Annotated in this window: 202 protein-coding genes, 2 tRNA genes and 2 pseudogenes (1 of these 206 cut by a window edge); 122 read left to right on the top strand and 84 right to left on the bottom strand. The window is 68.8% G+C overall.

The features are described 5' to 3' along the window. Nucleotides 1–6: 6 nt before the first annotated feature. Together C6V83_RS18165 and C6V83_RS18160 are read right to left on the bottom strand one after the other, a co-directional pair. On the bottom strand, nucleotides 7–321 hold the full coding sequence (locus tag C6V83_RS18165; RefSeq protein WP_105943608.1) for a hypothetical protein: 315 nt from the start codon (nucleotides 319–321) through the stop codon (nucleotides 7–9). Between the two features lie 109 nt (nucleotides 322–430). Beyond that, entirely contained in the window at nucleotides 431–649 is a 219-nt protein-coding gene (locus C6V83_RS18160) for a hypothetical protein (RefSeq protein WP_105943607.1), read from the bottom strand. A 97-nt stretch (nucleotides 650–746) separates the two neighbouring features. Between C6V83_RS18160 and C6V83_RS18155 the strand changes: the two genes are divergently transcribed. The 40 genes from C6V83_RS18155 to C6V83_RS17960 all read left to right on the top strand — a co-directional run bounded on the left by C6V83_RS18155 (nucleotide 747) and on the right by C6V83_RS17960 (nucleotide 38,349). After that, the gene (locus C6V83_RS18155; protein WP_105943606.1) at nucleotides 747–1,304 is read left to right on the top strand and encodes a hypothetical protein; all 558 of its coding nucleotides are present in this window, start codon (nucleotides 747–749) and stop codon (nucleotides 1,302–1,304) included. Beyond that, the gene (locus tag C6V83_RS18150) at nucleotides 1,294–2,868 is read left to right on the top strand and encodes a terminase large subunit domain-containing protein (RefSeq protein ID WP_105943605.1); all 1,575 of its coding nucleotides are present in this window, start codon (nucleotides 1,294–1,296) and stop codon (nucleotides 2,866–2,868) included. Before C6V83_RS18155 ends, C6V83_RS18150 begins: the two co-directional genes overlap by 11 nt. A gap of 80 nt (nucleotides 2,869–2,948) precedes the next feature. Then, nucleotides 2,949–3,110, top strand: coding sequence for a hypothetical protein (locus C6V83_RS18445; RefSeq protein WP_159067567.1), 162 nt, complete (start codon nucleotides 2,949–2,951; stop codon nucleotides 3,108–3,110). Further along, nucleotides 3,110–3,352 carry a hypothetical protein gene (locus tag C6V83_RS18145; RefSeq protein ID WP_105943604.1) on the top strand — a complete coding sequence of 81 codons (243 nt, stop codon included), beginning with the start codon at nucleotides 3,110–3,112 and terminating at the stop codon, nucleotides 3,350–3,352. The genes C6V83_RS18445 and C6V83_RS18145 overlap by 1 nt, the downstream gene beginning before the upstream one ends. After that, on the top strand, nucleotides 3,349–3,531 hold the full coding sequence (locus C6V83_RS18140) for a hypothetical protein (protein ID WP_105943603.1): 183 nt from the start codon (nucleotides 3,349–3,351) through the stop codon (nucleotides 3,529–3,531). Before C6V83_RS18145 ends, C6V83_RS18140 begins: the two co-directional genes overlap by 4 nt. 245 nt (nucleotides 3,532–3,776) lie before the next feature. Then, on the top strand, nucleotides 3,777–4,085 hold the full coding sequence (locus C6V83_RS18135; protein ID WP_105943602.1) for a hypothetical protein: 309 nt from the start codon (nucleotides 3,777–3,779) through the stop codon (nucleotides 4,083–4,085). A 3-nt stretch (nucleotides 4,086–4,088) separates the two neighbouring features. Then, nucleotides 4,089–5,660: a hypothetical protein gene (locus C6V83_RS18130; protein ID WP_105943601.1), complete on the top strand. Its 1,572-nt coding sequence runs from the start codon at nucleotides 4,089–4,091 to the stop codon at nucleotides 5,658–5,660. After that, on the top strand, nucleotides 5,657–6,037 hold the full coding sequence (locus tag C6V83_RS18125) for a hypothetical protein (protein WP_105943600.1): 381 nt from the start codon (nucleotides 5,657–5,659) through the stop codon (nucleotides 6,035–6,037). The genes C6V83_RS18130 and C6V83_RS18125 overlap by 4 nt, the downstream gene beginning before the upstream one ends. Continuing rightward, a complete protein-coding gene (locus C6V83_RS18120; protein ID WP_105943599.1) occupies nucleotides 6,018–8,018 on the top strand; it encodes a phage minor head protein in 2,001 nt (666 codons plus the stop codon). Before C6V83_RS18125 ends, C6V83_RS18120 begins: the two co-directional genes overlap by 20 nt. A gap of 16 nt (nucleotides 8,019–8,034) precedes the next feature. Beyond that, entirely contained in the window at nucleotides 8,035–8,352 is a 318-nt protein-coding gene (locus C6V83_RS18115; RefSeq protein WP_105943598.1) for a hypothetical protein, read from the top strand. A gap of 102 nt (nucleotides 8,353–8,454) precedes the next feature. Then, nucleotides 8,455–10,236 carry a hypothetical protein gene (locus C6V83_RS18110; protein ID WP_105943597.1) on the top strand — a complete coding sequence of 594 codons (1,782 nt, stop codon included), beginning with the start codon at nucleotides 8,455–8,457 and terminating at the stop codon, nucleotides 10,234–10,236. Between the two features lie 125 nt (nucleotides 10,237–10,361). Next, nucleotides 10,362–11,297: a hypothetical protein gene (locus C6V83_RS18105; RefSeq protein ID WP_105943596.1), complete on the top strand. Its 936-nt coding sequence runs from the start codon at nucleotides 10,362–10,364 to the stop codon at nucleotides 11,295–11,297. Then, the gene (locus tag C6V83_RS18100) at nucleotides 11,294–11,560 is read left to right on the top strand and encodes a ribosome modulation factor (RefSeq protein WP_105943595.1); all 267 of its coding nucleotides are present in this window, start codon (nucleotides 11,294–11,296) and stop codon (nucleotides 11,558–11,560) included. Before C6V83_RS18105 ends, C6V83_RS18100 begins: the two co-directional genes overlap by 4 nt. A 29-nt stretch (nucleotides 11,561–11,589) precedes the next feature. Continuing rightward, entirely contained in the window at nucleotides 11,590–11,715 is a 126-nt protein-coding gene (locus C6V83_RS18975) for a hypothetical protein (protein WP_267893961.1), read from the top strand. A 79-nt stretch (nucleotides 11,716–11,794) separates the two neighbouring features. Then, the gene (locus C6V83_RS18095; protein ID WP_105943594.1) at nucleotides 11,795–13,621 is read left to right on the top strand and encodes a major capsid protein; all 1,827 of its coding nucleotides are present in this window, start codon (nucleotides 11,795–11,797) and stop codon (nucleotides 13,619–13,621) included. Nucleotides 13,622–13,702: 81 nt separating this feature from the next. Then, nucleotides 13,703–14,515 carry a hypothetical protein gene (locus tag C6V83_RS18090; protein ID WP_105943593.1) on the top strand — a complete coding sequence of 271 codons (813 nt, stop codon included), beginning with the start codon at nucleotides 13,703–13,705 and terminating at the stop codon, nucleotides 14,513–14,515. Next, on the top strand, nucleotides 14,515–14,754 hold the full coding sequence (locus C6V83_RS18085) for a hypothetical protein (RefSeq protein ID WP_105943592.1): 240 nt from the start codon (nucleotides 14,515–14,517) through the stop codon (nucleotides 14,752–14,754). Before C6V83_RS18090 ends, C6V83_RS18085 begins: the two co-directional genes overlap by 1 nt. Before the next feature lie 79 nt (nucleotides 14,755–14,833). Continuing rightward, nucleotides 14,834–15,538 (top strand): hypothetical protein, encoded by a 705-nt coding sequence (locus tag C6V83_RS18080; protein ID WP_105943591.1) that lies wholly within the window; start codon nucleotides 14,834–14,836, stop codon nucleotides 15,536–15,538. Between the two features lie 85 nt (nucleotides 15,539–15,623). Beyond that, nucleotides 15,624–16,403, top strand: a complete 780-nt coding sequence (locus tag C6V83_RS18075) for a hypothetical protein (RefSeq protein WP_105943590.1) — start codon at nucleotides 15,624–15,626, stop codon at nucleotides 16,401–16,403. Further along, a complete protein-coding gene (locus C6V83_RS18070) occupies nucleotides 16,400–16,921 on the top strand; it encodes a hypothetical protein (protein ID WP_105943589.1) in 522 nt (173 codons plus the stop codon). Before C6V83_RS18075 ends, C6V83_RS18070 begins: the two co-directional genes overlap by 4 nt. A 165-nt stretch (nucleotides 16,922–17,086) precedes the next feature. After that, nucleotides 17,087–17,455, top strand: a complete 369-nt coding sequence (locus C6V83_RS18065; RefSeq protein WP_105943588.1) for a hypothetical protein — start codon at nucleotides 17,087–17,089, stop codon at nucleotides 17,453–17,455. Beyond that, a complete protein-coding gene (locus C6V83_RS18060; protein WP_105943587.1) occupies nucleotides 17,455–17,901 on the top strand; it encodes an HK97 gp10 family phage protein in 447 nt (148 codons plus the stop codon). Before C6V83_RS18065 ends, C6V83_RS18060 begins: the two co-directional genes overlap by 1 nt. 13 nt (nucleotides 17,902–17,914) lie before the next feature. Next, nucleotides 17,915–18,589: a hypothetical protein gene (locus C6V83_RS18055; protein WP_105943586.1), complete on the top strand. Its 675-nt coding sequence runs from the start codon at nucleotides 17,915–17,917 to the stop codon at nucleotides 18,587–18,589. Then, nucleotides 18,589–19,194 carry a hypothetical protein gene (locus C6V83_RS18050; RefSeq protein ID WP_105943585.1) on the top strand — a complete coding sequence of 202 codons (606 nt, stop codon included), beginning with the start codon at nucleotides 18,589–18,591 and terminating at the stop codon, nucleotides 19,192–19,194. The genes C6V83_RS18055 and C6V83_RS18050 overlap by 1 nt, the downstream gene beginning before the upstream one ends. Before the next feature lie 75 nt (nucleotides 19,195–19,269). Beyond that, nucleotides 19,270–23,901 (top strand): phage tail protein, encoded by a 4,632-nt coding sequence (locus C6V83_RS18045; RefSeq protein WP_105943584.1) that lies wholly within the window; start codon nucleotides 19,270–19,272, stop codon nucleotides 23,899–23,901. Further along, a complete protein-coding gene (locus tag C6V83_RS18040; RefSeq protein ID WP_105943583.1) occupies nucleotides 23,898–24,854 on the top strand; it encodes a hypothetical protein in 957 nt (318 codons plus the stop codon). The genes C6V83_RS18045 and C6V83_RS18040 overlap by 4 nt, the downstream gene beginning before the upstream one ends. Next, the gene (locus C6V83_RS18035; protein WP_105943582.1) at nucleotides 24,854–26,629 is read left to right on the top strand and encodes a Gp37-like protein; all 1,776 of its coding nucleotides are present in this window, start codon (nucleotides 24,854–24,856) and stop codon (nucleotides 26,627–26,629) included. Before C6V83_RS18040 ends, C6V83_RS18035 begins: the two co-directional genes overlap by 1 nt. Further along, entirely contained in the window at nucleotides 26,629–27,183 is a 555-nt protein-coding gene (locus tag C6V83_RS18030) for a phage gene 29 protein family protein (RefSeq protein WP_105943581.1), read from the top strand. The genes C6V83_RS18035 and C6V83_RS18030 overlap by 1 nt, the downstream gene beginning before the upstream one ends. Further along, nucleotides 27,180–28,991 carry a hypothetical protein gene (locus C6V83_RS18025; protein ID WP_105943580.1) on the top strand — a complete coding sequence of 604 codons (1,812 nt, stop codon included), beginning with the start codon at nucleotides 27,180–27,182 and terminating at the stop codon, nucleotides 28,989–28,991. The genes C6V83_RS18030 and C6V83_RS18025 overlap by 4 nt, the downstream gene beginning before the upstream one ends. Before the next feature lie 179 nt (nucleotides 28,992–29,170). Beyond that, nucleotides 29,171–30,310, top strand: a complete 1,140-nt coding sequence (locus C6V83_RS18970) for a hypothetical protein (protein ID WP_159067566.1) — start codon at nucleotides 29,171–29,173, stop codon at nucleotides 30,308–30,310. A 6-nt stretch (nucleotides 30,311–30,316) separates the two neighbouring features. After that, entirely contained in the window at nucleotides 30,317–31,432 is a 1,116-nt protein-coding gene (locus C6V83_RS18005) for a glycine-rich domain-containing protein (protein WP_159067565.1), read from the top strand. Then, complete coding sequence (locus C6V83_RS18000) at nucleotides 31,411–31,656, top strand: hypothetical protein (protein ID WP_105943575.1); 246 nt, start codon at nucleotides 31,411–31,413, stop codon at nucleotides 31,654–31,656. The genes C6V83_RS18005 and C6V83_RS18000 overlap by 22 nt, the downstream gene beginning before the upstream one ends. Before the next feature lie 2 nt (nucleotides 31,657–31,658). Next, a complete protein-coding gene (locus C6V83_RS17995) occupies nucleotides 31,659–32,024 on the top strand; it encodes a hypothetical protein (RefSeq protein ID WP_105943574.1) in 366 nt (121 codons plus the stop codon). A 63-nt stretch (nucleotides 32,025–32,087) separates the two neighbouring features. Further along, the gene (locus tag C6V83_RS19040) at nucleotides 32,088–33,722 is read left to right on the top strand and encodes a DNA methyltransferase (protein WP_105943573.1); all 1,635 of its coding nucleotides are present in this window, start codon (nucleotides 32,088–32,090) and stop codon (nucleotides 33,720–33,722) included. A gap of 518 nt (nucleotides 33,723–34,240) precedes the next feature. After that, the gene (locus C6V83_RS18435) at nucleotides 34,241–34,396 is read left to right on the top strand and encodes a hypothetical protein (protein WP_159067564.1); all 156 of its coding nucleotides are present in this window, start codon (nucleotides 34,241–34,243) and stop codon (nucleotides 34,394–34,396) included. A gap of 152 nt (nucleotides 34,397–34,548) precedes the next feature. Beyond that, the gene (locus C6V83_RS17980) at nucleotides 34,549–36,267 is read left to right on the top strand and encodes a C39 family peptidase (RefSeq protein WP_105943571.1); all 1,719 of its coding nucleotides are present in this window, start codon (nucleotides 34,549–34,551) and stop codon (nucleotides 36,265–36,267) included. Further along, the gene (locus C6V83_RS17975) at nucleotides 36,264–36,509 is read left to right on the top strand and encodes a holin (RefSeq protein ID WP_105943570.1); all 246 of its coding nucleotides are present in this window, start codon (nucleotides 36,264–36,266) and stop codon (nucleotides 36,507–36,509) included. Before C6V83_RS17980 ends, C6V83_RS17975 begins: the two co-directional genes overlap by 4 nt. Next, entirely contained in the window at nucleotides 36,506–36,946 is a 441-nt protein-coding gene (locus C6V83_RS17970; protein ID WP_105943569.1) for a hypothetical protein, read from the top strand. The genes C6V83_RS17975 and C6V83_RS17970 overlap by 4 nt, the downstream gene beginning before the upstream one ends. Continuing rightward, nucleotides 36,946–37,407 (top strand): hypothetical protein, encoded by a 462-nt coding sequence (locus C6V83_RS17965; protein ID WP_159067563.1) that lies wholly within the window; start codon nucleotides 36,946–36,948, stop codon nucleotides 37,405–37,407. Before C6V83_RS17970 ends, C6V83_RS17965 begins: the two co-directional genes overlap by 1 nt. A gap of 51 nt (nucleotides 37,408–37,458) precedes the next feature. Then, the gene (locus C6V83_RS17960) at nucleotides 37,459–38,349 is read left to right on the top strand and encodes a recombinase family protein (protein ID WP_105943567.1); all 891 of its coding nucleotides are present in this window, start codon (nucleotides 37,459–37,461) and stop codon (nucleotides 38,347–38,349) included. 95 nt (nucleotides 38,350–38,444) lie between these two features. Here C6V83_RS17960 and C6V83_RS17955 read toward each other — a convergent pair. Beyond that, nucleotides 38,445–38,517 (bottom strand) — tRNA-Thr (locus tag C6V83_RS17955). An 88-nt stretch (nucleotides 38,518–38,605) separates the two neighbouring features. Here C6V83_RS17955 and C6V83_RS17950 point away from each other — a divergent pair. Further along, nucleotides 38,606–39,241, top strand: a complete 636-nt coding sequence (locus tag C6V83_RS17950) for a GntR family transcriptional regulator (protein ID WP_234353800.1) — start codon at nucleotides 38,606–38,608, stop codon at nucleotides 39,239–39,241. Continuing rightward, nucleotides 39,238–40,503: an MFS transporter gene (locus tag C6V83_RS17945; protein WP_105943565.1), complete on the top strand. Its 1,266-nt coding sequence runs from the start codon at nucleotides 39,238–39,240 to the stop codon at nucleotides 40,501–40,503. Before C6V83_RS17950 ends, C6V83_RS17945 begins: the two co-directional genes overlap by 4 nt. Here C6V83_RS17945 and galE read toward each other — a convergent pair. Together galE and rfbB are read right to left on the bottom strand one after the other, a co-directional pair. Beyond that, on the bottom strand, nucleotides 40,491–41,507 hold the full coding sequence (gene galE / locus C6V83_RS17940) for a UDP-glucose 4-epimerase GalE (protein ID WP_105943564.1): 1,017 nt from the start codon (nucleotides 41,505–41,507) through the stop codon (nucleotides 40,491–40,493). The two genes, C6V83_RS17945 and galE, sit on opposite strands and share 13 nt — an antisense overlap. A gap of 289 nt (nucleotides 41,508–41,796) precedes the next feature. Beyond that, complete coding sequence (gene rfbB, locus C6V83_RS17935; protein WP_105943563.1) at nucleotides 41,797–42,807, bottom strand: dTDP-glucose 4,6-dehydratase; 1,011 nt, start codon at nucleotides 42,805–42,807, stop codon at nucleotides 41,797–41,799. Nucleotides 42,808–42,865: 58 nt separating this feature from the next. On the opposite strand from rfbB, the gene rfbA reads away from it, so the two are divergent. Both rfbA and C6V83_RS17925 read left to right on the top strand, forming a co-directional pair. Then, nucleotides 42,866–43,741, top strand: a complete 876-nt coding sequence (gene rfbA, locus C6V83_RS17930) for a glucose-1-phosphate thymidylyltransferase RfbA (RefSeq protein WP_105943562.1) — start codon at nucleotides 42,866–42,868, stop codon at nucleotides 43,739–43,741. A gap of 129 nt (nucleotides 43,742–43,870) precedes the next feature. Then, entirely contained in the window at nucleotides 43,871–44,488 is a 618-nt protein-coding gene (locus tag C6V83_RS17925; RefSeq protein WP_105943561.1) for a dTDP-4-dehydrorhamnose 3,5-epimerase family protein, read from the top strand. A gap of 127 nt (nucleotides 44,489–44,615) precedes the next feature. Here the strand turns inward: C6V83_RS17925 and C6V83_RS17920 are convergent, their stop codons facing one another. From C6V83_RS17920 to C6V83_RS17880, 10 genes and pseudogenes are all read right to left on the bottom strand, one after another. Continuing rightward, complete coding sequence (locus C6V83_RS17920) at nucleotides 44,616–45,644, bottom strand: aldo/keto reductase (RefSeq protein WP_105943560.1); 1,029 nt, start codon at nucleotides 45,642–45,644, stop codon at nucleotides 44,616–44,618. 15 nt (nucleotides 45,645–45,659) lie between these two features. After that, nucleotides 45,660–46,109: a MerR family transcriptional regulator gene (locus C6V83_RS17915; protein WP_105943559.1), complete on the bottom strand. Its 450-nt coding sequence runs from the start codon at nucleotides 46,107–46,109 to the stop codon at nucleotides 45,660–45,662. Between the two features lie 94 nt (nucleotides 46,110–46,203). Further along, nucleotides 46,204–46,875, bottom strand: coding sequence for a GAP family protein (locus tag C6V83_RS17910; RefSeq protein ID WP_105943558.1), 672 nt, complete (start codon nucleotides 46,873–46,875; stop codon nucleotides 46,204–46,206). A gap of 15 nt (nucleotides 46,876–46,890) precedes the next feature. Beyond that, on the bottom strand, nucleotides 46,891–47,385 hold the full coding sequence (locus C6V83_RS18860; RefSeq protein WP_234354018.1) for an STAS domain-containing protein: 495 nt from the start codon (nucleotides 47,383–47,385) through the stop codon (nucleotides 46,891–46,893). Nucleotides 47,386–47,481: 96 nt separating this feature from the next. Then, a pseudogene (locus C6V83_RS18855) lies at nucleotides 47,482–48,494 on the bottom strand (SulP family inorganic anion transporter); the annotation flags it as partial. Nucleotides 48,495–48,627: 133 nt separating this feature from the next. Continuing rightward, on the bottom strand, nucleotides 48,628–49,968 hold the full coding sequence (locus C6V83_RS17900; protein WP_234353799.1) for a DUF1254 domain-containing protein: 1,341 nt from the start codon (nucleotides 49,966–49,968) through the stop codon (nucleotides 48,628–48,630). 100 nt (nucleotides 49,969–50,068) lie between these two features. Further along, complete coding sequence (locus tag C6V83_RS17895; RefSeq protein WP_105943556.1) at nucleotides 50,069–51,010, bottom strand: DUF1254 domain-containing protein; 942 nt, start codon at nucleotides 51,008–51,010, stop codon at nucleotides 50,069–50,071. Nucleotides 51,011–51,073: 63 nt separating this feature from the next. Next, nucleotides 51,074–52,429 (bottom strand): M1 family metallopeptidase, encoded by a 1,356-nt coding sequence (locus C6V83_RS17890; RefSeq protein WP_105943555.1) that lies wholly within the window; start codon nucleotides 52,427–52,429, stop codon nucleotides 51,074–51,076. 223 nt (nucleotides 52,430–52,652) lie between these two features. Beyond that, on the bottom strand, nucleotides 52,653–53,219 hold the full coding sequence (locus C6V83_RS17885) for a hypothetical protein (RefSeq protein WP_159067562.1): 567 nt from the start codon (nucleotides 53,217–53,219) through the stop codon (nucleotides 52,653–52,655). Then, the gene (locus C6V83_RS17880) at nucleotides 53,216–57,235 is read right to left on the bottom strand and encodes a Pls/PosA family non-ribosomal peptide synthetase (protein WP_407646215.1); all 4,020 of its coding nucleotides are present in this window, start codon (nucleotides 57,233–57,235) and stop codon (nucleotides 53,216–53,218) included. The genes C6V83_RS17885 and C6V83_RS17880 overlap by 4 nt, the downstream gene beginning before the upstream one ends. 71 nt (nucleotides 57,236–57,306) lie before the next feature. Between C6V83_RS17880 and C6V83_RS17875 the strand changes: the two genes are divergently transcribed. Continuing rightward, a complete protein-coding gene (locus tag C6V83_RS17875; protein ID WP_105943552.1) occupies nucleotides 57,307–58,494 on the top strand; it encodes an acyl-CoA dehydrogenase family protein in 1,188 nt (395 codons plus the stop codon). A 243-nt stretch (nucleotides 58,495–58,737) separates the two neighbouring features. Continuing rightward, on the top strand, nucleotides 58,738–59,763 hold the full coding sequence (gene fgd, locus C6V83_RS17870) for a glucose-6-phosphate dehydrogenase (coenzyme-F420) (protein WP_105943551.1): 1,026 nt from the start codon (nucleotides 58,738–58,740) through the stop codon (nucleotides 59,761–59,763). 325 nt (nucleotides 59,764–60,088) lie between these two features. On the opposite strand, the gene C6V83_RS17865 is transcribed toward fgd, so the two are convergent. Together C6V83_RS17865 and C6V83_RS17860 are read right to left on the bottom strand one after the other, a co-directional pair. Then, entirely contained in the window at nucleotides 60,089–60,598 is a 510-nt protein-coding gene (locus tag C6V83_RS17865; protein WP_105943550.1) for a hypothetical protein, read from the bottom strand. 69 nt (nucleotides 60,599–60,667) lie between these two features. Beyond that, nucleotides 60,668–61,453 carry an HAD-IIA family hydrolase gene (locus C6V83_RS17860; RefSeq protein ID WP_105943549.1) on the bottom strand — a complete coding sequence of 262 codons (786 nt, stop codon included), beginning with the start codon at nucleotides 61,451–61,453 and terminating at the stop codon, nucleotides 60,668–60,670. Between the two features lie 312 nt (nucleotides 61,454–61,765). On the opposite strand from C6V83_RS17860, the gene C6V83_RS17855 reads away from it, so the two are divergent. The 5 genes from C6V83_RS17855 to C6V83_RS17835 all read left to right on the top strand — a co-directional run bounded on the left by C6V83_RS17855 (nucleotide 61,766) and on the right by C6V83_RS17835 (nucleotide 67,784). Then, nucleotides 61,766–62,494 (top strand): ATP-binding cassette domain-containing protein, encoded by a 729-nt coding sequence (locus C6V83_RS17855; protein ID WP_105943548.1) that lies wholly within the window; start codon nucleotides 61,766–61,768, stop codon nucleotides 62,492–62,494. 2 nt (nucleotides 62,495–62,496) lie between these two features. Continuing rightward, nucleotides 62,497–64,377, top strand: coding sequence for a YhgE/Pip domain-containing protein (locus C6V83_RS17850; protein WP_105944058.1), 1,881 nt, complete (start codon nucleotides 62,497–62,499; stop codon nucleotides 64,375–64,377). A gap of 94 nt (nucleotides 64,378–64,471) precedes the next feature. Next, nucleotides 64,472–65,845 (top strand): glutamate decarboxylase, encoded by a 1,374-nt coding sequence (locus C6V83_RS17845; RefSeq protein WP_407646214.1) that lies wholly within the window; start codon nucleotides 64,472–64,474, stop codon nucleotides 65,843–65,845. Nucleotides 65,846–66,017: 172 nt separating this feature from the next. Continuing rightward, nucleotides 66,018–66,731, top strand: a complete 714-nt coding sequence (locus C6V83_RS17840) for a hypothetical protein (RefSeq protein WP_234353798.1) — start codon at nucleotides 66,018–66,020, stop codon at nucleotides 66,729–66,731. A gap of 36 nt (nucleotides 66,732–66,767) precedes the next feature. Next, on the top strand, nucleotides 66,768–67,784 hold the full coding sequence (locus C6V83_RS17835) for a helix-turn-helix transcriptional regulator (RefSeq protein ID WP_159067561.1): 1,017 nt from the start codon (nucleotides 66,768–66,770) through the stop codon (nucleotides 67,782–67,784). A 30-nt stretch (nucleotides 67,785–67,814) separates the two neighbouring features. Here C6V83_RS17835 and thiD read toward each other — a convergent pair whose 3' ends face one another. Both thiD and thiC read right to left on the bottom strand, forming a co-directional pair. Beyond that, entirely contained in the window at nucleotides 67,815–68,681 is an 867-nt protein-coding gene (gene thiD / locus C6V83_RS17830) for a bifunctional hydroxymethylpyrimidine kinase/phosphomethylpyrimidine kinase (RefSeq protein WP_105943545.1), read from the bottom strand. Nucleotides 68,682–68,761: 80 nt separating this feature from the next. Continuing rightward, complete coding sequence (thiC, locus tag C6V83_RS17825) at nucleotides 68,762–70,429, bottom strand: phosphomethylpyrimidine synthase ThiC (RefSeq protein WP_105944057.1); 1,668 nt, start codon at nucleotides 70,427–70,429, stop codon at nucleotides 68,762–68,764. Nucleotides 70,430–70,760: 331 nt separating this feature from the next. Here thiC and C6V83_RS17820 point away from each other — a divergent pair, with 331 nt between their 5' ends. Next, nucleotides 70,761–71,651: a hypothetical protein gene (locus C6V83_RS17820; RefSeq protein WP_159067560.1), complete on the top strand. Its 891-nt coding sequence runs from the start codon at nucleotides 70,761–70,763 to the stop codon at nucleotides 71,649–71,651. Nucleotides 71,652–71,704: 53 nt separating this feature from the next. Here C6V83_RS17820 and C6V83_RS17815 read toward each other — a convergent pair whose 3' ends face one another. The 6 genes from C6V83_RS17815 to C6V83_RS17790 all read right to left on the bottom strand — a co-directional run bounded on the left by C6V83_RS17815 (nucleotide 71,705) and on the right by C6V83_RS17790 (nucleotide 76,072). After that, entirely contained in the window at nucleotides 71,705–72,694 is a 990-nt protein-coding gene (locus tag C6V83_RS17815; protein ID WP_105943543.1) for an ABC transporter substrate-binding protein, read from the bottom strand. Nucleotides 72,695–72,765: 71 nt separating this feature from the next. After that, on the bottom strand, nucleotides 72,766–73,554 hold the full coding sequence (locus tag C6V83_RS17810) for an exodeoxyribonuclease III (protein ID WP_105943542.1): 789 nt from the start codon (nucleotides 73,552–73,554) through the stop codon (nucleotides 72,766–72,768). After that, nucleotides 73,551–74,090 (bottom strand): barstar family protein, encoded by a 540-nt coding sequence (locus tag C6V83_RS17805; RefSeq protein WP_105943541.1) that lies wholly within the window; start codon nucleotides 74,088–74,090, stop codon nucleotides 73,551–73,553. The genes C6V83_RS17810 and C6V83_RS17805 overlap by 4 nt, the downstream gene beginning before the upstream one ends. Next, the gene (locus C6V83_RS18590) at nucleotides 74,087–74,644 is read right to left on the bottom strand and encodes a ribonuclease domain-containing protein (protein WP_199832552.1); all 558 of its coding nucleotides are present in this window, start codon (nucleotides 74,642–74,644) and stop codon (nucleotides 74,087–74,089) included. The genes C6V83_RS17805 and C6V83_RS18590 overlap by 4 nt, the downstream gene beginning before the upstream one ends. A gap of 19 nt (nucleotides 74,645–74,663) precedes the next feature. Next, nucleotides 74,664–75,467, bottom strand: a complete 804-nt coding sequence (locus C6V83_RS18430) for a GNAT family N-acetyltransferase, cg3035/Rv0428c family (protein ID WP_159067559.1) — start codon at nucleotides 75,465–75,467, stop codon at nucleotides 74,664–74,666. 14 nt (nucleotides 75,468–75,481) lie between these two features. Beyond that, nucleotides 75,482–76,072 carry a peptide deformylase gene (locus tag C6V83_RS17790; RefSeq protein ID WP_105943539.1) on the bottom strand — a complete coding sequence of 197 codons (591 nt, stop codon included), beginning with the start codon at nucleotides 76,070–76,072 and terminating at the stop codon, nucleotides 75,482–75,484. A gap of 152 nt (nucleotides 76,073–76,224) precedes the next feature. On the opposite strand from C6V83_RS17790, the gene C6V83_RS17785 reads away from it, so the two are divergent. The 4 genes from C6V83_RS17785 to C6V83_RS17770 are packed head-to-tail and all read left to right on the top strand — an operon-like array spanning nucleotide 76,225 to nucleotide 78,914. Then, entirely contained in the window at nucleotides 76,225–76,539 is a 315-nt protein-coding gene (locus C6V83_RS17785; protein ID WP_105943538.1) for a DUF3263 domain-containing protein, read from the top strand. 57 nt (nucleotides 76,540–76,596) lie between these two features. Beyond that, entirely contained in the window at nucleotides 76,597–77,118 is a 522-nt protein-coding gene (locus C6V83_RS17780) for a LytR C-terminal domain-containing protein (protein ID WP_105943537.1), read from the top strand. A 56-nt stretch (nucleotides 77,119–77,174) separates the two neighbouring features. Further along, nucleotides 77,175–77,744, top strand: coding sequence for a hypothetical protein (locus C6V83_RS17775; RefSeq protein ID WP_105943536.1), 570 nt, complete (start codon nucleotides 77,175–77,177; stop codon nucleotides 77,742–77,744). 39 nt (nucleotides 77,745–77,783) lie between these two features. Beyond that, complete coding sequence (locus tag C6V83_RS17770) at nucleotides 77,784–78,914, top strand: glutamate--cysteine ligase (RefSeq protein WP_105943535.1); 1,131 nt, start codon at nucleotides 77,784–77,786, stop codon at nucleotides 78,912–78,914. Nucleotides 78,915–79,220: 306 nt separating this feature from the next. On the opposite strand, the gene mnhG is transcribed toward C6V83_RS17770, so the two are convergent. From mnhG to C6V83_RS17740, 6 genes are read right to left on the bottom strand one after another with little or no spacing between them, the layout of a single operon-like run. Continuing rightward, entirely contained in the window at nucleotides 79,221–79,577 is a 357-nt protein-coding gene (mnhG, locus tag C6V83_RS17765; RefSeq protein ID WP_105943534.1) for a monovalent cation/H(+) antiporter subunit G, read from the bottom strand. Continuing rightward, nucleotides 79,574–79,834: a monovalent cation/H+ antiporter complex subunit F gene (locus C6V83_RS17760; RefSeq protein WP_105943533.1), complete on the bottom strand. Its 261-nt coding sequence runs from the start codon at nucleotides 79,832–79,834 to the stop codon at nucleotides 79,574–79,576. The genes mnhG and C6V83_RS17760 overlap by 4 nt, the downstream gene beginning before the upstream one ends. Then, nucleotides 79,831–80,631: a Na+/H+ antiporter subunit E gene (locus C6V83_RS17755; RefSeq protein ID WP_105943532.1), complete on the bottom strand. Its 801-nt coding sequence runs from the start codon at nucleotides 80,629–80,631 to the stop codon at nucleotides 79,831–79,833. Before C6V83_RS17755 ends, C6V83_RS17760 begins: the two co-directional genes overlap by 4 nt. Beyond that, nucleotides 80,628–82,235 (bottom strand): Na+/H+ antiporter subunit D, encoded by a 1,608-nt coding sequence (locus C6V83_RS17750; RefSeq protein ID WP_105943531.1) that lies wholly within the window; start codon nucleotides 82,233–82,235, stop codon nucleotides 80,628–80,630. The genes C6V83_RS17755 and C6V83_RS17750 overlap by 4 nt, the downstream gene beginning before the upstream one ends. Then, the gene (locus tag C6V83_RS17745) at nucleotides 82,232–83,020 is read right to left on the bottom strand and encodes a Na(+)/H(+) antiporter subunit C (protein ID WP_105943530.1); all 789 of its coding nucleotides are present in this window, start codon (nucleotides 83,018–83,020) and stop codon (nucleotides 82,232–82,234) included. The genes C6V83_RS17750 and C6V83_RS17745 overlap by 4 nt, the downstream gene beginning before the upstream one ends. Then, complete coding sequence (locus C6V83_RS17740; RefSeq protein WP_105943529.1) at nucleotides 83,017–85,926, bottom strand: Na+/H+ antiporter subunit A; 2,910 nt, start codon at nucleotides 85,924–85,926, stop codon at nucleotides 83,017–83,019. The genes C6V83_RS17745 and C6V83_RS17740 overlap by 4 nt, the downstream gene beginning before the upstream one ends. A 101-nt stretch (nucleotides 85,927–86,027) precedes the next feature. Here C6V83_RS17740 and C6V83_RS17735 point away from each other — a divergent pair, with 101 nt between their 5' ends. Continuing rightward, the gene (locus C6V83_RS17735; protein ID WP_159067558.1) at nucleotides 86,028–86,423 is read left to right on the top strand and encodes a hypothetical protein; all 396 of its coding nucleotides are present in this window, start codon (nucleotides 86,028–86,030) and stop codon (nucleotides 86,421–86,423) included. 300 nt (nucleotides 86,424–86,723) lie between these two features. On the opposite strand, the gene C6V83_RS17730 is transcribed toward C6V83_RS17735, so the two are convergent. The 6 genes from C6V83_RS17730 to C6V83_RS17705 all read right to left on the bottom strand — a co-directional run bounded on the left by C6V83_RS17730 (nucleotide 86,724) and on the right by C6V83_RS17705 (nucleotide 92,099). Further along, nucleotides 86,724–87,725 (bottom strand): CDP-alcohol phosphatidyltransferase family protein, encoded by a 1,002-nt coding sequence (locus tag C6V83_RS17730; protein ID WP_105943527.1) that lies wholly within the window; start codon nucleotides 87,723–87,725, stop codon nucleotides 86,724–86,726. Next, nucleotides 87,722–88,432 (bottom strand): phosphatidylserine decarboxylase, encoded by a 711-nt coding sequence (locus C6V83_RS17725; RefSeq protein WP_105943526.1) that lies wholly within the window; start codon nucleotides 88,430–88,432, stop codon nucleotides 87,722–87,724. Before C6V83_RS17725 ends, C6V83_RS17730 begins: the two co-directional genes overlap by 4 nt. A gap of 3 nt (nucleotides 88,433–88,435) precedes the next feature. Beyond that, nucleotides 88,436–88,894, bottom strand: coding sequence for an SRPBCC family protein (locus C6V83_RS17720; RefSeq protein WP_105943525.1), 459 nt, complete (start codon nucleotides 88,892–88,894; stop codon nucleotides 88,436–88,438). Nucleotides 88,895–89,177: 283 nt separating this feature from the next. Continuing rightward, entirely contained in the window at nucleotides 89,178–89,648 is a 471-nt protein-coding gene (locus C6V83_RS17715) for a DUF350 domain-containing protein (protein ID WP_105943524.1), read from the bottom strand. 113 nt (nucleotides 89,649–89,761) lie between these two features. Next, entirely contained in the window at nucleotides 89,762–90,880 is a 1,119-nt protein-coding gene (locus tag C6V83_RS17710) for an acyl-CoA dehydrogenase family protein (protein ID WP_105943523.1), read from the bottom strand. Between the two features lie 25 nt (nucleotides 90,881–90,905). After that, nucleotides 90,906–92,099 carry an acyl-CoA dehydrogenase family protein gene (locus C6V83_RS17705; protein WP_105943522.1) on the bottom strand — a complete coding sequence of 398 codons (1,194 nt, stop codon included), beginning with the start codon at nucleotides 92,097–92,099 and terminating at the stop codon, nucleotides 90,906–90,908. Between the two features lie 78 nt (nucleotides 92,100–92,177). On the opposite strand from C6V83_RS17705, the gene C6V83_RS17700 reads away from it, so the two are divergent. Further along, nucleotides 92,178–93,587, top strand: a complete 1,410-nt coding sequence (locus C6V83_RS17700) for an amidase (protein WP_105943521.1) — start codon at nucleotides 92,178–92,180, stop codon at nucleotides 93,585–93,587. A gap of 11 nt (nucleotides 93,588–93,598) precedes the next feature. Here C6V83_RS17700 and C6V83_RS18850 read toward each other — a convergent pair. From C6V83_RS18850 to C6V83_RS17655, 8 genes and pseudogenes are all read right to left on the bottom strand, one after another. Continuing rightward, a pseudogene (locus C6V83_RS18850) lies at nucleotides 93,599–94,033 on the bottom strand (hypothetical protein); the annotation flags it as partial. 82 nt (nucleotides 94,034–94,115) lie between these two features. Continuing rightward, nucleotides 94,116–95,735 carry a solute symporter family protein gene (locus C6V83_RS17690; protein WP_105943519.1) on the bottom strand — a complete coding sequence of 540 codons (1,620 nt, stop codon included), beginning with the start codon at nucleotides 95,733–95,735 and terminating at the stop codon, nucleotides 94,116–94,118. Next, nucleotides 95,732–96,130, bottom strand: a complete 399-nt coding sequence (locus tag C6V83_RS17685) for a DUF485 domain-containing protein (RefSeq protein ID WP_199832551.1) — start codon at nucleotides 96,128–96,130, stop codon at nucleotides 95,732–95,734. Before C6V83_RS17685 ends, C6V83_RS17690 begins: the two co-directional genes overlap by 4 nt. Before the next feature lie 254 nt (nucleotides 96,131–96,384). Further along, complete coding sequence (locus C6V83_RS17680) at nucleotides 96,385–96,993, bottom strand: DivIVA domain-containing protein (RefSeq protein ID WP_159067557.1); 609 nt, start codon at nucleotides 96,991–96,993, stop codon at nucleotides 96,385–96,387. A gap of 24 nt (nucleotides 96,994–97,017) precedes the next feature. After that, nucleotides 97,018–98,742 (bottom strand): sodium/solute symporter, encoded by a 1,725-nt coding sequence (locus C6V83_RS17670; protein ID WP_105943518.1) that lies wholly within the window; start codon nucleotides 98,740–98,742, stop codon nucleotides 97,018–97,020. Continuing rightward, nucleotides 98,739–99,122: a hypothetical protein gene (locus C6V83_RS17665; RefSeq protein ID WP_105943517.1), complete on the bottom strand. Its 384-nt coding sequence runs from the start codon at nucleotides 99,120–99,122 to the stop codon at nucleotides 98,739–98,741. Before C6V83_RS17665 ends, C6V83_RS17670 begins: the two co-directional genes overlap by 4 nt. A 21-nt stretch (nucleotides 99,123–99,143) precedes the next feature. After that, complete coding sequence (locus tag C6V83_RS17660) at nucleotides 99,144–100,028, bottom strand: LytR/AlgR family response regulator transcription factor (RefSeq protein ID WP_105943516.1); 885 nt, start codon at nucleotides 100,026–100,028, stop codon at nucleotides 99,144–99,146. Then, nucleotides 100,025–101,260 (bottom strand): sensor histidine kinase, encoded by a 1,236-nt coding sequence (locus tag C6V83_RS17655; RefSeq protein ID WP_105943515.1) that lies wholly within the window; start codon nucleotides 101,258–101,260, stop codon nucleotides 100,025–100,027. The genes C6V83_RS17660 and C6V83_RS17655 overlap by 4 nt, the downstream gene beginning before the upstream one ends. A 52-nt stretch (nucleotides 101,261–101,312) precedes the next feature. Between C6V83_RS17655 and C6V83_RS17650 the strand changes: the two genes are divergently transcribed. Beyond that, the gene (locus tag C6V83_RS17650; RefSeq protein WP_234353797.1) at nucleotides 101,313–102,275 is read left to right on the top strand and encodes an MBL fold metallo-hydrolase; all 963 of its coding nucleotides are present in this window, start codon (nucleotides 101,313–101,315) and stop codon (nucleotides 102,273–102,275) included. Between the two features lie 223 nt (nucleotides 102,276–102,498). Here the strand turns inward: C6V83_RS17650 and C6V83_RS17645 are convergent, their stop codons facing one another. Further along, a complete protein-coding gene (locus C6V83_RS17645) occupies nucleotides 102,499–104,220 on the bottom strand; it encodes a class I adenylate-forming enzyme family protein (protein ID WP_234353796.1) in 1,722 nt (573 codons plus the stop codon). Nucleotides 104,221–104,272: 52 nt separating this feature from the next. Between C6V83_RS17645 and C6V83_RS17640 the strand changes: the two genes are divergently transcribed. The 3 genes from C6V83_RS17640 to C6V83_RS17630 all read left to right on the top strand — a co-directional run bounded on the left by C6V83_RS17640 (nucleotide 104,273) and on the right by C6V83_RS17630 (nucleotide 107,912). After that, entirely contained in the window at nucleotides 104,273–105,112 is an 840-nt protein-coding gene (locus C6V83_RS17640; RefSeq protein ID WP_234353795.1) for a TetR family transcriptional regulator, read from the top strand. A gap of 188 nt (nucleotides 105,113–105,300) precedes the next feature. Continuing rightward, nucleotides 105,301–106,257, top strand: a complete 957-nt coding sequence (locus C6V83_RS17635) for a cyclase family protein (protein ID WP_105943514.1) — start codon at nucleotides 105,301–105,303, stop codon at nucleotides 106,255–106,257. Then, nucleotides 106,254–107,912, top strand: coding sequence for an AMP-binding protein (locus C6V83_RS17630; protein ID WP_105943513.1), 1,659 nt, complete (start codon nucleotides 106,254–106,256; stop codon nucleotides 107,910–107,912). The genes C6V83_RS17635 and C6V83_RS17630 overlap by 4 nt, the downstream gene beginning before the upstream one ends. A 62-nt stretch (nucleotides 107,913–107,974) precedes the next feature. On the opposite strand, the gene C6V83_RS17625 is transcribed toward C6V83_RS17630, so the two are convergent. After that, nucleotides 107,975–108,850, bottom strand: a complete 876-nt coding sequence (locus C6V83_RS17625; protein WP_105943512.1) for an SDR family oxidoreductase — start codon at nucleotides 108,848–108,850, stop codon at nucleotides 107,975–107,977. 668 nt (nucleotides 108,851–109,518) lie between these two features. On the opposite strand from C6V83_RS17625, the gene groL reads away from it, so the two are divergent. From groL to C6V83_RS17590, 7 genes are all read left to right on the top strand, one after another. Then, nucleotides 109,519–111,144, top strand: coding sequence for a chaperonin GroEL (gene groL, locus C6V83_RS17620; RefSeq protein WP_105943511.1), 1,626 nt, complete (start codon nucleotides 109,519–109,521; stop codon nucleotides 111,142–111,144). 145 nt (nucleotides 111,145–111,289) lie between these two features. After that, nucleotides 111,290–113,167: an ABC transporter ATP-binding protein gene (locus tag C6V83_RS17615; protein WP_105943510.1), complete on the top strand. Its 1,878-nt coding sequence runs from the start codon at nucleotides 111,290–111,292 to the stop codon at nucleotides 113,165–113,167. A 108-nt stretch (nucleotides 113,168–113,275) separates the two neighbouring features. Then, a complete protein-coding gene (locus tag C6V83_RS17610) occupies nucleotides 113,276–114,103 on the top strand; it encodes a tyrosine-protein phosphatase (protein ID WP_105943509.1) in 828 nt (275 codons plus the stop codon). 49 nt (nucleotides 114,104–114,152) lie between these two features. After that, entirely contained in the window at nucleotides 114,153–114,965 is an 813-nt protein-coding gene (locus C6V83_RS17605) for a tyrosine-protein phosphatase (RefSeq protein ID WP_105943508.1), read from the top strand. Nucleotides 114,966–115,018: 53 nt separating this feature from the next. After that, nucleotides 115,019–115,462, top strand: a complete 444-nt coding sequence (locus C6V83_RS17600) for an SRPBCC family protein (RefSeq protein WP_105943507.1) — start codon at nucleotides 115,019–115,021, stop codon at nucleotides 115,460–115,462. Between the two features lie 150 nt (nucleotides 115,463–115,612). Beyond that, complete coding sequence (gene ppk2, locus C6V83_RS17595; RefSeq protein WP_199832550.1) at nucleotides 115,613–116,566, top strand: polyphosphate kinase 2; 954 nt, start codon at nucleotides 115,613–115,615, stop codon at nucleotides 116,564–116,566. 13 nt (nucleotides 116,567–116,579) lie between these two features. Next, nucleotides 116,580–117,398, top strand: a complete 819-nt coding sequence (locus tag C6V83_RS17590; protein ID WP_105943506.1) for a DUF4064 domain-containing protein — start codon at nucleotides 116,580–116,582, stop codon at nucleotides 117,396–117,398. A gap of 446 nt (nucleotides 117,399–117,844) precedes the next feature. Here the strand turns inward: C6V83_RS17590 and C6V83_RS17585 are convergent. From C6V83_RS17585 to C6V83_RS17570, 4 genes are all read right to left on the bottom strand, one after another. Continuing rightward, nucleotides 117,845–119,058, bottom strand: a protein-coding gene (locus C6V83_RS17585; protein ID WP_234353794.1) for an IS3 family transposase whose coding sequence is annotated in 2 segments (ribosomal slippage) — nucleotides 117,845–118,794 and nucleotides 118,794–119,058 — 1,215 coding nt in all. Because the reading frame shifts where the segments join, the coding sequence is not laid out codon by codon here. A gap of 381 nt (nucleotides 119,059–119,439) precedes the next feature. Further along, complete coding sequence (locus tag C6V83_RS17580) at nucleotides 119,440–120,069, bottom strand: (2Fe-2S)-binding protein (RefSeq protein ID WP_105943505.1); 630 nt, start codon at nucleotides 120,067–120,069, stop codon at nucleotides 119,440–119,442. 4 nt (nucleotides 120,070–120,073) lie between these two features. After that, the gene (locus C6V83_RS17575) at nucleotides 120,074–122,200 is read right to left on the bottom strand and encodes a prolyl oligopeptidase family serine peptidase (RefSeq protein ID WP_105943504.1); all 2,127 of its coding nucleotides are present in this window, start codon (nucleotides 122,198–122,200) and stop codon (nucleotides 120,074–120,076) included. A 156-nt stretch (nucleotides 122,201–122,356) separates the two neighbouring features. After that, nucleotides 122,357–123,580 carry an NADH:flavin oxidoreductase gene (locus tag C6V83_RS17570; RefSeq protein ID WP_105943503.1) on the bottom strand — a complete coding sequence of 408 codons (1,224 nt, stop codon included), beginning with the start codon at nucleotides 123,578–123,580 and terminating at the stop codon, nucleotides 122,357–122,359. A 364-nt stretch (nucleotides 123,581–123,944) separates the two neighbouring features. Between C6V83_RS17570 and lpdA the strand changes: the two genes are divergently transcribed. Beyond that, the gene (gene lpdA / locus C6V83_RS17565; RefSeq protein WP_105943502.1) at nucleotides 123,945–125,330 is read left to right on the top strand and encodes a dihydrolipoyl dehydrogenase; all 1,386 of its coding nucleotides are present in this window, start codon (nucleotides 123,945–123,947) and stop codon (nucleotides 125,328–125,330) included. Between the two features lie 97 nt (nucleotides 125,331–125,427). On the opposite strand, the gene C6V83_RS17560 is transcribed toward lpdA, so the two are convergent. Then, the gene (locus C6V83_RS17560) at nucleotides 125,428–126,549 is read right to left on the bottom strand and encodes a linear amide C-N hydrolase (protein WP_105943501.1); all 1,122 of its coding nucleotides are present in this window, start codon (nucleotides 126,547–126,549) and stop codon (nucleotides 125,428–125,430) included. Between the two features lie 347 nt (nucleotides 126,550–126,896). On the opposite strand from C6V83_RS17560, the gene C6V83_RS17555 reads away from it, so the two are divergent. The 3 genes from C6V83_RS17555 to C6V83_RS17545 all read left to right on the top strand — a co-directional run bounded on the left by C6V83_RS17555 (nucleotide 126,897) and on the right by C6V83_RS17545 (nucleotide 130,692). After that, on the top strand, nucleotides 126,897–128,129 hold the full coding sequence (locus C6V83_RS17555; protein WP_105943500.1) for a metal-dependent hydrolase family protein: 1,233 nt from the start codon (nucleotides 126,897–126,899) through the stop codon (nucleotides 128,127–128,129). 127 nt (nucleotides 128,130–128,256) lie between these two features. Further along, on the top strand, nucleotides 128,257–129,468 hold the full coding sequence (locus C6V83_RS17550; RefSeq protein WP_105943499.1) for a PucR family transcriptional regulator: 1,212 nt from the start codon (nucleotides 128,257–128,259) through the stop codon (nucleotides 129,466–129,468). Nucleotides 129,469–129,810: 342 nt separating this feature from the next. Then, nucleotides 129,811–130,692: a DNA-3-methyladenine glycosylase family protein gene (locus C6V83_RS17545; RefSeq protein WP_105943498.1), complete on the top strand. Its 882-nt coding sequence runs from the start codon at nucleotides 129,811–129,813 to the stop codon at nucleotides 130,690–130,692. A gap of 10 nt (nucleotides 130,693–130,702) precedes the next feature. Here the strand turns inward: C6V83_RS17545 and C6V83_RS17540 are convergent, their stop codons facing one another. The 9 genes from C6V83_RS17540 to ramB all read right to left on the bottom strand — a co-directional run bounded on the left by C6V83_RS17540 (nucleotide 130,703) and on the right by ramB (nucleotide 138,155). Next, nucleotides 130,703–131,509: an ABC transporter permease gene (locus C6V83_RS17540; protein ID WP_105943497.1), complete on the bottom strand. Its 807-nt coding sequence runs from the start codon at nucleotides 131,507–131,509 to the stop codon at nucleotides 130,703–130,705. After that, on the bottom strand, nucleotides 131,506–132,555 hold the full coding sequence (locus tag C6V83_RS17535) for an ABC transporter ATP-binding protein (RefSeq protein ID WP_325027366.1): 1,050 nt from the start codon (nucleotides 132,553–132,555) through the stop codon (nucleotides 131,506–131,508). Before C6V83_RS17535 ends, C6V83_RS17540 begins: the two co-directional genes overlap by 4 nt. A gap of 17 nt (nucleotides 132,556–132,572) precedes the next feature. Beyond that, nucleotides 132,573–133,046 carry a hypothetical protein gene (locus C6V83_RS17530; RefSeq protein WP_105943496.1) on the bottom strand — a complete coding sequence of 158 codons (474 nt, stop codon included), beginning with the start codon at nucleotides 133,044–133,046 and terminating at the stop codon, nucleotides 132,573–132,575. A gap of 77 nt (nucleotides 133,047–133,123) precedes the next feature. Next, entirely contained in the window at nucleotides 133,124–133,759 is a 636-nt protein-coding gene (locus tag C6V83_RS17525) for a helix-turn-helix domain-containing protein (protein WP_105943495.1), read from the bottom strand. Then, nucleotides 133,756–134,109, bottom strand: a complete 354-nt coding sequence (locus tag C6V83_RS17520; protein WP_105943494.1) for a cupin domain-containing protein — start codon at nucleotides 134,107–134,109, stop codon at nucleotides 133,756–133,758. Before C6V83_RS17520 ends, C6V83_RS17525 begins: the two co-directional genes overlap by 4 nt. Beyond that, complete coding sequence (locus C6V83_RS17515; RefSeq protein WP_105943493.1) at nucleotides 134,102–134,917, bottom strand: class I SAM-dependent methyltransferase; 816 nt, start codon at nucleotides 134,915–134,917, stop codon at nucleotides 134,102–134,104. Before C6V83_RS17515 ends, C6V83_RS17520 begins: the two co-directional genes overlap by 8 nt. Nucleotides 134,918–135,040: 123 nt before the next feature. Next, nucleotides 135,041–135,685, bottom strand: coding sequence for a class I SAM-dependent methyltransferase (locus C6V83_RS17510; RefSeq protein ID WP_105943492.1), 645 nt, complete (start codon nucleotides 135,683–135,685; stop codon nucleotides 135,041–135,043). Beyond that, nucleotides 135,682–136,230, bottom strand: a complete 549-nt coding sequence (locus tag C6V83_RS17505; protein WP_105943491.1) for a carboxymuconolactone decarboxylase family protein — start codon at nucleotides 136,228–136,230, stop codon at nucleotides 135,682–135,684. Before C6V83_RS17505 ends, C6V83_RS17510 begins: the two co-directional genes overlap by 4 nt. Before the next feature lie 500 nt (nucleotides 136,231–136,730). Then, nucleotides 136,731–138,155, bottom strand: coding sequence for an acetate metabolism transcriptional regulator RamB (gene ramB, locus C6V83_RS17500; protein WP_105943490.1), 1,425 nt, complete (start codon nucleotides 138,153–138,155; stop codon nucleotides 136,731–136,733). A 38-nt stretch (nucleotides 138,156–138,193) separates the two neighbouring features. Between ramB and C6V83_RS17495 the strand changes: the two genes are divergently transcribed. From C6V83_RS17495 to C6V83_RS17455, 9 genes are all read left to right on the top strand, one after another. After that, on the top strand, nucleotides 138,194–138,937 hold the full coding sequence (locus tag C6V83_RS17495; RefSeq protein WP_234353793.1) for a hypothetical protein: 744 nt from the start codon (nucleotides 138,194–138,196) through the stop codon (nucleotides 138,935–138,937). Between the two features lie 352 nt (nucleotides 138,938–139,289). Next, entirely contained in the window at nucleotides 139,290–140,585 is a 1,296-nt protein-coding gene (gene aceA / locus C6V83_RS17490) for an isocitrate lyase (RefSeq protein ID WP_105943489.1), read from the top strand. A gap of 142 nt (nucleotides 140,586–140,727) precedes the next feature. Next, entirely contained in the window at nucleotides 140,728–141,612 is an 885-nt protein-coding gene (locus C6V83_RS17485) for a 3-hydroxybutyryl-CoA dehydrogenase (RefSeq protein WP_105943488.1), read from the top strand. A gap of 253 nt (nucleotides 141,613–141,865) precedes the next feature. After that, entirely contained in the window at nucleotides 141,866–142,642 is a 777-nt protein-coding gene (locus C6V83_RS17480) for a heparin-binding hemagglutinin (protein ID WP_105943487.1), read from the top strand. 136 nt (nucleotides 142,643–142,778) lie between these two features. Then, nucleotides 142,779–144,086, top strand: coding sequence for a DUF445 domain-containing protein (locus C6V83_RS17475; RefSeq protein ID WP_234354016.1), 1,308 nt, complete (start codon nucleotides 142,779–142,781; stop codon nucleotides 144,084–144,086). Nucleotides 144,087–144,187: 101 nt separating this feature from the next. Further along, on the top strand, nucleotides 144,188–144,709 hold the full coding sequence (locus tag C6V83_RS17470) for a helix-turn-helix domain-containing protein (RefSeq protein WP_407646213.1): 522 nt from the start codon (nucleotides 144,188–144,190) through the stop codon (nucleotides 144,707–144,709). A 73-nt stretch (nucleotides 144,710–144,782) separates the two neighbouring features. After that, the gene (locus tag C6V83_RS17465; RefSeq protein ID WP_105943485.1) at nucleotides 144,783–145,118 is read left to right on the top strand and encodes a DUF2516 family protein; all 336 of its coding nucleotides are present in this window, start codon (nucleotides 144,783–144,785) and stop codon (nucleotides 145,116–145,118) included. Between the two features lie 16 nt (nucleotides 145,119–145,134). Further along, complete coding sequence (locus tag C6V83_RS17460; RefSeq protein ID WP_105943484.1) at nucleotides 145,135–145,869, top strand: MerR family transcriptional regulator; 735 nt, start codon at nucleotides 145,135–145,137, stop codon at nucleotides 145,867–145,869. After that, the gene (locus C6V83_RS17455; RefSeq protein ID WP_105943483.1) at nucleotides 145,859–146,989 is read left to right on the top strand and encodes an alpha/beta fold hydrolase; all 1,131 of its coding nucleotides are present in this window, start codon (nucleotides 145,859–145,861) and stop codon (nucleotides 146,987–146,989) included. Before C6V83_RS17460 ends, C6V83_RS17455 begins: the two co-directional genes overlap by 11 nt. A 107-nt stretch (nucleotides 146,990–147,096) precedes the next feature. Here the strand turns inward: C6V83_RS17455 and C6V83_RS17450 are convergent, their stop codons facing one another. Then, nucleotides 147,097–148,197 carry a UDP-N-acetylmuramate dehydrogenase gene (locus C6V83_RS17450; protein WP_199832549.1) on the bottom strand — a complete coding sequence of 367 codons (1,101 nt, stop codon included), beginning with the start codon at nucleotides 148,195–148,197 and terminating at the stop codon, nucleotides 147,097–147,099. A gap of 24 nt (nucleotides 148,198–148,221) precedes the next feature. Between C6V83_RS17450 and C6V83_RS18585 the strand changes: the two genes are divergently transcribed. The 6 genes from C6V83_RS18585 to C6V83_RS17425 all read left to right on the top strand — a co-directional run bounded on the left by C6V83_RS18585 (nucleotide 148,222) and on the right by C6V83_RS17425 (nucleotide 152,923). Beyond that, nucleotides 148,222–148,710 carry a DUF2505 domain-containing protein gene (locus C6V83_RS18585; protein WP_199832548.1) on the top strand — a complete coding sequence of 163 codons (489 nt, stop codon included), beginning with the start codon at nucleotides 148,222–148,224 and terminating at the stop codon, nucleotides 148,708–148,710. 72 nt (nucleotides 148,711–148,782) lie between these two features. Then, complete coding sequence (locus tag C6V83_RS17445; protein WP_105943482.1) at nucleotides 148,783–149,295, top strand: DUF2505 domain-containing protein; 513 nt, start codon at nucleotides 148,783–148,785, stop codon at nucleotides 149,293–149,295. Beyond that, the gene (locus C6V83_RS17440; RefSeq protein ID WP_105943481.1) at nucleotides 149,295–150,092 is read left to right on the top strand and encodes a class I SAM-dependent methyltransferase; all 798 of its coding nucleotides are present in this window, start codon (nucleotides 149,295–149,297) and stop codon (nucleotides 150,090–150,092) included. The genes C6V83_RS17445 and C6V83_RS17440 overlap by 1 nt, the downstream gene beginning before the upstream one ends. A gap of 227 nt (nucleotides 150,093–150,319) precedes the next feature. After that, nucleotides 150,320–150,913 carry a hypothetical protein gene (locus C6V83_RS17435; protein WP_105943480.1) on the top strand — a complete coding sequence of 198 codons (594 nt, stop codon included), beginning with the start codon at nucleotides 150,320–150,322 and terminating at the stop codon, nucleotides 150,911–150,913. Between the two features lie 10 nt (nucleotides 150,914–150,923). After that, nucleotides 150,924–151,739 (top strand): carbon-nitrogen hydrolase family protein, encoded by an 816-nt coding sequence (locus tag C6V83_RS17430; protein WP_105943479.1) that lies wholly within the window; start codon nucleotides 150,924–150,926, stop codon nucleotides 151,737–151,739. An 8-nt stretch (nucleotides 151,740–151,747) separates the two neighbouring features. Continuing rightward, complete coding sequence (locus C6V83_RS17425; protein ID WP_105943478.1) at nucleotides 151,748–152,923, top strand: LmeA family phospholipid-binding protein; 1,176 nt, start codon at nucleotides 151,748–151,750, stop codon at nucleotides 152,921–152,923. Nucleotides 152,924–153,122: 199 nt separating this feature from the next. Here the strand turns inward: C6V83_RS17425 and purU are convergent, their stop codons facing one another. Next, nucleotides 153,123–154,025 carry a formyltetrahydrofolate deformylase gene (gene purU / locus C6V83_RS17420; RefSeq protein WP_105943477.1) on the bottom strand — a complete coding sequence of 301 codons (903 nt, stop codon included), beginning with the start codon at nucleotides 154,023–154,025 and terminating at the stop codon, nucleotides 153,123–153,125. Nucleotides 154,026–154,052: 27 nt separating this feature from the next. On the opposite strand from purU, the gene deoC reads away from it, so the two are divergent. Next, complete coding sequence (gene deoC / locus C6V83_RS17415; RefSeq protein WP_105943476.1) at nucleotides 154,053–154,727, top strand: deoxyribose-phosphate aldolase; 675 nt, start codon at nucleotides 154,053–154,055, stop codon at nucleotides 154,725–154,727. A 51-nt stretch (nucleotides 154,728–154,778) separates the two neighbouring features. Here the strand turns inward: deoC and sigM are convergent, their stop codons facing one another. Continuing rightward, nucleotides 154,779–155,348, bottom strand: a complete 570-nt coding sequence (gene sigM, locus C6V83_RS17410) for an RNA polymerase sigma factor SigM (RefSeq protein WP_105943475.1) — start codon at nucleotides 155,346–155,348, stop codon at nucleotides 154,779–154,781. Between the two features lie 314 nt (nucleotides 155,349–155,662). On the opposite strand from sigM, the gene C6V83_RS17405 reads away from it, so the two are divergent. The 3 genes from C6V83_RS17405 (at nucleotide 155,663) to C6V83_RS17395 (ending at nucleotide 157,120) form a co-directional block, all read left to right on the top strand. Beyond that, a complete protein-coding gene (locus C6V83_RS17405; protein ID WP_105943474.1) occupies nucleotides 155,663–156,277 on the top strand; it encodes a TetR/AcrR family transcriptional regulator in 615 nt (204 codons plus the stop codon). 61 nt (nucleotides 156,278–156,338) lie between these two features. Beyond that, nucleotides 156,339–156,578: a TetR family transcriptional regulator gene (locus C6V83_RS19120; RefSeq protein ID WP_407646288.1), complete on the top strand. Its 240-nt coding sequence runs from the start codon at nucleotides 156,339–156,341 to the stop codon at nucleotides 156,576–156,578. Then, nucleotides 156,575–157,120 (top strand): trypsin-like serine protease, encoded by a 546-nt coding sequence (locus C6V83_RS17395; protein WP_234353792.1) that lies wholly within the window; start codon nucleotides 156,575–156,577, stop codon nucleotides 157,118–157,120. Before C6V83_RS19120 ends, C6V83_RS17395 begins: the two co-directional genes overlap by 4 nt. 44 nt (nucleotides 157,121–157,164) lie before the next feature. On the opposite strand, the gene C6V83_RS17390 is transcribed toward C6V83_RS17395, so the two are convergent. After that, nucleotides 157,165–157,935 carry an SDR family oxidoreductase gene (locus tag C6V83_RS17390; protein WP_105943472.1) on the bottom strand — a complete coding sequence of 257 codons (771 nt, stop codon included), beginning with the start codon at nucleotides 157,933–157,935 and terminating at the stop codon, nucleotides 157,165–157,167. Nucleotides 157,936–157,977: 42 nt separating this feature from the next. Between C6V83_RS17390 and C6V83_RS17385 the strand changes: the two genes are divergently transcribed. Next, entirely contained in the window at nucleotides 157,978–159,153 is a 1,176-nt protein-coding gene (locus C6V83_RS17385; protein WP_105943471.1) for an ROK family transcriptional regulator, read from the top strand. A gap of 9 nt (nucleotides 159,154–159,162) precedes the next feature. Here the strand turns inward: C6V83_RS17385 and otsB are convergent, their stop codons facing one another. Genes otsB through C6V83_RS17365 form a run of 5 tightly spaced genes read right to left on the bottom strand, consistent with a single transcriptional unit; the run spans nucleotide 159,163 to nucleotide 163,902 of the window. Next, nucleotides 159,163–159,954 carry a trehalose-phosphatase gene (gene otsB, locus C6V83_RS17380; RefSeq protein ID WP_105943470.1) on the bottom strand — a complete coding sequence of 264 codons (792 nt, stop codon included), beginning with the start codon at nucleotides 159,952–159,954 and terminating at the stop codon, nucleotides 159,163–159,165. A gap of 4 nt (nucleotides 159,955–159,958) precedes the next feature. Further along, complete coding sequence (locus tag C6V83_RS17375) at nucleotides 159,959–161,401, bottom strand: alpha,alpha-trehalose-phosphate synthase (UDP-forming) (RefSeq protein WP_105943469.1); 1,443 nt, start codon at nucleotides 161,399–161,401, stop codon at nucleotides 159,959–159,961. Nucleotides 161,402–161,404: 3 nt separating this feature from the next. Further along, nucleotides 161,405–161,569 (bottom strand): hypothetical protein, encoded by a 165-nt coding sequence (locus tag C6V83_RS18580; RefSeq protein WP_199832547.1) that lies wholly within the window; start codon nucleotides 161,567–161,569, stop codon nucleotides 161,405–161,407. 10 nt (nucleotides 161,570–161,579) lie between these two features. Next, complete coding sequence (locus C6V83_RS17370) at nucleotides 161,580–162,422, bottom strand: MerR family transcriptional regulator (RefSeq protein WP_105943468.1); 843 nt, start codon at nucleotides 162,420–162,422, stop codon at nucleotides 161,580–161,582. Between the two features lie 58 nt (nucleotides 162,423–162,480). Further along, nucleotides 162,481–163,902: a threonine/serine exporter family protein gene (locus C6V83_RS17365; protein WP_105943467.1), complete on the bottom strand. Its 1,422-nt coding sequence runs from the start codon at nucleotides 163,900–163,902 to the stop codon at nucleotides 162,481–162,483. Between the two features lie 6 nt (nucleotides 163,903–163,908). Here C6V83_RS17365 and C6V83_RS17360 point away from each other — a divergent pair. Then, nucleotides 163,909–163,983: transfer RNA gene (locus C6V83_RS17360), tRNA-Thr, on the top strand. Nucleotides 163,984–164,315: 332 nt separating this feature from the next. Here C6V83_RS17360 and C6V83_RS17355 read toward each other — a convergent pair. Continuing rightward, a complete protein-coding gene (locus C6V83_RS17355; RefSeq protein WP_105943466.1) occupies nucleotides 164,316–166,241 on the bottom strand; it encodes an FUSC family protein in 1,926 nt (641 codons plus the stop codon). A 224-nt stretch (nucleotides 166,242–166,465) separates the two neighbouring features. On the opposite strand from C6V83_RS17355, the gene C6V83_RS17350 reads away from it, so the two are divergent. Genes C6V83_RS17350 through C6V83_RS17330 form a run of 5 tightly spaced genes read left to right on the top strand, consistent with a single transcriptional unit; the run spans nucleotide 166,466 to nucleotide 172,994 of the window. Then, the gene (locus tag C6V83_RS17350; protein ID WP_234353791.1) at nucleotides 166,466–168,112 is read left to right on the top strand and encodes an FAD/NAD(P)-binding protein; all 1,647 of its coding nucleotides are present in this window, start codon (nucleotides 166,466–166,468) and stop codon (nucleotides 168,110–168,112) included. A 1-nt stretch (nucleotide 168,113) separates the two neighbouring features. Next, complete coding sequence (locus tag C6V83_RS17345) at nucleotides 168,114–168,542, top strand: hypothetical protein (RefSeq protein WP_105943464.1); 429 nt, start codon at nucleotides 168,114–168,116, stop codon at nucleotides 168,540–168,542. Then, nucleotides 168,539–170,059, top strand: coding sequence for an FHA domain-containing protein (locus C6V83_RS17340; protein WP_105943463.1), 1,521 nt, complete (start codon nucleotides 168,539–168,541; stop codon nucleotides 170,057–170,059). Before C6V83_RS17345 ends, C6V83_RS17340 begins: the two co-directional genes overlap by 4 nt. Beyond that, the gene (locus tag C6V83_RS17335; RefSeq protein WP_105943462.1) at nucleotides 170,059–172,185 is read left to right on the top strand and encodes a cation:proton antiporter domain-containing protein; all 2,127 of its coding nucleotides are present in this window, start codon (nucleotides 170,059–170,061) and stop codon (nucleotides 172,183–172,185) included. The genes C6V83_RS17340 and C6V83_RS17335 overlap by 1 nt, the downstream gene beginning before the upstream one ends. Beyond that, nucleotides 172,182–172,994: a protein kinase domain-containing protein gene (locus C6V83_RS17330; protein ID WP_105943461.1), complete on the top strand. Its 813-nt coding sequence runs from the start codon at nucleotides 172,182–172,184 to the stop codon at nucleotides 172,992–172,994. Before C6V83_RS17335 ends, C6V83_RS17330 begins: the two co-directional genes overlap by 4 nt. 9 nt (nucleotides 172,995–173,003) lie before the next feature. Here C6V83_RS17330 and C6V83_RS17325 read toward each other — a convergent pair whose 3' ends face one another. Beyond that, nucleotides 173,004–173,471: a GyrI-like domain-containing protein gene (locus C6V83_RS17325; protein ID WP_105943460.1), complete on the bottom strand. Its 468-nt coding sequence runs from the start codon at nucleotides 173,469–173,471 to the stop codon at nucleotides 173,004–173,006. A 61-nt stretch (nucleotides 173,472–173,532) separates the two neighbouring features. Here C6V83_RS17325 and C6V83_RS17320 point away from each other — a divergent pair, with 61 nt between their 5' ends. From C6V83_RS17320 to C6V83_RS17300, 5 genes are all read left to right on the top strand, one after another. Beyond that, a complete protein-coding gene (locus C6V83_RS17320) occupies nucleotides 173,533–175,116 on the top strand; it encodes a carboxylesterase/lipase family protein (RefSeq protein WP_234353790.1) in 1,584 nt (527 codons plus the stop codon). Then, nucleotides 175,113–175,511, top strand: coding sequence for a RidA family protein (locus tag C6V83_RS17315; protein WP_234353789.1), 399 nt, complete (start codon nucleotides 175,113–175,115; stop codon nucleotides 175,509–175,511). Before C6V83_RS17320 ends, C6V83_RS17315 begins: the two co-directional genes overlap by 4 nt. 467 nt (nucleotides 175,512–175,978) lie before the next feature. Next, nucleotides 175,979–176,701 carry a response regulator transcription factor gene (locus C6V83_RS17310; RefSeq protein WP_105944045.1) on the top strand — a complete coding sequence of 241 codons (723 nt, stop codon included), beginning with the start codon at nucleotides 175,979–175,981 and terminating at the stop codon, nucleotides 176,699–176,701. Nucleotides 176,702–176,703: 2 nt separating this feature from the next. Then, nucleotides 176,704–178,194 (top strand): sensor histidine kinase, encoded by a 1,491-nt coding sequence (locus tag C6V83_RS17305; protein WP_105943459.1) that lies wholly within the window; start codon nucleotides 176,704–176,706, stop codon nucleotides 178,192–178,194. A 97-nt stretch (nucleotides 178,195–178,291) separates the two neighbouring features. Further along, nucleotides 178,292–178,729, top strand: a complete 438-nt coding sequence (locus C6V83_RS17300; RefSeq protein WP_105943458.1) for an HIT family protein — start codon at nucleotides 178,292–178,294, stop codon at nucleotides 178,727–178,729. A 49-nt stretch (nucleotides 178,730–178,778) separates the two neighbouring features. Here C6V83_RS17300 and C6V83_RS17295 read toward each other — a convergent pair whose 3' ends face one another. Next, nucleotides 178,779–179,399, bottom strand: coding sequence for a DUF4203 domain-containing protein (locus tag C6V83_RS17295; RefSeq protein ID WP_105943457.1), 621 nt, complete (start codon nucleotides 179,397–179,399; stop codon nucleotides 178,779–178,781). A 103-nt stretch (nucleotides 179,400–179,502) separates the two neighbouring features. Continuing rightward, nucleotides 179,503–181,617 carry a RecQ family ATP-dependent DNA helicase gene (locus C6V83_RS17290; protein ID WP_105943456.1) on the bottom strand — a complete coding sequence of 705 codons (2,115 nt, stop codon included), beginning with the start codon at nucleotides 181,615–181,617 and terminating at the stop codon, nucleotides 179,503–179,505. A 194-nt stretch (nucleotides 181,618–181,811) separates the two neighbouring features. On the opposite strand from C6V83_RS17290, the gene C6V83_RS17285 reads away from it, so the two are divergent. From C6V83_RS17285 to purD, 3 genes are all read left to right on the top strand, one after another. Further along, entirely contained in the window at nucleotides 181,812–183,083 is a 1,272-nt protein-coding gene (locus tag C6V83_RS17285; protein WP_105943455.1) for a glycosyltransferase, read from the top strand. Then, nucleotides 183,080–185,215, top strand: a complete 2,136-nt coding sequence (locus C6V83_RS17280; RefSeq protein WP_105943454.1) for an ArnT family glycosyltransferase — start codon at nucleotides 183,080–183,082, stop codon at nucleotides 185,213–185,215. The genes C6V83_RS17285 and C6V83_RS17280 overlap by 4 nt, the downstream gene beginning before the upstream one ends. A gap of 192 nt (nucleotides 185,216–185,407) precedes the next feature. Then, complete coding sequence (gene purD / locus C6V83_RS17275; RefSeq protein ID WP_199832546.1) at nucleotides 185,408–186,661, top strand: phosphoribosylamine--glycine ligase; 1,254 nt, start codon at nucleotides 185,408–185,410, stop codon at nucleotides 186,659–186,661. A 74-nt stretch (nucleotides 186,662–186,735) separates the two neighbouring features. Here purD and C6V83_RS17270 read toward each other — a convergent pair whose 3' ends face one another. From C6V83_RS17270 to C6V83_RS17255, 4 genes are read right to left on the bottom strand one after another with little or no spacing between them, the layout of a single operon-like run. After that, nucleotides 186,736–187,659 carry an alpha/beta hydrolase-fold protein gene (locus tag C6V83_RS17270; protein WP_105943452.1) on the bottom strand — a complete coding sequence of 308 codons (924 nt, stop codon included), beginning with the start codon at nucleotides 187,657–187,659 and terminating at the stop codon, nucleotides 186,736–186,738. Between the two features lie 16 nt (nucleotides 187,660–187,675). Continuing rightward, the gene (locus tag C6V83_RS17265; RefSeq protein ID WP_105943451.1) at nucleotides 187,676–188,071 is read right to left on the bottom strand and encodes a DUF302 domain-containing protein; all 396 of its coding nucleotides are present in this window, start codon (nucleotides 188,069–188,071) and stop codon (nucleotides 187,676–187,678) included. Nucleotides 188,072–188,113: 42 nt separating this feature from the next. Beyond that, nucleotides 188,114–188,380: a metal-sensitive transcriptional regulator gene (locus tag C6V83_RS17260; protein ID WP_105943450.1), complete on the bottom strand. Its 267-nt coding sequence runs from the start codon at nucleotides 188,378–188,380 to the stop codon at nucleotides 188,114–188,116. A gap of 49 nt (nucleotides 188,381–188,429) precedes the next feature. Beyond that, nucleotides 188,430–190,676, bottom strand: a complete 2,247-nt coding sequence (locus C6V83_RS17255; protein ID WP_105943449.1) for an MMPL family transporter — start codon at nucleotides 190,674–190,676, stop codon at nucleotides 188,430–188,432. 198 nt (nucleotides 190,677–190,874) lie between these two features. Here C6V83_RS17255 and C6V83_RS17250 point away from each other — a divergent pair, with 198 nt between their 5' ends. From C6V83_RS17250 to C6V83_RS17230, 5 genes are all read left to right on the top strand, one after another. Then, nucleotides 190,875–191,816, top strand: coding sequence for an SMP-30/gluconolactonase/LRE family protein (locus C6V83_RS17250; protein WP_105943448.1), 942 nt, complete (start codon nucleotides 190,875–190,877; stop codon nucleotides 191,814–191,816). Between the two features lie 63 nt (nucleotides 191,817–191,879). Next, nucleotides 191,880–193,307 (top strand): adenylosuccinate lyase, encoded by a 1,428-nt coding sequence (purB, locus tag C6V83_RS17245; protein WP_105943447.1) that lies wholly within the window; start codon nucleotides 191,880–191,882, stop codon nucleotides 193,305–193,307. 230 nt (nucleotides 193,308–193,537) lie between these two features. After that, nucleotides 193,538–194,410, top strand: coding sequence for a MarR family winged helix-turn-helix transcriptional regulator (locus C6V83_RS17240; protein ID WP_105943446.1), 873 nt, complete (start codon nucleotides 193,538–193,540; stop codon nucleotides 194,408–194,410). Between the two features lie 49 nt (nucleotides 194,411–194,459). Further along, nucleotides 194,460–195,356 (top strand): phosphoribosylaminoimidazolesuccinocarboxamide synthase, encoded by an 897-nt coding sequence (locus C6V83_RS17235; protein ID WP_105943445.1) that lies wholly within the window; start codon nucleotides 194,460–194,462, stop codon nucleotides 195,354–195,356. A 205-nt stretch (nucleotides 195,357–195,561) separates the two neighbouring features. After that, nucleotides 195,562–197,856, top strand: coding sequence for a S9 family peptidase (locus tag C6V83_RS17230; protein WP_234354015.1), 2,295 nt, complete (start codon nucleotides 195,562–195,564; stop codon nucleotides 197,854–197,856). 169 nt (nucleotides 197,857–198,025) lie between these two features. Here the strand turns inward: C6V83_RS17230 and C6V83_RS17225 are convergent, their stop codons facing one another. Further along, nucleotides 198,026–198,919 carry an HhH-GPD family protein gene (locus C6V83_RS17225; protein WP_105943443.1) on the bottom strand — a complete coding sequence of 298 codons (894 nt, stop codon included), beginning with the start codon at nucleotides 198,917–198,919 and terminating at the stop codon, nucleotides 198,026–198,028. Here C6V83_RS17225 and C6V83_RS17220 point away from each other — a divergent pair. Continuing rightward, the gene (locus C6V83_RS17220) at nucleotides 198,918–199,553 is read left to right on the top strand and encodes a carbonic anhydrase (RefSeq protein WP_105943442.1); all 636 of its coding nucleotides are present in this window, start codon (nucleotides 198,918–198,920) and stop codon (nucleotides 199,551–199,553) included. The two genes, C6V83_RS17225 and C6V83_RS17220, sit on opposite strands and share 2 nt — an antisense overlap. A 93-nt stretch (nucleotides 199,554–199,646) precedes the next feature. Next, nucleotides 199,647–200,360 carry a hypothetical protein gene (locus tag C6V83_RS17215; protein ID WP_105944044.1) on the top strand — a complete coding sequence of 238 codons (714 nt, stop codon included), beginning with the start codon at nucleotides 199,647–199,649 and terminating at the stop codon, nucleotides 200,358–200,360. 21 nt (nucleotides 200,361–200,381) lie between these two features. Here the strand turns inward: C6V83_RS17215 and disA are convergent, their stop codons facing one another. Next, on the bottom strand, nucleotides 200,382–201,467 hold the full coding sequence (gene disA / locus C6V83_RS17210; protein WP_105943441.1) for a DNA integrity scanning diadenylate cyclase DisA: 1,086 nt from the start codon (nucleotides 201,465–201,467) through the stop codon (nucleotides 200,382–200,384). An 82-nt stretch (nucleotides 201,468–201,549) separates the two neighbouring features. Between disA and C6V83_RS17205 the strand changes: the two genes are divergently transcribed. Further along, the gene (locus C6V83_RS17205; RefSeq protein ID WP_234353788.1) at nucleotides 201,550–202,065 is read left to right on the top strand and encodes a PaaI family thioesterase; all 516 of its coding nucleotides are present in this window, start codon (nucleotides 201,550–201,552) and stop codon (nucleotides 202,063–202,065) included. Nucleotides 202,066–202,139: 74 nt separating this feature from the next. Further along, complete coding sequence (locus C6V83_RS17200) at nucleotides 202,140–202,739, top strand: DUF4333 domain-containing protein (protein ID WP_105943440.1); 600 nt, start codon at nucleotides 202,140–202,142, stop codon at nucleotides 202,737–202,739. 36 nt (nucleotides 202,740–202,775) lie between these two features. Here the strand turns inward: C6V83_RS17200 and radA are convergent, their stop codons facing one another. Together radA and C6V83_RS17190 are read right to left on the bottom strand one after the other, a co-directional pair. Beyond that, on the bottom strand, nucleotides 202,776–204,158 hold the full coding sequence (gene radA / locus C6V83_RS17195) for a DNA repair protein RadA (RefSeq protein WP_105943439.1): 1,383 nt from the start codon (nucleotides 204,156–204,158) through the stop codon (nucleotides 202,776–202,778). Between the two features lie 127 nt (nucleotides 204,159–204,285). Next, on the bottom strand, nucleotides 204,286–205,020 hold the full coding sequence (locus C6V83_RS17190) for a copper-binding protein (protein WP_234353787.1): 735 nt from the start codon (nucleotides 205,018–205,020) through the stop codon (nucleotides 204,286–204,288). A gap of 284 nt (nucleotides 205,021–205,304) precedes the next feature. Between C6V83_RS17190 and C6V83_RS17185 the strand changes: the two genes are divergently transcribed. From C6V83_RS17185 to rlmB, 5 genes are read left to right on the top strand one after another with little or no spacing between them, the layout of a single operon-like run. Further along, the gene (locus C6V83_RS17185) at nucleotides 205,305–205,793 is read left to right on the top strand and encodes a CarD family transcriptional regulator (protein ID WP_105943437.1); all 489 of its coding nucleotides are present in this window, start codon (nucleotides 205,305–205,307) and stop codon (nucleotides 205,791–205,793) included. Beyond that, complete coding sequence (gene ispD, locus C6V83_RS17180; RefSeq protein ID WP_199832676.1) at nucleotides 205,790–206,470, top strand: 2-C-methyl-D-erythritol 4-phosphate cytidylyltransferase; 681 nt, start codon at nucleotides 205,790–205,792, stop codon at nucleotides 206,468–206,470. The genes C6V83_RS17185 and ispD overlap by 4 nt, the downstream gene beginning before the upstream one ends. Then, complete coding sequence (ispF, locus tag C6V83_RS17175; protein ID WP_105943435.1) at nucleotides 206,467–206,946, top strand: 2-C-methyl-D-erythritol 2,4-cyclodiphosphate synthase; 480 nt, start codon at nucleotides 206,467–206,469, stop codon at nucleotides 206,944–206,946. Before ispD ends, ispF begins: the two co-directional genes overlap by 4 nt. Nucleotides 206,947–206,957: 11 nt before the next feature. Next, nucleotides 206,958–208,394 (top strand): cysteine--tRNA ligase, encoded by a 1,437-nt coding sequence (gene cysS / locus C6V83_RS17170; RefSeq protein WP_105943434.1) that lies wholly within the window; start codon nucleotides 206,958–206,960, stop codon nucleotides 208,392–208,394. 1 nt (nucleotide 208,395) lies between these two features. Then, the gene (gene rlmB / locus C6V83_RS17165) at nucleotides 208,396–209,358 is read left to right on the top strand and encodes a 23S rRNA (guanosine(2251)-2'-O)-methyltransferase RlmB (RefSeq protein WP_105943433.1); all 963 of its coding nucleotides are present in this window, start codon (nucleotides 208,396–208,398) and stop codon (nucleotides 209,356–209,358) included. Between the two features lie 114 nt (nucleotides 209,359–209,472). On the opposite strand, the gene rarD is transcribed toward rlmB, so the two are convergent. Together rarD and C6V83_RS17155 are read right to left on the bottom strand one after the other, a co-directional pair. Beyond that, nucleotides 209,473–210,417 (bottom strand): EamA family transporter RarD, encoded by a 945-nt coding sequence (rarD, locus tag C6V83_RS17160; RefSeq protein WP_105943432.1) that lies wholly within the window; start codon nucleotides 210,415–210,417, stop codon nucleotides 209,473–209,475. Nucleotides 210,418–210,443: 26 nt separating this feature from the next. Further along, on the bottom strand, nucleotides 210,444–211,214 hold the full coding sequence (locus C6V83_RS17155; RefSeq protein WP_234353785.1) for a LamB/YcsF family protein: 771 nt from the start codon (nucleotides 211,212–211,214) through the stop codon (nucleotides 210,444–210,446). A gap of 105 nt (nucleotides 211,215–211,319) precedes the next feature. On the opposite strand from C6V83_RS17155, the gene C6V83_RS17150 reads away from it, so the two are divergent. Beyond that, nucleotides 211,320–211,400: the 5' portion of a carboxylesterase/lipase family protein gene (locus tag C6V83_RS17150; RefSeq protein ID WP_105943430.1), read on the top strand. The gene runs 1,473 nt beyond the window's last position; the window shows 81 of its 1,554 coding nt (coding positions 1–81); it begins with the start codon at nucleotides 211,320–211,322; its stop codon lies off the right edge, out of view.

The following is a 211,400-nucleotide window of genomic DNA, read 5'->3' as shown; positions in this document are numbered from 1 at the left end:
ACCAGCTCACCCAATCGCGGCCGCTGTCGGCGCGTCCTGATCCCACGTCGCGGTCTCCACGATCTGTCCCGCACGTGAAGTGGTGACCGTGAGCTCCATCCCCGGCACGCTCCCGATACGTGCCTCGTCGAGGGCCTGGATATAGCCGGTGTACCGCGGGTACTCGACCGGCTGGCACCGGGCCGTCGTGGTCTCCTCGCCGAAGAAGATCGCGGACAGTTCGACACGGTTCTGCTCGTGCCGCTGGTATCCGGCGCGCCGCTCGATCTCGGTGTCGTAGTCGTCGCCGTAGCGGTCGACGAACTGCTGGTAGGTGGCCATGGGGTGTCTCCTTCAATCGTGCGGTCGTGGTGTGGCCGCGTGGAGGGCGCCGGGACAGGTGCCCTATCGCCGGGACGTAGCCGTTTCAGGCCCGGCGCCCTCCGCGCCGTCACGCGACGATCGAGGCGGGCGCCCAGGGCTCGGAACGCGTCACCGCGGCGACGATCTGCCCGGCGTCGTCGATCTCGACGGCGAGGATGTAGCCGCCGCGCGGGCCGTCAGCGAGCACGACCTCGCGTCGGTTCGCCAGGGTGTGGTCGTCGGTGACGGTGTAGATGCGGCCGCGGTGGCTGATCCGGGTGCCGGCGGTGATGGTGGTGTTCTGCATGGCGTCTCCTTCGCTCGTGGTGTTACTACAGTTATAACAGGCTATGGGTTGAGATGCAACAGCTACCTACAATCAGGAACGAGCCGAAGGAGACCCAATGCCCAAACCCGCCGGGAACGCGCAGGTCATAGCCGACCGCCAACGAGCCACCCGAGCTGTCGAACTCCGCGCCCAAGGCCACACCTACCAAGAGATCGCCGACGCCCTCGACTACGCCGACCGCACCGTCGCCTATCGCGCCGTCCTACGCACCATCAACCGCAACGAAGCGCAGGTCGTCGACGACTTCCGCGACCTCATGGCCGAACGCTACGAAGCCCTCTACGAACGCGCCCTCAAAGAACTCGACGCCGCCGCCAGCAAAGGCCGCGAGATGGGGAAATCTCAACTGATCAACAGTGCCCGGCAAGCACTCGACAGCCTCGCCCGTATCCGGGGGATCGACAAGACCCCGACCGTCAACGTCACCACCACGACCACCGTGTCCGCCTCACAAGAAGCGATCGCCACCGAGATCGCAGGCCTCGCCGACGCCCTGCGCACCAAACTCCGCGCCGACGCCGACGCCGCCGGCCTCGCACCACCCGAACTGCCGGTCCTCGACGGCATTGTGGCCGCGGTGACCTACGACGACGAGACCCCCGATGACCAGTAGCCCCCTCGACGGCCTCACGATGGACGAGCTGATCGCCCTGAAACGACACCTCGCCGAAGAAGCCGTGAAAGCCGGGATCGCGCTCCCCGCAGCCTCCACGCCCGGGGCACTCGCCGGATCCTGCGACCCGTCGAGCCGTGAACGCACGCACACCCGCGCGATGGACGCCGCCCTCGTGCAACTCCTCGCCAAGCCGAACGCGCGACTGATGATCTTCAGCCCACCGCAGATCGGCAAGTCCACCCGCGCAGCCCGATGGTTCCCGTTCTGGTGGCTCACCATGAACCCGCGCGACAAGATCCTCCTCGCCTCCTACGCCGCATCCCTGGCGCACACACACGGCGGCGCGGTCCGCGAGATGGTGCGCATGTACGGCGCCGACTACGGGCTCCGCCTCTCGACCACCACCTCGTCGCGCGCCGCATGGGAACTCACCGCCGGCGGCGGTCTGCGGTCGGTCGGTGTCCGCGGCGGCCTGTCCGGCCAGCCCATGGACCTCGGCATCATCGACGACCCTTTCGCGGGCCGAGCCGACGCCGACTCGCCCACGATGCGCACCGCGGTCTGGAACTGGTACAGCGCGGTGTGGTCGGCGCGCCGATCACCGACCGCGCGCGAGGTCATCGTGATGACCCGCTGGCACCAAGACGACCTCGCCGGCCGCCTCCTCGACCGCGACGGCCGCGTCGAGGAAGGCGGGGAGTGGACCGTGCTCCACATGCCGGCGCTCGCCCTCCCCGAGGACCACGACCGCGGGATCTTCGCCGACCCACTCGGCCGCGCCCCCGGAGATCCGCTGTCGCACCCGAAGATCGACGACGGCGACACCACCGCGCTCGTCGCGCACTGGACCCGCCAGAAAAAGCGCTCCACCCCGCGGGACTGGGGCGCCATGTACCAGGGCACGCCGACGGCTGTGGAGTCCGCGTTGCTCGACGACGACCAGATCCGCGACGCCACCCAACCGGCACCGTCGGAGTTCCGCCGTAAGGCCGTCGGCGTCGACCCTGCTGGTGGTGGCCGCGACTCGGTTGGTGTGGTGGTTGCCGGTCTCGACGCCGAGGGGCGGGCGTGGTTCCTCGACGACCAGACCGCCCGGATGAAGGCCGACGAGTGGCCGGAGCGTGTGTGCCTGACCGCGTACGAGCACGACGCGACGCTGATCATCTTCGAGAAGAACTACGGCGGCGACATGCCCGGCCAGCTCATCGCGCAGGCCTGGAAGGCGCTGCAGGGCCGCGACTTGGTGTCTGGGATGTGCCCGCTGGTGAAGGGCGTGAACTCGCGGACATCAAAGGTGCTGCGCGCCGAGCCGATCGCGCAGGCGGTGCGCACTGATCGTGTGCGGTTCGCGCGCGGCGCTGACCTGGGCCAGTTGTGCACGGAGTGGACGATGTGGGAGCCGGGGTCGACGTGGTCGCCGGGCGCGCTCGACGCCGGCGTACACGTGGTGACCGAGCTCCTGCCGAATGTGCCGCGAGGGACGGTGGTGTCGAATCCGGCGAAGGTGCAGCGTGGGCAGGCTCCACGGGGTGGTCTCGCCGCCCGCCGCCGCGCCTCCTGATCGCAGTATGTGGGTAGCGGTTGCACAACAACCATCGAACAGTTATAACTGCGGTAACACCACATTGAAGGAGACCGACCATGAAGACCACAGCCAGCGTCATCGCCGCGACCCTGCCCGAATACCCGTTCGCCGACTGCATCGCCGTCGACCGCGGAGACGGCACCGACCCCTTCCTCGCCCCGACGGCATTCGCCGACTACTACGCCGCCCGCGACTACACCATCACGGCGGTCCTCTGATGTCCGGCAACACCGCCGCCGACGCGGCCGTCCTGTTCTGCCTCCTGTTCGCCGCCGCCGCCACGGCGTCCGCGATCTGGATCGTCGACTACTGGAAAGCGCACATGGCCGCGCCCTACGACCCCGAGACCGGCGAGCGGTACCCGACCCACCCGGACCGACTCTGCCCCGGCTGCGAGTCGGCCTACACAGACGGCCGCAAGCTGTGCGACACGTGCCGCGAACTGCGGGTATCGCGATGAGCCTGGTACCGACATGGCTCGAAGCCGAGGTCGACCTCGCGATCGACGAAGGATTCACCGGAAAGGCACTCGACTACGAGATCGAGCGCCGCTCACGCCGACATCGCCGCCGCGCCCGAGCACGCGACACCCACTACGGCCCGCGGCCCGCCGCCGACCCGTGGCCGCACCCGTGGTGACCTCACGCATCGCGCTCGCCGCAGCATTCCTCCGGGCCGCCGCCGCGCTCGTCGCCCTCGCCCTCATGATCGGCTGGTACCCCTGATGGCCGTCGGCGACTTCCCGCGCTGCACCGGCTGCGGTGCCCGCCTCAACGTGTGGACGCCGCCCCGCGAGTGCGAGCATTGCCGCCTCGAGTCCACAAGTCCTCCGCAATCGACGGTTAGAGTGAGACAGTAACCGGCAATTCAGGAGGACCGTCCGCGTGCCACACTCCCTCACGATCCTGCTCACCCTCGGCCTGATCATGCGCATCACCCGGCTCCTCGTGGTCGACGAGATCCTCCACCGGCCCCGCACCTGGCTGTGCGTCAAACTCGGCCTGTCGAACCCCATCGCCTACCTGCTCACCTGCTCGTGGTGCATGAGCGTGTGGGTCGGCGCCGGTGTGTCGGCGGCCTGGTGGCAATGGGGCGACACCCGATGGTGGACCGCCGCCGCCCTGGCCGGCACGGCGTCGCTGCTGGCCGGATGGGGCGCGAACTGGCTCGACCCCGCACCCGAGGAGGCGTAGCCGATGGCACGCAAACGCAACCCCGACTCACGTCTCCCGGCGCTCGCCGCCGCCGCGCAACCCCTCTCGACCCTTCGCGTGCCCCCGGGCGCGATGGTCACCCAGATCCCCGTCCGGCGTGGACGCGACAACCGCACCGGATCCCGCGGACAGTCGGTGACGGCGGCCGCGCAAGTCCTCACCGCCAAGACGATCGACCGCAAGATCAAAGCGCCGCCCACCGAGCAGTGGCAGACCGAAGCATGGGACCTCCGCGACGAGATCGGGGAACTCCGCTTCATCGGAGACCGCCAAGCCCGCGCCTGCTCCCAAGTGCGCCTGTACATTGCCGAAGCTCCCGACGACCCGACCGCCGACCCCGTACCCACCGAAGACGAGATCGGGCTCGACCTGCAGGCGATCTTGTTCGGCAATCGCGCCGGTACCGAACAACTGATCAAGCGGTATGCGCAGCAGTTGATCTTCAACGGCGAGTCGATCCTGCACGTCACTCAGGACGGGTCGCGGCTGGCGGTCACCGCGCGGTCCCGTGCTGAACTCACCGGGCAGCCCGGTCGTTGGATCCTCAACGACGGCGTGAACGACCCGCACAAGGTCGACGACAACGAACTGCTGATCCGGTCGTGGACCACGCACCCGCAGTGGTACGCCCGCGCCGACGCCCCAGTGCGCGCCGTCCTACAAGCCGCCCGCGAGCTGCGCGGCCTGTCACAGTTCGTGACCGCGCAAGTCGACTCCCGCCTCGCCGGCGCCGGGATCCTGCTGCTGCCCGAGGGCATCGAGTCCATGATGAAACCCGACGACGCCCCCGAAGACTGGGACTTCGCCGACGATCTGACCGCGGCAATCATGACGCCGATCACCGACCGCGACTCCGCAGCGAGCGTGGTTCCATACATGGCGACCGTCCCGGGGGATCTGCTCGACAAGATCAAGCACCTCACCTTCTCGACGCCGCTCGACGAGCACGCCGCAGAACTCCGCGAAGAGACGATCCGCCGAATCGGTCTCGGAATGGACTCCGACCCATCTGTGCTCCTCGGTCAGGCGTCATCGAACCACTGGTCAGCGTGGGCGGTCGACGAGAACGAGATCAAGTTCGGTGTCGAACCGGTCGTCGCGACGCTGTGCCACTCGCTGACCGAAGGCCTGCTGCACCCGCTCCTGGAACAGCGCGGTCTCGATCCGTCGCGGTGGATGGTGTGGTTCGACTCGACACCCTTGCAGGTGCGGCCGGACAGGTCGAAGGACGCGCAACTGCTGTACGACAAGGGCGTGATCTCCGCTGCGGTTCTTCGCCGCGAGAACGGGTTCGGCGACGACGACGCCCCCGATGCGGTCGAGGCGAAGACCACCCTGATCCGGGAACTGATCGCCACCCGCTCGGACCTGATCGACAAGTGGCTGCCCGAACTCGGCATCGTGATTCCCGGGATCACCGACAACGCCGAACGCGTCGACGACACCCTCGCCGAAGACGAGGCACCCCCGTCCGCCGCCGAGGTGGTCGCCGACGTCGCCGAGGAGGCACCGGACGGGCCGCCGGTCATGGGGGAGACGGAGGCCACCGAGTGACCGCGCCGACGTCGAGCGACGTGTTTCTGGCCTGCCACATGGCCGTGCGGTTGTCCCTGCAAGGCGCGGCGAAAGCCATCGTGAACCACCGCGGCCGATCCGAACGCGGCCGGTACCGCGACGTCCTCGCCGAAGACCTGTACCTCGTCCTCGACCCGCCCGCCCAGCCCGACGAGCTCGACCGGTGGGAACAGACCTTCACCGCGTGGTGGGGTCTACCGTCGGTGCTCGATGAAGCTCAGGTCCCGCACATCCAGCTGTACATGCGTGCGTGCGCCCAGTACGTGCGTGACTGCATGATCCGGCAGGAAGCGCACAACCCTGACGCGCTGCGCGCCTACCTCGCCCAGGTCGACCATGTCACCGGCGCCGCGTAACCTGCAGCGCCTGGCCGCCGAGCGCCGTCTGGTGCTCGCCGAACGCCTCATCGAGGACGCGATGGTGCGCGCCGTCGGATCCTGGCTCGCCACCGTCCGCGACACCCTGATCGCCGAACTTTCCCCGGCCGGCCTGACCGCCGCCGGATACGGCGAAGTCGAACGGGCCGCCGAGGCGGCGAAGAACTGGAACGCCTGGCGGCACGAACTCGACAACACCTTGCTGCCCGCCGTCGCGATCGCGTTCGGGGAACAGTTCCAGGACGCGCGCCGCCGCGCCGGCAACGGATCGCTCCCGCACCAGCAGGACTACCTCGCCCAGGTCGCCGACCGTCTCCGGATCTGGCCCGAAGGCGCCTTCGAGCGTCTACGCCCTGAACTCCTCGAAGCGCTCGCCGAAGCCGAGACGATCGAGCAGATCACCGACCGCGTCGGCTGGGTCCTCGGAATCGACGCCGACCAGCGCGCCATCAAGGCGATGATCAACGAAGTCGAGGCCGAACTCGAGCAGCCCGATCTCACCCCGGAGCGGCGCGCCGACCTCCGCGCCCGCCGCCGCCGACTGTGGCAGGACCACGACGACGAAGAGACCCGGTGGCGGTGGCTCGCCCGCCGGATAGCGCGCACCGAAGCGCACGGTGCGGTGATGGCCGGCCAGCTCGCCGCCGCACGTGAACGCGAAGCCGAACACGGGATCACGCTGTACAAGCGGTGGCTCGCGACCGAGGACACCCGCACACGCGCATCGCACCGGGTCGCCGACGGGCAGACCGTGCCGCTCGCGCAGCCGTTCCGGGTCGGCGGGTTCCTGCTGCAGTTCCCCGGCGACCCCATCGTGATCGCACCACACGAAACCATAAATTGCCGCTGCTCCCTGCTGATTTTGGACGGCGACGAACTCCAAGACGAACTACAAGGCCCGGACGGAAGCCTCGGCGAGGTGAAGCCCGGAGGTGTCCGGGTAGGCACTGACGATCCTGACGAGGCCGAAGCGGCGATCCACGACGTTGTGGAGGCCGAGCAGTTGCAGCCGCCACCTGATCCGGCGGACCGCGGTGAACGGCACGGCCAGCCGACACCACCGGACGGCCCGCACATCGAGTGGCGCGACGAACGCGACGAACCGGTGTGGCGCGAACCCGACCCCGCCGACGTCGACCTGTCCGGCTACTCCGACGACGAACTGTTCCAGTTGATGGTCGACAACGCCGACGGATTCGACGGCATGTACGAAGCCGCCCGCAACGAATGGGATCGGAGAGCACTCGAACTCGACCGGCCACCATCCGACACTGACACCGAAGAAATTGATCTCGGGCTGCTCAACGACGCCGACCTGGTCGCACAGCAGACGAACGCGCCAACCTCCGCCGGCCAGGAGGAGTGGGAAACGCGAGTCGAGGTGATCGACTCCAAGATCGTCGACGACGACGTGTTCGATCGGCTCGCCGACGATGCACCGTCCGACTACAGGACCAGGCGAAGTGCAGCGCTGACAGAGGTCACAGCGATCGAGGCTTCCGACCCGAACGCATTCGATCCTGTGCAGTCACCCGAGCACGACAGGGGCATACCGCCGATCGTGCTGTCAGCCATCCCGGACCTGAAACTCGACAGGGCGGATGTCGAGAAGATCATCTACGGGGTACCCGACAACAAGGCTGGCGGTCACCTGTTCGGGGTGACTCGCCCTGGCAAGAGCGAGACACCGCGAGCATGGACCCCAGCCCGGTTTCTTCTTGCGCTACTGCTGCTCACCGTCGGATACCACTACGAAGCGTTCAGCGGCGATCGGCGGGTACGGCGCCTAGAGGTCAACGGCGTGATCTTCGAGCTGTCCACGTACACGCAGGGCGGGAAGACGAAGTTCCGGTCGTTCTTCGCGCTCAACGGGGCCGGTGTCTACAAGATCGACCGTGCGACGGGTCGCCGCGTTCCGGTGCCGCTGGATCGGCGTCTCCTGTACCGGGACGATCTGTGACGGTAGGCTGTCGGACATGATGACGTGGGAGGAAGAGCGCGCGGCCGCCAAGGCGGTCGTGGACGCTGTCGCGCCCGCACTCGACGCCGATCCTGCCTGGCGCGACCGCCTTTACCGCGACCTCGGCAACGGCAACATCGACGGCGATGACATCGCCGAGTCGGCCCTGAACGCCGCCGTCACGTTCGACGTCATCCTCACCCCGGACGTTCTCGCGGGCGCCCGCCGGGTGGCAGACGAGAGCGGCCAGATCCCCAACGGCGACAATCCGGTCACCGACATCTACCGGCACCTGGCGGTGCTAGAGCAGCGCACGACGCTGTCACCGGCTTAGCTTCGCCCATCCCGCCGCGACGGTGGGGGATACTGTCAGAGAACGAGATCTGTTCGTGCTGCTGGCGGTTGGGGCCGGGCACCCGAATCACCGGGAGCCCGAATGTCTTCTGCCACCCTCGCCGCCCTGACTGCTGCTGGTGTCGTCTACGACCGCGCCGATTTCGCCGACCCGCGCCTCAACGGGCCGACTGCCCTCACCGTCACCGCCGACGGCCGCGTGTACGGGCACCTCGCCACGTTCGACACCCCGCACATCGGGTTCGCGAACCAGCGCGTCACCCCACCCCGCTCGCAAACGAACTACGCCTACTTCCACCAGGGCGTCGTCCGGACCGGTGACGGTGACCTCCCGGTCGGGAAACTCACCCTCGGCACCGGACATGCACCGGTCGACGGCCGTACCGACGCCGTCGCAGCAGCCGCGCACTACGACAACACCGGCACCGTCGCCGCCGTCGTCCGCGCCGGCGAGGACCAGCACGGGATCTGGCTGGCCGGCCGGATCGTGCCCGGCACCCCGGACGAGCGGGTCGACGAACTCCGCCGGTCCGGGGTGTCCGGCGACTGGCGCGGGATCGACGGGTCGATGGAGCTCGTCGCGGCGCTCGCCGTGAACACGCCGGGGTTCCCGATACCGCGGACTGAGCAGCTCGTGGCGGCCGGTTCGTACGGTGCGCTGGTGGCGGCTGGGATCGTCGCCCCGCCGGGCGCGGACCTGCCGAAGTCGTCGGCCGAGTTGCAGGCCGTCGTCGCGGCCGCAGTGCGCGAGGAGATGGAACGCCGCGACGAACGCGCCCAGGTGCAGCGTCGTCGTGCGGCCGCAGTGCGGCGTGTGGATGCGATCGTCGCGGCCGCGCATCAGGATCGGCGGGCCGCAGCAGTCGCGAAGGTGAACACGGCGCTGGGGATCACCGCGGCGAGCGGCCGCCGGGTGCGCACCCAGGAGGGCGCTCAGCGGTTCGGGGTGTCGGTCGGCGACCTGATCCCGAAGGCGGTCGAGCAGGCGCGGCAGACTGCGGAGGACTTCGCCGAGGCCGCCGGGGACGATCTGGCGAAGGCGATCGACCCGGATCGCGGGAAGGACTCGGCCAAGGTGAAGAAGTCCGCACCGGCCAAGCCGAACGGTGAACCGAAGGCAGAGACGAAGCCGGGCGGCGGGAAGTCGCCGGCCGAACCGAAGGCCGACACCGAGCCCGCGGCGAAGCCCTCGGATTCGAGCGCGAAACCGGACAAGCCGCAGGTGAACGGCAACATATCGGAGAAGCCGAAGAGTTCGCCGTCCTCGTCGGATGACGCGTCTGCTGCCGACTCTCCGGTACCGCCGCGCACCGACGGCCAGCCGGGGGACCGTCTCGAAGAGGACCAGGCCCCGAGCCTCGGCCGCGACGGCGGCGCGCTCGTCGAGTTCCGCGACGGCGTCGCCTACTACTCGGATGGCACCTACACCGACGGCACTGGGTGGAAGGAAGGCGGCCCGCCGACCGCTCCGGCGACTGAACGCGTCGAGAGCCCCGCCGAGGTGCCTGACACGGCCCAGCCGGTCGCGTCGGTCGACGACGGCGGTGACTGGCAGGGCATGGACCCGTCTGTCACCGGCACCCCTGGTGAACCGGTCACTGACACCGATGTACCGCCGCGCCTGGACGGCGACGGCTACCTCGAAGAGGACCAGATCCCGGCGACGGGTGCGCATGGTGGCGCCCTGTCCGAGTATGTCGCCGGGGTCGCGTTCTACGACGACGGCACCGACACCGACGGCACCACGTGGCGGTACAGCGAACCGTACGAGGAGGAATCGACGGAGCGTGCGGTCACCGCGGCCGCCCTGTCGCGCGCGGTCGCCATCATCGCGGCGGCAGGTGGTGGTCACCCAAAAGCCTGATCGCGGCGGCGGTAGTGCGCAGAGTGCGAACTCCGGCCGGCGCGAGACGGTACGGGCAGCCGATCGGCTCGATCATCGTGACGCGTCCGGGTGGTAGCCGGGGTCGGGAATTGTCGCTGTCGCACATGAGCGACGACGACCTCACCGAGCTGATGGAGGACGCCGCAGCACGCGACAAGAACCCGCAGGTGTACGAGGCCGCATTCACCGAGTGGGCGCGCCGTCAACCAGACGTCGAACCGGCTCCGGACGACCTGCCGCCCCCGCCGGACCCGTGGGACGAACCGGACCCGACCGCGTCGGATCGGCTGGACATGCTGCGCGCCGAACGCGATGACGCACTCGAGCGACTGCGCGCGGAAGCACACGAGGACGACGCATCGTGGCAGGAGGACCTCGACCGCTACGAGGTGTACTCGGTGCTGATCGCCCACGAAGAGAAGCTGACCGCATCGCCCCGCGACGCAGACGCCGTGGACGAGGCCAGCAGCGGTGCAGTCAGCCGGGACGGCACCGCCGAGGTCGAGATCAGCGCGGCCCAGCGCAAGCAGTGGGAGATCATGGAGCAGGCCGAGCAGATGGCCGCCGCCGAGGGAATCTCGTACGAGGAGGCGCTCGGACGTGTCCAGGGGCTTGACCCTGAGCAGGTGCGGCGCCGCGAGTTTGTGCGCCTCGGCCGTGAACTTGGCTACTCGGCCACGAGCTTCAACAAGCTCGTCGACGAGGTGCACCAGGACTACGAGTACGACATGCAGCTGCGCATGGAGGACCATGCGCGCGGTCACGTCATCGCCCGCGAGCACCGGGAGCGCCCGGACTTCTGGTCGTGGTGGAACGAGAACGGCAAGAGCGTGTTCCGGATGACCGACGCGGAGGCCCGCAAGTACCTGTCGCCGGAGGCCAAGGAGTTCTTCGACGAGGTGGGCGGACGGGTCTCGAAATCCGACCTGGTGACGCTCATCGAGGCAGGTAGACTGAGCGAAAGCCTCGACCCGGAAGCGATCCAGATCGCATTCTCCCAGTGGGACGGACGGCACAAACGAGGGGACTACCTGCAATGAGCGTGAGCGTGACGCGTGAGGAGTTTCAGGAGGCAACCCGCGAGGGCCGCGAGTCCGGCCCCGGCGACAAGTGCCCATACCCGGGCGGGATCCTCGCCGCGACATGGCGGCGAGGGCACCGCGAATCGCTTGCGGCCCTGAACGCCGAGATGGTCGCCCGGATCGATGCTCAACGCCCCACTCATCTGACGGACGAGGCAGTCACCGCGGCGGCCGATCAACGCCTACGTGTCCTCGACGTAATCGACCAGTCCCGCAGCTGATGGCCTGCAATTGTGGTGGCAACCGTCGGGTGACGGTGCACGAGTCGCACCGCCCCGACGGGCAGATCAAACGCTATCTGACCGAGGTCGAAGCGCGCCGCGACGTCGAACAATACGGCGGCACCTACGCCCAGGTGACCCAGATACCTAGGTAAACGCGCTACGCTATCGGTTGAAAGCCGCTGGCGGTTGGGGCCGGGCAAGTGTTCACGCACTCACCCGGAGGAGCCAGCCATGGCCATCACCCTGCAGTCCCTGCTCGACGACGCCAGCCGCGCCACCGACCCCGCAGACCGGAAGGGCGCCGTCAAGGCGGCACTGTCCGGTGAGGGCGTCGACCGCGCACAGGTCGACGGCATGCTCAACGAGGCAGTCGAGAGCTTCCAGACCCTCAACGACAGCGAGCCCACCACCAAGGACGAGGTCCTGGCGCTGGAACTGCTCGCCGAGGTCATCGGCGTCGCCCGCGAGGTGACCAACGACCTCGACGCACAGGACGCCGAGATCGCGAACCGTCGCTCCGAGCTGGCCGCGCAGGTCCTCGGTGACGACACCAGCAATGAGGCCGCCGACGCCGACGAGCAGAGCGAGACCCCCGACGAAGGTGACGGCGACGCCGGTGCCGAGGTGGTCGCCGAGGCCGAGGCTGTCGCAGCAGAGGCCGCCGCGCCCGCCGGAGTGACCGCGGCCGCGCGCATGCCGCGCATCGACCTGGCCGCCATCAAGGCCAAGGCGCCGGCCGACACCGAACCGGCCCCGGGCCCCGAGCCGCGCGCGGTAATCACCGCGGCCGCCGGTGGCCGCGACACCAACGTCGGGCAGCGACTCGACCTCGACGGAATGGTCGCCGCCGCGATCTCGAAGATCGAGTCGATGCCGCGTGACTTCTCGTACGCGCGCGGTGAGACCCGGCCGTCGAACATCAACCCCGTGCGCGTGTCGGCCGGTATCGCCCAGATCCGCGGCGATTGGCCGGCCGAGCTCGTCGCTTCCGGTCAGGGCGCCGACGACAACGACGTCATCGAGAACGCGGTCAACCAGGCCCGGCTCCCCGGCGGAGGCATCGTCGCCGCTGGCGGCTGGTGCGCGCCGTCGGAGACCATCTACGAACTCGCGCCGCTGCTGGCCGACGCGAACGCCGGCCTGTACTCCTTCCCGGAGATCCAGGCCAAGCGCGGCGGTATCCGCACCACCACCGGAGTCGACTTCGCCTCGGTGTGGGGCGGCAATGTCGGCCTGATCCAGACTGAGGCGCAGGCGATCGCGAACACGGCGAAGGTGTTCTACCGGCCGGGCTGCCCGGAGTTCACCGAGCGCCGTCTCGACGTCATCTACTCCGGTCTCGAGGTCGGGTTCCTGCAGGACAACGCCTACCCGGAGGTCACCCGGCAGACCATCGAGGGTGTGATGGCGGTGCACGCGCACCGCGTCAACGCCTCGTCGATCGCCCGCGCGGTGGCCCAGTCCACCGAGGTCGACCTGACTACGGTCCTCGGACCGTCGGCGGCCGGGTCGGTCCTCAACGGCCTCGAACTGCAGATCGTCGACATCCGCTACAAGTACCGGATGCCCGAGAACGCGACCATCGAGGTCAAGGCCCCGTTCTGGCTCAAGCCCGTCATCCGCGCAGACCTCGCGCTCCGCGCCGGCGACGGCAGTGTGGTCGACGTGTCCGACGCCGAGATCACGGCGTTCTTCGCCAAGCGCGGCGCGGTCGTCGAGTTCGGCTACGACTGGCAGGACGCCTACAGCACCAACCCCGCCGCCGGATTCGGTAAGGCTGCCGCGCTCACCGCGTTCCCGACGTCGGTGGACCTGCTCATGTACCCGGCTGGCACGTTCGTCCGCGCCCGCGGTGAGGTCGTGAATCTCGACACGGTCTACGACTCGGAGAACCTGGCCGAGAACGACTACCTGCGGCTGTTCCTCGAAGAGAAGATCATGGTGCACAAGCGCGCCTACGAGTCGCGTCTGGTGAAGCTGCCGCTGGCGGTCAACGGCGCGACCGGATCGGCTCTGGTCCTCGACGGCAACGGCAAGGTCGTTCCCGTCGAGCCGTGATCGGCTGCGGTGGCCGAGCATGCCACGCTCAGGCCTCGGCCACCGCAGTCCACCAGCCCGCACTAGACCAAGGACCAGGACATGCCCCTCCCGCCCGTATGGGTTCCCCCGCACCAGACCAGCCCCCCGGCGCACGGTCTGCTGTCGGTTGCCGACGTCCTCCCCGAGAGCGGTTCGCACTGGCAGATCGCCGGGGTCGAGTACGACTGTCCGGCCCGGGTCGGCGAGGTTGTCGTCGGCTCGGTCGCGTGCCCGGATGACCCGGACTTCGGGGACGGCGACGAGGGTTTCGACCCGCGCACTGACGTTCCGGTCCGGCTGTCCACGGTGCTCGCCGCCAAGCCCGTCGGCCGCACCCTCGACGACTTCCGGGTGTTGGCACGAGAACAGCTCCGCGCCGGCGAGGGTCCGGCGCTCGAACAGGTGCTGTGGTCCACGCACGACACCGACCCGCGGTTCATGCACGAGGACATGCCGACCCCGACCGGCCTGGTCGCTGTCGGCGTCCTCGACGCTGTCGGGGCACTCGACGCCTGGCTGTACAACCACTACGCGGGTACCGGCATGATTCACGTGCCCCGCAAAATCGTCGGCCACCTGGTCAAGGCGAAGGCCGTCCGCCACGACGGCGGCCGCCTGGTCACTCAGCTCGGCACCCCGGTCGTCGCTGGCGCCTACCCGGGCACCGGTCCCGAGGACCAGACTCCCGACGCCGGGCAGGTGTGGATCGCTGCGACCGGCGACGTCCGGGTGCGGCGCACCGAGGTGCTGCAGGCCACCGACGGCGACTTCGATCCGGCCACCAACACGGTGACGACGATCGCTCAACGCATCTATGTGGCGTCGTGGGACGGACTGTCCGCGGCGGCTCTCGTCGACGTGAAGGAGCTGTGATGCCGACGATCATCCCGAAGGACCAGGGCGCCGACCTCGCCCGGCTCGCCGCCGACCTGCTGGCTGCGGCGGGGGACCGGCCCGAGCGGGTCGAGACGATCACTCTCGAGCGCGGCAAGACCGCTTTCGTCGTCGACGACGACTTGGCCGCCGCCCTCGCCGGAGCGAAGAAGGAACCGGCGAAGAAGGCGGCACCACGCAAGACGGCCGCGAAGAAGGCCACCGCGACCACCGAATAGGCCGCGCGCACAACTGAACACGATTTCGCCGCTGGCGGTTGGGGCCGGGCACCACACCACCAAATGAGAGGTGCCCATCATGCCGAACACCGTCTGGCCCAGCGTCCACGCGTCCCGCATGCGAATCACGAAGCTGAACGCGTGCGGCGTGCCCATCACGTCTCCGCTCAACAAGAGCCTGCTCGTCACCGACGGCATCGTGAAGATCAACTTTGCCCCGGAGTACGAGGACGGCGAAGAGACCCTCCGCAAGAACGGATCGGGGAAGATCTGCGTCAACCACGAGGATCCGCCGCAGCTGAAGAACGTCGGCGTCGAGATCGAGTTCTGCGGCATCGACCCCGAGGCGTGGTCGCTGATCACCGGTCAGGACCTCGTGCTCGACTACCTGGGCAACGCGGTCGGTCAGTCCATGGGCTCGGACCCGATCGATGCGAACTTCGCGATCGAGGGCTGGTCCGATGTGCCGGGCGTCGCCTGCGAGTCCGGCGAACCCGGGTACGGGTACTGGCTCGTCCCGTTCGTCGGGAACGGCCGTGTCGGCGACATGGAACTCGCGGTCGGCGGCGCCGAGTTCACGGTGTCGGCGAAGACGAAGCCGGGCACCGGGTGGGGTGCTGGCCCGTACTCGGTCGTGCGGGATGTCGACGAGAACGACGCGCCGATCGCGGTGCCGCTGCTGGTGCCGCTCACCAAGTCCAAGCACTTCCACTTCGAGATGACCCCGGTCGCCCCGCCGGAGCCGACCGAGGGCGCGGTGCTGCTCACCCCGTACACGCCGTAGTGCCAGACAGTCTGTGAGGCCGCGAACCCGCCCCGCTGGGGTCCAGGGTTCGCGGCCTCACGGCATCTAGACCGAAGGAGACCTGATGAAGTACAAGACGTGGCCGGTCGTCATCCCGGCCGACCTCGCCGACGAGTGGGCGACCTACGGTGCGGGAACCCGGCAGCGCGCCGAGGACCTCGCCCGCCAGGTGATGTTCACTCTGACCGGGCAGCGGTTCGGCACCATCACCGCGACGGTGCGGCCGTGCTTCCAACCGGCCGACGTCGGCCGCAACTACCGCGGCGCGGGGCACGTGTTCTGGCCGGGCCTGCTCAACGGCGCCCCGAACGCGGTCGGGCCGTGCGGGTGCAGTCCGCAGTGCACCGAGGTCGGCTACGACCGGCTCGCGCTACCGGGCCCGGTGCACGAGGTCGTGTCGGTGATGATCGACGGCGTGCTGGTCGACGAGACCGCCTATCGGGTCGATCACCGGCGGTGGCTGCACCGGATCGACGGGCAGCGGTGGCCGAAGCACCAGGACCTGCACGCGGCTGACGACGCTGTCGGCGCGTTCACGATCGTCTACCTGCAAGGCCTCCCGGTCCCGGACCCGGGTCCGGAGATGGCTGGTCTGCTGGCCGTGGAGTTCGCGCGCGGAATGCAGTCCGGGTCGTGCAAGCTCCCCGACCGCGCGACGAGCGTGTCCCGGCAGGGTGTCTCCGTCGAGCTGGCCGACATTCGCGAGTGGTTCACCAACGGGCTCACCGGGATCGAGCAAGTCGACCTGTGGATCATGGCGGTGAACCCGTACAAGTCGCGGCGGCCGGCGCGGATCACTTCGCCTGAGAGTGTGCGGGAGCGCCGCGCAATGGTGATCCGATGATCCCGTGCGGCCCGTACCCGGTGGCGATGGCGCTCTTGGCTCACCTGCAAGCGCATCTGACCGAGACCAGGGCCGGGGCGCCGGACCGGGTGGCGGTGTTCCCGCACGACATGCCGGCGGGGGAGTTCTGCGATCAGGCGTGGGTCGGGTACCGGTCGGTGACGCCGATGACGACACCGAAGGGCGGGTGCGCGTCGATGTGGCGCGCCGAACTCACTCTCGGTGTCACGCGCTGCTATCCGGTGATGCGCGACAACGGCGCCCCGCCCGCAGCGCACGTGGACTCGGCGGCCCGCGACATCGCCGATGACCTGGAAGCGATGCAGCGCGCGGTCCGCGACGCACTGCACGGGGTGACCTACACGCTCGGGTCGTGGCGGCCACTCAACCCGCAGGGCGGGCAGCACGGGTCACGCCTGGACGTGACAGTGGAGATCCAGTTGGGCGCGCACGTCGAACCCGGCGCCCCGATGCTTCCGGGGGATCCACGCGCCGACAACGATGGGGGGGAGCCGTGATCGGCCTGCTGAATCTGATCTGCCCGTCGTGTCTGCGGGTGCGGTTCTCTCCGCTGCACTGGTACGCCCGCGCGATGGGCGCGTGCCCGCGTACATGGCGGTAGGGCCGCTGGCTCAGCCGTTCAATCAATCGTGGGATGACGTGCAACTGTTACCCTCGATCGTATGAGTGAAGTGACCGTCCGCGCAGTTCAGCCCGTCCTCGGCATTCCCGACGGCGGCACCGTCACCATCGAGAAGACCCGACGTGTCGCCGCCGCGATCGAACAGGGGCACCTCGTCGTCGTCGATCCGCCGACCGGCACCGAGCGGGTCGAGACCATCGACATCGGCGCGGTCACCGTCGGCGCGCCGGACGAGTCGGCAACCCGGCAGCAGTGGGCGCGGTTCCTCAGCAACGCCGGTATCGCGGTCAATCGCCAGCAGAAGAAGGCCGATCTGATCGCCGCCTGGAAGGCCCACAACGAAGGCGACTCCGATCTGGACCAGGCCCAGGACGCCGACGCCGACATCGAAGGCGTCCCGGAGGACTGATGGCCGGGGGGCACGCCGAGCTGCACCGCGCCGTCTACGACCGCGAGACGGCCAGGGCTGCACGCCGGTGGGCCGACCGGATCGGCGGACGGGTCGTGAATGAGGCGAAGAAGCGCTGCCCGGTAGACGAGGGCACCCTGCGCGCGTCGATCACGCACGTCGTCGACGCCCAGCCCGGGAAGATCACCGTCGTCGTCGGGTCTCCGCTGGACTACGCCCGCTACATCCACGAAGGCACCGGTGTCCACGGCCCGAAGGGAACACCGATCACGCCGGTCACCCGCCAGGCCCTCAAGTTCAAGTGGGACGGCCCCGGCACGTCGACCCGCTCGAAGGACAAACGCGGCTACGTGTTCGCGAAGTCCGTCAAGGGCGTCAAGCCCAACCCGTTCCTGGCCGACGCACTCGAAGCGGTCATGGGCGTCACCCGGCGCCGCACCAACTAGAAGGAGCACCTCTGTGAGCACCACCAGCACTGCGCCCACCCGCAACGCCACCAAGAAGGCGTGGGCCGACTGGCTCGACCAGCACGACATCGACGTGCCCGCCAATGCCAGCCGCAACGATCTGATCGCCCTGTGGGAGCTGAACCGCGACGATGCGGACAGCGACGACACGGCGGTCGAGTACCGCACCGACCTGGACCAGACCGCCCGCGACCGCGCCGCCGCCGGCCTGGACCTGCGGCCCGCACCTTCGTCGGACGACACCGGCGACGACGTGCCCGTCGAGCTGTCGTTCTCCACCGACAGCGGGGAACGCAAGGAACCCGAGCGCATCAAAATCCGTCTCGACGGGATGACCGCCTACCTGTACGAACCGAACGACGCCCTGCTGGTGCTCCTCGCCGGCAGTTTCGCACCGGGCGCCGACCCGACGTCGAAGGTCGCGGCGATGATGGACCTGCTGAACGCGAGCTTGGACGCCAACGCCCGCCAGCACCTGCGGCGCATGATGTACGCCACCGACGGCAGCTTCGACACCGATGTGCTCGCGGAGATGTCTGCGGCTGTGATCCAGCGGTGGGCGCCCGCACTCGCCGAGCGCGCCGACTTCACCGTCGACAAGCCGGAGAAGCCGAAGCTGTCCCGGCAGCAGCGCCGTCAGGCCGAACGCGCCAACAAGAAGCGGTAGTGCCGCTCCCCGCGCCGTGGGGAACACCGCCGGGTCGGTGGTCGCTCAACGGACACCCGTTCACCGTGGTGTGCCCGGCGACCACCGACCTTGCGCTAGCGCTGGTGGTCCCCGACAAGGAAGGCGGCGGCCTGTGGACCACGCTCGAGTGCACTGCGCGGTCGCAGCGCAGCACTGTCGCCGAACTCGTCCTCACGGATCCGCCACCGCGGGGCCTGGACCTGTTCGGCGACATCGCCGACGCCCTCGTGCACAGTCTGATCGGGTGGAAGCGCTGGGAGGCCGCCTACCTGTGGCAGCAGACCTTCTCGATGTGGCCGGCCATCGACGGCGAGCACCTCGGCCGCGGTGTCGACCTCGCCGCACTGCCACCGGCCCGGGCGACGAACACTGTGTACGCGTGGTGGCGGCGTGCTCTCAGCAGCGACGAGGACGCCTGGAAGACGTTCGAGAAGGACATGAAACGTGAACCACGCCGGGTGATCCGGCGTGAGGCGGCCAAGCCGCTCGGTGCCGAAGCGGCCGCCCAGCTCCAGGCAGTGGCGGCCGCGGCGGGTGCCCGGCCCGTGTCGAACAGCGCTGGTGTCCCCGACCAGCGCACCTGAGCACGTATCCTGAGCAAGAAGTTAGTTCGCGCTGCTGGCGGTTGGGGCCGGGTGCTGTAGGTCCGGGAGGCCGCAGTGACCCAGCCGTGGGCGACCGCGCACGTCGACGCAGAGCTGCACTACGGTGACCTCGACCAGGAACTCGTTCGTCGCCTGTCGCGGTCCTCGGAGATCGCCGCCCGCGCCGTGCAGAAGAACTTCACCCAGCTCTCCCAGAACGCTCAGAAGACGTTCGAGCGGATGGAGACAGCCTACGACCGCCGCATGCAGGCGCTCGAGAAGCGCACCGGCCGCGCGGTCGTCACCGTCAACAAGCGCCTCGACAAGGTGACGAAGAAGGTCGACGTCAAGGTCGACCTCGATCCGCCCTCGGTGCGCAAGAGGGTCTCGGCGGTCAACAAGGAGATCCGCGGAGTCGACAAACGCGTCGGTGTCGACGTCGATGTCGACAAGAAGGCGGCCGCGCGGGGTGCACGACGGGCTACCGAAGAGGCTCAACGCACCGCGAACCGGAACCCGGTCGAGATTCCTGTGCGCATGAACCGCATGACCGCGGTGAACACGCTGTCGACGACCATGTCGATGCTGACCGGGTTCGCGGTCCGGTCGACGAAGGTGCTCACCAAGTTCACCGCGCTCGCCGGGCTCGCCACAGTCGCGGTCGGAGCACTGGTCCCGGTGATCGGCGCACTCGGATCAGGGCTGGCCGCGGTTGGTGGTGCTGCTGGCGTGTGGGCCATCGGCGGTATCGCCGCTCTCGGGGCCGCCGCCGTCGGACTCAAGGTCGCGTTCACCGGTGTCGGTGAGGCCATCAAGAACAGTCTCGACCCGGAGAAGGCCGAAGAGTTCGCGGCCGCCATGGAGAAGCTCTCACCGGCCGCCCGGGAGACGGTGCGTGCGATCCAATCGATCGGGCAGGCATGGAAAGACGCCGGCGTCCAGGCTGCGGTGCAGGAGGCGTTCTTCGCGGGCCTGGCACCGGGTATCGCCCAGCTCACCCGCTGGATCACGCCGTTGAAGAACTCACTGATGACCGTCGCGGAGGGCTTCAACCTCGGTGCCGACAGTGCGCTGCGACTGATCAACTCTGCGAACGGGATCAGCGCCACTGGGCGACTGCTCGACCATGCCGGCCGGATGGGTGGGAAGCTCGGTCAGGCAGTGTTCGGCGCGATTCCGGGATTCGTCGCGTTGGGATCTGCTGCGACACAGGTTCTTTCACCGATGACCGATGGTCTGGGGTCGATGGCTGATGAGTGGTCGCGGAACCTTCTCGCCATGCAGGCCTCCGGCGAGCTGCAGCAGAAGATGCAGGGTCTGCTCGATACGGCGTCGCAGTTCGGGCGGGTCCTCGCCGAGGTGGGCACGATCATCGGCGGCGTGTTCCGGGCGGCGTCGGCCGCTGGGAACGGGAACCCGCTCGCCGGGTGGGAGGCGTCGCTGCAGAAGATCTCCGACTGGGTGAACGGCCCGGTCGGGCAGGGTGCGCTCACCAGCTTCTTCGAGTCCGCGACCGCGGCGATGGGTGCGATCCTGCCTGTGCTGCTGCAGGTCGCCGGGGTGATCGGTGCGGTCGTCGCTCCGATCATCGCCGACCTCGCGACGTCGATCGGGCCCGCGCTGGTCCCAGCTATCCAGGCGATCGGTGAGGGTATCGCCGGGCTGACGCCGATGTTCTCGTTCTTCGGGGAGGTGCTGGCCACGGTGATCCGCTGGATCACGCCGCTCCTGCCGCTGCTGGTGCAGATGGCGCCGTCGCTGCTGGTGATCGTCGGTGCCGCGATGGGCTTCCTCAAGGTCATCAAGATCATCGACCTGCTGAAGAAGGCGTGGCTGGCGTTCAACGTCGTGTTCGCGATGTCGCCGGTGGGCCTGATCATCACCGCGGTCGTCGCCTTGGTGGCGGCCCTCGCTCTGTTCTTCACCAAGACCGAGGTCGGACGCCGGATCTGGGAGACCTGCTGGAACGCGATCAAGACGGCCGCGGTCGCAGTGTGGGAATGGTTCAAGACCAATCTCCTGCCCGGCCTGCAGGCTGGTCTCCAACTCATCGGCCAGGTCGTGATGTGGCTGTGGCAGAACGTGATGCAGCCCGCATGGCAGGGCATTCAGGTCGTCATCGGTGTCGTCTGGAACATCATCAAGGGCTACTTCACGGTGTGGATGACCGTGATCCGCGCCGTCGCGGCCGTCGTGATGTGGCTGTGGAACACGATCATCTCTCCGGCGTTCCAGGGGATCCGCACGGTGATCGGCGTCGTGTGGGGGATTGTGCGCGGCATCTTCAACGCGTGGATGGCCGTGATCCGCACCCTCGCCTCGGTGGTGATGTGGCTGTGGAACAGCATCGTGCAGCCCGCGATCTCCGGGATCGGATCGGTCATCTCGACGGTCTACAACTCCGTGATCCGACCGGTGTGGGATGCGTTCAAGTCCGCCCTCGAGTCCGTCGGTGAGGTCGTCGGGAAGGTCGTCGGCTGGATCAAGGACCGCTGGAACGACATGTCGACCGGGTTCCGGATCGTCAAGGACAAGTTCGGCGAGTACATCGAGAACGTCAAGGGCTTCTTCACTGGCCTGTGGAACAAGGTCCGCGAGATCGTCGACAAGATCGTCGAGAAGTTCAACTCGATCAAGGACAAGGTCAAGGGCGCGGTCTCGTGGATTCCAGGTCTGGCAGTGGGTGGTCTCGTGCCAGCCCTCGCCGGCGGCGGTTCGGTCGCGGCGCGACGGTTGGCGGCCGGTGGGACGACAGCGTCGACCGCGATCGAGCCGGGCACGTTCATCATCAACGCCCGGCAGACGCGCCGGAACAAGAAGTTGCTGCGCAAGCTTGCCCCGTCGGGGCGCACTATCTCCGGGCCCGGCACCGGCACCTCGGACTCGATCGTCGGGAAGTGGGGCGGCAAGGAGAACTCGCGCGTCTCGACGGGCGAGTACGCGGTACCGCCCGCGCGCGCGAACGAGATCATGCCGTGGCTGCTGGCACTGAACGCCGGCGCAAAGGTCGGCCGCATGCTCGGCGACCTCCTGCCCGGGTTCGACGCCGGTGGTCTGACTCCGCACGCCCAGTCGGTGCGCAAGTACATCTTCGAGAAGTGGCCGAGCATCAAGGACATCGGCGGCTACCGGCCGCCGGACGGCTACAACGAGCACTCCACCGGTAACGCCCTCGACGTGATGATCCCGGACTGGTCCGGGGCTGGGAAGCGCACCGGCGACGAAGTGCTGGCGTGGGCGCAGAAGAACGCCGACGCGCTCGGTTACACGCACGCGATCTGGCAGCAGAAGTTCTTCCCGAAGTCGAACCCGGACGGGTCGATGATGGAGGACCGCGGCAGCCCGACGCAGAACCACATGGATCACGTCCACCTGTTCATGAACGACGAGCCGAAGGGCGGTATCGCTGCGGTCGGGGGCCCGGACTCGGCCGGGATAAGTAACAGCGACGCCGGGAACCTCGGATCGACCTCGTTCAGCAGCGGCAGCTCGTCGACGCCCATCGGGTCCGGGATCAGCACCAGCAGCGGCGGGTCGGCCTCCTGGGGCAACAGTGGCGGTGGCAGCAAGTTCAACAGCGCCACCGAAGCTAAGCGCGGCGGCGTCACCCCGGTGTGGATCGAGAACTGGCCGGCGTCGATCGGCGGCGGCGGATCCGGCGGGTCGGATCTGTCGTCGACGGTGTCCGGTGACCCGTCGAGCTTGTCGACCGGCAGCGGGAATCTGCCCGCGAAGAAGGACCTGAAGAAGGGCGCGTCCAAGCAGGACATGATGGACGCCGTCTACCGGATCGGCAAAGAGAAGGGCATGTCGGACGAGGAGATCCTCGCCGCCGGTGAGACCCTCCTCGCCGAGTCCGACGGCAAGAACTACGCCAACTCGAACGTCCCCGAGTCCCTGTCCCGGCCGCACGACGCTGTCGGCTCCGACCACAAGTCTGTCGGCGTCATGCAGCAGCAGGTCGGCATGGGCTGGGGCGAACTGGACCAGCTGATGGACCCCGAGTACGCGATCGGCCGGTTCTACGACGAGATGAAGAAGAACCCCGGATCGGGGCCGGCGCACCAGCGCGCCCAGAGTGTGCAGCGGTCGGCGTTCTCCGACGGATCGAACTACCTCGCGAAGGAAGGCGAGGCCAAGAAGCTGCTCGAGCAGTCGAAGAAGAACGCGCTACCGGTCACCCCGGAGGGCACGGTGCCGGTGACGGTGACCAACGGCGACGACGTGGGCACGACGCCGCCTCCGAGCGGCGCGACGCCCGCGCCGTCGACTCCTCAGGCCACCGACGCCAGCCAGGACATCGGACTACCGGACCTGTCGGGGAACCGGTCGACGATGGCGGGGAACACCGCGGCGTGGGGTGTGAAGCTCGGCATGTCCCGCGACAGCGCGGCCGCCAAGTACGCCGACCCGGCAGCGTCGGTGGCGAGCGCGTTCGTCGGCGGCCAGACCGCCGCGGCGCTCGACCCGTTCGGGTTCGACTACGAGCCGCACTGGAAGCAAGCCGGGCTGCGGTACATGCAGGACAACCAGCAGCGCGACGACGGCACCAAGACGCTCGCCACCGCGATCACCGAGCTCGCGAACCGGCCCATCCAGATCATCATTCAGGGCGGCGCGGGGGACTCCGAAGAGGTCGCGAACAAGGTGATGGATCGGGTCAAGGCAGAGCAGAAGAAGACGATGCGGAGGCACCTGATCACATGACGACCTTGTGTGAGTACGGCGACATCCAAGCGCCGATCTCGAACATCCGCCTCGTCGGCTGCGACGACGGCGACATCTTCCACCTGCTCGGTGATCAGGCCGGTGCGGAGGGCGCCGAGATCCTCGAAGAGGGCATGAAGGGGCTGATCGAGGCGCAGGTCCGCACCGTTGAGCGCACCCCGGTCCGCTCCGACGGCGCGATCCTGCGGGCGGTGAAGACCGCGGTCATGGAGATCGAGCTGGAACTGTCGATCTCCTCGCTCCTGGTCGACGAGAGCTTCGCGGAGGTCGATGGCAAGCTGCGCGAGGCGTTCAGTTTCGAGCTCGACCACTGGTATCCGGAGTCGACGCTGGCGCGGATCGAGTGGGAGACCGCCGACGGTGTGCGGTGGCTTGACGTCGTGCTGACCGCCGGCCACGAGTACAAGGTCGAGCGCGACCCGAACCGGCGCGGGTTCTGGTTCTGGACGGTGAAGCTGAAGGCGTACAACCCGTTCTGGCAGGCCGAACCGGACACCTCGCAGCAGTTGACGTTCACTGAGCCGGGCGTGCAGACGGTGATCATCTCGAATCCGACCGGTGTGCCGATGTACCAGCAGTGGTCGGCGACGATCGGGCAGTGGCGGCTCCCGGACTGCTCGTGGGCGGGCAAGAAGTGGGAGCGGGTGCCCGGCGGGCCGCACGCCGACCGCACCGTGCTCTACCCGCCGTTGAGCGAGGTGAACGGTGGCCTGGTCGTGGACTATCGGCCCGGTGAGTTGGCGGTGCGCGACAAGTACGACACCAACCTGATCGGTGTGATGCCTGTGCCGGGCGACTACCCGCAGTTCTGGGTGCCGCCGTTCACCCCGCCCACCGAGCTCGACGTCGAAGCCGTCGCGGTGCCCGAGAACGGGGCCGGGATCAAGCTCATCCAGCCACGCCAGTACCGGCGACCGTGGGGGCGTGTCTGATGAGCCTGTTCGCGACCGCAGAGTCGAAGACCTACCTCGCTGAGCGGGCACGTCTGGCCGCCGACGCCGAGACGCCGCCGCCGATGACGCCTGAGGAGTTGCTCGCCGAGTGTGACGCGATCCTGGCCGCTACCGAGCGTGCTCGCCGGTCGGAGGAACGCGCCCGACGCGACACCCCGGTCATCCGCCTGCACACCTCGGAGTGGGCTCTGGCGCACATCGTGGGGGACCCGCTGGCATACAGCTTCGAGTGGGTCGAGAACGACACGGGGATGGGCTCGACGACCCACCTGGCCGAGGCGCCGGAGGCGCGCTGGCTCGTCGACATCTGGGGGCGCGTCGAGCGGGGCGAGGGTGAGGCTCCGTTCATCACCGCCGACTACGTCGGCGGCCGGTGGGGTGGCTGCCTCGACGACGTGCACGTGGAGGAGACGAGCACCGGCGACCAGATCGTCGTCGCGACGTGGTGCCACGACTACGAGAAGCTCAAGTGGATCTACTGCTGGCCGACCCCGTGGTCGCCGGCGGCGCTGCAGGGCAAGGCGTGGATGATGGTCGGCCCGTCGGACTGGTGCGGTCTGGCGACGCTGATGATGAACCTGCATCGCGAGCACAACTCCCTGATCACGCTCCCGGACGATCCGCTCGACTTCTCTCAGTACGGTCCCGGCCTGGACCTGTCCGAGTGGCCGGTCGTGGTCAACCCGCGCTCGTTCGAGCTCTCCGCGATCGGCGGGGCGCTGTGGTCGATGCCGATCATCCGGATGAAGACTTGGCACGACGCGTTCGCTGCGATTCTGGCCGACGCCGAACTGTCGGTGCAGTGCGACCGCTGGCTCGAGGGCGACGACGAGCCGTGGCCGGGCGCGGGCCTGCGGCACGGCACGCTGGTTATCTCGATCGTCGACAAGTCGGGCCGGTACCACGGCGGTACCAGCGAGCGCGGGAATCTGTTCACCGGGCTGCAGCACACGGTCCGCGAGTTCGCCTCCGACTTCATCGACACCACGCTGGTGTCGGTGTCCGGGCAGCCCATGCCCGACGAGTACCTCCAGATCGGCGTGAAGAGCACGCACCGGTCGATGCCGTACGTGATCCTTCAACCTGGCATCACGCCGGGGGTCCTGTCTGCTGACTTCGGTATTCGTCCCGCTAAGGGAATCCAGATCCTTACCGGCGGTAAATCGATGCCGGGCGTGAATGAGGCGATCTCGGCGATCATTCAGGCGATCGGCGACATTGTCGGCGACAATCTCACCGTTCAGGGATACGGCGTCGGGTCCATCGGCGGCGCGATCGACACGCTGCTGAAACCGTTCTACGAGAACACGATCCTCGCGTGGACGGCGACCAAGAGCTTCCAGCGGGCGCAGAACGCCGGATGGGACCGCTACTTCGAGTTCTTCCAGGACGGCGCCGATCAGGCGTACACCCTCGCGAGTCTGATGGCGATCCGCACCGGCCTGTGGGCCACCCGCCGGCGGTTCACGCACGAAGTGAAGATCATCGACGCCTGCCCGTGGATGGTCGGAGACAACGGCGTCGGCCACATGTGGCTGTCCGATCGTGTCGGCACCACGGAGCCGGGCGACACCTCGGGGCGGGTGTGGCTCGACCGGATCATCAAGCTCACCCTTTCGGCCGATGAAACCACCTTCCACCCGGAATGGGATGTCGTGATCGGTGGGGAAAAGGACTCCGACCCGTTCATGACAGCGGTGGGACGCATTAAGGAAACGGTGACTCAATTGCACGATCTCGGATTGGCGGCGTAATGACGAAACGCGGAAAGAAGCGATCAGCGAAGCGGTCCGGGAATGTGGTTGCGCCGGAGTTCCCGCGGTACGAGACCACCGACTTCGACGATCCCGACGACTTCGCGGTGTGGGCGTTCGCGGGGCTGCCGCACATGAAGGGTGCGCCACTCGGGATGCCGATTCCCCTGATTCGCTGGATCTCGCGGCGACTGTGGGACTGCGGCTTCCGTCACCATCCGGAGCTGCGGACGATCAAGTACCGGCCCCCGCACGCCGGTATGGGCGTCGCCATGCTGTCGGCGGCGGGGGAGTGGGTGCCGATCGACGAGCCCGATCCGGAGCCGGACCCCGAGTCGCCGGCGGTGGCCGCGGCCCGGCAGGTCCTCGGCCAGCTCGCGCCGGGGCAGCGCCGCCAGGTCGTGAACGCCCTCGGCCTCACCCCGCAGGAGACGGCCGGCGACGACCCGCTGGTGCCGTACCGCAAGGCCGACGGCAGCACGGTGATGGTCACCCCGGCGCAGGCCCGCCGCTACGCCCGTGCGAAGAAGGCCCGACGTGAGGCCGCGTCATGACCTCACCGAACCTGAGCAATCCCAACCAGCGGCCCGACGCCGTCAACGCGGGCGACGGGATCTCGGCTGCTGCGGCGCAGTCCCGCGCCCAGTTCTTGCAGGGCCGGATGAACGGGGTCGGCGGGCCGCTCGGGCCGGTCGTCGCGTGGATGCTCGACGGTGTCGCCGGACCGATCATCGACGCTGCCGAGGAGTCCGTCGTCGAGGGCACCGAGTCGATCACGTTCGACAACATCGCTGAGCGGGTGTTCGAGGAGATCGTCGACATCCGGTCTCAGGTCACCGGACCGTTGAAGGATCTTCTCGACGCGCTGCTGGGCGACTACACCGGTGGCGATTCGGCGTTGCTGCAGATCCAGTCGTGGGCGGCTGGTCTTGGTGGTCTGGTGGGTGCGGTGCTCGGTGGCCTGCCGGATCTGTGGCCGGTCGGGTCGGCGACGGACGAGATCGTCAACATCCTGTGGAACCCGTCGTTTGAGGGCGCAGTCTCGGTCGAAGGCGACGGGACGTGGTTCTGGGATGAGGCGACCGGTCGCACGGCGGCCGGGGCGGTGTACACCGACGCCGACGGGACCGACCGGACTCTGCTGTCGGAGCGGCACGAGGTGCGCCAGGGGCAGAAGCTCCGCGTGGGCGGGCACGCACGCTGGTCCGGTGTGACGGCGGGGGCGGGCGAGTGCTTCGCCGTGCGGATCGCCGCGTTCGACGCCGACGAGGTGCTGGTGTCGTCGACGACGTTGGGGTCGGTGTCGTCTCCGGCGGCCTCGTCGGGGTCGTCGTGGGTGGCGATGGAGGGCAACTGGACGGTCCCGGCCGGTGTCCGATACGTGCGCGTCCAGATCGTCGTCACCGGCGCGGTGACCGCGGGCCGCGTGCATTTCGATGACATGCTCCTGGCGCACGTCGGGCGGATGCCGCAGCGCATGGTCGACGGCCTCGAAGCCGCGCTGACCGCACTCGGTGACTGGCTCGAGACACTGGTCGATCAACTCCTCGGCGCCCTCGGTCTCCCCGCGCTCGGTGGCCTGTTCGACAAGATCAGCGACCTGTCCGATGAGATCGACGCGTGGCGTGGCGATACCGAGGCGCGCGCCGGCCAGCTCGCCGACCTGATCGGGGATCTTCTGGCGAATCCGGCGAGCCGGTTGGGGATGATTCCGCAGGGCAAGATCACCGGTCTGGCCGACACGCTGGCGAACCTCGCGGCGAACTTCGGTGGCCTGCTCGAAGCGTTGACCGGGGACTACACCGGATCGGACACCGCGCTGGCCGGGATCCAGTCGTGGGCCGAGCAGGTCGGCGAAGACATCACCGAGGCCCTGGACGGGATCGAGGGCGCGACGACGGCCGCGGTGAACGCGGTGATCGAGGGCATGAACAACACCGGCGCTTACGCGGCGGCGATCATGGCGGCGATCTCGGCGGCGATCAACCAGACCATCGCGAACATCTTCGGTGACGGCGGCACGAAGTGGGGGCAGGAGGTGCTCGTCGCGTCGGGCCCGGTGACGACCGGCCCGAACGACATCCCCCTCGGCTTCGGCATGCCGTTCAGTGGGAAGATCACCGACCTCAGCTTCTACTCGTCCGACCACGTCTCTACCGGTAGCGGATCGAAGCTGACGGTCGAGGTCCGCAAGAACGGGTCGACGATCCGGACCGAGGACTGGACGGGCGGCACGAACTCGAAGAACGTCACGGGTCTGAACCTGAGCGTGGCGAAGTACGACCGGATCACGTTCTGGGTGACCACGGCGACGTCGCAGGCAGCGAACATGAGCGTGTCGGTGATGGGGGCATACGTCTGATGGGCTTCCTACTGCGCAGATCATGGAACAACCGCGGCGGTGCCGACCCTGCCCTGTGGGAGAAGCCGGTCAACCAGGCCTCGAAGTGGCTGGTCGGCAAGTCCGGGTCGCAGCGGATCCAGGGCGAGGGCGGCTCATTCTCGATCTCCAACAGCGAGTCCCGGAAGTTCGTCCTGTCGGTGTTCGTCGGCGACGGCGGCACCTGTCAGCTCGGCGGCGCTTCGGGTGCGAACACGGTGCAGATCAGCCGCAGCGGGTCGACGATCACCGTGACCGCGCGACCGAACTCCGGGAGCGCGACGACGAAGACCGCGACCACAGAGATGCCCGCCGACCGGTGGACGAACGTGTACCTCGAATGCGTACCGTCTGGGCTGCTGTCGAACCAGGTGACCATCACTTACCAGGTCGACTTCCTCTCCGGTGTGGAACTGCTGTCGACCGGTGATCTCTTCGGCAACTCCTTCCCGACGAACGGAAAGGCGCTCGTGTGCAACAGTCTCGCGGGCTGGTGCTGGTTCGCCGACGCGCGCCGTGGGTTCTTCGGCTGGGGCGCATCGACCACGATCCCGATCAGCGACGCGAAGTACCGCGAGGCCGTCATCAACAACGCGACCTGGGACGTCATCCCCGGCCTGTCCGGATCGGCGACCTGGGATCGCCCTACGGATGTTCGGTACTGCCGGGCATGGATCTTCGGCGGCGGCGGAGGTGACGGCGGTGACGGTGGTGATGGCGGCGACGGCCGGGATGGGCAGGAGAGGACCTCCAACACCAACTCGAATGTCCGTGGCGACGATGGCGGCGACGGCGGGCGCGGCGGATCCGGTGGTGACGGTGGACGAGGTGCGTGTAACCCCGCAACCCCGACCAGCGGCGGCAGCGGCAGCAACGGCAGCAGCGGCGGAAGTGGTCGCACCCACAGCGGCGCTCCTTACGCCAACCCTCCCTCGTACCGTGGCGCTGGCGGCTCGGGCGGCGACGGTGGCTCTGGCGGCTCGGGCGGGAAGGGAACACCGGCAACCTTCATTCAGCTCCACGTCATGCAGGCTCAGCTTCAAGTCTCCGGAGGTAAGGCGGGCAGCAAAGGATCGAACGGCAGCTCGGGGTCCAACGGCGTCAGCTACGGATCGAACGGCGGCAACGGCGGCTCTGGCCAGAATGGCGGGAACGGGACAGCGTGCGTGTTCGGTGGTGTCAGTTCGTGCGACGGGACGGAGATCTCGAACGGCAAGACCAGCTTCGGGGTGACGACGTTCGATCACGGGCTCGGCCTGCCGAACAACGACGGCGGCGTCGCGCTGTACCTGCAGTGGTGACCGGCGATGTGGACTCCTGAACCAACACCCACCGTCCCCCGCCCGGTCGCCGGGTGGGCACCCGCAGGGCCGCCCGCGGTGCCGCGGGATCCGGTGCGCGGCTGGACGAGCATGCCGTCGGCGACCGGCGTCATCGACGGCCACGGCCCGCTCGACGGCCTCCTCACCGCAGCACCCGACGCCCTCGCCGTCGGATACGGCGTCGAGCACGCGACCCTGCTGCCCGCCGACGCCGACGTGTGGGACCTGATGGCGCTCGCCACCGGCCACGGCATCGACGTCGCCGAGCTCGCGGCCGCAGTCGCCGGCGTGCCGGTCATCGGCCTCGGCGGCCAGGTGCCCGGTCTGGTCGCCGCGCACACCGGCGGACTCATCGACGGGCACGGACAGATCTCCGGTGTGCTCGCCGACGTCGAGCTCGCCGCCGTGGCCTCTGGGCTCGGTGCGCTGGGCTCCTCTGTCGTCGCCGGTCCTCTCGCTGGTGCTGCGCCGTGGGGTGCCGCGGGTGCAGTCGACGGGAGTTTCGCGGTCGTGCCTGTCGCTGCCGTGTCCATCGCCTACACCACGACGACGGCCACCGTGTCCATCCCGCCGTGGGTGCGGTACATCGACGCCGTCGTCCTCGGCGCCGGCGGCGGCGGGTCACGCGGCGGGCAGGGCTTTCCGGGCTGGCCCGGCCAGGGCGGGCGCGGCGGGCACTGGAATGCGACCACCTGGGACCGCGGCGAAAGCCGCAACGGCTGGGCGAAACTGTCGGTCACCGTCGGGACCGGCGGGACCGGCGGCGGGGACACCGGCGGCACCGGCGGATCCACCACCATCGCGGTCACCGGCGGCCCCTCGATCACCGGGGCCGGCGGAGTCGGAGGTTCCGGCCAGCCCGATCTCCTCGGCACGGACCGGGACGGGCAGGCCGCCCAGGGCGGCAACGCCGGCGGGTCCACACCGGCGCACCTGATCTACAACGGCGTCAACTACCCCGGTGGCGGCCCCTCGACCGGTGATACCGCGAACATCCCAGGGAGCGGTGGGCGTGGTGGCGGCGGAGCCGTCTGGCCGGGTTCGCCAGGATCGGGCCGAGCAGGAGGAAGGGGACAGGCATGGATCCGCTTCTGGATGTAGAAGATCCACCCGACGGTGACGGGTGGTGGCCGTCCCGTTTCGGTGTCGACCGCGACTGGTGCGACGCCCGCGGCACCGCCTACCGCGCAGTCACCAACCATCCGACCTTGCAGGCACGACGCCGCGGCGACCTCCTAGACCTGCGGCAGACCGACGACCGCACCGACCACACCTACAGACTCGTGCTCACCGAGCACGGATACCTCGCACAGAAAGAAGGATGACCATGGCCTACACAGCACCTCACCGACGGGCATGCGCCGAAGCGATCGCCGCACTCGGAGCGAAGATCACCGTGCACTCCGGCGACCCCGGCACCACCGGCGCCAACCGCATCGGGTCCCTCGAAGGGACGACGACGTGGGCGGCCGCCGTCGACGGCCCCGCCGACCCGGAGACCGGACGCCCGACCGCCGAATGCGTCGGCACCCCGGTCGCGTTCACGATCCCGGCGTCGACGTCGTGCACCCACTACGGGATCTGGAACGGCAGCACGTTCCTGGTCGGGGAGAAACTCACCCCGGGGATCACCGTGAACTCTGAAGGGGCGCTGCCGACCACCGTCACACCGCGTCGCCGGTTCGTCGGCTGATCCCTGACCGCGTCGGCGGGCATCTCCTGACCTGGAGGACCGCCGTGGCGATAGTGTCACCGTATGGAGAAGAACCATCTCTACTTCGGCGACAACCTCGACGTTTTACGGCAGTACATCGCCAGCGAGAGCGTCGACCTGGTGTATCTCGACCCGCCGTTCAACTCGAATCGCAACTACTCGGTGATCTTCACCAAACACGGTGAGACCGACCTCGACAACACTGCCCAGATCGAAGCGTTCGAGGACACCTGGCACTGGACACACACGACGGAGCACCAGTACAACGAGCTTGTAACCGAGGCTCCCGGCGCGGTCGCTGACGCCCTGACTGCGTTCCGAATCCTCTTGGGGGAGAACGATGCTCTGGCGTACCTCGTCAACATGGCACCGCGGTTGATGGAGCTTTACCGCGTGCTCAAACCGACGGGATCGCTGTTCCTGCACTGTGATCCGACGATGAGTCACTACCTCAAAGTCCTGCTCGATGGAATCTTCGACGCGAGGAACTTCCGTAACGAGATCATCTGGGAACGAGTCGCGGCCAAGGGCGGCAAGATGACTCGGCTACCTGCGAACCACGATGTGATCCTCTTCTACGCGAAGTCGAAGGACACCACCTGGCACGAGATCAGGACCGAGTACGACACCGAAAACCTCGACCCGAAGACCGCTTCCAAGTACCGGCACCGTGACGAGGACGGCAGGGTCTTCCGCCTCGGCCCCTTGCTCCACCCTGAGCAGGGCAAGCGACCTAACCTTCACTACGAGCTGATGGGCGTCACCCGCACCTGGCGCTGGGAGAAACCACGGATGGAGCAAGCGGTGAGAGACGGTCGTGTGGTCCAGAGCGCACCCGGCAAGGTGCCGGAGCAGATCATGTATCTCGATGAGCAGCCCGGGCGTCTGACCGGCGACGTGTGGACCGATATCAACGTGCTGAACTCGCAGGCAGCGGAGAGACTGGGCTACCCGACCCAGAAGCCCGTCGCACTCTTGGAGCGGATCATCGAAGCGGCAACCAACCCCGGTGATGTCGTCCTCGACCCGTTCTGTGGCTGCGGCACAACCGTGGACGCGGCACAGAAGCTCGGCCGACGGTGGATCGGCATTGACGTGACATACATATCCGTTGATCTCATTATCAAGCGGCTACAGCACACCTATGGCGACGCAATCCTCGACACCTTCGACACCACGGGCATACCGCAGGACTACGCGGCGGCGCAGGCCCTCTTCAATCGGGATGCGTTCGAGTTCGAGCGGTGGGCCGTGTCCCTGGTCGGTGCACAGCCGAATGAGAAGCAGGTCGGAGATCGTGGGGTCGACGGCGTGGGCCGCTTCATGCTGGACGGCAAGGGCGCAGTCGGCAAGTTCCTGGTTTCGGTCAAGGGCGGCAAGACGATCAACCCAGGGATGGTGCGCGACCTGCAAGGGACAGTGAAGACACAAGGCGCGGCTATGGGAATCTTCATCACGCTGGCCCCGGCCACGAAGGGCGTCACCGAGGCGATCGCTCACGGCGGTGTGTGGACCCATCCGGCCAACAGCCAGACGTTCCCTGTGTTGCAGCATGTGACAATCAAGGACCTCATGCAGGGCAAGCGCCCTCAGCTTCCGCCGACAATGTTCAAGCCGTACATCGCCGCAAAGAAGCAGAAGCCGAAGGCGCAGAACGAGGGACTATTCGACCTGTGAATCGCCCCAGACACGCGCACGAGCGGCCCTCAGACTCCGGTCTGGGGGCCGCTTTCGTCGTATCCTTGGACCCGGAGGACCGAATGCCCAACCACCATCCATCCCGCTCATGGCGAGGCTGCGCGATGTGCAAGCCACACAAACGCCGCGGACAAGGACGCGCCCAGCGTGATCCCGTCGCCGTGCAGCGTCAGCTCGGACTCTCGCGCCGATACAGCCGACACGACGCCGGACTGTAGCCTGCGCCCGGCCTCAGCACCCCTTGCGGTTGGACGTCCTGCTGAACCCGCACCCGGCGGAGCACGTCTGAGTCACTTCGAATACTCGGGGCCCGGATCCGTATCCCCGAACGCCGAGCGGGCGAGAACTCTCCGTGACGACGCCGACGCCGCACTCGGGACACCGCTCAATCAGGCCATGGTCCTCGATACCGTCCATGCCTCACCGTATGCCCGGACATGTATGCATTGAGTCGGATTCGATGGAACCGAACCGCTCGCCGCTGCGTCTAACCCTGCATGGACGACTTCACCCGCACCCAGCCCATCGGCGACCAGATCCGCGACCTCGCCGCCCGCGAAGAACCCGCACCGCTCACACCCGGCGACCTCGCGCGCCTCGACCGGATCGACGCCGTGCTCCGCGACGCTCTGCCGACGACGCCGACACGATGAGTCGTCCGATTAGCTGACAGGGCAGGCCGGGTTACCCTGGTATGCGTAGTGCTGCTGGCGGTTGGGGCCGGGCTCGGTCCCGGTTCTCGTTCCAGCGCACGTCATCTGCTGCTGGCCGTGGGCCGGGCGACATCGTCGACCCGGAGGCCCCCATGGCAGAGAAGGTTCTCGCCTACGACCGCAAGATCGTCCCGCAGGAGACCGGCTGGTGGTGCGGACCAGCGTCGGTGCAGATCGCCCTCAACGCGCGCGGCATCGTCAAGTCCGAACGCGAGCTCATGCTGCGCCTGGAGCGGTACGAGGGCAACGTCAACGGCCGCGGCGAGGTGTACGACGACGGCGACGGCACCGACCACATCGGGCAGGTCACCAGGGTCCTCAACGACTATGCGCCGGCCGCGAAGATGGTCACGGTCGAGTACCCGAAGGACCCGCCCACGCAGGCACTCAAGGACCAGCTGTGGAATCATCTGCGGCGCTCGATTGACGCTGGCTACGGCATGGTCGCGAACATCGTCTCCCCGCGATCGAATCGGTGGAAGATCGCCGCGCCGTCCACGGTCGCCCCGAACTACGGGACCGGCACGGTCTGGCATTACGTCGCGATCATGGGCTACTCCGACGTCGGAGGGCGGAAGGTGTGGGTCGCCGACCCGGGCTTCTCGCCGTTCGGGTGGTGGGCGACGCTGGACTCGCTGGCGTCGCTGATTCCGCCGAAGGGATACAGCTACTCCACCGCGGCCGCGGCGACTGCTCCGGCGCCCGCGCCGGCACCGGCCGCCCCGGCGATCCCGAAGTTCACCGAGACCCGGGATATCGGGCAGTCACACTCGCCGCGCACGAGGTCACCGATCAACTTCCTGTTGCACACCTCGCAGTCGACCGGCGGTGCGCGCGCTCTGGCGAACTACTGCAAGAACCCGGCCAACCAGGCTAGTTACCACTACATCCTCGGGGGCGGCGAGCTCATCCAGATCGTCGACACCTCACGCGCGTCGTGGAGCGTGCTCGACGCGAACGCCTACACGATCAACCTGTGCTTCGCGGCCAGCTTCGCCGAGTGGTCGCGCGAGGAGTGGTTGAAGCGCCGCGACGACATCCGGGTCGCCGCCTACATCGCCGTCCGCGAGGCCCGCAAGGCCGGGATCTCGGTCGAGGTGCTGCGTCCGGGCCCGTACAAGCGCGGCTCGGGGATCTCCGATCACAAGTACGTGACCGAGGCGCTCGGGATCGGGAACCACACCGACGTCGGCAGCGGATTCCCATGGGACGTGTTCGCCGCCGACGTCGCCGCGTTCGTGCAGCCCGCCAGCGTGCCGGCGAACCTGATCGACGCCGAGGCCGCCCGCGCCGCCGGGTGGATCGGGAAGCGCCTGGCCCCGGTCGGCGCCGCCGGAGAGACGATCATCCGCCGCGACGGCCGCGAGGTCGGCCGGTTCGTGCCGTACGAGCGAGGGCACATCTACTGGAAGACCGGCACCCGGCAGGCGTTCGCCGTCCCGCACGCCGACCCGCAGATCCCCGGGTCCGGTCTGTTCGAGACCTGGGGTGCGGACTACCGGTGGGAGCAGGGGCCGCTCGGCTTCCCGATCCTCGCGCACACCGTGGTCACCAACGGTGCGGTGCAGGCCTTCGAGGGCGGCGTCCTGTTCCGGAAGAACGGCAGCGCGCGCGGCTGGGCGGTGTGGGGCCGAATCTACGACGCCTACCGAGCGAACGGCTCCGAGCAGGGTCCGCTCGGCTGGCCGACCTCCGCTGAGGAGAAGGTGCCCGGCACCGACAACCTGGTCCAGCACTTCGAGCACGGCCGCCTCATCTGGTCGCCGTCCGGCGTCGCAGTCCTCATCGACACCAAGGAGATCGCAGCATGATGTTCACCCGCGCCTACTGGCAGGACCTCGCCGACCGCGCGCTGCGGACCGCGGCGCAGACTCTCATCGCCGCCTGGGCAGGCGGGCAGGTCAACCTCCTCGACATCGACTGGGCCCAGTCCCTCGGCCTCGCTGGCGGGGCCGCCCTCGTCTCGGTGGTCTCGAGCATCGCGTTCCCGGGACCGGTCGGCGGCCGGCCAGCGGAGGAGTCGTACGTCGGGAAGCGGCGGCGCGAGCCGTGAGGATCCGCCGCGGCCAATGGCGGCCACTCATCCCCGAGCGGTGGCGCACCGTCGTCGTCGGCGTGATCCCGCTGTCGGTGCTCGTCGTCGGCGTCGACTACCTGCTCGGCGAGTCGTCGACCGCGCTCACCCAGATCGAGCTAGCAGCCCCGATCTGGGTGTGGGGTCTCGCGCTCGTAGTGTCCGGGCTCCTCACCCTCGTCGGCTACGTCGGCCGGTGGCGGCACGTCGCGATCGGCGGCCTCCACGTCGGCGGCGCCCTGATGATCACCCTCAGCGCCGGTATCGCCGTCGAGACGATCGACGGAGACGGCGGTTTCCGGTGGCCGTGGCTGTACGCGGCGGTCGGGATCGCGTCGTGGGGTGCCGCGCTCGGCTACTGGATGCAGGTCGAACCGCCGCCGGAGTGCGTGCAGCCCTGCCGCCGGGAGGTCTGATGGACTGGGACACCCCGCCAGCCGGGGTGCCGTGGCCGGTGTGGCTGCTCCTCATGCTCGTCGGCGGCCCCGCCGGCCTGTCGCTGCTGTTCACCAAGACCGCCGCGGCGCTCCCCGGTGCCCTCGGCGCGGCAGGCCGCTGGTGGCAGACACGGAAGACCCGGAAACTCTTGGAGATGACGGACCCACCGTCGGCGCGGATCGATGACGCCGAGATCGCCCGGTTGACCCGCCGGTACGAGGGCCTGGCCGCCGACGCCGAGCGTGACCGTGAGCAGCACCGCGCCCAGATCGCCGAAGTCCGCGCCGAAGTCGCCGAACTCAAAGCGAGCCTGACGTTGGCGAATCAGCGGATGTGGGCGGCGATCGGGTACATCCGGGTGCTGGTCGACGCGATCCGCCGCATCGACCCCGACCACCCGATACCAGATCCGCCTGAGCGACTCCGCGACCTCATCTGACCCGATCCGGTAGGTTACAGTCATGACGTTTACCTATCGGATCGGTCGGTCGTGAGTCGCGCATACGGATGGGACGGCGGCCAGATCGTCCCAGCCGAAGCCGACGTAATCCGCGACCTCGCCACCAAGACCATCGCCGGCACACCGACAGCCCACCTCGTCAAAGACCTCAACGAGCGCGGCATACCGACCGTGACCGGCGCCCGATGGTCCACCCCGACCCTCGGCAGGCTCCTCAAGAACCCGCGCCTCATCGGGAAGCGGCAGGCCCGCGACGGCCAGCTGATCGACAATCCCGACGCGCCCCCGATTCTCGACCTGGACACCTGGAACGCCCTGCAGGCGGTCATGCGCAGCGAAGACCGGCAGCGGTTCGCGCCCACCCGGCACCGCGAAACTCTCCTCGCGGGGCTGCTGCGATGCGGACGCTGCGGCGGCCCGCTCTACTGGACCGGCGGGGACGCGTTCTCGTGCGGAGACACCGACTGTAAGGGTGTCCGCATCCAGCAGGCGATCGCCGAAACTGAGATCACCGAACGCGTCCTCGTCCGGTTGACCTCGACTGGCTGGCTCGACGCCCTCTCGGCCGCCCTCCACAGCGTCGACGCGCAACGCGACATCATCGCTGACTGCGACGCCCGGATGGTGCGCCTCGCCGAGGAGTTCGGTGCGGGCGGGAACCCTGCGGCCTTCGAGGCCGGCATGGCCGCAGCACGCCGCCGCAAGGCCGAAGCGGAGGCAGCCCTCGACGCCGCGGTGGTCGCCAAGGCCATGCCGTCTCTCGCCCCGGCTGATGTGGTGCAGTGGTGGACCGACGCGACGATGAAAGACCACCGCGCCGTCCTCAACCTCCTCATCGACCACGTCGACGTCGCCGCCCGCAAACCCGGCCGCACGGGCGCCGACCGCCTCGACATCGTGTGGAAGGAGTCGGAGACGTGATTGCCGTGATCCAATTCCGGGGATATTCCGGGGATCGAGTGTCCCGGAACGACGAAGGCCAGGTCAGAAAACGTCTCTGACCTGGCCGTTCTCCGAGCCGCCTGGGGGAATCGAACCCCCGACCTATTCATTACGAGTGAATCGCTCTGCCGACTGAGCTAAGGCGGCGTGCTTCCTGCGAGAGGCAGCGGGAATGATCGTACCGACTGACCCTCGGACTGGGCAAAACCGGGTGGAGCGAGCTAACGTACAACTTGTGTCTAAGGCGTATTCAGCCGCGGAGCGGGTGTACGACGAGGTCAAGGAACTCATCCTGACCTGCGAGCTCGCCGGTGGCGAACTGGTCAGCGAAGGCGAGATCGCCGACCGCTGTCAGGTGAGTCGCACCCCGGTGCGGGAGGCCTTCCTCCGACTTTCCGCCGAGGGCTGGATGCGCCTGTACCCCAAACGCGGTGCGCTGATCGTGCCGATCGGCGAGCGTGAAGCACGCGAGGTGCTCGACGCCCGTCTGCTGATCGAGGGGCATGCGGTGCGCGACGTCGTCGCTCGGGAAGACGGGGCCGCTGAGCTTGTCGCCGCCCTGCGTGCGAATCTCGATGAGCACAACGGTGCCCGCGGTGAGGAGTTCGCTCGCATCGACACGCAGTTCCACCAGCTGATCGTCGAAGCCGGACGCAACAGCCTCCTCACCGGCTTCTACACGTCGCTCGGCGAGCGTCGTCGTCGAATGACGGCCGCGAGCGTGCACCGCGACCCTGCGGTGGCACGGCGCATCCGCGACGACCATGCCGCCCTGGCCGACGCGATCGCCGCGGGTGACGCCGACGCGTTCGATCGGCTCCTCCGCGAGCACCTGGCCGGCGTCCACGAGCTGCCGGGAGCGCGACGATGAGTGTGCGGCCCTGGATGGGCGTCAGCCTGGCAGTCTTCACCGCGGCGTGGGGCGGCAACGAGTTCACTCCGCTGCTGGTGATGTATCGGTCGCAGTCGCACGTGTCCGAGGTGGTGGTCGACGCGCTGCTGTTCACCTATGTGCTCGGGATCGTTCCGGCGCTGCTCATCGGCGGCCCGCTGTCGGACCGGTTCGGCCGCCGCCGATTGATGCTGCCCTCGCCGGTCATCGCCGCCGCCGGTTCGGCGCTGCTCGCGGCCGGTGCTCATTCGGTTCCACTGCTGGCGGCCGGCCGGGTGCTCAGCGGCATCGCGCTCGGCCTGGCGATGGCGGTGGGCGGCAGCTGGATCAAGGAGCTGTCCGACCGCGACGGCGCGACGGTCACCGCCGGGGCTCGTCGTGCCGCCCTCAGCCTCACCGCCGGATTCGGGCTCGGCGCGGCGATGGCCGCCGTGCTGGCGCAGTGGGGACCGTGGCCGAATCAGCTGGCATACCTGGTCAACATCGCACTGGCCGTCGTGTCTTTCGTACTGCTCGTCCCCACCGCGGAGACCCGGGAAGGCTCGGCAGCTGGGCGATTGATCGACGACCTGAAGATCCCGTCTGCCCTGAAGCCGCAGTTCTGGCTCCAGGTCGCGCCCGCCGCCCCATGGGTGTTCGGTACCTGCGCCGTGGCCTACGCGGTGATCCCGGCGCTGCTCACTGTGGAGACCGGCGGCTGGGAGATCGTGTTCGCGGGCGTGTGCTGCCTGGTCGGGCTCTCCGCCGGATTCGTGGTGCAGACCGTCGGTCGCCGCGTGGACACGCCCGGGTCGCCTCGCGGAACGGTGGTCGCGATGCTCCTCGTCGCCGCCGGCATGGTGCTTGCCGCTGTCGCCGCGCGCGTCCTCACCGTGCCCCTCGGGATCGCAGCAGCCGCCCTCCTCGGGTGCGGCTACGGCATGACCCTGATCTCGGGACTTCTTGCGACACAACGGATGGCGGGCCCGAACGATCTCGCCGGTCTTACCGCAGTCTTCTACGGTCTCACCTACCTCGGCTTCGCCAGCCCGGCGATCATGGCGTGGATCCACGGAAGGTTCGACGTCGGCTATCCTGCCATGCTGATCTTCGGTGCCGTCGTGGCTTTGTTGTGCCTGGCAGTGGTACTCGGCGGGTTCCGCCTCACCCGCCGGTCAATCGGAGTCGAGATCCCGACCGGCGCGAAGCGCGACCACCGGGAAGAGGACGTGCTGGTGCGGTCAGCCGATCAGTCCGGATAGCCGTTCGGATTCTGCGACTGCCAGCGCCACGAGTCGGCGCACATGTCGTCGACCGAGCGGGTGGTCGCCCAGCCGAGCTCGGCATTCGCCTTGGCCGGATCGGCCCAGTTGGCGGCTTGGTCGCCGGGCCGGCGCGGGGCGACCTCGTAGGGGATGTCCCGGCCGCTCGCCCGCGCGAACGCATCGACCAGCTGCAGTACCGAAATTCCTTGGCCGGTACCGAGATTCCATACCGACCAGGGATCGTCGACGACGTCGAGCCGGTCCAGGGCCGCGATGTGCCCGGCAGCCAGATCCTCGACGTGGATGTAGTCCCGTACGCCGGTGCCGTCGACGGTGTCGTAATCGTCGCCGAACACCGAGAGCTTTTCGCGCCGGCCGACGGCGACCTGCGTGATGAACGGCATCAGGTTGTTCGGGTACCCACTGGGATCCTCGCCGATCTGCCCGCTCGGATGTGCGCCGACCGGGTTGAAGTAGCGGAGCACGGCGATCCGCCAGGTGTCGTCAGCCACCGAGACGTCCCGCAAGACCTGCTCGATCATCACCTTGGTCCAGCCGTACGGATTGGTGGCCGAGGTGGGCATGTCTTCGGTGCGCTGCAGCACCGGGTTCTCGCCGTACACCGTCGCCGAGGACGAGAACACGAATTTCCGGACCCCGTGCGTGTCCATGGCGCGAAGCACCGAGAACGTGGAATCCAGGTTGTTCTCGTAGTAGTCCAGCGGCTGCGCGACGGACTCGCCGACGGCCTTGAAGCCCGCGAAGTGGATCACCGCGTCGATCGGCTCGGCCGCAAACACCGCCTCGGTCGCCGCGCGATCGGTCAGGTCGACGCGGTGAACCGGAATCGTTTGCCCGGCAAGAGCTTCCATCCGCTCGATCACCGAGGGCTTGGCGTTGCTGAAGTCGTCGGCGATCACCACCTCGTGACCGGCGGCCAGCAGCTGCAGGGCGGTGTGGGAGCCGATGTAGCCGGCTCCTCCAGTCACCAGTACGCGCATGGGATTCCTTTCGACAGGCTCAAGGGGCGGGGAAGGCCTCAAGGGGCGGGGAAGGCCTCAAGGGGCGGGGAAGGTCTCAGGGCGGGGACAGGCTCAAGGGGCGGAGAAGTCCTCAAGGGGCGGGGGCGGGTAAGGCCTCAATGGGCGGGGACGGGCTCGAAGGGCGGGGACGAGGGGCGGGGACGGGCTCGAAGGGCGGGGACGAGGGGCGGGGACGGGCTCGAAGGGCGGGACGGGGCAGGTGGCGGGGACGGGGCTCACCTGCCGGGGTGGTCTCGGGGCGGACATCTCATGGAGACTCGACGGTGCGTTGGGTCTTCGCGTACTCCGCTTCTACCGCAGACTTGACCGGTTCCCACCACTCGCTGTGGGTCCGGTACCAGTCGACGGTGTCGGCGAGGCCGGTCCGGAAGTCGGTGAAGCGAGGAGTCCAGCCGAGTTCGGTGCGCAGCCGCGTCGAGTCGATGGCGTACCGGCGGTCGTGGCCGGGGCGGTCGGTCACGAAGTCGAAGGCGTCGGCGGGCTGCCCCATCAGATCCAGGATGGTCTCGACGACGGTGCGGTTGTCCACCTCACCGTCGGCCCCGATCAGATAAGTCTCGCCGATCCGTCCGCGCTCGATGACGGCCCACACGGCGTCGTTGTGGTCGTGCACATGGATCCAGTCACGGACGTTGCGGCCGTCGCCGTAGACCTTGGGTCGGATGCCGGTGAGCACGTTGGTGATCTGCCGCGGGATCAGCTTCTCCACATGCTGGTACGGCCCGTAGTTGTTGGAGCAGTTGGAGAGGGTCGCGGCCACGCCGAACGAGCGGACCCAGGCGCGCACCAGCAGATCGCTGCCGGCCTTGGTGGAGCTGTACGGGCTCGACGGGTTGTACGCGGTGGCCTCGGTGAACTTCGCGGGGTCGTCGAGGTCCAAATCGCCGTACACCTCGTCGGTGCTGACGTGGTGCAACCGGACGTCGTGCCTGCGCACCGCCTCCAGCAGCGTGAACGTGCCCACGAGGTTCGTCTGGACGAACGACGACGGGTCGCGCAGCGAGTTGTCGTTGTGCGACTCGGCGGCGAAGTTCACCACCAGATCGGACTCCGCGACGAGCGGATCGACGACGGCGTCGTCGCCGATGTCCCCACGGACCACGCGCACCCGGTCGGCCACCGGATCCAGGGTGTGCGGGTTGGCGGCATAGGTGAACTTGTCGAGCACGGTGACCTGGGCACTGGGGCGCGTGGCGAGCGTCTGCAGGACGAAGTTCGCTCCGATGAACCCGGCCCCGCCGGTCACCAACACGCGCATCTAAGGCTTCCCTTTGTCGAGTGGTCGTTGCGGCCGACTCTACCGCTACGCTTGCCGCATGCGCGGAATCATCCTGGCCGGCGGCACCGGGACTCGCCTGCACCCGATCACGCAGGGTGTGAGCAAACAGCTGGTGCCGGTCTACGACAAGCCGATGGTCTACTACCCGCTCTCCACGCTGATGCTGGCCGGGATCCGTGACGTCTTGGTGATCACCACCCCGCACGACCGCCCCGCCTTCGAGTACCTCCTCGGCGACGGCTCCCGCTTCGGGATCTCGATCTCGTTCGCCGAGCAGCCGGAGCCCAACGGTCTCGCGCAGGCCTTCGTGATCGGCGCCGACCACATCGGCGACGACTCGGTCGCGCTCGTGCTGGGCGACAACATCTTCTACGGACCGGGTCTGGGCAGCCAGTTGCAGGGATTCGGGAACGTCGACGGCGGCGCGATCTTCGCCTACCGGGTCGCCGACCCGTCGGCGTACGGCGTCGTCGAGTTCGACGGTGAGGGCCGGGTGATCTCCCTGGAGGAGAAGCCCGCCGAGCCGAAGTCCCGCTACGCGGTCCCGGGGCTGTACTTCTATTCGTCCGATGTCGTCGAGATCGCCCGGGGCCTGCGTCCGTCGGCTCGCGGCGAGTACGAGATCACCGATGTCAACGCCGAGTACCTGCGCCAGGGACGTCTGCGCACCACGGTGCTCCCGCGCGGCACGGCCTGGCTGGACACCGGGACCTTCGATTCGCTCCTGGATGCCGGCAACTTCGTGCGGACCGTCGAGCAGCGGCAGGGCATGAAGATCGCCGTGCCCGAGGAGATCGCCTGGCGGATGGGCTACTTGAACGATGACGAACTGCGGTCCCGGGCAGGCGATCTCGCCAAGTCCGGGTACGGGGATTACCTGCTCGACGTCCTCGACCGCGGCCCGGAGCTGTGACCTGTCCGTACTGTGGCGTACGGATCCGGTCAGCCGTGCGACACTGCAGGTCGCTTCCCGTTCGACCGCGCTGGCGGAGGAGCTACGTGACAGTACGGACAGGCGGGCTCGCTGCCCGGAAAGGAACACATGCAGGTACGAGAGCTGTCCATCCCCGGAGCGTGGGAGTTCACCCCGGTGCAGTACGACGACGACCGCGGAGTCTTCCTGGAGAGCTTCACCGCCGAGTCGCTGTCCGACGCGGTCGGGCATGAGTTCACCCTCGCGCAGGCGAACACCTCGGTCTCGGCCGCGGGTGTGATCCGCGGCATCCACTTCGCCGACGTTCCGCCCGGGCAGGCGAAGTACGTCACCTGCGCGAAGGGGGCGGTCCTCGACGTGATCGTCGACATCCGACTCGGTTCGCCCACCTTCGGCCAGTGCGACGCGGTGCTGCTCGACGACGCCGACCGCAAGGCGGTGTATCTCTCCGAGGGCCTCGGCCACGCATTCTGCTCCTTGGAGGACGGATCCACCGTGACCTATCTCTGCTCGGCCGGCTACAACCCGAGCGGCGAGCACGGCATCGATCCACTCGATCCCGCCCTCGCGATCCCGTGGCCGTCGGTGGCCCGGGACGGAACGCTGATGGAAATCGTGCTGTCGGAGAAGGACCGCGACGCTCCCACTCTGGCCGAGGCGGCCGAATCGGGCCTGCTGCCCGGGCACGACGAGGTCGCCGAGTATCGGGCGAGGCTCGCCCGCTGAGCCCGCGCCGACGGACGGCTACTGACGACTGGTAGCCGTCGGACGGACCACGTAGACCGCCCGGTGTGAATCGGGGATCGTGGACGTCATCTACCGCATCTACCGCGTTTCGCCGGATGGGCCGGTGTCATTCGCGGCCGGACGAGATCCAGGCCGGATCGGCGACGATGTTGCGGTCGCCGACCACGAGTCCGGCGACGCCGTCGAGCTCGGCGACGGCATCGTCGTCGAGCACCAGATCGACTGCTGCGGCGTTCTCGGCGAGGCGGTCGATCGACCGGGTTCCGGGGATCGGCACCACTGGTAGTCCGGCACGACGTCCTGCCGCATACAGCCACGCGAGGGCCACCTGCGCGTTAGTGGCGCCGAGGCGTCGTGCCACTCCGGTCACGACGTCGACCACTTGCTGGTTGGCGGCCCAGTTCTCGCCGGTGCGTGTGGTCGCGCCGCGCAGATCGGCGGCAACCTGCTCGCGGGTCAGCGTGCCGGTGAGGAAACCGCGGCCGAGCGGTGAGTACGGGACGAAGCCGACACCGAGTTCGGCGCACGCGGGCACCACCCGCTTCTCCACGTCACGCGACCACAGGCTCCATTCGCTCTGCACCGCGGCGATCGGCCAGACTGATTGGGCAGCATGGAGTTCCGGTGCAGTTACCTCCGACAGCCCCAGGTGACGGACTTTGCCCGCGGCCACCATGTCGGACATCGCTCCGACCGTCTCCTCGATTGGCACGTCGGGGTCCCGACGGTGCAGGTACCAGAGATCGATCACGTCGGTCCCGAGCCTCTGCAGTGAGGCATCGCAGGACCGCCGGACGTACTCGCGGTCGCCTCGGGTGCGCTTGGCGCCGGCCTCGATCACCGAGCCGATCCGGCCGGTGATCCCGAACTTGGTGGCCAGCACCACGTCGTCGCGCCGGTCGGCGAGGAGTCGTGCGACGAGCCGCTCGTTGGTGCCCGCGGGACCGTCGGTGCCCGGTTCGGGTGCGCCGTAGACGTCGGCGGTGTCGATGAAGGTGATCCCCGCATCGACCGCGGCGTTCAGTACCGCAAGCGCGGTCGCGTCGTCGGTGCCGCCGTAGACCGGCGTGACGGCCATCGCGCCGAAGCCCATTGCGGAAGTGTCCAGGCCGTCGCCCAGCGTGGTCGTGTGCATGGAAGTTGTTTCCTTTCAGTCGTTCTCGCCAGTACGACGCTGCTCGGCGCGCTCGCCCGGATCGGTGATGGTCTGCTCGGCGCAGTCGAGTCCGGCGTCGATCAGCCGCCGGTAGTGCTCGACCTTCCGATCGACGGCGTCGAGGTCGTCGGCGAGTTCCCGGATCCGGGACTCGATCTCCTCCCGGTGTTCCTCCAGCAGCCGCATCCGGCGGCCGTGGGTGCGGGCGCCCTGCGCCACCATGGTCACGAAGTCGCGCATCTGGGCGACCGGCATCCCGGTGCGCCGCAGCCGGACCAGGAGATCGATCATCCGGACGGTGGCGTCGTCGTACTGCCGGACGCCGGCGGTGTTGCGCGGCACGGCGGGGATCAGGCCCTCGGACTCGTACCAGCGAAGCGTGTCGCGGGTGAGGCCGGTCCGCGCGGACACTTCGGCGATGGAGAGGCGGTCGTCTTCAGGCATGCCGCCACGCTATGACTTCGAGTGCACTCCAGCGCAAGCACCGGTGGGAAGGCTCAGGTGGGAATCGTCTCGCTCACCATTTTGGCGCGTGACACTAGAAACTCCCGATGCCCTTGCCGAGCATGGAGACGCCGATCACGAGCAGCAGGACCGCCATGATGACCGCGTTCTCCCGCTCGAGCCAGCCGCGCAGAGCGTCGAGCGGACCGCGGAGCTTGTCCGCGGCGACGAGGTACGCGATCACGGGAACCGCAACGGTGCTGGCGGCGATCAGCGTGAACACGACGATCGCGACGACGATCGAGCCGACTTCCAGGGACGCTGATCCGATGTCGACGCCGGCGCCGGCGGCCATGATGAGGTTCTTCGGATTCAATGCCGACAGCAGGAAGCCGAGTCCGAGCGCGACCGGGAAGGTGACCTTGTCGATCGCCTGCATCCATTTCGGCAGGGCCGGAGCGGCATCTCCCCGGGGCCGTCCTCTCCACTGCTTGAGGGCGAGGAGCAGCAGGAGCGCGCCGAGGGCGAGTTTGACGATTCCCTGCACGGGCTTGGAGGCGGTCGGATCATCCTCCGGGAGGATCGACGAGAGCAGCGTGAACACGACTACGGCGACGACGATGCCGACGACCCAGCCGAGCAGGAACCCGACGCTGGTGACCCGCGCTTTCGGGGAGAGAAGCATGAGGATGGCGGCGATGATCGGGATCGGGCTGATCGCGATACCCAGTGCGAGGGGGAGAATCTCCCCGATGGCAGCACCCATGGATGAACTCGTTTCTTAGTGTGGATCTGGCGTGGGTTCTGGTGGAGAGAGGGCGGCCAGGGCGGCCCGGTTGGTGGGGTAGACGGTCTGGTCGCCGAGGAGGCCGAGCTGGGCGAGCCGGTCGAGGGTCTCGGGCCGCACCCGGCTGAAGCCGAGGGTGACGGACTGATCTGCGAGCCAATTCTGCAGGGCTTCGAAGGATTCGGCACCGGTGACGTCGACGTCGGTGACGGCTTCCATGTCGACCACGAGATGCCGCACCGATCCGGGCTCCGCACTGGTGATCGCGGATTTCACGGCCCGGCTGAAGACGTCGCCGTTGGCGAAGAACAGCGGTGCCGCGAGCCGGATCACGACGACGCCGGGTCCGGTGACGCTGCCCCTCGGCGCGTCCGTCAGCAGTGACTCGCCGGGGTCGCCGGAAGCTTCCAGCACGTCGATGGCCGGGTTCGCCGCGCGTTTGGCGAGGTTGATCAGCGCGAGGACGAACGCGACCACGATGCCGGCCATCGATCCGACCATCAGGGTGACGACGAAGCAGACGGCGCCGATCGCGAACTCGAACCGGTCCTTGCCCCACAGCATCGCGAAATCGCGGATACCCAGCAGCGGGATGATCGCGACCGCCACGATCGCCCCGATCGCCGGTGACGGGATGTCGGTCAGCAGGGCGGTGCCGAACAGCAGCAGCAGGAGCGTGCCGGCCGCGAGCACGAGGGACGGCAGCTGCGTGCGCGATCCCGACTGATCCATCGCCGCGGTGCGCGAGGTCGACGAGCCCATGGTGAAGCTCGCCGACGCACCGGCGGCGATGTTGCCGACGCCGAAGGCGAACAGGTCGCGGTTCGGTTTGGTGGTGTAGCCGCGCTTCTCGCCGTAGGCGCGCGACACGAGCAGGCCTCGGCGGTGGTGATCATGGTGAGCGCGATCGCAGACGGGATGAGGGCGAGCCACAACGACCAGTCGAGAACGGGCCAGGTCAGCCGAGGGGGACCGGCCGGTACTTCCCCGAGCACGTCGACTCCGGCGGACTGCGCGTTCGTGAGCACCGCCACGACGGTCGCGACGACGAGCACGACCAGCGCCCACGGCAGCGCAGGCAGCAGACGCCGCCCGCCGACCAGCACCACGACCGCCGCGACCGAGATCAGCAGGGACCAGACGTTCGTGGTGCCGATCCCGGTGACGAGTCCGGTCAGTTTCTCGACGAACTCGCCGCCCGAGTCGATCTTCACGCCGAGCATCTTCGCGACCTGGCTCACCATGATGTCCAGGGCCAGACCGCCCACGAATCCCACCAGGATCGGTTTGGAGAGGAAGTTCGCCAGGAACCCGAGCTTGAAGAACGACAACCCGAGGAACATGACCCCGACGATGATCGCCTGAGCCAGCGCCAGCGAGGAGTAGTCGGCGCTTCCGGCGACCGCCAGTCCTCCGATCGAGGAGGCCACCAGCGCCGCGGCGGCGGCATCCGGGGAGGCCACCAGCTGTCGTGAGGACACCGTCAACGCGTACACGACCGTCGGCAGGATCAGCGCGTACAGGCCTGCCGTCACCGGCAGCCCGGCGATCTGCGCGTACCCGATGTTCAACGGGACCGCGATCGCGAGCAGGGTCACACCTGCCAGCAGCTCCCGCACCAGGTTCTGGCGGGTCAGCCCAGCAAGCGGCCGAACGTACAGTCCCCGCAGTGTTTCGAGCGTTGCGTTCACCACGGCCTCGATGCCGTCGTGTCGGAATCGGCGAACAGGGTCACGGACCTATGCGGGTGATCGCAGGGATCTGGTAGGTGCCGTCGAGCACTGCGGGACGGGGTTCGTACATTCGCAGCACGGGGCGGAAGTCGCCCGCGGGCGCCGGCAGCCAGTTCGCGCGCGCGGTGGGCTCGGCCGGTTCCGTGTGGCTGATCGTGATGACCAGGGAACCGTCGGCTTCGAACACGATCCCCGGAGTGCGATCCCCGATCGAGTACCGGTCGATGGGGTTGTCGACCATGAAGAAGTCCGGGACGTCGTACATGGTCAGCGACCAGAACGCGCCCACCGGAGGGGTGGGGGACAGGTGCAGCGTGTAGGTGCGCGACCCAGTGAGCTGCTCGCTCTGATCGTCCACGTACGTCATCACGTAGGCGGCCTCGTAGGCGTGGTTGCCCCACAGCCCGCCGGCGGCCGCCGCCGCACGTTCGACGATGCGCATCTTCGGGTCCGCGATCTTGAAGGCCGGGTCGTCCAGGGCGCCCACCTGGAAGAAGTCGAGGTTGTAGTCGAACGCGTGGAAGGTCAGCTTCCAGCCGTTCACGATCGGGCTGGTGCCCCCGGAATGCAGTACCTTCTGCAAGACGGCCGCGCCCTGCGCGTATCCGTCGGCGAGCGCCTTCGCCACCGCGTCGGGGGCCGCTGTGACGGGGCGCGCTGCGTCGTTGATGCCCAGCGGCGTCAGACTCTCCTGCAGCGGCCGGTCGCGTTCTGCGCCCGGAAAGGCACGACTCCACAGGCGCAGCTTGTCGAAGAACACGAGCGCCTCGGAGTCGGACGCTGCCGGCTGAGGGATGCCGTCGGCGGTCGCCTGCGGGTCCAGCGGGGTGAGAGTGGTGGCGTCCTGCAATTCGGCGACGGCGGGGAGGTCGTCGTCGCCGGCACACGCCCAGCGGCCGACGATCGATGCCACCAGTGTCGGGAACTCGATCACCGTCGCACCGGCCGGTGCATCGCCCGCCCAGCCAGGTGGGGCCAGGAGGAAGTCGCCGGCCGCGGTGCCGGTGGCGCGATGACCGACGTAGGCGAAATTGTCCGTCCAGGCATCCACGAACTGCAGCACGTAGTAGCGGCCCGAGGAGTCGGGCACGTGGAGGATGACCGGACCGACACTGAGGTCGAGCTGGGCCATCGAATACACGGTGTCGTTGTTGATCGTCACGAAGGTGTCGGCCGGTCCCGCTATCTTCCGGGCGTGACTGAAAGTGTTGAACGGCGCCGCGGGATTCGCCCCGACTCCCTCGTTCACGTACCGCTGCACCTGATCGAGGTTGAACACCAACGGGAATCCGTACAAGTACGCCTCGGTCGACAAGGCGGTGAGATTGGGGTTCGTCACGATGCCTCCTGAACTGAACGTCGGGGCGGGTGCGAGCGGCATCCGCGAGAAGCGTACCGCTCGCCGAAGGCGAGCGGACGTGGGAGCCGATGAAGCGACGCTACTCCGCTGGCTCGAGTGCGGGAACCGTCCATCTCCTCAGTTCGGCGACGCGTGGGCGATAGAGGCGGATCAGGAGATTCCACCCGTCCGGAGTCGGGATGGTGTTCGCTTCGGTGTCGAAATCGCCGAAGCGGACCGTCATAGAGCCGTCGTCGTTCAACGCGCCGAACACGTTGTTGACGTTGGTGACACCGGACGGACCCGGCTCGAAATAGCCGTCGCGGTTGTAGACGCTCACCGAGTAGAAGGCGTCGGCCGGCACGTCGCGGAAAGTCATCTGGTACCTGCCCGGCGTCACATCGGGGAAGACGGACACGTACGCGGCCTCGTCGTCAGGCAGCCCGCCCCACCCCGAAGCGGTGCCGAGAAGATGGTGGACGGGGTCCACCTGGGCTTTGCTGCCGAAGCTCTTCGAGTAACCGGGCAGCCCCTTCTGCAGGGTCAGCAGTGCGTCGCGGGTGGCCTTGTGGCTGGCCGGGTCGAAGGTGTTCGGCTCGAATGGGCGCGAGGCCTGTGCGTCCAGGAGCATTCCGTCCTGGATCCGGTGCACCTCGGCGATGTCCGCTGGGTCCGACGGGTTGAACAGGGTTCGCACGGCGAGGACGATGAAGTCCGAGCCGAGCTCTTCCGCTGAGAGCTCGTATGTGCCCGCGCCGTGCAGGACCCGGTTGATGTAGTGGTCCTGATTGATCAGCATCACCGACAGGTACCGGTCGCCGGCGTCGGGGATCGTGAAGGTGGCGCCCTGCGAGATGTCGACGATCGCCACCGAGTACAGCGTGTCGCGATTCTGCCGGATCACCGGTTGCCGGTCGAGCGGCGCCAGTTCGCGGTCATGGAAGACCGTGTTCACCGAGCCGGTGATCTTCAGGATCCCGCTCATCATCGCGTCCGTCTCCGCCCGCGCGAAGTTGTCCACATTCACCATGGTGTCGGGCATAGTCAGCTTCCTCCTGTTTGTGCAGCAGTCGTGGTCGGCGGGATTTCACTCGCGAGGCCGAGTTCAGGGAGGCCCTGGAAAGGGCGGGAGCACAGGGACGAAGAGCCAGTCGCGCCAGAAGTCGTTGAGCGACTCCGAGGTGTACGTGCTGGCGAGCGCGATGAAGTCCTCGGTGGTCGCGGCGCGGTAGCGGTACTTGTCCGTCCAGCGGTGGAGCAGTTGGAAGAACGCGCCGTCGCCCAGGCGAAGCCGTAGTGCGTGCAGGGTGATCGCGCCGCGCTTGTAGACCCAGTCGTCGAACATCACTTTCGGGCCCGGATCGGCCAGCGGCACGCGGACCGGTTCGGCGGCGAGCTTGGCGTAGTAGTGCCGTGCCCACTCCTCCGCCGAGCGCCCGCCGCTGCGTTGACTCCACAGCCATTCCGCGTAGCACGCGAAGCCCTCGTTCAGCCAGATGTCCCGCCATCGGGCGAGCGTCACCGAGTTGCCGAACCATTGGTGGGCCAGCTCGTGGGCGATCAGCCGCTCGTGTGTCAGCGAGCCGTCGCAGTGGTTGGCGCCGAATGTCGAGAAACTCTGCGCCTCCAGGGGGATGTCCAGGTCTTCGTCGACCACCACGGCGGTGTACTGCGGGAACGGATAGGGGCCGAAGAGCTCGGTGAAGACCTCCACCATCGCGACCTGGTTGGCGAAGCTCGCATCGAACCGCCGGCTCAGCCGCCGCGGCGACAGCGCGTAAACGGGCACCGGGGAGGTGGACAGGCGACGGTGCTCGTACTCGCCGATCTGAATCGACGCGAGATACGTCGCCATCGGCTCCACCTGCTCGTACACCCAGGTGGTGGTCGCCGCCGACCGCTTCTTGGCGATCAGCACCCCGTTGGCCAGCGCGTAATAGGGGCTGTCGGTGGTGACACTGATCTGAAACGGCGCCTTGGCCTCGGGGTGGTCGTCGCACGGGAACCATGACGGGGCGCCGTTCGGCTGGTTCGCGCACAGGGAACCGTCGTCGAGTTCCTCCCAGCCGACCGTGCCCCACAGGCTCCGGATCGGCCGCGGATTGCCCCCGTACCGCACCACCACGGTCATCGCCCCGCCCGGCGGGATCGGTTGTCCCGGCGTGATCGCCAGCTTGCCGCTGCGGTGCGAGTGCCGCGCCGGCTTGCCGTTGACGGTCACGCGCTCGACGCGCATGGCCCGGCCCAGATCCAAGGTGAAGCGGTTCAGCTGCTGGTACGACGTCGCCGTGATCGTGGCCGTGCCGCGCAACCGGTTCGACGAGACCCGGTAGTCGAGGGTCAGATCGTAGCGGGAGACCCGGAAGCCGAGGTTGCCGCTGTTCGGGAGGTACGGGTCGAGCTCGTGGGAGGTGCCGCTGAGGGTGGGGGTGTGAGTGACGCCCTTGCCCTTGTTCGGCACGCTGCGTTCTCCTCGATCCCGCTGGTGTGGTGCGGCGAGCGCCGCGGCCCTCACCCTACCGGGGGACGCCCCGACTCGCGCGTCGACGGCACGGTCGGTGCGGCGATGTCCCTACCGTGACGTATTTGTGGCGCGTCTGGCGGCCGCTGCGCCATCGTGGCTGGTCACCTGTGAGTGATCCGAAAGCTACGTCACGGTAGGGACACCGACGGCCGGTATCGGCTCAGTGCCCCGTGGCTTCCACGATCAGTTCCACGTGCGCGTCGCGCCCGACGAGGATCAGGGTCTCGCTGTCCGGCGGTGGGTCGACGTGAGTCGGAAGCGAGTCGCGCACGCTGGCGAGGGCGGGAGTGCCGGGCGGACACGGCAGTCCGGCGATCTGCGCGAGGCTCTCCTGCGAGTAGTCGGTGCAGGACAGTTCGTCGAAGGCCGGAAAGGTCGGATTCGCTTGTGCGACGAGATCTTCGGCGCTCGGAAGAGAGACGCTGATCCGATACGTGCCGCGGTAGCTCTCCTTGCCGGTGAACACCGGGAAGCGAGTCGCGGAGACGAACTCGAACTCCGGCGGGATCGTCACGTCGCGGGAGGCGAAGGCCTTCGCCGCGCGCTCGGCATCCATGTGGTCAGGCGTGAACGCATCGTCGTCGCCGAACGGGAAAGCCCACACCGTCGCGAAGAGCGCGATCGCCGCGATGAGCACCACCACCAGCACTGCCGCGAGGGCGAGGGTTGCCGCGAGTGCGATCTTGAGGCCCCGGAACTGCTTCGGCGGCTGGGGCGGGTGAGTCATCGGCGCGGCCACGGCGCAATCGGATTGCCCTGCCAGCGTGTGTAATCGGGGACATGATCGCCGCGCATCACCAACGAGCCGGGGCCGACGGTGGCGGCCGCGCCGATCGCCGAGGCCGGCAGGGCGACGCAGTGCGGACCGAGGGTCGCGCCAGGCGCCAGCTTCACCGAGTCGATGGCCATCACGCGGTCGTGGAACAGGTGGGTCTGGACCACGCAGCCGCGCTGCACGTTGGCGCCGTCGCCCAGTTCCACCAGGTCGGCCTCGGGCAGCCAGTACGACTCGCACCAGACTCCGCGGCCGATCTTCGCGCCGAGCGCCCGGAGCCACCAGTTGAGCACCGGCGTGCCGGCGGCCGCGTTGGCGAACCAGGGTGCGGCGACGGTCTCGACGAAGGCGTCGGAGAGCTCGTTGCGCCAGATGAACGAACTCCACAGCGGGTGCTCGCTCGCGCGCACCCGGCCGATCACCAGCCATTTCGCCGCGGCCGCAACGATTCCGGCCACCACGCCGGCGGTCAACAGCACCAGCCCGCCCACCAGGGTCGCCACCGCCGCATTCGACGACGACGCGATGGCCTGCAGCGTGAGCAGCACGCCGATGCCGAGCAGGAACGACACCCACACGGCGACCAGGCGCAGTGTCTCGACCACCGAGCGCGCGATCCGCAGCCTCAGCGGCGGTGCGAACGTCCGCGAACTGTCGGCTTCACCGGCGGTTCGGCGCAGGCGCTGCGGCGGACTGCCGAGCCAGCTGGACCCGGCCTTCGCCTTGGCCGGGGCCGCCGACAGGACGGCGACCAGACCGCCCTTGGGCACCTTCCGTTCGGGCGCGACCATCCCGGAGTTGCCCAGGAAGGCGCGCTTGCCGACCCGGGCCTCGCCGATCCGCATCCAGCCGCCCCCGAGCTCGTACGACGCCATCATGGTGTCGTCAGCCAGGAACGACTGGTCCCCGACGACGGTGAACTTCGGGATCACCAGCGCGGTGGAGATCTCGGTGTCTTTGCCGATGGTGGCGCCGAGGGCGCGGAACCACCACGGTGTCAGCAGACTCGCGTACAGCGGGAACAGGTAGGTGCGCGCGGAGTCCATCACTCGTTCGGTGAGCCAGACCTGCCAGCCGGTGCGGCTGCGCACCGGATAGGACCCGGGCTTCAGGCCGAGCGACGCCAGCCGTACGACGACCAGGGTCACCAGCGCGAAGGTGCCCAACGCGGCGAGCACCCCGAGCGGGCTCAGTGCCAGCGCACGCAGTGCCGCCGAGCCGAGGTCGTCCGACGAGAGCGCCCACGAGAACGTGACCACCAGGCCGGCGGCGAGCGAGATCAACGGGATACCCGCGATCAGCAGCGCCGACAGCGCGTAGATCGGCACCCAGTGACGGCGCGCCTGCGGGCGCTGATCCGGCCAGTGCGACTTGGCCTTGCCCAGCTTCACCGCGGGCGACCCCGCCCATCGCTGGCGCGCCTTGACCTTGCCGATCACGGTGGAACCGGGGTCGACGATCGCATCGCGACCGACCACCGAGCCCGGGAGCAGCGTGGAGCGGGAGCCCACCGTGGCGCCGCGCTTGATCTCCACGCGGCCGAGGTGCAGCACGTCGCCGTCCAGCCACCAGCCGGACAGGTCCACTTCGGGTTCGATCGCGGCGCCGTCGCCCACCGTCAGCATGCCGGTGACCGGCGGCAGGGAGTGCAGGTCGACGCCGGCGCCGAGCGAGGCCCCGAGGGCGCGCGCCAGGTGCGGCATCCAGGGCGCACCGGAGGCGTTGTGCGCACCGCTGGCCTCCATCAGCCGCTCGGCGATCCAGAGCCGGACGTGCACCGATCCGCCTCGTGGGTGTTCTCCCGGGGTCACGCCACTCAGGAGCAGACGTGCGCCGCCGGCGGCGATCACCAGGCGACCGAACGGAGTCACGAAGATCAGGAAGGCCGCCAGCAGCACCCACCAGTTCACATGAATCAGCCAGGGCGCGGAGTAGCCCAGCGCATCCGCGGCTGCCCGGCCGACGTTGTTCGCCACGCCCAGCCAGGTCATCCAGGCGATGCCCGTCAGGGTGGCCAGCGGGACCGCGGCCAGGACCTGGAGCAGGCCGGTCCGCGCGGGAATCGGGGTCGCTTCGCGAGCTTCGGCGGCTTCGGTCGGGGCGAGCGAGTCGAGCAGATCGGCGAGCGAGCCCAGGCGGGGATGGTCGTAGAGTTCGGCGACGGTGATCTCCGGGTAGCGCGTGCGCAGTCCGCTGACCAGCTGTGCGGCCGAGAGAGAGCCGCCGCCTTCGGTGAAGAAGTCCGCGTCGGGTCCGGTCACCGTGACTCCGAGCACCTCGGCCCACTGATCGGCCAGCCAGGCCTGGGTGGCAGTCAGCTCGGCGGCGGGTTCGTGGCTCTGCCCGGACGGGCCGCCGGGCACCGGCCACGGCAGCGCGTCGCGATCGACCTTGCCGGAGGTGCGGGTCGGTAGCTCGTCGAGCAGCACCAGGCGCGGCACCATCGCCGCGGGCAGCTCCGCGCGCAGGCGGGCCTGCGCGGCGGTCAGGTCGAACGCCGAATCGGTCGAGGCGAGATAGCCGATCAGCATGGCGTTGCCCGCGGCGTTCTTGCGTACCGCGCACGCGCCGCCGCTCACCCCGGGCAGGTTCTGCAGAGCGTTGTCGACCTCGCCGAGCTCGATCCGCCGTCCGCCGATCTTCACCTGGTCGTCGGCGCGCCCGACGAACAGCAGACCCGCCGGGTCCAGCCGGACCACGTCGCCGCTGCGGTAGGCGCGCGCCCAGCCGAGCGAGTCGAGCGGGGCGTACTTCTCGGCGTCCTTGTCCGGATCCAAATAGCGGGCCAGCCCGACGCCGCCGATCACCAATTCACCGGTCTCGCCGACGGCCACCGGTTGCCCCGCGCCGTCGACGACGGCCAGATCCCACCCGTTCAGCGGCAGGCCGATCCGCACCGGCTCCCCGGCGTACAGGCGCGCGGCGGAGGCGACCACGGTGGCCTCGGTGGGGCCGTAGGTGTTCCAGACCTCGCGGTCGGAGGTGGCCAGGCGGTCGGCGAGTTCGGGTGGGCAGGCCTCGCCGCCGAAGATCAGCAGGCGCACCGCCTCGAGCGCTTCGGCCGGCCAGAGCGCGGCCAGTGTCGGGACCGTGGAGACCACGTTGACATCGCGCATCACCAGCCAGGGGCCGAGGTCCATGCCGCTGCGCACCAGCGAGCGCGGGGCCGGAACCAGGCAGGCACCGTGCCGCCAGGCGAGCCACATCTCCTCGCAGGAGGCGTCGAATGCCACCGAGAGGCCGGCGAGCACGCGATCGCCCGGACCGAGCGGGGCATCTTGCAGGAAGAGCTCGGCTTCGGCGTCGACGAATGCGGCCGCATTGCGGTGGGTCACGGCGACGCCCTTCGGGGTGCCAGTGGAGCCGGAGGTGAAGATGATCCAGGCGTCGTCGTCGACGGTCGCCGGAGAATGCTCCAGCGCCTCGCCGTCTCCGGCGGCGCGATGCCGGCCGCCGTACCGGGAGATGCCGTCTGCGGTGAGGGCGGCGTCGATCTGTGCTTCGCCGAACACCAGCTCGGCCCGCTCATCGGGGTCGTCGGCGTCGACCGGCACGTAGGCCGCTCCGGCGAAGAGCGTCGCGAGGATCGCGATGTAGAGGTCGCGGTGCCCGGACGGCATCCGGATGCCGACACGGTCGCCGTGCCCGATCTCGGCGTCGGCGAGCCGGCCGGCCATCCGCCGCACCACGGCCAGGAGTTCGGAGTAGGTCAGGACCTGGTCGCCGTCGTCGATCGCCGGCGCATCCGGATGGGCCGCCGCGGTGGCGGTGAGGATGTCGACGAGGGTGCGCGCGGCGGGCGCCTGGGCGGCGCGCAGGAACTCCTCGGGTATCGGCACAGCGTTGATTGTGCACCACGATGCCCGGTTTCGCCGTCGCGGCGGTCCGGACGTGAACCGGTGTCGAACACGGGGATTCGGGGAGGTGAACGCGCCGGGACTCGCCGGTGCGGCGGTCGGCGGCGTCACTGCCACCGTATGGTGGCATCGACGGAGAAGTCCGGCGACGGTCCGGCACCGCGAGAGGACGCGCGCGAGGCATGAGTGAACGCAAGACCACAGAACAGCTCTTCGGGATCGACCGGCTGCTCGACGACGACGAGCGCGCGATCGCCGCGACGGTCGCCGACTTCGGGGCCAAACGACTGCGCCCGCAGGTGGCCGGCTGGTTCGAGGACGGCGCCCTGCCGGTGCGGGAGCTGGCCCGCGAACTCGGCGACGTGGGCCTGTTCGGCATGCACCTGGACGGGTACGGGTGCGCCGGGACGTCGGCGACGGCCTACGGGTTGGCCTGCCTGGAGGCCGAGGCCGTCGACAGCGGGCTGCGCAGCTTCGTGTCGGTGCAGGGCTCGCTGTCGATGTTCGCCATCCACCGCTGGGGCAGCGAGGAACAGAAGCGGGAGTGGCTGCCGCGCATGGCGACGGGCGAAGCGCTCGGCTGCTTCGGTCTCACCGAACCGGATTACGGGTCGAATCCGGCGGGCATGCTGACCAACGCGCGACGTGACGGCGACGACTGGATCCTGAACGGCTCCAAGATGTGGATCACCAACGCCCCGGTCGCCGACGTCGCGGTGGTGTGGGCGCGGACCGACCTGGAGCAGGGGTCACGCGGCATTCGCGGGTTCCTGATTCCCGCCGGTACACCGGGGTTCAGTGCACCGGAGATCAAGCACAAGATGTCGCTGCGGGCTTCGGTGACCGGGGAGATCGTGCTCGACGACGTGCGGGTGCCCGCCTCGGCGATGCTGCCGGAGGCGCAGGGGCTGCGCGGCCCGCTGAGCTGTCTCAACGAGGCGCGCTTCGGCATCGTCTTCGGTGCGGTGGGCGCCGCTCGCGACTGTCTGGAGACCGCGATCGAGTACGCGTCGACACGCGAAGTGTTCGACAAGCCGCTCGCCGGCTACCAGATGACCCAGGCCAAGCTCGCCGACATGTCGGTGGAACTGGGCAAGGCGTACCTGCTGGCCATTCAGCTGGGCCGGATCAAGGACTCCGGCAAGATCGCTCCCGAGCAGGTGAGCCTGGGCAAGCTGAACAACGTCCGCGAGGCGATCGAGATCGCCCGCAAGTGTCGGACCATCCTGGGCGCCAACGGAATCACGCTCGAGTACCCGGTGATCCGGCATGCCAACAACCTCGAATCCGTCCTCACCTACGAGGGCACCAGCGAGATGCACCAGCTGATGATCGCCAAGGCGCTCACCGGCGAGGACGCGTTCCGCTGAGCCCGACCGCCGAAGTACGACGCCGCGGGAACGATGGTCGAACCGGGCGACGAAGAACGACCGAGGGAGAGCTGGTTGAGCCGGCGACGAAGAGTGACGCCGCGGGGACCGCTGGTTGAGCCGGGCGACGAAGAGTGACGCCGCGGAATCGCTGGTTGAGCCGGGCGACGAAGGAGCCCGAGTCGAAACCACACACCGACAGATTCACCTAACCGAAGAAGAACCGGCAGTGAGGGAATGCACATGGCAGCAGAGCTGAAACTCGGACTGAAGGCATCGGCGGAGCAGTTCGCTCCCCGCGAACTGGTGGAGGTCGGGGTGGCCGCCGAGGAGTTCGGCCTCGACTCGGTCACCGTGAGCGACCACTTCCAGCCCTGGCGGCACAACGGCGGCCACGCTCCGTTCTCACTCGCCTGGCTTACCGCGGTCGGCGAGCGCACCGAGCGTGTGCAGCTGGGCACCTCGGTCCTCACCCCGACGTTCCGTTACAACCCGGCGGTCATCGCCCAAGCCTTCGCGACTCTCGGCTGCCTGTATCCCGGGCGCGTGATGCTCGGGGTCGGCACGGGAGAGGCGCTCAACGAGTACGCCACCGGCTTCACTGGCGAGTGGCCCGAGTTCAAGGAGCGCTTCGCCCGGCTCAGGGAGGCCGTCGCGTTGATGCGGGAACTGTGGACCGGTGACGAGGTGAGCTTCGACGGCGAGTACTACACGACGCAAGGCGCGTACATGTACGACGTCCCCGCGGACCCGATCCCGGTGTACGTCGCGGCCGGCGGACCGGTGGTCGCGCGGTACGCAGGCCGCGCGGGCGACGGGTTCATCTGCACCTCGGGCAAGGGGATGGAGCTCTACACCGAGAAGCTGATCCCCGCGGTACGCGAAGGCGCAGCCAAGGCGGACCGAAACTTCGCCGACATCGACCGCATGATCGAGATCAAGATCTCCTACGACCCGGACCCGGAGAAGGCGCTGGAGAACACCCGGTTCTGGGCGCCGCTCTCGCTCACTCCGGAGCAGAAGCACTCGGTGAACAGCTCGGTGGAGATGGAACGCCTTGCCGACGAGCTTCCGATCGAGCAGGTCGCCAAGCGCTGGATCGTGGCGTCCACCCCGGACGAGGCGATCGCGCAGATCAAGCCGTATCTCGACGCCGGCCTCAACCACCTGGTGTTTCACAATCCGGGGGCCGATCAGCGCCGCTTCCTGGAGGCGTTCACCGCCGAGGTGGTGCCGGGCCTGCGGGAGCTGGCCGTCGTCCAGGAGTGAGATGCGCGACGACGGCGTAGGACGTTTCGACACGGTCTCGCCCTAGCGGGTTCGTCCGGCTCAACGAGCGATGGGCGGGTCGGCGAAGGTTTCGATGGTTGAGCCCGGCGAACATAGTGAGTAGGTGTCGAAACCACGTCCCTGGCGGCGTTTCGACACGGTCTCGCCCTAGCGGGCTCGTCCGGCTCAACGAGCGGATGGGCCCTAGCGGGCTCGCCTCGCTCAACGAGCGATGGGCCCGGGGCTCGTCCGGTTCAATGAGCGATGGACCGGGTGGATCGGCGAAGATCTCGATAGAGCCCGTCTCGGCGCGCGTGCGGCCGGATTACCCGGAAGGGTCGGGCGCCGGAGTCTCAATGACCGTGGTGGTCACGGTGCGGGTGCGGACTTCCGTGGTGGTCACCGTCTCGGTCTCGGTGGCCGTCTGGCGCTGGGTCTGGGTCGCGGTCTGGCGTTCGGTCCGGGTTTCGGTGGCCGTCTCGGTGGTCGGCTCGCTGTGGATCTCCTCCACCTCGGTGATCGTCGTCGTCACCGGGGCGGACTGGCCCCCGCGGCCCTGCTGGCCCAGCGCGAAGAAGCCGATGATGACGAGCAGCGCGGCGGCGACGGCGAGGGCGGCGATGATCTGCCAGCGCCGCGCAGCCGAAGAGCTGCCGGCGCCCGGAACCATAGTGGTGGCCTGACTGTCCGGGGCCGGGTAGACGCCGTCGGTCGGCCGGCCCGAAGTCCCGTAGCCGGCGGTCTGCTCGTCGTACCCCGGGTACGGCTGTCCCGTGGGTTGCCCTGCCGGCTGCTGGGGATCGCTCGGCTGCTCGGGTGGTTGCGGCGTGCTCAACGTTCGGACTCCTTCACGCGGCCTTGCGGCCGCTGTCGGTTCTCCAGGCTACCGCGCGGCCGGGCCGGATCAGACGTCGGCGAACGGATCGGCAGTGCGGCCGACCAGGTCGGCGACCGAGTCGATCACCCGGGTGGGCCGGTACGGGAAGCCGTCCACCGACTCCGCGGTGGAGATTCCGGAGAGCACCAGAATGGTGCGCAGACCGGCCTCGAGACCGGAGATCACATCGGTGTCCATCCGATCGCCGATCATCAGAGTGGTCTCCGAGTGTCCGCCCATCCGGCGCAACGCCGAGCGCATCATCAGCGGATTCGGCTTGCCTACGTAGTACGGCTCGCGGCCCGTCGCGGCGGTGATCAGCGCGGCCACCGACCCGGTCGCCGGGAGCGGACCCGCCGACGACGGGCCCGTGGTGTCCGGATTGGTGGCGATGAACCGCGCCCCGCGCTCGACCAGCCGGATCGCCGTGGTGATCGCCTCGAACGAGTAGGTCCGGGTTTCCCCGAGCACCACGTAGTCGGGATCGGAGTCGGTCAGCACGTAGCCGATCTCGTGCAGGGCGGTGGTGAGTCCGGATTCTCCGACTACATATGCGCTGCCGCCGGGCCGCTGCGTGCTGAGGAACTGTGCGGTCGCCAGGGCCGAGGTCCAGATGTTCTCCTCGCCCACGTCCAGCCCGGTCGCCCGCAGCCGGGCTTTCAGATCGCGCGGCGTGCGGATCGAATTGTTGGTCAGGAGGCTGAACGGGATCCCGGCGTCGCGCAACTCGTTGACAAAGGTGTCCGCACCGGGGATCAGGCGTTCCTCGCTGATCAGCACGCCGTCCATGTCCATCAGGTAGGTGAGGCTCATGGGTCCAGGGTAGGCCCCGCCGGGCCGTCTCGCGCAGGTCCGAGCGGCTCCGTCGCGTCGTCTGCGGGAGTGCTCAAAAACACATCTCCCGACGGGGGGCGATGCTCGCCATGCCGAGCGGTTGTCTAGCATGATGGACGTGACGTCGATCGGACTTTGAGCCGGATACGGCACATCGGTGAGGGATTCGGGCCAAATCGCCGGTGTCGCTGCGGTTCTACGCGCTAGCGTTCAGGTTGACGGGGGGTAAGTGAGCGTTCTCGGCGTGACAGTCGAGCACGTTCTCGAGCGAGACGAGGGTGGGTTCGATAGATGTCGGTGGAGAGCATCCAGCGGCCTGCGTGTGAGGTGATCCTCCATGCCGCGGGGCTGGGAGTCGATGCCTCGTGGGGACACATCTTCGGGCCCGTCGACCTGCAGATCCGCCGTGGCGGCGTCACGGTGATCGCCGGTTCGGGCGGCCGCGGCCGCACCGCGCTGCTCTTGACCCTCTGCGGCCGGATGAAGCCGACCACCGGTTCGCTCACCGCCTTCGGCCGAACCGGCGACGTCCGTCACCTGTTCACCAACTCGGCGATGGGCTTCATCGAGGAAGTCGACGGCATCCGCCAGACGATCCGGGTCCGGGACGTGCTCACCGAACACCTGCGCTGGCAGGCGCCCTGGTACAAGCTGGTCGGCGTCGCCGACGAGGACGACCTCGAGCGCATGTGCCGGTCGACGTTCGGTCCGCTGACGCTTCCCGCGATGGACGCGTACGTCGAGGAACTGCCCGAACTGACCGCGGCCCTGCTTCACGTGGCGATGGGCAACCTGCGCACGCCGCCGCTGCTGGTGGTCGGCGGCGCCGACAACATGGCGCGGGACGTGAACTCGCACAAGTTCATCGAGCGGCTGATCGATCTGGGCCGCAACCAGACAGTCATCACTGCGGACGTCAACGGTGTGGCCATGCGGGACGGCATCACCGACGTGATCGAGGTCGGCAACCTCACCGACGACGAGTTCGTGCGGCTCGAGCGAGGGGACCGGATCCGGTGAAGATGCTCGCCGCGTTCTCGCCCGGCAGCGATTTCAAGCGCTACTACCGAGGACGCATGCCCCGACTGGCGTTGTGCGTCATTCTTGTCATGCCGCTCCTTTACGGCGCACTGTATCTCTGGGCGTTCTGGAATCCGTTCGGCGCGGTCGACAAGATTCCGGTCGCGATCGTCAACTCCGACAAGGGCGCCGACGTCGACGGCCAACGCCTCACCGCGGGCAAGGACGTGGTCGACGGCCTGATCGAGTCCAAGCAGCTCGATTTGCACCTGGTCTCGCCCGACGACGCCGCCTCCGGACTGGCCCACGGCAAGTACTACTTCACGATCACCCTGCCCACAGACTTCAGCGAGCGTCTCACCTCGCCGACCAGCGGTGACGCGAAGTCCGCTCCGCTCGTCTTCAGCTACAACGACGCGAACAACTACCTGGCCACGATCATCGGACAGAGCGCCGCCGAGCAGGTGGTCAACATGGTCGGCGCGCAGGTCGGGGCCCAGACCTTCGACGTGGTGTTCGAGCAGCTCGATCCGATGCTGGCCAAGGTCACCGAGGCCGCCGACGGCGCCGGTGAACTCGCCGCAGGTCTGCAGCAGGCCAAGGGCGGTGCCGACGAATTGAACGACGGCGTGCAGCAGCTTGCCGGGGGCGTCATGGAAGCCACCGATCCGCTGCTCAGTGCTGCTCAGCGGCACCAGGGCCAGGGGCCCAGCGCCGCCGAGGTGAATGCCACGGCGGATCGGCTCGGCCGCACGCTGGACCGGATCAATCAGGGGCTGGGCGCGGCGACCACGGTGCAGTCACGGGCATACCAGGCCGTCGTGACGCTCCAGAATCAGCTGCGGCATCATCCCGATCCCACGGTGCGGGCGCTGGCCCCCGCCCTCGATCCGGTGGTGCAGGTGCTCGCCGCGCAGGGTCTGGGGCCGGACTCGCACAGCGATCTGAAGGCGGCGCAGCAGGATTCCGCGCTACTCGCGCAGCAGCTCGACAATCCGAACAGCCCGTTGCGGACGGTGCTGACGCTCTTCTCCTCGGGCGGTCTGGTGACCGATCTGGAGATGGTGCGCGGCGCCGTTACGCAGCTCAGCGACGGCACCGCGCAACTGGCCGACGGCCTCGGCGAACTCAGCACCGGCGCCGATCAGCTCGCCGCCGGTCTTGCCGAAGGTGCCCAGGCACTGCCCGACTGGACTCCGGAGCAGCAGGCGCAGTTGGCGAAGGTCCTGTCCGACCCGGTCACCCTGAGCGAACGGGTCGAGAACGAGGCCCCGAACTTCGGCACCGGCTTCGCGCCCTTCTTCTTCGGACTGGCACTCTTCGTCGGCAGCATCATCGCGTGGATGCTGTTCACCCCGCTGCAGGCGCGCCCGATCGCGCACGGCCTGAACTCGTTCCGGGTGGTGCTCGCGTCGTTCGCACCGACGCTGGCCATCGGCATCCTGCAGGCAGCGATCCTGTATCTGGTGACCGTGTTCGCCGTCGGCCTGCGGCCGGTGTATCCGTGGGCGACGTTCGGATTCATGGTGCTGATGGTCGCCATGTTCATGGCGATGATCCAGATGTTCAACGCGGTGCTCGGGCCGTCGACGGGACGGGTCGTCACCCTTGCGTTCCTGATGGTCATGCTCACCTCGGCCGGCGGCATCTATCCGCCGCAGACCACCGCGAAGCCGTTCCAGTACATCCACTACGTGGATCCGATGACCTACACGGTCAACGGGCTGCGACAGCTGACCGTGGGTGGAATCGATTCGCGCCTGTGGACCTCGATCGCCGTGCTCGTCGCCCTGATCGTCGTCTTCCTCGCCATCTCGATCTGGGCCGCACATCGGAACAGGCAATACAACATGGATCGGCTGTATCCGCCGGTGGAGGTCTGATCTGGACGATTAGCGCGCCGAATCGAGACGCAACAGAGCGCGGCCGGGGGGCCGGAAAGAACCTGAAGAAATCTCTCTACGAATGGAGAACGCAATGGCTGTGAACAACGATCCCATCGAGGTGCCGGTCTTCACTCAGTCCGGAGAAAAGACGTTGCTGCCGCGCAACGAGTTCGCCGACGGTCTGCTGCCTGCGGCGACCGCCTACCAGATCGTTCACGATCAGGCGATGCTCGACGGCAACGCGCGACTGAACCTCGCGACGTTCGTGACCACGTACATGGACAAGGAGGCCAAGCTCCTCTACGCCCAGACCGTCGACAAGAACATGATCGACAAGGACGAGTACCCGGCCACCGCGGCGATCGAAGACCGCTGCTGGCGGATGCTCGGCAACCTCTGGCACGTCCCGAACCCCGAGGACACCATCGGCACGTCGACGATCGGTTCGTCGGAGGCCTGCATGCTCGGCGGGCTCGCCCTCAAGCGCCACTGGCAGGAGAAGCGCAAGGCGGAGGGCAAGTCGATCGAGAAGCCGAACATCGTGCTCTCGACCGCCGTGCAGGTGTGCTGGGAGAAGTTCACGAACTACTTCGAGGTGGAGCCGCGCTGGGTTCCGGTCGACAAGGAGCACCTGTGGCTCGACGGCCACGACCTGGAGAAGTACGTCGATGAGAACACCATCGGCGTCGTGGCGATCATGGGCCAGACTTTCACCGGCGCCTACGAGCCGGTCAAGGAGATCTCGGCCAAGCTCGACGAGATCCAGGAGAAGACTGGCCTGGACGTGAAGATCCACGTCGACGGTGCTTCCGGCGCGTTCATCGCACCCTTCTGCCAGCCGGAGCTCGAGTGGGACTTCCGGGTTCCGCGCGTCGCGTCGATCAGCACCTCGGGCCACAAGTTCGGACTCGTGTACCCGGGCGTCGGCTGGGTGGTCTGGCGCGACAACGAGCGGCTGCCCGACAGCATGGTCTTCCACTGCGCGTATCTCGGCGGCGATCTGCCGACCCTCGCGCTGAACTTCTCGCGCCCGGGCGCGCAGGTGCTGCTGCAGTACTACCAGTTCCTGCGTCTGGGCCGCGAGGGCTACCGCGCCATTCAGCAGAACTGCCTGGACGTCGCCCAGTACCTGTCGAGCGCGATCGCCGAGATGGGGCCGTTCGAACTGGTCACCAAGGGAGACACCATCCCGGTGTTCGCGTGGACGCTGAAGGAAGGCGCCAGCCCGAACTGGACGCTGTACGACCTCGAGGACCGTCTCCGTATGAAGGGATGGCAGGTTCCGGCATACCCGATGGCCGACGACCTGGGCGACATGACGCTGCAGCGCATCGTCGTGCGCAACGGACTCAGCCACGACCTGGCGACCCTTCTGCTGAACGACATGAAGACCGAGGTGGCGTTCCTGGAGAAGCTCGACGGCCCGATGCCGCACGAGGAGCGCACCGCGTCGTTCCACCACTGAGCATCGGCGCACACACGGATTGAGCGGGTTGCCGGGAGAGCGGGGCGTCGTCAGGCAGGCGGCGCCCCGCACTCCCGGGCGGGCACACGGACGCGGGAGGAGCGCGGTGCACGGGAATCATGAGCTGGATCGGGCAGACGAGGCCGTCTTGGGGAGGGCGAGCCGGATTCTGATGCCCACACTGGGAAAGCAGTGCTGGGGATTCATCATCGGCTCGGCGCTGTTCGCGCTGGGGTCGGCGCCCGGCTTCTCCGACTGGGCGGGTGCCAACGCCGCGAACCTGAGCTACTTCATCGGTGCCTGGTTCTTCACCGGCGCCGCACTGGTGCAGTTGGTTCGGAGCGGTCCGATGACGGTCAAGGTGGATTATGCACCTGGCCAGATGTTCCGCGCCGAGTGGCTCGCCGGTTCGACACAGTTCTTCGGGACGCTGCTCTTCAACGTCAGTACCACCGCTGCCCTGATGGCCCGAACCGTGAAGGGCGAGCAACAACTGGTCTGGAATCCGGATGCCGGGGGGTCGGTCGCCTTCCTGATCAGTGGTGGCTTCGTGATTCTGGCGTTCGTGCGGGCGGGCAACTCGTTCTGGGCGGGACGTGAGCCCGACTTCTGGTCCGGCCAGATCAATCTGCTCGGCTGCATCGCCTTCGGCGTGGCCGCGATCGGGTCCTTCATCAACAAGGACGGCAGCGCGGTCGACGCCGGAATGGCGAACTGGGGGACGTTCATCGGTGCACTGTGCTTCCTGATCTCGTCGGCGATCGCATTGCAGTCGATGCCGTGGAACAAGCGCCAGGACATCGGGGGTGCCGAGAAGGTGGGGACGGTGGCCGGAAGCACCAGGCAGAGGCGCGGCGGATCCGCCGACGACGTCGCGAACGGGTAACCCGAACAACACAACAGGGGAGAAGGAGCAGTAACTGTGGGGGCATTGATCGGGGACGAGACAGTGAAGTCGTGGCAGGCACGGCTCAGCCGGATCGCCGGCGACGTCGTGGAGGAACCACCGATACACGGGGCAGGGGCAAGAGCGCCCAGGCTGCGCGGTCCGCAGGCCGGTGCCGGCGGGAACTACGAGCTGTACCGGTACTGTCGGCGGCAGTCGACGCTGACATCCGTGTTCGCCATGCTCGGGAGTCCGGCGCCGGTGTCCACCGGGTGGGCCGATCTCTGGACGGGCGACGAAGTGGTGTTCGGGACCTACCTGAGCCACGGGGCAGGCGGCAGTGCGGATCTCACCGTGCCCTACCGGCCCGGTGACCTCATTCTGACCGGAAGCGCCACCCGTCTCCCTCGCATCGACGACACGCCGTGCGACGCGGTGGGCGTGCTCATTCCGTGGCGGCTGGTGAGCCGCTGGCGCGCGGCGATCGTCGAGAGTCCACGCCCGATCGTGCTGGGCAGCCTGCTGGCCCGATCTGCTGCGGCCTATCTGACGTCGTTCGCGGTGCCGGTCGCGACCGGTCTGGCGCCCGAGTCCGGGGATGCGGAGCTGGCGCTGGTGGAGGTGCTGAACGCCGTGCTCGAGGAGATGGATCGGGAGCACAGCGCGGAGCCGGACAACCCGCTCCTGGTGCGGGCGGCCGTACTCGACCTGATCGAGCGAAAGTACTCGTATCCGGATTTCGGCGTCGACGCGATCGCGTCAGAACTGTACCTGTCGCGGCGCCAGGTCTACCGCTACTTCGAGGGTGACGGCCCGTCGCTGGCCTCCCGGATCGCCGACCGCCGCGCGCGGGCGGCGCTGGACATGCTGCGTGCCGACCCGCGGGTTTCGGTCGGCACGGTGGCGCGGCGGGCCGGATTCGGTTCGGTCGCCACGTTCCGCAAGCGTTTCCGCGAAAAGATGGGAATCGGACCGAGCGAGTACCGGCTGCAGTTGCTCAACGGACGGAACGACGCCGGGGTGGCGCTCTCTGACCTGGAGACAGGCTCGTAGGGTCGGCCACCCCGCACGGGCGCCGGGAGATCAGACTGCGGGCGCGGCCCGCAGCCGCCAGAGCGGGCTGACCGGGCCGTGTCCGGATCCGAGCGGGTAGGCGTCTTCGAGGCAGCGGGTGACCCAGGCCTTGGCGAACGCCACCGCCTCCGGCACGGTGCGTCCGTGCGCGAGCGCCGACGCCGCTGCCGCGGCGAGCGTGTCGCCGGCACCGTGATCGTGCGGGGTGTCCACCCGCGGAGCATCGAAAGCGTAGAACTCGGCGCCGTCGAACAGCAGGTCGGGGCTGCGGTCGCTGCCGCGCAGGTGCCCGCCCTTCACCAGCGCCCATTGCGCCCCGAGCCGGTGGAGTTCGCGGGCCGCGGCCTCCTGGCCGGCCCGGTCGGTCACCTCGATCCCGGTCAGCAGGCGTACCTCGTCGAGATTGGGCGTCACCAGGGTCGCGCGGGGGAACAGGACGTCGACCAGGGTGCCGCGCGCTTCGTCGGCGAGCAGCGAGTCGCCGTGCATCGACGCGCACACGGGATCGACGACCAGGGGAATCAGCGACTCGCCCCGGTCGGCGCCGTGCCCGATCCCGGCTGCGTCGAAGGCGGCCCCGACGGCCTCGATGATCGGGGTGGAGGCCAGCATGCCGGTCTTGCAGGCGTCGGCACCGATGTCGGACGCCACTGCGTCGATCTGCGCGGCGACCACCTCCGGGGTGATCTCCTGAAAACCGGTGACGCCGACGGAGTTCTGTACGGTCACCGCGGTCACGGCCACGCAGCCGTGCACCCCCGTGAGGGCGAAGGTGCGCAGGTCGGCTTCGATGCCGGCGCCGCCGCCGGAGTCCGAGCCGGCGACCGTCAGCACGCGGGCGGGCGGTTCACCGGGGTTCCTTTCGACGGGGCTCAAGGAGCGGGGTTCGGGGCTCGAGGAGCGGGGTTCGGGGCTCGAGGAGCGGAGGTCGGGGCTCGGGGGGCGATGCTCCGCGGTCACGGAGCCGTCCTGTCGACCGCCTCCAGGGGCAGATACACCTCGCCGCCGGAGCGACGGAACTCGACGGACTTGGCCTCCATGTCCGCGCGGAGCTTGGCGTCGATGTCGTCCTGAGTCACCAGGCCGTTCTCCTCCGCGTACGCCCGGACGTCCGCGGAGATCCGCATCGAGCAGAACTTGGGACCGCACATCGAACAGAAGTGTGCGGTCTTCGCGGGTTCCGCCGGAAGCGTCTCGTCGTGGTACTCCCGCGCGGTGTCCGGGTCCAATGCGAGGTTGAACTGGTCGGTCCAGCGGAACTCGAAGCGCGCCTTGGAGAGAGCGTCGTCGCGCTCCTGCGCCCGGGGGTGCCCTTTGGCCAGGTCGGCCGAATGGGCCGCGATCTTGTAGGTGATCACGCCGACCTTCACGTCGTCCCGGTTCGGCAGGCCGAGGTGCTCCTTCGGAGTCACATAGCAGAGCATCGCGGTGCCGGCCTGGGCGATCATCGCCGCGCCGATGGCCGAGGTGATGTGGTCGTAGGCGGGTGCGATGTCGGTGGCCAGCGGTCCGAGCGTGTAGAACGGGGCCTCTTCGCAGAGTTCCTCTTCGAGGCGGACGTTCTCGGCGATCTTGTGCATCGGCACGTGGCCGGGGCCTTCGATCATCACCTGCACGCCGTGCGACTTGGCGATCTTGGTCAGTTCGCCGAGCGTCCTGAGCTCGGCGAACTGGGCGTCGTCGTTCGCGTCGGCGATCGAGCCCGGCCGCAGGCCGTCACCCAGCGAGAACGTGATGTCGTAGCGGGCGAAGATCTCGCAGAGCTCGTCGAAATGCGTGTACAGGAACGACTCGGTGTGGTGGGCCAGGCACCAGGCCGCCATGATCGAGCCGCCCCGCGAGACGATGCCGGTGACGCGCTTGGCGGTCAACGGGACGTAGCGCAGCAGAACGCCGGCGTGGACGGTCATGTAGTCGACGCCCTGCTCGGCCTGTTCGAGGACGGTGTCGCGGTAGATCTCCCAGGTGAGCGCGGCCGGATCACCCTTGACCTTCTCCAGCGCCTGGTACATCGGCACCGTGCCGACCGGCACCGGCGAGTTCCGCATGATCCATTCGCGGGTCAGGTGGATGTCCTTGCCGGTGCTCAGGTCCATGATCGTGTCGGCACCCCACCGGGTGGCCCACACCATCTTCTCCACCTCTTCGGCGATGGAGGAGGTGACGGCTGAGTTTCCGATGTTCGCGTTGACCTTCACCGCGAACGCCTTGCCGATGATCATCGGTTCGGACTCGGGGTGCCGGTGGTTGGCCGGGATCACCGCGCGGCCGGCGGCCACCTCGCTGCGCACCAGTTCGGGGTCGCAGCCCTCGCGGGCGGCGATGAAGCGCATCTCATCGGTGACCAGCCCGGCACGCGCCCACGCCAGCTGGGTGGCGGCGGGGTGGCCGGCCTCGGTGTCGACGGGCTCGGGTCGCCGCCAGGAGGCGCGAGTCGGCGCCAAACCGCGATGGAGGTCGATCTCCGCGTCGTCGTCGGTGTACGGACCCGAGGTGTCGTACAGATCGAGGTGGTCGCCGTTGGTCAGGTGCACGCGACGCTGCGGGATGCGCAGGTGCGCGTCGTGCAGGTAGTGCTTGGTGCTGCCCTCGATCGGACCGCGGGTGACGTCGCCGGACGACATGTCGGAGGTCGAACGGACAGCAGAAGACAGATCGATGCTCAAGAGAAGCTCCCTACGCCGGCATTACCCGGACAGGTTCGTGCGGTCGGCGACCGCCCGTCGCCCTCTCAGCCCTCGGTGTCGTGAGAGCCCCCGTGTGTGTGATGTGCGTTCTCAACCCTAGAGCATTCGCGGGCGCGGCGCGGGGGAGTCGGTGTGCGCCACGCCGCTCCCGACGGAGTGGGGTGTGGTCGCCGCACTATCCGGGACCGGTGAGATGACCGCGGTGATCCGTCCCATACAGTGGTTGTAAGGCTAGACTTACCTGCCTTGAACTGCTTGAATGTCCGTCATGTACGACGATGACAAGACCGACGCGGTACCGGTCCAGCCCGCCGACGGCGCCGGTGCGAGTGAGCCCGGCGCGCCGGACGCCTACCAGGAGTACGAGGAGTACCCGGTCGCGTACAGCGAGGAGCCCGCCGACTATCAGGACGACTCGGCCGTCCCCGGATATGCCGCACCGGTGGATGCTCCGGCCGCGGACGACGACGACGATCAGGCGCGCGGCGGAGTCAACTGGCCCACCGTGCTCGCGGCCGCCGGTGTCGCAGCGATCATCTCGGCGATCGTCCTGGCGATCGGCATGGTCGGTCTGATGATGTCGGATGCCTCGCGCACCAACGGATCTCAGCAGACGCCGACTGTGGTCAACCTCGGAGCCGCGACGCAACCGACGGCACCCGCGGCGCCCGTCGCACCCGCTCCGGCGGCGCCCGCAGACGATCCGGCCGCGCCTGCGCCCGACGTTCCGGCCGCCACCGACGTGCCCGCCGCTCCCGCGGCACCTGCGGCGCCCGCCGCGTCGTCGAGTCCGGCGGCCGGCCAGCCGACTGCGCCCACCCTCGCGCAGTTCCAGCAGGATCTGGCGCTGCTGCGCAGCGGCGCCTCGAACCAGCAGAAGGGGCAGGTGCTCGAGGGCGGTGCGCCCGCCGCTGCCGTGATGACTCGGGTCCTCAACTACGGGAAGCAGTTCGAGCCGATGGGTATGGGCTACAAGCTGGTCGGCCCGGTGCAGCAGAACGGCGCCACCGCGACCGCACGTCTGGAGCTGTACGCGCCCGGCTACCAGTCGAACTACCTGACCATGCGCTTCGTCTGGAAAGACGGGCGCTGGAAGCTGAGCAACAAGTCGGTGTGCGAGCTGGCTGCCTTCGCGCAACTCTCCTGCAATCTGCGTTGAGCCTGCCGACCGGCTCGGGCCGGTGACACCTCCGGCCGGGGGCCGGCGGGCGGCTACGTGGTCTGGGCGGCGCGCTCGAGCTGCGGGCGCATCTGCTCGAGCAGGTACGGAATCGACAGCGGCGTCGGCTGGTTGAGGCCGGTGATCTCGGCGAGCGAGAGATGACTGACGGCACCGTTCTTCACCGAGGTGAGGTTCTTGTACCCCGGCAGCTTCAGCAGCTCGCGCTGCATGGCGTCGTTGCCCGTGGTGATCGCCATAAAATCGGACTCGAGCACGGGGACGTTCTCGGTGGAGATCGGAAAGCGCGGCTGCCGGGTCTTCGCGTACTCGGCGGTGATCCGCGGGGCCACCTTCATGCCGAACTGGCCGAAGAGGACGCCCGCGCCGTCGGTCGGATCGGCCATCACCTGGATCTGATCGCTGGAGAACATGTACGCCAGCGCGTAGGACTTGTCCTTGAGGCCCGGCAGGTCTTTGGTCACCTGGCCGATCTTGCCGTTCACCGACTCGGTGATCTGCTTGGCCTTCTCGTTCTGGTGGGTGATGGTGCCGAACAGGGTCACCAGATCCTGCCACGGATCCACCTGCTTGCCGGTGACGCCCGGAATCGTCGGAGCGATCTCCTTGATCTTGGAATACATCTCCGGTTGTGCCGTCGCCATGTAACCCTCGGCGAGGATCACATCGGGCTTCGCCTTCGCGATCTCGGCGACCAGGCCGTCCATCGAGAGCGAGGTGGACCGTTCCAGCTTGTCGCCCACCCAGGGTGCGGCCTCTTTGGTCAGGACCTGGGTCTGATCCAGATACGCCACCGGAGTCACACCGAAGGCGAGCGCGGTGTCGATCCACTGCGAGCCGAGGGTGACGATGCGCTTGGGAGTGCTGGGAATGACGACCGGTCCCTGCGGGGTGTTCACCTGCACGGGTCCGCCTTCTCCCGAGCCGTCCTCGTCGGGAGCGCTGCAGGCGGTGATCGCGAGGATCAGCGCGGCCAGCAGGGCCAGGAGCGCGGTGAGGCGTCGGATGAAGCTCGGTGTCATGCGAACACCATAACGCAGGCTTACCTTAGTTAATCCAACCTGGCGGTCACGGAAACGGACCACCGCCGGCGTTACGAGATGTCGAGCACGAGGGGCGCGTGGTCGCTGGCGCCGGCCGCGGCACGCGCCTCACGGTCGATGAAGGCATCGTGGACGCGGTCGTCCATCGCGGGGGAGCAGAGTGCGAAGTCGATCCGCATACCCTCGTTCTTGGCGAAGCGTCCGGCCGTGTAGTCCCAGAACGTGTACACGCCGGGCCCCGGCGTGAACGGGGCCGCGCTGTCGACGAAACCTGCGTCCGTGAACTCGGTGAACGCGGCGCGTTCGGGCGCGGTCACGTGGGTCCGGCCCTCGAAATACGCGCGATCCCACACGTCGTCGTCGGTGGGTGCGACGTTCCAGTCGCCGGCGAGCACGATCTGCGCGGCCGGATCGTGGCCCAGCTCCAGCCGGGTCACGCCGGCGAGCCGGTCCAGCCAGTCCAGTTTGTAGCGATAGTGCGGGTCCGCAGGACCGCGCCCGTTGGGGACGTACAGGCTCCATACCCGCACGCCCGCGCAGGTGGCCGAGATCGCGCGGGCCTCCGGGCGTCCGCTTCCCTCCGGCGCGGGCTCACCGTCGAACCCGTGGTGGACATCATCGAGGCCCACTCGCGAGGCGATCGCGACGCCGTTGTAACCGCCGTCGCCGCACATCGCGACGTCGTAGCCTTCGGCGAGGAAACTCATCAGCGGGAACTGGTCGTCTCGGCACTTGGTCTCCTGCAACGCGAGCACGTCGATGGCATGCCGGCTCATCCACGCCACGACCTGCTCGGATCGGGCGCGGATGGAGTTGACGTTCCAGGTGGCCAGTCTCATGCGGCGCCTCCGACTTCGGTGATCCGGGCTCCAGCGGCCGACCAGCGCCGCCGGACGAGATCGAGATCGGTGGCACCGGTCTGCAGCAGCAGGCCGAACGCGACCGGGACCGGCCGATCGGCGCCGTACGCGTCGACCGTCGCGTATTGCTCTCGCCATTCGTCCTGAGCTCGGGCGATCCAAGTGAAGTCGTCGGGGTCGGCGTCGGCGAGGAAGTCCTCACCGTGCGTGACGACGGTGAGGAACCCGGCTGCGCGAGCACCGGTCGCGGTGTGGTGGCGGCCGTCGTCGAGATCGCCGATGCAGTCGTTGAACGAGTCGCCGCCGTGCCAGAAGTAGTTGGGGAAGTCCCACGCCCGGGCGTACTGCGCGTACATGCCGTCCAGCGTGCGCATGGCCGAGCCGTCGAGACGGCGGACGACGATGCCGTGGTCGATGTCCGGCCTCAGATGCGCGGCGACCGGATCGGCGGTCAAGGCGACAGCCGGTCCGCCGGTAGCCGTCGCGCGGAGAAAGGCGTCCAGGTCGACGATCATTGCGAGGGCCCCCTGATCCGGACGAAGCTGCGGTAGTGGTCCAAGGTGTACCAGGCGCTGCCGTCGTCGGCGGTGACGATGCGTTCGGCATCCCGGCCCCGGCCGGGCTTCTTGGGATTGACGTCCCATTCCTGGAAACGGAGCTGCCGCCCGTCTGCTCCGGTGCGCGGCAGCAGTCCCTCGCGATTGCCGAAGGTGCGGCCGCCCTGCGTGCCCGGGGCGTTCGCCGCCGCAGGCCAGCGGTCGGCGTCGATCAGGGCAAGCGTGCGCAGCACCCGCTCGGGGGCCGGTGAGCGCGGCCTCGCGGAGGGTGCGACGCGCACCGAGTGCGACGGCGTGGAGGTCGCGGCCGGAGACGACGGGGACTCGGCCGACGGCGCGAGGTCGACGCTCTGCGAGTGCGGCGGCGAGGCGGCGGGGTCGGCCCGATTCGCGTTCGATCCCGAGCCCAGCCACCAGAGCAGCGCCACGACGACGATCAGCGCCGCCGTGCCGGCGGCCGTCCGCAGTGCGCGCCGGCTCGCGGGTGAGGCCGAGTCAGAGGAGGCGTTCATCGTCGTTCACGGTAAGCGATCAGGCGCCGGCCGCCTGGTCCAGGTCGACGACGGCGAACGTGTGGTGCAGCCGATAGGCGTTCGAGCGCAGCCGCAGCCGTTCGGCGCGGTCGGCGCCGGGCACCTCGGCTGCGTCCCCGGTCGGGTCGACGAGTACCTCGTACTCCGTGCCGGGACCGCTCCCGGTCACGTCGGCGATCCGCAGCAGCCGTTCGGGAACGACGACCCGCGCGGGCAGCCCCCGATCGAGGTACCAGGCAGTGATGGCGGTCAGTGCGGCAGGGCTCGCTCCGAACGCCAGTGGGACGGCGGCGTTCGCACGCGGTGCGTATTCGGCGCCGGGAGCGGAGCGAGCGGGCCGGGTCGATTCGGCGCCGGGAGCGGAGCGAGCGGGCCGGGTCATTTCGGCGGCGGGTGCGGAGCGAGCGGGCCGGGTCACTTCGGCTGCATCCGGGCTCGCGGACAGGATCCAGCCGTCCAGCTCTACCCGTTCTGCGGCGGGCGTCGCCTCGGTCAGGGCACGCTCGAGCGCCCGGATCTCCGAATTGCGCACCGGCGTAGCCGATAGGCGGCGAAGAGAGGTGATCGCTGCGGCCGGGATCCGCTCACGCGCGCCGTCGCGCTCGACGAGCAGTTCGTCGTCGTTCCGCTCGATCAGGAATCCGGTGACATCGGACAGGGCGGGCGAATGGACGAGCGCGGGGTCGGGGGCGGCCGCGTCGCGGCCCGCTCGCTGCGCGCCCGGCGCCGTCCGCCAGTCGGCGGGACCGCCCGCTCCGAGCCGGTAGCGGACCACGATGCGGTCGCCGGGGAGAGGATCCATGCCCGTGCCGCTCGTCAGTCGTCGTGCCCGAACGGATCGGCCACCGACCCGGGCAGCCAGGTGAGTCCCGGTGTGCCCCAGCCGTTGCGCTTGATCGCCTTCTTCGCGGCGCGGGCGTTGCGGCCGACCAGCACGTCGACATACAGGAAGCCGTCGAGGTGACCGGTCTCGTGCTGCAGCATGCGCGCAAAGAAGCCGTGGCCCTCGATCTCGATCGGATTGCCGTCGCGATCGGTGCCCGTCACCTTGGCCCAGTCGGCGCGTCCGGTCGGGAAGCCCTCGCCCGGTACCGAGAGGCAGCCCTCGTCGTTGGTGTCCGGGTCGGGCATGGTCTCCGGGATCTCCGAAGTGGTCAGCACCGGGTTGATCACTTCGCCGCGCCGCCGCTCCGGGCCGTCCGGGCAGTCGTAGACGAACATGCGCAGCCCGTGGCCGACCTGATTCGCCGCGAGGCCGACCCCGTTCGCCGCGTCCATCGTCTCGTACATGTCGTCGAGCAATTGGACGATCTCGGCGGACGGTCGCCCGGCGTCGTCGAGTTCGACCGGGGCGGTCGGCTGATGCAGCACGGGCTCGCCGACGATGCAGATGGGAAGAATCGCCATGAATACAGACTCTACTGCCCGGCTCGCCGGTGAGTCCCCGCGCCGGTGCGGGTCGAGTCGTGATTAGATACTCAGCGAACCACACCGCTGTCATTCACCTCCGTCTGTGAGGCACGACGGCGTACCCGCGACCACGAGGAAGGGATCCACCGGTGTCGAACGGCTCCGCTGCACAGCAGTCGGCCCAGCCCGATCCGCACGAGGTCGGCGCCGATGGCCTGACCCGCCGCGAGCACGACATCCTCGCCTTCGAACGGCAGTGGTGGAAGTACTCCGGCTCCAAAGAGGACGCCATCAAAGAGCTCTTCGGGCTGTCGTCGACCCGCTACTACCAGATCCTCAACGCACTCGTGGACCGCCCGGAGGCGCTCGCCGCCGACCCGATGCTGGTGAAGCGACTGCGCCGGTTGCGGGCCTCGCGGCAGAAGGCGCGCGCGGCCCGCCGCCTGGGTTTCGAGATCACCTGAGAGGCTTGCGCCCCACTCGGCGCGGCCCAGCCGGGCGCGTGGGTTAGAGTTGCCGTGATGAAAGCTGACCGCGAAACCAATCGCCTGCCGCTGCGCGCCGGCGCCATGCTGCTGCTCGCCGTTGCCATCGTGTTCATTGGCCTCGGCTGGCATTCGGCTGCCACCAGCGGCGACGAGTCGGCCCAGGAGAAGCTCAAGCAGGCAGGCCAGAGCGCCCAGACCACCGCTGCCACCAGCGGGACCGACGGCAGCCCTGCGACCTCGTCCCCGAGTTCGGCGCCCTCGTCGGCCGCGGCCGCTGACGGCCCGAAGGTCTGCGTCCTCAACGCCGGTACCGTCACCGGACTGGCGAACGAGGTCTCCGATGCGCTCGCCGAAGCCGGATTCGCGATCGGCACCGCGCCGGGCAACCTCTCGACCAGCAGCGTCACCGAGAACACCGTGTTCTACGGTGAGGGCGAGGAAGAGGCCGCCGAGAAGGTCGCCGAGGCTGTGCCCGGCGGCGCCGAGCCCTACGCGCGGCCCGCGGCGTTCACCCGCTGCCCCGGCGAACTCGCCGTCGTCGTCGTGAGCCGCTGAGCACCGACCGCCACACCTGATCCAGCCCAAGCAAAAACCCTGCCGAAGGAGCCGACATGACCGCCCGCCTCACCTACGGTGTCTCGACCAAGCGTGCCCTCGCTGCGTTCGCCGCCGCCGGCCTGGCCGGAGTGGCCCTGACGGCCTGCACGCCGGACGAGCACCCGACCAGCGAGAAGGGCACCACCCCGCCGGTCGTCACCGGCAACCAGGCGATCCCGGGCGAACTGGTCAATGCCGACGACATCCCGGCCGAGCCGTCCGGTGCAGTGGGCACCTTCACCTTGGTCGACGCCGACGGCAAGGTCGCCGGTGCCGGCAGCTTTGTCCAGACGCGGGGCGGCACCAAGCTGAACGTGCGGGTCACCGGACTGGAGAAGGGGCCGCACAAGGTGGAGATCCGCAACACCAAGGACTGCTTCGGCGGCGGTACCGCCAGCGTGATTCCGGCCGGAAACCTGCCGGGCATCGCGATCAACGACCACGGCGAGGGCTCGGCCAATCAGACGGTCGAGGTTCAGGTCGGCGCGCTGAACGAGAAGACGCTGGTCATCACCTCGTCGGGCAACGCCGGCTCCGCGGACGGCGCCGAGCCCGTCGCCTGCGGCCTGATCACCGCCAACTGATCCCGCGGCCTGGATTCGCACGAGAACACCGGTCTCGCCGTGACGGGGATCGAGCCGATCGAATTCCGGGCGTCGCCGACGCCGACCCTCGGCGTGGAGTGGGAGCTCGCACTGGTCGATCGCGACTCCCGTGATCTGGTCAACGCCGCCGCGCCGCTCTTCGATCTGATCACCGCGCGCGGCATCGGGCGCGCCGATCGCATCCACAAAGAGTTGCTGCGCAACACCGTCGAGCTGGTCACCGGCATCTGCACCACCACCGCCGAGGCGATGGACGACCTGGGACGCACCCTCGGGCAGGTGCGAGTGCTGACCGACGAACTCGGGATCGATCTGTACGGTGCCGGCACCCATCCGTTCGCCGAATGGTCGGCGCAGCAACTGACCGAAGGGCACCGGTACGCCGAGCTCATCGAGCGCACCCAGTGGTGGGGTCGGCAGATGCTGATCTGGGGCGTGCACGTGCACGTGGGCATCGACCATCGCGACAAGGTGCTGCCGATCCTGGACAGCCTGCTGCAGTTCTATCCGCACCTGCTGGCCCTGTCGGCGAGTTCTCCGATGTGGGGCGGCCAGGAGACCGGCTACGCCAGCAACCGCGCCATGATGTTCCAGCAACTGCCCACGGCCGGACTGCCCTTCCAATTCCGGACGTGGCCCGAGTTCGAAGCCTTCGTCCACGACCAGAAGACCACCGGCATCATCGATCACCTGAACGAGATCCGCTGGGACATCCGGCCGTCGCCGCACCTGGGCACCATCGAGGTGCGGGTGTGCGACGGAGTCTCGAACCGCGGGGAGCTCGCGGCCCTGGTGGCCCTGACGCACTGTCTCGTCGTCGATCTCAGCCGTCGCCTGGACGCCGGCGAGGAACTGCCTGAGATGGCGCCCTGGCTGGTGCAAGAAAACAAGTGGCGGGCCGCCCGGTACGGTCTCGACGCGATCATCATCCAGAATTCTGCGTGCGACGAGCGCCTGGTGACCGAAGACCTCGCGGAGCTGCTGGTCCGGCTCCGGCCGGTCGCCGAGGACCTGCAGTGCGCCGAGGAACTGGCCGCGGTCGACGCTATCGTGGAACGGGGAGCGAGCTATCAGCGCCAGCGGGCCGTGCACGCGCGCGCGGGCGACCTGCGCGCCGTCGTCGATTCGGTGGTCGGCGAGCTCGACTGATTTCGAGTCGCTTGTCCGGGGGTGATTTCGACTCGCTGCGCTCGCTCAATCATCGAAGGGGTGCGCTTGGCTCGCTCAATCATCGAAGGGGTGCGCTTGGCTCGCTCAATCATCGAAGGGGTGCGCTTGGCTCGCTCGATCGAAGGGGTGTGCTTGGCTCGTTCGAGCATCGAAGAGGCGCACGCAGCCGTTCGGCGGTCGACTGACTCGTGGTAGTCGGTGGTCGAGCAATCCGTGTGTTCGATGGTTGGGCGAACGGAGTGAGTCGAAATCGGCGATACCGTCGTCGACGATGCCCTTGAACGGTCAGCCGCGGCGGCGTGCCCGTTCCTCGTCCCGGCGCTGGACGCAGAGCTGCGACTCGTCGAGCAGATCCTCGCCGCTGCGCTGCTCGCGGTAGACCAGACGGCCCACACGCTGCGCGATCACGGGCGCGGTGATCAGCATGAACAGTGCGGTGAGCACCAGCATCCCGCCGTCGGGGTTGCCGGCGATCCGGATCAGGACGCCGATCAGGAGCATGCTCAGTCCGAAGGTCTGGGGTTTGGTGGCCGCATGCATCCGGGACAGGGTGTCCGGGAAGCGGACGATCCCGATGGCGGCGGTCAGCGCCAACAGGCTGCCGATCAGGATGAAGGCTGCGGAGACGATGTCGCGGATCATTCGTCGTCCCTCACCCGGAAGCGGGCCACCGCGATGGAGCCGATGAAACTGACCAGCGACAGGGCGACGATGGCCGGAACGATGGTGGTGTCGTAGGTGGCGGCCACCCAGACCGCGAGACCGCAGATGGTCAGCGCGATCAGGGTGTCGATGCCCACGAGCCGGTCCAGGGTGGTCGGCCCGCGCAGGCAGCGGAACAGCGTGAGCAGCACCGCCGACGCGAGCATCACGGTGCTCAGGGTCCAGACGGTAGTCATGGCTTCCACCGCTCCTCTCGGTTCGGGGTGGTCGGATCGGCTTCGGCGACGCGCTGCCGCTCCGAGTACGCAACGTGGTGGTAGTCGTCGTCGATTCCGTGGAACGGACTCGGATGCCATTCGCTGTCGCGCTCGAAGGCTTTGATGAACTGGCGCTCTACATAGGCCATCTGCTTGCGGAACGCGTCCACCTGACGCTGCGTCCGGACGTCGAAGACGTGGACGTACAGCATGCGGTGCACGTGATCGATCTCCACAACCATGGTGCCGGGCACCAGATTCAGGTAGTCGACGGCCAGCGTGAGCACCAGGTCGGACTTGATGGCCACATGCACGCGCACCACACAACCCAGCGGCGGGGGGCCGGGCCGGATCGCCGCCCAGGCGACCTGCGCCGAGGAGATGAAGAAGTTCCAGATCAGGTTCAGCGCCAGGTGAAGCGCGGCGATCGGGTGGATGCGGCCCTCCACAGGGACCCGGGGCAATGGCAGCACCGCCATCACCACGATGCCTACCACCACGCCCATGACGACGTTGCCCCAGGTGATGCTGCCCCACAGGAGTACCCAGACGAAGGTCAGCCAGAACAGACCCCACAGTCGGACGAGGAACTCTCGGAGGTCGCTGCCGAGCCACTTCGGGACTCCGAGGTGATCGTGCAGCCACACGATGGCGATGGTCAGCGGCCAGGCGAAATAGACGACGGACATCCGCCACAGGTTGCCGAAGAATGCCGGGATCGCCCGCTTGCCGACCGGCATGGGCCGTGGTTTGTCCGGGTAGGGGGTGTTGCTCATTCATCGTCTCCCAGCACCGCGCTCACATACGGCCCGCGTTCGAGGATGTCGTGCGCGGCGTCGTCGGTGAAGCCGAAGATCGGGCCGGCCCAGACGGTCAGGGCGATGCCCGCGGCCACCATCGCCGTGGTCGGCAGGACCATCGCGACGGGCATGCGACCGACGTCCTCGCGATCGGCGAGTTCGACGTCGGTGCCCTCCTCGACCAGCGCCGAGGCGGTGCTGTTGGTCATGCCGCCGTCCGGGGCGTCGGCACGCGGCCGCCAGAAGGCCTTGGTCCACACGCGGGCCACCACGTACAGCGTGAGCAGGCTGGTGACCACGCTGCCGGCCACCAGCAGCCAAGCCAGGACCGAGCCGTCCCGGGCGCCGCCCTCGAGCAGCGCCACCTTGCCGATGAAGCCGGAGAACGGGGGAATGCCGCCCAGGTTGAGCGCGGGGATCAGGAACAGCGCCGCCAGCACCGGACTGGCGACCAAGCCGCCGAGCCGCCGCAACGAGGCCGAACCGGCCTGCCGTTCGATCAGGCCGACCACCAGGAACAGGGTCGTCTGCACCAGGATGTGGTGGGCGACGTAGTAGATGGCCGCCGACATCGAGACCGCCGAACCGACGGCGATACCGAAGATCATGTACCCGATGTGGCTCACCAGTGTGAACGACAGCAGGCGCTTGATGTCGGACTGGGCGACCGCGCCCAGGATGCCCACGAGCATGGTCGCCAGTCCGGCGATCATCAGCAGGTTGTCCAGGGAGCCGCCCGGGAACAGCAGGGTGGTGGCGCGGATGATCGCGTACACGCCGACCTTGGTCAGCAGGCCGGCGAACACCGCGGTGACCGGCGCGGGCGCGGTGGGGTACGAGTCGGGCAGCCAGGTGGACAGCGGGAACACTGCAGCCTTGATGCCGAAGGCCACCAGCAGCACCGCGAACAGGGCGTTGCGGGTGCCGTCGGGAACGTCGTCGAGCCGGACCGCCATCTCGGCGAGGTTCAGCGTGCCGGTGGTCGAGTACGCGAACGCGATGCCGGCCAGGAAGATCAGCGACGAGACCATCGAGACCATCACGTACGACGCGCCCGCGCGTACCCGGTCGGCGCTGGCGCCCAGGGTGAGCAGCACGAAGCTGGCCGCGAGGAGCACCTCGAAGGACACGTACAGATTGAACAGGTCGCCGGCGAGGAACGCGTTGCAGACGCCGGCGGTCAGGATCAGATACGAGGGGAGGAAGATCGACACGGGTTGCTGCGTCGTCCCGTCCCGAATACCCTGACCGATCGCGTAGACGACGACGCAGAGCAGCACGAGGGTTGAGACCACCAGCATGAGGGCGGCGAGACGGTCGACCACCAGGGTGATGCCCAGCGGTCCGTTGGGGTAGCCCTTGTCGCCCCAGCCGCCGATCTTCACGGCAAAGGGGCCGTGCCTGCTGGTCAGGTACAGCATCATGGACGATGCGATCAGCGCGGTGCTGATCGCTCCGACCGTCACGGCGCGTTGGAACCGCGGGCTTCGGCCGCGCAGCAGCGTCAGGGCCGCACCGAGCATGGGAACCAGCGTCGGCAAGACGATCAGAACGGAGATCCAAGAGGGTTGGGGGATCACGGCCGGTCCCCCTTCTCGTCGTTCTGGTCGACGTCGTCGGGCCGCGGGCTGCCGTCCGGCGCGATGTCGTGGGCGTCGCCGCGTGTGCTGAGCGGAGTCGAAGGGCCTGTCCTGAGCGGAGTCGAAGGGTCAGGCTGGACTTCGGCGGGCGTGATCTCCGCCTGGGCCTCCTGCGGCGGTTCGCCCTCGGCGTCGTCCTCGTCGTCGTCCTCGTCGGGCATCTCGTCCGGGCTGAACTCCGGAAGACGGTCGATCACCGCGGCGTCCTCGGGCATCAGATCCGTCTCGATCACGTCGCGGTGACGCTGCGCGTACTCCTCGGGCGTCAGCGGGTTGCCGCGATCGTCGAACAGGTCGCCGGCGACGGTGTCCGCGCCCGTCTCCGGGTCGTCGCTGCGGTCGCGGTCCGGGAAGTTCTTGAGCGAGCCCTTGACGATCTTGACATCCTCGGAGTCGTCTTCCAGATCGTCGTCCTTCCGGTTGATGACGAACAGTCGGTAGGTCAGAGCGAGCACGAACGCGGCCACGCCCATCGTGATGACGATCGCGGTCAGGATCATCGCCTGGGCGAGCGGGTCGGCGTCGGTGGACGCGTCCACCGATTCGGCCCCCCGGATCGGCGGATTGCCGGGTCCGCCGGCGAGCGTGATGATCAAGACGTTGATGCTGTTGCCCACCAGCAGCAGTCCCAGCAGCATGCGGACCAGGCTGCGTTCCATCAGCAGGTAGACGCCGGACGCGGCCAGGACGCCGGCGACTACCAGCAGGCCGAGGTTCACGGTCATCGTGCTGCCTCCTCGGCGGGGACGGTGCAGGTGCCCGGCACGTCGGCGACGGTGTCGCGGGCGCTCGGCGCGTCGGCGACGTCGAGCCGGGCGCCGAGACTGCGCAGGACGTCGAGCACCAGGCCGACGACGATCAGGTAGATGCCTGCGTCGAAGAACAGCGCGGTGACCAGGTGGATCTCGCCGAAGACCGGGAGCGTGAGGTCGATGACCGCGGACGAGAGCGCAGGTGCGCCCAGGGCGAGAGAGGTGGCGGCGGTGGTGGCCGAGATCAGCAGCCCGGCGCCGAGGATGGTGCCGGCCTCCACCGGCAGTGCCTCGCCGAGTTCGTAGCGGCCGCCGGCCAGATAGCGGAGCACGAGGGCCAGACCCATCACCAGGCCTCCGGCGAATCCGCCGCCGGGCGCATTGTGGCCCGCGAAGAAGAAGTAGAGCGAGACCACGACCAGGGTCGGGAACACCAGGCGGGTGGTGGCCTCCAGCACCATCGAACGGTGCTTCGGGTTGCCCAGCTCGCTGCCGCGCAGCCAGGTGGTGCGGTCGGGAATCAGGTCGTCCTCGTCCAGCCCGGCTTCGCTGCGGGCGACGTCGGTGACACGCGGGGCGGCGCCGAAGCGGCGGCTGCGGAAGACCATCGAGGCCACGCCGGTCGCCGCGACGATGAGCACCGAGACCTCGCCGAGGGTGTCCCACGCACGGATGTCGACCAGGATCACGTTCACCGTGTTGCCGCCGTGCCCGAATTTGTAGGCGGCCTCGCCCAGATCGACGAACAGCGGCTGCGCGGAGCGGGCGGCGGCGGCGAACAGGCCGACCAGGACCATGGCGGTGCCGAAGGCGATGCCGATCAGTGCACGCAGCGGACGGAAACCCGTCTTGTGCCGCGGTTGCGGTTCGGAGGCCAGCTTGCGCAGCACCAGCACGAAGATCACCAGGGTCAGGCTCTCCACCAGGAACTGGGTCAGCGCCAGATCGGGCGCGCCGTAGATCGCGAACAGCGCACCGCAGCCGTAGCCGGTGATGCCGACGGTCAGGGCTCCGGCCAGGCGGTTGCGCAGCATGGTGGCGGTGATCGCCGCCGCCACCATGACGATGCCGATCACTGCCTGCTCGACGTTGGCGAAACCGTTCAGCTCCAGGTCGGTACGGGCGCCGAGGAACAGGACCGCGACCGGCAGGATCACCGTGGTCGAGAGGATCACGCCCTGGGTGATCGGCAGGGAGCCGCGCTGGGTGTTCCGGGTGACCCACAGCGACAGGGTGTCCGCGCCGCGCAGGATCCGGTCGTAGGCGTGGTCGGCGTTCAGGCGCGGCGGATGGTCGAAGAGGTGATCGCGGATCCGGCGCAGAATCAGGAAGAGCGCGGCGCCGGCCACCACGACGATGATCGAGAACACCACGGGCAGCCCGAATCCGTGCCACATCGCCAGGTGCTCGAGCTCCTCGCCGTAGCCGGGCAGCGTTTCGGCGTAGGGCTCGATGAAGTGGCCGATCCATCCGGCGGCGAAGGCGGTGACCACGCCCAGTACGGCGAGGAGCAGCGACGGGACCTGGAACATGACCGACGGCGGGTGCAGCTGTGCGACGGGCCGGGTGGGCAGGGTGCGCACCTTCCGGCCGAAGGCGCCCCAGAGGAATCGGGTGGTGTAGGCGAAGGTGATGATCGAGCCGAGCAGCAGGACCACGTCCACCAGGTGCGCCAGCCACGGGGCGTAGGCGCCGGTGTCCCACATCGCGCCGAAGGCGGTCTCCTTGCCCACGAAGCCGAAGGTGAACGGCAAACCGGCCATCGAGGCGCCGGCCACGGCGGCGATGCCGGCCAGGAAGGGCAGCCGGTGGCCGAGCCTGGCGAGCCGTCGGATGTCGCGGGTGCCGGTGGAGTGGTCGATGATGCCGACCACCATGAACAGGCTCGCCTTGAACATCGCGTGCGCGATCACCATGGCGATGCCGGCCATCGCCACATTGGCCGCGCCCACGCCGACGAGCACCATCATGAAGCCCAGCTGCGACACGGTGCCGAAGGCCAGAATGAGCTTGAGGTCGAGTTCGCGGAGCGATCGCCAGCCGCCGAGCAGCATGGTGAGCAGGCCCAGGCCGACGACGAGCAACTGCCAGCTGATCTGCTCGTGGAATCCCGGTGCGAGCCGCGCAACCAGGTAGATGCCGGCCTTGACCATGGCCGCGGCGTGCAGATACGCGCTGACCGGGGTGGGGGCGGCCATCGCGCCGGGCAGCCAGAAGTGGAACGGGACGATGGCGGACTTGGTGAGTGCGCCGACCAGGATCAGACCGACTGCGATGGCCGAGTAGACCCCGCCCGGCGGATCGGCGATCAGGTCCGACAGCAGGTAGCTGCCGGTGCGCTCGCCGAGCATGATGATGCCGACCAGCATGGCCAGGCCGCCGAAAGTGGTCACCAGCAGCGCCTGCGTCGCGGCTCGACGCGACGTCGCGCGCACCGCGTAGTAGCCGACCAGCATGAACGACAGAACGGTGGTCGCTTCCCAGAACACGTACAGGACCAGCATGTTGTCGCTGACCACGAGCCCGAACATGGCCGCGGCGAAGGCGACCAGTTCGCCGCCGAACACCTCGACGCGCCGGCGCATCTTGTCGAAGTAGTTGGCGCAGTACACCAGGACCAGTGCGCCGACACCCAGGATCAGCACCGAGAGGATCGCCGACAGCGTGTCCATCCGCAGCACGATGTCCATCTGCAGGCTCGGCACCCACGAGACGGTCTGCGTCATCGGCTGGTCGGCCGGCGGCCAGTTCAGCAAGAGCCAGATCAGGGCGCTCAGCGGCATCAGGGCCAGCACATAGAACCCGCGGGTACCCAGGCCGCGCATGATCGGGGGCGCGAGCAGCGCACCGATACCTAGCGCGATCAGGACCTGGATCAAGAGGCACTCCGTCGATCGAATGGTGGGCGGGGTGTCGTTCGAAGCGGTATTACCCGAAGTACTTTACCGTTCCAGATATGTGGTCTTTACGGAGAGTCCTGTTGACAGCGTTGCTGGTGGTGGTCGCACTGACCGGTGCCACGGCGTGCGGCAACGACGACGAGCCTGCGCGCCCGGGAGTCGCCTTGCCCGACGACTTCCCGGAGGCGCAGGTCCCGCTGGTCGACGGCGCCATCCAGAGTGCCGAGCGCCGGGACGACGGCTCGTGGTCGGTGACCGTGCAGGCCCCCGCGGGTGCGGGCGACGCCTACGACGACGCAGTGAAGAAGCTCACGGAAGCGGGCTACGTGGAGTCGAGCCGGATCGAGACCGGCCGGGAAAAGGGCGTGATGATGCAGAAGGAGGACGACGGGGCCACCTACTGGGTCACGGTCGGCATCACCGCCGCCGCGCAGGGCAGCCGGAACACGGTCCTCTACACGGTCACCCGGACCTGACCCGGGGTCCCGGGCCGTTTCGACACGGCTCCTTCGTCGCCTGCTCAACGAGCTGGTGGGGATGCTCTCGCCGGTTGAGGGTTCTTCGCTGGTGGGGCTGCTCTCGCCGGTTGAGGGTTCTTCGCTGGTGGGGCTGCTCTCGCCGGTTGAGGGTTCTTCGCTGGTGGGGCTGCTCTCGCCGGTTGAGGGTTCTTCGCTGGTGGGGCTGCTCTCGCCGGTTGAGCGTTCTTCGCTGGTGGGGCTGCTCTCGCCGGTCGAGCTGCTTCGCTGGTCGAGCGGAGTCGAGACCCCCGGCCAGGCTCAGTCCGGCGTGCGCTCGGGCCGGCGCAGCCGCAGCCGTGCCGATGACTTCCGCACCGGGATCACCCGGCGCCGGGTGCCGTCGGCCACCTCGGCACGGCGGTCGTCACGGCGCTGCAGGCGGCGGGCGCGCGACGAGTAGTCCCAGTACTCCGGGCGGGAGCTGACCCAGCGCTGCATGCGCCAGGCGAACGGGATGTGGGCCAGGTACGCGCCGACCAGCAGCACCATCAGTGCGTACGGGAAGGTGAACAGCAGCGCAGCCGCGGCGGCGACCACGATCAACACGGGTGCCACCGCGCGGGGGCGCAACTTGGCCGACTTGAAGCTGAGTGTCGGTACGCGGCTCACCGCGAGCAGCGCCACGAACACGAGCCAACAGCCGACGAACACCGGTCCGGTCCACCAGCCCGAACCGAACTGTTCGCCCAGCCCGATCGGCAGCAGCACCATCACGGCGGCCGCGGGAGCAGGCACCCCGACGAAGAAGTCTTTCGTGTAAGCGGGAGCTTCGTCGTCGTCGAGCAGGGTGTTGAACCGTGCCAGCCGGAGGATGATCGCCGAACAGTAGACCAGGGCCAAGCCCCATCCGATGCTCTGATCGAGGTCGGACTCGTCGCGCAGAAGGATGCTGTAGACCATCACCGCCGGCACCACGCCGAAATTGATCCCGTCGGCGAGCGAGTCGAGCTCGGCGCCCATCTTGCTGCTGGCATCCATCATCCGGGCGACGCGACCGTCGAGGCCGTCGAGGATGGCGGCCCCCACCAGCAGCAGCATGGCGAGGTCGACCCGGTCCGCGTCGGCGAAGCGCATGGCGGTCAGCGCCGCGCACAGCGCCAGGAGGGTCAGCGCCGAGGGCAGGATCAGTCGTCCCGACCTGGCCTGCACGCTGTCGTCGTCCGAACGACGTGTTCGGGTGCGACCGGCGACCGGGGGATCACGGCGCGTCCGGGCGCCGGCCGGCCGCCGGTTGCGGCGGACCCGGTCCCGGCCGGTCATCGCGGGAGTTCCGCGAGGACCGTCTCGGCGCCGACGGTGCGCTGGCCGACGGCGACGCGGGCGACCGTCCCAGCGGGCAGGTACACGTCGACCCGCGATCCGAAGCGGATCAGGCCGTAGGTGTCGCCCAGGGCGACCGGTTCGCCGGGACCGACGTCGCACACGATGCGACGCGCGACCAGTCCGGCCAGCTGGACCACGCCGAGCCGCTCCCCGGCTTCGGTCCGCAATCGCAGACAGGTCCGTTCGTTGCGTTCGCTGGCCTCGGGCAGGTCGGCGGACAGGAACTCGCCGGGGGTGTGCTTCACCGCTTCGACGACGCCGGAGATCGGGATGCGCTGCACGTGGACGTCGAACACCGACAAGAAGGTGCTGACCCGGGGCAGGGGGTGATCGCCCAGGCCGAGTTCAGCGGGCGGGATCGCCTCGTCGACCAGCGCCACGGTGCCGTCGGCCGGCGCGACTACTGCGCCCGGGGTGCTCGGCGGTACCCGAGACGGGTGCCGGAAGAACAGTGCACACGCCCCCGCGGCGGCCAGGGCGGGCCGCGCGATCCATCGGTGCCGGCGCCCGAGCACGGCTACCGCCGCGGCGCCGGCCACGAACGGCAGACCCTTCGGGTGGATCGGCGGGACCGTCTCCTGGACGAGGTCGATCAGGTGGGCGGGCCCGGTGCGGTCACCGGGCTGGGCGGGTCGTCGTGCCACCGATCAGGCCTCGACGGCGCGCTTGATCTTGCCGAGCGTCTCCCGCATGCCGGCCTGCAGCTCGGGCTCGAAGCTGTCGTTGCCACCGAAGACCTTGTCGACGAGAAACGCCGACAGCGCGCTGGTCTTGCCGTCGGCGGCGGTGCGGGACTCGGTCACGGTGACCCCTGCCTCGGTCGGCTCGATCGCGAAGCCCCACACGGTGTTGTTCTCGGTGATCTTCCAGGCGATCTTCTTGTTCGGTTCGAAGGCGACCACCTTGGCGGTGGTCGGCCAGAACAGCGGTCCACGACGGTTGAGGTTCGCGGTGCGGGTGCCCAGCTTCACCGGTCCGCCGAAGACGAACATCTTCTTGCACTGCGGGCTCCACTCGCCCATGCGCTGCAGGTCCGAGACCACCGCCCAGACCTGCTCGGGGGTGCCGGCGATCTCCACGGACTCTTCGATGAGAGGTGCGGCCATTGTCTTGCTCCTTGCGTCCGTCCGGTTCTGTGAACCGGAGCTCCTGAACCAGAACCCTATTCGACCGGGAGGCGGGGCGGGAACACGGTTCGCGGTCCGCCTCTCCCGCCGGTGCGGTCACGGGTGATTTCGACTCACTTCGTTCGCTCAATCATCGAAGGGGCTCGTTCGCTCAATCATCGAAGGGGCTCGTTCGCTCAATCATCGAAGGGGCTCGTTCTCTTAATCATCGAAGGGGGTCGTTCGCTTAATCGTCGAAGAGGGCTGTAGTTCGCTCGGGCCGCTACAGAGAGAGGGCGGCGGCGACGAAAAGTCCGATCGCCAGGAACACCACGGCGTTGAGCCACACGGCCGGGTTGTGCGCCGGGTCGTCGGCGTCGTCCTCGCCGTCGTCAGCGCCCTCCAGCAGCAGCGCACCCAGCTTGCCCGGGGTCAGCAGGTCGATCAGCACGAACGAGAACATCATGAGCGCGATGGTCGCCACGCCGTAGATCAGCACGTACACGATGCCGCGGCCCAGCGGGAGGTCGTGGCTCGCCGAGATACCCGCGGCCAGTGCGATCGTCAGGCCGAGCGCCTGCGACACGGCCAGGATCACCGCAGAGCGATTGCCCTCGGTCCAGATCCAGCGCCGCAGACTGCCCGGGGTCACCAGATCCAGCCCGATGAACCCGAGCACCAGCAGGCCGACGGCGAGCAGGCCGTACGAGGTGAGGTCGGCGAGGTCGTCGCGCAGCAGAGCGAGATCGTTCATGCGCTCACCCTAGCCTGCACGCAGGGGGTCTCGACTGCGCTCGACCGGCGTGGGGCGGTCTCGACTGTGCGCGCCCGGTGCGGGTCGGCTGAGCCGCGCTCGACCGGCGTGGCTCAGCCGACCGTGACCATGTCCCAGTCGCCCAGGTGCGACGAGAGCTCCGTCAGGTGCGCGTCGGCGTCGCCGAGGGTGTGCGCGATGGCGGTGAGGCGGCTGACGTAGTGCGCCACCGGGTATTCAGCGGTGACGCCGATACCGCCGTGCATCTGAACGGCTTCCTGGCCGATGAGCCGGCCGGACCGGCAGATCTGCAGCTTGGCCCGCGATCCGGTGATCTCCTCGGCGCTGCCGTCGTTCAGGGCGGCGGTCAGGTAGAGGCTCATGCTGCTTGCCAGTTCCAGCGCCACGTACATGTCCGCGGCACGGTGGGTGAGCGCCTGGAACGTGGCCAGCGGGACACCGAACTGCTTGCGCGACTTGAGGTATTCGGTGGTGAGCCCCAGCGACTTAGTCATCGCGCCGACGGCCTCGGCGCACAGGGCGCTCTGCTCGATCAGTGCGACGTCGTCGATCACGCTGTCGGCCGCCGCGTCGCCGAGCCGGATGCCCGGTGCATCGGAGAACGTGATCTGGGCGCCGCGACGGCGATCGTGCGTCCGGTATGCGGTGCGGACGACCCCGGGAGCGTCGGCCTCCACCAGATACAGGCCGACGGCGCCGTCGGCATCCCGCGCGGACACGACCAGCACGTCGGCGCAGTCGCCGTGCGGCACCAGCGGCTTGGTTCCGGAGATCTTCCCGTCACGGACGGCGGTGGCCACCGCGTACGACGGCCAGCGGTCGCCCTGCTCCAGATGGGCGAAGGCGGCGAGGCGTTCGCCGCTCGCCAGCGCGCCGAGGACCTCCTCCTTGACGGAAGTGTCGGCGCCGGAGCGCTCGATCAGCAGTCCGGGCACCACGACCGAGTCGAGGAAGGGCTCGGGCGCCAGGGAAGCGCCGAACTCGCTCATCACGGCGGACAGTTCTTCGATCCCGGCGCCGAAACCGCCGTGCGCCTCGTCGAACACCAGCCCGAGGAGGCCGATCTCGGCGAGGGACTTCCACACGTCCCGGCTCCAGCCGAGCGGGGTGTCCGTCACGGCGCGGAGAGTCTCGATGTCGTAGGTCTTGGCCAGCACGTCGCGCACGGTGTCGCGCAGCATGATCTGCTCGTCGGAGAGCTCGAAATCCATGGTGATCCTTTTCAATGGTGCTGGGCTACAGCCCGAGCACGGCCTTGTCGATGATCTGGCGCTGCACCTCGGAGGAGCCGCCGTAGATGGTCACCTTGCGGTAGTTGAGGTACTCGGGCACCGAATGCCGGGCCCAGTCGGGGGTCAGTGCCGCCTCGAGTTCGGCCTCCGGGTCGACCGGTGCCACCGGCAGCGACGCCGGGCCGGCGAGATCGGTCAGCAGTTCCAGTGCCTCCTGCTGCAGCTGCGAGCCACGGAGCTTGAGCAACGACGACGCCGGGTTCGGCTTGCCGTCGGCGGACGAGGCGACGACGCGCAGCTGAGTCACCTCCAGAGCCAGCAGCTCGTTCTCGAGACCGGCCAGGCGTGCGGCGAAGAGCGGGTCGTCGAGCATGGTGCCGCCGCCGGCGCGCGGCGTCTCCGCCGCCAATCGCTTGGCCTTGGCGAGCTTGGTCTTGGTCCAACCGACGCGGGCGATCCCGGACCGCTCGTTGCCGAGCAGGAACTTGGCGATGGTCCAGCCCTGGTTCTCCTCGCCGATGAGGTTGGCGACGGGGACGCGAACGTCGTTGAAGAACACCTCGTTCACCTCGTAGCTGCCGTCGATCAGCTCGATCGGCCGGAGTTCCACGCCGGGGGTGTCCATCGGGAAGACGACGAAGCTGATGCCTGCCTGCTTCTTCACATCGGGGTCGGTGCGGACCAGGCAGAAGATCCAGTCGGCGAACTGGCCGAGGGTGGTCCACGTCTTCTGCCCGTTGATCACGTACTCGTCGCCGTCGCGGACCGCGCGGGTCTTGAGTGAGGCGAGGTCGCTGCCCGCTTCGGGCTCGGAGAAGCCCTGGCACCACCAGATGTCGAGATTCGCCGTCTTCGGCAGGAACTCTTCTTTCTGCTCCTGGCTGCCGAAGTGCGCGATCACCGGGCCCACCATGCCGGCGTTGAACGGGAGCTGGTCGGGCACGAAGTTCAGCGCCATCTCCTCCCGGAAGATGTGGTGCTGCACCGGAGTCCAGTCCTGGCCGCCCCACTCGACGGGCCAGTGCGGCACCGCGAGCCCCTTCTCGTTGAGGATGCGCGTGGTGGCCACGACGTCGTCGGGGTAGATCAGTTCGCCGGTTTCGCAGCGGTTCCGGATCTCTTCGGGGACGGCGGTGGTGAAGAACTCGCGGAGCTCGGAGCGGAACGCTTCCTCTTCCGGGGTGAATCGCAACTGCATACGTCAGTCTTACCTCATTGACCGAACGTTCGTACGGGCGGGCGCGAGGAGAACTCGACACGCGCTATTGTCAGGTGAATGAAACGCGTTCATGCCTTCGCCGACGACGTGCTCGGCGATCTCGACGCCGTGGGGATCGCTCGCGCGATCGCCTCCGGCGATTTCAGTGCGGCCGAGGCCTCGGAGGCCGCCGCGCGGCGCATCGACGGGGTGAATCCGGAGATCGCGGCCGTCGCCTTCGACGACCGGGAACGAGCGCTGGTCCGGGCCAGGGAGAACGGCTTCTCCGGCGTGTTCGCCGGCGTGCCCACCCTGATCAAGAACAACACCGCGTACGCCGGCCTGCCGACGCAGCAGGGTTCTGCCGCGATCCCGCCCCGGCCGGCGGCGAGCCACGAGGCGTTCACCGAGGAGTTCCTCGGTACCGGCGTGAACATTCTCGGTGCGACGACGATGCCGGCGTTCGGGCTGACCGCGACCACCGAGTTCGCCGACCGGGCACCGACCCGCAACCCGTGGGACACGGATTACTCGTCCGGGGCCAGCTCGGGCGGGTCTGCGGCGCTGGTCGCCGCCGGTGCGGTCCCGATCGCGCACGCGAACGACGGCGGCGGCTCGATCCGCATCCCGGCGGCGGCCTGCGGATTGGTGGGACTCAAGCCGAGCCGCGGCCGGACCGCGGGTGTGGCGACGGCGTCGAACGCGCCGATCGACTTGGTCTCCAACGGGATCGTCTCGCGTTCGGTACGGGACACCGCCTACTTCCTTTCCGACCTGGAGCGGCTCCGGCGGGTCGACGGCTTCGATCCAGTCGGGTTGGTCGAAGGGCCGGGGCGGCGCCGCCTCCGGGTCGCGATGATCACCGATCCGCTGACCGGTCAGCCGCTGGACCCCGACACCCGCCGCGAGGTCCACGCGGTGGCCGATCTTCTCGAGGAACTCGGCCACCGGGTGGAGACGGTGCCGATCCCGGTCGATCGCTCGTTCATCGACCATTTCACCAACTACTGGGCGCTGCTGGCGTTCTCGCTCGACCGCTTCGGCGGAAAACTTCTCGATCCGGAGTTCGACCGCGGAAAACTCGACCCGTTCACGCGAGGCCTGTCCCGCAAGTTTCTGCGGAACTTCTACAAGACGCCGTCGACCCTCATCGGTCTCAAGCGGGCCACGGCGAAGTTCCGTAAGGCCTTCGACGACTACGACGTGATCCTCACTCCGACCCTCGCCCACCAGACTCCCGAGATCGGCTACCTGGATCCGGACGGCGACTTCGACGAGATCTTCGACCGTTTGGTGCGCTATGTCGCCTTCACCCCCGCGGACAATTCGTGCGGCACCCCGGCGATCTCCCTGCCGCTCGGCAGTTCGTCGGCCGGCATGCCGATCGGCATCCACTTCTCCGCCGACCGCGGCGGCGAGCGCACCCTGCTAGAGCTGTCGTACGAACTAGAGGAAGCCCGGCCGTTCGCGCGGATCCAGGACGCCTGACCGGCGCACACCGGATGCCCGCCGACGTATCCGGTGACGCGCCAACCGGAGAACCCGCCGTCGCGCATCAGCTTGTCACCGGGCAGGATCCGGCGACTGATCGTGAGGAGGAGGGTGACCGCGAGCTCGGCGGTCGACGCGATCGAGTCGTGTGTCGGGGCGTTGGTGACGGCGATCCCGCGCCGGCGGCAGGCGTTGAGGTCGATGTTGCTGAATCCGTCGCCGACGTTCGCGATCAGCTCCAGCTTCGGCGCCGCGTCGATCACCTCGGCGGGGACCTGCACGTCCACGGCGCTGATGAGGGCTTCGGCGTTCGCGACGGCGTCGATCAGCTGGTCGGCGACGATCTCGTCGGCCGATGCCCAGCTTCGGTAGTCGATATCGGCGGCGTCGAGACGGGCGAGCGCAGCGGGCGGGAGGGCGGTGGCGAGGTAAACGGTGCTCATGGTCCGGACGATGAACCAACAGTGCCGTCGTCCGCAGACGTCCTGCGCACGACGGCACTGTTCTCACCGTGCCAGTCCTGAATCAGTGCGAGATGGCCTTCTCCGCGCCGACACCGGTGAGCGAGCGGACCTCCATCTCGGCGCGGCGGGCCACGTCGGGGGTCTCCCGCGAGGTCAGCGTGCCGACGATGCCGAGTAGGAAGGCTGCCGGGATGGACACCAGGCCGGGATTGGCCAGCGGGAACCAGGCGAAGTCCATGTTCGGGAGCATCGAGTTGGACTTGCCGGACACGGCCGGGGAGAACACGATCAGCACGATCGTGATCGACAGGCCGCCGTACATGCTGAACAGGGCGCCGCGGGTGTTGAACCGCTTCCAGAACAGCGAGTACAGGATGGTCGGCAGGTTCGCCGAGGCGGCCACCGCGAAGGCCAGCGCCACCAGGAAGGCGATGTTCTGGTCCTTCGCGAGAATGCCCAGGACGATCCCGATGATGCCGAGCACCACCACGGTGTAGCGCGAGACGCGGACCTGCTCCTCCTCGGAGGCGCCGTTCTTCTTGATCACCGACGCGTAGATGTCGTGGGCGAACGACGCCGACGCGGTGATCGCCAGGCCGGCGACGACGGCCAGGATGGTCGCGAACGCCACGCCCGCGATCAAGCCGAGCAGGACCTCACCGCCCAGGTGCAGTGCCAGCAGCGGCGCCGCGGCGTTCTGCTTGCCGGGAGCGGCCATGATGGTCTCCGGGCCGACCAGCGCCGCGGCGCCGTATCCGAGCACCAGGGTGAACAGGTAGAACGCACCGATCAGGCCGATGGCCCAGACCACGGACTTGCGGGCTTCCTTGGCGGTCGGCACCGTGTAGAAACGCATGAGCACATGCGGCAGACCCGCGGTGCCGAGCACCAATGCCAGACCCAGCGAGATCAGGTTGATCTTCGAGGTGAAGTCGATGCCGTACTGGGCGCCCGGTGCCAGGATGTCTACCTCGGTGCGCTCCTGGGCCATGCCGAGCAGCTTGGACAGGTTGAAGTTGATGCCGTTGGACAGCATCACCCACACGGTCATGACCGCGGTGCCGGCGATCAACAGGACCGCCTTGATGATCTGCACCCAGGTGGTGCCCTTCATGCCGCCGATCAGCACGTAGGTGATCATCAGCAGGCCGACGACGGTGATGACCGCGGCCTGTCCGGCGTCGCTCTGGATGTTCAGCAGCAGCGCCACGAGGGCGCCGGCGCCCGCCATCTGGGCGAGCAGGTAGAAGATCGACACCGTCAGAGTGTTGATCGACGCGGCCAAGCGCACGGGACGCTGCTTGAGCCGGAAGCTCAGGACGTCGGCCATGGTGAACTTGCCGGTGTTGCGCAAGAGCTCGGCGACCAACAGCAGGGCGACGAGCCAGGCGACGAGGAAGCCGATCGAGTAGAGGAATCCGTCGTAGCCGTAGATGGCGATGGCACCCGCGATGCCGAGGAAGCTGGCGGCCGAGAGGTAGTCGCCGGCGATCGCGATGCCGTTCTGGGTGCCGGAGAAGCCGCGGCTGCCGGTGAAGAACTCGGACGCGTTGCTCGTGCCGACGCGACTGACCTTGATGACCACGATCAGGGTCACGATCACGAAGGCCACGAAGATCATGATGTTCAGGGTGGCGTTGCCGGTGTCGACGTCCTGGGCGTCGGCGAGGAGGTGGTTCATCGCACGCCTCCCACAGCGGCGTCGGCCTCACGGGCGTAGGTGCCGTCGTCGAATCCTTCGCGGACCACTTCGGCCTCGGGGTCGAGGCGGTGGTTGGCGAACCAGATGTAGGCGCCGGTGATGGCGAACGTGGTGACGAACTGCAACAGGCCCAGGATCAAGCCGACGTTGATGTTGCCCCACACGGGCGTTCCCATGAAGCCCGGCGCGAAGACGCCGAGTACCAGGTACAGCCCGTACCAGGTCAGGAAGAACGCGGTCATCGGGAACACGAAGTTGCGGAGCGTCTTGCGCAGACGCTGGAACTCCGGGCTCTCCTGCGCGGCGATGAACTCGTCGGCGCCGGGGGTGCTGATGTGCCCAGGCTGTGGCGGATGTTCGGATGCGGTAGTCACTGGCGACCTCCTCGATGCGTTGCCGCGCGCGGGCGGCCTTGCTAGAAGGTTCGGGGAGATCCAGTTCACATGCCAGAGAAAATGTGACCTGAACGACGAGTACCGCCCGTCGTGCGGTGAACGGTAGCCGCACGCGGGCGAACGGCAAGCGGTCGAGCTGACCGTACTGTGACGTACGGCCGCGGCCCGGGAGTCGCGGCACGCGGCCACTTGGCGTTTCGGGACTGAGGCATCCGGCTGGGCGCCGAGCTACGTCACAGTAGGGACAGTGCGGCGGCGGCGCGCGCGAGGAAGTCGTCGACCTCGTCTCTGCGATAGCCGCGTCTGCCGAAGCCCGGCGGACCGAAGACCGCCTCCTGCACCGCGCCGGGAGTGAGCCACGACAGCGCGGGATCGGCCGGATCGCGGAACTTGGCCTCGAGGGCGTCGAGGAAGTCGTCGACCTGGTCTTCGTTGTATCCGCTCCGGCCGAAGAGCGGTTTGCCGAAGGTGGCGTCCCGGATGTCGGCGGCCGTCAGTCCGGCGGAGGCGTTCGCTCCGGCGGACGCCTGTCGTTCTTGATCGACCGGGACCTCGGCGACCAGGTCCGCCAGGTCGTCGGCGCACTGGCCGAGGAAATCGTCGACCTCGCCGGGGTGGTAGCCGCGCTGTCCCATCGGCGGTGCGCTGAAACTCACCTGTCGAACCTGATCGGGCGTGAGGTGCGCCAGGGCGGGATCGGCCGGATCGCGGAACTTGGCCTCGAGAACGTCGAGGAGCTGGTCCACCTCGTCTTCGGAGTAGCCGCGCTGGAGGACCGGCGGCTTGAAGAAGGCGATGTGGTGGACGTCGTCGGCGGTGAGTCTGGGGTAATCGGAACTCATGGGGTCATTCTTCACGGTGGACGCTCAGTCGCCGGCGGGGGCCCGTTCGAGGCCGAGTCCGAGGCGTTCGGGCAGATGCATGCGCGCGAACACCGTGGGGACGTCCGGGCGCACGGTGCGACGGGTCGCCACAGAGACGGTGACCATCGTCGCGAAGGTCAGCGGCACGGTGACCGCCGCCGGAAATGTCGCGATGGCAGCCGGCCACCCGTCGGTGAACCAGAACACTCCGGCTACCACGGCCGCGGCCGAGGTGATCGCCCCGACCGTCAGGCCGGCGATCGCCCCGGCCGCGGTGAGTCCGCGCCACCAGATGCCGAGCACTAGCAGCGGGCAGAGGGTCGCGGCCGAGACGGCGAACACCAGACCCACCGAGCGGGACAGTTCCAGGGTTCCGGCGGCCAGCGCGAGCCCGATCGGGACCAGCCCGCCGAGCACCGCGCAGAACCGGAAGCTGCGCACCCCGGACGGCAGCAGGTCCGTGGACACCACGCCGGCGATGCTGATCAAGAGTCCGGAGGCGGTTGCCAGGAACGCGGCGATGGCGCCGGCCGCGACCAGTGCGACCAGCAGTTCGCCGCCCAGTCCACCGGCCACCGAGGACGGGATCATCAGCACCGCGGCGTCGGCGGTGCCGGTGGCGAGCACCTGGGGCACGTACACGCGTGACAGCACGCCGAGCACCGTGGGGAAGAGGTAGAAGCCGGACAGCAGCACGATCACGGTGAGCGCGGTGCGCCGGGCGTCCGCCCCGGTCCGATTGGTATAGAACCGCACCAGCACGTGCGGCAGTCCGAGTGCGCCGAGGAAGGTCGCGAGCATCAGCGACAGGACCTGGTACAGCGGGTGATCGCCGCCGAGACCGCCGCCCGAGCGCGTCCACTCGGACCCGGTCTGCGGCGCGTCGGACACGACGGGGGTGGCCGCGCCCGCGTCGAGCAGGATCGTTGAATCCTGGCCGATGACGTGGGTTCCCGCGGACAGCGGCGCGTCGTCGAGACGCGTGCCGTCGACCGTTCCGGTGACTCGGACGCCCGAGGGATCGGCGACGGTCACCGAGACCTCCGTGGTGACCTCGACGGAGGTGGCCGTCGAGACCCGGGCGGGGAGGGGGTCGCCGAGGTCGGACGGGTTCGACGCGAAATGCAGGACGACGACCAGCGCGGGCACCGCGATCGCGGTGAGTTTGAGCCAGTACTGGACCCCCTGGGCGAAGGTCACCGAACGCATGCCGCCGCTGACCACGTTGACGATCAGTGCACCGCCGACCAGCACCACGCCGACCCAGCCGGGAAGGCCCAGCAGAATATTCAGCGTCAGACCCGCGCCTTGCAGCTGAGGGAGCAGGTACAGGACGCACACCAGCACCACGACGACCATGGCGACACGGCGGGCCTGCAGGGAGCCGAGCCGAAACTCGGCGAAGTCGGGCACGGTGTACGCACCCGAGCGGCGTAGGGGCGCGGCGACGAACAGCAGCAGGCCCAGATACCCGGCGGTGAAGCCGATCGGGTACCAGAGCGCGTCGGCGCCGTATTTGGCGACGAGGCCGGCGACCCCGAGGAACGACGCGGCAGAGAGGTACTCCCCGGAGATGGCGGCGGCGTTCCAGCGGGCGCCGATGCTGCGGGAGGCCACCAGAAAATCGGACGTCGATCGGGCTCCGCGGCCGCCGTACGCGCCGATGGCGACCGTGCCGACGGTGGCGATCGCCACCGCGACGACGATGAGTGCTGATCCCGTGCTCACGTCGGACCGCGTTCTTCGTCGTCCATCAACTGCATGAAGTGTCGTTCCGCCTGCTCGGCGAGCCGGATGTAGAGGCGTCCGGCGAGATAGAGGATCGGGTAGGGGAGCAGGCCTAGCACGATCCAGTTGATCGAGATCCCGAAGAGCGTCGCGGCGGCGAAGCCGTCGACCCACAGGCCGATCAGGGGGATGGCGACGAACAGGGCCGCCACCGCCAGTCCGATCCGCAGCGCCAGTCCCAACTGGGCGCGGACCAGTTCGCCGACCAGATGCTCGCCGACCTCGGTCTGCTCGGTCACCTCGGCCCGAGTCCGGACCGGCCGCGCGCCGCGCCGCTGCGACAGCACGACGCGCTCGCGGCGTGGGGAGTCGGGGGTCATGGACGGCCGCTCACCATTCGCTCACGACGATCCGTCGCCGCGACCGGAGCGGAAGGAGCGCAGAGGGTCGCGCACCAGACGGTCTTTCAGTTCGCGAACCTGCCGGCGGCTGACGGGCAGCTCCACTTCGGGGGTCTGGCCGTTCGCGCGGATCATCACCTTGGTGCCGGTACCTGCGGTCCGCAGCCCGGTCACCATCGGAAGCGCGACGAGGTACGACCGGTGTATCCGCGCGAAACCTGCGTCGGCCCAATGGGATTCGAGCGTAGAGAGGGTCACTCGAACCAGATAGTCACCGCTGGCGGTGTGCAGGCGGGCGTAGTCGCCGACGGCTTCGACCCACGAGATCGTGTCGCGCTGGATCAAGGACGTCACGCCCCCGCGCTCGACGGGGATCACGCTTGTGCTGAGCCCCGTCGATGAAATGCCTGAGTCGGCGGACGTGTCCGTGTCCCCGGCGATTTCGGCGGTGGCTGGGTCGGCGCCCGCAGCGGCAGGGTCGGCATCGGTCCCGGCGGTGTCGCCGACGAGCGTGTCCGGACGGCTCGCCAGGACACGCTCGATCGCCTGCGCGAGACGCCGTGCGCGCAGTGGTTTCAGGAGGTAGTCGACGGCGCCGACGTCGAACGCCTGGACGGCGCGGTCGTCGTGTGCGGTGACGAACACCAGTGCGGGCGGGGTCGCGTAGCGGGCGAGGACGGTGGCGAGCTCCATGCCGTTGAGTCCCGGCATCGAGATGTCCAGGAAGGCGGCGTCCACGGACTGTTCGGAGAGCAGCCGCAGGGCTTCGGTGGCATCGGAGGCGCCGATCACCTCGCCGACCGCCGGGTGTTCGCCGAGCAGAAAAGTCAGTTCGTCGAGGGCGGGGGCTTCGTCATCGACGGCCAGGACGCGCAATGCGGTCATCGGGGCCGTCCTTCCTGCGCCGGATCCGCACGGATGCCGGCGGCGAACTTGGGGACTCGCATGCTGACCTTGGTGCCCGCACCGAGTCCGGTGTCGACGATCAGACCGTAGTCGTTGCCGAAAGCCGAGCGGAGGCGTTGATCGACATTGGTGAGTCCGACGTGTGCGCCCTCGCTCTCGCTCGACGGCGCATCGGAGCCGCTGAGTGCGTCGATGGCGCCGCTGCGCAGCAGTTCGGGGTCCATGCCCACGCCGTCGTCCTCGACGCTGATCTCGCAGTCCGTGCCGGAACCTCGTGCGGTGATCGTGATGGTGCCCTCCTTGCGCCCGGCGAGTCCGTGGCGGACGGCGTTCTCGACGATCGGCTGCAGGGCCAGGAACGGCACGACCACTCCGAGCACCTCCGGATCCACGTGCAGGCGCACGTCCAGGCCCACGCCGAAGCGGGCGCGTTCGAGCGTGAGGTAGCGGTCGATGTTGCGGAGTTCGTCGGCGAGCGCGGTGTACTGACCGGCCGCACGGAACGAGTAGCGGGTGAAATCGGCGAAGTCGAGGATCAGTTCGCGGGCGCGCGCGGGGTCGGTGCGGACGAACGAGGCGATGGTGCCGAGGGCGTTGTAGATGAAGTGCGGGTCGATCTGGGCGCGCAGGGCGAGTACCTCGGCGCGGTCCAGACGCGCCCGCGAGGCGTCGAGCTCGGCCAGCTCGAGTTGGGTGGCCGCGTAATTGGCGACCTCGGTGAGCGCGCCGATCTGCCCGGGGCCGGGCTGGCGGACGGTGGCGACCACGAGCACTCCGGCGCTGATGTCGTCGGTGAGCAACGGCGCGGCGATCAGTGTGCGGACGAAGTCCGGCGAGCCGCCGGGGGCGTCGAACATGGTGCGGCGCTGGGCGTCGAGCGCCTCCCGGGCGAGAGCTGTCGCATCGCGCACGACGGGCGCGGTCCAGATGTCGGGGTCGCCGTCGCGGGCGAGGAGGGCGCCGTCGGCGTCGAACAGCGCGACGCCCTCGGTGGCGGTCAGTGCGCGCAGCGGCCCGACCGCTTCGGCCGCGGACTCGCCGGTGAGGCCGCCGCGGAGCGGATGCGCTGCGGCCGCGGCGGCGGCGAGAGTCTGGTGGACGGCGCGTTCGTGCGGGGTCGAGACCATCCGGCGCGTCCGCAGGACGATCACGAACAGCACCACGGCCAGCGCGGTGCCCAGCACCCCGATCGCGACCAGTTCACCGGACATGATGCTCCATGTTCCGAAGCTACCAACGCCCAGCGTTTCCTCCACTCAGCACATGCGTCGTCGCCTCATCATCCTGCTCGTTCTCGTCGTGGCCCTGGCGGGCTGGGTGCCGGCCGGGCGGACGACGGCCGCCTCCGAACTCGTCGCCGCCCGAACGGCGGTGTTCGGTGCGGACAACGTCGACCAGGGCACGGGGGCGATCCGCGCCGACCGCGTCATCTTCTCCTGGTTCGGTGTCGCCAATTTCGCGGTTGCGATGCGCGGACCGGTCTTTCTACTGGACGCGTGGGTGCCCAACGTCTACCCGGGATACGTGCCGACGACGCCGACGCAACTCGCGGCGCTGCGGCCGTCGCACATCTTCATAGGGCACGCACATTTCGATCACGCCGCCGACGCCGTGGACATCGCGCGTGCCTCCGGCGCCCGGATCGTCGGCTCAGCCGAGCAGTGTGGGTTCTTCCGGTCCCAGAGCCGGTCGGTCCGGTGCGATGTGGTCAGCCCGGCCGGCGCGCCGCCCGCGAGCACGACGACATACCACGGACTGCCGGGCATCGGGGTGACCGCTGTGCGGCACCTGCATTCGCAGATCCACTCCCCCGCCGGTCACCTGCCGCCGCTGCTGCCGTTGCCGCCCAGTGGGCGCCTGCTGACCGATCCGCCGACCACCCCCGCCCTGACTCGGCTGGTGCCGCACCTGAACGATCCCGAGGGCGGAACCGTGCTGTACAAGTTCACCGTCGGCGGGAAGTCGATCGTCTGGCACGACTCGGTGGGCCCGGTCGGTCAAGATCCGGCAGGACCGGAGATCCTGGCCGCGCTCGGCCGACTCGGTCCGGTCGATCTGCACGTCGGCGCGATTCAGGGTTTCAACGAGATGACCAACGGCCTCGGCGATGCGATTACATCGAGGCGGTGGGTGCGGCCGTGTTCGTGCCCGGCCATCACGACGACTGGTTCCCGGGGCTGGCGACTCCGGCGACGAGCCGGGAGGCGGCGTTCTTCTCGGCGCTGAAGTCGATCGACCACCGGCCGCAGGTCCGCTACCTGCGTGATCCGGCTGACTACCTCGACCCCGATCGGGTGACGGTGCCGCTCAGCTGACCGGCCCGTCGCCCGTACCGTGACGTAGCGATCCGCCTCGGGACGGTGACCGGGCAGAGAACACAGCCGTCACCCGGGGAACGTCACAGTACGGACATCGCGTCCCCGGGTACGTCACAGCACGGACGGGCGGGTCAGCGAAGGGCGCGCCGGAGGAGTTTGCCGGTGGCGGTGCGCGGCAGGGCGGTCACCATCTCGACCTCGCGCGGGTACTTGTGGGGGGCGAGCCGGGCTCGGGCGAAGGCGATGACGCGATCGGCGTCGAGGTCGCTGCCTGCGACCGCCACCACATAGGCCTTCACCGTTTCGCCGCGATACTCGTCGGGGATGCCGATCACCGCGGCCTCGGCGATGTCCGGATGCCCGGTCAGGACCCGCTCCACCTCTGACGGCCACACCTTGTATCCGGCCGCGTTGATCTGGTCCTTCTTGCGATCGACGATGTAGAACCAGCCGTCGGCATCCATGAAGCCCACGTCGCCGGTGCGCAGTGCCCCGTCGGAGAAGGCATCGGCGGTGGCCGCCGGATCGTGCCAGTACCCGGAGATCACCTGCGGACCCATCGTCACGATCTCGCCGATTTCGCCGACCGGCAGATCGGCGCCGTCGTCGTCGACGACCCGGACCATCGTGTCGAACACCGGCACCCCGACGGAGAGCGCATTCGAATCGGGATCGACCGGCGCGCGGGTGCCCGGTGGAACGGCGTGCGACGGCGACGTGGTCTCGGTCTGGCCGTAGATGTTGTGGATGTAGGCGCCGAGCCGCTCGGCCAGCCGATCGGCGACATCGGGATCGACGGGGGCGCCGCCGGAGTAGCGCAGCCGCAGCGACGCGAGATCGGCCGCGTCGACGCCGGGATCGTCGGCGAGCGCGATGTAGGCGGTGATCACCGCGACGCAGAAAGCCGGTCGGTGAGTCCGGGCCGCTTCGGCGATGACCCGCGGATGGAACCGGTGCGTCAGGACCAGCGCTCCGCGATTGAGCATCGCCAGCGCGACGCCGCCCACCAGGCCGGTGACGTGGAACACCGGCGCCAGAGCGAGTACCGGTTCGCCGGTCAGCAGACCGCTCCAATCGCGATAGACCTGGGCACTGAAGGCGAGGTTGGCGTGCGTGATCTGTGCACCCTTCGGCGGTCCGGTGGTCCCGGAGGTGGCGGCCAGCACCGCGATGTCCGACGGCCCGACCCGGCGGGCGGCGGCCCCAGCCCCGTCAGCCCCAGCCCCGTCAGCCCCAGCCCCGTCAGCCCCAGCCCCGGCGCTGCCGTCGGCGTCGTCATGTCGGCGCTCGGCGACGAGATCGGACAGATCGACGGTATCGGCAGGCCGGCGGCGGGTGAGCGCACCGAAGATCCGCGGGTCGTCGACACGCTGGCCGTCCAGCGCCGAGGCGGTGACCACGATGCGCACGCCGGTGTCACCGCGGGAGAGGATCCGGCGGAGGCGGTCGGTGTAGATGTCGTCGAGCAGCAGGATCGCCGACGGGGTGAACGCCTCCAGGGCCGCGGTCAGTTCCTCGGTGGTCGACATGGGACTGACCAGTGCGGCGGTGCCGCCGGCCTTCCATGCGGCCACCAGACCGATCACGAAGGCGGGATCGTTCTGCAGACACAGGGCGAGCCGGTCTCCGGGGGCGAAACTGCGGGCGATGAGCAGGACCGCCAGCGCCCCGGCGGCGCGGTCCACGTCCGCCCAGGTGAGGACCTGGTCGAAATAGCAGACGGCAGGGTCCTGCGGGTGGTCGGCGACGGCGGCGTCGAACATGTCCAGGGCGGTGGCGTACTCCCGGCGCAGGTGCGCAGAACGGCCCGGCGGATAGGCCGCGAGCCAAGGTTTCTCGTCGTAGCCGGTCACGGGGCCAGTCTAGGACGCACCGTCGTCGCCGCGTCCGGCTATTGTGTTCAGTGTGACTGAACATGTGCCGCGCGGCGTGGGTCCGGTGATTCGGGACATCCGGCGGCGTCGGGGGTTCACGCTGCGCGCGCTGGCGGCGGAACTGGACGTCAGTGTGGGCACCATGAGCGCGATCGAGAACGACAAGGTGGCGATGACGCTTGGTCGGCTGCGTGCGCTGGCGGCCGTGCTGCAGGTCGCGGTCGCCGATCTGGCCGATCCGCTCGTCGAGCCGGGCCGTCGGCCGTCCGCGCCGTCGGCGGCGGAGGCGCACTGGCGCGTGTTCGAGCCGCTGGAGCTGGACCCGGTGCTCCAGGCTGCGCTCGACGTGTTCGCGGAGACCGGCTATCACGGGGCGACGATGCGGGTGCTCGCGGCGGCAGCCGACCTCAGCGTGGCCAGCATCTATCGCTATCACCGCAGTAAGGAGCGGGTTCTGGTGGCGCTGGTCGATGCCCAGCTCGACGATCTGCAGTGGCGGATCGACGCGGCTGCCGGCGGTGTGCCGTCGCCCGCGGCGGCCTTCGCGCAGATGGTGCAGGCGCTCGTCCTGGCGCATGTTCACCGTCGCGACCTCTCCTTCATCGTGGAAACCGAGTTGCGGAGCCTGCAGGAGCCCGACCGCAGCAGGATCGCGGCGGCACGCCGGGCGGTGCCGCGCGCGCTGGTCGGCGCCGCGACTGCTGCGGTGGCTGCGGGCGAGTTCTCGACCGGCTCGCCGGAGGCCACCGCACATGCCGTGGTGTCGCTGTGCCGCGCAGTGCCGTTCCGCTACGACGGCGTCCAGCCCTTCGACTCGGCGGCGATCGCCGCCGAGTATGCCGACCTCGCAGCGGCCATGATGGGACAGTGAAGTTCAGAATTGCTGAACACTCTGATGAGTTCTTGTCGCGACTGAACATGCTGGTGGCGGCGATATTTGAAGGCGCTTGACGAATCTGTCGGGCCGTGTGATTCTCATCTCAGCCATCCGGCTAAACGATCGTTCACCCTGCGCCGCCCGCAAGCGTCCGCCAGGTCCCTGTGAAAGGTTCTCTTCCGATGACCACTGTTCCCGATCTCACCGAACTGCTCGCCGACTCGCCCAGCAACTGGGGCAAGTGGGGCCCGGACGACGAAGTGGGCAGCCTCAACTACCTCACCGCGGCCCAGGTGCTCGCCGGCGTCTCGCTGATCAAGCGCGGTGACCTGTTCACTCTCCAGCGCCTCATCGGCGACCCGAAGGGTGATCCGGTCTGGCCGGGCAGGTCTCCGGCGAGCAAAGAGATGGTCTTCGACGAGTCGGACTGGGACGAGGGCGGCGAAGGCCCGCAGTTCCCCGGCGGTCTGCACTACGCCGACGACAAACTCGAGGCCTTTCTGCAGGGCTCGACGCAGTACGACGCGCTCGGCCACGTGTGGTACGACGGGCAGATCTGGAACGGATATGACGCTCGCACCACCATCGGCGGACTGCAGAAGGCCAGCGTCGAACCGATCGCCGAGCGTGGAGTGGCCGGCCGTGCGGTGCTCCTGGACTTGGCGCGCTGGCGCGGGGTCGAAGCTCTCGGGCCAAAAGAAGCGTTCGATCACGAGGATCTGCAGGCCTGTGCGGCCGCACAAGGCGTGGAGTTGCGCCCGCGCGACATCGTGCTTCTGCGCACCAACCACCTGGAGCTCTTCTTCGCCGATGCGGAGGGCTTCTACGCCGACTTCGGTGAGCCCGGCCTGACGTACTCGCCGGCCCTTGTGCAGTGGTTCGCCGAGATGGAGATTCCGAATCTGGTGACCGACACGATCGCCAACGAGGTGACCTACGATCCCGAGAGCGGTGCCGCGCTGGTGCTGCACAACGCCCTCATGCGCAACTTGGGCATCGCCTTCACCGAGATCTGCGATCTCGAGAAGCTCGCCGCCGACTGCGCCGAGGACGGCGTCTACGAGTTCTTCTACGTCGCGGCGCCGTTGAAGATCCACCGGGCTTCGGGCTCGCCGGTCAACCCGGTGGTCATCAAGTGACGTACGCCGAGCGCCCGTGGCTGGCGCGCTATCCCGTCGGAACGCCGGCCGACATCATCCAGGAACACGGGACCGCCCTGGGAGTGTTCGACGCGGCGGTCGAGGCCGCCCCTGACGCCGCCTTCTTGCAGTACTTCGGGACGTCGCAGAGTTTCGCCGACGTCGACCGGGCCTCTCGCGCGCTCGCTGCGACTCTCGCAGACCGGGGGTTCTCGGCTGGTGATCGGCTGGCACTCTACGTGCAGAACAACCCGGCGTTCGTCATCGGGATGATCGCCGCGTGGCGCCTGGGCGGCATCGCCGTGGCCGTCAACCCGATGAACAAGGCGCGTGAGCTGACCTACCTGCTGGCCGACTCCGGGGCCACGGCGCTGCTCGCCCTGGACGACCTGTACGCGCAGGTCGGCAAGGACGTCGTCGAGAACGGCGACACCGCGGTGTCGACGGTGATCACCTGCTCGGCCCGGGATATGCAGGACCGTGACGATGCGCGCCTGTTCGCCGGGCTGGAGCGGATCCGGGTCGAGGGCACGCTGGACCTCGCGACAGTCGTCGCCGCAGGGGGTGGGGACGAACTCGCGGATCCAGGCCTCGGTCCGGACGACGTGGCTGTGCTCGCGTACACCTCGGGCACCACGGGCGACCCGAAGGGAGCGATGAACACGCACGGGAACTTCGCCTTCAACGCCCAGGTCTATCGCGAATGGACTGGCCTGCGGCCGGGGGAGGGCGTGCTCGGCGTCGCTCCGCTGTTCCACATCACAGGACTGGTCGGACACATCATGGTGGCGATGCTGGTCCGCTCTCCGCTGATCCTGGCGCATCGGTTCGAGCCGGCGGTCATGGTGGATGCGATTCGTGAATACCGCCCGGTGTTCACGGTCGGCGCGATCACCGCGTTCGGGGCGCTCGCCGCGGTTCCCGGCGTCGCCCCGGAGGACTTCTCGAGTCTGCGGATCCTGTACTCGGGCGGTGCGCCCATCGCTCCCGCGGTAGGAGACCGTCTGGAGAAGACGTTCGGTGCGTACATCCACAACATCTACGGGCTCACCGAGACCAACTCGCCGTCGCATGCGGTGCCGCTGGGGGTCCGTGCCCCCGTCGACCCGGCTTCCGGTGCGCTGTCCGTGGGCGTTCCGGTGTTCAACACGGTGGTGCGGGTGGTCGGGGCTGACGGCGCCGACGTGCCGGTCGGCGAGGTCGGCGAGTTCGTCACCTCGGGACCGCAGGTGGTGCCGGGCTACTGGAACAAGCCGGAAGCGACCGCGACGTCGATCCCCGGCGGCGAACTGCACACCGGAGACGTCGGATTCATGGACGACGACGGATGGTTCTACGTCGTCGACCGCATGAAGGACATGATCAACGCATCCGGCTACAAGGTGTGGCCACGCGAGGTGGAGGACGTGCTGTACACGCATCCGGCGATCCGGGAGGCGGCGGTGGTCGGGGTGCCCGACGAGTATCGGGGGGAGACGGTGAAGGCGTTCGTGGCCCTCCACGCGGGCGCCGAACTCGAGCCCGACGAACTCATCGACTTCGCCAAGTCGCAGATGGCGGCGTACAAGTATCCGCGGAGCGTCGAGATCGTCGACGAACTGCCCAAGACGGTGACCGGGAAGATCCTGCGTCGGGAACTGCGGACCGCCGACTGAGGCGGCCGACCCACGGGACCGGGGACGTGCCCGCGCACGTTCCCGGCTCGTCGGTGGCGAGGTTACCGAGAGTCGTCGAACCGGGAGGAGACGCTGCGACCGAGGCGGGCGACCTGCTGGTCGACGGCGACGATGGTCTCGGCCATCTGCTTGCCGGTCAGCAGAGCGGCGAGGCCGGTGTCCAGGAACGGCTTCGCGAAGCGGAGGACACCGACCCATTCGGGGCAGTAGACCCGGCGCCTACGCTGCTCGATGCCCTTCGCGAAGGCGACGCCGCACTTGTCGATGGTGGTGACGTGGCTCAACGGGCCGGGAAGGTGCGCCAGCATCTCGCGGAACGCGGGCAGGTCCGACTGCGCGTCGCGGACCATCGGGGTATCGATCCAGCTCATGTGCGCGCTGCCGACGTCGACGCCCAGATGCGCGACCTCCTGCCGCAACGCGCCGGCGAAGCTCTCGACACCCGATTTGGAGGTGCAGTAGGCGGCCAGGCTCGGTGCGGTGACGAACGCGGCCATCGACGAGACCACGAGTACGTATCCGCGGCGGTCGATGATCGAGGGAAGGGCGGCGCGCACGGTGTGGAAGACGCCGTTCACGTTGACGTCGATCAGTCGGTGGAAGGCCTCGGGTTCCACGTGCAGGACGCTGCCGTAGCTGGCGATGCCCGCGTTCGCGACCACCACGTCGAGTCCGCCGAAGCGTTCGACTCCCTGCGCCACGGCGGCCTCCATGGCGGGCAGGTCGGTCACGTCGGCGACGATGCCGAGCGCGTGCCCCACCCCGAGCTGGTCCACGGTCTCGTCGAGCGCGTTGCGGTCGATGTCGGTGAGGATCACTCGCGCGCCGCGCTTGACCACCTGGAGCGCGGTTTCCGCACCGACCCCGTTGCCGCCGCCGGTGATGAGGACGACCTTGCCGCTCAGGTTGCTGCCCATGGGGCGAAAGCCTACTCGGAAGTCTGTGTCGGACGACACAGCCAAGCCGAGCGGCCGGAGCGGTGCGGACCGGACGGCGACAGTTCACCTGCGCGATCCAGTGGGTTCAGCTCGCGCTGCTGTCATGGCCGCATGGGATATCTGATGACGATGGGCGCGGTCGCCGTGGTGCCGCTGACGGTCTTGCTGTTCGCCCGCGAGGATCGCCGCGCGAGCGCGGACACCTCCGCCGACTGACGCTCCGCTCGCGGACCCGCGCGCTCACGCGCGACGACACCGGCCGTATGCGGTCCGCGGGCGGCAATGTTCCCTCGGCGGTCCGTATACGGCCGCTGTTGTACGGCGTGGCGGGTGATCTCGACTTCGCTCGATCGGCGAGGGGCTCGATCGGCGAGGGGGCTCGATCGGCGAGGGGGCTCGATCAGCGCGGGGCCCGATCGGAGGGGGTGCTCGATCGGCGTCGGCCTCTCGGCGACCCTGCGTCGGGTCGACGCAATGCGCCTTGCACTCTCCTGGGGCGAGTGCTAAAAACGAGGTTGGCACTCACGGCATGTGACTGCCAGGTCGGGACGGTGAGGCCGGTCCAACAGACACCCCGGTCGTCCGTCGCGGGCACCGAGTCCGGCCCACGAACCTAGTGTCACCCCCTACCGGAGGATCACTTACCAATGGCAAAGCAGATTGCTTTCGACGAAGAGGCCCGTCGCGGCCTCGAGCGGGGCCTGAACGTCCTCGCCGACACCGTCAAGGTCACCCTCGGCCCCAAGGGCCGCAACGTCGTCCTGGAGAAGAAGTGGGGCGCCCCCACGATCACCAACGACGGCGTCTCGATCGCCAAGGAGATCGAGCTCGAGGATGCCTACGAGAAGATCGGCGCCGAGCTCGTCAAGGAGGTCGCCAAGAAGACCGACGACGTCGCGGGCGACGGCACCACCACCGCCACCGTGCTGGCACAGGCGCTGGTCCGCGAGGGCCTGCGCAACGTCGCCGCCGGCTCCAACCCGATGGGCCTCAAGCGCGGCATCGAGAAGGCTGTCGAGGCCGTCTCCGACTCGCTGCTCGCCTCGGCCACCGAGATCGAGACCAAGGAGCAGATCGCTGCCACCGCGGGCATCTCGGCCGGCGACCAGAGCATCGGCGACCTGATCGCCGAGGCCATGGACAAGGTCGGCAACGAGGGCGTCATCACCGTCGAGGAGTCGAACACCTTCGGCCTGCAGCTCGAGCTCACCGAGGGCATGCGCTTCGACAAGGGCTACATCTCCGGCTACTTCGTCACCGACGTCGACCGCCAGGAGACCGTCCTGGAGGATCCCTACGTCCTGACCTACTCGGGCAAGATCTCGACCGTCAAGGACCTGCTCCCGCTGCTGGAGAAGGTCATTCAGGCCGGCAAGTCGCTGCTCATCATCGCCGAGGACGTCGAGGGCGAGGCCCTGTCGACCCTCGTGGTGAACAAGCTGCGCGGCACCTTCAAGTCCGTCGCGGTCAAGGCCCCGGGCTTCGGTGACCGCCGCAAGGCCATGCTCGCCGACATCGCCATCCTCACCGGTGGCGAGGTCATCAGCGAAGAGGTCGGCCTCTCGCTGGAGACCGCCGGTCTGGAGTCGCTGGGCACCGCGCGCAAGGTCGTGGTGACCAAGGACGAGACCACCATCGTCGACGGTGCGGGCGACAACGAGCAGATCGCCGGTCGCGTCGCTCAGATCCGCAACGAGATCGAGAACAGTGACAGCGACTACGACCGCGAGAAGCTGCAGGAGCGCCTGGCCAAGCTGGCCGGCGGTGTCGCGGTGATCAAGGCCGGCGCCGCCACCGAGGTGGAGCTCAAGGAGCGCAAGCACCGCATCGAGGACGCCGTCCGCAACGCCAAGGCTGCCGTCGAGGAGGGCATCGTCGCCGGTGGCGGCGCTGCGCTCCTCCAGTCGGAGTCGGCCGTCGACGGGCTGTCGCTTACCGGTGACGAGGCCACCGGTGCACAAATCGTCAAGGTCGCGCTCTCGGCTCCGGCCAAGCAGATCGCCGTCAACGCCGGGCTGGAGCCGGGCGTCGTCGCCGACAAGATCCGCAACTCCGCGCAGGGCACCGGCCTCAACGCCGCCACCGGCGAGTACGAGGACCTGCTGGCCGCCGGCATCAACGACCCGGTGAAGGTCACCCGCTCGGCGCTGCAGAACGCTGCCTCGATTGCGGCACTGTTCCTCACCACCGAGGCCGTCGTCGCCGACAAGCCGGAGAAGAACCCGGCCCCGGCGATGCCGGGCGGCGACGAGATGGGCGGCATGGGCTTCTGATCGCCTAGCTTTCCGCGCAGTCGCGCTGAACAGACCGAAGGCCGGTCACCGCGAGGTGGCCGGCCTTCGGCGTTCGTGCACGATTTGACCTCAAGTGAACTTGAGGTAGTGCAGTGGTAGGCATGAACCGAAGGCAGGTGCGACGATGAGCATGGAATCCGTGGCGTGGGACGTCATGTACAAGTCGATGACCTCGACGGACGGCGTCTCGCGCGCCGATCGCCGTCAGACGCTCCGCCGGATCGCCGAGTTCGCGCGGCCCCACCGTCGTCGTATCGCGGTGTTCCTGCTTCTGTCGGTGATCACGGCCGTGCTCACGGTCGTCACGCCGCTGCTCGCCGGGCGGGTGGTGAACCTGATCGCCGCGGCCGATTCCGCGGCGGCCTCGACCATCGTCTGGCTGGCTGTGCTCATCGCCGTGATCGCGGTCGCCGAGGCAGGTGTCGGCATCGCGACCCGGTGGCTCTCGGCGAATCTCGGCGAGGGCCTGATCCTCGATCTGCGTCGCGCCGTGTTCGACCACGTCCAGCGCATGCCGGTCGCCTTCTTCACCCGCACGCGCACCGGGGCCCTGGTGAGCCGGCTGAACAACGACGTCATCGGCGCGCAGCGAGCATTCAGCGACACCCTCTCAGGCGTGGTCTCGAACTCGGTGTCGCTGGTCCTGACCCTCGGTGTGATGTTCGCGATCAGCTGGCAGATCACGCTGCTGGCGCTGATACTGCTGCCGGTGTTCGTGGTGCCGGCCCGCCGGATGGGCACGCGGATGGCGGGCCTGGCCCGCGAGTCGGCCGAGTACGACGCGCGGATGTCGACGCAGATGACCGAGCGCTTCTCCGCGCCCGGGGCGACCCTGGTGAAACTGTTCGGCCGCCCCGAAGCGGAGTCGCGCGAGTTCGCGCGGCGGGCCGACGCCGTGCGCGACATCGGCGTCCGCCAGGCGATGCTGCAGGAGTACTTCTACACCGCGCTCATGCTGGTGTCGGCGCTGGCGCTCGCGCTGGTCTACGGACTCGGCGGCTGGCTCGCCGTTCACCAGCACCTCTCGGCGGGCGCCGTCGTCGCCCTGGCCCTGTTGCTCACTCGCATGTACGCGCCATTGACGGCGCTGGCCAACGCGCGGGTGGAGATCATGAGCGCGCTGGTCAGCTTCGAGCGGGTCTTCGAGGTCCTCGACCTGCCGCCGCTGATCGCCGACAGCCCCGACGCGGTGGGCGTTCCCGCCCCTGAGCGCGGCGTCCGCCTCCGGTTCGACGGCGTCTCGTTCGCCTACCCGGCCGCTGACAAGGTCTCGCTCGCCTCGCTGGAGGAGGTCGCCCAGCTCGACAACCGCGGCGGCGAGCAGATTCTGCACGACGTCGACCTCGACGTGCCGCCCGGCGCGATGGTCGCCCTGGTCGGCAGTTCCGGCGCGGGCAAGTCGACCGTCGCCTCGCTGGCCACGCGCCTGTACGACGTCGACGCCGGCAGTGTGCGGCTCAACGGCGTCGACGTGCGCGACCTGACGACGGAGTCGGTGCATCGTACCGTGGGGCTGGTGACCCAGGACGGGCACCTCTTCCACGACACCGTGCGCGCGAACCTCGCCTTTGCCGCGCCGGGCTGCACCGAGGGCGACCTCTGGTCTGCGCTGGAACGCGCCCGGCTCGACGACCTGGTCCGCTCCCTCCCCAACGGGCTCGACACGGTGGTCGGCGAACGCGGCTACCGACTCTCGGGCGGCGAGCGCCAGCGCCTGACCATCGCCCGGCTGCTCCTGGCCCGGCCCTCGGTGGTGATCCTCGACGAGGCCACCGCGCATCTGGACTCGACGTCGGAGGCGGCGGTGTCCGAGGCGCTCGCCGAGGCGCTGGCGGGGCGGACGTCGCTGGTGATCGCGCATCGCCTCTCGACGGTGCGGGCGGCGGACGAGATCGTGGTCCTCGAGGCCGGGCACGTCGTCGAACGCGGCGACCACGCGACGCTGCTCGCTCTCGGCGGCCGGTACGCCGAGCTGTATCGGACCCAGTTCGCGCCGGCGTGAGAGGTCTGCGGCGCCGATCTCTGCCGGATCCGCCGGGGCGTCGGCCGATTTGTGTCCGATGTCGTAAGCGGGCTCATGGCCCGTCCGAAGCGGCCCTACGATGACCCCATGACCGACACCGCGACGTCGAGCGCGACTACCGTCCCCGGAGCCCCGAGCCCGTTCCCTACCCTCCCCAACTGGCGCGACCTCGGCTACTGGCCGGCCGCCGACGGCAAGATCGTGCGACCGGGGATGCTGTACCGCACCACCGAGTTCGAGAAGACCAGCGAGGCCGATCTCAAGGCCGTCGGCGACCTCGGTCTGGCCACGATCGTGGATCTGCGGACCGTCCCGGAACGGGGCGCCTGCCCGGATCCGGTGTTCGACGACGTGGGTCCGCTGTGGCTGAACATCCTCGAGGATGCTCCGCACACCGCCGGCGCCAACCCGATGAAGTACGCCACCGATCCGTCGGCCGTCAAGGAACTCACGCCCACGGTCGCGCAGGAGATGATGATCGGCACCTATCAGCAGCTGATCAACTCCGACAGCGCTCTCCGCTACTACGGCGAGTTCTACACGCTGCTGCTGGCCGGCGACCTGACGCCGACCGCCTTCCACTGCACCACCGGCAAGGACCGCACCGGCTGGACCGCGGCGTCGTTCCTCAGCCTCATGGGGGTGGCGAAGGACGACGTGTACAAGGACTATCTGCTCACCAACTCCAGGCTGCTGCCGGCGCTGGCGCCGCTGGTGGCGCAGTTCGAGAAGCAGGGAGTCGATGCGGGTGCGCTGAATTCGCTCCTGGGTGTGGAGAAGGTCTACCTGGACACCGCCTTCGATCTCGTCGCCAAGGGGTGGGGCACGCTGGAGAACTACTTCGCCGAGGGGCTGGGAATCGATGTCGACGGGCAGGCGGAGCTGCGTGCGCGGTACCTGGTCGATCCGTCCTGATCGCCGATCGTCCGGCCTCGGAGGCAGGCGGTGAGGCATATTGACTGACATGACCCGTTCTCCCGCGCTGCCCGCTCCCAGCCCGATCGCCGCTCTGCCCAACCTCCGGGACCTGGGCGGGTGGACCGGCGTCGACGGTAGGCCTGTCCAGACCGGAAAGCTGTTCCGCTCCACGGACTTCCGTTCCTTGCCCGGCGACGCACATCAGGAGCTCGCCCCGCTCGGACTGCAGACCATCTACGACCTCCGCTCCGCCTCCGAACGGCAGGCGATGCCCGATCCGGCACTCGACGGCGTCACCGACGTGCCCCTCGACGTGTTGGCTGACGAGGCCCAGGCCATCCCCGGGAACCTGGGCCAGATCCTCGAGGACCCGAAGGTGGTGCACGAACTCACCGCGGCGATGGAGGGCAAGGCGATCGAGATGATGGCCGGGACCTACCGCAGGTTCGTCACTATGGGGAGCGCGCGGGCGTCGTACCGCCGCTTCTACCTCGGTCTGCTCGGCGAGGACAGGGGGCCGGCCTTGTTCCACTGCACCACCGGCAAGGACCGCACCGGGTGGGCCGCCGCCAGCTTCCTGAGCATCGTCGGCGTCGACCGCGACGACGTGTACGACGACTATCTGGAGACCAACCGGCGATTGCTGCCGGCGCTGCAGCCGCTGTTCGACAAGTTCGCGAGCGCCGGCGGCGACCCCGACCTGCTCAAGCCGCTGCTCGGGGTGCAGCGGCAGTACCTCGACGCGGCGTTCGACGAAGTGGACAAGAACTTCGGCGACGTGCCGACCTACTTCGACAAGGCGCTCGGCATCGATGCCGCGGCGCAGGAGCGGCTGCGCGCGACTTATCTCGCCGGCTGACACGACGATCGGCTCCTCACTCCGAAGCCGACGAAGGAAGGTAGGTTTACGGCATGGCCGTCTCGGTATCCAACGAATTCGACATCAACGCACCGGCGTCCGTAGTGATGGAGGTGCTTCAGGACATCTCGTCGCTCCCGGACTGGTCCAGCGCTCACAGCGCGGCGGAGGTGCTCACCACGCACGACGACGGCATGCCCGACAGGGTGAAGGTCTCCGTCGGCATGCTCGGCATCAACGACACCCAGGAGCTCGCCTACACGTGGACCGAGAACGTGTGCTCGTGGACGCTGCTGGAGAGCTCGCAGCTGGCCGAGCAGCAGGGCTCGTACACGCTCACCTCGACCGGTGACGACTCCACCCACGTGGTGTTCACGCTCGAGGTCGACCTGAAGATCAAGCTCCCCGGGTTCTTGGTCAAGAAGGGCCAGAAAGCTGCCGCCGAGACCGCGAAGAAGGGCCTCACCGCTGAAGCCGAGCGCCGCGCGGCGGAGTGACCCGCGCGCCCGACCTGACGACGCCGCGCCGCCCTCTTCCCGGGGCGGCGCGGCGTCGTCGTCGAACGGTTCGGCTCGGCACCCGGGACTTTGGTAACCCGTCACCCTCTCGAACAACGCCGTCAGCGGTCGCGCTATAGGCTGTCAGGCGTGGACGACTACATCTCACTCGACGACATCGAGATCGGCGCAGACCTCTCCAAGGTCTCCGGTCGGAAGGCACTGCAGAACGTCGTCGATCTGACCGACACCCGCGGTTTCGCCGTCGTCGACGACGATGACGACGACCCGATCCTCCTCACTCTTCCGCAGCGCAACGTGGTCGACACCTGGCGCGAGGACTATCCGTACGAAGAGCGCATGAACCGCGCCGAGTACGAGTCGCAGAAGCGCCTGCTCCAGGTGGAACTGCTGAAGTTGCAGAAGTGGACCAAGCAGAACGGGATCCGCCACCTGCTGGTGTTCGAGGGCCGCGATGCCGCGGGCAAGGGCGGCACCATCAAGCGGTTCAACGAGCACCTCAATCCCCGCGGCGCGCGCACCGTCGCGCTGGAGAAGCCTTCCGAGCGCGAGTCCACCGAGTGGTACTTCCAGCGCTACGTCCAGCACCTCCCGGCTGCCGGGGAGATGGTCTTCTTCGACCGCTCCTGGTACAACCGCGCCGGCGTGGAGCGGGTAATGAGTTTCTGCACCCCGGAACAATACGAGCAGTTCCTGGACCAGGCGCCGGCCTTCGAGAAGATGCTGGTCGACGACGGCATCAGCCTGGTCAAGTTCTGGTTCTCGGTCAGCCCCCTCGAGCAGCGCACGCGGTTTGCGATCCGGCAGATCGATCCGGTGCGCCAGTGGAAGCTGTCGCCGATGGACCTGGCGTCGCTGGATCGCTGGAACTCGTATTCCGACGCCAAGGAGACGATGTTCGCCCGCACCGACACCGACTGGGCGCCGTGGACCGTGGTCAAGAGCAACGACAAGAAGCGAGCGCGGCTCAACGCCATGCGCCATGTGCTGAGTCTGCACGAGTACGACGGCAAGGATCACGAGCTGGTCGGCGAGCCCGATCCGCGGATCGTGGCTCGCGCCCGCGACACCATCGGCGACTGATTGGATTCACCTGTTGCGTTCTCTCGTTTCTCTGTTCGGCATCGTGGCGTTCACGATCGCGATGATCATCGCGATCCCCACGATGTGGAGTGTGCAGCACGTGGTGTCCCCGGACGGCTTCGCCGAGGCCGCGTCGCAGGCCGCCGAGCAGCGCGAGGTCCAGGAGTACTTCGCCGATCAGATCGCGCAGGAGGCGACGCAGGCCGTCGACCTGCCGATCGCCGGCACCGCGGTGAAGCCTCTGGCCACGCAGTACACGCAGAGCCCGGAGTTCGTCGCGGACTTCACCGAGATCGCGCGGCAGCAGCACGCGTGGCTGTTCGAGTCGCCGAAGCCGGATACCAGCCTGCACGAGATGGATCTGAACATCACCCCAATGGTCAATCAGGCGCTCGCCAAGGGCCCGGTGCCCGTTCGGGTGGATCAGGGGATCACCATCGCGGTGGACCAGAACCGGCTGACCGCGGGTTCGATGGAGAAGACCGGACAGCAGCTCACACTGGCCGCGTGGATCTCCGCCGCGGTCGCCGTCGCCGCCGGCCTGCTGGCGCTGATCGCGGCTCGCCGGCGTGTCGTGGCGGTGGCCTGGCTCGGGATCGGCGCGTTCGCCGCCGGCGTCGTCGGCGTGCTGATCTCCAAGTACCTGCTGCGCTCGGCATCCGACAGCGTCTCGGCCAGTGAACTGAGCACGCAGCAGACCGTGCGGGTCGTCGCCGAAGACGTGCTCGGCGGCCTGACCACGACGTCGTGGATCGTCGCCGTGGCGGGCTTGATCGTCGCGCTGCTGGGCATCGTCGGCGTCGTCGTCACCGGCCGCCGGTCGACTCCATGACCGCGGCGCCCAGCCCCTTGAGCTCGTCCGGTGGCTCCTTGAGCCTGTCGAAAGGTCTGTGGCGGGCAGCTCCTTGAGCTTGTCGAAAGGTCTGCGGTGCGCAGTCCCTTGAGCTTGTCGAAGGGTCGTTTCGACTCGCCTCGTTCCTCGGCGGCTCAACGAGCGGCGGGCAGCTCCTTGAGCTTGTCGAAAGGTCTGCGGTGCGCAGTCCCTTGAGCTTGTCGAAGGGTCGTTTCGACTCGCCTCGTTCCTCGGCGGCTCAACGTGCGACGGGTAGCTCCTTGAGCTTGTCGAAAGGTCTGCGGTGCGCAGTCCCTTGAGCTTGTCGGGGGGTCGTTTCGACTCGCCTCGTTCCTCGGCGGCTCAACGTGCGGCGGGTAGCTCCTTGAGCTTGTCGAAAGGTCTGCGGTGCGCAGTTGGGGTTGACCCCGTTTCGTGGACATCGGTTAAGCGGCCTGGCTGGTCGCTTCGCGAATCGTGATGTCTTCGAAGACTGCGGGAGCGATATTGCCCAGCGCGCTGTGTCGTCTTCGTTGATTATAGAATTGGTCGATCCACCGGGACACGGCGGTCACTGCGCTGGTGCGGGTGGCGAACTCGCGCCGGTCGTAGAATTCCGATTTCAGAGTCGACCAGAAGCTCTCTTGCTGGGCGTTGTCCCAGCACACCCCGGTACGCCCGACCGACTGGCGGACACCGAGTTCGCCGGCGACCGCAGCGAGTTGTGCGGAGGTGTACTGGCAGCCGCGGTCGGCATGGAAGATCACTCCGGCAGTCGCGCCGGTAGCCCGATCGCGGAAGGTGTGGGCGTTGCGTAACGCGGTCTCGACCAGGTCGGTGTGCAGCGAATCAGAGAATGCGTATCCGATGACTCGCCGTGAGCAGCCGTCGCGGACCGCACACAGGTACAGCCATCCCTGTCCGGTGCGCAGATACGTGATGTCCGAGGTCCACACCACGTTCAGTGCGCCCTGGTCGAAGTCACGGTTCACCAGGTCGGGGATCGAGTGCGGACTCTGGTCGGCGATGGTGGTCGCCGGCTTCCACGAGCGTGGACTGATTCCTTTAATTCCGTTGTTGCGCATGAGTTTTGCCACCGTCTTACGGGAGACGACCTCGCCATCGTCTCGTAGATCATCCACGATCCGCGGCGCCCCGTACACCCCTCCGGAGGCTTGGTGGGCGGCGGCGATCTTGGCCGTCAACTCGGCCTGTCGTTGCCGGCGTGGACTCGGGTCGCTGTCTCGGCGGGCACGCCAGGCGTAGTAGCCCGAGCGTGAGACGCCCAGGAGCCGAACGCACCGGCTGACGCTGTACTCGGCCTTCTCCGCCTCGATCAGTGCGAACGCCTCGACGGGTTCGACTGCTCGGCCGCGAAGAAGGCCGCTGCTTTTTTCAAGAACTCCCGATCCAGCCGCAACTCGGCGACCTCGCGGCGCAGCCGCTCAAGCTCGGCACGTTCATCAGCGTCGATCGCTGGTGGCGGGTCAGCCATCTCCGCGCGTTCCTTGGCCACCCACTTGCCCAGGAGCTGCTCGCCCACACCGATCTCGCGGGCCACCTCAGCAATCGTGCGCCCGGTATCGATCACCAGACGCGCAGCATCGGTCTTGTACTTCGGGCTGTAGGTCTTACGTTGTCGAGAACCCATGAGGTCCATCCTCTCGCGCCGGCACGAAACCGGCGATCAGGATGTCCACTCAACGGGGTCAACCTCACAGTCCCTTGAGCTTGTCGGGGGGTCGTTTCGACTCGCCTCGTTCCTCGGCGGCTCAACGTGTGGCGGGTAGCTCCTTGAGCTTGTCGAAAGGTCTGCGGTGCGCAGTCCCTTGAGCTTGTCGGGGGGTCGTTTCGACTCGCCTCGTTCCTCGGCGGCTCAACGTGTGGCGGGTAGCTCCTTGAGCTTGTCGAAAGGTCTGCGGTGCGCAGTCCCTTGAGCTTGTCGGCGGGTCGTTTCGACTCGCCTCGTTCCTCGGCGGCTCAACGAGCGAGATTTGGTGGCTCCTTGAGCTTGTCGAAAGGTCGGTGTCGGCGCTGAGCGCTACCCGGTCAACGAGCAGTCGCCGCAATAGCCGCCGATCGAGGTCCGGTAGTAGAGGCAGCAGCTACGGCGACGATTCTCCGGACCGAGTGCGGCCGCGAGGTTCGGGTACGCCAATGACTGCGCCACCACCGCGTCGGCGGCCGACCCCAGCTGGCCGCCCGCGCTGATCACCGACGACGCGGCGTTGCCCCACAACAGTCCGGCCGCCACATGGCCCCGCCAGGCGGCGATGAGCGGCTCCGCATGACCGCGCGCCACCTCGTCGACCGGACTGCCGCCCGGTATCGGATCGGCGAGATGCAGCACCGTGCAGTTGCCGTCCCGGCTGATGCGCAGCCGGTTCGGGTCCAGTGCGACGCTGCGCCCGGTGAGCATCGCAGTGCCGAGCGCGACGGCCCAGATGCGCGCGATGTACTCGAAGAACACCCAGGAGACGGCGACTCGTCGTTCGCGGGTGCCGAGGATCTCCTCCGCGTGGTCGAACAGGTCGCCGGCCATCGCCGGGTCGAGCAGATCCGCCGCAGGCCGCCCCGCTCCGGCCTGATCCGGGCCGTACCGCACGGCGAAGTACGAATTCACCTCGCGGAGCCGGTCCAGCGCCGCGGGCATCGGGTTCGGCGACTCCACCTGCTCAATCCTTGGCAGATCCGACTGTGCGCCAAAGGAACTCGTATGCCAGCGCCGATTTGAACGCGGCCTGCGCGTTGTCGGCTGCGCCGCCGTGACCGCCCTCGATGTTCTCGTAGTAGCTCACCGGGTGCCCGAACTCCTCCAACCTGGCGACCAGCTTGCGCGCGTGCCCGGGGTGGACGCGGTCGTCGCGGGTGGACGTGGTGACCAGCAGCGCCGGATAGTCGGCATCCCGGCGTAACCGCTGGTACGGCGAGTATTCGCGGATGAACGCCCATTCCTCGGGGTCGTCCGGGTCACCGTACTCGGCCATCCACGACGCTCCGGCCAGCAGCAGGTGGTAGCGCCTCATGTCGATCAACGGGACCTGGCACACCAGTGCGGCGAACAGCTCCGGATAGCCGGTGAGCATCACGCCCATGAGCAGGCCACCGTTGGAACCGCCTTGCGCCGCAAGCTGTTCTGCGGTCGTGAACCCGCGTTCGACGAGGTCGCGCGCCACCGCTGCGAAGTCTTCGTACACCAGGTGCCGACCGGCTTTGCGGGCCTGCGTGTGCCAGGTGGGTCCATACTCCCCGCCGCCGCGGATGTTCGCGACCACATAGGTGCCGCCGCGCTCGATCCAGCTGCGCCCGGCGATACCGGAGTAGCCCGGCGTGAGGGAGTTCTCGAAGCCGCCGTAGCCGTAGAGGAGCGTGGGGCGGGGACTGGTCCCGGCTTCGGTCGACCCCGGGTCTTCGCTGGTCGAGGTCGAGCGGGAATCTTCGCTGGTCGAGCAGGAATCTTCGCTGGTCGAGCGGAGTCGAGACCGCACCACGAAGTACGGGATCTGCGTGCCGTCTGCGGACGTGGCGAAGAACTGTTCAGTGATGACGTCCGAGGCGTCGAAGAACTCCGGGGCCTGCTTGATCACGCTCACACCGGTGGTGGCATCGCCGTGCAGGAGACTCGGCGCGTGTGTGAAAGAGCTTGCGGAAAGCCAGATCTCGTCGCTCTCGTCGGGGTCGGTGTCGAGCACGTCGATGGTCGCCAGCCCGGGCAGGCCGTCGATCGGGGCGGACTCCCAGTCTCCGACCGTGAGGAACTCGAGGCGAGTCGCGACGTCGTGCAGGGTCACCAGCACCAGGCGCGAGCGGGTGAACGCGTACGACTCCAGGCTGGTGTGCCGGTCCGGGGAGAACAGGACGCGGTGGGTGCGATCTCCGGAGAGGTACGACGGGTAGTCGAACACCAGCAGCGAACCCGGCGCGTGCGTCACCCCGTCGACGGCCCAGTCTCGACGCGGCATGACGAGCAGATGATCCTCGCGGACGGAGAAGTGTGCGTCGGTGGGGATGTCGATGAGCACGGGTTCGCCGTCGACCAATTCGTAGCTGAGCGAATTGTAGAAGTCGGTGGACCGCGACACGAAGTGCCGCTCATAGCCGGGCGTGTGACTGTACGACGCCCCGGCTGCCACGTCGGTCACCTCTCCGGCGAAGACCGTCGGCGCGTCGTCGAGTGGGGTGCCGCGGACCCAACGCCGGGCAGTGCGCGGGTATCCGGAAGTGGTCATCGCGGGTAGTCCGTCGGGAGTCTCGGCGAAGTCTGTGCCGACGTAGACGGTGTCTCGGTCGATCCAGCCGATCGAACTCTTAGCCTCTGGAAGGGTGAATCCGCCGTCCGATTCGGAGACCCAATCACGTTGTGCCACATCGAACTCGCGGACGACGGTGGCGTCCGCGCCACCGCGGGAGAGGGCCACCAGCGCGCGGTCGTAGTCAGGGTAGAGGAGAGAGACGCGGGCCCAGACCCAGTTCTCGCCCTCGGCGCGGGCCAGCTCGTCGACGTCGATCAGCACGTCCCAGTCGGGCGACGCCGTCCGGTATGAATCGAGGGTGGTTCGGCGCCAGAGGCCCTTCGGGTGCTCGGCATCGCGCCAGAAGTTGTAGAGGTACTCGCCACGCCGCCGCACGTAGGGGATCTTCTCGTCGGTGTCGAGTACCTCGAGGGCGCCGTCACGAAGCTCGGCGAAGCGCGGCGACGAGGTCAGGTCGTCGACGGTCGGCTCGTTGTGGGCGCGCACCCAGTCGAGTGCGTCGTCGCCGGTGACGTCTTCCAGCCAGAGGTACGGGTCTTCGGTGTCCACCCGGCCCAGGGTAGTGGTTGGCCGGTAAGGAGAGAGTCGAGTGATCGGTCGGTCGTGGGGGAGGGGGATTTCGACTCGCTGCGCTCGCTCAATCGTCGAGGGTCTCTTGGTGATCGAGTAGCCGGCGCGAACGCAGTGAGCGCCGGCGTATCGAGATCACCGGCCGACGGGGTCGGGGAGTTCGCCGGTGCGGATCGGGCAGCGGGTGCGACTGTAGATGGTGGGCATGCACTCGTTGCAGTGCGTGCAGCGCGAGACGGTGTCGGGGTCGGCGGCAATCCGCCGGGGCAGGTCGGGCTCGCGCAGCAGCGCGCGACCCATCGCGACGAAGTCGAACCCCTCGGCCATCGCCAGGTCCATGCTCGCCCGGTCGGTGATGCCGCCCAGCAGGATGATCGGCAGTGAGGTCGCGGCGCGGAGTTCCCGGGCCAACGGCAGCAGATAGGCGTCGTGGTACGGGTAGTACTTCAAAAAGACCGGTCCCGCGGTCTTGAGGCCGGCCCGCATGGCGCCGGTGAATGCGGCGGCGAACGACGCACGCGGCGGCCGCCCGTGGAACAGGTACATCGGATTGAGCAGCGAACTGCCCGCGGTGGGTTCGATCGCGTCGATGTAGCCGTCGGCTTCGAAGAGCCGCGCCGTCTCACAGGCCTCGTCGACGTTGAACCCGCGCCACGGCTTCGGTCCCCGTCCGGGCCCCGGAGCCCCGACACCGTCGTACATGTTGAGTTTGGCCCACACTGCGACATCGGGGCCGACGGCTTCCCGGACCGTCTCGAGGACCTCGCGCGCGAGGCGCGCGCGGTTCACCAGCGGTCCTCCGTAACCGTCGCGGCGATGGTTGAGCAGAGGGGAGAGGAACGAGCTGATCAGATAGTTGTGACCGCAGTGGACCTCGAGGGCGTCGAATCCGGAGTCGACGGCGAGTTTGGCCGCGGTGGCGAACTTCGCACGCAGTGCGGGCATCTCGTCCACAGACAGCCTGCGCGTCAGTGACATTCCCATCGGCGCCGGAATCGCTCCGGGGCCGAGCGCTCGGGCGCGGTTGGATTTCGAGTTCGACACCGCACCCGCATGCCCCAACTGAGCCGCTGCCAGTGCTCCCTCGGCATGGATCGCATCGGTCAGCCGGCGCAGACCGGGTACGGCCTCGTCGCGCATCCAGATCTGGTGCCGGTCGGTGCGGCCCTCACCGGAGACCGCACAGTAGGCCACGGTGCTGATCGCGACTCCGCCCGCGGCGTATTCGCGGTGGAACTCGATCAGATCGTCGCTGACCAGCGCATCGGGGGTCATGCCCTCGAAGGTGGCGCACTTGATCAGCCGGTTCCGCAGTGTCAGCGGACCGAGTCGTGCGGGGGCGAACAGGTCGAGGACCATTCCACAATTGGAACACGTTCTATTCTCGGGTTCAAACTTTCGGCTGTCCGGGGTGACGTCACCCGACGATGCCCCCCACAGAGCGGCCCACTGCTCGGCGCTCAGATCGCGGGGCAGGCTCCCTGACGGGATGCGCGTCCGCGATAGGAGGCTACGGACCTGTCCGCGGGGAAGGCCCGACGAGTTCGACACGATGCAGGCAAACCCGGATCCGCGGCCGGTGAACACCGCTAACAAAGGGCACAGTGGACCTCGAGCGGGTTTCTCGGCCGAAACACCGGGATGGTCCGGCGCGTGGTGGACGCCACGATCGTCGTCGTCCGGGTGCCTGCGCATACGCTCGGGTCGACGTAGGCTGAACGGCGTGACTGAACACTTTGACACCGTCGTCCTGGGCGCCGGCCCAGGCGGGTACGTGGCCGCGATCCGGTCCGCCCAACTCGGAATGAAAACTGCCGTCATCGAGGAGAAATGGTGGGGAGGCGTCTGTCTGAACGTCGGCTGCATCCCGTCCAAGGCGCTCCTTCGCAACGCTGAGCTGGCTCATGTGTTCCAGCACGAGGCGAAGACCTTCGGGATCTCCGGTGAGGTGAGCTTCGACTTCGGCGCCGCCTTCGACCGCAGTCGCAAGGTCTCGGACGGGATCGTCAAGGGAGTCCACTTCCTGATGAAGAAGAACAAGATCACCGAGATCGACGGTTACGGCGTGTTCGAGGACGCGTCGACGATCGCGGTCGGCGATCGGAAGGTCACCTGGGACAACCTGATCATCGACACCGGCTCTACCGTGAGGCTGCTGCCGGGCGTCGAGCTCAGCGACAACGTCGTCACCTACGAACAGCAGATCCTGACCCGGGACCTGCCCGAGTCCATCGCGATCGTCGGCGCCGGGGCGATCGGCATGGAGTTCGGTTACGTCCTGGCCAACTACGGTGTGGACGTCACCATCATCGAATTCCTCCCCCGTGTCCTTCCCAACGAAGACGAAGAAGTGTCCAAGGAGATCGCCAAGCAGTACAAGAAGCTTGGCGTCAAGATCCTCACCGGAACCGCCGTGCAGACGGTCGACGATCAGGGCTCGCAGGTGGTCGTCACATACAAGGACCCGAAGGGCGCGGAGAACTCGTTGACCGTCGACAAGGTCCTGATGTCCGTCGGCTTCGCGCCGCGTGTCGAGGGCTACGGTCTGGAGAAGACTGGCGTGGCGCTCACCGATCGGGGAGCCATCGCGATCGACGACCACATGCGGACCAACGTCCCCGGCGTCTACGCGATCGGCGACGTCACCGGCAAGTTGATGCTGGCGCACGTGGCCGAGGCACAGGGCGTGGTGGCCGCCGAGACGATGGCCGGTGCCGAGACCATGCCGCTGGGCGACTACCGCATGATGCCGCGTGCGACCTTCTGCCAGCCGCAGGTCGCCTCGTTCGGTCTCACGGAGACGCAGGCCAAGGACGAGGGCTACGACGTCAAGGTCACCAAGTTCCCGTTCTCGGCCAACGGCAAGGCACAGGGGCTCGCGGCCACCGCCGGTTTCGCCAAGCTCGTCACCAACGCCGAGACCGACGAGTTGCTCGGCGGTCACCTGGTGGGCGACAACGTCTCGGAGATGCTTCCGGAGATGACTCTCGCGCAGAAATGGGACCTGACGGCGAAGGAACTCGCGCGCAACGTCCACACGCACCCGACGATGAGCGAGGCACTCCAGGAGACCTTCCACGGCGCGATCGGACACATGATCAACCTCTGACTGTCCGCGGTGCAGAAGCCGGAAGCAGAGTCAGAACCGCCGCGGCCCCGCCTCCTCGCAAGGAGACGGGGCCGCGGCGTCGTTCTGGTACGTCAGGTCACTCCGCGTCGACGAACTCGGCGAGTTTGGCGTTGACGCTGTCTTGGATCTTGTGCGCGTAGCCCTCGGCCGGCTCCTTGACCTCGCCGACCGTCTTCATCGCCTTCTCGACGACCTCGCCGATCAGCTTGGCCTGCTCGATGGACACGATGTGGAACTTGCGGTGCTTGGCGAACTTCTTCGTGACGTTGCCGGACAGGCCGTGCTCGACTTCGAGATCGTTGATGAGGTCGAGCTTCCACTCGCCCGAACCCTCACTGAAATCCAGTTCTTTCAGATCCACCCAGACGGTGTTGGGACGAGTCGTCGACTCGAACACGTAGCGGAGGTTCGTCAGGTCGATCACCACCTGCCACAGCGTCTGCGAGGCATCCGGCTTGCCCGGCTCCGGCGTGCGGAACGGCTGGGCGGTGTTCCGGATGATGCTCTGCATCGCGGCGAGCGCCTGCAGATTGTTCTTCGGCTGCACCTGGTGGCGGACGTAGAAGTCGGCGCGGGCGAAGCGGTCTTTCGCATCGCAGGTGCCGGGCAGTGGCGCATCGCCGCCGATGCCGTCGTACTTCTTGACCAGTTCGAGCTGCTGATCGTACGACGGCGAATTGGTCATGACCAGGTAGTCGCGGTCGTGGTAGACGTTCAGCTCGCCGTCGATGTACTCGAGGATCGCCGAGTCGCCGCTGGCGTCGTCGAGGGCGAGATGGATCGCGGGGTGGCTGCCGCCTGTCGGATCGGCCATCGGGATCACCTGGGGATTGTTCTCCTTGGTCCAGGCGATCGCTTCGCCGACGGTGGCGAAGTTGTCCAGGTAGTACTGCAGCCACACGGACATGGCGAGCTGCGGGCGCTGCGGGTCCGGGGTGCCGTATTCGGACTCGGCCAGCCACAGCACGTGACCGGCCAGGCCCTGTTCGTTGACGCCGTCGGCCGACAGGATGTCGTACACGCCGGCGACGACGCTGCCGTATTTGGCGGTCCATTCGAGCTTGCCCTCGACGCGGTCGTTGCGCTTGATCCCGCGGGGGAGCTTCCAGAGATTGGTATGGAGATCCTGATGGAAGTCCATGTTCCGGCCGACGATGACCGCGCCGTGGGCGTCCGGCCACATCACACGTGTGCACATAAGGGTGGTCTGCTTTCGTTGAGCGGTTTCCGCCTTCGACGATAGCCTGCAGGGCGGCTTCGCGTCTCCCCGATCATGCGTGAATCGCCGCATGTGACAGGCGATTTCGGTGGGGGGCGTCGTTTCGTGCCAGGTCGCCCGACGAAGTGTGCCGATCTGCGGCTCGGGCTCGCCGCGGCGGGTGCGGATCCCCGGGTGAGGCGGTCGCCTCCGGGCGTCGTGCAAGGGTCCGGGAGATGAACCGATTCATGCATGAGTGCTTCCATTTCGTGCCGTTTCTCGCGATAGTCGTGGACTTCTGCGCGCGAGCGCCAGCGTCACCGTGCGCATCGGTGTACAGACGAGTCATGACCACAACTGTGCTGCGCAACGCCCGCTTGATCGACGGAAACGGGGGCGACCCGGTCGACGACGCCGTCGTCGTGATCGACGGCGACACCATCTCCTACGCCGGTCCGGCCGCCGGGGCGCCGGACGTCGGTGATGCTGCGGTGGATGTGGATCTGAAGGGCAACTCCGTATGTCCGGGATTCTTCGACGTGCACGTGCATCTGGCGCTGCCGGGCACCAAGGGGTCGCCGGTGATGATGGCGATGGTTCCGCCGTCGTACTGCTACTTCCAGCTGATCGATCGCTTGAAGGTGACTCTCGAGGCGGGTGTGACGACCGTCCGGGATCTGATGGGTGTGGACGTGGGTGTGCGGGACGCGGTGGCGCACGGGCTGATCGAGGGCCCTCGGCTGCTGGTGGCCGACAAGATGCTCTCCCAGACCGGCGGTCACGCCGACTTCCACATCCCGTCGGGGCTGAGCGGCACCGAGATCGCCGGCGGCGTGCTGGTGGACAGTGTCGACGAGGCGCGCCTGGAGGCGCGTGAACTGTGCCGCGAAGGCGTCGACGTGATCAAGGTCGCCTCCAGCGGAGGAGTCACCTCCATCAACGATCAGCCCGACTACCTCGGTGCTCGGGAGGAGTTGGTCGCGGCGCTGGTCGAGGAGGGGCAGAACTATGGAGGCCGGCCGGTCGCGGCCCATGCGATCGGTCTCAAGGGAATCACGGCGGCGGTCGAGGCAGGTGTCCGCAGCATTGAACACGGCTACGCGCTGACCGACGAACTCCGTCAGAAGATGGTGGAGAACGGGCAGTTCCTGGTGCCGACTCTCTTGGAGACCATGCACCCGGACACGGCTACTCCGCAGGCAGTCGCCAAGAGTGAGAAGTGGCACAAGATGGCGCAGGAGTCCATCAAGGCTTCGGTGGAAGCCGGCATCAAGATCGCCACCGGCACCGATGCGGGTCTGGTGCCCGATCACGGCACCAACCTCGGCGAAGTGGGACTGTTGGTGAAGTTCGGCGGCATGACGCCGTTGCAGGCCATCACCGCGGGAACCAAGACCTCGGCGGAACTCTGCATGGTCGACGACAAGCTGGGCACGCTGGAGGCGGGCAAGCTCGCCGACGTCGTCGTGGTGAAGGGCGATCCGAGCACGGACGCCGATCTGGTCGGAGACAAGGAGAACATCCTGCTGGTGCTCAAGGAGGGGCAGACCAAGAGCAACCGAGGCGGCTTCGCGATCTGACGCGCACGACGGCGCGCCCACGGGCCGCCGTTCGAGCGGTCGTAGCGCGCGTCGTAGAGGTCGCACCCCGTGCCGGACTTCGCGGTGCGCGTGCGCGAGAGGCGTCGAGCGGGCATACTCAGCCGGTGTGAGCCAGCGCACTCTCGATCAGATCCTCGTCGAAGCGCAAGGGCTGCTGGTGCCGTTCGGCGACTCCGTACCGGAGTCCGAGCGGCTGCAGGCGGTGGTCCGAGGCATTGAGCTGTATCAGCCAGGGGCGTCGACCGACTACTCAGGCCATCTGGTGCTGGTCTCGATGCCGATCAGCGGGGACGACGGTCTCGCCGCGCTCTGCGCGGAATGCGTCGACGCGGCCGCCCTCGTGTTGCCTGCCGGCACCGCCCGGGGACTGCAGGCGCCGGCCGCGCCGGTCCTGCTCCGCCGGTCGCCGTGGGTGTCGGGCGACACGCTCATCCGCGCGCTCGCCGGGATCGTTCGTGACCCGAACGCGCTCGAGGATCCTTCGGAGGCCTCCGAGCGAGAAGCGGCCCTGGCTGTCCGTCGTCGGCAGAGCGCGCTGCTGGCATTGCTGAACGGCACGTCCGAGGCGGCCCTGCCGGCCGCCGTCGTCGGGCTGCGGCCGGATCGGGCGCACGTCGCCGTCGCCGCGGAGGTCCCGACCCGGAGTCTCGAACGGTTCCGGCTCGCTCTGGCGGCAGAGTTCCCCGAGGAGTGCAGCGTGCTCAGCGAGGGGATCCTGCTCGCGGTCGTGCCTGTAGCGACGGCCGAGACGGCGGGCGACGTCGTCGAACGACTGGGAGCACGACTGCGCCGGGCGATGCGGTCGTCCGGGGACCTGCCGGTCGGCATCGGTCATCGGGTGCCCGGGGTTTATCAGCTGCACGAGTCGGCGGCTGCGGCGCGAGAGATCCTGCGTGCGCTGAATATCAAGCTGGGCGCGCGGCCGCTGGCTTCTGAAGGCGCCGTCCGGATCGCGTCAGCTGCCGACGTCGACGACGCGTTGATGATCGTGCGGTCGGGGGATGCGTTGGTGCCCTACGAGAACGATCTCACCGCACCGCTCGCGGTGCTCGCCGACTACGACCGCGAGTATCGCAGCGATCTGCTGACGACGGTCTACACGGCACTGGAGTTCCGCGAGAACATCTCTGAGGCCGCCCGGCAGCTCGGCATCCATCCGAACACCCTGCGCGCCCGGATCGACCGGATCCGAGAACTCTCCGGCATCGATCTCACGGACCCGGCGAGCGCGCTGCGCGCGGTGCTCGGCTTCGTCTCCAGCAAGCGAATGCGTGCGCTGGCCAGACACACTATTGACTCAGGAGACGCTCCGACATGACTGTGGAGTATTGACCTCATAGCTCGCTGTTTCGCGGAGATTTCGTGTGTTCTGCACTGTTGCGTCTCACGTATTTCGTGGATTCGATCGGTGACCGCCCGTTGTCGGTCGCCTAACGTCGTAGGCGTGATCGACGTCGCGCCTGCGACCGTCGCTGGATTGGTCCGGATCGAGGCCGGGGCCGCCGAGAGTCGCCCGTCGGCACGGCGGCGCCGACGCTTCGCCCCTTGTCCGGGGCCGGCTCGCGGTGGCCGGCGGAGCGCGATCACACAGTTCCGCCCGTCTTGAGGGGGGCGGGCGGAACGCCGAACCTGCGGCGCGAGAGCGCCTATAGTCACAGCAGTGCAACCCGACAGCGAGCGTCGCTGGCGGACGCCGGGACCGATCGACGTCGACGCGGTGCTCGGTCTCCACCGGCGCGGTGCCCACGACCCCGCTTACCGGAAGGCGCCCGACGGTTCGATCTGGCGGGCGGTGCACACGCCGGACGGGCCCGGTGCGGTCGCAGTGAGCTCCGATGCGCCTGCGGGCGAGGTGGTCGGTCGGGCGTGGGGCCCCGGCGCCCCATGGCTGGTGGAGAGTCTGCCCGGCCTACTCGGTGCGGGCGACGATCCGGATTCGCTGCCCGTCGACTCGGACGTGCTGCGGCGGCTCGTCGCGCGGTCGCGAGGCTTGCGGATCGGCCGCAGTGATCGGGTCTGGGAGGCGTTGGTCGCGGCCGTCATGGAACAGAAGGTGGTCGGGGCCGAGGCCTACCGCGCATGGCGGTACCTGCTGCGGCGATACGGGACTCGGGCCCCCGGCCCGGTCGAACTGCTGGTGCCGCCGCCACGCCCGGTCTGGCGGGAGATCACGGAGGCCGACTGGCACCGCAGCGGCCTGGAACCGGTCCGGATGCGTACCATCAGGCACGCGGCGACGTACGACGTCGAAACCAAGGCCGATGTTCTCACGGCCCTGCCCGGCATCGGTCGATGGACCGCGGCACACGTACGGTTCCGCGCACTGGGCGACGCCGACGCGGTCCCCTTCGGCGACTATCACGTGCCGTCGATCGTCGGTCAGAAGCTCGCCGGCGAACCGGTGGACGATGCGGGGATGGCGGAACTGCTGAAACCGTATGCGGGTCACCGGTATCGGGTCGTGCGCATGTGTGAACTCCACGGCGAGTGGCCGCAGCGTCGTGCACCGCGCATGCCGGTCCGCGACTACCGGCGCCTGTGACGAGTCGTCACTAGTGTCGGCGGCGGCGGGCGGCGACGGCGGCCGCACCGAGGGCGAAGACGGTCGTGCAGACGAGGGCGAAGTAGACCAATGCGCCGTCGACGCCCCAGGGCGGGGTGATCACCAGATCCTGGCCGGTGCCCCAGGTGCCGTTGAGCAAGGGCATGTACGCCTGGATCCTGGTTCCGTTCGGGACGAAGACGATCGCGTCCTCCATCACGAACGCCCAGAACAATAACACCGCCAGGGTGCCGGCCGGATGCCCGAGTACTCCGGCGAGTCCGACTCCGAGTCCGCACGCGAAGAACGCGAACACCGGGACGGTGATCACGAAGCGCCCGCCTTCGGCCGAGAACAGATCGACCTGGCCGTACACGGTCGGGAACATCGCCGGCAGCGCGGACATCACGACCGCCACCAGAGCGGCACTCACCAGTGCGGTCACCAGACCGTAATAGAGCCAGCGTGCCAGCGCCGACGCGGGCGCCCACGGATACAGGTACCGGTCCATGTCCCGGGCCGGGCCCCGCATGCTCGTGGCCTGAGCGTATGCGGCGCTGAGCGCTCCGACGATCACGGTGAATGTCAGAATCCAGTAGACGGAGTTCGACGACGTCGTCTCGCTCACCGAGATCTCGCTGCTGTTGAGACGCGAAATCCGCTCGGCCACAGCGGCGATGCCGAAAGTGATGAGGAGCGGAAGGACGACACCGGCCGGGACTGATCCGAGCAGCAAGAAGCTGCGCAGGCCGCCGGTGCGCACCCGCTCGGCGACTACTCCGCGACGGACCTGGCCGACCGGCGCGCCCGGATTCACGCGAGTGCTCCCGTCTCGGCAGGGCCCAGGGCTGCGAGATAGGCCGCCTCCAGATCGGCATGCTCGCCGACGAAGCCGGAGACCCCCACGGCCGGGCTCGTGGTACCCCGATCCACCAGGACGACGCGCGCGACGGGTCGCTCTGGACTTGCGGAGTCTCCGGCGCTGCGCTGCACCTCGGCCAGCAGATGTGTCGCGACGACGACGCCCCGGCCTCGGCTCGCGAGTTCGGTGAGGAGCGAGCGGAACCAGACGATGCCTTCGACGTCGAGTCCGTTGAGTGGCTCGTCGAACACCAGGGCGTGCGCGTCCGGGAGCAGCGCCGTCGCGATGCCGAGACGCTGACGCATGCCGAGTGAATAACCGCCGATACGGCGATCGCCGTAGGCGGCGACACCGGTGATGTCCAGCACGTCGTCGACCCGTGAGCGGGGCAGGCCGGCTGCGGCGGCCACCCACCGCAGGTGACGGCGGGCTGTGTGTCCGGGATGGACGGTCTCGATCCCCAGGTGCATGCCGAGCCGGCGGGCGGGAGATCCGAGCGAACGCACCGGTGTGCCGCCGATGAACACGGAGCCCGATCTCGGGGTGACCATCCCGCAGATGCTGCGAAGCAAGGTGGACTTCCCCGCGCCGTTGCGGCCCAGCAGGTACACCACCTCTCCCCCGGACACGGTCAGATCGACGTCGTGCAGCACCGTGCGGCCGCCGAGGTCGACGCGGAGGTCGCGCACCTCGATATGCGGCGCCCTCGGCTCGTTGAGCTCGCCTCGCTCGTTGAGCTTGCTTCGCTCGTTGAGCTTGTCGAAACGTTGCTCGCCGAGCTTGCTTCGCTCGTTGAGCTTGCTTCGCTCGTTGAGCCTGTCGAAACGTCGCTCACCGAGCTTGCTTCGCTCGTTGAGCTTGTCGAAACGTTGCTCGCCGAGCTTGCCTCGCTCGTTGAGCTTGTCGAAACGTCGCACGGCGAGCTTGCTTCGCTCGTTGAGCTTGTCGAAACGTTGCTCGCCGAGCTTGCCTCGCTCGTTGAGCTTGTCGAAACGTCGCACGGCGAGCCGGTCTCCGATCAGGCGTTGCAGTAGATGTTCAAGCCGACGGTCTTGACGCCCTGGCAGAGCGAGTTGTTCGCCAGCCGCCAGTTGCCGTCGATCTTCTTGAACTCCACGGTGGTGTTGACCGTCGGCCGACCGGCCGAGCTCGCCTGCAGCCGGGCCTGAATGGTGTCACCGCTGCGGCCGGAGATCTCGGTGATCGCGTTCTTGCCGCGCGGGGCCCGGAACAACCCGAGGTTGTAGACGGTCTTCGGCACGATGACGGCGTCCATGCCGCCCTCCAGGTTGCGTGCCTTGGCCTCGTCGGAGGCGTCGGTCTCGACCAAGAACTCGATGATGTCGTCCAGTTCGGTGACGGTCGGGTCGGCGGAGGTGACGGTGAAGTCCGCGGGGAGTGCGTACGCGGCGGCCGCGGTGGCGTGCAGGCCGAGTGCGGCGGCGGCAACGGCCAGAACGGTGAGCAGGGTGAGACGAAGGCGGCGGATCATGCTGTTCTCCTTGACGTGGGGTGGGATCGATACGGGGTGGAATCACCGAACGCGGACGGTTCGGTCGACGGTGTACTTCAGGGTCGGGCGGCGGACTGGGTGAGGCTCAGCCGGAGCTCGCAGGCGCCGTTCGGGTCGGGGCGGACGGTCACCGCGTAGTTCGCGGGCAGTGCTTCGGAGCCCGCCGCCAGCGCCGCCTCGAGGATCCCGCGGACCAGACCGCGAGCCACCTCGGGAAGGTCGCGTTCGAGGTCTTTCAGCGGACATCCGCACAGGGTGATCTCGTGGTCGCCGAAGACCCGCATCACGCCGAGGATGCGGAACCCGAGGCGCGTCAGGATGGTCTCTGCCAGCACGACCGGGTCCGGCACGTCGGTGTCGGCCCGCGGCAGATGCTTTGCCGCCCAGGCCCGTCCGACGTCGGCAGCTAGCACCTCGCGCGCCTCTGGGCTCTCGCCGGTACGGGCGATGAGCATGATCAGCAGATCGTCGATCGGTGGTGCGACGACGAGGCGGTACCCGACCTTCGGGCGCCCCACTCCCTCGGGCGGAAGGGCCACGGTCACCACAGCACCCTCGTCCACCAAGTTGTTGAGGTGGAATCGCGCAGTCGTGACATGGATGTCGAGCGCGGTGGCGACTGTCTGGGCATCGAGGGGGTAGTCGGCTTCGGCGACGAGCGAACGGACCCGGTCTCGCTGACGGGGGCTCATTCGGCTCGGTCCTCGGGCGCCGGCGGGTGCACCACGACGAGAGTGGCGGTCGCGTCGGTGCGGGCCTCCAGGGAGTGCGGGACCCGGGCATCGACGCGGACCGCGGTGCCCGGAGACAGTTCGTGGATCGTGCCCTCGACGGCGAAGTCGATGACGCCGGCCTGTCCGAGTACCAGGATCGGGTGTGCCGCAGTGTGATCCGGCATGCGTTGAGCTTGGCGGAAGGCGAGCCGGATCACCGTCTCGGACGCGCCGCGATGCAGGACGGTCACCTTGGGTCGGTCACCGGTGTCGTCGACGTTGGGGTCGGCGAGACCGGTCAGGTACGACGAAGCAGCGGGCTCACTCATCGGTGGCGGGCTTTCGCGCGATGATCTCGATGGCGGCGAGCTCCCGGCGGTACTTTCGGAAGACTTTCCGCATTCCGACGATGCGTCGTCGTGCATCCGGATGGGTCAGCACGTTGCCGGCGATCTTCAGGGCACGGAGCGGACCCTCATCGGCGATCATGCGACGCGGTTCCAGCAGGGCCATCTTCGCGAAGCGCACCTGCTCCACCTCGAACCCCGCCGCGGCGAACCGCTCGCGCCACTCGGCCTCGGTCAGCGGCCGCGCGTTCACTTTGATCGAGCGGGCCAGCGCCTGCCGGATCTCGGTCTTCTGCTCGTCGGTGAGGGTGTCCGGCTCCAGCGCCAGCTCGTGGATGGCATAGCGGCCACCCGGGCGCAGGACGCGGAAAGCCTCGCCGATGATCGCGTCTTTGCCGCGCTCGGACTGCATGGTCAGCATCGCCTCGCCGATCACGACGTCACTGCTCGCCCCGGCCAGACCGGTCTTTGCGGCGTCGGCCTCGATCACGGTGCCGCGATGCCCGACGACCTTCTCGGTGAGGGCGACCGCCGCCGGATCAGACTCCACACCGATGTACGACTTCGGGTCAGCGGCGAGGACGGCGGCCGCGGTCTTGCCCAGCCCCGGTGCCAGTTCGACGACGTCGGACCCGGTCAGACCGGCGTCGGCCAGCATGTGCCGGGTCAACTCCAGGCCTCCCGGACGGAGGACGCGCTTGCCCATCCGGGCGAGCAACCAGTGGCCGGGCATGTCCTCGTCTTTGCGGCCGCTGAGCGGTAGATCGGTGGGTGTGCTGACCTCGGACATGTCGGCTCCTGAATTTCGAGGGAAGTTGTTCCGCTTAATAACTTACCCTTACCTAATTCGGAGACCATAGTCCGTAGGTCCTCAGTCTCGGCGGTCGGCCTCCGCAGCCGGGCCGAATGCGGATCAGCGCGGCGGTTTGCGCGCGTGGACGTACTGGCCGACTCCGGTGATCGTCTGCTCCACGTCCACCAGGCCGAGCCCGGGCAGGCGGCCGACGATCTCGGTGCGACCGAAGATGCGCAGACCGGACAGGCCGGCGACCGCCTGCGCACCGGGCACGGCAGCGATCGAGGCCCGCACCGAGGTGAAGACGATCAGCTCCCCGCCGGGCGCGAGGACGCGGGCCATCTCGTCGAGTACCGGCAGCGGGTCGGGAATCAGATACAGCGCGGCCAGGCAGGTGACGGTGTCGAAGGATCCGTCGGCGAACGGCAGCCGGTGGGCGTCGCCCCGGACGAAGGCGACTCGTGGGCGCCGGTGGGTGTGCACGGCCTGGGCCAGCATCGCGGCGGAGTAGTCGAGGCCGATGTAGGCGCCGTCTCCGGTCAGTCCGCGCGCGGCATCGGCGGCGTAGTTGCCTGGACCGCAGGCGACGTCGAGGACCCGGCGCTCACCGGGCCGGGCGAGGTAGGCGCGCAGGGTGCGGTCGTAGTCGAGGGTCGACGACCCGCCCAGGCTGAATCCCCGGGTGAACAGCGGCCGCCAGGCGCGCTCGTAGATCCGGGAGAACAGCGGATTCTGCATCAGCTGCTCGGCGAGCGAGCTCATCGCGCACCGTCGGAGAACTCGTCGCGCTCGATCCGCAGGGTGCCGATGGTGGTCGCGAGCATGTCGTACTGGCCCACCAGCAGCACCAGCGCGATCGCCTTGCGTTCGGTCAGGTGCCTGCGGAGCGCTGACCACGTGTCGTCGCTGATGTCGCGGTCGGTGACAAGTTCGTCGGTGGCGCGCAGCAGGGCCGCTTCGCGATCTCCCCAGCCGGCGTCCGGGCCCTCCAGGATCCGGCCGAACATCGCACCGTCGATGCCGGCTTTGGCGCCGAGTCGCCGGTGGTGGTCGAGCTCGTAGTCGCAGCCGCGCAGATGGGCGACGCGGATGATCACCATCTCGGTCTCCCGGCGGGAGAGTTCGCCGAACGGCATCATCCGGCTCGAATAGTGGAGCCAGCCGCGGAACAGGCCCTTGCTGCGGCCCAGGGTGGCGAAGATGTGGGCGTTGTCGGTACCGGTCGCCAGCGACATCGCGCGGACGATGACCCAGTTGATCGGACCCAGCTCGCGCAGGTGGCCGGGTGAGACGCGTGGTGTGCTCATGACTTCGAAGGTAGCCGACCGGTGAGCCGCGTCACGTCGACCGCGGGCCGGCGTGTGTGCCGGCCGGTGTGAGTCGGGCGCCGATGCTGCGGGCGGGGTCGTTTCGACTCGGCTCGTCACTGCGTTCCTCGCCGGCTCAACGGGCGAGGGGTTCTCGCCGCCTCAACGTGCGGTGCGCTTTCTGATCGGCTCAACGGTCGTGGGATCTGTCGTCGGCTCAACGGGCGAGGGGTTCTCGCCGCCTCAACGTGCGGTGCGCTTTCTGATCGGCTCAACGGTCGTGGGATCTGTCGTCGGTTCAACGGGCGAGGGGTTCTCGCCGCCTCAACGTGCGGTGCGCTTTCTGATCGGCTCAACGGTCGTGGGATCTATCGTCGGTTCAACGGGCGAGGGGTTCTCGCCGCCTCAACGTGCGGTGCGCTTTCTGATCGGCTCAACGGTCGTGGGGTTTGTCGTCGGTTCAACGGCGAGGGGTTCTCACCGGCTCGACGGGCGAGGGGTCAGGTATCGATACTCATGTACGGGGAGACGGTGCTGCGGTGCTCGTCGATCGTCACGCTGGTGCCCAGCGGCGGGAAGGCGCGCTGCGCGCAGTTGGGGCGGTCGCAGACGCGGCAGCCGGCGCCGATCGGCGTCACGGCGGCCTGCGGACCGAGCTCGAGGCCGTCGGAGTAGATCACCCGGCTCGCGTGCCGCAGCTCGCAGCCCATCCCGATCGCGAACGTCTTGGGCGACTGCCCGTACCGCGCCGCCCGGCGCTCGACGGTCCGGGAGATCCAGAAGTACTCGCGGCCGTCGGGCATCTCGGCGATCTGCGTGAGGATCTTCCCGGGAGATCCGAAGGTCTCGTACACGTTCCACAGCGGGCAGGTGCCGCCGCTCGCGGAGAAGTGGAAGCTGGTGGCGCTCTGGCGTTTCGACATGTTCCCCGCCCGGTCGATGCGGACGAAGGTCCACGGGACTCCGCGCAGGTTCGGTCGCTGCAGCGTCGAGAGCCGGTGGCAGACCGTCTCGTACGACACCGAGTAGAACGCCGAGAGCCGTTCGATGTCGTACCGGTAGTCCTCGGCGGCGCCGTGGAACTGGGCGTAGGGGAGGATCGCCGCGGCGGCGAAGTAGTTCGCCAGCCCGTGCCGCGCCAGCGCGAGGGCGTCGTCGGTGGTGAAGCTCCCCTCGTCGGCCAGCTGGTCGATCAAGTCGCCGAACTCCAGGTAGGCGAGCTCGGCGGCGATCCGGAAGGTGCGCTGGCCCGGTGACAGAGCGGCCGCGAAGTCGAGCCGCCGCGATTTCCGGTCGAAGCGGTGCAGCACGTCGTCGCCCAGGTCGACGCGCCGGTTGATGCGGACGCCGTGCAGCTCTTCGAGGCGGTCGGTGAGGCCGGTGCGGATGTCGACCGAGTGCATCCGCATTCGCGAGGTGAGCTCCTCGGCGGCGACGTCGAGCTCGTGGATGTAGTTGCGGCGATCGTAGAAGTAGTTGCGCACCTCCTCGTGCGGTGCGCTGATGGTGCCGCGGCGGCCGGATTCGTGGCGTCCGGAGGTGGCCGAGGCCAGCTGCTCGGACACCAGTCGGTATCGGCGGTGCAGGTCGACCATCGCCTCGGAGACCGTGCGATGCCGACTGACCATCGCACTGATCTCCGCGGGGTCGGCGGCGGCCGGGTCGGCGCCGAGGTCGTCGTCGAGCAGTGCCTCGCGCAGTTCGGCGATCAGCCGGATGTCGTCGTGCGGGTCGAAGAACGCGATGTCGATCCCGAAGACCTCGCTGATCTTGGCCAGAACGGAGGCGGTCAGCGGCCGCGAATCGTGCTCCATCTGGTTCAGGTACGACGCCGAGATGCCCAGCCCGCGCGCCATCTCCTGCTGAGACAGCCCGCGTTCGGCGCGCAGACTGCGCAGTCGTGAACCCACGTAGGTCTTGCTCATCGCCGGTCCTCTCGGTGTGCGGTCGGTACGGTGACCGCGTGTCGTTCTCTACTTCGTGCCGAATCCGCTCTGTCGCGGTGCTCGCCGCATCCGTGGTCGGGCTGACCGTGACCGCGTGCAGCGACGGCGAGGCCACCCCGGAGCCGCTGTCCGCGCTCGTGATCGGATCGGAAGACGTGCCTGACGGTTTCCAGGTGATGCCGGCCGACGTCGGTGAACTGATCGGCGGCAACCGCCGGACGCTGGAGCAGGCGAAGACCGTCGAGTTCACGCCGGCCGAGTGCAGACCGACCGCGGACGAGGCCTTCAGTCCGGGTCTGACCGCCGGTAACACCGCGCTGCTGGTGGCCTCGTCGCCGGCCGCGACGCTGTCCGAGCTGGTGACGACGGTGCGGCGAGACGTCGACGCCGACCGGCGGGCCTCCACCGGGCCGTGCCGAGTGGTGACCGCAGAACCGACGCGGGGCACGCTTGCCGGCGCCCGGATCGTCACCTCCACCCGCGAACTGCCGCCGCCGGTCTCCGCGGCCGCCGAACAGGCGCTGGTGGTACGGCAGGACTCCGTCACCACGCTGGTGGACGGCAAGGTCCGGGTCCGCAGCGCGCTCGTCGCCACCGTGCTGGTGCGTCGCCCGCGCGGGGAGATCGTCACGATGCAGCTCAGTGTGGTGTCGGCGAACAGCGGGGCGCACGACGGGACGCCCGGGACGATCGAACCGCCCATGGACGAGAGTCAGTTCCTCACGCTGGTCGACGAGGCGACTGATCGGGCGGCTCGCTGACCCCCGCGGGTGTGATGTCGCCCACTCGCCGCGCAGCCGCGCCCCGCCGCGGACGGGGCGGGGCGCGAAGCTCGGTGCGCAGCAGGTTACTCGCGGGTTTTGCATTTTCCCAGTACGCACGTACTTTTTGGCGATCTTGCGAAGCTGGGCCACGTCAGTAAATTTACAAGATTTGCAATTCTGGCGTGGAATCTGGACCCGCTTTGCAGCTAGATGGGGCTGGACCTGCATGTTTACCTTGTGGCACAGTGGCTGCAGGCACTGCCTCGAGGTCTTCCCAGATTCGCAACATGGGGGCCCCGGACATTGGTAACCAACTGCCCACGGGTAGTGGAATAGAAAGCGAAGGCTTATGAGCAACGTCGGACAGCCCCGTACCGCCGCGGAGATCCAGCAGGACTGGGACACCAACCCGCGCTGGGCCGGCATCACCCGCGACTACACCGCCGAGCAGGTCGCCGAGCTCCAGGGCACCGTCGTCGAGGAGCAGACCCTCGCTCGTCGTGGCGCTGAGATCCTCTGGGACGCCGTCAGCAAGAAGGACGACAGCTACATCAACGCGCTGGGCGCCCTGACCGGCAACATGGCCGTGCAGCAGGTGCGCGCCGGCCTGAAGGCCATCTACCTGTCCGGCTGGCAGGTCGCCGGTGACGCGAACCTCTCGGGTCACACCTACCCGGACCAGTCGCTGTACCCGGCCAACTCGGTCCCGCAGGTCGTCCGCCGGATCAACAACGCCCTGCTGCGCGCCGACGAGATCGCCCGCATCGAGGACGACAAGTCGGTCGACAACTGGCTGGTGCCGATCGTCGCCGACGGTGAGGCCGGCTTCGGTGGCGCCCTGAACGTCTACGAGCTCCAGAAGGCCATGATCGCCGCAGGCGTCGCCGGCTCGCACTGGGAGGACCAGCTCGCTTCGGAGAAGAAGTGCGGACACCTCGGTGGCAAGGTGCTGATCCCGACCCAGCAGCACATCCGCACCCTGACCTCGGCGCGCCTGGCCGCCGACGTGGCGAACGTGCCCACCGTCGTCATCGCCCGCACCGACGCCGAGGCCGCCACGCTGCTGACCTCGGATGTCGACGAGCGTGACCGTCCCTTCCTGGACGGCACCCGCACCAGCGAGGGCTTCTACGGCATCAAGAACGGCGTCGAGCCCTGCATCGCCCGCGCCAAGGCTTACGCCCCCTACGCGGACCTGATCTGGATGGAGACCGGCGTGCCGGACCTCGAGGTCGCCAAGCACTTCGCCGAGTCGGTCAAGGCGGACTTCCCGGATCAGCTGCTGGCCTACAACTGCAGCCCGTCCTTCAACTGGAAGGCGCACCTGGACGACGACACCATCGCGAAGTTCCAGCGCGAGCTGGGCGCGATGGGCTTCAAGTTCCAGTTCATCACCCTGGCGGGCTTCCACTCGCTCAACTACGGCATGTTCGACCTGGCCTACGGCTACGCCCGCAACGGCATGACCGCCTTCGTCGACCTGCAGGAGCGCGAGTTCAAGGCTGCCGAGGAGCGCGGCTTCACCGCCATCAAGCACCAGCGCGAGGTCGGTGCCGGTTACTTCGACAAGGTCGCCACCACCGTCGACCCGAACACCTCGACCGCTGCCCTGAAGGGCTCGACCGAAGAGGGCCAGTTCCACTAGGAACCAGCTTCCTCCTCACGAGGTAGACGCATGACGATCCCGGGGCCGGGAGCGAGAAGAATCTCGCCGCCCCGGGATCGTCGTCTCTCGGCCCGGAGATGTTCCGGTCGGCCGGGTGAATCGGACGTTCAGGAGAGTGCGAATGGCTAGCGGCAGGATCTCGCGGGTCGGGATCGTCGGCGCAGGGCAGATGGGGGCGGGGATCGCCGAAGTCTGTGCGCGCGCCGGGGCTCAGGTGCTCCTGTGCGAGCCCACACGCGAACGGGCGGCGGCCGGTCGGGCACGGATTCTGCAGTCGCTCGACCGAGGGGTGTCGTCGGGCAAGCTGACCGCGCGCGAGCGCGAGCAGGCCGCGGCGCGGCTGAGCTTCACCGGGCGTCTGTCCGACTTCGCCGATCGCGAGCTTGTGGTCGAGGCCGTCGTCGAGGACCAGTCTGTCAAGTGCGCGATCTTCGCCGAACTCGACGCGGTGCTCGCCGATCAGGAGGCGGTGCTCGCGTCCAACACCTCGTCGATCCCGATCATGGCGCTCGCCGGTGCGACGCAGCGCGCCTCGCGGGTGATCGGGCTGCACTTCTTCAATCCGGTGCCGGTGCTGCCCCTGGTCGAGTTGGTCGTGACGCCGGCGACGAGTGACGCGGTCTCCGCGCGCGCCGCGGCCTTCGCGCACGACGTCCTCGGCAAGCAGGTGGTCAAGTCCGCCGACCGGTCCGGGTTCGTCGTCAACGCGCTCTTGGTGCCCTACCTGCTCTCGGGCATCCGGATGGTCGAGAGCGGATTCTCCACCGTCGAAGACATCGACAAGGCGATGATGCTCGGCTGTACGCATCCGATGGGGCCGCTCAAACTCGCCGATCTGGTCGGCCTCGACACCGTCAAGGCGATCGCCGACGGCATGTACGAGGAGTTCGCCGAGCCGTTCTACGCGCCGCCGCCGCTGCTGCTGCAGATGATCGAGGACGGTCGGTTGGGCAAGAAGTCCGGTCGGGGCTTCTACCGCTACGAGCCGTCGCCCGCGCGTCGGTGACGTCCCTCTCGCACAAGGGATTCGCGCGTGGTGATTGCAGGAGCAAGCACTTGCCGGCCAGCGCCCGCGGACGGTTCGAGATCCGAAACGGCAGGTTGTCGAACGTTACGCGGGGGTGAAATAGTTCACAACTGCTAGCACAACGCTAGCAATTGTTAGCACTTTGGCGCATACTTGGAGACGTCAGAAACCTCAGATCCACGGACTGTGGCGCCCCACAGGTGAGAGCGCGGATCGAAACCAAGGAGTTGCCATGAGCACCACCGAACGCACCCTCCCGACCCCCGTCTACGCCGTCGTCGGCGCCGGTGACGTCGTCGTCCAGGAGGCCAAGGACGCCCTCGACCGGCTCAAGACCCGCGCCGGGAGCGCCCAGACCCGTCTGGCCGAGACCCGCACTCGCCTGGCTGAGCTGCCCTCCGACGTGAGCGTCGAGGAGATCAAGGCCAAGCTGACCGTCGACGAGCTCAAGGGCAACGTCGAGGAACTGCGCACCAAGCTGAACAAGGACGAGCTGACCAAGGTCGTCGCACCGTACACCGAGCGCGCCACCGACTTCTACAACAAGCTCGCCGAGCGCGGCGAGGGCGCGGTGGAGCGTCTGCGCACTCAGCCGGTGGTCCAGGAGAACCTGGAGCGCGTGGGCAAGGTGTACAACGAGGCCGTCGACAAGACCGAAGAGGCCATCGGCGCCGTGTCGCACCAGACTCGCGTCGTCGGCGAGCGTGCCGCCTCGCTGGCCGGCCTGGCCGCCGACAAGGTCGAGGACGCCGCCGTCGAGATCGAAGAGGCCGGCAACAAGGTCAAGGCCGAGGCCCGGACCGCCGCCAAGAAGATCGACGGCGCCGCCGGCACCGTCGAGGCCAAGGCGCGGACCGCCAAGTCGTCGCCCGCCAAGCGCATCGCTGCCGCCGAGGCTCCGGCCAAGCCGGCTGCGAAGGCGCCCACCCAGCGGAAGGCTCCGGTCAAGACTGCGACCCAGCGCAAGGCCGCCCCGGCCCGCAAGGCCGCGCCGAAGTCGGCCAAGTGAGCCGACGCGCTTAGCGCACACCTGTCTCCGGCCCCGCACCTCCACGAGGTGCGGGGCCGGAGCGCATCGGGCCGCGCATCCTCGACCGGGCGTGTCTCGGCGGGCCCGATCGATTCTGGGCGACACTGATGAGATGATGACGAGTCTGCCCGCGCCACCGCCTGCGCCGAACGTGCCGACCGGCCTGGCCGAACCCGACGCCGCCCGCCTGCGCAATCTGCGCAGAATGAAGCTGCTGGCACTGTCACTGCTCTTTCTGGCCGGGATCATCTACCTGTTCACCCGCTGGCTCGAGCATCGGGACGGGCCGGACGTGGCGGCGTGGGTCGGCTACGTGCGCGCCGCCTCGGAGGCCGGCATGGTCGGTGCGCTCGCCGACTGGTTCGCCGTGACGGCGTTGTTCAAGCGTCCTCTCGGTCTCCCGATCCCGCACACGGCGCTGATCCCACGCAAGAAGGACGAGATCGGTGAGCAGCTCGGCGGATTCATCGAAGAGAACTTCATGACCCCGGAAGTGATCGAGGAACGTGCGCTGTCGGTGGATCTGCCGCGGCGGATCTCCACCTGGCTGGCCGATCCGGCGCACGCGGACAGGGTCAACGCGGAGGCCTCGCGGGCGATCGGGCTGGTAGCCGAGATGCTGCGCGACGAAGACATCGAGAACTTCATCCAGGCGGCGATGAAATGGGCCGCCGAACCGTTGTGGGCGCCGCCCGCCGGACGGATCCTGGAGCAGCTGGTCGACGAGGACCGGCTGGCGCCCGTGATCCAGTTGCTCTGCGACCGCGCCCACGAGTGGGCGCTGGGCAGTCAGCCGCTGATCGACCGCGTCATCGATCAGGATGCGCCCTCGTGGGCGCCCAAGTTCGTCAACAACCTGGTCGGCGACAAGATTTACCGCGAGCTGACCGAGTTCACCTATAAGGTCCGCGCCGACCCGCAGCACGACCTGCGGCTCGCGCTGGACGACTTCGTGCGTCAGTTCGCCCACGACCTGCAGCACGACGACGACATGATCGCGCGATTCGAGGAGATCAAGACCGAGCTGCTCGGCCGCGACGAGGTGACCGGGGCCGCGTCGACCGCCTGGCAGGCAGCCAAGGGCGTGATCGAGCAGATGCTCGACGATCCCCATTCGACCCTGCGTGTGTCGCTGGCCGGAGCGGTCACCCGGACCGCCGCGGCGATCCGCGACGACCGGGCGCTCCAGGAGAAGATGAACGGGTGGATCGCGCGGGCCGCGCGACACGTCGCCGCGAACTATTCGGCTGAGATCATCTCGGTGATCACCGACACCGTCCGCAGCTGGGACGCGGAGGACACCAGCCGCAAGATCGAGCTCCAGGTGGGGCGCGATCTCCAGTTCATCCGGATCAACGGCACCGTGGTGGGTTCGCTTGCCGGCCTGGTGATCTACACGGTGTCGGTGCTGCTGTTCCATTGAGTACACGCCAGCCGTGGGCGTGTCGTCCGGTTCGTTCCTTCCCGTGCGCTTGCACTTGCTAGCACCCGTTCGGGATACTGGACGACGAGAGGAAGGCTGCGGTGAGCGACAAGAAGAACGACCAGGTCGAGGCGGTTCCGTCGGTGTCGGAGGATGCTCCGGACGCTACGGCGGTCGACACCGTCGCCACCGCTGCCCAGGATCTGGCGCAAGACATCGGCGGGTTCATCCGCACCCAGCGGATGGCGGCTCAAGTCTCGCTTCGTCAGCTCGCCGAGCGGGCCGGAGTGAGCAACCCGTACCTGTCGCAGATCGAGCGAGGCCTGCGCAAGCCGTCCGCCGACGTACTCGCTCAGATCGCCAAGGGGCTCCGGGTGTCGGCGGAGGTGCTCTACGTCCGCGCCGGCATCCTGGAGGAGCGTCCGGCCAGCCCGGTACGCGATGCGCTCCTGGTGGACACCTCGATCAACGAGCGTCAGAAACAGATGCTGCTGGAGATCTACGACTCCTTCCGGCACGAGAACGCCGCGCACGCGACGGTCGGCGCGGCTGCGCCGGACGGGACGTCGTCTACTCCCGAACCGGCGCCGCCTGCGGACCCGGCGACTCTCTCGCCGAACTGAGCGAACGCTTCTCGCGCGCAGTTCTGCGGTTCCCGTACCGGGCCTGTTCCCGGGCGCGGCTAGAGTGGACTGCGTGACTGTGGGCTGGGTCGTGAATGCGATCGTCTTTTTTCTGTTACTGGCGATCACGGCGGTGACCGTGATCGGCGGACTGGCCGCGCTGGTGCACGCGATTTCGACGCGGCCGGACGCGTTTCCGGCCGTGGACACCAAGAGCAAGGGTTTCTGGGTCGGCATCCTGCTGGCGTCGACCCTCGTCGCCGGTCTCCTCGGCGCTCAGCAACTGCTGATGTCGCCACTGGGTCTGTTCTACCTGGCCGCGGTGGTCGGCATCTCCGTCTACCTCGCCGAGGTGCGTCCGCGGGTCGACGAGATCCAGGGCAAGTCCTGGTTCCGGAAGGCGGCATGATCGCCGGGGGTGCAGCGTGACCGAGTACCGGATCACCGAACTCGCCGAGGTCTCCGGCGTCAGCGTCCGCAACATCCGCGTCTACCAGGACCGCGGTCTGCTGCCGCCTCCGGAGGTGCGCGGCCGGACCGGTTGGTACTCCGAGGAGCACCTGGTCCGTCTGAACCTGATCTCCCGCCTGCTCGAGCGCGGCTACACCTTCGCCACGATCAGCGAACTGCTGATCGCGGCCAGCCACGGGCTGAAGGTGGAGCACGTGCTGCGCGACAAGCCGCGGGGCGGACGCTTCCGCAACCTGAAACGTGCGGCCACCATCACCATCACCGAACTGCGCCGCACGCTGAATGCCAGCGACCGGGCGATCGGGCTCAGTCAGAAGCTCGGCATGCTCGCCAAGGACGGCACCCAGTACGCGGTACGGAGTCCGGAACTGCTGGAAGGCGCCGAGGCGCTCGTGAAGGGCGGCATCGACCTCGACTCGCTGCTTGAGCGGTGGATGCGGGTCGAAGCGGATCTCGCCGACGTGGCGAAGAGCTTCGTCTCGATGATCACCGACAAGTACTTCGACGAGAACCTTCCGAACATGAGCGAGAAGTCGGTGTCGGAGCTCGCCGAGCTCATTCAGACGGTGCGGCCGATGGCGCACGACATCGTCGAGAACGCCTTCGCCAAGGCGATGGATGCCGAGATCTCCCGTGCCATCGGCGAGGCCAACAAGTTGTACGACGGCGGAGACGACGATGGCCGATAGCGTCGAGGTCCGCCCGCCCGACCCCGCCGCTGCGAAGCGTCTGCATTCGGCACGGCGCAGACGCGCGGGCCTGGCCGGGCTCGGTGCGGCCGGGCTGCTGGCCGGTGATCTGGCACTGGTGGTCGGCGGGATCGCCCGGGCGGCCGCCAAGCACCCGCCCGCCGTCGACGACGGTCCAGATCCGCTGCTGGTGGACCCCGGACGACTGATGCGCTCCACGGTGGTGCCGACCGCCGACGGGACCCTCCTCCACGCGGAGACTTCGGTGAACCTCGACGATCACCCGAGCGACGAGGTCCTCGTCTTTGTGCACGGCTGGACCTGCAGCACGCGGTTCTGGAACCCGCAGATGAACCACTTCGGCGGGGACCGCCCGGTGATCGCGTTCGATCACCGCGGCCACGGCCTGTCGGAGATGGGAAAAGCGCGGGTCACGGTCGACGTGCTCGGCCAGGACCTGGAAGCGGTCCTCACCACGCTGCTGCCGCCTGGCAAGCGCGCGATCCTGGTGGGTCACAGCATGGGCGGTATGGCGATCATGTCGTGGGCGGCGCAGTACGGCGCCGGCCGGGGCGTAGACGGTCCGGGATCACGCATGGCCGACCGGATCGCCGCGGTGGTGCTCACCTCCACCACGCCGCGGGACGTGGTGCAGCAGCAGTTGCTCACGCCGGCAGACCTTCCCCGGTACACGCGGGCGGTCCGGCCGCTGGTGGCGCGGGCCTTCGTGTCGACGCCGGTGCCGCTGCCGAGTAACAACCTCTCCACGCGGCTGACGCACTACCTGGCGTTGGGGCCGCACGCCCGGGCCGCACACGTGAAATTCACCGACGAGCTGATCGCGGCCGGCTCGCCGCGGGCGCGGGCTGCCTGGGGATCGGCGCTGTACCGGCTCAACGTCGTCGCCGGCCTGGAGGCGTTGACCGTGCCGACGCTGGTGGTGGTCGGGGACCGTGACCTCCTGACGCCGCCGCCGCACTCGGACTTCATGGCCGAGGTCCTCGACCGGAACGGGGTGCTGCTCGACTACGTGACCTACCCGGGCGCGGGTCACATGGTGCCGATCGAGCGTGCGCTCAGCTACAACCAGCTGATCGACGACGTCCTCGCGTCGGTCTGAGATCTCGACTCCGCTCGATCAGCGAAGCGACTCCGCTCGATCGTCGAGGAGGTGCCGTCGTCGGTCAAGCGCCCTCTCGTTGATCGAGCGGAGTCGAGATCACTCGCTCAGTCCAGCGCACACCCGACGAACACCGGCTCCGGGTGGAGCGTGATGCCGAAGGCGGCGCGCACACCGTCGCGGACGCGAGCGGCCAGCGCGATCAGGTCGGCCGTGGTGGCGGTGCCCCGATTGGTCAGTGCGAGCGTGTGTTTGGTCGACAGGCGCACCGGTGCATCCTCGCCCGGATACCCGCGGCCGAATCCCGCGCGCTCGATCAGCCAGCCCGCCGACAGCTTCACTCCGCCGTCGGCCGGGAACTGCGGGACGGGGGTGTCCGCGCCCACCCGGTCGGCGATGCGGGCGAGGATGCCGGGCAGGGCGGCGTCGTCGACGATCGGGTTGGTGAAGAAGCTGCCCGCGCTCCACGTGTCGTGGTCGGCGTCGTCGAGCACCATGCCTTTGCTGCGCCGCAGCGCCAGCACCTGCTCGCGGACATGCGCCGCGCCGGCGACGCCGCCCTCCTCGACGCCGAGGGCGCGGGCGAGCTCCCGGTAGCGGATGGGCGCGGAGCATGCGTCGTCGTTCAGCCAGAACGAGACCGCCAGCACGACGGCCTCCGCGCGGCCTTTGAGTCGACTGGTGCGATAGGCGAGGCCGAGTGTTTCCGGTCCGACCCACCTCGTCTCGCCGCTGGTGCGGTCGAGCAACCGAACGCTCCGGAGGCGGTCGGCCACTTCGACTCCGTAGGCGCCGACGTTCTGCACCGGGGTGGTTCCGGCGGCGCCGGGGATTCCGGACAGGCATTCCAGCCCGCCGTATCCGCGCCTAACCGTCTGCGCCACCAGGTGGTCCCAGTCGGTGCCGGCCTCGGCGGTCACGAACGGCTCGTCACTGCCGTCGCGCACGTCCCGACCGAACTCGATGCCGGTCGTCGCCACGACGATCGCGGTGCCGTCGAAGCCGTCGTCCCCGATCACCAGGTTCGAGCCGCCGCCGATCAGCAGGACAGGCTCGCCGGCGCGGTCACAGTCGGTGACGGCGGTGATCAGGTCCGCGGTGTCGGCGGCGGACACGACCGTCCGCGCCGGGCCGCCCAAGCGGAGCGTGGTGTACGCGGCCAGGCCGTCCCGGGCCGGATCAAGGGTGGTCGGGTGCGGGTTGTTCACCCGGATAACGGTAGCCTGACCACCATGGCGAGCAACTTCGACTATTCGGTCAGCTACCCGTTCGACGTTCGTACCCTGTGGTCGCTGATCAGCACCGAGCAGTATTGGCACGACCTCATCGAGCGCACCAACGCCGAGCACGGCAGTGTCGAGAGCTTCAGCCACGACGGCAGCACGGTGACCGTCGCCACCAAGCAGGGCGTCGGCGCCGAGGAACTCCCGTCGGTGGTCACCGCGGTCCGTCCGGGCGACGTCGAGATCCCGCGCACCATCGAGTTCGTCGACGCCGGCGACCAGATCATCGGACAGATGCAGGCCTCGGTGTCCGGAGCGCCGGCCAAGATCTACGGCGACGTGATCGTCAGCGGTGATCCGGCCTCGGCCGTGTACAGCGGAACCTGTGAGGTCTCGATCCCGTTCGTCGGCGGCAAGATCGAGAAGGCGATCATCGCTCAGCTCGAGCATCTCCTCACCGCTGAGCGGGACGCGACGGTGGAGATCCACCAGCGCTGATCGCCGAACGCCGGGCGGGTGTCCCGGTGTCCGATTTTCGTTGCCGACATCGCGTCGTTACCCTGAACTTTCATGGCACGACGGCTCAGCTATTCGGCACGTTTCGACTTCCCGGCGGAGAAGCTCTACCAGGCACAGTCGGAGCGTCAGTACTGGCAGGATCTCGTCGACGGTTTCCGCATTCTCACTCCGATTTCGGAGCTGGAGGAGTTCGCCGTCGGCGACGACGGCATGCGGGTGGTTCTGAAACAGGCCATCACCCGCGACATGCTGCCGCCCCTCGCGCAGACCGTGATGATGAAGGACATGATGATCACCCGGGTCGAGACGCTCTCGGCCTGGCATCCCGAGCGCACCGCGGGGACCTATACCGCGTCGATCCCGGCAGGACCGGGCTCGCTGAAGGGCGAGCAGCTGCTGGTCCCGACAGAGACCGGTTGCACGCTCCGCAAGACCACCGAGGTGAAGGTCTACATCCCGTTCGTCAACGGCAAGCTCGAACAGCTGATGCTGATCAATCTGGTGGATCTGTTCCGCGCGGAGGCCGAGTACTCCAAGTCGTGGGTGGACAAGAATCTCGCCTAGTGTCACGGGACACTAGTCCGTCCGGTGCGCGGCCGGAGGGCCGGATCACCCGGGGCACGACGAATCTGAACCGTCTGCGGCGGGTCGACCGTGCGATGGCCGGCGACCCGCGGATCCGGGCGGTTCTCGACGCCGCGGCGGCGCCCCTCGCCGTCGACCTCGGGTATGGCGCGCGCCCAGACACCGCCCTGGAGATGGCCGCCCGGCTCCGGGCCGTGACGCCCCGTCTGCGGTTGGTGGGGCTGGAGATCGATCCGGAGCGCCTGGCCGAACCGCGTGACGGCGTCTCCTTCGCCCTCGGCGGCTTCGAGCTCGCCGGACTGCGGCCGCATCTGGTACGTGCCTTCAACGTGCTGCGGCAGTACGACGAGGACGAGGTCGACGGGGCGTGGGCGCAGTTGCGGGCAGGGCTGGCACCGGGCGGCTACCTGGTGGAGGGAACCTGCGACGAGATCGGCCGTCGCGTCTGCTGGATCTTGCTCGACTCGGCGGGTCCGGTGGAGCTGACGCTGGCGTGGGCGCCGTCGTACACCGGACGCCCCTCCGAGCTGGCACCCCGCCTGCCGAAGGCCCTGATCCACCGGAACGTACCGGGCGAGCCGGTGCACGAACTGCTCGCGGCCGCGGACCGCTGCTGGGACCGCGCGGCCGGACACGCTCCGTTCGGACCGCGACAGCGCTGGCGACGAGCGCGGGAACTCCTGCGCGACGAGGGGGTTCCGGTCCGGCCGGTGCGCGGCCGTAGCGTCGACAACGTGCTGACTGTGCCCTGGTCAGCCGTTCGTCCGAACGGCTGACACGGCCGGCGGTCGCCTACCATGGCGCCATGACGGATCCGTGGGGAGCAGCGGGCGGCGAGCCGGACGGAGCGGGCGAGAGGCCCCGCGCCTACCGCTCCGAACCCGCTGGGGCCGGATCTTATGGGGCCGAGCCTGCCGGCTACGGCTTCACCGCGACCGGTGCGCCTTATGTGCCCGGCGCGGTCCCGCCGGGGCACCCCGCGCCGTATCCGTCCGGAAATCCGATGGGCGAGCCCCCGCGGCGGGGCGCGACCACCGTCCAGCTGCTGCTGGTGGTGGTGATCGTCGTGCTGATGGCCGCGGGTGGGGCACTGGTGTGGCTCTGGGCCGGCGGAGGCGACGACAGTGAGACGGCGTCGCCGGCGTCCACCACCACGGTCTCGGTGACCGAGGAGCCGGGGACTGAGGAGACGGTGACCAGCACGGTGCAGGCGGCGCCGGGGGCGCGCCTGCAGGAGATCGCCCTGCACGATCGCGGCGATCTGGCCGGCGGCCTGAACAACCGGTGGGCCGCGCAGCTGAGCGCCAAGCAACCCGGAGTCTTCGCCGAGGGCCGGACCTGGACCGAGGCCGACATCCTCGCCGAACACGAGCAACTCCGGTCCCGCTTTCCGCAGAGTCGGCTGGTGATGAGCACGCAGTGGCCGGTCTTCAGTCTCCAGGGGTGGTGGGTCACGGTGATGGCCGGAGGCTTCTCGAGTCCCGACGCCGCCAACGACTGGTGCCGGACCAACGGCTTCTCTCCCGACCACTGCTTCGCCAAGCTGATCAGCACTAGCGCCTCGTCGGAAGGTTCCACCAAGTACTGGAAGAAGTAGGCTGGCCGATGTGAGAGTCGCCGTCGCCCAGTGCAGTTCCGGGACCGATCCCGAGCGGAACCTGGAGGTCCTCGCCGAACTCACCGAGGCGGCTGCCGCGGCCGGCGCCGATCTGGCGGTGTTCCCCGAGGCGATGATGTGCCGGTTCGGCGTGCCGCTGACACCGATCGCGGAGCCGCTCGACGGACCGTGGGCGCGCGGGGTCGCCGAGGTCGCCGGGCGAACGGGAGTCGCGGTGATCGCCGGGATGTTCACGCCGTCCGGCGACGGCCGAGTCGCGAACACCCTCGTGATCGCGGTCCCCGGACAGCCGGTGCGCGGTTACGACAAGATCCACCTGTACGACGCGTTCGGGTTCGCCGAGTCGCGCACGGTCGCCCCCGGCAGCGAGCCCGTAGTGGTCGACGTCGCCGGGCACCGGGTCGGCGTCGCCACCTGCTACGACATCCGCTTCCCGGCGCTGTTCGTCGAGCTCGCGCGTCGCGGGGCCGAGCTCGTCGTCGTACCCGCGTCGTGGGGCGCCGGTCCGGGCAAACTGGAGCAGTGGCGGTTGCTGGCCTCGGCGCGTGCCCTCGACAGCGGGACGTTCGTGGCGGCCGTCGGGCAGGCACTGCCCGACGATCCGGAGGTCGCCGGAGGCTCAGCGCCCACCGGGATCGGTCATAGCCGAATCTCAGACCCGTTCGGTAGCGTGGTCGCCGATCACGGACCCGGGCAGGAGCTCACCGTTCACGAGCTAGATCTGTCCGTCGTCGGGAAGGCGCGCGCGGCGACTGCCGTTCTGAACAACCAGCGCGACATCCCGCGGGCGGACCCGACGGACTAAAGAGGCACATGACCGACTCGACTCACGGCAGCGACGACTCCGCCGAGCCGCGGCCCGACACGACCCCGGAGGACGGCTCCACCCCGGTGGAGCCGACCGGCGGCCCCGAGCTCGCCGGTGCGGACGATCCCTCGCTGGTCGAGCGGAGTCGAGACCTCGAGCCCGCGGCTCCGCCAGACCCCTCGCTGGTCGAGCGGAGTCGAGACCTCGAGCCCGCGGCTCCGCCAGACCCCGTCACCGACGAGCTTCCGGCCCAGCCGGCGGATCGGGCGGGAGCGCGGACGGATCCGCTCGCCGTCCCGGTCGTCGATTCCGGAGGGGCCGAAGGGAAGCCGGCGACCAAACCGGTGACGCAGGCGTTCGGCGGCGAGGCCTACTCCGCCGTCGACGCCGAGCCGGTGCCGCCCGCGGGTGAGACGCCGGTGGTCACATCGAGCCCGAAGGCGCGACGGACCTGGCGCACCGTCGGGCTGGTGACCGCGGCGGTGCTCCTGCTGGCGGTGATCGGCGGGGTCGGGACCGAGCTCTACCTGAGGAACAAGGTGACCGGGTGCCTGGAAGGCGCGTTCTCCGATCTCACCGGAACCTCGACGACGGTCTCGGTGCCCCGCGGACCACTGCTGCTGGCGTGGATGCAGGGCAACGTGGACTGGGTGCAGGTCGACACCGACGACTCCGGCGGCGGTACTGAGATGCGACTGCACGCCCGCGCCACCGACGTGAGCCGGGACGGCCGCACGGTGCAGCATCTTCAGGGTGAGGCGTACGTGCCGTACGAGCGCGTCGTCGAGCTGACCAAGGCCGATACCGGTGGCGAGATCACCGTCGACTCGATCAAGGGCGACGGCGATATGGGCACCATCACGATCGACTCGCGGTACCGGCTGGCGTTCCTGGCGATCCCGGCGACGGTGGTGCTCAAGCCGGTGCTGAACGGTGGCCGCGTCGACTTCGAGGTGCAGGACGCCAAGGCCTTCGGCATCGGCCTGCCCAACGACTTCGCGCAGCAGCTCGTCGACCAGGTGGCCACTGCGATGCTGGGTCCGCTGTTCGACGAGATCGAGGTGGAAGACCTGAGGGCCACGGATAAGGGAATCGAATTCCACTTCGCCGGGGACGACGTCAACATGCAGGCCGCGTCGGCCGGCACGACGTCGACGAGTGGCGCCTCGGCGTGCACGTGAGATCGCTGTAGCTCCGCCCCAGGAAATCCGTTCCGCCCTATGGATCCTGCATAGGGCGGAGCGGAAACCCTGGGGCGGAAGCCGCGCAGGGCACTGATCGCCCTCGATGATTGAGCGAGCGCAGCGAGTCGACATCACCGTTCGCAGGGTTCGCGACTCAGGCGAACACAGTCAGGCGAACACAGTCAGGCGAACACAGTCAGGCGAACACCACGGTCTTGCGGCCGTGCACCAGGACGCGGTCCTCGAGGTGCCAGCGCACACCGCGCGAGAGCACCAGGGTCTCGATGTCGCGACCCTGACGCACCATGTCGGCAGGCGTCTGCTCGTGATTGATCCGGCCGACGTCCTGTTCGATGATCGGCCCGGCGTCCAAGTCGGCGGTGACGTAATGGCACGTGGCGCCGATCAGCTTGACGCCGCGGTCGAATGCCTGATGGTAGGGACGCGCGCCGACGAAACTCGGCAAGAAGCTGTGGTGGATGTTGATCGCGCGGCCGGCCCACGCCTGGCACAACTCCGCGGGCAGGATCTGCATGAAGCGAGCGAGGACGATGGCGTCGGGGTCGTGCACGTCGACGTACTCGCGCACGCGGGCGAACGAGGCCGCCTTGCCTTCGGGATCGCCGGCCGGGAAAGGCACATGGTGGAATGGGATGCCGAAGCGCGTGGTGATCGATTCGAGATCGCGGTGGTTGCCGATCACCGCCTCGATCCGCGCCGGCAGTTCGCGACGTTCGGCGCGGGCGAGCAGATCGAGCAGGCAGTGACTGTCTTTGCTGACCAGGAGCACGACCGATTTTGGTTCACCGGTGTCGGTGAGGCGCCACTCGGTCTCCGGACCGAGTGTCTCGGCGACGGCGGCGAAGCGGTTGCGGACCTCGTTCGCGGTCAGGTCCACCGAGTCGGCGCGGATCGCCTGCCGGGTGAAGAACCACCCCGAGGCGGGGTCGGAGTGGTAGGCGGCCTCGGTGATCCAGCCGCCGATCTCGGCCAGGAAGCCGGAGATCGCGGCGACGATGCCGGTGGTGTCCGGACACCCGAGGGTGAGGACGTAACTGCGCCCGTCGTCGGGCGTGGCGGAGGTGTCGGCGGCGTTCACCTGAACCAGTGTGCCAAGCTCGTTTCTGTGACTGAAACCAACCTGCGCCGGGCCGAGGTCGCGGCCCTAGTCGACCACACTCTGCTCAAGCCGGAGGCCACCCGCTCCGATGCCGCGGCGGCCGTCGCCGAAGCCGCGCGGCTGGGCACGTACGCGGTCTGCCTCTCGCCGTCGATGCTGCCGATCGACACCGGGGACCAGCAGACATGCGTCGTCGTCGGTTTCCCATCGGGCAAGCACCATTCGTTGGTCAAGGCGGCGGAGGCGCGGCTGGCGGTGGATTCCGGCGCCCGGGAGATCGACATGGTGATCGACGTCGGCGCTGCGGTCGACGGTCGGTATGACGAGGTATTCGCCGATGTGGTCACCGTCCGAGAGGGTGCCGGTGACGCGGTGCTCAAGGTGATCGTCGAGTCGGCGGTGCTGCTGGAGAAGATCGGTCCGGAGGGGCTGGCGCAGGTGTGCCGGCGCGTCGTCGACGGCGGGGCGGACTTCGTGAAGACTTCCACCGGCTTCCACCCGGCCGGGGGCGCGAGCGTGGCGGCCGTCGCGATCATGCGGGAGGCGGTCGGCGATCGGGCCGGGGTCAAGGCGAGCGGAGGAATCCGTGACGCCGCCTTCGCCGCCGAACTGATCGCCGCCGGTGCGACTCGCCTCGGCCTGTCCGGCACCGAGGCCGTGCTGTCGGGCTTTCCTGAGTAACGCTTGGAGCCTCCGCGTCCGCTTCTCATGCTCGGCGTGCCGGTGGGCCGCTCAGTCCGGGTCGCGTAGGTGCCCCAGCACACCGGCCAGTTTCAGGCGGCCGCGTGCGCAGCGGCTCTTCACCGTGCCGGGGGCGATTCCCAGCCGTGCGGCGGTCTCGTCGATCGAGAGGCCTTGGATGTCGACTGCGATGATCGCGGCGCGCTGGCCGGGTGGGAGAACGTCGAGCGCCCGGCCGATGGACAGGCGGAGGTCGACGTGCTCGGTGAAGTCGATCGGGGTGTCGTCCGGGAGGTCGTTGTCGAATTCCGGGAGCGGGTTGGTCGCGTGGGTGCGACGGCGGCGGAGCCGGTCGAAGCAGGAGTTGACCACCACGCGGTGCATCCATACCAATACCGAGGAGTCGCACCGGAAGTTGCCCGCGGTCCGGAAGATACTCAGCAGTGCGTCCTGCAGTGCGTCCTCGGCGTCGTCGCGGTCGCCGGTGGTGCGTAGGGCGATCGACCAAAGGTACGCCTTGTGTCGCTCGAACAGTTCGCGGAAGGCGGTGCCGTCTCCCCGCGAGGCTGCGCTGAGCAGACCGTGGTCGCTGACCTTTTGCTGAACCATCCCCCGACTCATGGGAGTGACTGTAAGCGGATATCTCGGGCCCGGAGGAGGGATTTCGCGCGCGTGTGGATAACCGGAGTTCGTGTGAACACGACAGTTGACAAACATACCTGGGTGCGGATAAAGCTGCAGGTGGAAGGGTTCGTGGTGCCCCCACGAGGTGCTAGAGGACGCATCGGCCCGTCGTACTCACCTCCGTAGCCATGACTTCGCACACTATGGTGTGTAATGATCTGGTTGTAAGCGGGTATGCGCCCGCGGATCCCCGACGAGGGGCAAGCGGCGCAGCGGCCCGGACACTCCCGGTACTTAGGTAGGCTGCTGACATGGTGGATGTCGTGAGATCACGGAGGGCTGAGTACGCAGCTCTCACCCGACAGGCGATTCTGGACTCGGCGGCGACCCGCTTCGTCGACCAGGGCTATGCCGAGACCGGGATCGACGAGGTGAGTCTCGACGCCCGCGTCAGCAAGGGCGCGGTCTATCACCACTTCGCTGACAAGCCGGGCCTGTTCGCCGCGGTGTTCGAGAACCACTGCACCGAGGCCCTCGAGCAGATCGAGGGAGCGGTGAACGAATCGATGTCGCCCCGCGAGCAGATCGTGAAGTCCATCTCCGCGATGCTCGCCGCGTACTCGAAGGATCGCAGCCTCCGGGGGTTGTCCCGGCAGGCGGGATTCGCCATCGGCGAAGACCGGCGCCGGGAGATCCAGCAGAAGGGTTCGCTGCCCTACGTGGAGTCGATCTTCACCCGCGCCAAGGAAGACGGCACCCTCGCCGAAGGCGTCGACGTGGCGATCGCCGCCCGGATGGTGCTGGAGCTGGTGTTCGACGGCGCGGTCGCGTTCGCCGAGCAGCCGACCAAGCGGGGATACCGAGCCGACATCGAACGCGTCCTGGTCGCGATGGTGACCGGACTGCTCGTCGACGACGACGCCTGACCGGGCCACGTCAGTAACGCGCGGCGTACTTCAGGCGCCGGGACAGGCGGCTGCCGCAACCATCCGATCGTCGGCGCGGGAGCTGTTCGTCCGCAGAGGATTTCACGCGACGTCCGTCGAACACATCGCGCAGCATGCGGGGTGCGAGGGGCTGCCGGCGTTGGCCCGCGTCTCGGCGTGGGCGTTGGGGCCGGTGGCACTGGAGATCGAGTCGGCGGCGTCGGTGCCGGTGCTGCGCCGAAGGCCCCGGTGGGCGGTGGTACCGCGATCGTGTTCGGTGGGAAGTACGGGTGCACGATGACCGCGGTCGGACACGACCGCGGTGGCCGGCTGGTCGGGCTGACCGCGGCGCACTGCGCCAAGGGCGGCCACTACAACGTGAGTTTGCGGAGCAATCGTGCCGCCGGCGTGATCGGCCGGGTGTCGGTGCTGTCGAAGGGCGGTGACTTCGCGGCGGTGACGCTGGATCGCAGTAAGGTGCGTCCGGTGCGTTCGGTGGGTCCGGCTCGAATCGTCGGTGTGGCCCGGTTCCCGGCGTTCGGCGTCAACGTCTGCAAGATGGGCGCCACGACCGGTTTCACCTGTGGTCCGGTGCTGCAGGATGGGCAGGCGCGGTCGACCGGATACGTGTGCGCGGCTTCGGGTGACTCCGGTGCGCCCGTGCTGCGCGGCAATCGGGTGGTCGGCATGCTCAACGGCGGTCAGTACGTCGGCGGTGTGGCGATTCAGTGCCCGTTCGGCGGTTTCCCGATCCACAGCCCGATGGTGGCGACCAAGATGACCGCGATCCTCGCCTCGCTCAACCGGCACGGCCGAGTCGGCGCGGGGTTCCGCGTCATTTGATCTGAGATCACTGACGGGCCGGCGTCCGCCGCGGCCGAAAGATCTCAGAGGGTCTTGACGTTGCGGCGGGCGTCGGCCTGATCGCGGGGCTTGAGGACGATCTGGTCGAGGTTCACGTGCGGCGGCCGGGAGGCGGCGAAGGCGATCACGTCGGCGACGTCGTCGGCGGTCAGCGGGGTCAGCCCCTGATAGATCTGGTCGGCGCGGTCGGCGTCGCCGTCGAAGCGGACCAGGGAGAATTCGGTCTCGACCATGCCCGGGCAGATCTCGGTGAGCCGCACCGGTTTGCCGAGCAGTTCACCGCGCAGCGTGCGGTGCAGCACTCCCTGCGCGTGCTTGGCCGAGGTGTAGCCGGCGCCGTTGTCGTAGACGTCGAGCGCGGCGATCGATGTGACCGTGACGATCAGCCCGTCGCCGGAGGCGATCAGCGCGGGAAGCAGTGCCTTGGTCATGCGGAGGGTGCCGACGACGTTGGTCTCCCACATCCAGCGCCAGTCCTCGAGGTCGGCTTCGCTCACCGGCGCCAGCCCCTTCGCGCCGCCGGCGTTGTTCACCAGCACGTCGACGCGTTCCAGGGTTCCGGCGAACCGCTCCACGGACGCGGCGTCGGTCACGTCCAGGTACATCGCCCGCCCGCCGATCTCCTCGGCGAGCTCGGTGATCCGGTCGGTGCGGCGCGCCCCGATCACCACCTGATACCCGTCCCGGGCGAGCGCCCGGGCCGTCGCCGCCCCGATGCCCGAGCTGGCGCCGGTCACCACTGCGACTTTTCCGGTGGAAGGGACGGTTTCGCTCACGGTGATCGAGGAGGCCATGATCCCAGTCTAAGGCCCTGTACGACTGCTAGATTCGAGGCCATGACGGGAGTGGTCGCGGCGAAGCTGCGCGTGGGCGCGGCCCCGGCGAGCCTCGTCCTCAACGCGATCCGCGTCGGCGGGCCGTCCATGCGCGACGAGATCACCGACCGCGCCGGACTCTCCGCGGCCACCGTCAACCGCCAGATCACTGCGCTGTGTTCCGCCGGACTGGTCGACGAACGGCCCGAACTGGTCGACTCCCGCGGCGTCGGCCGACCGAAGATCCCGCTCACTCTGGACCGCGACCGCTTCTGTGTCGCGGGGATCCACATCGGCGCACGACGAACCGCCCTGGTGATCGCCGATCTCGGCGGGCGCACCCTGTACAGCCACGCGGTCCGGACCCAGGAGGTGTGCGGAGACGGGGGTGCCGCCGCCGTCGACCGCTTGTGTACCCAGCTGGCCGAGCTCGCCGCCCGCTTCTCCGGTCGGCGCGTCCTCTGGGCCGGTGCCGCCCTGGGCGGGGCGGTCGACGCCGAGACCGGCGTCGTCGACCATCCGATCCTGCACTGGCGGGGCCAGCAGCTCGGCCGGCGACTGCACGAGGCGCTCGGCGTTCCGGTGTCGGTGGCCGAACACGTCCAGGCGATGGCGGCCGCCGAACTGCTCCTCGGCGGCGACGTGGTCCCGCACGAGATCGGGGGCGCGGCGTGCGGGCCGAATCCCCGGGGAGCGGCACTGTTCTTCTACGCGCGCGAGACGGTCGGCATGGCGATGATCATCTCCGGTGAGGTGCACCAGCCGCTCCGGGGCGCCGGCTCCATCGCCGGCCTTCCGGTGGAGCCCGGCCCGCTCGACGCATCCGCGATCGCGCCGCTGCAATCGGTGATCGGCACCGCCGCCCTCAAAGCCGCTGCGGCCCGTCTCGGCACGTCCGACGACGCCGGCGTGCTGGCCGACGCCCGCGCACGCGTTCTCGGCGAAGCGGTGGCCACGATGCGTGACGTCATCAACCCGGACTCGGTGATCGTGGCCGGTGACGCCTTCTCGGCGCACCCGCGCGGCCTCGCCCCGATTCAGGCGGCGTTCGACGCGGCGAGCAGGACGCCGTGGCCGCTGGAGATCACGCCGACCCGCTTCGGGGTCCACGTCCCGGAGGCGGCACCCGTCGCCGTCGCACTCGCCGCGGTGTACGCGGATCCGCTCGCCGTCGTGGGGTCGCTCGCGACCCGCTGACGCCGATCGTCAGCGACGACGCGCGGCGACGAACTCCAGCACCGATGCCACCTGGTCGGTGCCCGGGATCCGGAACTCGGCGAGTGTATCGCCGTCGCCCACCTTGATGCCTACGTCCTTGCCCGCGTGCCCGCCGACGCCGTCGCGGCGCTGCAAGTGCGCGAAGGCCTTCTCGTCGGTCACGTCGTCGCCGAGGTAGAGCACCGCGTCGGCGTTGAACGCGCGGCGGAGCCGGTCGAGAGCCAGCCCCTTGCTGGTCTCGATCACGGCGAGTTCGATGACGGCCTTGCCCTTGGTGACGTGTACTCCGTGCCAGCCGGCCGGTCCGGTCTCGGCCAGCACCATGGCGGCCGCGGCATCGTCGGGGGTGGCGTTGCGCACGTGCAGGGTGGTGCTGGCGGGCTTGGTCTCGACGCTGGTGCCCGGGAACTGCGCGGCGATCCCGCGGAAGTCGGCGATGATCCGTTCCAGCAGCGCCTGCTGGTCGCGGGTCAGCGGCTCGTCGAAACCGCTCTCGAACTCAGCGCCGTGGCTGCCGATCAGGGTCAGGCCCTCGCCGGCGCCGGAGATCGCGGCGAGATCGGCGCGGGCGCGGCCGGAGACCATCGCCGCCAGGGTGCGGTCACAGGCGCCGCATGCCTCCAGCGCCGTCAGGGACGCCGGGTTCGGCACGGCCATGTCCGGCCGGGGCTGGATCGGCGCCACACAGCCGTCGTAGTCGGAGGCCACGACCACGCGGTCCAGCGTGCAGAAGTCGGCGAGCGCGGCCCGCAGCTCGGTGCTGATTCCGGATGCGCTCATGGCCTCACTCTTCGTTCAGGGCGTCCAGAAAGCTGCGCGCCCACTGGTCGACGTCGTTGTGCATCACCTGGTCGCGCAGGATCTCCATGCGGCGTCGTCGTTCCTCGGGCGGATCGGTGACGGCCGCGACCACGGCGTCGTCGGTGGACGCCGAGTCGTACGGATTCATCAAGTACGCCTGGTCTAATTCCATTGCGGCACCGGTGAATTCGCTGAGCACCAGCGCGCCGCCCAGGTCCGGGCGGCAGGCCAGGTACTCCTTGGTCACGAGGTTCATGCCGTCGCGAAGCGGAGTCACCAGGGCGGCGTCGGCGGCCACGAAGTAGGCGAGGAGTTCGTCGCGCGGAACCGGCTGCAGCAGATAGCGGACCGGGGGAGCGTCGACCGTTCCGTAGGTGCCGTTGATGTGGGCGACGGTCCGCTCGACCGCGTCGCGCAGCCGGGCGTAGCTTTCCACGTTCTCCCGGCTCGGACTGGCCAGCTGGACCAGCACCGTGTCCGCCGGGTCAAGGCGGCCGTCGGCGAAGATGCGCTCCAGCGACTCGATCCGGACGTCGATGCCCTTGGTGTAGTCGAGACGGTCGACGCCCAGGAGCAGGTGCTTCGGATCGCCGAGCTGCTTGCGCAGTTCCACCGCACGCTCCTGGACCCGCGACGATGCGGCCTGTTCGGCCACCCCCGCCGAGTCGATGGAGATCGGGAACGCGCCGACCCGGACGACGCGGTCGCCGAGATCCACGGTCCCGAAATCGGTGCGGACGCCGACCGGGTCGGACGACGCCTCGACACCGAGGATCCGGCGGCTCAGCGTCAGGAAGTTCTGGGCGCCGCCGGGCAGATGGAAACCGATCAGGTCGGCGCCGAGCAGCCCGTCGAGGATTTCTCGCCGCCACGGGAGCTGGCTGAACAGCTCGTACGGCGGGAACGGGATGTGCAGAAAGAAGCCGATCTTCAGATCGGGGCGCAGTGCGCGCAGCATCGCCGGCACCAGCTGAAGTTGGTAGTCCTGCACCCACACCGTTCCGCCGGTCGCTGCGGCATCGGAAGCGGCCTGCGCGAACCGGCGATTGACCGCGACGTAGGCATCCCACCAGTCGGCGCGATAGACGGGTTTGACCAGCACGTCGTGATACAGCGGCCACAGCGTGGAGTTCGAGAAACCCTCGTAGTAGTCCTCGACCTCGTCCGCGCTGAGCGGGACCGCATGGATCTCGATGCCGTCGACGCGCGGGTCGTCGTCGGAGTCGGCGCTGCCGGTCCAGCCGACCCACGCGCCGGGGGTGCTGTCGAAGATCGGTGCCAGCGCGGTCACCAGACCGCCGGGCGCACGAGTCCAGGTGACGGTGCCGTCGGCGAGGACCTTCTTGTTGACGGGAAGGCGGTTGGCGACGACGACGAAGTCGGCGCCCGAACGGGTGACGTCGGCACCCGGCTCAGCGGCCGACATGGGTCAGTCGGTCTCTCCAGGCTCGATGCCGAGCATCGCGAAGAGCATGCGGCACTCGTCGGCATCGGCGGCGTACGCGGCGACGACGCGGCGGGCCGAGTTGGCGGTCTCGTCGGCGACGGGGTCCAACTCGTCGTCGTCCACAAGGTCAGTTGTCTTGGGAGGCATGCGGCCTATTCTAGCTGCGGTGATGGTGGTCCGCATGTCCGCCCCCGGACTCGCGCCAGATCTGTGCTCCAGGTGCCGAGGCGCGGTCGGTGTTCGCGACGATCGCGTCCCGGACGTACTGCGCCAGACCGGGCTCGAGATCGTCGTACGTGGCGGTGAAGCGCGGATCGCTCACATACATCTCGCCGAGGCACCGGTGGAACTCGGGCGAACAGTCGTAGAAGCGCTCGTGGATCTGGAGCCGGGCGCGCTCGGCGACGTCTCGCGCGACGTCGCCGTCGGCGGGCAGGCCGGCCCGCTTGGCGGCCACGAAATCGTCGTTGATCGCGTCGGTCTCGGCTTTGATCGCCGCCCAGTCGGCCTTGGTGTACGACGCGGTGCGACGGGCCGACTGCTTCCAGGCATCGGTGTCGCCCCAGCGCTGCTGGGCCTCGGCCTGGTACTCGTCGCTGAAGCCGTCGCCGAAGATCTCGCGCATCTCGGCGTCGGTGGCGGGTCGCTGACTCATGGTTCTCTCCAATGCTCGGTCGATGGCGCCCACGAGCTCGTCGAGCTCGTCGCGCCGGGCGATGACGGCATCGCGCTGGCGACGCAGGTGTTCCTCCGGCGAACCGCCGGAATCGAGCAACTGCGCGATCTCCTCCAGAGGCAGTTCCAGCCGCCGGTAGAGGACGATCTGCTGCAACCGCTCCAGGTCGGCCGGCCCGTACAGGCGGTAGCCGACCCCGGACCGGTCACTCGGACGCAGCAGCCCGATGGCGTCGTAGTGGTGCAGGGTGCGCACCGTGACGCCGGTCAGCTCGGCGAGCCGGCCGACCGTCCACCGGTCCTCGGGATCGTGCGTTGCCGTCATGGGAACCATCGTCGAGCCTCACGTCGCGGGAGGGTCAAGTCCATTCTCCGGACAGTGCTCAGCGCCGCCGGATGTCGCGGACGCTGCGCAGGGCTTGCGGGAGCGCAGGCGGGATCTTCGGCCGGCGCAGCCGGCGCGCGATGAACTCGCCCAGAGTGACCCCGGCAGCCAGTGCGCAGCCGATGCCGAAGGCGGTGGCCATCTCGGCGCCGCCGCGCGTGGGATCGTCGTTCATCAGGCCGTACATGCCGCGATAGATCGCCATGCCGGGAAGCATGGGAGTGATCCCGGCGATGGCGATCACCAGTGGCGGCGTCAGCGCCCGGCGGGCCGCGACGCCGCCGATCAAGCCGACGGTCACCGCGGCCACGGCATATGTCACCAGCGGGGTGGTCGTGTACACCACCATCACGCCCTGCACCGCTGCGCCGAGTGCCCCGGCCCCGATCGCGGCGGGGAGAGCTCGCCGTTCGGCGTAGCTCGCGGCGAGGAACCCTCCCGACGCGATGGCGCCGCCGAGGATGCGCGCGGGCAGATCGGACGCGCCGAACGGCGGAATGGTGGTCAGCTCCGGCAGATAGATGCCGAAGAGGCCGACGCCGCGCACCGCCAGGGCGACGCCGATCAGGATCCCGCCGGTCATCACCACGACCTCGGTGAACCGGGCCATCGCGGTGATCGGCGCCCCGGTGATCGCGTCCTGCACGGCACCGACCAGGGTCAGGCCGGAGAGCAGCACGATGATCCCGGCGGCGATGATCTGCGACGGATACACCGCGATGCCGGTGTTCTGCAGCACCCGGAACAGCACCGCGGCCGGGATCACCGCGATGAAGCCGCCGGCGATCTGCTGAAAGAAGATCGGTGTGCCGATCCGGTTCAGACGACGGTTCACGACGACGATCGCCACCGAGCTGGCGAATGCGGTGAGGCCGACCAGCCAGTCCGCCGCGAGGAAGATCGCCACTCCGTAGGCCATGAGTCCCCAAGCGAGCGTGGAGATCCAGCGCGGGTAGGGGTGCGGCGCCTCCACGATGACGTCGACGATGCGGTGCGCGGAGGTCGGGGTGATCGCCAGCCGCCGGATCCTCCGTACCAGGCGGTCGATCTCGGCCAGGCGGGTGAAGTCGAGCGAGCGGTAGTTGACCGTCCGGGAGGCGGTGATCGGCGGCAGGGTGCTGCCCCGGCGCGCGCAGATGAGGACGGTGTTGAAGGTGACGTCGATGTCGACGTCCTCCAGCCCGTAGATCCCGGCGACGAACTGCACCTGATCACGGGTGTCGATCGCACCGGTCCCGGCGTCGAGCAGGACCGCGCCGATCCGGGCGGCGAGGTCGAGCACTTCGGTGATCCCGGCTTCGTCGTGCAGGTCGATCGGCTTGCGGGGCGCCACCACGATCGACCCCGGTTCGATGGTGTCGATGGTCGCTCGGGCGGGACCGAGAATCTTGTTCAGGCCACGGCGGATATACTCACGCACGCGCCTGCCTCCTTAGCTCAGTGGTAGAGCAACGCTCTTGTAAAGCGTAGGTCGTCGGTTCAATCCCGACAGGGGGCTCCACATCGGCCCTGATCGTAGCGGTGACCACCGCGCCGGTCAGGGCCGAGCCGTCTGCGCGGCGGTTCGGGGACGCTTCGACCACGATCCCATCTTCCCCGGCGACGCCGGTCTCGGCCACCCTCGGTTTCGGTGTGCGTGAGTGGTTGTCCGTGAGTCGTGGTGCGCGAAACGTCATGGGCGACGGCGACGGCTGAGGCCGCGGGCCCGAGGCGAGGGTGCCGGGCACCCATCTTTCGGCGCCGTGGGGATCGGCCCAGTGGGATCGGCCCAGTGGGATCGGCGCAGTGGAGTCGGCGCAGTGGGATGGGCGCAGTGGGGTCGGCCCAGGTGGATCAGCGGTCGTGCGGGAGCGCTCTGGTGACCTCGGCCAGACGATCGGCGATCACCCGCAGGTCTGCGTCGTCGATCTCGTTCGGATCGACGACGGTGGCTGTGCCCGGGCCGGGTCCCTGCCCGGCGTCGCGGACCGCGTCGGCGAGCCCCCGGGCACCGGCGGGATCGGCAGGTGCGCGACCGGTGAGCCGGTCAGCTGCATAGCGGGCGACGTCGTCGGCCAACCGCTGGGCGGAGTCGACGGCGGGCAGCCACGCCGCAGCCACGGTGTCGGCCGGCGGCGGCTCGGAGAGCGCGCGGTGCAGGCGCCCGTCGAGTTCGGTGAGGGAGTGCGCGGCCGATCGTCGCGCGTCCACGACGGTGCGGTGCCGCTCCCCGGCCCGGCGGGCGTCGTCGTCGGGAATCGGAGTTCCGGCGGCCACCAGCTCGGTCGCCACGGAGTCCATCGCGTCGGCGAACGCCTGATGCACCCAGAGCTTCCGGGAGTGAGGCCAGATGAGGTAGCCGAAGACGATGACGATGGCACCGCCGATCGCGGTGGCCGCGATGCGCTGCAGGGAGAAGTTGTCCTGGTCACCGGGCGTGATCACGGCCACGAGCAGGATCACCACCGGGGCGATCGCGACCGCCTGGAGGGCGTACGAGCGCATCATCAACCAGGGGATCAGGGCGGAGATGATCAGCATGGCGATGCCGAATCCGACGCCCTTGGGCACCACCAGGATGATCACCGTCGCGATGCCGACGCCCACCAGGGTGCCGATCACCCGGAGAATCGCGCGAGAGAACACCGAACCGAAGTCGGGCTTCATCACCAGGCAGACGGTGAGCGGCACCCAGAACCAGTGGTTGTAAGGGAAGTACGCCTTGGCCCCGACGGCGATGCCGAAGCACAGGGCCAGCCGCACCGCCGCGCGGATCACCTCCGGTCCGATCGTCGCCCGGACGACGGGCAGCTGACGACGCGAGCGGCCGTCCTTCACCGTCGAGAGCGATTCTTGCAGCTGATCGATGCGCCGCGTCAGAGCCGACGACGACCCGGCCCGATCCGGTGCGGGCACGACCGGGGCCGCCCGCCGGGTGGTGCTCGCGCCGAGCGCGCGGAGGCGGACCGCGGCGGCCGCCGCCGCAGCGGGGTCGTGCTCGCCGACCAGGAGGGCTTGCACGCTGTCGGCGGTGGCCAGGACGTCGTCGTCGAGCGACCACCACCGTTTACCGGTTCCCCAGTGCAGAGGCAGTTCGGCGACCCGGTCGCGGGCGGCGTAGTAGGCGGCGTCGGCGTGGACGCGTGCGGCGGTGGTGCGTGTCCCGCCGTCGATCAGATCGTCGTGCCGGGCCTGGGCGAGCCCGGCCAGCGCCTCCAGGAGCGGCCGGACGGCCTTGCGCTGCGGCCGGTCCGGGACGAGCAGCGCTTCGATGCCCAGCAGTGCGGCGTAGATCGCGGCACCGGCGAAGTACAGTCCGAGCGGCGTCCACCAGTTGTGAATTCCGTCGACGCCGATCGCGATGGATGCGGCCAGCAGGAACTGCATTCCGGCGACGGAGAAGGCAGGACCGATCCCGGCCAGCAGGCCCATCAGCAATGCCAGCATCGCCAGCAGGATCGCCAGTGCGGGCAGCGGCATGTCCTGGGCGTAGCCGAGGAGGTAGCCGGCGGCGGCGATCGGCGTCGAGACGGCGATGATCGTGAAGTTCAGTCGGTACGTGCCTTCGCGCTCGCCTGCCGCGAGGAGCAGGGCGGCGAGGCCGATCCACATGCCGGTCACGATGTGCCCGGTGAGTGAACCCACGATGAACGGGCCGCCGACCGCCACTCCGGACCGGATCGCGTGGCCGACCGGAAACTCCGCCGGACGGATCCGGACCGTCTCAGCGATCCAGGACCAGCGAGGGTCGCCGAGGAGTGAACGGGTCGGGGCCGGCACGGGCGCCTCCTGGTCGAATTCCGCTTGCGGTCCGCGCGCTGATCGGAGCGCCGTCCGAGCAGGCGATCAACGCCGATGATGGCATAGGCGAGGCGAGATGCGGTCGTCATGGCGAACCGCGGTGCGGGCCTGGCACATATCGTTGCCGCGGCCCGCTGCTGAGGCGGCGCCCGTGAACAGCCGGAGGTCGCCCGCCGCCGTCGCCGCCCGACTATGTTGTCCTTATGAATGGGCAGAATCCGGCGCCTCGTCCGTCGCACCCGCCCCGGCCGCAGGCCCCGGCCCGACCAGGTGTGCGCCCGCTGCGCAGCGGCGGACCCCGGCCCGGCGACCTCACCGAACAACTGATTCACACCGACTTCTGGACGGACCAGATGGTCCAGGCCGCGGGGATTCCGATCGTGGACGTGCCCTTCGTGTCCGTCGGGTCAGGAATCGGCTCGTTTGTGACCGTCGACTACCTGCGGATCTTCGGTGTCCCGAAGAACCACCTCGCGGTGCTCGGCCCGCAAGACGTGCCGTGGCGGTCGTACGAGTATCTGACTCGCGTCTCGCAGATTCCCCGCGGCGAGCGGCTGCGGTCGGACTCGCAGTCCATGCCGGACAACCTCTGGGGGTTCCCGTCGTACGCCGTTCAGGAAGCGTGGCGGGACAAGACGGTCCGTCCGCTGTGGAACGTCCTGACCGAGCCGATCTTCGCGAACTACTACACGCCGAAGGCCGGTCAGGTGTTCGAGGCGATGGAAGTCGAAGCCGCGCGCATCGGCTACTACGACTTTCTGCACAACGGTCAGGTGCGGATGATCCGGCGGCGCACCGGCGGCGGCTACTTCACGGTGCTGACTCCGAAGCCCGGCACCTCACGTACCAAACGGGTGGCTTTTCGCAGCCGCTTCGTGCATGTCGCGATCGGCTATCCGGGACTCAAGTTCCTGCCGGACCTGCAGCGGTTCCGCGAGCGGTTTCCCGAGGCGGCCGGGCGGGTGGTGAACGCCTACGAACCGCACGAGCAGATCTATCAGTCGCTGGCCGCCCGACCGGGCACCGTGATGATCCGCGGTTCTGGGATCGTGGCCTCCCGCGTGCTGCAGCGCTTGATCGACGACCGCGACAAGCTCGGGTTGCAGACGCAGATCGTGCACCTGTTCCGGACCTACTACGACAAGGCGCACGGACCGCACGTCATGATGCGGCGTCCGGGCGGTGACGGCTGGGCGTATCAGGGGTTCAACTACCCGAAGTCCGTCTGGGGCGGGCAGCTCAAAGCCGAGATGTCCAGGCTCGAAGGCTATGACCGGGTCAAGCTCTACAAGAACATCTCCGGCACCAACACTCCGATCCGTAAGAACTGGCGGGAGCAGCTCAAACGGGGCCGGACCGAGGGCTTCTACCGAGTGGCGGTCGGCGAGGCGGTCGACCTGCGACCCGCACCGGGTGGACAGGGCGTGGTCGCGACGGTCAAGGTCGATCCGCTCGCCCCGGTGCGCCAGCCGGCGGGACCGGACGGTACGGTGACGGTGCAGGCCGACTTCGTCATCGACTGCACCGGACTGGAGGCCGACGTGCGCGAGCACCGGCTGCTGGCCGACCTGCTCGACCACACCGGGGCCGGGCTGAATCCGCTGGGACGGATGGACGTGGAGCGCACCTTCGAGCTGCGCGGCACCCGCAGCGGTGACGGCCGAATCTACTGCTCGGGCACGGCCACCCTCGGCGGCTACTTTCCCGGAGTCGACACCTTCCTCGGTCTGCAGATCGCCGCCGACGAGATCACGCACGACCTTGCCGCACAAGGCTTCTGCCGTAAGCTGACGCCGACGCGCTCGGTGCAGCAGTGGTGGCGCCGGATGCGGGTCAGGGAGGTCGAGTGAGGTGCTGCCGACACTGAACGGGCGCATCCAGCTCCGCATTCTCGTCACCGCCGTCGTCGGCGGCATCTGGACGGCGTTGCTGGCGCCGGTCCTGCCGACCGGTTTGTCGGTCGCGCGCACCTATCGGGACGCCTACGTGATCCTCGGCGTGCTCATCGCACTCGGCGTCCTGTGGGAGCTGGTGTACCACTTGCTCATGCAGTTCCGGTGGGAGAAGGACTGGCCGACCCTCTTCGGTCTGCTCACCGGCGTCTCCGAGGGCGTGGTCCTGTGGCTCGTGATGCGCTTCGTCCTGCCCGGCTTCTTGCCTCCGGCGCCGGCCTTCGCTCTCCAGTTCGTCACCACGTGGCTGATCGTGTGGCTGGTGCTGAACGGGCCGCTGCGGGCGATCTTCGTGCGGCAGCGATTCCGGGGAGGCCGCTTCGTATGAGTGAGACGACACGGGCAGCGAGTGGTCCGGACGGCGAGCAGGTGCGGGTGTCCCTGGTGCCGGGCGACGGTGTGGTGATCCGCAAACCAGACTTCTTGTGCGTGCTCGGACCGCAGTCGGCGGCACTGGCCGAACAGGTGCTCGCGTTGCCCGGGAAGCTGGAGCGAGCCGACGCCGGACGGCGTGGACGGCGCTTGGCCCGTGGGGTCGCCGAACTGGTCGCGGCCGCCGATCTCGACGAGGCGGACGTCGCCTTCGCCGCCCCGGATTCCGTCGGCATCACGCTGTTCCTGACGGGTCGTGTGTTCGGCGAGATCGACGGGCGGCGGGTGGAACCGTTGGAAGGGCGGCCGTTCGAGCAGGCGATCCCGTGGCCGTTCCTGGGACTGTGCCTGGTCGTCGCCGGATCGACGCCGGATCCGGCGGGTGAGGAACGCTTCGACCTGGTCGACGGCGTGGTTCCGGCGGCCGCCGCCCGGCTCCACTCGCCGCAGACCTCGGGCGCCACGGAGTTCTATACGGAGGCGCTCGAACGCGTGCGCCGCGAACTGGCCGAGTATCGCAAGACCAAAGCCCCGAACGCCGGTGACGGCGCCCGGAACGTCGGTGACGGCGCCCCGGTCGCCGAACCGGAGCTCGCGGGGCCGGTGACCGCCCGAACCCAGGACGCCGCCGAGCACGACGACGAGATCAGCACCGATCCGGTGTCGCCGCCCGAGCGTGCCCCCGAACCCTTCCTCAGCGCCTCGCTGGCGCCGGAGCCCGGTGCGCGACAAGCCGGACCGCCGGGCCGGTCGGCGCTTCCGGCGTCGGATCGTGCGCCCTCGCAACCGGGCCGTGCGCCGCTTCCGACCCGTTCTCCCCGGAGCGCTCCGGGCTCGCCGGCGCCGTTCCAGTCGGCGCCGCTGGCCGGTCAGCCCGGGCGGATGCCGAACCGGGACTCCGGTGGAGCGCGTCCGCCCCGCCCGGCGCGTCCGCCCCTGCCGGTCGCCGAACCCGCCGCGCCGCTCACCCCGCCGCCGATGCCGAAGGCGAAGGCACGGCCCACGGTGATCGGGGTGCGCTGCGTCAACGGGCACCTCAATCACCCCGACGGGTGGATCTGCGGTGCGTGCGGCATCCGGATGGATCAGATGACGACCATCCCGGTCGAAGGAGAACGGCCCTCGCTGGGCTGGCTGCTGCTCGACAGCGGAGAGGTGTTCTCGCTCGACGACGACATCGTGATCGGTCGAGTACCCCTTGCCCCCGCGGAGCGGTCTGCCGACCGCAAGTCGATCGTCGTGCACGACGCCGGCGGCGCGGTCTCTCGTCGGCACCTGGAGGTCCGGCTGGTCGAATGGGACGTGTTCGTCGTCGACCTCGCTTCCAGCAACGGCACCTTCGTGACCGATCCGGGCCCGGGCAGTCGCGAGGTCCGCCTGATCCCGCACCAGATGCGCAAACTGGTCCCCGGCTCCCGCATCCGCGTCGGATCTCGCATGCTCACCTACGAGTCCCCGCACGCGAGGCTCTGATGGCGGCCCAGCAGACGGCGTTCCTGCTGCTCGACGTCGCGGTGGTGATCGCGGCGGCACGGGTGGGGGGACGCCTGGCGAAGGCGTGCAAGCAGCCTGCGGTGGTCGGTGAGATCACCGCAGGGATCGCGCTCGGACCGAGTCTGCTGGGCCTGTTGCCGGGCGATCCGTCGTCGTGGCTCTTTCCCTCCGACGTCCAGCCGCTGCTGAAGGCGATCGCGCAGCTGGGTCTGGTGCTCTTCATGTTCATCGTGGGACTGGAACTGGACATGCGCCTGGTCCGCGGCCGCGAACGCTCGGCCGCATCGATCTCGGTGTGCTCGGTGGTCGTCCCGTTCGCGCTCGGCGCCGGGCTGGGGGTGCTGCTCTACCCGTCGCACGACGAGGTCGGCGGGATACAGATCGACAAGCTCGGCATGTGCTTGTTCCTGGGCATAGCCATGTCGATCACCGCGTTCCCGGTCCTCGCCCGGATCCTGACCGACCGCGGCATGCAGCGCACCGCGGTCGGCACATTCAGCCTGGCGGCGGCCGCCGTCGACGACATCATCGCCTGGAGCGCCTTGGCCCTGATCATCGCCGTGATTCAGGGCGGCAGTCCGGTCGAGGTGGCCAAGATCGTCGCGCTCACGGTCCTGTACACGGCCGTCATGTTCGCTGTGGTGCGTCCACTGCTCGCCCGGCTGCTCGCGTGGCGGGCCCGCAGCGAGGGCTTCCCGGCCGATCTGCTCGCGGTGGTGCTGATCGGGCTCTTCCTGTCCGCGGCAGCCACCGAGTGGATCGGCATCCACGCGATCATCGGCGCCTTCGTCTTCGGCGTCGTCATGCCCAAGGCCGGCGGCGAGCAGCTGATGCGCGAGATCCTGGAACGACTGGAACAGGCCGTCGTGCTTCTGCTGCTCCCGATGTTCTTCGTCGTGACCGGACTCAGCGTGAATCTCGGCGGTATCGGCGGCACCGGCTGGCTGCAGCTGCTCGCGGTGATCGGGGTGGCGTGCGCGGGCAAGTTCGCGGGCGCCTACTTCGGCGCCCGGGTCAGCGGGATGCCCTCGCGCCAGTCTGCGGCCGTCTCCGTGCTGATGAACACGCGGGGGCTCACCGAACTGGTCATCCTGACCGCCGGACGCGAACTGGGTGTGCTCAGCGACGAACTGTTCGCGATGATGGTGGTGATGGCACTGGTCACCACCGCGATGGCGGGCCCGCTGCTGGCGGTGATCTATCCGCCGGCGATGGTGGAACAGGACATCGCCGCGGTGGAGCGTCGTGCGTTGACGGCCGGATCGGCGACCCGCGTGATGCTGGTGTTCGACGACCTCGACGACGACGTCGACCGCCTCGCTCAGCGGCACGCGGGGCTGCTCTCGGTCGGGATGGGTGCCGACGTGGTGCTGGCCGGGGTGCTGCCGCGCAGTTCCGGCGATGCCACGCTGGAACTGGCGCCGGTGGTGCCGGACTTCGCAGCGATGGCGGCGGCGGTGGAGAAGCTGAACGCGCTCAGTGCCCGGGTGCCGGGCGCCCGTTCGGTGTCGGTGCTGTGCCGGTTCACCGACGACGCGGCCGCGGACTTGGAAGCCATGGCCGAGAACGGGTCGCCCGACGTGATCGGTGTGGATGCCGCGGCCGGTCAGGTGGGCGTGGCGCTCACCGTGGCGCCCGTCCTGCTGGTGGATGAGGATTCGGCCTCGACGGCGTCGTCGCAGCTCGTGTGCCGCAGCGAAGACAGCCGCAGCGGGCGGACCGCGGTGATCATCGCCGCCGAACTGGCGTTGCGTACCGGCCGGGACCTGTTGGTGGAGACGCCGCAGTCGCGGCGGCGGATGCTCGCCGACCTGAAACCGGTTGCGGCGCTGGGGGTGACCGTCGAGGTGACGGGCACCGGCCTGCGCCGAACGGGGGAGACCGTGCTGGGTGTGGTCGGCGGCGACACGGTCGGGGCGGTCTACCAGGTGTTCGACGGAACGTTGGTCAGCGAGGAGGGACTCGGGGACCGGATCCAGCAGCGATTCGGCGCCGGGAGCGCAGCGAGCGGGCCGCGTTTGGACGGCGCCGGGAGCGCAGCGAGCGGGCCGCACGCAGACCGCGCCGAGGCGCGCGACAACTCGAGTGGAGGGCAACTGCCATGACCCCATCGGACCATCCGCAGCTGCTGGCCGACTTCGTCGTCGTCCGGCGACTCGGTGACGCCGGAAACGGTACCTTCTACCTCGCCGTGCCCCCGCAACGCTTGGGTCTGGCCGACGACCGAGTGGTGGTCAAGGTGTTCAGCGGCCCGTGCAGCGACGACGCCTACCGGCGCGGGGTGCGGGAACTGCGCGCCTTTGCCGCGGTTCGGTCCCCGTATCTCGCGAAGCTGTACGACGCCGTGCTCCAGGGGCAGTTCATGTATGCGATGGAGTACTTCCCGGCGGGGTCGCTCGCCGATCCGGCCGGCGGAGTACTCGAACGCGACGCCGCCCTCGCCGCACTGGCCGATGCCGCGCGCGGGGTGCACGACCTGCACGAGGCGGGCATCGCCCACGGGAACGTGACCCCGAGTTCGGTGATGATCTTCGAGGGTGGGGGACGGATCTGCGACCTGGGGCTCTCGCGTGTGCTCAGCACCGACGAGCCGCTGACCAGCTTTGTGCAGCCGGGGTCGGTGCAGTACGTCGACCCGTCGCTGCTGGCCGGCGGTACCCCGTCCCGAGCGACCGACGTCTGGTCTCTGGGTGCGTGCCTGCACTTCGTGCTCACCGGGACCGGGGTCTACGGGGCGATCCCGGAGGCTCAGCCGATGCTCGCCATCCGCGCCGCGTTGTCCACCCCGCCGGCGCTGGCGCCCTCGTTGAATCGGGACGAGGCGGCCCTGATCGCGGGCTGCCTCAACCTGTCAGGTCCCGTCCCGGGCACCGCCCTGGAAGTGGCCGGCCGGATCGACGCGCTGCGCCGCTGAGACCCGGGTTCAGCCGTAGACGACGAACAGGTCGGTGCGCAGTTCCGTGCCCGGCGTCACCGACGGGTCGGTGACGTAGACCTCGCCGATCAGCTTCGCCTCGCCCAGGCCGCGGTCGGCGAACTCGGTCATCAGGCGGCCCCAGCTGTCGCCGAGGCCGTCGTACGAGCCGAGGTGACTCAGCGCCAGGGCGCGGCCGGACGGGAACGTGCCCGCGGTGAATCCGTCGGGCGCCGCGGCGACCGGAAAACCGATCTCCAGGTCGAACGCGCCGCTCGGCGGCCCGGAGTACAAGGCGTAACCGGGGCCGATCGGACCGGCCGGGGCGAGGGCCGAGAAGCCCGCATCGAAGACTGACGGGAGGTCGGCGAGGGTGATGGCCTCGGCGAACTCGGTGACGGTGGGAACGCCCTCGGGCAGTTCGACCTCGGTCGGTGCGGTGAACGGCTCGTCGCGCAGGATCAGGGGGATGCTCATGTCGGTGAAGGTAGCAGTCGTCACTGACACACGCTGCCCTTCGCAGGGCACACTGGAGACCGTGAGCGAGGAAGCAGTGATCGTCGATACCGTTTTCGGCCCGGTCTCCGGCACGCGCACCGGGGGCGTGGACAACTGGCGGGGCGTTCCCTATGCGGCGCCTCCAGTCGGGGACCTGCGCTGGCGGCGGTCGCGGGATCCGCAGCCGTGGACCGAAGTCCGGGATGCGACAGCGTTCGGGCACGTCTGCCCGCAGCCCGCGATGCCGGTGATCGACCTGGGCGCGGGCACCACGTCCGACGAGGACTGTCTGCACCTGAACATCTGGTCGCCGACCGGTGCGGCCGAGGACGGCGACCGGCACGCGGTGATGGTCTGGCTGCACGGCGGCGCGTACATCTGCGGCGCCGGTTCGCAACCGTTGTACGACGGCACTGCGCTGGTCCGCGCCTCGGTCGAGGAGGACGTGCCCGCCGTCGTGGTGACGATCAACTACCGGATGGGCGCGTTCGGGTTCGCCGAGTTCGGCGACCTGCCCGGCACCGACGGCGCCTTCGACACCAACTGCGGCCTCTCCGACGTGGTGCAGGCGCTGCGCTGGGTGCAGCGCAACATCGAGCGTTTCGGCGGCGACCCCGACCGAGTCACGGTGTTCGGCGAGTCGGCGGGCGGCGGCATCGTCACCACCCTGCTCGCGATGCCGGCGGCGAAGGGCCTGTTCGCCCGGGCGATCGCACAGAGTTCGCCGGCCACCAGCGTCTACGACCGCGAGCGCGGTGCCAGGTACGGCGAGCTGTTCCTGGAGGAGGTGCACGCCCCGGACCCGCCCACCCCCGACGCCTTGCGCCGGCTTCCGGTGGCCGCGCTGGTGTCGGCCGGCACTCGCGTGTTCAATCGGGTGCCGTCGGAGTTCCCCGGCACTATCGCGTACGCGCCGATGATCGACGGCGACTTGGTCCCGCGCGATCCGATGGAGGCGATCCGCGACGGCGACGCGCACGACGTCCCCCTGATGATCGGGACCAATCGCGACGAGACTTCGCTGTTCAAGTGGATGAAGACTCCGCTCATGCCGGTCACCGAACAGCAGGTGCAGGCCATGTTCGAGCTGATCGCGCAGGAACAGCCCGAGCTCGCGATCCCCGGCGTCGACGACGTCGCCGTGGCCTACGGCGGCGAATCGCGGATCCCGGGGCGCAACGGCGCGCGGTTCATGGGGATCTCCCGAGACCTCGCCTTCCGGATGCCGGCGGTCTGGATCGCCGAGGCGCACAGCCGCCATGCGCCCGTCCACCTCTACCGCTATGACTGGGCGACTCCGCTCTTCCGGGTGCTCGGGATCGGCGCCACCCACGCCACCGAGCTGCCGTACATCTGGGGCAATCCGGCGTCGACCAAAGCCGACATCAGCTACCGGCTCGGCGGGCGCAAGACCGGCTCACGGGTGCGTCGCCGGATGCAGGAGCGCTGGCTCGGCTTCGCCGACGACGGCGATCCGGTCTCCAGCGACTCCCCGGCCCAGTGGAAGCCGTACACCAACCAAGAACAGCACTCGCTGCTCATCGGCGCGACCGACACCGCGGTGACCGAGCTCGACCGGAACCTGTTGCGCGCCTGGGGCAGCGACGCGCTCGGCTTCCGGTGACCGGCGACGGCGTCCGACCGATCCGGGCACCGGCGCTCCACGACGGCGGGTTTGTCCACGGCGCCGTCGTACCCGGCGGCTCGACGTTGTTCACCGCGGGCATCTCGCCGCTGGACTCGGCCGGCGGGATCGTCGGTCCCGGCGAGGCGACGGTGCAGACTCGGCGCTGTCTGGACTGTCTCGCCGAGGTGCTCGTCGCGGCGGGGTCGGCACCCGCGCAGGTGGTGAAGCTGACCGTCTACGTCGCGACCGCCGACCCCGCACTGCTCGGCCGGGTCTGGCAGACGGTGGACGCGTGGTTCGCGGACACGCCGCCGGCGATCGTCCTAGGCGTCACGGCCCTGCCGTATCCGGAGCAACTCGTCGAGATCGAGGCGATCGCGACAGCCGAGTAGGCGAGGTCTCGATACGCGGGACTCACTGCGTTCGCCCCGCTACTCGACCACCGAACCAACCCCCTCGGCGGTCGAGGCAGGAGTGGGGTTTCGATACGCGGGACTCACTGCGTTCGCCCCGCTACTCGACCACCGAACCAACCCCCTCGGCGGTCGAGGCAGGAGTGGGGTTTCGATACGCGGGACTCACTGCGTTCGCCCCGCTACTCGACCACCGAACCAACCCCCTCGGCGGTCGAGGCAGGAGTGGGGTTTCGATACGCGGGACTCGCTGCGTTCGCGCCGCTACTCGACCACCGAACCAACCCCCTCGGCGGTCGGTGGGTGAGCCCCCTTGGTGGTCGAGTAGGACGAGGCGCTAGCCGAGGACGTATCGAGACCACAGCCGAACGTCGCCGGGATCGAGCACAGCAACCTCACAGGAAGCGTGCAGGCGTGATCCAGGTGCTCGGTAGATTGTGGTGACCATGACTTCTTCGAGTCCCGGCAGACCGTCCGGGCGAGCTGCGCGAGTCCTCGTCGTCGACGACGAGGAGAACATCCGGGAACTGCTCGCGGTGTCCCTGAAGTTCCAGGGATACGAGGTGACCACCGCTGTGGACGGGCCGAATGCGATCGATCGGGCGCGGTCGTCCCGGCCCGACGTGGTGATCCTCGACGTGATGATGCCCGGCATGGACGGCTTCGGCGTGCTCAAACGGTTACGCGCCGACGGCCACACCGCGCCCGCCCTGTTCCTCTCGGCGCGAGACTCGGTGGAGGACAAGGTGAACGGGTTGACCATCGGCGGCGACGACTACGTGACGAAGCCGTTCAGTCTGGAGGAGGTGATCGTCCGGTTGGAGGTCCTGCTGCGGCGCAACGGATTCGGCGACGAGGCCGAACCGACCCGGATCACCTTCGCCGACCTCGAGCTCGACGACGAGACCCACGAGGTGTTCAAGAACGGAGAACTCGTGGCACTCTCGCCGACCGAGTTCACGCTGCTGCGCTACTTCATGGTGAATGCGGGCACGGTCTTGTCCAAGCCACGGATCCTCGACCACGTGTGGAACTACGATTTCGGCGGTGACGTGAACGTCGTCGAATCCTATGTCTCATACCTGCGCCGCAAGATCGACACCGGGCCCACGCGGCTGATCCACACGCTGCGTGGCGTCGGCTACGTGATGCGCGAACCGCGGGAGTAGGCATGACGACGTCGGCCGGCGTCCGTGCCGGAAGTCGGTCCGAGGCGGACCCGGTTCGGTCGGGTCGCCGGGGAGTGCCGCTGCGGGTGTCGCTGGTGCTGCTCACGCTGACGCTCGTCATCACGGGGCTGGTGGTGTCCGGCGTCGCCGTCACCTCGGCGATGCGCAGCGATCTGCTGAGGCGAGTGGACGCCAACCTGGTCGAGGCGACGGCGACCTGGGCGCGACCCGGTCCGGTCCCCCAGGACGGCGACGCACCCCGCGGACCCGGTCCGCGCCGTCCACCGTCTAACTTCTTCGTGCAGGTCAGCGGTGGCCCCATCGGCACGATGACCACCAGCGACTACGACGCGACACCGGATCTCTCGGGACTGCCCGTCGGCGATGCCGGGCCGCTCACCGTCCAGTCCCGCGGCTCGGGGCCGCAGTGGCGGGTGATCAAGCGGACCGGCGATGCGAACGAACAGAACGGATATGCCCCGGTCACGGTGGTGGTCGCGACGCCGTTGCAGGACGTCGACGACACCCTCAACCGGCTGATCTGGCTGCAGGCGGGGATCGGCGCCTTGGTGGTGATCGTGATCGGCGCAGCCGGGTATCTGCTGGTGCGGTCCTCGCTGCGGCCGCTGCGGCGGGTGGAGGAGACCGCGCACGCGATCGCCGCCGGCGACCTGGAGCACCGCGTGCCGCCGCAGCGCCCGGGCACCGAGGTGGCCGGACTCGCGGACTCGCTGAACACCATGCTCGGCCGAATCGAGACGGCCTTCGCCGCGACGGAGTCGTCCGAACGGCAGGCCAGGGCCTCGGAGGAGCGGATGCGGCGCTTCGTCGCCGATGCCTCACATGAGCTGCGCACGCCGCTGACGTCGATCAAGGGTTTCGCCGAGTTGATCGGCAGCGGCATGACGACCGACCCGGCCGACGGGATCGCCCGGATCTCGGCGGAGGCCGACCGGATGAGTCTGCTGGTGGAAGACCTGCTGATGCTGGCGCGCCTGGATGCCCAGCGGCCACTGGCGAAGGCCCCGGTAGAGCTGCCCGTCCTGGTCGACGATGCCGTGGCCTCGGCGCGAGCGGCCGCACCGGACCGGGAGATCGTCGTGGCCGACCACACCGAGGGTCCCGGCCCCGTGGTGCAGGCGGATGCGGCTCGGCTGACGCAGGTGCTGCACAATCTGATCGGCAACGCTGTGGCGCACACGCCGGCCGGCTCACCGATCACCGTGGCCCTCACGGCCCCCGGCACGCAGGCGCGGGTGGAGGTGATCGACCAGGGGCCGGGTCTGAGCGAGGAGGAAGCGGAGCGGGTCTTCGAGCGCTTCTACCGCGGAGATCCGTCTCGGCAGCGGTCCTCGCCGTCGTCGGGCAGCGGGCTCGGCCTGTCGATCGTGGCGGCCCTGATCGCCGCACACGACGGCTCGGTCGGAGTGGTCTCCTCGCCCGGTGCAGGCGCCCGCTTCTGGTTCTCTGTGCCGCGCCTAGACGGTTCCTGAGCCGGCGGTCCGCGCCGGCGCGGATCGCGACCGGGGCGTTCGGCCCGACTTGCCTCGGGCGCACCGCAACTCCGCCACGGCCGATTACGCTGAAGGCATGGCAACGATCTTCACCCGAATCATCAACGGCGAACTGCCGGGCCGCTTCGTCTGGAAGGACGGCCAGTCCGTCGGCATCCTGACCATCAACCCGGTCACGCCGGGGCACGTCCTGGTGATCCCGCGCAAGGAGATCGATCACTGGGAGCAGATCGACACTCCCACCTTCACGCACCTGTCGGACGTCTCGCAGAAGATCGGTCGCGCAGTGAAGCAGGCGTACGACGCCCCCCGCATGGGTCTGCTGATCGCCGGTCTGGAGGTGCCGCACCTGCACATCCACGTGTTCCCTGCGTGGTCGGAGGAGTTGTTCGACCTGCGGGCCGCCGAAACCGATCCCGATCCGGACGTGCTCGACGAGTCGGCCCGCCGCATCCGCGCCTCCCTGCGCGCGATGGGCTATCAGGAGAACGTGCCGGACGAGCCCGCCTCCTGACCGCCGGGTACCCGAGCGTCGCGACGTCGCGGCACCGATGGCGCCCCGATCACCACTGCTCGCGCAGGTTCTCGTTCTTGTTGACCAACTGGGTCTGGGTGACGATGCCGACGACGGCGAGCACCACGTAGATCACCCACCAGTACCAGTGGTCGGAGATGCGAGCGGTCACGTCGGAACGGGTGAACTCGCTGGTCCGGACCACATCGCCGAGGACCATCAGACCGCCGACCATCACTGTGGAACCGGCGAACGCGCTCAGGACGATCAGCAGAATCGTCGGCAGGCGTGCGGCCAGCGTGATCCAGGCCAGCACGACGCCGAGCACCACTCCGACGAGAATGATGAGCCAGTTCCAGTCCACGCCCATGGCGACCATCAGTGCGGTGCCGAGCGCGAAACCGATCGAGGCCATCGCCAGCGTCACGGCCACCACGTAGTACAGGTAGGCGATGAGCGCGAAGGCGAGCGCGACCACCACGCCGACGACCCACCCGAGAACCGTGCTGAGATAGCCGCCGCTGGTGAGCGCCGCGACGATTCCGGCACCCAGATTGAAGCCGACGAAGGCGCCCCAGACGGCGATGACGAACCGCATCGCGGCCACGCCCCAGAAACAGAAGAGCGCGCCGGCCAGCAGCGCCAGGATTCCGATCACCACGTTCGCCATGTGCTGATGGTACGCAGAACCGGGTCGCTGATCGGGTCCGGACGCGCCTGGACTCCATCATCTGGCACAAGGTGATCTCAGCGTCGGACCGGCGATGCGCCGATCACACGGTCTGGTGGATCACCAGTGGGAGGACCGGCCCCGCACCGGCCTCTCGCAGTGCCGCCGCGGCGAGCGTGATCGGCCAGGTCGACGACGTCTCGTCGACCACCAGCAGGACGCTGGGTCCGCCCGGTTCCGGCCCGGTGCCGTCGAGAGCCGGGGGAGGCCCCAGATGATCGCGCCAGTACACGGCTTCGGCCGCGCCGTTGGCCTCGCGGCCCGGCCCGTCGCCGGGTCGGACGGGGTAGTCGTCGCACGGCGCGCGCTTGCCGATGACGCGGAGCCGCTGTGCCAGATCGGCGGCGAGGCCGGTGCCCAAGTCCAGAGCGCAGATCAGTTCCGGGCGGATCCCTGCCCGGCCCCAGTCGGCGAGCACGGTAACGGCGGCCCGAGCCAGCTCGTCGCGCGCGGTCTCGTCTCCCCGTCGCGCCTGATCGAGGGTGTCCCCCCACTGCGGCGCATCCGCGAACGCGAGCACCCGGCCGGGCTCGGCGAGCCGGTTCGCAGGGATCCGGCCGCGGGTGCCGTATGTCCCGCCGGGCCACATCTTGCGGGGTTCGAGGACTTGGGCCTGGCGGCGCAGAGCCGTGGACACGATGCCGAGGACCTCTCGCGGCGCCTTCAGTTGCAGGCCCGGGGTGAGAGTGCCCAGGCAGACGCTGCACCTGCCGCAGTCCTCGGCGCGCGGATCGTCGAGGGCCTGCGTGAGCAGTTTCATCAGGCACGCCCGGCCGCCGATATAGCTGCGCATGATGTCTGCCTCACGGCGCCGCACGCCGAGCACTCCGGCGTAGTGCTCGGCGTCGTGCCGCCAGGGCCTGCCGGTGCGCACCCAGCCGTCCGCGGTGCGTTCCACCGCGCCGTCCACCGCGAGTTGCTTGCACATCAACTCCACTCGCGTGCGCCGCAGGCCGGTCACGGCCTCCAACTGCGGCACACTCACCGGTCCGCCCGCGTCGTCCATCGCGGCCAGCAGCCGCTCCATCCGGTTCGGATCGGGGATGGTCGCGGTGGCGAAGTACTCCCAGACCGACTCGTCCATGCCGGACGCCAGGAGCACGACGACCGCCTCGTCGAGCGCGCGCCCGGCACGGCCCACCTGCTGGTAGTAGGAGACCGGCGACGGCGGCGCGCCGACGTGCACCACGAACCCGAGGTCAGGCTTGTCGAACCCCATGCCCAGCGCCGAGGTGGCCACCAGTGCCTTGACCCGGTTCGCGAGCAGGTCGTCTTCCAGGCGGTGCCGCTCGTCCGCGGAGAGCTGGCCCGTGTACGCGGCGACCGGATAGTCGTCGCCGCGCGCCGCTTTGATCGCGGTCACCAGGCGGTCCGCGTCGGCGACGGTCAGCACGTACACGATCCCCGATCCGGGCAGGACAGGCAGTTGATCGGCGACCCAGCCGTAGCGTTCGAGCGGGGAGAGTCCGTCGATCACGTTGAGGTGCAGTGATTTCCGGGCGAGTGGTCCGCGCAGCACCAGGGTGCGGCCGTCCTCGCCGAGTTGCGCGGCGACGTCGTCGGTGACGCGCTGGTTGGCGGTGGCGGTGGTGGCGAGCACGGAGGTCTGCGGGTTCAGCTGCTGGAGCACGTCCGCCACCCGGCGGTAGTCGGGACGGAAGTCGTGCCCCCAATCGGAGATGGCGTGCGCCTCGTCGATCACCACCAGACCGAGGCGGCCGGCGAGCGCGTCCAGCACCCGTCGCCCGAAGCCCGGATTGGCCAGCCGCTCCGGGGAGACCAGCAGCACGTCGAGCTCGCCGGCGGCCAGATCGGCCTCCACCGCCGACCACTCGTCGATGTTCGACGAATTCACGGTCGCCGCGCGCAATCCGCCCCGGGTCGCGGCGGCCACCTGATCGCGCATCAGTGACAGCAGCGGCGAGACGATGAGGGTCGGACCGCCGCCGGCCGCGCGGATCACCGCGGTGGCGGCCCAGTACACCGCGGACTTGCCCCATCCGGTGGCCTGGACCACCAGCGCGCGGGCGCCCGGTGTCGCCAGGGTGGCGACCGCCGTCTCCTGGTCCGGGCGCAGTCGGGCATCGGGTCCGGCCAGCGCATGGATCACCCGTTCGGCGACCGGGCGGTCCTGCGCGCTGAGGGTGCGGGTTTCCATGTGCACGACCCTATGGGCTGGTGCCGACAGATGCGGCGATGGCTCGGTCATGTCTCTGAGACGCGGCAGCTCGCTCCACGGTTCCCTCGGGTCCGTCGCGGTCGGAGCCGGTGCCCGCATGACGCCCGCGAGTCACAGGAACCTGACAGGGAAGGGGCAGGGGTGTTCCAGCCGCCGGAACGAGGCTGGGCGTCATGACAGCAACCATCGATCCAGAACCCGCGGCGGTGCGCCGCCCGGAGGGGCCCGGCGCGCCGCCGGTGCTCGACGTCGTCGTACCGGTGTACAACGAGCACGAAGACCTCGAAGCGTGCGTGCACCGGCTCCGCGCGTACCTGCACCGACAGGTCCCGTACTCGTCGTGCATCACGATCGCCGACAACGCCAGCACCGATACGACGCCGGTGATCGCCGCGCGGCTGGCCGCCGAGCTCGACGACGTGCGGGTGATCCGCTTGGACGAGAAGGGCCGTGGCCGGGCGCTGAACCGGGCGTGGCTCGCCAGCGACGCGCAGATCGTCGCCTACTGCGATGTCGATCTGTCCACCGACCTCAACGCGCTGATGCCGCTCATCGCGCCCCTGGTCTCCGGGCACTCCGACGTGGCGATCGGCACGCGGCTCGACAGATCGTCGCACGTGATCCGTGGCCCGAAGCGGGAGTTCATCTCGCGCAGCTACAACCTGATCCTGCATGTCGGGCTGCGCACGCACTTCTCCGACGCGCAGTGCGGGTTCAAGGCCATGCGTGCGGACGTCGCGCGAGAACTGCTCCCGCACGTCGCCGACACCGGCTGGTTCTTCGACACCGAACTGCTGGTGCTGGCCGAGCGGATCGGGCTGCGCATCGCCGAGGTCCCGGTCGACTGGGTCGACGACCCCGACAGTTCGGTCGACATCGTGTCCACCGCCCTCGCCGACCTGCGGGGGTGCGTGCGCGTGGGCTGGGCACTGGCCACCGGGCGGCTTCCGGTCGAACGGTTGCGCCGGAACCTGGGCCGTGACCGCGACGACGGCCCCGACCTCGCGGGTGTGCCGCGCGGAATGACGGGACAGGTCGTCCGGTTCGTCACAGTCGGTGTCGCCTCGACCCTTGCGTACGCGCTGCTGTATCTGCTGCTGCACACCCACGTCGGTGCACAGACTGCGAATCTGCTCGCGCTCGCGATCACCGCAGTGCTGAACACCGCGGTCAACCGGCGCTTCACCTTCGGCGTGCGCGGTCGGCGTGGACTCGTCGGCCACCATCTCTTCGGCTGGGGTGTGTTTCTCTTCGGCTGGGCAGTCACCGCCGGGTCGCTCGTGGCGCTGCACGCCGCCGTCGCCGAGTCGAGCCGCGGGCTCGAACTCGCCGTCTTGATTGTCGCGAATCTGGTCGCGACGGCCACACGCTTCGTCGGACTCCGCTGGATCTTTGTGCGGCGCGGTCCGACTCGTTTCGACAGCCGTGAGGAGGCTGCATCATGACTACTGTCGAGCTCTCGCCCGTCTCTGCACAGACCGGAGGTGAGAAGCAAAAAGACGCTGCGCTGCAAGTGAATCGGCGATCCCAGTGGATCGAATGGAGTTCTCTTGCTGTCCTCCTGATCGGCACCCTGGCCGCCTACCTGTGGAATCTCTCCGCGAACGGCTGGGCGAACTCCTTCTACACCGCGGCCATCCAGGCCGGCTCGGAGAGCTGGAAGGCGTGGTTCTTCGGGTCGTCGGACATGGCCAATTCCATCACGGTGGACAAACCGCCTGCGTCGCTGTGGATTCCGGCTCTGTCCGTGCGGGTATTCGGTCTCAACTCGTGGTCGCTCCTGGTCCCGCAGGTGTTGATGGGAGTGGCCTCGGTGTGGCTGCTCTACGTGATCGTCAAGAAGCAGTTCGGGCACTGGGCGGGGATCGGTGCCGGAGCGGTGCTCGCGCTGACTCCGGTGGCCGCCTTGATGTTTCGGTACGACAATCCCGAGGCCCTGCTGATCCTGTTGATGCTCGTCGCCGCCTGGGCGACGACGAAGGGCATCGAGACCGGCCGGTGGCGCTGGGCGCTCTGGGCTGGTGTCGCCGTCGGATTCGGATTCCTGACCAAGCAGTTGCAGGTCTTCCTGATCCTGCCGGCGCTGGCTGTCGCGTTCTTCGCCTTCGCGCCGGGCACCTGGCTGCGCCGGTTCGGGCAGCTGTCGGCAGCTCTGGGAGCGATGATCGTCAGCGCGGGATGGTGGATTCTGACTGTCGAGCTCTGGCCGGCCGACTCGCGCCCGTACATCGGCGGCTCGCAGAACAACTCGATCCTTGAACTGACATTGGGATACAACGGATTCGGGCGTTTGAACGGGAACGAGCGGGGCGCTGTGACACCGGGCGGCGGGGACGCTCACGCGGGTGTCGCGGGAACCGGAGACGGACCGGCCGGAGCCGGGGGAGGCATGTGGGGGGAGACCGGCTTCTGGCGGATGTTCGACGGTGAGCAGGGCGGCCAGATCGCATGGCTGATCCCGACGGCGCTGATCTTCGCGGTGGCCGCTCTGGTCCTGATCGGGCGTGCCGTGCGCACCGACGGCCGTCGTGCGTTCCTCGCGCTGTTCGGCATCTGGATGCTGACCACGATCGCGGTGTTCAGCTACATGCAGGGCATCTTCCACAGCTACTACACCGCGGCCGTCGCACCTGCGCTCGCCGGGTTGCTCGCCGGTGGGGCAGCCGTGTGCTGGAGCGCACGTGACCGGCTGTGGGTGCGGCTCGTCCTCGCCGCAGGTTCGATCACGGCGGCGATCTGGGCATGCGTCCTGCTCGGCCGTTCGGCGGAGTTCGTGCCGTGGCTGCGCTGGGTCGTGCTGGCGGCGGGTGTCCTCGCCGGGCTGGCGCTGATCGTCGTACGCACGGGCGCGGCGGCCCGCGTGGCGGCTGCCTTCGCGATCGTCGCGGCTCTCGCCGGGCCTGCCGCGTACACCGTGGACACCCTGGCCACTCCAGCGCAGGGCTCGATCATCAGCGCAGGCCCGCGCGTGGACGGCGGATCGGGTCCGGGTCGCGGCGGGCCGCCCGGAATGCGCGACGGCGGACGTGACGGATCGGGGCGTGACGGTGGTCGAGGATTCGGTCCGGGCGGGATGCCGCCGGCGGCGCCCGGGAATCCGCCGACCGGGGCCGCTCCCGGTGTCGGGACTGCTCCTCCCGGAACCGGCGGAGACGGTCAGACCGGGCCTTCCTCTCGGACTGCGGGACCCGGCGATGCGGCGGGTGGGCTGCTGCGGGGCTCCGAGCCCAGCGAGCACGTTGTCGCGCTGCTGCGGACCGACGCCGACCGGTTCACCTGGGTCGCCGCCGCGCTCGGATCCAACTCGGCGTCCGGCTTCCAGATCGAGTCCGGGCACGCGGTGATGCCGATCGGCGGGTTCAACGGCACCGATCCCTCGCCCACACTCGAACAGTTCCAGAAGTACGTCGAAGAAGGGAAGATCCACTACTTCATCGCCTCCGGCGGCGGGATGATGGGCGGCGGCCGGGGAGGGAGCGGCACCGCCTCCCAGATCAGCGAGTGGGTCACGGCGAACTTCACCTCGACCACGGTCGACGGCGTCGTGCTCTACGACCTGACCGCGCCCACGAAGTAGTCCGCGGATCGGCTCGATCTGGGGCAGGAGTCCAGCGGATCGGCGCGTCCAGCGCGCCGATCCGCGGACTTCTCGAGTCCGGTCGGGCGAATCCGCGGACTCTTGATGCCTCGTGGCGGCTGAACGCCGTCGCGGCAGTCGGCCAGTGGTCTCGACTTCGCTCGACCAGCGAGGCCGATTAGGCTGGTCGTCGTGCGAGTACTCGTGATCGGCTCGGGCGGCCGCGAACACGCCCTCCTCCTCGGCCTCAAGCGCGACCCGTCGGTCGACGACCTGCATGCCGCGCCGGGCAACGCCGGCACCGCTGCGGTGGCGACCAACCACGCTGTCGACGTCGCCTCGCGCGAGGCCGTCGTGGAGCTGGCGCAGCGGATCAAGCCCGACCTGGTGGTGATCGGCCCCGAGGTGCCGCTGGTGCTGGGAGTCGCCGATGCGCTGCGCGAGGCGGGCTTCCCCACCTTCGGACCGAGTGCCGCCGCCGCCCAGATCGAGGGCTCGAAGGCCTTCGCCAAGGACGTGATGGCCGCCGCCGGTGTGCGCACCGCGCGGGCCGAGGTGGTCGACAACCCCGCCGACCTGGACGCCGCGCTCGACAGGTTCGGCCCCACCTGGGTGGTCAAGGACGACGGTCTGGCCGCGGGCAAGGGCGTGGTGGTGACCGCCGATCGCGCCGCCGCCCGGGCGCACGCCGCGGACTGTCTGGAGCACGGGCACCCGGTGCTTCTGGAGAGCTTCCTCGACGGTCCCGAGGTGTCGCTGTTCTGTCTGGTCGACGGTGAGGACGTGGTGCCGCTGCTGCCGGCGCAGGATCACAAGCGCGTCGGCGACGGCGACCAGGGCCCGAACACCGGCGGCATGGGTGCCTACACGCCGTTGCCGTGGCTTCCGGAGGGGAGCGTCGAGCAGATCGTCGACGAGGTGGTGCGCCCCGTCGCCGTCGAGCTGGCTTCCCGGGGAACACCGTTCTCCGGTCTGCTCTACGCGGGCCTGGCGATGGGCGCCGAGGGGCCGGCCGTGGTGGAGTTCAACTGCCGCTTCGGCGACCCGGAGACGCAGGCGGTGCTCGAGCTTCTGGAGTCCCCCCTCGGTGCGACGCTGCACGCCGTCGCCACCGGATCCCTGGCGGACCTGCCGACGCTCCGCTGGCACGACGGTGCCGCGGTGGTGGTGGTGCTGGCCGCTGAAAACTACCCGGGCACCCCGCGGACCGGCGACACGATCACCGGCGCGACCGGCGAGGGCCTGCTCCACGCGGGAACCAAGATCGACCGTGACGGCGACGTCGTTTCAGCAGGCGGGCGCGTGCTCGGCATCGTCGGCCGCGGCGCCGATCTGCGCGCCGCCCGCGCACAGGCTTACGAACGGCTCGCCGCCGTCCGTCTTCCCGGATCGCATTTCCGCACCGACATCGGTCTGGCCGCCGAAGAAGGACGCATCTCGCTGTAGCGGCGGTCGTCGAGGCATCCGGGCTGCGCGCCTTACCCCGCGCGGCCCGGTGCGACCGCTTCGTGTGAGCGGATTCAGCGCGACGGGTTGACGAGTGCGAGGTTGCGACCGAGAAACTCCACTTGCTCGGGCAGCACCGAACGCCAGTACCGGCTGGTGTGACCACCCGGCGACGTGCCGAACGCAGCCGGCGGGCGCAACGCGGATGCCCACTGCCGCGTGTAGGTGTAGAACTGGTCGGCCGAGCCGATCGAGATCATCACCGGGATCTTGGTGAACAGGTGCTGCTGACCGAACAGCGAGTTGGCGGCGTAGTCGTCGTACGAATCGAATGCGCGCGGCGGGAAGGCGACGGGGTCGGCCCACATCGCCGGCGAACTGACCGCGATCGCGGCGACCCGCGGAGCGCCGACGAGTGCCCCGATACGCAGCGCACCGTAGCCGCCCATCGACCAGCCGAACAGGCCGAAGCGATCGACCTGCACGTCGAGACGGTCGTCCGCGGCGAGCATGGGAAGGAACTCGTTGATGACCATGGCGGCGCCGTCGGTGCCGTCGGCGCGGCGGTGGTAGTAATTGCGGCCGATGTTGGCGCTCGCGAGAGCGAACGGTGTGCCGCCGGACTCGACGTAACTCTGCAGCACGCCCTGCATGTTCAGGCCGCGGCCGAAGATCGTGCTCTCGTCGGTGTTCAGCGCGTGAGCGACGATCACCACCGGCAGGGTTCCGCTGACCCCGATCGGACGGACGGCCGCCCAGCGCACGGGGCCGCCCATCTGGGTGGAGGAAATGGTGCCGGTGACCGGGACCGGCCCGCCGGGAGCGGCGGGCGCATGTTCCTGGGGCGGCAGTTCGTCACCGCCGCCGAGCGGAGGCTCCGGGTCGCTCGGAGTGGAACTCTCGGCGATGCCGCAGGCGGTGAGCGTGGCGAGCGATGCCAGACTGGCGGCACCCTTCAGAAGGTGCCGCCGGCTCGGCCGGTGGTACTGCGCCGTCATCGGCGCGGAGTCCTGCTCACAGAGTATCGATCGCCTTCTGCAGCAGCTGCGTTACTTCGTCGGCGACCTCGGCCAGAGCCGGGTTGTCGTCGACGACGGAGGACATGATCTGCGGGTTCATCGCCTCTACGATAGCGCTTCCGGGCTCGGCGGGATCGCTCCGGACGACGACGTTGCACGGGAGCAGCAGCCCGACCTGCTTGTCCGCGGTCACTGCGCGGTGAGCCATCCCCGGGTTGCAGGCGCCGAGGATCACGTAGTCCTCCAGATCGACGCCGATCTTGGTCTTCAGAGTCGCGGACATGTCGATCTCGGTGAGCACTCCGAAACCCTGGTCGGCGAGAGCGGTGCGGACCCGTTCGATGACCTCCGGGACGCTGCCGGTGGTGCGGGTGGCGAGAGCGAGCTGCATGGTGACCTCCTCGGTCGGACGGTGTGGTGGTCGGGGGTGGTTTCAGGAAAGAGTCAGGAACAGCTTCTCGAGCTGGTCGACGTCGAGGCTCTCGCCGTCGGTCGGCTCGTTGGACAGGCATTCGCGCAGTCCGGTGGCCACGATCTTGAACCCGGCCCGATCGAGGGCGCTGGAGACCGCAGCCAACTGGGTCACGACGTCTTTGCAGTCGCGCCCGTCCTCGATCATGTTGATCACCCCGGCCAACTGGCCGTGCGCGCGGCGCAAGCGGTTGAGGATCGTCGCGGTGGCCTCATCGTTGCCGATCATGGTCTTCCTCTCTGTCGAAGCAGTGTCCATTGTATGCCCGTCGGGGTATTCAGTGCTTGAAGCTCACTTTCGGGAGGAGCCGGTCGAGCCAGCGGGGGCTCCACCACGCGCCGTGGCCGGAGATGCGCAGCATCGCCGGCAGCAGGACCAGCCGGATCAGCACGGCGTCGAGCAGGACCGCGACACCGAGGATGATTCCCATCTCCTTGGGCGGCAGCGGCTCGGCGAGTGCGAAGGAGAAGAACACGGCCACCATCACCGCGGCGGCGGCGAAGATGATCCGGCCGGAGTAGGCCATCGCATCGACCTGCGCCTGGTGCGGATCGTCGTGGTGTTCGTAGTGCTCCTTCGCCGTGGCCAGCAGGAACACGGTGTAGTCCATCGCGATCGCGAAGATCATCGCGAAGAAGAACACCGGGCCCCAGCCGTTCAGGAACCCCTGTGGGTCGAATCCGAGCAGATCGGCGCCGACGCCGTCGCCGAAGATCAGCTTCGCGACGCCGAACGCCGCTGCGGTCGAGAGCAGGCTGACCACGGTGCCGAGCAGAGCGATCACCGGTGCGCGCAGCGCGATGAGCAGCAGGACGAAGCCGAGCGCCAGGATGGTGCCGGCCACCCGCGGGAACCAGGTGTTCAGTGCGTGCTGCAGATCGAGGTTCTCTGCGGACGGGCCGCCGACCAGGACGTCGGCGGGCATCGCGGCGCGCAACGCATCGAGCGTCGCACCCATCGAGTCGTCCGACGGATCGGCCTGGGGCATCACCTGAATCATCGTCAGCCCGGAGCCGTCGGCTGCAGGCGCCGCGGGCAGCACCGCGGCCACATCGGGATTCTGCCGCGCGATCTGCGCGGCGGCCGGAGCCTGGTCTGCGGGCGCGATGACGGTGAGCATCCCGGGTGCGCCCGGCCCCATCTTCTCGGCCACCACGTGATATCCCTGCCGGACAGGAGCATCCTCGGGCACGACGGCGATCGAGGGCATCGCCACCTTGATCCCGACAACCGGCAGGGCGAGTGCGACGAGGATGCCCAGCGCGACGAGCGCCGGCGTCCACGGGTGCCTGTGCAGGAACGAGCCCCATCGATGGAACCACGGTGAGACGCCGGGAGCGGTGTTCGCGGACCCGGCGCCGGCGGTGGTGCTGCGCCGTCCCTTCGCCCAGGGCAGCGAGCCGGCGTTCACCTTCCCGCCGAGCGCGGCCATGGTGGCCGGAAGGAGGGAGAGGCTGGCGGCGAGCACGAACGCCACCGCGAGCATGATGCCGACGGACATGGTCCGGACAGCGGGAGCGGGAACCATGAGTACGGCGGACAGGCTGACCAGCACGGTGATTCCCGACAGCAGGATCGCCTTGCCTGCGGTGTCCATGGTCTCCACGGTCGCGCGCACGGCGGTGCCGCGGTCGTCGGGGTCTTCCCCCTCGCCGACCCGGACGGCGAAGGCTGCCCGGAACCGCGACACCATGAACAGGGCGTAGTCGATGCCCAAGGCGAGGGCGAACATCATCGCGAAGTTCATCGCCCACACCGAGATCGGTGTGACCATGTTCAGCAGCACCAGGGCGCCCGCCGAAGCGACGAGACCGGCGAGGGTCAGCAGCAGCGGGAGGCCGGCGGCCACCAGCGATCCGAAGGCGACGATCATGATCGCCAGCGTGACCGGCCACGAGATCATCTCGGCCTTGATCATCGCGTCCTTGTTGGCCTTGTTGAAATCGCTCCACAGCGCGGACGATCCGGTCGGGTAGACGTCGATTCCGTCGCGGGACAGTCCGGTGATCTCCTGCTTGTTGTCGTCGACGGCCTTGACCATGTCGTCGGTGCTCGCGGCGGCGCCGATGATGGCGATCGCCGTGTGCCCGTCGGGACTTATGGTGCTCCCCGCCTGGGGTTCGATCACGGTGGTGAACCGGGGGTCGCGGCCGGCGATCTGTTTCAGTTCGGCGATCACTCGTGCCTGAGCGGCGGGGTCGAGGGGGTGATCGGGGGAGTCGATCACCACCTGGACCGCAGCGGACGAGTTGCCGCCGAAGTGTTCCTGGGCGAGTTCGCGGACCTGAACCGATTCCGAACCGTTCGCCTGCCAGCCGGCGCCGGCGAGCGAGGAGAACACCGTGGGGGCGACGGCCCCCAGTCCGATGACCAGAACGGCCCAGATCGCGAAGGTCCACCGACGGTGGATCGCCGTCCAGTGGCCGAGTCTGGCGAGCGGTCCGGGCCTGCCCGCGCTGCTCGGGGTGTCCGAGGGCGCCTGTGTGTCGGCGCCGGCGGCGCGTGAACGTCTTTCGGTGGTCATGGGTGTGCTCCGTTCCTTTCCCGGTGGGGCGATCTCCGGCGGCGTGGATGCATCCGCTGGGATCACATACCCGGTGGGGTGTACAAACGATCCTTGCCTGTATACCCCTAGGGGTATCGATCGCGCAACAGGGGGCGCGCGGCTCGTGTCGGCGGCTGTCGCTCGGCGGCGGTCCCGGGCCAGGGCTACACTGAGCCGGTGAAGATTCGCAGGACTCTGGCAGGGGTCGCCGCGCTCGGCGCCGGCCTGGCCGTCTTGGTCGCGCCTGCGGCCCCGGCTCCTGGGGCGACGGACTGCCGATCCGTGTCGATCGCCGAGGCGTTACCGGCGACGACGCCGGTGCTGTCGTGGTCGGAGAACCTCGCCTACGACCGCTCCGGCGCACTCTGGGTCTCCCGCGGTCAGGAGAACGCGATCGAGCGCTACGACACGCACGGCCGCATGACCGGTTCGGTCCGGGTCGAGGCGCCCGGTGCCGTCCGCCTCGGTCCAGACGGCCGCATGTACGCCACCACCGGGACCTCCCCGGAGAATCTCGTGCTCCTGGGCAGGGGAACGGTCGTCTCGTTCGATCCTGAGTCGCCCGGATCGGCTCCGCGAGTCGTGGCGCGTGGGCTGGGCATGCCCAACGGGCTCGCGATCGCCGGCGACGGATCGATGTACGTCGCCGACTCCGCGCTCGGCCTGGTCCGGATCATGCGCGACGGGGTGATCGACCGGGACTGGACCGCCCGCGCCCCGAAGAGCCTTGCGCCGACGACCGTCGCCAACGGAATCGCGCTGAACGGGATAGCGATCCGTGGGAACGACGCGTACGTCGGCTTCACCGAGAGCCTCTCCGGCCGGATCCTGCGCGTTCCGCTGGACCGCCCGGAAGCGGCGACGGCAGCAGTCGACGTCACCGCTCCGCTGCCCGGACTCGTCGACGACCTGGCGTGGCTCGACGACCGGCGGCTGGCTGTGACCACGACCACCGGGCAGGTGGTCGTGACAGATCGGCGGACGGGGGCGCGCTGCACGGTGCAGGCGGGCCGCCCGCTCACCTCCCTCGCCGTGGCGCCCGACGGGAAGTCCGCGGTGGCCGGCACCATCGACGGTGCGGTGCTCCGGCTGCGCGGCGGACCGTTCACCGCGCGGTGACCTTCACCGCGCGGCACCCGCGGAATTCTCTGTCGGCGGCGGCGAGGGCCTAGACTCTGCCACGTGGGAAAACCTGCCATCAGCAACGTCCTCGCCAGCCGCTACGCCTCCGCCGATCTCGCCGAGATCTGGTCGCCGCGCAACAAGATCATCCTCGAGCGCAGACTCTGGATCGCGGTGCTGGCCGCGCAGCGGGAGCTGGGCATCGACGTTCCGGAGTCGGCGATCGCCGACTACGAGGCCGTCGTCGACCGGGTCGACCTCGACTCGATCGCCGAGCGCGAGCGGATCACCCGGCACGACGTGAAGGCGCGGATCGAGGAGTTCAACGCCCTCGCCGGACACGAACAGATCCACAAGGGGATGACCAGCCGCGACCTCACTGAGAACGTGGAGCAGTTGCAGATCCTCAGCTCGCTCCAGTACGTGCGCGGCCACACCGTCGCCCTGCTGGCCCGGATCACCGAGCGCGCGGCGCAGTACACGTCGACCGTGATGGCCGGCCGCAGCCACAACGTCGCCGCCCAGGCCACCACACTCGGCAAGCGCTTCGCCTCGGCTGCCGACGAGCTGATGATCGCGCTCACTCGACTCGACGAGTTGATCGCGCGCTACCCGCTGCGCGGTATCAAGGGCCCGATGGGCACCAGCCAGGACATGCTCGATCTGCTCGACGGCGATGCGGCCAAGCTCGACGCGCTGGAGAACAAGGTGGCCGTTCACCTCGGGTTCGCGAACGCGCTGACCTCCGTCGGGCAGGTCTACCCCCGCTCGCTCGACTACGACGTGGTGTCCGCCCTGGTGCAGCTGGCGGCCGCCCCGAGCTCGCTGGCCACCACCATTCGCCTGATGGCCGGCCACGAGCTGGTCACCGAGGGATTTCAGCCCGGGCAGGTCGGCAGTTCGGCCATGCCGCACAAGATGAACACGCGCAGTTGCGAACGCGTCAACGGCCTCGCGGTGATCCTGCGCGGCTACGCCTCGATGGCCGGTGAACTGGCGGGCGCCCAGTGGAACGAGGGCGACGTCTTCTGCTCGGTGGTGCGGCGCGTGGCCCTGCCGGACGCGTTCTTCGCGTACGACGGATTGCTCGAGACCTTCCTGACCGTGCTCGACGAGTTCGGCGCGTACCCGGCGGTGATCGCCAACGAACTCGACCGCTACCTGCCGTTCCTGGCCACCACCAAGGTGCTGATGGCGGCGGTCCGGGCCGGCGTCGGCCGGGAGACCGCGCACGAGGCCATCAAGGAGAACGCCGTCGCCGTCGCACTCGCCATGCGCGAGGAGGGCCGCGAGCCGGATCTGCTGGATCGGCTGGCCGCCGACGACCGGATCCCGCTGGATCGCGCCGCGCTCGACGGGCTGATCGCCGACAAGTCCGCCTTCGCGGGGGCGGCGGATGCGCAGGTCGCCGACGTCGTCGCCGCGGCCGCGGCGCTGATCGAGGCGGACCCCGACGCCGCCGCCTATCGGCCCGCCCCGATTCTCTGATCCTGGGTCTCCGCTGATCCGGCGCCGTGCGAGGGTCGTCGTGCGTCCGGGTGTGTCCGAGGCCAGGGTGCCCGGCACCCCTGTTTCGGTCTGGCACCGTCCGTCGAGGGTGCCAGACCGAGCCGAAGGTGCCCGGCACCCTCGGGTCGTCCTCGACTCTCGAAAAGAGGCTGCCGCCCCTTTCCGTAAGGTGAGGCACGACGACGGTTGCCGATACCGAGGAGAAGCTGATGACCAGCGCGGCGCGCACAGCCTACGAGACGCTCGAACCCTTCCACGTGCTGGCGTACTTCAACCCCGGCATGGGCGATGCCCTGGCGTCGACGGGCCTGGATCCGCACGCGTTCTACACCGGTGCCCGCGGTGCGCCCCTCGGCGCGTGCGATGCCTCCGTGGTGGCCGCGGCCTTCTACAGCTTCGCACCGGCCCAGATCGAGACGGCCTGGCAGAGCGCTCTGTCGGTCGGTTTGGACGCCGTGGCGCAGGCGCGCAACGCCATGCTCGAGAAGCAGTACCGCGAGATCCTGGGTGCGGTGGCCGACCAGCCGGAGATCGCCGAACTGGCCGACCGATACGGCGAACTGGCAGCGTCCGTGCCGCGCAGTGGACGAGCGCTGGGGGCGGCCTGGGCTGCGGCGGAGGCGCCGGAGACGCCGATTCTGCGCCTCTGGCACCACATCGCCGTCTTGCGTGAGTGGCGGGGCGACAACCACATCGCGACGCTGGTCGTGAACGGTCTCGACGGCATCGACGCGTGCACCTTCCACGAGGCGCAACTGCTCGACCCGTCGGTCGCCCGGCGCAGCCTCGGGAAGCGGATGACCATGCTGACGCGCGGCTGGTCCGACGACGACTGGGAGCAGTCCGTGGAGAGGCTCGTCGCTCGCGGGCTCGTCGAACGGATCGACGCGCCCGAGGGCAAGGTGGCGCACCGCCTCACCCCGGCGGGCGCGGAACTGTACGACGACCTCGAAGCGACGACCGACGCACTCGGCGAGAGGGTGTGGGCGGTCGACGGCGCCGACGCGACGCTCGCCGCCACGCGCCCGCTGGTGAAGGCGGTCATCGACGCGGGCGTGCTCCCGGGGACCCGTAAGAAGTAGCCCGACCGCGCCGACGGGGCGCGGGGTCGTCGCCGATACAGTTGACGTCATGCGTCCTGCACTCTCCGACTACCGGCACATCGCGTCGGGCAAGGTCCGCGACATCTACGAGATCGACGACGACACCCTGCTGCTCGTCACCTCGGACCGGATCTCCGCCTACGACTTCGTCCTGGACTCCCCGATCCCGGACAAGGGCCGGATCCTGACGGCGGCCAGCTTCTTCTGGTTCGACGAGCTCACGGTGCCGAACCACCTGGCCGGCGGACCGACCGACGAGCGGATTCCCGCGGAGCTGGTCGGCCGCTCGATGGTGGTGCGCAAGCTGCCCATGGTGCAGGTGGAGTGCGTGGCCCGCGGGTACCTGACCGGGTCCGGCCTGGTCGACTACCGTGCCACCGGCTCGGTGTGCGGCGTCCAGCTCCCGGCTGGGCTGACCGAAGCCGATCGTCTCCCGCAGCCGATCTTCACCCCGGCCACCAAGGCGGCGCTCGGCGATCACGACGAGAACGTGAGCTTTGAGCACGTGGCGGATCAAGTGGGCGACGACCTCGCTCGCACACTCCGCGATCTGACGCTCGACATCTACTCGCGCGGCGCGGATCTCGCTCTGGATAGAGGGATCATCTTGGCGGACACCAAGTTCGAGTTCGGCCAGGCGGCTGACGGCTCGCTGGTGCTGGCCGACGAGGTGCTCACCCCCGACTCGTCGCGCTATTGGGAGGCGGCCACGTGGAGGCCGGGGGAGGTGCAGCCGAGCTTCGACAAACAGATCGTGCGCAATTGGCTCACCTCGGACGCTTCGGGCTGGGATCGGCACGGATCTACGCCGCCCCCGCCGCTGCCCGAAGACGTCGTCGAGCGCACTCGTGCCCGGTACATCGAGGCCTATGAGCGCATCTCCGGACTCAGCTTCGCCGACTGGCCGGACCGCGCCGATGTCTGAGCCCAAGCCGACGGTGGCGGGGGAGGACCTTTCGACACGGTCCTCGGCTAGCGCCTCGGACCTGCTCAAGGAGCGAGCGGCACAGCCCGTTGAGAGTGAGTCGCTCGTTGAGCGTGTCGAAGCGTCCGGCCCGCTCGTTGAGCGTGTCGAAGCGTCCGGCCCGCTCGTTGAGCGTGTCGAAGCGTCCGAGTCGCTCGTTGAGCCTATCGAAACGTCCGAGCCGCGTGATTCGCTCGTTGAGCTTGTCGAAACGTCCGAGCCACGTGATTCGCTCGTTGAGCTTGTCGAAACGCCGCCCCGCGCCAAGAAGGTCCCCACCCGGCGTGAGTTCCACGGCGACGTCTTCGTCGACCACTACGAGTGGATGCGCGCCAAGGACGATCCGGAGGTGATCGCGTATCTGGAGGCGCAGAACGCGTACACGGAGGTGCAGACGGCTCCCCTGGAGAGCCTTCGGAAGGACATCTTCAACGAGATCCGTTCCCGCACAAAGGAAACCGACATGTCGGTTCCGGTGCGCTCGGGCCGCTACTGGTACTACGTGCGGACCGAGGAGGGGAAGTCTTACGCGATCCGGTGCCGTTGCCCGATTTCCGGCGACGACGACTGGACTCCGCCGGAGATCTCCCCGGAGACTCCGATCGAGGGGGAACAGGTCCTCCTCGACAGCAACGTCGAGGCGGAGGGTCATGAGTACTTCGCGCTCGGCGCGCACTCGGTGAGCCACGACGGCCGGCTGCTGGCCTACAGCACCGACACGGTCGGCGACGAGCGCTACACGCTGCGTATCAAGGATCTGGAAACCGGCGAACTGCTGCCCGACGTGATCACCGGTACCGCGGGCGGCGCCACCTGGTCGAAGGACGGCAGGCACCTGTTCTACCTGACTGTGGACGAGGCGTGGCGGCCGGACACCGTGTGGCGGCACGACGTCGGCGCCGGGAACGGAGTGAGCGGGCCGGATTCGCTCGGCGCCGGGAACGGAGTGAGCGGGCCGGATTCGCTCACCGGTGCGCAGGACGCGAAGGTCTTCCACGAGCCGGACGAGCGATTCTGGGTGGGCTTCGGCGCCACGCACAGTGACGAGTACTTGATGGTCGTCACCGGTTCCAAGCTGACCAGCGAGGTGTTCACGCTCTCGATGGACGATCCGACAGGCGACTTCGTCTCGGTCGCCGGTCGCACCGAGGGGGTCGAGTACAGCGTCGAGCATGCCCGCCTGAACGGCGAGGACTATTTCGTGATCGTGCACAACGGCGAGGTCGACGGGGTCAAGGCGGTCGATTTCGCGGTCGATGCGATGCCGGTGGGCGATCCGTCCGCACGCCGCACGCTGGTCGGGCCGCGACCGTCGTTCCGGATCGAGGATGTGGACTGCTTCGCCGACTACCTGGTCCTCTCGTACCGAGAAGACGCCCTGCCCCGGCTGGCCATCGCGGACCTGCGGGGGCGGACCGGGCTTCCGGGCGCCGGCGACTTCGTCCCGGTGACCTTCGAGCAGGAGCTCTGTTCGGTGGGCCTGGGGGCTAATCCGGAGTGGAACGCTCCCCATCTGCGGCTCGGTTACGCGAGCTTCGTCGAACCGGCGGAGGTGCTCGATCTGGACGTGAGCACCGGTGAACGCACGCTCCTCAAGCGTGCGGTGGTGCTGGGCGACTTCGATCCCGCCGACTACGTCGCGACCAGGGAATGGGCGCTGGCCGCCGACGGCACCCGTATCCCGGTGTCCGTTGTCCGGCGCGCCGACGTGTCGGCGGGGCCGGAAGGCCGGCCGAGCGGACCGATGCCGTTGCTGCTCAACGGGTACGGCGCATACGAGATCAGTTCGGACCCGGGTTTCTCGGTGTCGGCACTCTCCCTGCTCGACCGCGGGGTGGCCGTCGCCACGGCGCATGTGCGAGGCGGTGGCGAGATGGGCCGTGACTGGTACGAGGGCGGCCGTGAGCTGAACAAGCGGAACACCTTCACCGACTTCATCGCCGTCGCGCGCCATCTCGTGGACGCCGGGTGGACCACGCCCGACCAGATGGTCGCCGACGGCGGTTCGGCCGGCGGACTGTTGATGGGCGCGGTGGCGAACATGGCGCCCGAGCTGTTCGGCGGAATCCTCGCCGCGGTGCCTTTCGTGGATCCGCTCACCTCGATCCTGGATCCGACGCTTCCGCTCACTGTGACCGAGTGGGAGGAGTGGGGCGACCCGTTGCACGACGCCGAGGTGTACCACTACATCCGCAAGTACTCGCCGTACGAGAACGTGGCACCCCGCCCCTACCCGGCGATGCTGATTCTGAACTCGCTGCACGACACTCGGGTCTTGTTCACCGAAGCTGCGAAATGGGCTGCGCGACTTCAGGAGGCGACGATGTCGGACAACCCGATCCTGCTCCGTACCGAGATGAACGGCGGTCACGGCGGGCCGTCTGGAAGGTACAAGCAGTGGGAAGAGGCGGCCTTCGAGCTCGCGTGGATCCTCCGCCAGTCCGGGGCCGTCTCGATCTGAGGTCCATGCGTTCCCGGAGAAACGAATGGCGAGCAGAGTACGAGAGAGAACTCGATTCGTACCGGGGACGTTTCGGCCGTGAGCCGAGCGGCCTGTGGAAGTTCTTCCATAGCCGTCGGTGGGTGCGGTGGGTGGCACACAGCGAACCCCGATGCCGAACCCGCCCGGATCAGCCTTCGCCGGCCAGGCAGAACAGGCCCTCGTCGGTCAGTTCGACCAGGCCGTCGGTGAGGAGCGAGTCGAGGGCGCGGTCGCGCTGGGCCAGGTCCCGTGTCCAGGCCAGGTCCAGCCGCGCGCGCTCCACCGGTCCAGGGGCGGCGCGCAACACGTCGAGCAACTTTCCGCGGGCCTGCCGGTCGGTGCCCTCGTACTTCTGAGTCCGGCGCGCGGGACCGTCGTACGCCGGCCGACCACGGCCGAGCCAGCGGCACGATCGGCTGATCGGGCACTCCGCGCATCGCGGGTTCCGCGCCGTGCACACCAGCGCACCCAGCTCCATCAGCGCGGCGGAGAACTCCGGTGCCTCCGGCGCCGGGGAGCCGTCGTGGAGCCGCGGTAGCAAGGCTTCGGCGTCGGCAAGGTCCGCCTTCGAGGGGTTTCCGGGTTCGCGGCCGTGCACCGCCCGGGCGATCACCCTCCGCACATTGGTGTCGACCACCGGTACCGCCTGACCGTGCGCGAAGCAGGCCACCGCGCGCGCCGTGTAGTCGCCGATGCCGGGCAGGCCCAAGAGAGTTGCCACGTCGTCGGGAACGACGTCGTCATGCTCTGCGGCAAGGACTTTCGCGCATTCGTGCAACCGCAGTGCGCGTCTCGGATAGCCGAGCTTGCCCCACGCTCGCAGCACCTCGCCGGCCGGTGCCGCAGCCATCGCGGACGGGACCGGCCAGCGCGACACCCATTCGGACCACGGACCCTCTACGCGTGCGACCGGGGTCTGCTGCAGCATGATCTCGCTGATCAGGATGTGCCACCCGGTGACACCGCTCGCGCGCCAGGGCAGCGGCCGGCGCACCCTCCTGAACCAGTGGAGCACGGGCTCTGGTGGCAAACTGTCAACCATGAAGGATCTCACTCCCGCGCAGGCATGGCAGGTCATCAAAGAAGGCAACGAGCGCTTCGTCAGGGGCGAGTCGATACATCCCAGTCAGGGTATCGCCGACCGCGCCAAGCTGGTCGGCGGCCAGGCGCCCCACGTGGTGCTGTTCGGCTGCGGCGACTCGCGGGTCGCCGCCGAGGTGATCTTCGACCAGGGGCTGGGCGACATGTTCGTGGTCCGGACCGCCGGGCACGTGCTGGACGCCTCGGTGCTCGGATCCATCGAGTTCGGCGTCGAGTACCTGAACGTCCCGCTGATCATCGTCCTCGGGCACGACAGCTGCGGGGCGATCTCGGCGACCCTCCGGGCGCTCGACGAACTGGAACTCCCGGGCGGCTATGTGCGCAGCATCGTCGAGCGGGTGGCCCCGAGTGTCATCGCCGGGCGGGGAGAGGGACTCACTCGTGTCGACGAGTTCGAGGCCAAGCACGTCAACGAGACCGGCAAGCTGTTGATGGATCGCAGCCGGATCATCGCCGAGCGGGTCGCCGAGGGCCGGCTGGCCATCGTCGGGCTCAACTATCACCTGGACGACGGCGCGGTGAACATGTCCGGCCTGATCGGCGACATCGGCGAGGACATGCCGACCACTGCTTGATACCTGAGTGCGGGCTGTGATCTGCCCGCTCAAGTCGCGACACGCCGTGCCGGGTCGGCGAGGGCCCTGGCGTGCGGCGATACCGTGGCAGACGTGATCGAACCGAGCGGACCGCTGCCTACCGAGGTCTACTGGCGTCGACGGCTGCTCGCCGTCGCCGTCGCAGTGGTGGCGATCGCCGTGGTGATCGGGCTGATCGTGTGGGCGAGTTCCAGCGGCGACGATGACGCGTCTGCGGCCAACGCCGCCGCCAGCTCGCAGGCCGACGCTCCGGCGTCGGGAGAGCTCCCCGCACCCGCCCCGAGCATCTCGGGACAGGCGCCGACCAGTGCGCCGCCGTCGTCGCCCAGCCAGACGGAGACTCCGCCGCAGACCTCACCGGCGGCCGGCGACAGCGCCGTTCCGTGCTCGGACCAGTCGCTCTCGGTGGTCCTGTACACCGACAAGCCCACCTACACCAAGGGCGACCAGCCGGTCTTCACCATCGTGACCACCAACGGCGGTCTGGCGGCCTGCTCGCGGGATGTCGGCAAGGCATCGCAGAACGTCGTCGTCCGGTCGCTCGACGGTACGCGCACACTGTGGAGCGCCCAGGACTGCGCCCCGGACAAGACGGTGAACGACCAGACCCTCGCGCCCGGCCAGCAGGTGACCGACACCGTCACCTGGTCGGGTACCACCAGCAGCCCCGGCTGCGACCGGCCGCGAGTGGCGATTCCAGTCGGCGCCTACCAGGCCATCGCCAAGATAGGCGCCAAGGAGTCGGCCCCGATCACCTTCAACGTGATCGCGCCGCCGCAGCAGTAGGCGACCGCCCCGGGCGCGCGTTCAGTCGAAGCGCTCGAGACTGCTCTCGGCGAGGCGGGAGAGACCTTCCCGGATGTGACGGGCCCAGATGCTGCCGATTCCCTCGACCGCCTGCAGGTCCGCGGCGCTGCACGCCAACAGTGACTGCAGTGAACCGAACTCGCGCACCAGGCGGTCGATGTGGCCGAACTGGAGGCGGGAGATGCGGGCGAGCAGACGGTAGCCGCGGGGGCTCATCGGCAGATCCTGCGCCTCGATGGTGGTCGGGTACCCGAAGGCGCCGGCCACCAGGGTGAGATCGAGAAGATCGGCGTTCGACAGGTTCTCCAGCGAGTCCAGGATCTGCCGCACCTGCTCGGTGTTCGCCGGTTCGGGGGCCGGCTGGTAGTCGCGCACCAGGAGCTCGCGCATGATGTCGTTCTCACTGGTGAGCTCCTCCAGCTGGAGGTCCACCTGGCGGCCGTAGGTGCCCAGTTCCAGGACGTAGTCCTCGATCTCGACGCCGACGCGGCGCACCATCTCCATGCGCTGGGCCGCACTGCAGGCATCGCGCAGCAGCACGTAGTCCTCGATCTCGGCCCGCGAAAGCTGTGCGCTGACCTCGTCGAGCCGCGACTTGTACCGTTCCAGCGTCGAAAGCGCCACGTTGGCGCGCGACAGCAGCGCGTCCGGGTTCTCCACCACGCGACGGTTGCCGTCGACGTACAGGCTGACGATCGACATCGACGCGCTCACCGTGATCACCGGCGTGCCGGTCTGGATCGCGGTGCGCTCGGCCGCCCGGTGCCGGGTGCCTGACTCGGCCGTCGGAATCGTCGGATCGGGCACCAGCTGCACGTTGGCCCGGAGGATGCGGTTTCCGTCCCCGGACAGCACCACCGCGCCGTCCATCTTGGCGAGCTCGCGCAGCCTCGTCGGGGCGAACTCCACGTCCAGGTGGAATCCGCCGTCGCAGATCCGTTCGGTGTCTTCGTCGTACCCCAGCACGATCAGGGCGCCGGTGCCGCCGCGCAGAATCCGCTCGAGGCCGTCGCGCAGCCGGGTGCCGGGGGCGACGCGGCGCAGGGTGGCGCGCGTCTGGTCGGACGTCGGCTCGGTGAGGGTCATCGTCGTCTCCGATAGCTGGCGGGGCCTGGCGGGCGGGCTCGGGCGAACATGCTCCGGCGTGTATGGGTTAGCGTAACGGTCTGTGAAACCCGTGTTCGAACTGCCCGCGAACCCCGAGCCGATGGAGCTGCACCCGAAGGCGCCCGCCCCCGGAGAGCCGCTTCGTCTGCACCACGGCTTCTGCTACGGCTGCGGGGACGACGCTCCGGTCGGTCTGCGCCTCAAGGTGTTCGTCGGCGAAGGATTCCGGCTCACCGCCGAGATGGCGGTGGAGCCGTGGATGCAGGGCGGCCCCGGAGTGATCCACGGCGGGATCCTGGCCGCGGCGTTCGACGAGCTGATGGGGACGGCGCCGCTGCTGATCGGCGTGCCGCCCGTCACCGGGCATCTGGAGGTCGACTTCGCCGAGCCGATCCCGCTCGGATCCGTCCTGAAGTTCGACGCCGAGGTGGTGGCCAAGGAACGCCGGAAGGTGTTCGTGCGGTCCACCGCGCACCTCGCCGATCCGGCCCGGCCGGTGGCATTCGCGCACGGCATCTTCATCGCGATCGACGTTCGCCGGCACTTCGCGGCCTACAAAGAGAACGCGATCACGTAACGGCTGCCCGGACTGCCTCCGCAGCGGCGGCAGTAGGGGGATACTGAGCAGCACGTCTGACTCCGGAGGTCCCCATGAATCCCTCAGCAATCCGTCGAGCGGCGATCGCGATGATCGCCGGTGCCGTGCTGGTGGTGACCGGATGTTCGGCGAGCGTCTCGGTCGGCGACAAGAAGCTGTCGAAGGACTCGCTCCAGAGCAAGCTCGCCGACGAGATCGGTGCGGGCGAGGGGAGTAGGCCCGACGTGCGCTGCGACGGTGACCTCAAAGGCGAGGTCGGAGCCACGCAGAAGTGCCAGGTGATGATCGCCGGGCAGGCGGCACCCTTCACAGTCACGGTGACCTCGATCGACGGCGACACCATCAACTTCCGCTACGTGCGTGACGACCTCGCGAGTGCGACCGACAGCCCGACGACCGCCGAGACGACGGCCACCGAGGAGGCCGCGACTGCGGTCGAGCGGGCCACTGTCGAGTCGACGACGGCGGATCACCTGAATCGGGAGAATCCGGGACGGGATCTGACCGTCAGCTGCCCGGGGAACCTCGCCGCCCAGATCGGCACCACGATGCGGTGCTCGGCGACCGCCGCCGACGGTGAGGAGGCCGAAGTCCTGCTGACGGTCACCTCCATCGAGGGGACCAGGGTCAACTGGGACGTCGAACTCCAGTGACGCCGGGGCCGGTCAGAGTGACGCGGGACCGGCGGCTCAGAACGGGGCGGAGGCGTAGTCGTTCGACGGCCGCATCGCCGCTTCGGCCGCTTCGGCCAGGTCGGCGACCCGGCTGATCCGGATGCCGCTGGGCAGTTCCTCATCGGAGCCGGCCGGAATCACCGCGTGCGTGAAGCCGAGCCGCTTGGCCTCGGCCACACGACGGCCGATCGAGGAGACGCGCCGGACTTCGCCGGTGAGGCCCACCTCGCCGATGGCGACGGTCCCGTGCGGGATCGGCCGGTCCTTGTGGGCGGAGCGCAAGGCCAGGAACAGCGCCAGATCGGCGGCCGGCTCGGTGACCTTCATACCGCCGACCGTCGACACGTAGACCTCCATGTCGTGGGTCGGCACGTTCGCGCGCGCCGAGGCGACGGCCAGCATCATCGACAGCCGGGCGGGGTCGAGCCCGGAGGCCGCGCGTCGGGGCAGGTTCGCCTGGGTCTTGCTCATCAGGGCCTGGATCTCGCCCACCAGCGCGCGCCTTCCGTCCATGGCCACCAGGTTGACGCTGCCGGCCACGTCGTTCTGGTGCTGGTGGACGAAGATCCCCGACGGATCGCTGACCTCGTGGATGCCGTCGCTGCGCTGCTCGAAGCACCCCACCTCGTCCGACGGACCGAAGCGGTTCTTGATGCCGCGCACGAGGCGCAGCGACGAGTGCCGGTCGCCCTCGAAGGCCAGCACGACGTCGACCAGATGCTCCAGTGAGCGCGGCCCGGCGACGTTGCCGTCCTTGGTGACGTGGCCGACCAGGATCACCGAGACGCCGCTGTTCTTGGCGAGCGAGACCAGGGCGGTGGTCACCGCGCGGATCTGGGTGACGCCGCCGGACACGCCGTCGGCGCCGGTGGCCTGCACCGTCTGCACCGAGTCGACGATCAGCAGGCTCGGCCGAACCTGCTCGGTGTGGCCGAGAATGGTCGCCAGGTCGGTCTCGGCGGCCAGATAGACGTTCTGGTGCACGGCGTCGGTGCGTTCGGCGCGCAGCCGCACCTGCCCGGCCGATTCCTCGCCCGTGACGTAGAGGGCGGTGCGCCCGCCCCGGGCCCACTGCTTCACCGTCTCCAGGAGCAGCGTGGATTTCCCGACGCCGGGTTCGCCCGCGAGCAGGATCACCGAACCGGGCACCACCCCGCGGCCGAGGACCCGGTCGAACTCGCCGATCCCGGTGGGCGTCGCGCCCGCCGCCTCCGGATCGATCTCGGTGATGCGCACAGCCGGGCTGCGCGGGGCCACCGACGCAGGACCGCCCGCAGCCGTTGCCGGGACGCCCTCCTCGATCGAACCCCATTCGCCGCAGTCCGGGCACCGGCCGACCCACTTGGGCACCTGATGTCCGCAGGCGCCGCACCGGAAGACCGCCTTCGTTTTCGCCACGCGCTCACCCTAGATCAGGCCGCCGACACCGCCGACCGTGCCGCTCGACCGGGGGACGCGCACCCGAGATGCGTCCGGCCCCGATCCTGCGAGGATCGGGGCCGAACGTCCGCTGTGGGGTGCCGGATCAGTGATGGCCGCCCTCGCCGTGGGGAGGTTGCACGTCGCGCACCACATCGTTGCGCTCTTCGAGATTGCTGCCGTCGACCGGGGTCGCCAGGGTGATGGTCTTGGTGCCGATCGACGGACCGGTGGGCTTGCCGTCCTTGTCGGCGGGCACGTCGTACACCTCGAAGGTGAGGGTCAGCGGGACGGTCAGGCCGGCCGCGACCGTCTCGCCCGTGTTGGTGAGCTCGGCGTCGAGGCGGGTGATGCCGTCGTTCTTCGCCTCGTCGTCGGAAAGATTCGACGGGACGCCGGCGTTCAGGTAGCTGTTCGGCGCGATGATGCCGTTGTCGCCGGGCGACGAGGAGCGGCCGGAGGAGGTGATGAACTCGACCTTGCCCTGCGGGGCGGTGATTCCGGTGAGCTTGACGTAGCGGATCTGGCTGTCGTTCGCGATGGTGAAGACCAGCTTGAACGGGCCGCCGTCGCCGAAGACCTCCGAGGCCTTCTCGACCGGGTACATGATCTGCAGATTCCGGATCGCGATGGACCCCGGCAGGATCGTCTGGTCGCCCTCGGTCTGGCCCGGGTCGAGCGCGATGGTGCCGTTTGCGCCGTTGATCGCGGCTTCCTTGTTGTTGGTCTGGGAGATCTTGCCGGCGCTGCACGCGGTGCTACCCAGTGCGAGCGCGAGGCCGAGAGCGCCGACCGCGGCGCCCTTGGCGATGCGGCGAGTGGTCCGAGTGAACACTGACACCTTCAATCCTCCGAAGTTTCGCGCGTCGCGCACGGTTGCCGCGCGACGCTTCACTACGCAGCGTAGTGGGCCGCACCCGGAAAAGTCCGACGGGGTGGCCAGATTGGTGGCAAATCAGTGGCCGCGCGAGCGGTCGCGGCCATCGGACCTGGGGTGATCAGCGGCCTGCGGGACGGGTGGCCGACGGTCTCCGGGCCGTCGTCATAGGCCCTGACCTGCACCGCCGGAGAATCGGTGTCGTCGTCGCGTGTTAGACTGGTAACACTCGAAAGGGGCACGGAGCATTGAATTTCAAAGTTGGTGACACCGTCGTGTATCCGCACCACGGTGCTGCTCGGGTGGAAGACATCGTCGTACGGACCATCAAGGGTGAAGAGGTCGAGTATCTGGTCCTGAAGGTGACCGACGGTGACATGACTGTTCAGATCCCTTCCAGCAAGCTTGATTACGTCGGCGTGCGCGACGTCGTCGGCGCCGAGGGGCTGGACCAGGTCTTCGAGGTGCTGCGTGCACCGCACACCGAAGAGCCGACCAACTGGGCGCGCAGGTTCAAGGCCAATCAGGAGAAGTTGATCTCCGGCGACATCATCAAGGTGGCCGAGATCGTGCGAGACCTGTGGCGTCGGGAGCAGGACCGGGGACTGTCGGCGGGTGAGAAGCGCATGTTGACGCGCGCCCGCCGCGTGCTGGTCGACGAGCTCTCGCTCGCGCAGGACACCGATGAGGCCCGCGCCGAGACCATCCTCGGCGAGATCCTGGCCGCGGCGTCCTGACCGCTGATCGTTCGGGGCGCGTCGTCGCCCTGATCCCCGCCGCCGGTATGGGGACCCGACTGGGTCTGCCGCGGCCGAAGGCGTTCGTGGAGCTTGCCGGAAGTTCGCTGCTGCGTCGCAGTATCGACGCCGCCCGGGCCTCCGGAGTGGTCGACGAGGTGGTCGTGATCGTGCCGGCTGAGCTGGCAGACGCAGTCCGCGCAGAGTTCGGCGAGGTCACGGTGGTGGCCGGCGGCGCCGAACGCAGCGATTCGGTGCGCGCCGGACTCGCCGCGGCGGGCGACGCCGAGCTGATCCTGGTGCACGACGCCGCGCGTGCACTGACCCCGCCGGACCTCTTCGTCCGCGTGGTGACGGCGTTGCGCGGCGACAGGCAAGCGGTGGTCCCCGGCCTTCCGGTGGCCGACACCCTCAAACGCGTCGACGGTCGCGGTCGCGTGTTGTCCACGCCGGACCGCAGCGAACTGCGTGCGGTGCAGACCCCCCAGGGCTTCGCCGCGGCGCTGCTGCGCCGGGCCCATGCCGCCGCCGCCGACGCGACGGACGACGCCGGCCTGGTCGAGGCACTCGGCGCCGAAGTGCACGTGGTGCCCGGCGACGAGCTGGCGTTCAAGATCACGACGCCGTACGACCTGCGGCTGGCAGAACTGCTGCTGAACCGGGAGGAGACCCGATGAGAGTCGGCATCGGCACCGACGTGCATGTGATCGAAGCCGGCCGGGACTGTTGGATGGTCGGGCTCCTGTTCGACGGCGAGGACGGCTGCTCCGGTCACTCCGACGGCGACGTCGGGATCCACTCCCTCTGCGACGCGCTGCTCTCGGCGGCCGGGCTCGGTGATCTCGGCTCGGTGTTCGGCGTCGACCGGCCGGAGTGGAAGGGCGTCACCGGGGCGCAGATGCTCGCCCACGTCGCCGCCCTGCTCGACGAGCACGGCCTGGCGCCGGTCAACGGTGCGGTCCAGGTGATCGGCAACCGGCCGCGGATCGGCCCACGCCGCGCCGAGGCGCAGGAACTCCTCTCCGATCTGCTGGGCGCTCCGGTGTCGGTGTCGGCCACCACCTCGGACGGGCTGGGCCTGACCGGTCGCGGCGAGGGGATCGCCGCGGTGGCGACGGCGCTGGTGACCCCGAAGCCTGCGGCACTGAAGTAGGATCGCAGGTCGTGACTCTCCGCCTGTACGACACCGCGGCCCGCGAGATCCGCGACTTCGCCCCGCTGCGCCCCGGCACCGCTTCGGTGTACCTCTGCGGCGCCACCGTGCAGGGTGTCCCGCACATCGGTCACGTCCGCAGCGGCATCGCCTTCGACGTGCTCCGTCGTTGGCTGGCGTACGACGGCCCGGTGGAGGGAGCCGACGACGCGCGGGGCAGCGGTCACGGCCTGGACGTGCTGTTCGTCCGCAACGTCACCGACATCGACGACAAGATCCTCCGCAAAGCCGACGAGCACGGGCGGCCTTGGTGGGAATGGGCGGCCACGCACGAACGCGAGTTCTCCGCTGCCTACGACGCGCTCGGCGTGCTGCCCCCGTCGGCGGAGCCGCGGGCCACCGGCTTCGTCACCCAGATGGTCGACTACATGCAGCGTCTCGTCGACCGTGGGCACGCCTACGCAGCCGACGGCAACGTCTACTTCGACGTCCGCAGTCTTCCCGACTACGGCAGCCTCTCGCGCTTCAAGCTCGACGACGTCCACCAGGGCGAGAGTGCGGGCACGGGCAAGCGCGATCCGCGGGACTTCACGCTCTGGAAGGCCGCCAAGCCGGGTGAGCCGTCGTGGCCGACACCGTGGGGCGACGGGCGCCCGGGCTGGCATCTGGAGTGCTCGGCGATGGCCACCTCGCTGCTCGGTGCAGAATTCGACATCCATTGCGGCGGAATGGATCTGATCTTTCCGCACCATGAGAACGAGATCGCGCAGAGTCACGGCGCCGGCGACGGCTTCGCGCGGTACTGGCTGCACAACGGCTGGGTCACCATGAGCGGCGAGAAGATGAGCAAGTCGCTCGGCAACGTGGTCTCGATCCCCGAGATGGTCAAGAAGGTCCGGCCGGTGGAACTGCGTTACTACCTCGGCAGTGCGCACTATCGGTCGATGCTGGAGTACTCCGACGGCGCCCTGCACGAGGCCGCCACCGGATACCGGCGCATCGAGTCGTTCGTCCACCGGGTGGCCGATCGGGTCGGCGAGGTGCCGGTCGGCTCGGTCACCGCAGAGTTCGCCGCTGCGCTCGACGACGACCTCGGCGTGCCCGCCGCGCTGGCCGTGGTGCACAACAGCGTCCGCGAGGGCAACGCGGCGCTTGATGCCGGCGACGGCGAGCGCGCCCGGAAACTCGCGGCACAGGTCCGCGCCATGACGGGTATTCTCGGCACCGACCCGCTCGATCCGCGCTGGGTCCACTCCGGCGACGCCGACGACGCGGCCACCGCCGCTCTGGACGTGCTCATCGGGGCGGAGCTGGAGCGCCGTGCGCAGGCGCGCGCGGCCAAGGACTGGGCCACCGCCGACGCGGTGCGCGACCGGCTGGCCGAGGCCGGCGTGGAAGTGACCGACACCCCCGACGGCGCCCAGTGGGCGCTGCGAACGAAGGACTGACATGGCCGGCAACTCCCAGCGCAAGGGCGCTGTCCGCAAGTCGGGCTCCAAGAAGGGCCAGGTGGTCGGGTCCGGCGGTCAGCGTCGTCGCGGCCTGGAGGCACGCGGCGCGACGCCCAAGGCCGTCGACCGCACCTATCACCCGGCGCACAAGAAGGCGAAGGCCGCGGCCAAGGCAAAGTCGGCGGCCGGACGCAGCGCCGCGCGTCGCAAGGACGACGGTCCCGAGTACGTCGTCGGCCGCAACCCGGTGGTCGAGTGTCTGCGCGCCGGTGTGCCCGCGACGGCCTTGTACGTGATGACCACGATCGACGCCGACGACCGCGTCCGCGAGGCGATCGCTGAAGCCGGTGACAAGGGCATCGCGATCCTGGAGGCGAGCAAGACCGAACTCGATCGCATCACGGTGAACGGCCTGCACCAGGGGCTGGCGCTGCAGGTGCCCGAGTACCGGTACACCCATCCGGACGATCTGCTCGCCGATGCGCGCGCTTCGCCGAACCCTCCGCTGCTGGTGGCCCTGGACAACATCACCGATCCGCGCAATCTCGGCGCGGTGATCCGCAGCGTCGCCGCCTTCGGCGGCCAGGGCGTGCTGATCCCGTCGCGCCGCAGCGCGAGCGTCACCGCGGTGGCCTGGCGCACCAGCGCCGGCGCCGCCGCCCGGCTGCCCGTCGCGCAGGCGCCCAATCTCACCCGCACGCTGGTCGACTGGGCCAAGGCGGGCTGCCAGATCGTCGGGCTCGACGCCGACGGCGACGTGACCCTCGACGAGTACGACGGCACCGGACCCACGGTGGTCGTCGTCGGTTCCGAGGGCAAGGGCCTCTCGCGCCTGGTGCGGGAGAACTGCGACTCGATCCTCTCGATCCCGATGGCCGGGGACGTGGAGAGCCTCAACGCCTCGGTCGCCGCCGGTGTGGTCCTCGCCGAGTTCGCCCGTCAGCGCCGCATCGCGGAGTAGTCGGGGTCTCGATACGCGGACTCACTGCGTTCGCCGCTACTCGACCAACGCCCCTTCTCGTCACCGCTTCGCAGGCGAGGCGGTTGGTCGCCGAGTAGGTGAGCGAGTCGGCGGCTACAGCGGCAACTCCTCGCACGCGCTGAGCCGCCGCACTCGAGCCCGGGAGCGGCCGGCGACGAGTGCGTCGGCGCTGAGCACGATCAGCGCCGCCCACACGATCCCGAACCCGATCCAGCGCGCCGACGACAGGTGCTCGCCGAGCACCGTCACCGCGCAGATCAGCTGGATCACGGGCGTGACGAACTGAATCAGCCCGACCGTGGTCAGCGGGATCCGTCGTGCCGATGCGGCGAACAGGAGCAGCGGGACGGCGGTGGCGACCCCGCTGAAGATCAGCAGGCCGGTGTGCACGGGGCCGTGCGCGCCGAAGTCCAGCCCCGGTCCGGCCACCGCCAGCACCACCAGGATCGCCGCCGCCACCGGCAGCAGGATCAGCGTCTCGACCGTGAGGCTGTGCAGGGCGGGCAACTGCGCGCCGACCTTCTTCTTGACCAGTCCGTACATAGCGAACGACGAGGCGAGCGTCAGCGCGGTGAGCGGAAAAGACCCTCCCGCGACCGATAGGTAGACGCCGGCCGCCGCGCCGATCCCGACGGCCAGCCACTGCAGGGGCCGCAGCCGCTCGCGCAGCACGACGACCCCGAGTGCCACGGTGACCAGCGGGTTCAGAAAGTATCCGAGGGCGGCTTCGCTGGTGTGTCCGGACGTGACGGCGGCGACGTACACGACCCAGTTGACGGCGATGAAGAGCGCCGCCGCGGTGACGCCGAGCATCAGCTTCCGGTGCCGCAGCAGCGGCGGCAGCCACGACCAGTCCCGACCGATGCCCAGGACGATCAAGCAGAATAACGCGGTCCACACGATCCGGTTCGCGAGGATCTCCCACGGCCCGGCCGGCCGCAGTGCGTCGAAGTAGATCGGGAACAGACCCCAGATTCCGTAGGCGCCGAATCCGGCGGCGATGCCGCGCGCGGACTCGGCGGCCCAGCGCTGCCGCATGGTCGAGCGCGCCCGGGTGGGGGCGCTCATCGGGCGCTGACGCGGACGCCTGCGGCGGTCAGGGCGCGGCGCACCGCGCGGGCGTGCTCGAGAGCCCCGGGGGTGTCGCCGTGCAGGCAGATCGAGTCCGCGTGCACGATGATCGGCGAGCCGTCGAGCGCCCGGATCCGCCCGGTGGTGGCCAGTTTGACCACCCGGTCGGCCACGGCGGCGGTGTCGGTGAGGACGGCCCCGGCTGTCCCGCGCGGAACCAGCGTCCCTTCCGGCGTGTAGGCCCGATCGGCGAAGCCTTCGGTGAGCACCGGAATCCCGGCGTCGCGGGCCAGTTCCAGAGACAGCGAACCCGGCAGACCCATCAGCGCCAGACCGGCCTCGCCGACCGCCGTGACCACGGCGGTCGCCTGTTCGGGATGCGCGACGATCGCGTTGTACAGCGCGCCGTGGGGCTTAACGTAGTCCACGGTGCCGCCGACCGAGCGGGCGATCCCGGACAGCGCGCCGATCTGGAAGAGCACGTCGGCGATCAGATCTTCGGGGGCGATCTCCATGAAGCGGCGCCCGAACCCGTCGCGGTCGGGGTAGGAGACCTGCGCCCCGATCCGGACGCCCGACGCGACCGCCTGCTCGCAGGTGCGCCGCAGCAGAGTCGGCGTGCCGGCGTGGAATCCGCAGGCGATGTTGGCGCTCGTCACGAGCTGAACCATCGCGGCGTCGTCGCCGATGCCCTCGCCGAGGTCGGCGTTCAAGTCGATCACGCGGGAATTCCGGGAGCGCGGACGAGCATCAGAGGGAGCCACGTTTTTCATGGTAGATCCGTATCCGCACGTCTCCGCTGCGACACCGGTCACGCGGCGCATGGGTCGCTGGAACCTTGTCAACGCCCGACGATAAGGTGTCACACCATGGCGCAAATGGACACCCGCGTGACCACTGTCGACGGCAAGGTCAACGGCGTGCGCGGGCGGCGGAGCCGCCGGGGGACC

This window comes from Gordonia iterans (genome assembly GCF_002993285.1).
Classification (GTDB): domain Bacteria; phylum Actinomycetota; class Actinomycetes; order Mycobacteriales; family Mycobacteriaceae; genus Gordonia; species Gordonia iterans.
The sequence above is the reverse complement of the archived record's forward strand: the minus strand, read 5'-3'. Positions and strand labels throughout refer to the sequence as shown.

Excerpts from the sequence above, each read along its gene's own strand:
- C6V83_RS18165 (WP_105943608.1), bottom strand. The coding sequence starts at position 321 with ATGGCCACCTACCAGCAGTTCGTCGACCGCTACGGCGACGACTACGAC.
- C6V83_RS18160 (WP_105943607.1), bottom strand. The coding sequence starts at position 649 with ATGCAGAACACCACCATCACCGCCGGCACCCGGATCAGCCACCGCGGC.
- C6V83_RS18155 (WP_105943606.1), top strand. The coding sequence starts at position 747 with ATGCCCAAACCCGCCGGGAACGCGCAGGTCATAGCCGACCGCCAACGA.
- C6V83_RS18150 (WP_105943605.1), top strand. The coding sequence starts at position 1,294 with ATGACCAGTAGCCCCCTCGACGGCCTCACGATGGACGAGCTGATCGCC.
- C6V83_RS18445 (WP_159067567.1), top strand. The coding sequence starts at position 2,949 with ATGAAGACCACAGCCAGCGTCATCGCCGCGACCCTGCCCGAATACCCG.
- C6V83_RS18145 (WP_105943604.1), top strand. The coding sequence starts at position 3,110 with ATGTCCGGCAACACCGCCGCCGACGCGGCCGTCCTGTTCTGCCTCCTG.
- C6V83_RS18140 (WP_105943603.1), top strand. The coding sequence starts at position 3,349 with ATGAGCCTGGTACCGACATGGCTCGAAGCCGAGGTCGACCTCGCGATC.
- C6V83_RS18130 (WP_105943601.1), top strand. The coding sequence starts at position 4,089 with ATGGCACGCAAACGCAACCCCGACTCACGTCTCCCGGCGCTCGCCGCC.
- C6V83_RS18120 (WP_105943599.1), top strand. The coding sequence starts at position 6,018 with ATGTCACCGGCGCCGCGTAACCTGCAGCGCCTGGCCGCCGAGCGCCGT.
- C6V83_RS18115 (WP_105943598.1), top strand. The coding sequence starts at position 8,035 with ATGATGACGTGGGAGGAAGAGCGCGCGGCCGCCAAGGCGGTCGTGGAC.
- C6V83_RS18110 (WP_105943597.1), top strand. The coding sequence starts at position 8,455 with ATGTCTTCTGCCACCCTCGCCGCCCTGACTGCTGCTGGTGTCGTCTAC.
- C6V83_RS18105 (WP_105943596.1), top strand. The coding sequence starts at position 10,362 with ATGAGCGACGACGACCTCACCGAGCTGATGGAGGACGCCGCAGCACGC.
- C6V83_RS18100 (WP_105943595.1), top strand. The coding sequence starts at position 11,294 with ATGAGCGTGAGCGTGACGCGTGAGGAGTTTCAGGAGGCAACCCGCGAG.
- C6V83_RS18095 (WP_105943594.1), top strand. The coding sequence starts at position 11,795 with ATGGCCATCACCCTGCAGTCCCTGCTCGACGACGCCAGCCGCGCCACC.
- C6V83_RS18090 (WP_105943593.1), top strand. The coding sequence starts at position 13,703 with ATGCCCCTCCCGCCCGTATGGGTTCCCCCGCACCAGACCAGCCCCCCG.
- C6V83_RS18085 (WP_105943592.1), top strand. The coding sequence starts at position 14,515 with ATGCCGACGATCATCCCGAAGGACCAGGGCGCCGACCTCGCCCGGCTC.
- C6V83_RS18080 (WP_105943591.1), top strand. The coding sequence starts at position 14,834 with ATGCCGAACACCGTCTGGCCCAGCGTCCACGCGTCCCGCATGCGAATC.
- C6V83_RS18075 (WP_105943590.1), top strand. The coding sequence starts at position 15,624 with ATGAAGTACAAGACGTGGCCGGTCGTCATCCCGGCCGACCTCGCCGAC.
- C6V83_RS18070 (WP_105943589.1), top strand. The coding sequence starts at position 16,400 with ATGATCCCGTGCGGCCCGTACCCGGTGGCGATGGCGCTCTTGGCTCAC.
- C6V83_RS18065 (WP_105943588.1), top strand. The coding sequence starts at position 17,087 with ATGAGTGAAGTGACCGTCCGCGCAGTTCAGCCCGTCCTCGGCATTCCC.
- C6V83_RS18060 (WP_105943587.1), top strand. The coding sequence starts at position 17,455 with ATGGCCGGGGGGCACGCCGAGCTGCACCGCGCCGTCTACGACCGCGAG.
- C6V83_RS18040 (WP_105943583.1), top strand. The coding sequence starts at position 23,898 with ATGACGACCTTGTGTGAGTACGGCGACATCCAAGCGCCGATCTCGAAC.
- C6V83_RS18035 (WP_105943582.1), top strand. The coding sequence starts at position 24,854 with ATGAGCCTGTTCGCGACCGCAGAGTCGAAGACCTACCTCGCTGAGCGG.
- C6V83_RS18030 (WP_105943581.1), top strand. The coding sequence starts at position 26,629 with ATGACGAAACGCGGAAAGAAGCGATCAGCGAAGCGGTCCGGGAATGTG.
- C6V83_RS18025 (WP_105943580.1), top strand. The coding sequence starts at position 27,180 with ATGACCTCACCGAACCTGAGCAATCCCAACCAGCGGCCCGACGCCGTC.
- C6V83_RS18005 (WP_159067565.1), top strand. The coding sequence starts at position 30,317 with ATGTGGACTCCTGAACCAACACCCACCGTCCCCCGCCCGGTCGCCGGG.
- C6V83_RS18000 (WP_105943575.1), top strand. The coding sequence starts at position 31,411 with ATGGATCCGCTTCTGGATGTAGAAGATCCACCCGACGGTGACGGGTGG.
- C6V83_RS17995 (WP_105943574.1), top strand. The coding sequence starts at position 31,659 with ATGGCCTACACAGCACCTCACCGACGGGCATGCGCCGAAGCGATCGCC.
- C6V83_RS19040 (WP_105943573.1), top strand. The coding sequence starts at position 32,088 with ATGGAGAAGAACCATCTCTACTTCGGCGACAACCTCGACGTTTTACGG.
- C6V83_RS18435 (WP_159067564.1), top strand. The coding sequence starts at position 34,241 with ATGGACGACTTCACCCGCACCCAGCCCATCGGCGACCAGATCCGCGAC.
- C6V83_RS17980 (WP_105943571.1), top strand. The coding sequence starts at position 34,549 with ATGGCAGAGAAGGTTCTCGCCTACGACCGCAAGATCGTCCCGCAGGAG.
- C6V83_RS17975 (WP_105943570.1), top strand. The coding sequence starts at position 36,264 with ATGATGTTCACCCGCGCCTACTGGCAGGACCTCGCCGACCGCGCGCTG.
- C6V83_RS17965 (WP_159067563.1), top strand. The coding sequence starts at position 36,946 with ATGGACTGGGACACCCCGCCAGCCGGGGTGCCGTGGCCGGTGTGGCTG.
- C6V83_RS17945 (WP_105943565.1), top strand. The coding sequence starts at position 39,238 with ATGAGTGTGCGGCCCTGGATGGGCGTCAGCCTGGCAGTCTTCACCGCG.
- galE (WP_105943564.1), bottom strand. The coding sequence starts at position 41,507 with ATGCGCGTACTGGTGACTGGAGGAGCCGGCTACATCGGCTCCCACACC.
- rfbB (WP_105943563.1), bottom strand. The coding sequence starts at position 42,807 with ATGCGCGTGTTGGTGACCGGCGGGGCCGGGTTCATCGGAGCGAACTTC.
- rfbA (WP_105943562.1), top strand. The coding sequence starts at position 42,866 with ATGCGCGGAATCATCCTGGCCGGCGGCACCGGGACTCGCCTGCACCCG.
- C6V83_RS17925 (WP_105943561.1), top strand. The coding sequence starts at position 43,871 with ATGCAGGTACGAGAGCTGTCCATCCCCGGAGCGTGGGAGTTCACCCCG.
- C6V83_RS17920 (WP_105943560.1), bottom strand. The coding sequence starts at position 45,644 with ATGCACACGACCACGCTGGGCGACGGCCTGGACACTTCCGCAATGGGC.
- C6V83_RS17915 (WP_105943559.1), bottom strand. The coding sequence starts at position 46,109 with ATGCCTGAAGACGACCGCCTCTCCATCGCCGAAGTGTCCGCGCGGACC.
- C6V83_RS17910 (WP_105943558.1), bottom strand. The coding sequence starts at position 46,875 with ATGGGTGCTGCCATCGGGGAGATTCTCCCCCTCGCACTGGGTATCGCG.
- C6V83_RS18860 (WP_234354018.1), bottom strand. The coding sequence starts at position 47,385 with ATGGCCGGCATCGTGGTCGCGTTCGTCCTCGCGCTGATCAACCTCGCC.
- C6V83_RS17895 (WP_105943556.1), bottom strand. The coding sequence starts at position 51,010 with ATGCCCGACACCATGGTGAATGTGGACAACTTCGCGCGGGCGGAGACG.
- C6V83_RS17885 (WP_159067562.1), bottom strand. The coding sequence starts at position 53,219 with ATGACTCACCCGCCCCAGCCGCCGAAGCAGTTCCGGGGCCTCAAGATC.
- C6V83_RS17875 (WP_105943552.1), top strand. The coding sequence starts at position 57,307 with ATGAGTGAACGCAAGACCACAGAACAGCTCTTCGGGATCGACCGGCTG.
- fgd (WP_105943551.1), top strand. The coding sequence starts at position 58,738 with ATGGCAGCAGAGCTGAAACTCGGACTGAAGGCATCGGCGGAGCAGTTC.
- C6V83_RS17860 (WP_105943549.1), bottom strand. The coding sequence starts at position 61,453 with ATGAGCCTCACCTACCTGATGGACATGGACGGCGTGCTGATCAGCGAG.
- C6V83_RS17855 (WP_105943548.1), top strand. The coding sequence starts at position 61,766 with ATGTCGGTGGAGAGCATCCAGCGGCCTGCGTGTGAGGTGATCCTCCAT.
- C6V83_RS17850 (WP_105944058.1), top strand. The coding sequence starts at position 62,497 with ATGCTCGCCGCGTTCTCGCCCGGCAGCGATTTCAAGCGCTACTACCGA.
- C6V83_RS17845 (WP_407646214.1), top strand. The coding sequence starts at position 64,472 with ATGGCTGTGAACAACGATCCCATCGAGGTGCCGGTCTTCACTCAGTCC.
- C6V83_RS17840 (WP_234353798.1), top strand. The coding sequence starts at position 66,018 with ATGCCCACACTGGGAAAGCAGTGCTGGGGATTCATCATCGGCTCGGCG.
- thiC (WP_105944057.1), bottom strand. The coding sequence starts at position 70,429 with ATGTCGTCCGGCGACGTCACCCGCGGTCCGATCGAGGGCAGCACCAAG.
- C6V83_RS17820 (WP_159067560.1), top strand. The coding sequence starts at position 70,761 with ATGTACGACGATGACAAGACCGACGCGGTACCGGTCCAGCCCGCCGAC.
- C6V83_RS17815 (WP_105943543.1), bottom strand. The coding sequence starts at position 72,694 with ATGACACCGAGCTTCATCCGACGCCTCACCGCGCTCCTGGCCCTGCTG.
- C6V83_RS17810 (WP_105943542.1), bottom strand. The coding sequence starts at position 73,554 with ATGAGACTGGCCACCTGGAACGTCAACTCCATCCGCGCCCGATCCGAG.
- C6V83_RS17805 (WP_105943541.1), bottom strand. The coding sequence starts at position 74,090 with ATGATCGTCGACCTGGACGCCTTTCTCCGCGCGACGGCTACCGGCGGA.
- C6V83_RS18590 (WP_199832552.1), bottom strand. The coding sequence starts at position 74,644 with ATGAACGCCTCCTCTGACTCGGCCTCACCCGCGAGCCGGCGCGCACTG.
- C6V83_RS18430 (WP_159067559.1), bottom strand. The coding sequence starts at position 75,467 with ATGGATCCTCTCCCCGGCGACCGCATCGTGGTCCGCTACCGGCTCGGA.
- C6V83_RS17790 (WP_105943539.1), bottom strand. The coding sequence starts at position 76,072 with ATGGCGATTCTTCCCATCTGCATCGTCGGCGAGCCCGTGCTGCATCAG.
- C6V83_RS17780 (WP_105943537.1), top strand. The coding sequence starts at position 76,597 with ATGAAAGCTGACCGCGAAACCAATCGCCTGCCGCTGCGCGCCGGCGCC.
- C6V83_RS17775 (WP_105943536.1), top strand. The coding sequence starts at position 77,175 with ATGACCGCCCGCCTCACCTACGGTGTCTCGACCAAGCGTGCCCTCGCT.
- mnhG (WP_105943534.1), bottom strand. The coding sequence starts at position 79,577 with ATGATCCGCGACATCGTCTCCGCAGCCTTCATCCTGATCGGCAGCCTG.
- C6V83_RS17760 (WP_105943533.1), bottom strand. The coding sequence starts at position 79,834 with ATGACTACCGTCTGGACCCTGAGCACCGTGATGCTCGCGTCGGCGGTG.
- C6V83_RS17755 (WP_105943532.1), bottom strand. The coding sequence starts at position 80,631 with ATGAGCAACACCCCCTACCCGGACAAACCACGGCCCATGCCGGTCGGC.
- C6V83_RS17745 (WP_105943530.1), bottom strand. The coding sequence starts at position 83,020 with ATGACCGTGAACCTCGGCCTGCTGGTAGTCGCCGGCGTCCTGGCCGCG.
- C6V83_RS17730 (WP_105943527.1), bottom strand. The coding sequence starts at position 87,725 with ATGACCGGCCGGGACCGGGTCCGCCGCAACCGGCGGCCGGCCGGCGCC.
- C6V83_RS17720 (WP_105943525.1), bottom strand. The coding sequence starts at position 88,894 with ATGGCCGCACCTCTCATCGAAGAGTCCGTGGAGATCGCCGGCACCCCC.
- C6V83_RS17715 (WP_105943524.1), bottom strand. The coding sequence starts at position 89,648 with ATGAACGATCTCGCTCTGCTGCGCGACGACCTCGCCGACCTCACCTCG.
- C6V83_RS17710 (WP_105943523.1), bottom strand. The coding sequence starts at position 90,880 with ATGGATTTCGAGCTCTCCGACGAGCAGATCATGCTGCGCGACACCGTG.
- C6V83_RS17705 (WP_105943522.1), bottom strand. The coding sequence starts at position 92,099 with ATGCAGTTGCGATTCACCCCGGAAGAGGAAGCGTTCCGCTCCGAGCTC.
- C6V83_RS17700 (WP_105943521.1), top strand. The coding sequence starts at position 92,178 with ATGAAACGCGTTCATGCCTTCGCCGACGACGTGCTCGGCGATCTCGAC.
- C6V83_RS17690 (WP_105943519.1), bottom strand. The coding sequence starts at position 95,735 with ATGAACCACCTCCTCGCCGACGCCCAGGACGTCGACACCGGCAACGCC.
- C6V83_RS17680 (WP_159067557.1), bottom strand. The coding sequence starts at position 96,993 with ATGAGTTCCGATTACCCCAGACTCACCGCCGACGACGTCCACCACATC.
- C6V83_RS17665 (WP_105943517.1), bottom strand. The coding sequence starts at position 99,122 with ATGACCCCCGACTCCCCACGCCGCGAGCGCGTCGTGCTGTCGCAGCGG.
- C6V83_RS17660 (WP_105943516.1), bottom strand. The coding sequence starts at position 100,028 with ATGACCGCATTGCGCGTCCTGGCCGTCGATGACGAAGCCCCCGCCCTC.
- C6V83_RS17655 (WP_105943515.1), bottom strand. The coding sequence starts at position 101,260 with ATGTCCGGTGAACTGGTCGCGATCGGGGTGCTGGGCACCGCGCTGGCC.
- C6V83_RS17650 (WP_234353797.1), top strand. The coding sequence starts at position 101,313 with ATGCGTCGTCGCCTCATCATCCTGCTCGTTCTCGTCGTGGCCCTGGCG.
- C6V83_RS17635 (WP_105943514.1), top strand. The coding sequence starts at position 105,301 with ATGACCACTGTTCCCGATCTCACCGAACTGCTCGCCGACTCGCCCAGC.
- C6V83_RS17625 (WP_105943512.1), bottom strand. The coding sequence starts at position 108,850 with ATGGGCAGCAACCTGAGCGGCAAGGTCGTCCTCATCACCGGCGGCGGC.
- groL (WP_105943511.1), top strand. The coding sequence starts at position 109,519 with ATGGCAAAGCAGATTGCTTTCGACGAAGAGGCCCGTCGCGGCCTCGAG.
- C6V83_RS17615 (WP_105943510.1), top strand. The coding sequence starts at position 111,290 with ATGAGCATGGAATCCGTGGCGTGGGACGTCATGTACAAGTCGATGACC.
- C6V83_RS17610 (WP_105943509.1), top strand. The coding sequence starts at position 113,276 with ATGACCGACACCGCGACGTCGAGCGCGACTACCGTCCCCGGAGCCCCG.
- C6V83_RS17605 (WP_105943508.1), top strand. The coding sequence starts at position 114,153 with ATGACCCGTTCTCCCGCGCTGCCCGCTCCCAGCCCGATCGCCGCTCTG.
- C6V83_RS17600 (WP_105943507.1), top strand. The coding sequence starts at position 115,019 with ATGGCCGTCTCGGTATCCAACGAATTCGACATCAACGCACCGGCGTCC.
- C6V83_RS17570 (WP_105943503.1), bottom strand. The coding sequence starts at position 123,580 with ATGGTCCTCGACCTGTTCGCCCCCGCACGACTCGGTCCGCTGACACTG.
- C6V83_RS17560 (WP_105943501.1), bottom strand. The coding sequence starts at position 126,549 with ATGTGCACACGTGTGATGTGGCCGGACGCCCACGGCGCGGTCATCGTC.
- C6V83_RS17555 (WP_105943500.1), top strand. The coding sequence starts at position 126,897 with ATGACCACAACTGTGCTGCGCAACGCCCGCTTGATCGACGGAAACGGG.
- C6V83_RS17530 (WP_105943496.1), bottom strand. The coding sequence starts at position 133,046 with ATGATCCGCCGCCTTCGTCTCACCCTGCTCACCGTTCTGGCCGTTGCC.
- C6V83_RS17525 (WP_105943495.1), bottom strand. The coding sequence starts at position 133,759 with ATGAGCCCCCGTCAGCGAGACCGGGTCCGTTCGCTCGTCGCCGAAGCC.
- C6V83_RS17520 (WP_105943494.1), bottom strand. The coding sequence starts at position 134,109 with ATGAGTGAGCCCGCTGCTTCGTCGTACCTGACCGGTCTCGCCGACCCC.
- C6V83_RS17515 (WP_105943493.1), bottom strand. The coding sequence starts at position 134,917 with ATGTCCGAGGTCAGCACACCCACCGATCTACCGCTCAGCGGCCGCAAA.
- C6V83_RS17510 (WP_105943492.1), bottom strand. The coding sequence starts at position 135,685 with ATGAGCTCGCTCGCCGAGCAGCTGATGCAGAATCCGCTGTTCTCCCGG.
- C6V83_RS17505 (WP_105943491.1), bottom strand. The coding sequence starts at position 136,230 with ATGAGCACACCACGCGTCTCACCCGGCCACCTGCGCGAGCTGGGTCCG.
- ramB (WP_105943490.1), bottom strand. The coding sequence starts at position 138,155 with ATGAGCAAGACCTACGTGGGTTCACGACTGCGCAGTCTGCGCGCCGAA.
- aceA (WP_105943489.1), top strand. The coding sequence starts at position 139,290 with ATGAGCAACGTCGGACAGCCCCGTACCGCCGCGGAGATCCAGCAGGAC.
- C6V83_RS17485 (WP_105943488.1), top strand. The coding sequence starts at position 140,728 with ATGGCTAGCGGCAGGATCTCGCGGGTCGGGATCGTCGGCGCAGGGCAG.
- C6V83_RS17480 (WP_105943487.1), top strand. The coding sequence starts at position 141,866 with ATGAGCACCACCGAACGCACCCTCCCGACCCCCGTCTACGCCGTCGTC.
- C6V83_RS17475 (WP_234354016.1), top strand. The coding sequence starts at position 142,779 with ATGACGAGTCTGCCCGCGCCACCGCCTGCGCCGAACGTGCCGACCGGC.
- C6V83_RS17455 (WP_105943483.1), top strand. The coding sequence starts at position 145,859 with ATGGCCGATAGCGTCGAGGTCCGCCCGCCCGACCCCGCCGCTGCGAAG.
- C6V83_RS18585 (WP_199832548.1), top strand. The coding sequence starts at position 148,222 with ATGGCGAGCAACTTCGACTATTCGGTCAGCTACCCGTTCGACGTTCGT.
- C6V83_RS17445 (WP_105943482.1), top strand. The coding sequence starts at position 148,783 with ATGGCACGACGGCTCAGCTATTCGGCACGTTTCGACTTCCCGGCGGAG.
- C6V83_RS17435 (WP_105943480.1), top strand. The coding sequence starts at position 150,320 with ATGGGCGAGCCCCCGCGGCGGGGCGCGACCACCGTCCAGCTGCTGCTG.
- C6V83_RS17425 (WP_105943478.1), top strand. The coding sequence starts at position 151,748 with ATGACCGACTCGACTCACGGCAGCGACGACTCCGCCGAGCCGCGGCCC.
- sigM (WP_105943475.1), bottom strand. The coding sequence starts at position 155,348 with ATGAGTCGGGGGATGGTTCAGCAAAAGGTCAGCGACCACGGTCTGCTC.
- C6V83_RS17405 (WP_105943474.1), top strand. The coding sequence starts at position 155,663 with ATGGTGGATGTCGTGAGATCACGGAGGGCTGAGTACGCAGCTCTCACC.
- C6V83_RS17395 (WP_234353792.1), top strand. The coding sequence starts at position 156,575 with ATGACCGCGGTCGGACACGACCGCGGTGGCCGGCTGGTCGGGCTGACC.
- C6V83_RS17390 (WP_105943472.1), bottom strand. The coding sequence starts at position 157,935 with ATGGCCTCCTCGATCACCGTGAGCGAAACCGTCCCTTCCACCGGAAAA.
- C6V83_RS17385 (WP_105943471.1), top strand. The coding sequence starts at position 157,978 with ATGACGGGAGTGGTCGCGGCGAAGCTGCGCGTGGGCGCGGCCCCGGCG.
- otsB (WP_105943470.1), bottom strand. The coding sequence starts at position 159,954 with ATGAGCGCATCCGGAATCAGCACCGAGCTGCGGGCCGCGCTCGCCGAC.
- C6V83_RS17375 (WP_105943469.1), bottom strand. The coding sequence starts at position 161,401 with ATGTCGGCCGCTGAGCCGGGTGCCGACGTCACCCGTTCGGGCGCCGAC.
- C6V83_RS18580 (WP_199832547.1), bottom strand. The coding sequence starts at position 161,569 with ATGCCTCCCAAGACAACTGACCTTGTGGACGACGACGAGTTGGACCCC.
- C6V83_RS17370 (WP_105943468.1), bottom strand. The coding sequence starts at position 162,422 with ATGACGGCAACGCACGATCCCGAGGACCGGTGGACGGTCGGCCGGCTC.
- C6V83_RS17350 (WP_234353791.1), top strand. The coding sequence starts at position 166,466 with ATGAATGGGCAGAATCCGGCGCCTCGTCCGTCGCACCCGCCCCGGCCG.
- C6V83_RS17340 (WP_105943463.1), top strand. The coding sequence starts at position 168,539 with ATGAGTGAGACGACACGGGCAGCGAGTGGTCCGGACGGCGAGCAGGTG.
- C6V83_RS17335 (WP_105943462.1), top strand. The coding sequence starts at position 170,059 with ATGGCGGCCCAGCAGACGGCGTTCCTGCTGCTCGACGTCGCGGTGGTG.
- C6V83_RS17330 (WP_105943461.1), top strand. The coding sequence starts at position 172,182 with ATGACCCCATCGGACCATCCGCAGCTGCTGGCCGACTTCGTCGTCGTC.
- C6V83_RS17325 (WP_105943460.1), bottom strand. The coding sequence starts at position 173,471 with ATGAGCATCCCCCTGATCCTGCGCGACGAGCCGTTCACCGCACCGACC.
- C6V83_RS17310 (WP_105944045.1), top strand. The coding sequence starts at position 175,979 with ATGACTTCTTCGAGTCCCGGCAGACCGTCCGGGCGAGCTGCGCGAGTC.
- C6V83_RS17305 (WP_105943459.1), top strand. The coding sequence starts at position 176,704 with ATGACGACGTCGGCCGGCGTCCGTGCCGGAAGTCGGTCCGAGGCGGAC.
- C6V83_RS17300 (WP_105943458.1), top strand. The coding sequence starts at position 178,292 with ATGGCAACGATCTTCACCCGAATCATCAACGGCGAACTGCCGGGCCGC.
- C6V83_RS17295 (WP_105943457.1), bottom strand. The coding sequence starts at position 179,399 with ATGGCGAACGTGGTGATCGGAATCCTGGCGCTGCTGGCCGGCGCGCTC.
- C6V83_RS17290 (WP_105943456.1), bottom strand. The coding sequence starts at position 181,617 with ATGGAAACCCGCACCCTCAGCGCGCAGGACCGCCCGGTCGCCGAACGG.
- C6V83_RS17285 (WP_105943455.1), top strand. The coding sequence starts at position 181,812 with ATGACAGCAACCATCGATCCAGAACCCGCGGCGGTGCGCCGCCCGGAG.
- C6V83_RS17280 (WP_105943454.1), top strand. The coding sequence starts at position 183,080 with ATGACTACTGTCGAGCTCTCGCCCGTCTCTGCACAGACCGGAGGTGAG.
- C6V83_RS17270 (WP_105943452.1), bottom strand. The coding sequence starts at position 187,659 with ATGACGGCGCAGTACCACCGGCCGAGCCGGCGGCACCTTCTGAAGGGT.
- C6V83_RS17265 (WP_105943451.1), bottom strand. The coding sequence starts at position 188,071 with ATGCAGCTCGCTCTCGCCACCCGCACCACCGGCAGCGTCCCGGAGGTC.
- C6V83_RS17260 (WP_105943450.1), bottom strand. The coding sequence starts at position 188,380 with ATGATCGGCAACGATGAGGCCACCGCGACGATCCTCAACCGCTTGCGC.
- C6V83_RS17255 (WP_105943449.1), bottom strand. The coding sequence starts at position 190,676 with ATGACCACCGAAAGACGTTCACGCGCCGCCGGCGCCGACACACAGGCG.
- C6V83_RS17240 (WP_105943446.1), top strand. The coding sequence starts at position 193,538 with ATGACCAGCGCGGCGCGCACAGCCTACGAGACGCTCGAACCCTTCCAC.
- C6V83_RS17235 (WP_105943445.1), top strand. The coding sequence starts at position 194,460 with ATGCGTCCTGCACTCTCCGACTACCGGCACATCGCGTCGGGCAAGGTC.
- C6V83_RS17220 (WP_105943442.1), top strand. The coding sequence starts at position 198,918 with ATGAAGGATCTCACTCCCGCGCAGGCATGGCAGGTCATCAAAGAAGGC.
- C6V83_RS17225 (WP_105943443.1), bottom strand. The coding sequence starts at position 198,919 with ATGGTTGACAGTTTGCCACCAGAGCCCGTGCTCCACTGGTTCAGGAGG.
- disA (WP_105943441.1), bottom strand. The coding sequence starts at position 201,467 with ATGACCCTCACCGAGCCGACGTCCGACCAGACGCGCGCCACCCTGCGC.
- C6V83_RS17200 (WP_105943440.1), top strand. The coding sequence starts at position 202,140 with ATGAATCCCTCAGCAATCCGTCGAGCGGCGATCGCGATGATCGCCGGT.
- ispF (WP_105943435.1), top strand. The coding sequence starts at position 206,467 with ATGAGAGTCGGCATCGGCACCGACGTGCATGTGATCGAAGCCGGCCGG.
- rlmB (WP_105943433.1), top strand. The coding sequence starts at position 208,396 with ATGGCCGGCAACTCCCAGCGCAAGGGCGCTGTCCGCAAGTCGGGCTCC.
- rarD (WP_105943432.1), bottom strand. The coding sequence starts at position 210,417 with ATGCGGCAGCGCTGGGCCGCCGAGTCCGCGCGCGGCATCGCCGCCGGA.